Raw genomic sequence first — 230,686 nt, 5'->3', positions numbered from 1 at the left:
AGGGGCCAAACGGGGGAGGGGCGGAGGTGCGAAGACAGCGCGGAGGCGCGTTAGAAATACGGGGACAGGACCGGGGTCGCTGCCGCCACTCCCGCCGAAGCGTACGAGGCGGGCTGGTGGGTCTGAAATTAGGCGAGGTTAGACGGATTTGCACGAAATTGCAGGTCATTTGGCGTAATTCCACGTTCGTTGCGGACGTGCGAACTCCTTTGACGCTCTGCGTCTCACGTGAGAGAATCATGTTGCTAAGGCACGATTCCGAAAGGAGTCGACAGGGGCCGCTGGTTCAAGTTCGCTTGGGCTTCGCGGCCCCTTCTTTTTGTCCAGACAAAAAGAGTCGCGGTCGCTGGGCCCAATGGGCTTTCCATGTTCGTTGGTTGCTCGCTGGTTGCGACTCCTCCTGCCGTTGGTGTCTGCTATGAATAATACGACGTCAGCTTCGCCATGGAAAGTCATTTTTTGGATGGTTTACGTCGCGCCGTGCTGGCAGTGCAGCATAAAAATCTAAAGAAGCTGACCAATACAGATTGTTTCACTCATGACACTCTGCGTATCGTTTTAGCTTTTTGCGAGATTTAGATGACCGGCGCGACGCGGGTCTTGACAGGTATGTACTGGCGTCGCAACAAGAGCGAAAGATTCCGCACTTAGTTAGGGTTGCTACATGAATTAGCCGTGCCGTTCGGTCCGACTTTTATGAGCCGCCTCGCAAGACTACGTCTTGCAGCCAGAGGTGCCAAGCCCTCATCGGGGTCAAGGAGCAAGAGGTGGGGTAGCAACTCAGGGCGGTAGCGTGCATTGCTGTGGTCGAGGACAACGAAGCAACACTGCCCGTGTGTGGCGATGTGTCTTTCCAATTCAATCGCGCGGCTAGGTATGCTGTCGTAGCTGGTGGCGTACCCGACAGTACTGTCAACTACGCGGCGGCTCAACGGCGCTGGGAGAATCTCAACGCATGCGTCCAGTCCGAGATAAAACGTCCACCAGGTGTTGAGTACAAGCCGCAAATCGTCGTGCGGCTCGAGTAGCTGCGACAGCAGGCCTGCATGTTCGAGCCCCTCGTGTCCCTCAGCAACGAGCGTTGGAGTGCAGCCTTCCTTATAGACAACACGGTCCGGATGCAGAACACCATCAAAGTTCAAATAAAGTAACATATGGACTCCTTCCCAATCATTCGACAGCGTCGACTGAGGTGATTTCGGAAGTCAGCAGCTGGGCGATTTCTTTGCTAGCCTTGTCGATGAGGGGCGGACTAAGCTCAGGAATGAGCACGGCTCTTGACGCGTACTCGCAGGGTATAGCGCTCCTTGATGCGTCGACGATGGTTAATTGCCACGGACTTCTGCGGCGGATGTCGGCCCGGAGCAAGTCGACACGAGTTTGTCGCTCAACTGCTTTCCGATGCATCCGATTGCCTGGGGTCGTCGCTCCGATTGTCCTCGAGGCCAGTTCTTCAGGGAGCAGTTGAACCAGGCGGCGATACCCGAGGTCCACTACCAACCAGCTATTGAGAACAACCGAAAGGTCCGGTAGGCCCTCGACCAGCCTTGTGATGCTTGGCAGTAGTCCCGGCTCGGAAACCTGGAAAGGGTTCTCAAGCCGATATCGGGGAATGTGATGTGAAGGCCGTGAGAGGAGCACGCCTTCGACACCCAGATAAAGGACAGAGCGCATTGTTGGGCTTGCCGAAGTTTCGCTGCTTTCGCAGCACGCGCCCGAAGATGACTCTGGCCGCTTTAGAATGAACGGAGGCGCGAACGGAGCTCTACGCTAGGGATTTGACTTCTTGAGAGCTTGCGTGCGTTTACACACACAAACCTAGCACGTGCAGACGCAAATGCAAGAGAAAGTTGGACAAAACGTGGACGCCAGGTGGGCGAAGCTTGCCTCGCGCGCCGTCCGGGTCGCGTTGGCTCGACAGGACGTGAGCTACGTGCAACTCGCCAACGAACTCACGCGACTGGGAGTGCGGGAGTCTGCACGTTCGGTTGAAGGTAAGGTCCAGCGAGGTACGTTCCGATTCAGTTTTTTCTTGCAGGCGCTGGTGGCTTCGCGCGCGGATAGCCCGGCGGCCTGGTCGCGCGTTCTGAAGGAGGGGGGCACATGGGAGAGCCGCGCCACCGCGGTAATCAAGCATGCTCTGGCCGAGCAAGCTTGGCTCGACTGGCAACAGCTTGCGCAACGACTGACGGAAATCGGTGTTGAAATGCAGCCGGAAGCGCTCAGTGCGCAGGTGGACGATGGCACTTTCTCCGCAGCCCTTTTCTTTCAGTGCGCGACCGTTTGCCGGTTTGCGGGCACCAATCTCTTCCTCGACATCTCTTCTTTGAACACCGCGGCGCTCGCTGGCAAGCCTCCCGAATGGAAAGGGATTTCGTCGGGCTCCTTGCATAAATCAATTGAAGGACTATAGTTTTCCATGCATGTGAAAACACACGCGAGAGCCGGTCTAAAAGCAAAACACACGCGGCCAGCACTCCTGCCCCACAACGTTGCAGCCCTCCGCCTAATGAGTTAGGCCTAGGAAGAGCAGTAGCGTCACACCGTCACAGGTGTTGCCATGCCGGTCTGGACCGCAAAGCCGCTAGAGGCGGAGCCTGAAATCGACCTTTCGGAATGGCGAGTCATGATGATTGTGCCGGATGGCACATTCCACTTTGTGGGCCGTAACGCGGCGACCTACAGTGGTCGCGTCAGCTCGCCAATCCACGAGTTTTACGCTAACACAAGCGTGGGCCGGACTCGCACCGGTCGCTTGTATCGGCTGCACGGGAACAGTGGTTTCGCCGGTGTTGCCGATTACGTATGGACGGTCTGGTGCCAGCGCAACGACGTCAAGAGCTATGTTGACATGACGGAGTTCTTTGAGCCGGAGGTGCCGCATGACGACGCCTGACGAACGAACCCGCGCGGTTCTGGACACCCGTCACTTTCTGCAGATACTCGCCGCTCCTGACGAAATCTCGATTGCGGGCCTTACACGCACAGTGGCAATCGGGCTCTTGCGCCACTATCCAGTTGAGCTGGATATTTCGGTATCGGCATGTGCCGTGCCGGCAGTATGGGCAGAACCGGATGTGACACAGCGGTGGGCGAGCCCTCCAGAAGCGCGAGAGAGGTGAACAGTACAACGCGAGTTCAGTGGCTATGAGAGTCACCGGTTTGTCGTCGTAAGGACGTTCCGCAGAGAAACCGACGGAGCCCTGCGGTTCGCGCTTAGACGTGTATCGCGACAGCTCCATCGACTGTTTCTTCGACTCAGCCGGCGATACAGGTGAAGCAGTCAACGCAGAAATTGCCGGGATTTCCGACGGTAGGTCCGGGCGATTCTTTGTGAGGCCTTCCCGACGACTATCCTGGGCGGTCGGACGCATTTTGTGGCCGGCGTCAGGCGTTCATGTACATCCTTGCCGCACTGTGACTGCAAGTTTGCGACTGTCGGTCGTGCCCCCGGAACTCAACCGCCGGCGTTTTCAGAGAAGCCAGCGACGAAACATGCAAACTGATGTGTCGGTGTACCTAGGCGACTGTACAGGCGACAGCCTCACCGTAGTCTGCGATGGAACTTGCATAGAGCCTAGTGGCTCAACGTGGCAGCGCGCCTTGCACGCGCTCGCAGAGCCGTCGCCGCGTGGCCCCTATGCTGTGTCCAACCGCTTCACACTCTTCGTGCACGAAACGCATCTCGACGCGGCTGCCGGCCACCGACTTTTGGCCAGCTACCGGGTCGACGTTCGATGTGAGGGAAAGTTCGCATACTTCAGTGTGCGAGCCGCACAGTCGGAAGCTGGACGTGCTCGGGTTCCGTACTTGATTGGCGATGACGTGGTCACGACAGCGCGTCGCATACTAAGGGCTGCTGCATCAATGTCGGTCACCTAAATCGGCCTATGAGATTCGATTCAGCGACTGCCTACGGAAGCCCACGACCAGGTCAGGCAAAGGTCGACCACACGAGTCTCTCATCCTGGCACGCCGCGCGGCGCCTCCATACAGTTGCAGGCATCTTGCTTAGCAGATGTCTTTGCGGTGGTGCGGCTGTTGGAGGAATTCCATGTAGCCGGTGGAACAGGAGAATTCAATGGACGCAAGACAGCTGCTGAGCGGCTTGCAAGACGTCGACAGTGATGCGGTCACGCTGTGGCTCCCTTCGCATGCCGATGCATGCGGCGCTGAAGAAGCGTGCCCCGTGACATCGGCTATAGAGCCGTGGACGCGTGGAAGGCGCGCCACCGCAAGCGGCGAATTGTCCGACGCACCTCCTCCTTCGAGCCATGGATTTAGTGTCACATGGACCGAGGCGACGGACCCGTGCCGGTCAGGGCGCGTCCTCTTACTCTCAGCGCTGCCGGAGGCGCACCATGGCTAACAGCGGTTGGGACATTGCCATGCGACGCATCGACGCTATCTACGACCTCCCTCAGTTTGTAGCGTCATCGCTTGTCCGCAAAATCGCTGCAAACAAGTTCCGGCTACCGGCGACGGAGCGAAGCAGGTTTCAGAAGCTCCCCGACCACGTGATTGCTCGCATCGAGGAAATCGTACGCGAGGCGTACTTTGAGGCTGGCGAGGACGTTGGTGGCGGAATCTTGCGCGACCATCTCTTACAACAAGCACTCGAAGCCCGTCGCGAAATGATTGCAAACGGAGAGCTGTTATCGCCTGCAGACTTCAGGGCGCGCTTGGGCGCGAGCGACAAGCGGCTCGCACGTTTGCTAGATGACGGCAGCGTCTTTGCAGTCGAAGTCGACGGAGTTCAATACGTTCCCGCCGTCCTGGCCGACCCGTCGCTTAACAGGAAGCGTCTGCAGGCAATCTGCCAGCTCATAGTGCCTGCGCCGCCGATGAGCCGACTGGACTTCCTGCTTTCGCTGAACGGAAGTCTTGGCGACCGGCGCCCGCTGGACATGCTCGAGGACGACAATGATTTCAAATCGCTAACGCGCCTCGCTGAGGCTTGGGCCGCACAGTGGTCGCGGACCGCAGTCAGACTGTATGACGGCGAGCACGAGACCGAGCCGACCGACGGCGACGCGCTGTACACAGCGATGGCGGAAATCGACCCGCGCAGACCGCTTTGGGAGCGTGCATCCGAGGCGCTTCACGTACACGGATATCAATGGCCGCTCGGCCCGTACCCGGACGTGCGCAGCTTTACGCTTTTCGTTGAACGACACACATCTGGGGGCGCAGCGCCGACGCCAGAGGCTTGCGTCCAAATCCTCGTCGACGGCGAGCACATTCGCATCCGCATCGTCGCTGCTCCCGGCACGACGCTTAGGTCGAGGACAATGCCTGCGGGCAAACACAAAAGCCTTATTGATATTGCGAAGCGAGTCATCGCTCATCTCACCAATGCGAAACGTGCCTGATGACTTCCCCAGAGACGTGACGCCAGCGTCGCTACCTGGAGCACAGCCTAAGCTCGCCGCGCGTCTCATCGACGGCAAGTTTGTTGTCGGGCAGACCGACGACGAGCGATTCGAACGATGGCAAATATGTGAAGACCTCGCCCAGCAACTCGTCGCAAAGGCTCGACAAGACGCCGCGAAGTATCCGCATCATTCGCGCGAGGTCACGCTGCAGCGAATAAGACGCGCGATTGAAGGCAAGGGTTGGGTAAGGGCAGTGGAGGTGGACTGGCTTGTCGAACGGCTGCGAGCGTTGCTCCACTGGTAGCAGCTGAACGCATACTCGACTATGTCGATTTGCCACAGATATGGACATGAGCCAACCTATGGCTGTTGCCGAAGTTGCGGTGATGTTGAACGTCTCACCTGCCTATGTTGTGAAGCTAATCGGCAACGGCAAGTTGCGCGCCAGCGGGAATTCGGATGGTAAGCACACGGTCTCACGCGAAGAAGCGGAGGCTTACCGCTTGAGAGCAAAACAGCGCGGCCGCAACGCACTGAAGGAACTCGCACGCGTCTCGCAGTAAGCAGCAATTTGTGGCAAACAAAAGTGAGCGCGGACTGCGCTTCTGTGGCCCGCCTGTAGTGGAGGTTACGTATGACCATCGCCGAAGTCGCGAGGTTGCTATTTGTGAGCCGGTCGCACGTTAGACATCTGCTGGAGAGCGGACACCTTCAGGGTGCGCTCGGCCATGATGGCGAGTACATGGTCGATGAGGGCTCCGTCAGACGTTACCGGCAAGAGTTGGACGAGAGGGCGAGACGGTATCTCGACAGCCAGACGGAGGACGATGAACCGCCTGGCCTGTGAGATGCAGATATGGAGTGACGTTCAGCGCCGCGAGCCCGCTGCTTGGCTAGCGTTAGATGATGACTATCTTCACTGCCCCGCTTGGCGCCGCGAAATCCTGGTGTGCAGGACCCAACTCCTCGGTATAAGCGAGCCCGCGGTGCCGGTGGAATTCAAGTCAAAACCGGAGCTGATATGCGATACGAGAACCTGATTGCCGATGCACGCGATGCCGGGCTAACAGAGTCCACGCGCGTACGTGCCGCGTTTGATGCCATTTATTGCTGTTCTCCGGGGTTGAAATCGCTGGCGCAGTCGTTGGCGGCCCTCGGGCTGAACGCAGACGATGCCTCACTTGTCAGCCGCTTGGCCGAGTGGGTCCTGAACGTAGCGCCGCTTGAGCCGCTGCCAATGTCGCCAAGCGAGGCCGTGGCGCTCGCCGAGCGCGTTCATAAACTCATTGGAGGCAAATAGTGCCGCGCATGACAGTCTCGACTTTCGCCAACGCCTCGGCGTCACTCCGCGCCGTCTCAGCAAGCTGCTGACAGAAGGCAGCGTGTTCACGCTGGAGGTCGACGAAGCCGTGTTCTACCCAACACTGCTCGCAGAACCGGGCATTGACCACAACAGGTTGCAGGCAGTTTGCCGAATCATTGTTCCAGCGCCACCAGGCTCCCGCCTGGACTTTCTAACGTCGCAGCGTGGAAGCCTCGGTGACCGCAGCCCTCTGCAAATGCTCAGCAACGACAGTGATTTCAAATCGTTGCAACAAGCGGCTGCGGCGTGGGCAGCAGAGTGGTCACGCACTGCCGTCAAAATGTACGAAGGCCTGCACGACACCGAGCCGATTTGTGTTGACCCACTGTGCATAGCAATTGCAGGAATTGACCCTCGTAAGTCATTGTGGGAACGCGCATCAGAAGCGCTCCACATGCACGGGTACCAGTGGCCGCTCGGACCGTATCCTGACGTTCGAAAGTTCTCTTTACTTGTCGAACGACAAACCGCCGGGCATTCCGCGCCGATACGGGAAGCTTGCGTCCAAATCCTCGTCGACGGCGAGCACATTCGCATCCGCATCGTCGCTGCGCCAGGCACTGCGCTCAACTCGCAAACAATGGCGGCCGGCAAACACAAGACGTTTGTTGACGTCGCGAAGCAAGTCATCGCTCACCTCCTTGCGCTGAGCGCAGGCTGCTAGAGGGCGGTGTCAAATGATATGTCGCATCCGGCCAATAGCAATCGACGTAACCGTCGATGAGCATAGTCTCAATGTCGTCCTGAAAGACGGAGGTAAGTTGCGAGTTTCTTTGGAAAGGCTTTCGAAATTGTGGGTGGCAACCCCTGAGCAACGTTGCGATTCTCGCGTCTCTGCGTCCGGCAAGGGGTTGCGCTGGGACCATCTCGCCGAAGACATAAGTATCGGCGAGCTGATGTGTGACGTTGAGAGGCGCCATCGCGATGAGCGATTGACCTCGTGCATACCAGTAGATTTTCCACAGAACCCAACGCCCGCGTTGCTGTCAGGCACGCAGCCGAAACTCGCTGGGAGAATGATTGACGGCAGGTTTGTTGTCGGCTTGACCGCAGAGCAGCGATGGGTTCGGTGGGACATATGTGAATACTTGACGCAGCAGCTGGTCGCAAAGACCCTCAAGGATGCAGCTAAGTATCCAAAGAATTCGCGCGAGGTAACGCTGAGACGCATGAGGCACGCTATTGAACGCAAAAACTGGACGGCGCGCGTTGAAACGGATTGGCTTATGGAACGGCTTCGGGCTCTGCTTGGCTGGTGACAGGCAACCGCATGAAGGCTCACAAGTTTGGGCTGCATCAAACCCGGCGTCCCGCGCACGACGGAGGACGCTTTTCGCTTTTTAAAGAGGTCATGAAGTTGCTCGAGATGCGAACGCGGGGGCTGTAACCACCCGTTGCGAACGAGCTAGGTCTCAATGAGCTTCTGCGCTTGGGCCAGAAGCGCGGATGCCGCGAGAAGCTCCTTGCGCCCGGCCATCGCGAGTGCTGCAGTCGCGGTCTCTCTGAATAGGTTCTCGTCCGAGATTTGTGGAAGACCCTGCTCGGCGATGCGTGCGCGCCGCAGTCGGAGGGACGCCAACATCCCGAGAGCATCCAGTCTCTGTTCTTCCGACGCGCCAGCTACTACCAACTCTGCCGCAGCAACTAACCGATTGATTGCACCTTCATATTCCGCTTTGTCCACAACATTTCCCCCGGCTGGTCAGAATATAAGTTCGCCCACTGGGACCGCGTACCGCAGTACAGCCTACAAGGGCAGAGACAAGTGACGCGAGCGAGTTAGCCGTCGCACTGTTTCGGTTCAAGGTCCGAGTGATAACGGTCGTGCTCGCATGCGGTGTAATCGGACTCGCCGGGCGACTGGTTGTTCCTAGAGTGGCCTTTTGCCAGCACCAGTTGCTGACGCTGCTGATGCTGCCGCACGTCAACAGAAGACCCAAATAGGGCTTCTATTGTCCTCCGCAAATCAATGGGTATGCCGATGATGGATGTCGGGAAAGTGCGCGTGCGTATGAGTAATAGGCGCATGCCGATGAGGATGCGTGTGCGGCTCGTCACCGTCCCAATTAAAATCATGCACATGCTGATGGTGCTCGTCGTGCCGGTGTCGATGGTTATGGTCCAGGGCCTCATGAATGTGAGAATGCTCATGCCGCTCACGGATATGAAGCCAGATTCCCAAAGCCATAAGTAGGGTCGCGGTCCAGAAAGACAGCGGTGGCACCTCCGGCCACAGGAAAAGCGATAACGCGACGCCGAACACTGGGGCCACAGAAAAATACGCACCTGTTCGGGCGGTGCCGAGATTTCGAAGGGCGACGACAAAAAGAACGAGGCTCACGCCGTAGCCAGCGAAGCCGGTCAGCATGGCGGCAGCCATCTTTCCGACGCCTGGCAGATGCGCGCCGAGAAGCAGCGCAATGCACAGATTGACGGAGCCGGCGACAAGACCTTTCACGCAGGCGATGACCATCGCGTCGTTCGCCGACACCTTCCGCGTCAGATTGTTGTCGACTGCCCAGGCCACGCACGCTGCGACGACGAGCAGTGCGCCGAGCGACACCGGAGTGTCGCCAGGCTGCCACGAAAGGAGAACGCCGCCTGCCACTATCGCAACCATGCCAAGGAATACCTGCACGTCCACGTTCTCGCGGAACACAACCCAGGCGATTACCGCCGTGAACACACCTTCAAGATTTAGGAGCAGCGAACTGGTTGCAGCGGAGGTTGTGGTGAGACCGAGCATCAGCAGCGCAGGCCCAGCGACCCCGCCAGCTGCGATTGCGCCGAGAAGCCAAGCTACTTCAACGACCTGAATCTGGTTTTCGTTCCGGCGTTCTGCAGTCGTGCGACGCAGGCGCTGAACAAGAATTCCGATGGCAAGACCAACGCCACTGCCTAGGTAGAAAAGTCCTGCGACCATGAAAGGCGACAGCGTGCCAAGCAGCGTCTTGGCGAGTGGTGTAGTCGCGCCGAAGAGCGCGGCTGCCAGAAGTGCAGTGAAGGCGGCGTTATGGCGTGTGAACATGGAATAGATGTCTTGGAGCGACCGCTCGGCTAAAAAGATTGTAGGCGCTTGGCCGGCAGGTAGTCAGTCATCGCGACCGCCGACGGATACCCCTCCATAACTGTCAGCAGAAGTGTATGGCCCTCCGCGGTAATAGTAACGATATGCCATGGCCCACACCATTCAGGAAAACAGAGGCTTCTCAAGCGGGTTTGCCGCATCAAGGCGCGCTGAGAATCGCCGGCATGTTCGGCGTCGTGAAAGTACGTCAACGGCTCGGCGGCAACGACTATCACGACCCCGGCTGGTTAAAAAGCCGAATTGGTGTGTCGGCGTCTGCTGACAAATTTCCCATTCAAACTACCGCGTCATGCCGACCGCTCGACGCATGGCAGCAGTGATGCCCTGCCGTGCGCGCCAGTAGCCCTCCCATGGGTCAGCATTAAGCGTACGCTGCCGCGCAACTGCCTTTTTCATCGTCCACTGGTCGCCTCGCTCCACGGTCTTAAGTTCGTCCCAGGAAACTGGCATTGAGACCGCCATTCCCGAGCGTGCACGAACGGAGAACGGTGCGACCGTGCTCGCCCCTCGGCTGTTTCTCAGATAGTCGATGAAGATTTTTCCAACCCGATTGCGAGGACCGGATACAGCCGAGAAGCGCTCAGGCACGACATGTGACATGTGGCGGGCGACCGATTGCGAGAATGCCTTCACTTCATCCCAGCCTTGCCGGCGAGTCAACGGTACGACGATGTGAAACCCCTTGCCGCCGCTAGTCTTCGGAAACGACCTCAACCCGATTTCATCGAGCACAAGTTTGACAAGCGATGCCGCTTCCAGCATGGCCGACCAGGGGAGCGCAGGGTCCGGGTCGAGGTCGAAGATAACGCGGTCCGGATGGTCCAGGTCGGGCGCGACGGCGTTCCAGGAGTGCAGTTCGACGACACTCATCTGAGCGAGTCCGACAAGTGCTTCCGCATTGTTGGCAACGAGCAGTGGCGGATGCCGCGGGTAAAGCTCCACCGGCAATTCTTCGACGCCCGGTATCCGCACGCGTTCAGAGTGCTTCTGGAAAAACAGTTGTCCCTTGATTCCGTCCGGAGCACGCACGAGCGTCAAAGGCCGGTTATGAAGATACGGCAACGCCCATTCAGCAATCTCATCGTAGTAGCGCGCGAGCTCGAGCTTCGTGTGGCCAGTGACGTCGTCCATCACGCGGCCAGGATTGCTGACCTTTATGTCGCCGATGATGACGGTACCACGCGGCCCCGGACGCTCGCGGGTCGACCCGACACGAGAATCATCCGGCTCGCCTGCCGAGGCATCGGCGACCGGTTCTTCCGTCACTGCGCGTGCCGGTTTATCTTCCCGGATGGCATGAAAAACGGGGTGGCGAATTTCGCCGCCAGGTGTCCATTCGAGAAACGAGACCTCGCACACGACCTCCGGTGCAAACCAGTGGTAGTCCCGCTCGCGGTCGCGCTCGGGCGGGTTATAAAACGCCGGCTTGCTCTGCTTTAGGGGCCGAAGTCTCTTTGGAAACGCAGCGCTTTGGCCCGGCGCTAGGAACGGTTTCACATTGCCTGCATACCGGAGGGAGCCGTCCTGCTCGTAGACGCCCAGAAGCAATGCATGCACGCCGGTCTTTGCGCCTTTCGTTCGGGAGATGCCGCCAATCACAAACTCCTGCCGAAGGTTGCATTTCAGCTTTATCCAGTCGGTGGAGCGACCCGAGCGGTATGGCGCGTCACCGCGCTTACCAATGATGCCTTCGAGCTTCATCCTGCACGCTGATGCGACGAGTGCATCGGGGTCCTGCGCAAAGTCGTCGGAGAACCGCAGCAGCGGACCTTCGGCCTCGCCCATTAGCACACGCAAAAGCTGGCGTCTTGCTCGTAGCGGCTGGTCTCGCACATCGGTGCCGTTGAGCCACAGAATGTCGAATACAAACAGGACAATGTCGGCGGTGCTGCGGCGGTCGAAGGCGTTCTGGAGCGCGTTGAAATCTGGGGTGCCCGCTGCATTCAGGACGACGACTTCACCGTCTAACCACGCATCGTCTACGGGAAGCGCTTCAACGGCCTTGCGCAGTTTGGGCATTCTGTCCGTCCAGTCATGCCCATTGCGCGTGATGAGTTTGGCCGAACCTTCCTCGATACGAACGAGCATCCGGTAGCCGTCGTACTTGATTTCATAAGACCAGTCGCCATCAGCGGGGGCGCGGCTGACAAGGGTAGCCAGTTCGGGCTCGATGACTGATGGCATGGTCCCTGGCGGGTCGTCGACGACCCGTCGTGCGGGCTTGCGTGGCGTACTCCATCGTCCCGGCATGTCTCTCCCCTTCTGAACTAGGGGAAAGATGCACGGCACGTGCCCGCTACCAGAACGCTAGAGCCGAGGCCTGCCGCGCTCGGCGCACTGAAGGACGATATGCGGTGCCGACGAATGGTGGATGTATTTCCGTAACAAGGAATATGCGCGCTCCGGCTCACTGGTCGATGGAATAAACGCTGAGCCTTGGTCAACGGCGCGCACCGGCGAAGGCTTCCGCGACTTGCCGTTCGGACAGAAGTGCACTTCTCTGTATGCCCAATGGAACTCAAGTTTCTTCCCGGTATTGCCGATATGTAGTTGCCGGAGACTTTAGGAATATATCCATTGTGATTATCAGAGCCGTCCTTACATCAGCGTTTGCCGCGCTGATGCTTTCTGCATGCGCGCCGTCGATACCGGTACAGAGCACCCAACTGGTACCGATTACCGCGACTCAGCAGCGCTTTCAAGTGGTCGGTTCCGTCACCGTCAGGCTCACGTCGGGCTATTCACGCGAGGTACGTGCGGGGTCGCTCTGGCAGCCCGTGGGGACAATAACGCAGGGAACCGTTCTTCGGCCGGTGAGCGGAGTGTTCACCATCGAAGGTCGCCAGATTCACGAGGCGTACCTGGTGACGAAGGCAAGTACCTTGGTGGGCTTTTTCCTGCCCGGCGAATCCCATTTTTCACCGCTTGACCCACCACAATCCATAACAATCGAGAGAATCAATGACTAAATTATTCAAAGCATTAGTTGCCAGCACGTTGGTAGCGCTCGTCGCGTCCGGCTGTGCGAGTGGTCCTCAGTACAAGGAAGTCGCCTCATCTATTCCGACGTTGAAAGAGACTCAAGGCCGAATCTATTTCTACCGCTCGAACTCGATGTTCGGCGCTGCCTTGCAGCCGAGCATCAATCTGAACGGCGCACCGGTCGGCAAATCGCAGCCGGGTGGATTCTTCTATGTCGATGAGCCTGCCGGCCAGTATGTGGTATCGACTGCCACCGAGACGGAGAAGACAGTGTCGTTCAAGCTTGACGCGGGCGAAACGAAATACGTTAAGACCAGCGTTGGATTCGGGCTGCTCGTAGGTCGGATAGTTCCGTCGCTGGAGTCGGCTGACGAGGCCGTGAAGAACCTTGAGGACCTGCACTACGTTGCAGCTCAAACCACCGCAGCTGTCAAGAAAGCCGACTGAAACCGGCACATTGAGTGAGTTAACGTCCACGCTGTGGCGTTTGCTGCAAAAGCTCTGCGACATTGCATCGAGGCAGGCGGCAGGCGGGTAGCCGCTCGCCGTCGCTCGCCCCATATTGTCAGAACGCGGCTATATCGCGGAGCTTGACGCCGACTCACATGGCATCCTGTGCAGCGGCTGACGTTTCGCCATTAACGATATAAACAAAGCATCTCTCTTCGCCATGCGCTTCTTTGACCGCTTCCGCAAGCCGACGCCGCAGAAATTCGCCGAGTTGTTCATGTCCAGCCTGCGGTCTTCCGGCGACACGCGTGCCTGGGAGTACGACAGCAATCTAAACAGGCTTGTGCCGGATGAAACGGACGGTGCAGCGCCTGTCCATTTCATCAATCTGCATAACCTCTTCCGCGAATATGCTGAGGCGAAGCCTGCCGAGCGCACTGACATTCTCAGGCGCCAGACGAACGGCATGAGGGAGCAGACCATTCCAAGCATCTTCGAGGAGGCGCGGGAACGGCTGCGACCAGTCGTTCGAAGCTCGACGGAACGCGGCGTGACATACCTCCAGACCCGTGGTACCGGCTCACGGTTCGACATTGCTTTTCGACCGCTATGCGAAAACCTCGAAATCGGAATTGCGTACGATGGCGAGTCAACCATCATGCGGCTTACCGAACACAAGCTTTCCGAGTGGAATGTGACCTTCGATGAGGCTTACGACATCGCCATCGACAACTTGCGACTTGCTTCATCGAAACCATTCGCCACTCTGCAAAATGGTGTGCACCTATCGCAGTTCGGTGACCATTACGACGCATCCCGCCTCTTGCTCACGGACGTGTTGCACAGGCAGCCTATTTCAGGCGCCCCGGTAGTCATGGCTCCGAATCGGACGGTGCTGCTCCTGACGGGCGACCGAAACACCGTGGGTTTGCAGACAATGATGGAGATAGCGGAAGAAGCATTGGGGCAGCCTCGGGCGTTGCCTGCGCTGATGCTTCGGTGGGACGGAGCGGTGTGGCAGAAGTTCGTGCCGGACGGCCTTGAAGCGAAGCTCAGGCAGTTGAGAACCCGGGAGATTGCCGGCGACTATCACGACCAGCAGGCACATCTGAACGACATCCATGGTCGCGAAGGTGTCGACATTTTTGTGCCGCAATACACCGTAGCGGAACGACCTTCCGGCGAGTTGTTCACCGCCTGCGTTTGGACGGACAGCGTGCACTCGTTACTGCCCGCGACAGACATCGTGGTGCTGGTGCGCCTGGAGCCGAAGCAAATGGCTTTCGTGCCGTGGCGTGAGCTAGTGAAGGAATGTGCGCACCTCATGAAGCGCACAGAACTTTTGCCCGTGCGCTATGAAGTCGACGGATTCCCGGAAGAGCAACTTTTCCAGGAGTGGTGCATCAGGTTCAATAAGGTGAAGGAGTTGGTACAGGCACAGTAGCCCGCAACAGCAGTACACAACGCGACAAGGAGCTTGCAGAGGCATTCGCAACGTGATGCTCCCGCGCGAGTTGCTGCCCTCAGCAAGCTATCGCAGAAAGACGGATTCGCCTAAAGTGGCCGCCGCAAAAAATTAAAACCTTGTTCGCTAGATATGTCTTTACTCATTCGTATCATCGAAGAGTCTCTTCAGACATTAAAGCCATTCAGTGACGGGACTCTTTTTGGGTCAGGCAACCGCATCCTGCGGATGCTCGAAGGAAGCCTCATGCGCAGCGCAGAAACGACTCGAGCGGACGCGGTTTGACGTTTGGTAGAAACGCAGACCGAGTGGTGAGCTCAGTCATGTGCGTCGACCCAGGCGCGGGCCCAGCCCAGGCCCGCAAGCTGAGCGTCCTCCTCGCTTTCAAAATGGCCCAGAACGCCCGACGCCTGAACTAGCTTGCCGCCACGGGTAATGGTCCCGCTCGCTGCATAACGAGCTGGCCGATGGACGCCGTCGTTTTCCTCAACGATGGCGTGCCCCCATACGTCATGGCCGCGGTACTTCTGCGATTGCATTAGCGGACGACGTGAGCGGATGCCGCGTGGCCTTTCACGCGAAGCACGTTGCCTTCCGGCGTGGTTTGCCGCGGAATCTCTGACATGTCCGGTTCGTCCTTGCGCAGGGTTTTTTGCGCGTTGCCCTGCTTCGCCACGAGCCGTGGAGCAGTTGCTATCGCGCGCGGCGAATGCACCCTCTTCGCGTGCAAGGCCACGTGACGTCGGACTGCGAGCCTGTGTGAAGTACCGGCCCGGTGGGGGGCAGTCGCGCGCGCCTCGGGCGGATTCCACACTTCCGAATAGGTGCCGGCCCCGAAAGCCGCCGGCGCAAACGCCGCGGTCAGTAACGCAAGTCCAAGTTTTCTCACGATTTCCCCTTGCCTGATTCTCGCTGCTGCCACTGTTGGCAAGCCACCGCCTGGTTGAGGCATCCACCGTGGGCAGCCTGCGCAATAGTGGCGGTCCCGAATCGCTTCAGTGACTCGCCATGCATTCGCGGCGAGCGGACTCGCTGTCCCAACGGTATGGCCGTTCTCGGCGGCGTAAAACGTCGGCTCGCCAGTCTTGCCCCGGCGAATCGCCTCGTTGATTTCCTGCTCGCCGAACGCTGATTTCATCTGCGCCACAAACGCCGCAATTTCCGGCATCGGATGGCTGACTGGTTCATGGACACGCATATCCATCCGTCCTGCTCCCGAAAAAAGTGCCTGTTCGCCGCTACGGAAATCCGTGTAGGATACTGTACATCCATACAGGTTTTCTCGCAATGACATCCCCCTCGCCGTCCCCCGAAGCGATACACCCGTCCCTGTGGCGGGCGTCGCAGCTCGCGCGGGGCCGCGGCCGCGTGGTCGATACCGGCTATCCGGCGCTCTCAGCCGAGCTGCCCGGGGGCGGCTGGCCGGTCGGTGCGCTCGTGGACCTGCTGGTGCAGCAACCGGGCGTGGGTGAGCTGCGGCTGCTGCGGCCTGCGCTGAGTGCCGTAGACGACCGGCCCGTTGCATTCCTGCAGCCGCCGCATACACCTGACGGCCTGGGGCTCAGCTATATCGGTCTGTCGCTCGAGCAGGTGCTGCGCGTGAAGGCGCAGAAAACCGCGGATGCACTCTGGTCGGCGGAACAGATTCTCCGGGCGGGAAGCTGCGGCGCGCTGATTTTCTGGGCGCAATACGCGCAGGCTTCGTCGCTGCGGCGCCTGCATCTGGCCGCCCAGTCGTCGGAAACGCTATTCGTCATGGTGCGCCCGCTTGCGAGCGCACAGGACGCGTCGCCAGCGCTCCTGCGCCTGGCGCTCAAACCATCGGCCGACGGCCTGACCGTCGACATCGTGAAACGACGAGGGCCCTCGCGCACGGAGCCTCTGTCGATTCCCCTTCAACCCACTCCTGTTCTGCTGTCACGACATGCGCGTCTTTCTCGCCGCTTACCTGCCGAAGTTGCCGCTCGAAGTCTTCAGACCGAGGTGGTCGCCTGAGCCGCTTCACGGCAGCGTCGTGCTCGAGAAGGACAAGGTCGTCATCGCGGACAGCGTCGCGCGCGCGGCAGGCGTGCGGCTGGGGATGAAGCGCGGTGGCGTGCTGACGCTCTCGCCGGACACGGAAATGCACGAGCGCGACTTCGCCCGCGAGCGGGCAGCGCAGCGCGACGTCGGCATCGCGCTGATGCGCTTTTCACCCGAAGTCGCGCTGCTCGATGAAGCGACTGTGGTGGTCGAGGTTGGCGCGAGCCTGCGCCTCTTTGGCGGACTGCTCGCGCTGTGCCGCGAAGCAAAGGCGCTGCTCGCCACGCTTGGTCTTACCGCGCGCATCAGTGCCGCGCCGACCGGGCAGGGTGCATGGCTGCTGGCCCGGTATGCGAAAGGGCATGGTGCGCGGCGCGTGCTCAAACTTTCCACGCTCGAACAGCGGCTTGCCAGTCTGCCCATGGTCGCCGTCCCCGAAGTACGGCAGTTCGCCGACTGGTTCAGCGGGCTCGGCTGCGAAACCATCGCCGACATCCGCCGGCTACCGCGCGCTGGACTGCAGCGGCGCTGTGGCGAACATCTGCTCGATTCGCTCGACCGTGCGTTTGGCACCGCGCCGGAACTGTTCGACTGGCTGGAACTGCCACCCACGTTTTCCGCGCGCATCGAAATGCCTGACCGGCTTGAACACGCGGACGGTGCAGTCTTCGGCGCACACCGGCTTATCGTGCAACTGTGCGGGTGGCTCTGCGCAAAACAGCTCGCGGTGAGCGCGGTGCGCCTGTCGCTCGAGCACGAGCGCGGGCGTGACGCCATCGAACCGACCAGCATCGACATTGCACTGGGTGAGTCCACCTGGCGGGAAGAGCACCTCCTGAGGCTGCTCAAGGAGCGGCTGCATCGCATCGAGCTCACCGCGCCGGTTATCGCATTGCGTCTTGACGCATCAAAGGTCGAGTCCGCCGCGCCGGCGTCCGACACGCTTTTCCCCGAGCCGGGGGGCTCGAAGGAAGACCACGCACGGCTACTCGAATTACTCGTCGCGCGGCTCGGTGAAGACAATGTACTGCGGCCGGCGCCAAGCGCTGACCATCGCCCGGAAGTCGCCAACTCATGGGTGCCGGTCACGCAAACCGCGAAGCCCGTGGTCATCCCGGAAGGCCTGCCGCGACCGACGTGGATGCTCGATACGCCGGTGCGCCTGCTCATGCGCCAGCACCGCCCGTTCTATGGTTCGCCGCTGCGCATGGTATCGCCGGGCGAGCGCATCGAGGCGGGCTGGTTCGATGGCGAGCTGGTTACACGCGACTACTTCGTCGCGCAGGCCGACGACCAGAGCTGTTACTGGATTTACCGCGAGCGCGTGAGCAGTCGTGACGCCGAAGAAGACCAGCGCTGGTTCCTGCACGGCCTCTTTGGATGACGCGCCGTGGACACCACCTTCACCATGCTGCCGGCGTATGCCGAGCTTTTCTGCCTGTCGAACTTCTCGTTCCTGCGCGGTGCCTCGCACGCAGAGGAACTCGCTGAGCGCGCCGCGCAGCTCGGCTATTCGGCGCTCGCGATTACCGACGAATGTTCGCTCGCTGGCGTCGTGCGGGCGCACGTGGCGGCGAAAGAAGCGAAGCTGCCGTTTATCGTCGGCTCGTACTTCCGTCTGGTGAACGCGGACGGCTCGCCGGCATTCGGGCTCATCCTGCTTGCCAGAAATCGCGAAGGATATGGCAACCTCTCCGAGCTCATCACGCTCGCCCGCACGCGCGCGCCGAAGGGCGAATACCGGCTCACGCCACAAGACCTGTCGCGGCCCGACAAGGAATACCGGCACCTGCTGGGCGTGCCGGACTGCCTGGCGATTCTGGTACCGAGCTTCCCCGCAAAAGAAGACGTGCTCGATGCGCAGGTTGAATGGCTGGACGAGACGTTTCCGGGGCGCGCGTGGGTCGGTCTCGTGCTGCATCAGCGGGCCATGGACGACATTCACCGGGGCGCGGTGGAGTTCGTCGCGCGCAACCGCGACGTGCCGGTGGTCGCACTCGGCGAAGTGCTGATGCACGTGCGCTCGAGGAAACCCCTGCAGGACACGATAACCGCCATCCGGGTCGGCAAGCCAGTCCATGAATGCGGCTACGAACTCGCGCCCAATGCCGAACAGCATCTGCGCTCGCGCCTGCGGCTCGCCAATCTGTATTCACCGGATGCGCTTGCCGCAACCGTCGACATTGCCGCGCGCTGCACCTTCTCGCTCGATGAATTGCGCTACGAGTATCCGGACGAACTGGTGCCGCCCGGATTCACGCCGGCCGCCTATCTGCGACAGGAGACATACATCGGCGCACAGCGGCGCTTTCCGTCGGGCATTCCGCATCACGTCCAGGAGCAGATTGAGCACGAGCTCGAACTGATTGGCGACCTGCAGTACGAGCCGTACTTTCTGACCGTCTACGACCTGGTCCGCTTCGCGCGCAGTCAGCACATCCTGTGTCAGGGGCGAGGGTCGGCGGCCAATTCCGCAGTGTGCTACTGCCTCGGTGTCACGGAGGTGGACCCCGCGCGCGGCAACATGCTTTTCGAGCGCTTCATCTCGAAAGAGCGCGGGGAGCCGCCTGACATCGACGTGGACTTCGAGCATCAGCGGCGCGAAGAAGTGATTCAGTACATCTATCGCAAGTACGGTCGCGACCGCGCAGCGATTGCTGCTGCTGTGTCGACGTACCGCGCGCGGGGCGTTTTACGCGAAACGGGCAAGGCGCTGGGCGTCGACCTGCAGATAGTCGATGCGGTCGCCAAGTCGCATCACTGGTTCGATAACAGCGCGGACCTGCTCAAGCGCTTCGAGGAGTGCGGATTGAATCCCGACAAGCCGCTCATCCGCGCGTGGGCGTCGCTTGCCGCACAGCTCTATGGCTTTCCGCGACACCTGTCGCAGCACTCAGGCGGCTTCGTCATCAGCCGGGGCAAGCTCACACGGCTCGTTCCGGTTGAGAACGCCGCGATGCCCGAGCGTAGCGTCATCCAGTGGGATAAGGACGACCTCGAATCGCTCGGACTGCTGAAGATTGATGTACTCGCGCTTGGCATGCTCTCAGCCATCCGCCGCACGCTCGACCTCGTGTCGGAGCAGCGCGGTGAGCGCTTCGAGATGCAGGACATTCCCGCGGAAGACAAGGCCACCTACGACATGATTTCGGCCGCCGACACGGTAGGCGTCTTCCAGATTGAATCGCGCGCGCAGATGTCGATGCTGCCACGGATGCGACCGCGCACGTTCTACGACCTGGTGATTGAAGTGGCCATCGTGCGACCGGGTCCGATTCAGGGCGGGGCGGTTCATCCCTATCTGCGCCGTCGCCAGGGCTTTGAGCCGGTCACCTATCCGAGCGATGCTCTGAAGACCGCACTGGGCCGCACGCTCGGCGTGCCGATTTTCCAGGAGCAGGTGATGCAGGTCGCCATTCTCGCTGCGGGCTTCACCGCGGGCGAGGCAGACCAGCTTCGGCGCGCAATGGCCGCCTGGAAGCGTAAGGGTGGCCTCGGAAAATACTACGACCGCATCGTGCTTGGGATGCAGGAGCGGGGTTATGACCTTGCGTTTGCCGAAGCCATCTTCGAGCAGATAAAAGGCTTCGGTGAGTACGGTTTTCCGGAAAGTCATGCGGCGAGCTTCGCGCTGCTCGTGTACGCGAGCAGCTGGCTGAAATGTCACGAGCCGGAGGCATTCCTCGCCGCGATGCTCAACAGTCAGCCGATGGGCTTCTATTCGCCTTCGCAGCTGGTGCAGGACGCGCAGCGCCACGGCGTCAAGGTGCTGCCGGTCGATGTGACGATTAGTGGATGGAATTCGTCCCTCGAACCTATGGCTGGCGAGAAGCGGCCCGCAGTGCGCCTGGGTCTCTCGCTGCTGCGAGGGATGAAGGAAGGCACGGCCGAGCGGATTGAAAACTCGCGCGCGGTACGGCCTTTCGCGAGTGTGAAAGACCTCGCGCGCCGCGCGGCGCTCGACCGTCGGGACCTGCATATTCTCGCTGACGCCAATGCGCTCGCCGCGCTTGCGGGCAACCGGCGCGAGGCGCTGTGGCAGTCGGTGGGCGCCGTCCCTGAGAAGGACATGCTGGCGGCCGCGGCCGTCGAGGATGAAACGCCGGAACTCGGCGCGCCCTCGGAAGCGAACGACATCGTGGCGGACTACCGCTCGGTGGGCCTGACGCTCGGTCGTCATCCGCTGGAACTGTTGCGCCCGCAGTTGCTCGCCAATCGCCTCATGCCCGCGGCCACGTTGCGCACCTACCGGGACGGCCGGCTCGCGCGCGGCTGTGGTCTCGTCACCGTGCGTCAGCGGCCTGGCACGGCCAAGGGCGTGGTGTTTGTCACGCTCGAAGACGAAACGGGCAACGTGAACGTCATCATCTGGCCGACTCTGCTCGAGAAGCAGCGCAAGGAAGCGCTCAGTGCGTCGCTGCTGGCGGTCTACGGCGTCTGGCAGTGTCAGGGCGAGGTGCGGCATCTGGTGGCGCAGCGGCTTGTCGACATGTCGCATCTGCTGGGCGGCCTGCATTCTGTCAGCAGGAATTTCTGCTGACGTTTGCCTGCTTCATGCGGTCGTCGACGCCGACCGCCGGCGAGCAGTAAAGGTGTAGATTCGGTGTAGATTCCAGCTAAGGGCCCTTCATCAGCGGCCCACTCATGTGATGGATACCGGAGGAACCGATGTGCTACTCGGCCCAGATAGTCGCGGACTACCGAAAATTTGTGCGCACCTTCGGCGCCATCATGGACATTCATGAGTTTGCGCGCCTGTTTTTTGAGCGAGCCGAAAACATTAGCAAGGCGAAAATACCGAGGGCCATGGAGGCCGCGTTCGCGCAACCAGAGAGCGAAGCGGAACACGAAATCGCTACCCTCATCGGCGGGTTCAATGCTGCACAGGCGACAAAGCTCGAGCAGGAACTGTTCAAACAGCGCAAGCGGCTGGCCGATGCCGAGCGTACGCTGCAGACGAAAATTACGAAGGCGGCCACCGAAAGTCGGCGCATAGCAACCGACAAGATTGCCTGGACGAAAGCCAGAATTGATGACCTCCAGCGCACGGAGCCTGAACCGCGTGACTCGCGCATTTTCCCAGGTCACTACGCGCCCGTGATGATTTCAGAAAATGGAAAGCGGGTCGTCAAGCCGATGCGTTATCAATGCCGCATTGCTGGTAAGCCGGCGTCTCACGATACCAAATTCCCCGGAACCTATAACGCCCGCAGGGACAGCCTGCAAGGATTCTGGAAACCGTGCTTTGGACATACTCACGGCATTCTGCTGGTCGAGGTCTTTTACGAGAACGTGAGCAAGGCGAAATTTGAAGGCACGCTTCTCGAGACGCACGAGCGCGACGAGAACGTAGTGCTCGAATTCCGTCCGGCAAACGGCGAACTGATGCATGTGGCTTGCCTCTGGTCGCGATGGACTGCGCCCGGCGAGCCCGATTTACTCTCGTTCGCCGCCATCACCGACGAGCCACCACCGGAGATTGCAGCTGCGGGTCACGACCGGTGCATCATCCCCATCAAGCCGGAAAACGTCGACGCCTGGCTTAATCCGGACCCTAAGAATCTGGACGCGATGTACGCAATTCTTGATGACAGGGACCGGCCGTACTATGAGCATAGGTTTGCAGCCTAAGAATCCGCGCAGCCAGGTTAAGCGGAACGAGGCGCCCCGTGCATGCAAAGGACTAACGTTGTTCGTCTGTTGAGCGCGCAGATGTGAACAGGTAAGCGTTGCACAGGCGCACTGGCTTATCGAACGGCTGCGACCATTGCTCAATTGGTAGCAGCCAACGGAGAAAGCTCGAATCTGCACGACGCAATGTCTTTCGCGTCCGTCATCTCGCGGACCGATAATCAGCATCCGTGTCCTTTGCTGCCTGCTCCCAGAATTCCACGTCTCGCCCTTGGGGGGCACCGGCCTCTTCCCACAATGTCCTTGCGCGGGGGCGAATGCGGGCATCGCGCTCGGAGCTGCACTCGAGGTCCTCGATGTGCTTGCCGTCTGCATCGACTGACATGGTGACGACATCGTATCCGTTGGCAATGGTCGCCCAATTCGAAACCTGCTGGGCTTTCTCAAACTGGGCGATTGCTGCTTCCACGGCTCTCTGCTTCGTCCCTTGGGCCACCGCAACGCGCATCAGCTCACTGTGATGCGGCATTCCCGCATTTCCCAGGACTTCCCTGTAGAAGACAACTTCGTATGGGCGGCGTTCTGAGGCGCCACCTTCCACATCGCTCATGGAGATGACGCCGACCAGATGTCCATCGCCGTCCGTAACAGCGAGCCTCTGTACATGAGTCGCATGCATTGTCAGTACTGCCGACTCAACTGAGTCGTCTTCGCCGCAACGGATGACATCCAGCGACATGACGTCGCTGACCTTCATCACGTTTGAGTCGAAACCGTCGGCCACGCCGCGCATTGCGATGTCGCGGTCAGTAATCATCCCAACAACCGTGTCGTCCTGGCACACTGGAAGACATCCAATATTTTCCCGCTTAAGAAGGCGCGCTGCCGCGGCCAATGTCTGGTCCGGTCTAACGCAGACCGCTTCTTTCATCCGTTCTCTAACTAACATGATGCGCCCCTCATTGAAGGTCAATCGCGTAAAAGCCTGCCCGCCGTTCATGCAATTGAGGATGGGTTCGGCGAAGAAGGAGTGGCTGGTGCGAGCCAAGGCGCGCGCATAGTGCGACACGAGTCCTGCACGCGACTGCGTCCGTTTCAATGGAAGCCGGTGCTTGATGGGGACCTGCGGGCAAGAAGTGTTCGTCGTCTGACGGGCGTGCCGACAGCTATTGCAGTCGGCCATTGGAGCGGCCGGAAAATTCAGCGTACTCCTTATTTGGAGGCAGAAATCACCTTATTTCGTTAACCGTTTTCAAAGTCTTAACAACCGAAAGCCGTCTTAGCCGGAAGCATCCCGTCGCGGTTTTCATAAAACCGATGTTGCTTGAGACAGTCGAAGCGAGGGGCAGCTTCGATGCGACATGGTATCCGGGCATCGGCGCACCAATTGTTCTGGCCCGGGTGCCGTTGGCGCGCGTTCCGCTGTCTGCTTGCTATGGATTCCTATTTCGTCCTCCCAGGGTTTTTCCTTCGCCAGCGTCCTGGGACGTGGCCATTGAGCGACACGCGCACGCCGCAGCAAGCCCAGCCACGGAATGCGCCGAACCTGCAACAGGTGAAGCCCGAATCGTAAACCCGCTTTCCTTCGCGGCGAGCCGCGCTCTGAACGCTCATGGCCAACGTCGTGAGTCGATGCCTTGTCTGCGCGACATTCCGTGATACTCGGAAGCGCGGAACGCCCGGCGGTATCCACCGCGCGCGGCTATGAACGCCTCGGCCATGCTTAATAACCGTCCAATTACAGCCGGTTTGCGAAAATACGCAGCCCAGTTGCGGACGGTGTAGGCCGGCTCTCGCACGGCGGACAGCAAGATGACCGGGACGGCGGCGAATGGCGGCCGGCGCTTCAATTGATGACAGAGCTCTTCGCCGCCCATCTCGGGCATCTGCAGGTCAGTGACAATTAGTTCTGGAAGCATTGACGACGCTTTGCGCAAGGCGTCCCGCCCGTTGTTTGCGACGAGCACATGATGCCCGCGACTCTCAAACGCCATTTTGAGGGCGTATCGGTTCTCCGCGTCGTCATCGACAAGCACTATGAGAGACATCAGAGGGAGACCCAATTGTGAGTATGAGGTAGCGCGCAAGTAACGTACCCGGTGCATTGCCCAGCGGCCGCCGGCGGGTACCTCACGGCAGGATGCCCCTGACGTGTTCAGTGTCGAACTGCGCGAGCACACCCGAAGCCTCGACTAGCGTGCCGTTCATGGCGATGTTCCGCATACTGCATCGAGTGACGGACATTGCATGTCTTCCTGCTGGGGATGTCGTGCCCCAAACCTTGTAGCCGCTAATTGCCGCGACTGCATCGGCGCTCGAGCTCAGATTGTCTCTCGCGTTGTGACGGGGAGCACTGTTCCTCGGGACTCATCTGTCGGGAGGAATGCCGGACACGTCTGCACTCATTCCCACAGCAGGCGCTTGGGCAACTGTTCCGCTGCACACCTGCGCTGACTAACGCGTTGTCGATGGTGCCTCGTGCTGTAAAGGTGCGGCGCTTCGAGCGGCGCACCGCTGGTCACTCAAGGGGGCGTGCACCGTGCGCATGTGCTGCAGTGGCATTACCTCAAAGAGGCGTTGCTCGGGACGCCGCTCGTGAGGACATGGAACTGCGTGCTGGTCGCGAGGTCCGGGTCTGCTAAGAGGGGATGGTCGTTCGTCCACCGCCGCACTTCAGGACGGGGAGCCGCGCCGTAAAGCAGGTGCCGTCCCCAGCCGACGAACAAACCACAATAGTGCCCCCATGCGCCTCGACAATCTCTTTGCAAATGAAAAGACCGAGTCCGAGCCCTCCACCCGGCGAACTCGACGGCGGTCGCCAGTACGGCTCGAATACTTTTAGCAGCACTTCAGACGGAATCGGCTCGCCGCGATTGGCCACACTGATACAGATATGGTTGTCGTCAGTCGCCGCCCGAACAACGACGGGTTCGTCCGCCGCGCCGTGTGTCAAGGCGTTTCCAAGTAAATTCGATAGCAGTTGCTGCATGCGGGATGGGTCACAATCGACGTGCCCAGTCAGCGCGAAGTCAGTGACTATATCGCGCGATGGATTGGCGAGTCTCAGCTCCTCAACCACTGCTCGCAGACGCTCGTCGAGGTCGTCAACGGGCTGAATCGAAACAGCCATTCCGGACCCGAGCCGCCCCCTGGCAAAATCCATTACGTCATCGATAAGCCGCGCCATCCTCGATACGGTGCGCTTCAGCCGGTTACCTGCATTCACCAGACTCGTGTCGTCAGTGCGGCGAACCAGATATTCGGCCGTTGCATTAACCGCTGAGAGAGGGTTGCGCAAGTCGTGCCCTAGCACGGCGATAAACTGTTCGCGCAATGTAGCCGTCTCCCGCTCGGTGGTCAGTTGCGCCTCGGTCGATGACTGTCGCTGTTCGCTGTCAATCTGCATGGCAATCAGGGTAGCGAAGACCTCGAACATCCTGACGACTCGCGGCTCGGAAACGCGCGCCGGACTTGGGTCGATGGCGCACAGATTCCCGAAGTAACTGCCACCCGGTGTGATGATGGGCACGGAGATATAACTCCGCAATTTGTATATCTTCGACGTGTGATGGTCCCGATAGGTAGCATCAAGGCTGAAATCGTCGATGATGATTGGGGTGCGAGCAACACGCGACTCACAGCATAACGTGCTGTGCAACTCGAGTTGCTCGCCAGGCTTCAGCCCAAAGCCGATATTGTCCTGGACCGCGCAAGCGGTCCAACTGAGGTCAGTTACCCGAGCGACAGCGGAGAAACCCATTCCGGTCTCATCGCAAATCATCTTGAGCATCGAAGGCACTGCTCCGATGCGCGATATCAACGCTATGTCACGGGCTATCGACTGGGGCGACTCGGTCGACGCTTCAGCACTGGGCATGAGTCCTCCGGTCAGAGATACCAGCTTGCATTGATGGCAAGCCCGGTTGCTTACCCCATTATGTCTCACCAGCCGCACTTGCCGGGAAACGCAAGCGTGGCCGACCAGTGCCGAGGTGAAGCGGTCAATCGCATGCTTTCCTTTCTTTCGAAGGCCGCGAAGGGAATCGTGCCGATTGCCGCTGCCGGCATGCAGCTTCACGCGCGGATACCAGACCGTCGTGTGGGCGGTGTTTCTCGTTTCGATACGGTCAGCGATTGCTTTCTTTATGGCAGTACGGTTCAGCCACTCGACGCTCCAGCAGAAGGCGAAAGTGACGACGTCAGGAATCGACGAGCGAGGCTTGAATCGGGCTAGCGCGACAATGGTTGAAAAATTCGGAACGCACGACAAGGAAGGCAGTGCAAACACGAGACTGGCGGACATTAGCATTGTCAGCGCCGAGAATGGTCCGGCCATCGTCGTTTCCACTTCGATTTCGTTGGCCGTTCTGGGCGGCGTGGCCGCGAAAGCTGGTGGGGCGAAACTTGGCGTCGGCATCGTCCGCGTGGTCCTGGAGCACGTTGGGGATGGGGCTCTGCTCCTGCGTCGGCGCCTTGTTTGGAGGTAGCCGCAGTCGGCCGCACCCGCTGCCTCATCCCTATCAAGCCGGGGAATCTGGATGCGTGGCATCAATCCTGATGCCGACAATCTTGCCGCATTGCACGGCATACTCGAGGAGCAGGACCGGCCGTATTATGAGCACTGCCTCGCAGCCTGATACCGTTCAACCATACCGGCCATGTAGAAGAGTGAACAACCCGCTTAACCTGGACCTCCGCGCCCGCGCGGAGCTGCTTGCCTATCTCGTCGCAGCGCATCTGCTTGCCCGGCAGATGACAGGCGAATGGCTGTCGGTCGAGCATGTCGTCGAGTCAACGCAGCTCTGGCTCAAAACGAACGGGGGAGGCGCCGATGTCATGCAGCGCGTGATGCTGTCCGCCCAGGCAGTGGATATCGCCCGACGTCTCGAGAAGACGTTGCAACCGGCCGTGACACCCAAATCCGCCCCGGCGCTCTTTTGCGAAAACCTGCGGCTCGACTTCCGTTCGCCCGTGGCGCGTGAAATTTACCAGTACTGTCTGAGACACCTGGTTGATTCAGGCTCTTTCTGAAGCAAGGTTTCGACTGTCTACAGGCACCTTCTTCGGCGTCCTTTGCTTCGACGGGCGGCAGCTACCATGCCGCCGGCCACTTCGTAGGCAAGCTTCATGCGGCGGCCCGGCACAATCGCGTAGTCCGCGTCCTGTACAAGGCGCTCCAGCACCGCAGCGTAATCGGGTCGGCGCGACTTAAGCCATTGCGCGATGACGGCGTCGCGAACCCATCCTCTGGCCCAACCCGCGGCAAGTGTCAGAAGTAGCAGGTTCCCGTCATGGCGAGACCGCAGGCATTCCGCATCCTGCTGTAGTGCGGTGAGTCTTTGCACAATGCGACCCAGTCGACGCACGCAATCAGGAGGTGAAACGTGGCCATGCGCAGCATCTACACGCATGCTCGCGGGCGTCGCTGTCAGCAGTGCGCGAGCGAAATCGCCGGTGAGGTTGTCCTGCCGGACCATAGTGGAGACGGCCTCAACCTGGCGCGCCGGGGACATTTTTTGGAGCGCCTGCGCTGTCCGCGCTGGCAACGTTTGTTCCGCCACCATCGCTGCGGCTTCGGCGCAGAGAATTATGGACGCCGGGTTGCCTGAGCTAACGGTACGGCATATAAATCGCGGGCTCTGCGCTTTCCTCATCGCGGACGGCCGGTCAGGCGCTCGTGAAGGAGTCGGGGAAGCGTCGTGAAGCCCCGGGTGTTCATTAGCGCGACGAAGGCCGGGTCACACGTCAGCTCCCGCAGAACCTCGAGCACCAGCGCAACTTCTCGGTCGGTATCGGCCATGCGACTCACCATATTGCGTTGTCGGCGCAGTTCCTGTGTCAGAACCGATTGCGCCTTCGACTCCGGCGTTGCCCGACCGCGCGCGCCTTGCATATGAGGCATCGTCTTGTCATGCCGACCACCAGGTGCAGCTTTCCCCGCGACACTTCGTGCACCGACGTGTGCCGGCTTCATTGTCCGCTCCCGGTGGTGCCATCAACTGGCGTAATTTCGAAAGGAACGCTCTCGGCGATAACCAGCAGTGAGCGCAGGTCGGGCCGCTGGTACATGCGGAAATGTGACTGTCCGTGGCGGCAGACAACGGTGAATGCTCCAGGCACCAGACTTCCTCGCGGGAAGATATGGAAGTCGACCAGCTCTGCGCCTGCGCGCTCAATGCGGCCATAGACAAGGAAGTCGACAGGGAAGCTGTCCGGCCAACGTGCGACCCAATAAGGCAGGTGGCCCCCGATGAGCCACTGGCTGCGAACGGCAAGGTTCAGTCTCAGCCAGTTGTCGACGCAAAATGTGTTGGTGTGCTTTTCGTACCGGACGTCGTGGCCGTGTGACTGCAACGTCCGAATGACGACCTGCGCGACCTGTTGTTCTATTTTTCTCTCTGCATGCCGGTTCGCCGAGCGCTCCGGAGCAAGCTTCGGCACGTACCCGACTGCGTCATACGCGTCGTAGAGACTGCCGAACTCCCGCATGACCTGCTCAACGGACGGGGCGCTGCGATAACGTTTCAGCGTGGCCTGGCTGAGCTCGCCGGACCGTCTGATGACCTTGTGCAGGCCATCGAGAATTTCCTCACGCGTGGGTTTGCGCCGGGCGGAATCCATTCGTTTCTGGACTGAAGCGAATACACACCTTTCCACCACTGGTTCGAACGCATCCTCCACGCGTATCCAGTCGTGCGGGGGCACCTGCTCCCACTTGCCGTCAAGTTTCGAGGAAGTCCGGCTGTAGACGTTGGTGCCGATATATGCCTCACTGCGAAGTATCCGACGGACGTTCTGTGCCTGCCAGGGGCGACCGTGACGGTTGCGCAAACCAAAGTCGTTGAGCCGTCTGGCGATAGCGGCGCCGGTCACCGATTGCGTTGCATACCATTCGAAAATCTTCCTGACGAGCGACGCCTCGGTCGCCGACGCAGGTCCGATGACGACCCGGTCGGTCTGCACGCTCTTGTACTCGTACTGAGCAAGCGGACGTCTCTGCTCGCGTTTGCCGTCAAGAAGGATGCGTTGCAGTCCGTAGCCCGGCGGCCCACCAGCATGAAATCCGCGTTGAGCGTTAAGGCACTGCCCGAGGAAAACCTTGCGGGACATCTCCCGGCTGAATTCCGCGGCCATCGCCCGCTTCAGCGCCTTGATGACGGATGTCGCCGGACTGCCGTCATTTGTGAAAGACTCGGCCACATAAATGACGTCGACACCCGCGCGCCTGCACGCGTATTCATAAAACGCCGCCTCGTCGACATCCTGAAAACGTCCCCATCGGCTTACGTCGAAGACAAGCACCTTGCTGAACTTGCGTTTGGGGTTTTCAACATCGAGCAGAAGCTGCACAAGCGCGGGTCGCTGCCGGAAGGTCAGTCCGCTGATACCGGCGTCCTCATAATCGGTAACGACGCGGATGTTGTGTGCGCGCGCATATTCGGCGATAGCCTGCCGCTGGAATACCGGCGAATATTCCTGACGGTCGGTCGACATGCGGATGTACTGTGCGGCACATAGGCGCACGACGGGTCCTACTCGATGGCGAGGTCCGGAAGGCATGCCGCATGTCCAGTGGTGCCACACGTCAGTGATAGCGTTTCTGTCGGGTAAGTCAAGGTGAGACAGCTAGCTGGTGTCGGTGACGCTGTCTGTCAGGAAGGGCAAGGCTAAGTGCGCCTTTTCGCAGAGTTGCGAACCTGTTGCGCGAGTCGCATCGCACGATGCAGCCAATGCTCGGTAATCTAAAGTGGTCGTCTGGTGAAAAATTAAAACGCCGTTCGCTACATATGTCTTTAAACATCTTTCACTCAGGAAGAGTTACTTAGACATAAAGCCACATGCTGGATGGAACTCCTTTTGGTTTTGGGTCTGCCTGGGGCAGCGCAGTCCCGGCACCTGCAGCATGTTCGTATGCAGCAAGTTGCCTATAGCGATTGCGTCAGCCTGGACCGAGCATCACGCCGCTGCACAAAGACGGTCATACGACACCGTGCAGTCTTCCGCCTGCACGCTTAGAAAGGACGTGTTCAACCTTGTCCAAGGAAAGTGGCTTGGTAGTGAGGCCCTTTCTTAGGGCGAGCCGATTCCGTCAGCGAACCGCAATCCGGACTACAACTACGGCCAGCAACGAGAATCGATGGCTTGCCAGCGCGCTGCGGCGTGATACGCCGCGGTATGGGGTGCACGCTTGTATGTGAGGCGTGCAGCGATGAACGTATCGACGATGTCCAGCAACACCTCCATTGACGCGGGCTTTCGTAGAAAAACAGTCCAGTAGCAAACCTCATCGACAGGCTCGGGCATGGCCGACAGCAGGACTATCGGTATGCCTGCAAATACGGGCGCGCATCTCAGACGCCGGCAAAGCTCCCTGCCATCCACCTCGGGCATCTGTAAATCGGTGACTACCAGTTCTGGAAAATGTGCAACGGCTTTCGTCAGTGCGTCGCGTCCGTTCTCCGCCAGCACGATGTGATGTCCACGACTTTCCAGTGCCAGTTGCAGCGCCCATCGGTTTTCAAAGTCATCGTCGACGAGCAGCACAGTGGACATGATGCGAAACGGTCGTAAGAGCAGCACACATGTGTTTTTCGCAAGCCGCGTACCTACGGGGGTTCGCGGCTCGCTCGCTGTTCAAGCCGGTCCCCGGATGCTGGCGCGCCAAAGACACTCGCCGCACGATGCTCGCTAATTCGTCTTATAAAAATACCGACGAATGGCAGGCGCCATGTCCCGCGCTGCGGGCATATGCGTTGCGCATGAACGTCTGCACGATTACACAAGGAGGACATCATGGGCACACGGAACCCGCAAGGCACCGCATCGGGAACCAGCGGCGCGGATATTGTAGGCAGCGGCACGGGAGACGGCCCGGGGCCGGAGGTGATGGCCGCCGCGACGCTCGACGATACGCAGGTGATTTCCTCGGACGGCGAGGACGTGGGCAAAATTTCCGACATCATGCTTGACGTACGCAGCGGCAGGATTGCATACGCAGTACTGTCCGAAGGCGGCTTCCTCGGCATGGGCACGAACCTGCATGCAATACCGTGGAACGCGCTCACGCTGGATACCGATGCAAAGTGTTTTCGCGTCAGCATCGATGCTCAGCGCATCAAGGACGACCCGGGCTTTGACAAGGACCACTGGCCGTCAATGGCGGATACCACCTGGGGCACCACGGTTCATCAGTATTACAACCGCGAACCGTACTGGTCATCGACCCGCGGCGTAGAAGACTTGCCGCCGAGCGACATCTGAAGATGGCTGTCGTGAACGCAGGCATCCGCGCATGCAGAGCCTGCGTTCGTCTTATCGAGGATGCAATCATGAAGACGACAAAAACAGCAGTACTGTGCTCGGCCTTGATGCTGGCGTTTGTCAGCACCGCATTCGCTCAGGGCGGGGGCGGTGGTGGCAGTGGTGCCGGCGGTGGTACGAGCGTGGGTGCTGGCGGAGCTGGCGTTGGTGGCGCGAACGGTGCTGGCCAGGGCGGTGCAGGGATGAATGCACCGAATTCGGGAGGTACCGGCGGTGCCACGTCGATGTCAAAGGGTTCACATGCGACCATGCCGCCGACGCGAAAGCCGCAAAAGGACGCGCAGGCTAAAGGTGCATCCGATACCGCGGCCTCCAGTGCACAATGAGTGGCTTCGGGCTACTTGCGAGTAGCCTGAGGCCCGCACACGCTTTAGGCTCCGACGCCTCGCATGAGGACATGCGGTCTACCAAGACGACAGGCCGCCGACAACCAACACAGATTGAACGTCGCAGGCCAACGGGTGAACGCATCAGGTGCTAGCGGCGGTGAATCGCCTTGCCGAACCGAATGGCGAATTGGCCGCGAGTTAATCGGGGAATCATGTGCTTGATAACCTCTCTTATTTTGCTCCGGAAGGTCATTCGGCGCGTCGGTGATGTCGTCGGTGCACATGACGCGTGTTACGACGGCTGCGCCCTTCATCGCTGGTGCTCGCCTTTATCGTCATTTCCGCCCCTTCGTCGTAGCGGTCTTTGCACGTGATACCAAGGTATCCAATTTCCGGGGCAGCCAGTCGACGGAACTGACTCATCAAGCTACCACTTCGTTCGCGTCAGCAGGCCGTCGTGGAATCTTGAACGCGCGAATACAACCAACACCCGCGCGTCAGTGGAATGTCATGCTCGATTCAAGTCTCTGCGATTTGTGCCGTTATTGCCAGTGTCGAATGACGGAGACTCTGTCCAATAGTGGGAAAGTTAAAGTTGAAGAAAGCCATATGCACGGTCGCGCTACTCTCGCTTGCAGGATGCGCGTCCCGACCACCGATAGCGTTCGAGCCGCCCGCGCCAGCATATTGCTGCGGCTCCTGGCAACAAGTGCATTTCGAGCAAATGACCTCGACGCAGGTGAGCGGCGTTTCAATCAGTACCGGACGCAGTCCGACGTTCGATTTTCCTGAAGGGCGCTCTACATTTGTCGCTTACAGGCTGCCTGACGCCAAGGTTAAGTCAATGACGGTAGAAACGTACGTGAGTTCGAGTTGGCTACCGATGGCCACCGTGTTTCGACCGAGGGCCTTGTTTCTGGATGCGAGCTTTCGCGAGGCCGGAAATAACAAACTCGAACCAATGACAAGGGCAACAAGGTATCTGCAGGGGGCGTATTACCACGCAACCGCGGATGTCCCCGCGAACGCAGCGTACGTTGTCATCTTCGGAGCATCCTCGGCAAACACTGACCGACTCGTGGCCTATTCGCAGAATGGCTCAATGTACGGGCTTCCTAACGCCTACGAAGGCAAGATTTCCATCCTGTTGAAATGAACCTACAAAAAACGTCTGCCGCTTTCCGGCTCGTCTTGTCGAACGTTATCGTGGCATCGCTGCTGACGGCTTGCGTCCCGCATTTGCTGACGACTGATATCAATCTCCAGCCGGGTGACACTACCGCGCGACTCAGAATCCGATTTGCGGGAGACGGAGCATTAAGCGTCGTCCAGTTCGCTCCTTCAAAATGTTATGCGTACTCAGACCGGGCAGTGAGGTCGCTTACAACCATCAACAAAGGCGAGCACACATTGATTGACCTTAGTCTCATTTCCACGTCCAAATTGGGTATGCCGAATGACCTGGACGGCGTTCCAAAGAACTCGTACGAGGAGATTCTGGTGAAGGCTGGAACGCCTCTCGATTTTGGGGTTAGCTGGTTTGGCGGCGACCAGTTCGTCACCTATCGTGGAAACGGAATCGGAGAGTTCGTGCCTGAGACGGGCAAAGACTATGAACTAAAGGTCGTGGTTGCACCCAGGAAGCCAATGCACCTTCTGGTCGAGGAGCTGCAAGTATCCGACGGCAACATCGTGCGGGTGCCGGTGACGATGAACAAGGTACACCTGTGTGGGACCTAAGCAGCTGGATATCCGCGCGTTAGCGGTGACGGGGAGCGAACAGGAGGTAGGCAGTAGATGAGTGTTGACCTCGAGCAATGTGCCTGCTGCGACCACTTTAGCGTTGGTAGCAACGAGGATTGGGAAATCTGTGCTGTTTGCTTTTGGGAGCAGGACCCGCTGAGCCTGACGCATCCTGACTTCCCGTCCGGTGCCAATCATGGTCTGTCGCTACGCGAGGCTCGGCGTAACTTCGAGCAATTCGGCGCTTGCGCGGAACAGTGGGTTAGCCGCGTGCTACCGGTGGGTAAAAGGAATTTGTATAAGCTCGGGCCGTCGAGGTTTGAACACGTCACCTTGCATGGCCGCGTCATCACCCGTTCCTCGGCGGTGGCGGGTATCGCTCACCTTGGGCTGGCGTAAAAGGGCGCAGTGGGAGGGCAGCAAGTAGAGCGCGCCATGAATATTCACTACCGCATCCGTATCGCACGCCCTATAACATAGATGCAGGGCGATTATTACGTGTCGAGGGTCCACAAAATTCGTTGACACTGCCAGTTCGCACGCCACCTTCCGTCCGGGAACTCCGCTCGGCGCACTGCATTTCTGATTTCTTCAACGACCTAGAACTTTGGCCTCGGGCATCAGGCCCGCAGACCTGAACGGCGCGTGTCCGAGTATGTCAGGTGAACGACGATTCCGGTGTTCGCGAATGACCAATCACATCGATTGGAAACTCAATGTATTTCAGGAGCCAACGTGAAAACACGACTGATGATTGCTTCCGCAGCAGGGCTGGTTGTTTTGGCAGGCCTGGCGCATTCGCAAGGAATGCCAGATACGACACAGCCTGCCGCACCTCAAAATGCTGTGACTTCAGATGTCGCCCCGAGTGCGGCGACCCAGGCATACGGCGGCATGCCCGATACCAAAGTGCAAGGCGGCGCGAAACGTGCAAGGCCCTGCGGCACGACCCCACAATGCAACATCTTTTTCGGTGGGAGCTAGAAACAAGCTGGCAGCGTCCGGCACAACGAGGAAAGAACCGGGCGCTCGCTTCCAGTGGAATGATTAGAGTCATCTTCAAACAGGGTGCGGCGCTACCGTGATTCGCGCGTTGCCGTCGTCCACCGCGTGCGCCTGGACCAAAAATGAGCGCATGTTGCCTGGATTGTCTATGCCGTCGAAGTTCCTTCATAGAACCCTTGGAGCGGCCATGCAAGGTCTGACGCAGGGGATACCAGCGTCCAGCGCCGTCGGAACGGGGGATGACCTTTTCGTGCGCCGGGTGACTTGGTTCTTCAGCACGCCTGTGCCGGCGAGATGTGGTTGCTGCGCCCGTCGTCCCACGTGCTGGGCAAGCAGTCGGTCATAACGGTGCAGCCGCGCATGCCGAATGGCCTATGCCTGAGTGCATCGGGTTGTCGCCCGAAGATGGAGGGGCACACTGTAGGCAGCAGTCCGTAGCCATCGTCTCGATGGGGGCTTACGTTGGGACGACAACGGCTGTCAACGCCACACCATGCGCACGAATTACGGCAATCAGCTCTGAGGGTGTTATCTCATAGCGCATTTCGCGGTGTATGCCGGGCTTGCGTTCATCGACCTCCACCAGCACGACGGCCCGTCCATCGGTCGCGGGTTCCAGTCGCAGCCAGCGAGTGCGATTGCCGGCGGCATCGTATTCGGTAATCAGCGTCATTGCGCCAAAGGCGCCTCTTGCAGGCATGGTGATTCTCCCCGTCACTTCCGACGCGCCGATTTTATCGGCTGTCGCGAACGCACCGAAGTTACGCGCGTGAGCGCAACCCACTCGTCTTTCCTGGTCAAGGGCCTGTTTCCTGCCACGGCACCTTTCGGTCGCTTCTCGCAAATCGCGCTATCCGTTTCTGCGCGCCGTGCATGACGCCGACCGGCGTACTCGCAAGTTGTTCGTCGTGAACTGCCAGCAGCCGTTGTAGAACTGCAGCGTCATCTGGGCTCACCTGCCATACGTGGGCTGCTGTTGCCAGAGCCGCGCAGCGCTCAAGTGCCGCGGCAGCGTCTAGAAACAGTGCGCCGTCGGCGGTTCCGAAGCCAGCCTCCCGAAGATACCAGGACATGTACAACACATGTATGAGGTCGCTGAGCAGGTGCCCGTTTCCCTCGCCCGCGCACAATGCGGCGAGCGCGAGGTGATTACGAAGCGACAGCGAACGGACGGACTCTAGCGTTGGAGGCAAAAGCGGAGCCTTTGTGGATGTCCTGTTGGACACCCAATGAATTCCCTCTCTCTTTCTATTCATTTTGCATAAACAGTGTAATTCGATTGAATCTGGTGCCAGCCCCTGAAATCGATGTTTGCTGTCCCCGTTTTGAATTGAGCGGTCTTTGGCTAATGACCAACTGGCAATGGATGCAGTATGAACCGATAACGAAAAGCACAGCGGTCAATTGCAATGTTTAACAATCCGAAGGCAACGATTGGGCGAATATCTATGTAATTTAATGGGCGGGACGCCCAGAAGCAGTTTTCCAGTAGCTGCCGGAATGGGTCAATGATGGCCGGCTGCAATATGTAATTGGCGTGTCAGTCAGAGCGCGGCGCGCAGTCGTATTGTGCGATATCTGCGTTCATCATATGATTTCGGGCGTTTCAAAATTGGATTTTCCGGGGACCAGAAAGATGGGCGCGCAGGACCTTGTGGCAGCAATTAACGCAGGCATAACTCAATCCGAAAGGTTACTGAAGCTCGACGCGCCGCTTGGCGAAGACGTTCTGCTGCCTCAACGGGTCGCCGGCACGTCGCGTATCGGCCGTAACTTCGAATTCACAGTTGACGCCGTCTCATTGCGCGATTCGCTGGAATTGAAAACGCTCATCGCGCAACCCGTCACTCTCTGGATTCAAACCGGCAACAAGTCGTATCTACCTCACCATGGATATGTATATACGGCGCGACGTCTGGGTTCTGACGGTAACCTGACTACCTACCAGTTCACGTTCTCGTCGTGGATGCATTTCCTGCGGTTCCGAAAAGACGCGCGCATCTTTCAGGACAAAGCGGTCGATGAAATACTCGCGACCGTCTTCAACGGCCACCCTCAGGCGCAGGGCGCGTTCCGCTTCGATTTGCGAAAGGCGTTACCGCAGCGGTCTTTTTGCGTTCAATATGAAGACGACTGGAATTTCTGCCAGCGGTTGATGGAATCCGAAGGTCTATTCGGCTACTTCGAGCATGCCGACGACGGTAAATCGCACACACTGGTAATAACGGACGACGTGTATTCGCTGAAGCCAGCGGTACCTGAGACGGTCCAGTTCGCTCGGGCGGGTACAAATACTTCGTCTGACGCCTGGGTTCAATGGGCCGGTTCGCGCACGCTGCATAGCTCCTCGTTATCGACGAGGACGTTCGACTACAAGTCTCCTGGCGATGAGAAGTCGACCAACGTGCCCACGTTGTCAACCCACGGAAGTCTGCCCGCCCAGGCTGAGGTCTATGAGTACACAGGCGCATACACGCATCTGACGCAGGACCGCGGCGACCAGCTGTCCAAAATCCGGATGGAGGAATGGGAGTCGCGAGCGAAACGCTTCATGGCTGTTGGGGGCGTACGGAACATCGATGCCGGAAAGTGGTTTCAGCTCGAAGGCCACCCCGAACACGACAAGGACGCCGAACAGCAGCGGCAGTTCGCAGTCATCGCTACGCACTGGTACATCGAGAACAATCTGCCTGTTTCGACCACGGCCGATTTTCCGCACAGTCTCAGGGCAGAACTTTCGCGGGTGCGCGGAGCGCATGCAGGCGCCGCTCCCGCGTTTCTTGTCGCCCACGGCGACGGGAGCGAAGGGTTTTATCTCGTTGAAGCTGAGCTCCAGCGCCGCACCATTCCATTCCGCAGCCCGCTCGAACACGCGAGACCGGTGATGAGCATGCAGACCGCTACGGTTGCCGGGCCGGCCAACGCTGAAGTTTTCACCGATGAGTTGAACCGCATCAAGGTCCGCTTTCACTGGGACCGGCTTAACAGCGGAGATGAAAATGCTTCCTGCTGGGTGCGCGTGGCTTACTCAGACACAGGCGGTGCCTACGGCGGCGTTCATGTACCGCGAGTCGGCGAAGAGGTCATCGTCTCTTTTCTTGACGGCGACTGCGACCGACCTATCGTCACTGGCCGTGTCTTCAATGCTGAGAAATCGCCACACTGGCATTCGAATGGATTGCTGTCAGGGTACAAGTCCAAAGAGTACGGTGGCGCTGGCTATAACCAGTTGGTAATGGACGATTCGACCGGCCAGAACCGTGTTCATTTGTATTCGACCAGCACCAATGCGCATCTGCATCTGGGTTATCTCATCGAGCAGTCGGGAAACAACCGCGGCTCATATCTGGGCAGTGGATTCGACCTGAAGTCGGACGCTTACGGCGCTGTCCGGGCCGGACAAGGCTTGTACGTCTCGACTCATCCGTCGAACGGTTCGTCGAGTCAACCACTCGATGTTCGTGACGCGCAGCAGCAGCTCGTCAATTCCGGGAGTGTGCTGGAGTCGTTATCGGATGCCAGCGAGACTCATCAGGCTGAAAGCCTGAAGGACGGACGGGAGTCGCTGAAAGCGTTCACCGATGCGACACAAAGCAGCGTTTCGGGAGCGTCCTCAGGAGGGAACACAGCTGGCGGAGGCACCGGCAACGCCAACGCTTTCAAGGAACCCATCATGCTGTTCGCGAGCCCGGCAGGCATTGCAGTGTCGACGCCACGCTCCACGCATGTTGCAGCCGACGAGCAGCTGAATTTTGTCAGCGGGCAGAGCACGCATATAGCGACAGGCAAGTCACTGGTCGCAAGTGTGGCGCAACGTATCAGCCTCTTCGTCCAGAACGCCGGCATGAAACTGTTTGCCGCAAAGGGGAAGGTGGAGATTCAAGCCCATTCGGACAACGTCGAGATAACCGCGCAGAAGACCCTGCGGTTACTGTCCGCCACGGAGAAAGTTGAGGCAGCAGCCAACCAGGAAATTCTGCTGACCTCCGGTGGCGCGTACATCCGTATTTCGGGCGGCAACATTGAAATTCATGCGCCCGGAAAGATAGACGTCAAGGGTAGCCAGCATTCATTCAATGGGCCCACGAGTACCACATACCCGCTGCCGGCGCTGCCGACATCCAAATACGATACCGCGATGCAGTACCGGTATCACGACGACGAACCGGTGCAGGGAGCGAAATATATAGCCACGCTATCCGACGGTAGCACGCGGCAAGGCACTTTGGACGCACAGGGACGGATGAATCTCAGCGACGTCCCTGTGGGCCCCGTAAAGGTCGAGATTGGACCTGACGCACGCTCATACGCTCGCAAGGACAGGACCAGCAATCCAGACTTTAAAGGCGAGCAACTGTCCGAGGCCGACATCGATTCGCTGATTCAGAAGCACGGGGGAGCGTGACAGTGAGCTGGAGCGTAGAAGACTTCAAGGCGACTTCGTTGGAGGTCGGTCAGTGGTGCTGGGGCACGCTGCAGGGCGCATTCAACGAAAAGCAGACTATCAGCCAGGTCATCACTGACGCCGCCATCGGCATGATTCCGCTGGTCGGTGACGTCACTGCTGTACGCGACCTCCTGTCCGTCGGTATAGGCATGAGTTCGGACCCGCGAAAACGCCAGGAGGTGATGCAGTGGGTTCTGTTCGTCGTTCTGATATTCGCGCTGATTCCCGTCGTCGGTGGCGTTATCAAGGGCGTTGGCCGGCTCGCTTTACGAGTGGTGGGTGACGCGGCAAAGGATGCAGAACTGCTGCAGGAGGTTGTACAGTTCCTGAACCGGATGGGGCATGGCGACGCGCCGCAGTGGCTGAAGGCTCTCGACATCGGCAAGTACCAGTCACAGTTACTCTCCAAGGTTAAAGACTTCTGTGCAACCGTGCGTCTGGCTATCGAGCGCTCTCTCAAAGCCCGCGTTGGACAACTTCTGCCGGAGGTCTGGCGCGCGCAACTCGCGCGTGTGGGCGATGGTTTCCGCGCCCTTCAGGAGCTTGCTGACCAGATGGTTCCCAAGGCTGTCAAGGAACTGGATGCGAAGCTCAAGACGCTCCAGAATATGGTGTACCGCGGCGAAATTCATGAAATTGCTACGGGCGGCATGCCACGGGTGAAACGTGAGGCTGAAGCGTATCTTGAGGAGCGCAAGCTCGCGAGAGAGATACGGCAGGGCAAGTTTGCCTCAACGGAATGTGCCGTGGACGATATGCGCATTAAAGCTAGGTACCAGTCCAAAATAGATGCCGGCTGGCCTGACATACTCGCGGATGTCAGTGAGGATGTACCTGCATTTAGAGGCGAACAGGTGTATCGCACGCTTGCGACATTCCACGGCGAACTTGCCGCACTCGACGCCGACCAGTTGGCGGGACAGACGCTCTATCGAGCATTCGGCAACCCTTCGAAGCACGCCCCTTGGGGCAGCAAAGCCGCCGGCGGACGCCAGCCGGCGTTTTGGGGAATCGGCAGTCCGCCCAAAAATGCGGAAGAATGGAGAGTCCGGTCGGCCGTGTTGGATGAGTGGAATGGCAACGGGTTCCTCGCCGTTGTACATCTTCCTAGCGATTTCGGAACGCGGATGCCAACCGCAAAGGCTTGGGCTGGCCAGATTGCAGAGCAGTTCGGTGACAAAATTCCTGCGCAATATCTGGAAGGGGGCGGCCGTCAGTTGGTGGTTGACATGGGTGCACTTGCCACCGAAATAACGCGGATTGGTGAGAGTGTGAAGGCAAGTGGTACTGCACTCACTGAAACTATCAACGGAGTTCGGGTCGACTTCTATCCGACCAACTGGACGAACGTTGAGGACGTGTATGGATACAGTAAATTTTCAGAGGACGTATCCGGTTCGGCTCGCACGCGCCGGCTCGGCAGCGACGAAATACAAACGAAGGTAGCGAACAGCAAAACAATCGCGGCGTCTCGTACGGCCGCGAGCAGTCAGGAGTAAATTTGATGGGGTACGTCACGCAAGAATATGACATGCAGGATTCCGAGACTCGGCGACGCGTGTTTTGGTTGCTGAAGCGACTGACCAGTTATTCGCTGTGGGCGAAGAAACGGGATGCATGGGAGGTGTTTTCCAGGGCATTCGAGAACGCTGTCAGAACCTGGCCCAAAAACGACCCCGAGCGGATGGACCCCGATTTGCTCCCCGGAATCTACGAAACGCTAGGTCTATACAAAAAAGGGGTTGAAGAACTCGGGAAGGGACATCGATTTGTATGGCGGACCGGTCAACCCCTTGATGCCGCGATGGACAAAAGCAGTACGGTTCGCAACTTTCTGTACACGCATCCTGACTACTGGGAGCGAGGTGCACAGACTGCGCCTTACCCGGAAAAAGTCGAAGCACTAAATCGGCTACTACTGGCGTCCCGTTATGAGGGCGATTACGCACCGATTGAAGTGCCGTTCATACCTCGAATGTCCGCTCGCTACTCAAGTCCGGCAGCGTTGCTGGACCCCGACCGTTACAGGTACCAGTTCTACCAATTGCCCTACCCCGTCTTTCCAGCCGAGATTTCGGAAGTGCCTGCGGCCACGGACCTCATAATCAGTTCCGGACAGCGCGTACCGGTAGACGGGATATGGGAGCCTGTCAAGGTCGAGCGAGAGAAGGCCCTCGGCATCGTGCCTTTGGGGGTGAGAAGTATCGAGAACAATGGGTGCTTCAACTATCTCGTGAGTGACACGAAGGCGCCCAATGTGAGGGGCAAATGGAACGAGGCGGAGTCTCGCACTGAGCGTCTAGGCACCCATTGGCGGCTCCTGTGGGAAGACACCCGATACAAGGACGGTGTCATTCCGGACGAATCTGAATATTTCCTTGAACGTGCGCCGATAAATGTGCCAACGGACCACGGCCAACCCGAGGAGGAGATTGAGGTACGGACAGGTGAGGTTTGCCCGATTACTGGCACTTGGGAAGCGATAGGCTTCAACAATCACCGCATCGAGGCATCGCAGGGCATGGTTATGCCGGACGTGCTCGCGAGCGCAACCGGTTCAGGTGAGCGCCGGGTTCACTGGGTCACATGGCGTCTCATCAGGCGAGCATGATGGGACGCATTGTCGACAACTGGATTAGGAAAGGAAGCTAGTGACATGAGCCGTCGGTTCATCCTGAAGGGCGACAACACGGCTAGTAACGGCGTGGTGCTTGACGGTATTGTCGGCTCGTCGTTCGACGGTCGTCCGTTGGCCTATGTCGGGGCTCCGGTCTTGTGCAATACCTGCAGCGCGGAGGGCGTCATCATCGGAGATGGCTCACCTCGGTCAATGGAGGTAATGGGAAGGCAGGTGGCTTTGGAAAACGACCTGTGCCGGTGTAAGTGCGTGCCTTTGCCGAAGCTCGTCCCGTCCCAAGCAACTGGCACTTTATCGCCGTGAGCAAATACAGGAAGGTTTGGCAGCAGATGCGGCGGTAACAAAAGCCCAAAGCGTTCACACGATAGCTCCGCGCATAACTAGCCTATTTCATCACTCACATGGCATAGTGCCGCATCTCTCAACCGCGGAAACGGCAATGACGACACTCGAATCCTTGCAAGCAAAAATCCAGAGACTGCAGGCGCAAGCCGATGCGCTCCGCGCGAAAAAGTCGAGTGCTGTAATCCAGAAGATTAAAAACTTAATGGCAGAACACGGACTAACGACTGCTGACATCGATGCGCACACTGGCGGCAAAAAACGCGGACCTAAGCCGGGCGCTAAGGCTGCCGCCAAGTCGGCGGCTTCGACCGCAAAGTACCGTGACCCGAAGACGGGGGCGACATGGTCGGGTCATGGCCGCGCGCCGGGCTGGATTGCCAGCGCTAAGGACCGCTCGAAGTTTTTGGTTGAAGGTAGCGCAGTGTCTTCCGCTCCTGCTGCCAAGAAATCAGCGAAGGCCGGAAACTATGTTAGAGGTCCCCAGCCGGCGCTTTATCGTGACCCCAAGACCGGCGCGACCTGGAGCGGACGTGCACGGCCGCCGGCTTGGATTGCTAACGTCAAGGACCGCAGCAAATTTTTGATTGAGGGTGCGGCCGCGGCGGGCAAAAAGCCGGTGCAAAAGGCTGCTGCCAAGAAAGCCCCGACGGCGAAGAAAACTGTTGCCAAGAAGTCCGCGAGCGCGAAGCTGCCAGCAAAGAAAGCGTCGGTCAAAAAGTCTTCGGCGAAAGCGACACCCCAGAAGAGCGTAACCGCGGCCGCTCCGGTGTCCCCAGTCGACTCTGGCGCCGAGTTGACGACCTAAACGTAGTTGTCAGGTGTCCGGTGGACCAGCGATTTTCTGGTTCCACCGGGTCACCAAATCGACGACGTTTTATTGCGGCTGTGTCGGCTGACGTCGCGCGGCTTGCTGTTGAGCGTGCTGCCTGGCAAGGTGCCTGCCAACTATGCAGCTACCGACTGCGCCAGCGCCACGCATCTGCGAGCCCATAGCCACATCACCCTGTCAGCGAGCACCCGCAGGACTTCGGCTAAAATGCCGGCATAACAACGATGGGGCCGGGGATGAAAACAAAATTAAAAGCTTTTGTGGCGATGATTGCGGTGGGCTCACCGGCGATAGCGCAAGTGACGATTGGCGCAAACGGCCAGCCTGTCGCACCCGAGAAGCCGATTTATCTGTCGTGCATCGGGAGTCAGTTGCAGTTCGGAAACGGATTCGGCCCGAACTTCACAGCCGAGCATAAAGGCGTCCGCGAGGTCATCGTTGTCGACAAAGTCCGTGGTGTTATCTCCGTTGACACCAGCCTCGCTGGTCACGTCGACGCTCGCATGTACGAGAACGACGACGAATGGTATGCAGCGGTGCAACAAGTGAACCTGCCTTACAAGGGCAAGGTTATACAGTACGTTGCAGTGCAGGTGAATCGCATAAACGGGCAAGGGCAGATTACTTACAGCGTTGACCCTAAGCAGCACACGGCCTACATGGACTTTGGAGGGACCTGCTACCCGGCAGCGCCGCAGTTCTGACGTCAGAACTGAACGGCGCGATGTCGGTATAGAGCGTTGCCCCGCAGTGCCTGATTGCATCGCCTGCATCCTGCAGCGCTCGCCCGCAGTAAGTTTTTGATTGATGGCGACCGCACGGCGGCCGATGTAAAACCGGCGGCACGAAGGCAATTGCAAAAAAGGCCCCGACGGCGAAGAAAATTGCTGCCAAGCAGGCACAGCGCGCGAAGGTGCCGGCTAAGAAGGCGCCTGCGAAAAAAGCGCCGCGCAAGAGCGTGACCGCGGCCGCTCCGGTGGCCACAGTCGAGTCGGGCGTCGAGTTGACGACCTAATCTTGTTGTCAGGTGCCCGGTGGACCAGCGATTTCCTGATTCCACCGGGGACATCAGGCCGGCGACTTTTTATTGCGCCTCTGCTGCCTGACGGTGTGCGGGTTGCTGCTGAGCCTGCTGTTGTGCGTGTTGTTTGGTAAGGTGTCTACCCACAACGCAGCCACCGACCGCACCGACCACAGCATGGTGGCCAGCGTAGTGTCCGGCGACCCCGCCGACGACGGCACCCTTCAGGCATCCTGCAGCGTTCGCCGTGCCTGCCGTTGCGAAGGCAAGGGTCGTTGCAATCAAGCTGGTTCTTATCAAGCTAGCGTTCATTCGAATATGCCCAGACTTTCGATTGACGGGATGTGACGCCTTATTGCGTCGCTTCAATAGCCGCGCCATCCATGACGCTCGCGCCACTCGTGTTCACGCCACTCATGACGGCGCCATTCTCTCTCGCGCCACTCACGGCGTTCCCGCCATTCGCGAGCTCGCCAGTCATCGCCATAAGCGACTGCCACGGGTGCGGGGCCGTACGCGACAGGAGGCGGTGCATACACCGGTTCCGCCGGCACATACACGGCTCCGGGAACACCCAGCCCGATAGCTACGTCGACGTGTGCTGATGCTGCGCTTGAGGCTGCAAGCACTGCAAGGCCAAATGCTGCGCCGAGAATCTTCTTGTTCATTTTCCCACTCCTCGCACATTCGAGTGCAATGTCAGTCACTACGGTTCGGAGTTTAGGAGCGGGCGGCGGACACATGTGAAACGGCCGTGCGAGAGTAGTAACAGCGAATTACTGGCGAGGGCGCAGGGGCGAGATGAGCTGCGTTCGCGTCCACCACTGCCGCTCTTTTGGAGGCGCGCGATAGGCCGAGGCGGCACAATGCACAGAGCTGGGCAAAGCGGCAGGAGCAAGGCTCGAATGAACGTAAGACGCTTAACGCTTTAATGCTCCACTGGCACTTGACCAACGGTTCCTTCGACTGCTGGCAATCAGCGCGGAGGCGCGAAGATTTCCAGCACCGATAGCAACGATGGCACACCTGACGTACTTAAGGCTGAGGTGTCGCGCACAGCCTCGATTCAAATCGAAGACCGTTCACAGCAGAAATTGCCAACGCCTTATAAATCGACCGGCGACCGACAATTGCTCGGGCTAGTTCATTGTTGATATCGAGAGCAGGTGGCGTTGGCACGTACGATAGATGCTCCTCGTCGTCGGAGCCGCGAAGTCAAGACGAAGTCTGCTATCAAACATCGACGCGAAGAAATTGGCACTCAGCGCAACGCCGGTCTCAGAGCTGATGCACTCGGCGACGTTTTGTGCCCAGCATGCAAGCCTCACACGACTAAGCAGGTCTCCGTCGCGCGAATTCTTTCTCGCCCAGCTTTTGGCTGACTCGACCGTATTCGCGGGTGTCATCCAGCGACCGGTGATGTGCTTCGTAAAAAGATGCGATATCACGAGAAAAGTGAGGAGCTCCGACCGCGCGTGGATATCCCATCGTGAGTACGTTGTCATTGGATATTCGTTCTTCGACGGATGAAGACCAGTTTAGGACGGAACGGCGTAAGGTCAAGGAAACGACAAAAGCCATTCGATGGAGAAGCCGGGCCGTCGGCGCAAAATCTATTCCGACGCCGTGCGCGCCAAATTGATAGCGGTCGGTTTGCCGCGTCCCGGCACTGAACATTGGGGGCCCCGGTAACTGGCCCTTGATGTCCGTCATCGTTGCGCATTGGCGTGACCGTCGACGGGCTGCGACGAGGCAACTGCGCTGCAGCGTGAATCGTGGCGCAACACGCCCTATCATTCGACGCATAGGTATCGAGCAGCGCGGCGTATCCTGTCAGCGGACCTTCACTGCTTTAGCAATCGCCTTTAGGGAGACCAATATGCGAATCGCGATGAGGGTCGTCACTGACGCTTACAAGGCACTTGCTCGGGGCGATGCTTGCCCGCTCGTCGCGCTCATTCCAGCGGGCATCGAATGGAGAATAGTTGGGCCGGCAAGTCGCCCGCACGGCATCGTATGCCGTACGCCGGTAGACGTGCAGAAGTATTTTGGTGACCTTTTCTCCTCGGAAAGAATCACCAGCTTTGAGCCCGATGACTTCATCGACATGGGTGAGCAGATTGTCGTAATCGGCTTCGTTGCGTCGGCAACGAAGTCGACAGGCGAATTCTTCAAATCTCAATGGGTGCATATCTTCGATGTCCAAGACGGCCTGCGGACGCGCTGGTCCGACTTTCTGGATTCGTCCGTGCCCATAGCGTTGGACGTGCTGCCGCTGGCTAGCTCTGCTTCGAGCCTTCGGACGAGGGGGACTTGAACAGAGAATCGCCCATGGGCACCAGCTCTCGCAGTGGGGACAATGAAGAAGCGCCGTGGCGGCCGACTGGCGCGCGCGAAGCGGTGGATGAACTCACGCGCAATTCAAAGGCGGGAATCTATGACAAGCGAAAGTGACCGCACACTCTGGCTCCCGCGGCCCATACACATGAGTATGCGCACGATTTTAGCGTTGAGTGTGTCGCAATGCCTCGCGTCTGAATACGAATGTAGTATCAGACGTACGCCGAGGTCGGCGTCGTGATATTGGACGTTATCCGGCACGACGAGTTCTATGCGGCCGATGGTTACCATCGACATGTCTAGTTGAGAAAAATTTGGCCGCGGTTGAGTGTTCGCATAGGCTCAAGGAATGGCAACCGTTCGATTGGCAGATGGCTTAGCATTTGAATCGTCGCGTGATTCATAACTGCAACTGCCCGCCAAGCAACTTTACATAGAGAAGAAACACCTGCCGATATGCTGACCGACATCTTTGCCTATCGATATTCGAAGTATCCGATTTGGTCGCGATACAGCGAGGCCGAGCGCCGCCTCCTCAATCAAACAATCGGACTAGCAAAAGAGATATACCCCGTACTCGACAGGTCGGGCAAGAAGTTGGAGGCAAACGAAGCCAAGTGGCAAGAAGCTCACAATCGCCTTGCCCGAGAGTTGGGTGTGAACGAACTGGCGCCGCGCTACTATTCGTTCCCAACGAAAGGACCGATGGGGCAAGATTGGCATCAGTCCGGCTACTGGACCTACGACCAGGTGTGTGAGCAATTCGTGAATGCCATGCCTCAGCCTGGACTTTCCGATGTTGACGGCTTCATCAAGGAGCGGGTGAGCTTCATTGAACTGATAATGCGCCTGCGCCACGATGAAATAGCGACAGCAAACGCGGACCTCCCTCGGGCTCTGCTCGCAGCGAAGCTCCTACCCGTTCCGCGCCATGCACTTCGCGTGCCGGGGCAAGCAGAGGACGGAGTTCGCGCGCTGAATCTGTCGCTGAATCAGACGTTCCAAAGGCAGGCCGAGGAGCTCAACGAGCGGTTCCGTCGAGTGGGTGCTCCGTTGACGTTCCACAACGGCTTCATCCAGGTAGCTACCGACGAGCTTATCGAGCGTGAGATTGGCTCTCCCTTCTGGCGTCTAGTCGCGGTTCCTATGTGGGAAAACGTGAGCATCGACATGGCTGAAGCACTTGACCGTCGAGATGCCAACGACAAGGACCCGGCATTTTTCGCCGGAAAGGCGCTCGAGAGCGCTATCAAGATAGTTTCGGACATCAAGGGCTGGACGCGCGGCAAGGAAAATGGTGCAAGTGCGTATATCGACAATCTTGTGAGCAAGGAGAACGGCGCCTTCTTGACCGTATGGGAGGGGGAGATGCTTAGGGATTACTTCCGGAAGGTAAGAAACACCGTTGGTCACGGCCCCGGCTCTGAACCGATGCCTTCCCTTACCCCTGTGCAAACCGATTGGGCAATTGAGACTGCCATGTCGTGGGTCCGCACCTTAGTGCGTCGCGTGCAATAACGCGTGTACCTGCCCTCGCGAAAGTGACCAACCTGAGCCGGTGGTGCAAAAATCAACAACTTCCAAATTTGAGAAGGTAAAGGAGCAGCCATTCTATGGTTTGTTGCTGCGTGTGGCGACGGACGAAATGACTGATTCCGCAGGACGTGAACGCGATAGCTCCGCTATAATCCGAGCCATGAAACTTTTGCGGACGTTGCTCCTCCTGCTGCTCTGCGCCGTGCTGCCCATTAGTGGGCTGGCGGCCAGCGGTTTGACTGGAGACTGTCCGATGCAGATGAGCATGGCCGCCGAGGATGGTGGCGCAATGTCTTCGGAGATGCCCGGATGCGAAACCATGAAATCCCCGCAACCGGGGAAAGCCAAAGGCTTCCTCTGCAAGGTAACGGCGCAATGCCAACTTGGTAGTCTGTATCATCCGGTCTCCACGACTGAAGTAACCCGTCCCGCCGGACTGTCCATCCCCGTCGTATTCCACTACGCGCAGTCCCTGACCGTCCGTGAACTGGCCGGTCTCTGGCGACCTCCGCGCGCCATCTAATCCCTTGCTGACAGGTTCACCGCATTTGCGGTGAGGTCGTCCTGCGTCCAGGACGTGGATTCCTTTGGGATTCCGCCGTTGGGGTTAGAACATGCCTTTAACTATTGGCACGCCGTCATGCCGGCGTGTGTCATTGCGCGCGCACTCATTTATTGCCGCGCTGATTCTCGCGAGCGTCACTGCCCGCGCTCAAGAAGCACCCGTCACGCTCGATGCAGCGCTCCAGTCCGCGACCGACCGCTCGGCCGCCATGGGAGCTGCGCAGGCATCAGTGCGTGCCAGCTCAGAGGTGGCCGTCAAGGCAGGCCAGTTGCCCGACCCAATGCTGAAGGCTGGTGTGGACAACCTGCCTGTGAGCGGACAGCAGAAATACACCATTGGGCAGGATTTCATGACGATGCGCCGCATCGGCGTCGAACAGGAATGGGTGTCGGGCGACAAGCGGCGGCTACGCTCCGCGTTAGCGAATGACGTAGTGGACCGCGAGCGGGCCGGTTACCTGGCCCAGCTCGCGAACACGCGCCAGCAAACGGCCGCAGCGTGGCTCAACGCGGTCTACGCGAAGAAAGCTGTCTCGTTGCAGCAGGAGCTCGTCGGCCACATGACGCATGAGCTCGAGGCGACGAAAGCGTCGTATCGAGGGGCTAAAGCGACGGCTGCCGATGTGACGCAGGCTCAGGCCATGCTCGCGCAGACCCAGGACCAGTTGCTCAAGGCGCGGCAGACGTTCCAGACCGCACTCATTGGCCTTTCCCGCTGGACGGCAACGCCGGCTTCCGATGTGACCGGCGAGCCGCCGGCGCCACAGTCCTATGTCTCGTCCCTGCCGCCCGAGGAACTTCGTGACGTGCAGCCCGCGCTCATCGCTGCGTCAAGAGACATTGCCGTTGCCGATGCCGACACGGCAGTTGCCAACAGTGACCGCAGTCCCAACTGGACGTGGGAGGTTTCGTATCAGCAGCGAGGCGGGGCGTACTCGAACATGGTGTCGGTCGGCGTCAGCATTCCGCTGCCTATCAACCGCAAAAATCGTCAGAACCGCGATGCTGCCGAAAAGGCGGAGCTCGGCACCAAGGCACGTCTGATGTACGAGGACGCGCAGCGTCAGGTGGAGGCGGATATTCGCACGCAGGCGGCAACTCTCGCCAGCGGTCGCGACCGTATCGACAATCTGCGCAATTCCTTGCTGCCCGCTGCGGACCAGCGCGCTCTACTTGCAACTGCAGCGTACAAAGCAGGCACGGGTTCGCTTGCGGACACCTTCGCTGCCAGGCGCGCGCAACTCGACGCCCAGCTTCAGGTGCTTGACCTGCAACGAGACGTATCGCAGACATGGGCCAAGCTCGAATACCAGGTCGTACCTGCCTCGATGTCCGTGAGTCAGTGATGGAGAACAACATGCAAAAGAAACAACTGCCACGCGCGGCCCTGATGGCGTTTGCCGCTGCGGCATTGCTCGCGGCCGGCTATGTCGCCGGTACGCATCGTTCAGCGATGAGTGGTGAGACCGCTCGTGCGGCTACAGCTTCCGGCGACAAGACCGACCCAAAGACTGGCCGGAAGGTACTGTACTGGCACGACCCGATGGTGCCCAACCAGCATTTCGACAAGCCGGGCAAGTCACCTTTCATGAACATGCAACTCGAGCCGGTCTATGCCGATGAAAGCGGCTCGAACGGCATCAAGATTGACCCGGGTCTTCAGCAAAATCTGGGTATTCGCTACGCAACTGTGCGTCGTCGGGAAACAACGGGCGGTTTCGATGCGGTGGGCACCACGCAGTTCGATGAGTCGAAAGCGGATGTCGTCCAGTCGCGGGTGACCGGCTACATTGACCATCTTTACGCCAGCGCCCCGATGCAGCGCGTCGCGAAAGGCGCGCCGATTGCGTCGCTGTTCGTGCCGGAATGGCTTGCGCCACAGGAAGAGTATCTGGCGCTGAAGCGTGGCGCCATGGATGACGGCATGCTTGCGGCGTCACGTGCGCGCATGCGGGCGATGTCGATTCCGGACGGCGTGATTGCAAGTCTCGACCGCACCGGCAAGGCCCAGACGCACATCACGCTATCCGCACCGGAAACCGGTGTGCTCACCGAACTGAACGTGCGCGATGGCGCGATGGTGTCACCCGGGCAGACGCTTGCAAAGGTCTCCGGGCTCGACAGGCTGTGGCTCGTGGTCGAAGTGCCCGAAGCCCTGGCCCTCCAGGTTCAACCCGGCATGAGCGTAGACGCCGTGTTTGCCGGCGACCCCGCGCAGCATTTCACGGGACGCATCCGCGAAATCCTGCCGGGCATCAGCACGAGTAGTCGCACGCTGCAGGCACGCCTCGAAATCGACAACGCCGACTTCAGGTTGACGCCAGGGATGCTGATGCGGGCGCGCATTGGTGCGGCGAAAAAGGTGTCGCGATTGCTCGTTCCGTCGGAAGCCATCATCACGACGGGTAAGCGCTCGGTGGTCATCGTCAGGAATCCGGACGGCAGGTTACAACCGGTCTCGGTCACCGTCGGCAACGATACCGGCGACGATACTGAGGTGAGCAGCGGCCTGACTGAAGGACAGCAGGTCGTCGCATCCGGCCAGTTCCTGATTGACTCGGAAGCGAGTCTGAAATCCGTTCTGCCGAAGCTCGAAGCGACCGCACCAACCAGTGCAAGTGCGCCTGCTCCTGCACCTGCTGCAGCAGCACCGCAGACCTACGACACCACGGGCAAGGTCGAGAAGGTGACAGCAGGGGACATCACGTTTTCACATCAACCCGTTCCAGCGCTGGGCTGGGGCGCGATGACGATGTCGTTCGGCAAACCGTCGCCGACGGCGTTTCCAGACGTGAAGCCCGGCCAGACCGTGCATTTTGTCTTCAGGCAATCTGACGAGGGCTACCAGTTGACCAGGGTCGAACCGGTCGGAGGCGCCAAATGATTGCGCGTCTTATCAGGTGGTCTATCCACAACCGCTTCCTGGTTTTGCTCTCAACCGTGCTCGTTACGGCATGGGGCGTCTATTCGGTCACGCAAACACCGCTTGATGCATTGCCCGACCTGTCCGACACGCAGGTCATCATCAAGGCGTCGTACCCGGGCAAGGCGCCGCAGGTCATCGAGGACCAGGTGACCTATCCGCTCACCACCACGCTGCTTGGCGTGCCTGGTGCGAAAACCATCCGCGCATACTCCTCGTTCGGCGATGCGTTCGTCTACGTGCTGTTCGATGACAAGACCGACCAGTACTGGGCGCGTTCGCGAGTGCTCGAGTATCTGAATCAGGTGCAAAGCAGGTTGCCACAAGGGGCAACGGTCTCGCTCGGCCCGGACGCGACTGGTGTGGGTTGGGTCTACGAATATGCACTCGTCGACAAAACGGGCCAACACGACCTCGGACAACTGCGTGCAGTCAACGACTGGTTCCTGAAGTTCGAACTGAAGTCGGTGCCGGACGTGTCCGAAGTTGCGAGCATCGGGGGCATGGTGCGCCAGTATCAGGTTGTGCTCGACCCGGACAAACTGCGCGCCTACGGCATCACGCAGGGAACGGTGGCTGACGCGCTCGGCAAGGCGAACCAGGAATCGGGTGGGTCAGTAGTTGAGATGGCCGAGTCGGAATACATGGTCCGCTCTTCCGGCTATCTGCGTACGCTCGACGACTTTCGCAACGTCGTACTGCGGACAAACGATGCCGGTACGCCGGTTCTGCTCGGCGATGTAGCGCGGATTCAAATCGGACCCGAGATGCGACGCGGTATCGCGGAGCTGAATGGCGAGGGCGAAGTCGCCGGCGGCGTCATCGTCATGCGCTCCGGCAAGAACGCGCTGACGACTATCGATTCGGTGAAGGCAAAACTGGCCGACCTGAAACGTTCTCTGCCGGCCGGTGTCGAGGTCGTGACCACCTACGACCGCTCGCAGCTCATCGAGCGCGCGGTGGACAACCTGAAGGACAAGCTCATCGAGGAATTCATCATCGTTGGGCTGGTTTGCGCCGTGTTCCTGTTCCACCTGCGTAGTGCGTTCGTGGCAATTCTGTCGCTGCCGCTCGGCGTGCTGGCCGCCTTCATCGTGATGCGTTATCAGGGGGTGAATGCGAACCTGATGTCGCTGGGCGGCATCGCAATTGCCATCGGGGCGATGATTGACGCGGCCATCGTGATGATTGAGAACGCCCACAAGCACCTCGAAGCGTACGACCACGAGCATCCGGGCGAACCAATCACAACGGCACAGCGCTGGGAACTCATCGCGACGTCTGCAGCGGAGGTGGGGCCGGCGCTCTTCTTCTCGCTTCTCATCATCACGCTGTCGTTCATCCCGGTGTTCTCGCTCGAGGGGCAGGAGGGGAAGCTCTTCTCTCCGCTGGCTTTTACCAAGACCTACACCATTGCCGCCGCTGCCGGGTTGTCAGTGACGCTGGTGCCGGTTTTGATGGGCTATCTGATTCGAGGCCGTATTCCGCATGAGAACTCGAATCCCATCAATCGCGTTTTGATTCGACTGTACCGACCGTTGCTGGAGGCGACGCTGCGGCGGCCGTGGGTTGCCATCGGTCTGGCGGTGGTTGCGCTGGCCGTTTCGGTGATTCCCGTTTCCCAGCTCGGGGGGGAATTCATGCCACCGCTCGACGAAGGTGACCTGCTCTATATGCCGACAGCGCTTCCGGGAATCTCGGCCGAGAAAGCAAGTGAATTGCTACAGCAGACGGACCGGCTCATCAAGACCGTGCCGGAGGTGGCGACCGTGTTCGGCAAATCCGGCCGCGCCGACACCGCCACAGACCCGGCACCACTGGAGATGTTCGAGACCACCATTCAGTTCAAGCCGCGTAGCCTGTGGCGACCCGGCATGACACCGGAGAAGCTGGTCGACGAACTCGACCGGACTGTCAAGGTGCCGGGACTGTCAAACGTATGGGTGCCACCCATCCGCAATCGACTGGACATGCTGTCCACCGGCATCAAGACGCCCGTTGGGGTGAAGATTTCGGGCGCGGACCTCACACAAATCGACAAGGTTGCGGCGCAGGTCGAAGCAGCGGTCAAAGGTGTTCCGGGCGTCACGTCTGCACTGGCTGAACGACTGAACGGAGGCCGCTACGTTGACGTCGACATCGACCGCCTGGCGGCGGCACGTTACGGGCTTGCCGTGGCGGACATTCAGTCGGTCGTGTCCTCGGCAGTGGGCGGTGACAACGTCGGCGAAGTCATTGCTGGTCGTGAACGGTTCCCCATCAACATCCGCTATCCACGCGAAATCAGGGATTCACTCGAGAAGCTGCGTCAATTGCCGGTCGTCACGGAGCGTGGCGCCCAAATCCAGCTCGGCGATGTCGCGCACATCACGATTGCCGACGGACCTCCGATGATTCGCAGCGAGAACGCGCGTCTTTCTGGCTACGTCTATGTGGACATCCGCAACACGGACCTGCAGTCGGCAGTGAAAGCGATGCAGCGTGCTGTTGCGGAAAAGGTCGTACTGCCGCCGGGGTACTCGATTGCATGGTCTGGCCAGTTCGAATATCTCGAACGCGCAGCGGCGAAGCTGCGCACGGTCATTCCCGTGACACTCGCCGTCATCTTCGTGCTGCTCTTCCTGACCTTCAACTCGGCGGCCGATGCACTGTTGCTGATGTCGACGGTGCCGTTCGCCCTGGTGGGCGGGTTCTGGCTCATATGGATTCTGGGTCACGCGGTGTCTGTCGCGACGGCGGTTGGGTTCATTGCGCTCGCTGGCGTCGCAGCCGAGTTTGGTGTCGTGATGCTGCTCTACCTGAAGGGTGCGCTCAATCGCCGGCTGGACGACGGTGACCAGCTAAGCGAGGCGGTTCTGTTCGACGCCATTCGCGAAGGCGCCGTGTTGCGCGTGCGACCGAAAGCGATGACGGTTGCTGTCGTGCTGGCTGGTCTCATCCCCATCATGGTCGGACACGGCGCCGGTTCCGAAGTCATGCAACGCATAGCCGCGCCGATGGTAGGTGGCATGGTCACGGCACCCATTCTTTCAATGTTCGTTATCCCCGCAGCCTGGTTCCTGCTACAGCGCCGCCGTGCGCGGAAGCTGGACCAGGCGCGTCTGTCCCATGCAGTAACTTCCGGCATGAAAGTGCCATCTATCCAAACTGGAGAAACCCGATGAAGAAGTTAATTGTTACCTCTGTTGCTCTCTGCGCAATTGGCACGTTTGCCGCACCCGCGTTCGCCGGCGATGACATGGCCGGGATGAACATGTCGAAGCCGTCGGCTTCCAAGGCGTCATCGAACACGGCGCTCACCGATGCCGAGGTCAGAAAAGTGGACCCCGCCACGGGCATGGTGACGCTGAAGCACGGCGCGCTCGAGAACGTCAGCATGCCGCCGATGACGATGGCGTTCAAGGCCAAGGATGCCGCGATGGTCAAACAGGTTCATGAGGGCGACAAGGTCAAAGTGCGTGTCGAGGACGTCAATGGCACCCTGACGATTGTGAAACTCGAAAAGCAGTCTTGATGCTGTACTTGCAGGCTCACCATAACCGGTGAGTCTGCAATCCGGCTTGCACGAATAGAGGCCAGCGATGCAGACGACATCCCTTTTTGCTCAGCGAGGCATTTGCCGTCTCGCGAGTATGCTCAATCGCATGTTGCGGGTCGCACTTGGCTTGCTGTTCATACTGACATCACTGGCCGCTCACGCCGTGAACGAGTCCGACCTTCTGCCTCCGGAGCGCGCCTTTCCATTGCGTGTTACCTCGGGCGGACCGCAGCAGGTCGTACTCGATTTCGACACGCAACCAGGCTACTACCTGTACCGGGACAGATTCAGCTTTGCGGTGGACGGTACGTCGATAAAGCCGGAACAGATGCCACCCGGAGAGCTGAAGAACGACCCCACGTTCGGCATGGTCACGGTCTACCACCACCCCGTGCAAATTTACGTGTCTCTACCTCGCCCGGTCGCAACCAGCGTCGTGCTGTCCGTTACGTCGCAGGGATGCGCGGACATTGGCGTTTGCTATCCGCCGCAAACGCGGAACTATCGTGTGTCGGCCGATGGCTCTGTCACGTCCGTCACAGCACCGAGCAGTGCTCCCGCTGCCAATTCCGGGTTGCCGGGCGTTGGCGAAAGCCAGTCACCCGCGGCAGCACCACCGGGAATGAATCTGCATCCAGCGAATGGCATCTCCGTACCTGAGCTGCTGGGTTTTCTATTTGCCGGTCTGCTAATGGCAGGCACGGTATGCATGTATCCGCTCATTCCCATCGTGACCGCTGTCATTGGTGGAACGCAGCAACGGCGGTCTTTGGGAAGAGGCTTCCTCCTTTCGTTCGCATATGTCCAGGGACTCGCGATTACTTATGCGGTAGCCGGAACCATCGCCGCGCTCATCGGCATTCCGCTGGTGGCCGTAACACAAAAGCCCTGGGTGCTCGCTGGCTTTGGCGTGCTCATGGTGATTTTTGCCCTCGGAATGTTCGGCGTGTTCCGTCTGCAGCTACCTGCGGGCTGGCAAACGAGAATCACTGAGTGGGGCAATCGCCTGCCCGGCGGGCGAACTGTTCCGGTGTTCATGATGGGGATGCTCGCCGCCCTGATTGTCGGCCCCTGTTCGACACCCGCCCTCGCAGGCGCGCTGCTCTACATCGCCAACAGTCATGATGTCGCTGGGGGAGCGCTCGCCCTGTATGTGATGGGCCTCGGAATCGGCATTCCGCTACTGCTCGTCGGTACATTCGGCGCACACATCCTGCCCAGGTCAGGCCATTGGATGGTTGCTGTTCAGAACGTACTGGGCGTCATGCTGCTCGCCGCGGCACTATGGTTTGTCTACTCGCTACTGCCGACCTGGCTGTTGATGGTACTGGTCGCGCTGCTGCTGACCGGTTGCGGGACGATGCTTCGGGCGATTGACCCGCTGCCGCCCGATGCGTCCGGTATCTCACGCGTGGCAAAGGCGATGGGCGTATTGCTGCTGGTTGCTGGAGTTGCGGAATTCATCGGTGTTGCAGCGGGGAATTTTGATGTTCTGACACCGCTCGGTGGGCTGATGCGAACGTCGTCATCGGCGAGAGGAGAAACCGAAGCGAGGCCAACAGCAAATTTCGAGGCGATACGGTCGAATGCCGAACTGGACCACGCGCTCACGTCCGCGAGCGGACAACCCGTGATGGTCGACTTCTACGCGGACTGGTGCATCAGTTGCAAGGAGCTCGAGCGTTTTACCTTTACCGACCGGCGCGTGGTCAGCGAATTCGCGCACTGGAAACTACTGCGCATCGACGTAACGAAGAACACCGCTGAGGATACGGCGATGCTACGGCGCTTCGGTCTTTTTGGACCACCGGCCCTGATTTTTTACAACAGGAGCGGTCAGCAACAACCCGACGCCCAACTCGCGGGATTCGTGGGTGCCGATGCGTTCCTCGCGCACCTGAAACGATGGAGAGGCTAACGCTGATGCAGCGCACAAGCCCTGCAGCAAACCGTGGCAGCATGCTGTTGCCGGGTCTATACTGAACTTTATGAAAATCTGGGCCAAACTCGTCGCCTGCTTTCTGATTGCGTGGATGCCGTTTCTTGGCTACCCGGCGCAGGCGGCACTTTGCCCAGCAATGTCGCCGGCGGCGGTAGCCGCGCATCAGGATATGCAAGCCTCGCATGCATCCTCGTTAGCGGCGTGCGAGCAAGGCTCGATGCATCAGACCGTGCACACCCAGCCGGCATGCCATGGCGGCATTGGTGGCGCTGTGTGTGGCGCGGCGGTCATACCCGTGACGTACACCTCTATCACGGTACCTTCTTCTCCTGTCTATCAGGCTGTCGTCCATTCGCTGACCGAGCAGTTCATTCCGGAACTGCCAGCCCCTCCGCCGCGCTCGCTGTAACTCCCAATCGACCAAGGTTTGAACGGCTTCGTGCCGTGGCTTGCGCTCGTCCTATCGCGGGTGTGATGACCATCAAACTGAATGTCGTCGGTTCTTTTCCAGCTATACACGAACTTGAATTCGGAGAGTTACATGAACACGAAATTTCTACGAGCAGCGGCCTTGTCAGCATTCCTATTGACGGCAAGTGCCGTCAGTGTTGCCGCAGCCGATGGTGGTGCCAGCAACAATCCAGGCACATCTGCGCAGAGCCGCGAACACGGCCAGATGATGGGCGGCATGACGGGCATGGGCGGGATGATGGGCAGCTGCCCAATGATGGGTGCAGGCATGGGCATGGACCCGAAGACCGCGATGCGTATGCATGGAGAAATGATGCGGGCAATGGGGGACATCATGCTCAAGTATTCCGACCAGGCCGGGACTGCACCATCGAAGTAATGGACTTGTCGCTCAACGACGAACTCTCATCCCAATTTCCGTAAGGACCTAACCATGAAGTGCAACACGAAGACGATGGTCGCAACGGCGCTGACTCTCGCACTGATTCTGACCATCGGTTATTGGGCGCTGCCTCAATTCCGAGGGTCGTTGATGTCGTTCATTGGAGTTGCCATCGCGCTCGTTTGTCCTGTGTCGATGCTGTTCATGATGCGCGGCATGCAACCTCGCGCTGACAGTCGAGACAAGGTCGTTCCAGTGTCCGATAAAAGCACGTCTTAAATCTGCCACCTGTCTGGTGCCATCGTGTGAAGCCGGTGCGATGTCCATAGTCATCACACCGGCTCACCGTACAAAGTAGGAGCGAACGATGTTCAATGAAAGACCAGTACTGAATGTCATTATTGGCGTGTTCGCGGGCATTGGCCTCATTGCCGTGCTCGGTGTGGTTGGTATGACGGCAATGCACGTGAACATGATGCAGGGACTGCATTCCTGCAGCGAAGCGATGCATTTCCGCCCATAAATTTCTCCATCAGATTGGGAGAACCGGAATGAAGCACCATTCATCGGAAAAGGTTGTTCGAAGCACCGGCAGGCGCATAAAGCTGCCGGGAAGGGCCATGTGGCATCTCATGTTCCTGCTCTCGGTGGTGATTGCGATACCAGCAGCCGTGGTCTGGGGTCCGTCTCTTGGGCATCGACTGACCGAGTCTACGGCGAGCGCCATTGCACCGTCCAACGCGGTTGAGCAGGTACCGGGTTGGCGAGTTGGCATGCTGCGTCCTGATGGGTTGCGCATCATCCCAGGCGGACGTTCAGATGCTTCTCACGTGCTGAACCCGAACCAGTTTGCTGATAAGGACGTAAGGCATTCCTATTGGGTTGCGACGCAGATTCCCGCAATGCTCAACAAGCTCTACTGCTGGTGTGGTTGCGAAAATCGCGGCGTGCATCGCTCCAACCTTCAGTGCTTTGAAGACCAGATGGCAGTCACGTGTGCGGTCTGTCAGGGGACGGCGGAGATTGCTTATCAGATGACACAGGCCGGGGTTCAGGACACAGGCAAGATTCAGGCAGCTGTCGATGCAAAGTGGGCGCCCAAAGGATAGGCGGCCGCGGCTTTTCCCAATCAGTCGTGGAGGAGAACATGGAGCTCAAATGCGTTGTTGCCATAGTCAGACCTGATGTCGTGGAGGTGCTGGAGCGAAAACTAGGCGCCATCCACATCCATGGTGTGACCGTTACGAGAGTGCGGGGATTCGGGGTCCATCCGAATTACTTTGCCGACGATTGGACGACGGAGCACGTCAAAATCGAAATCTTTGCGCAGGAGGAAAACGTCGATGCCCTCGTGAAGACCATCATGGACACCGCTCATGTCGGCGCGACTGGAGACGGTGTCGTCGCGGTCTTTCCGGTGGAAAAATTCTTCCGCGTTCGCAGTCAGGCGCGAGCCATACCTTGACTCCGCCGCAAGAGGCTAACGCAGAAGGCTGGCCTTGTTGCCAACGGTGCGCGCATTGGTGGTCGTGGCGTCGTGATTGTCGCGTACAGACGTATGAAGCACCCCGACGAACCAAGGCGCCTGCTCTCTCAGGCACTTTGCGTTTCGGCGCCAGGTCGCGCAACGCCTCACTTGCGCTAGACTGGCTTGAGCAACGGGAAGGAGGCCTGGATGATACGCAAGACGCTCAATGCCTCGAAGCTTCAGCAGGAGGTCAACCGACGAATCCATCGACTGCAGGAAATCGTCGAGGATGGCGCGAAGATTCGTGTGCCGCGGCCGCAGTTGCAAGAACCTGACAAGACAGGCTGCAACTGGAACATGACCCACTTCGGCAACGCGGTCGGCTTCGAGCGCGACATCGAGGGCGTGCTCAAGGTCGTGCGTGCGGAATACAACCTAAGTACCGAAGTCAAAGACACAGGCAACCCGTTTGGGGACTAACCACAAAAACATCGATTCGTTGTTCGTTTTTGATGGCGTTAGCACTAAAGGTGCGCTTACTATGAGTATCGATTGGCTGCTTGACGGGCGGCGAGGACAGGATGTTCTTGCGTTACACCTCCAGCCCAATGCGCCGGCGTTTTCGAATCTCTAGACCATGCGAACTGGAGTCGACAGCTAAAATGTCGACCTGAATTCACTTGGATTTATCGGGCCGCATGTCAAAAGCAGCTAGTTCAAAGCGAGACAATTTTCTGGCGTCCGTAAGGCACGACCTAGCAAAACGCGTTGCCCATCGGTGCTCCTTATGCGACGCCCAAACTATCGGCCCCAAGGGTAAAGGTACCGGGTCGTACGATACCGGTAGAGCTGCGCATATCAAAGCGGCGGCCGCGGGCGGCCCGCGCTACGATGAGAATCAAACACCGGAAGAGCGCCGGTCGTTCGAAAACGGCATTTGGTGCTGTGCAACTTGCGCGGACAAAATTGACAGCGACCACTCATCATATTCAGTCGAGTTTTTGCTGGCAGAGAAAGCGGCGGCCGAAAAGCGGTCCGACGCCCGAGTGGGTAAGTCGGCTAATGATGCCTCGCGTGTACCAAGCACGTTATCCGGAATCAATCGAGCTATCAGACGATACTGTCTGGATGAAGAAGACCGCCTAGAGGAGCTGGACCCCCGTTTCCATGCGTCCGTGACATACGCTGGTAGTGGGCCCGTTTGTACGCTTACGGCACGACAGGAAGCGGTTCCGATTACCATTAGGCTCTCACCATCGACCTCAAAGGCGACGCGCGAGGCCATCCGCGACGTTTTCGGATTTGGCGGTTCCCGGTCGTTTGAGAACATAGCCATTCGGTTCGAGGGTTCGCCCCTGTTCGCCGAACTCGACGACGTGTTGCAGCGTGTTGCGATTTCCACGAAAACCAAGCCCTTAACGATGACAATGACCCTTGGTTCCGAAAGGGGGACGTCGATGTACTTCGACTTTTCAGGGGAAGTCGGTTTCGGGGCAAAAGGTTGGCGATTCCGAGGACAGGCGCTGGACGGTCTCCTGGGCCTCGAGGTGACGAAGGAACTCGCGAGCGAACGAAACGGCTTCCGGATGGACTTCGATTTCGAAGCTTGGGGAGGCAAGTCGTTGAAGAGACTGCCGCATTTCGCCAGGATATTGCAGCTAGCTCGCGAAATGGCGAGAGGAACGGTGGTCAGGCTCCATGTGGCCGTCGACGGTACAGAGTCGGTTGTTGGAAATGGGATGCTACGTCGTGAGGAGTTCCCGCTGCAAATCGAGGCGTTGCTCGAACGGGTCGCAATATTGCGTAGGCTCGACGCCTTCTATGCACTGGGCGCACCGATGCCGGATGCCGTATACGACGTGCTGCAATACGATGAAGACTATGACGACGCGCTGGCGGTGGTTGACATCCATGACGACGATGACGCTGAGGTCCGACATAGATTCTTTGTTACGGAGCCGGTCAGCGCTCTTCAGAAAATTTTTGAAGAACAGAAGCCTGGCCTAATCGAGTTGCGGCACACCCTTCAATTTTCGCTCCTCGGGTCGCACTGTGGGCCCTTCGAAGTATTGGTCAGCTGTGAGTCAGGGGTGATAGGTCTAGTGGGTCCTGCAAATCTTGTCGCAGAAGCCATGGTCGAATGCACAATGCGAGCGGTATCTGGAGTCCGTTGGAAGTCGCGGTGCGTCTCTTCGCCGGACGCAGACTCGAGCCAAAACCGCCTCGCAACGCATTAAACAAGTCGCCGAACCCAGATGCAACGATTTTGCTCGCCGGCCAGAGGGCAGACAGACGGCGTTGTCGACTGCTAGAAAAAGCACGCTGGAAAATAAAATGCTCAATGGGCTCCGTCGAGATTACGAGCAGCTTTTGAATAAAGAGAATACCTGGCACTTTCTGATTTGGGTTTGGCTTGTTTGCCACAGTGCGTGAACATTCATTTCCAAAATCGCATCGAAGCGCAAGCATGAGTTGGCATTGAGGGCCGCTCGCTCCAGGTTCTAAAGGAGCTAGATGCACTGATGTAGCAGCATCTATGCAAAAGCCTTTTCAAAAATTTTTCCGAAGCCGCGCTGCGGTTGGGTCCGCCTTCGCAACACATCAAGAAGCGACTATGAGCGCTTAGTCCGCAGTTGCTTCGGCAGCATGTGGTCAAGTTCTTCATCGGTGAAGAACAGTTCTTCAGATTCTTTCAATGCCTTTTGCGCGTCACCGTATGCCTTGCTATCGGTGCGCGGTGCAGCCTTGTATATCTCTTCCATTGATTCGTTTAGGCGGTCACGCGTGAGGCGTATGTCATCGACGGCTCGTCCGTCCCTCATGTCGACCAAAAGCGACAGTAACGCCTCACGTACACCCCATAGCTCTGACGCCACGACGGTGTGTTTCTGGGCTTGCTCTCCTAGGCTCGCCTCTTTGAAATACAGAGCGAATCCCAGCAGTACCGTCGAAAGTGCGGCGGCGGTGATTGTCCCGGTGTGCGAGTCGCCGAGCACCGCCAGCAGCAGACTGCTCGTCGTCGCAGCTGACAGAACAATCTCGGCCGTTTTTATGCGTTTGTATCGGCGTATGTAGCGGTCCGCCATCTTTTCATGAGTTTTATGCGTGTATGCTGCACGCGCATACATTTCTCGCAGTTGACCCTCAAGGGTCGCGGCAGGCTCGATTGGCGGTTGGTCAAGCGGGGAATGCTGTTCCATATATGTCCCGATACTTCTGTCTGGCCGACCAGTCATGGTTATTCGCCTGGTATGCGAGCGCTTCGATTGCTCTCAATTCGGCAGACCGAGCCTTGTATTGAAAAACGTCGCTGCGGTAGACGTACGAGCCACTGCCGGGGGCGAGCCAGTAGGTCTGTTGCGTGCTCAAATTTGCGAGGTAATTGAAGAAGTCGCGAGTTAGAAAGTCGTAATATAGGTATGACTTGTCCCGATGTGCCCACGTGCCAATGAATTGATAAGCGAGCGTGTCAATCAGCATGCCGCTCATGGACACGTTATTAGTGTCTCGCCACGCTCTGACCATTCGGCTGAGCTCAACCAGGTTGTAGTTGCACGCGACATTCCTCGCAGCGAACGCCTCCATCTCCTGCTTCGGCTTGCACGTACCCCAAGACCCACCTTTGTTGGAGTCAGCAAACGTGTATCCACCACCGACGTTAGTGAACGCTGGAAGCACTTCGAACCGCACGCCGTCGTCGAATCTGATTACCACGACCTGGCCGTCGCCGGCCATATCCGAGACTGTGTACGTCTTGCGGATAGAGTTTTTGACTAGCGCTAACAACGCGGACTGACCGTTCCCAGCATGCCCGTGGTATCTCTGATAGAGCTCGTAAGGCAGTTCGTACAGAAGGTCAACGTCGCTAACACTCGGGATAGCCGTACTCCGACCGTAAGACCCCACGTAAAAACGGTATGCGGTTTTTGAGTCCAGATTGCGAAGGTCCGAATTCAGCTGGCCGACGATACGTCCAGTCCGGTATCCGATTGACGTTCGTTTCTCGCTGTTTATCCGCAACTCGGTGCAAAAATCTTTGAACCACTCCCCGACACCCATGTCGATTCGCCCCTGTTTGTAATTCTACGAAATCCCAAACCTTAAAGCCGTTAGCCGGCGGCGCCGTTGATGTCGATGTCTACCACTGCTGGTAGCCCGATTTCCGTCGCGATTGGGGTGTAGACGTCGGCATCCAATTCTTCGCTTACTCGCAACGAGACGACCAGCGCGTATCTCGCCTCGGTTGCATGCTGTTTTGCCTCTTTCCAGTATTTCCACCAACCACCGACTGGGATGACGGCAATCTGGGATTTGAGCGCGAGCTGTTCCGCCGAACCTGTCCAGACATCCGAATGGATTGAGCCTCTCGCGCGTATCTGGGGACCAAACCGCCACTTCTTTACATCAGGGTCTGGAAAGTTCTCTTCGATTTCATCGTCCTCATCCTCGCTGTCAGACGCTTCGCGTTCGAGTTTGTTAATCCGTTGCAAGAACTGCTCTTCGTCCTCGGATGCAGCCTTGACTGCAAAGCGAAGCCCAAACGATTGGTATCGGAACTTGCTTTGCCATCCTCGTGCGCTGGGATTCGGCTCGACGAAATATGAGAGTGTGACGCGCAGCTCAACCTGGGCCTCGCTCAGTCGATGAAGCTCTTCAACTGGCCAAGGCAGGTCGTGGAGTTGCATGGCGCCGAATCCTATATAACCACCAAGCTGCCGCAGGTACGGGTTGAATTGACGTTGCACGACAAGCGTTGGTCGGTGCGCTGTCGAAAACTGTACCGTCTCGGCGTCCACCAGACCATAGCCATATGTCCGTAGCAGGCTGTTTTTATCTTCACGCTTGAGTTCTTCAGGAAAGTGTCCCCGCATCGTCGGCGTATGGTCCGCGCCGTGCACGATTAGCGCGCGGATGGTCTCGGGCCAGTAGTCAGGATATTGAGACCGCGCGTGTGCACACAAACGGGCAACCTCTGCGGCTGCGGCGCTTGTATCTCCCGACGCCGAAAGTAAACTTCCTCCGGGCGTGTTTGAGGTGGTCAAGACTCGCAGTGATTCCGGGCCGATGTTGACGGAAAAGGCATCTCGGGTCGCGTTCCCGCCTTCTGCGACGACATCCGGCTTTAATGGCCAGGACGACTTCGCCCACAGTACTGAGGTCGTCGACGCGGGTGACAAGTCGCCAGCGTCCGCAATCAGGGAAAGGTCGGGGTGCTGTTGCCCGTCGATTTGGACAAGGGACGTCATTGCGCCAACCGTGAGCGCGTTCCAAGCTTGTCCGGGATTTTGAATCGGGCTGCGGCCGTTCGCTCGGGGATAGTCGGCCCAATCAGGCCACGGAACGTTGCCGGCGGAAAGGACGAAAAGGCGCGGAACTCGGGGCGCTTCCTCTTCTTCCACCTTGCCAACATCAGCAATACTGAGTCCGTATCTTCCGAATGCTAGCTGGTCAATCGTTGCGGACCACTCTGACGGCGCGCCAAGGAGATGGCCAACGGACGTTGTCATCATCGCGAAAACGCGTGAACGCCTCGCGGTAGTCACCTCGACTCGGCTCACTGATTCGGAAACTACGCTGCCCCATAGTTTCGGCGGCGTTTCTCCGTCCGGCGGAAGCACCTTCACCGATTCAAGTCGGTGCGGCACATTAAGGGGTTCACCGGAACTAAGCGGTTCCATTAGGTTACCGTAGAGCGCGATACCCGCCATCTCGCTGCCGTGACCGGCATGGTCGTTTTTTTGCCAGGTTGGGTCGAACGTGTGCAGGTCGTCGTCAGCGAGTGCTGGGGCTAGAAGCGGATGTCCGTGATTCACGCCGGTGTCGAGCAGACATATGTGAGGAGACTCACCTTCTGCGAAGTTCGTGCGAGCAAGAAGGTCATTCACCCATTGCGCCTGTTCGGCGGGCGTCAGTTCGCTCAGGAAAAACTCCGCTGTCGGTTCTACAGGACGGACCTCTGCAATAAGGTCCAGTAGTTCGACTGCCTGTTCAAAGGTCTTTCTCGTACCGTACGCGGCAACCACGATTCTTCCCGGAAACACGAGGTGTCCCGGTTCGACCTCGAGGCCTACCAGCTCAGCTTGCTTGATAAATTCTGCGACGACTTCAGCTGGCTGGCCACTCGAATGACGCAGCCAAATCTGAAACCAATGCGGCTCCGTATCGACCGGCGGTGCGCTTGGACCGTGCCACATTTCCTTGAACGCCGTACGACGGATGTTCTCGATAGCGTTAACTAATGCGGCTTGCTTTACCGTCCCCTCGTTTTCGCTTGCAACGTATTCTTTGATTCGATTGACAAAGGCCGAGAGTCTTCCGTCTGGAACGTGAAGTACAGCAATGTCAGAATTTGTGTGGACTTGAACCGATAACAGCTCGATGGCGTCCCGCTTCCACTCAACTTTGCTGCAATCAAATGCACCGCTTGGCGCAAATTCGACTGAAATCGACATCCCACGGCGCTGCGGGAGGTCGGCCGCTGCTCTGGCAGCCTCAAGGGCGTCAATTGAGCCAGCTAACTCGTCTAATTGCGCGAGCAAACGGCGGCCATGGGCGCCGACGTCTCTTTTTTTCCCTTTTTTCCCGCGGCCAGCGACGGGTGCCTGAAACCGGAGGCCCGCCACACGGCCGTTGATGAACAGGTGGCTAACGAGTTGGTCTGCCATTCTCTCAAGTTCTTTAGGTAGATTTTGCTTGAGAGTCTACAACAGGATTTGCGCTTTTTACCGAAGCAAGTCGTGGCCCTGCGCGCGCTCTTCCAAATGAAGTATCACGCTCGCTTCGCTGACAGTTTTCTGGCCTTCCATAATCGCATCCTTCAATGCGTCGAGGCAGGCCTTTACGATGTCCGCATGCGTTTCGCCTTTCCCTGCAAGCGCTAAACGGCGATAGTCAATGTCCGGCGATTCAAAAACTCCAAGGCTATTCCTCAGCAACGCTTCAATCTGCCGTTCGTCTGGCGCTTCGTATTTGATGACGTCATCAAACCGGCGGAAAAGTGCCGTATCCAAGTCTTTGCCGTGGTTCGTGGCTGCAATCAGAAGACTGTCGGAAGAGTCTTGCTCAATAAGCTGCAGGAACATGTTCAGCGTCCGCCGCATCTCGGCTACGTCATGTTGACTGCCGCGCTGAAGGCCAAGCGAATCGAACTCGTCGAAAAAATAGACGCCGCGGGTCGATTTCAGCGCTTCGAACACTAAGCGCAACTTCGACGCGCTTTCACCCATGAATTTGGTGATGAGACTGTCGAACCGCGCCGTGAAGAGCGGCAGACGAAGTTCGCCGGCCAATGCTGCGGCTGTCATGGTCTTGCCGGTGCCGGGCGGGCCGACAAGCAGCAACTTTCTACGCGGGCTCAGACCGTGACTATTCAACCGCTCGTGATGGCGTTGCTCACGCAGCACGCGATTTAACTTGGTGCGAACCGAGTCCGACAGCACCATTTGTTGCAGATGCTCGTGCGGATACTGCACGGTCAACAACTCAGAGAGTTCGCCCTTTGGCTGAGCGATTGGAATCGCGCGTTCAGCGCCCTTGCTCCGTACCGAAGAGAGGCCCGGCTTTTTGCCAGCTTTCGCCGCGTCTACCAGGTCGCGCAGTTCCGCCGCCAGTTTGGTGTGACCACGATGCGCTTCGTCCGCGGCCATTTGCATGGCGACCGCGAAAAAATGCTCGTGATTGTCACCAGCGTATGCGCGCAGTAGTGCTTTCACTTGGTCAGAACGTGCCATTAGGAGCCTCAAAAAGTCTCGGAACGAAGTATAGGCTTCCTGCCGATTCGATGATGCTATTATAGCAACTCATTGCGATTACAGCATCAAAGTCAGAATGATTCCACCTAGAACCCAAGGCGAGCTGATTCGATGGGCCCGGGGCAAAAATACCCAAGCTGAATTCGCAGCTGCTCACGGAGTAAACAAATCTTCCTTGTCGAGATTTGAAGCCGAGAAGGCGGGCGCACCTACACATCTGATAAACGATTGCCTAGCACAGCTCGCGGATTTCCTGATGGCGAATCCGGGCGCCGCCGACAGAATCCAAGGTGCATTGGACAACGCTCGGAAAACCGTCTCTTTACTGGAAGGTCTCGCGGGAATTGACGGGTAAGAGAAGGTTCGTTGCTGTATATATATACAGTGATTAAGTGAGTCGCCAGTATGGAATGCCCGCTTGGCCGAAGACGACTACATATACATAGCGTCGTCCGATGTGCGGAGGGCCGAAAGTGCGGGGCGGCCGGATTCCGGCTTCGGTTTTGCTGTCTGGGCGAAGTTAAACTGGTAAGCTATCGCTGCTAAGCCTTACCAGGCAAGGCTTTTAGAGAAATGTCTAGTGCGACGGTTGTAGGGTGCACTTGAGACGGGTGCGACATGTGTAGGGTGACGAGCCGCTGAAATCGGCCATTCAGGGCGCCCGCCTTCCCCAAAAATCCAGTCAATAATCTCCGTGAACGACACGAGTAGGGTGTATTCCGCGACATCAGTGGGGTAACGACACATGTTTACTCCCTCTCCGAATTCCAGGCAAATCGCAGCTAACTGCGGTATCGCTGACGCCATCATCGGCTATAACTACATGCGCCATCTCGGCCAGGTGCGTCGGCAGCCCGGCCAGCAGAAGCCCACCCGCGGCTGTGGCCAGCCAGCATATTCAACGCACATTGGCCTTCGACCCCCCGAACTTGACGACGTTAATCGGCGGCTGAAAGTGTTTCTTTGGCCGGCCCGTTCGTGTCCTCCCGCCGCGGGCCGCTCGCAAGCAGGATGCCGATCAGGAAGATGAACAGATTGCCTTCTGTGAAGTTGAGCAGCAACGAGTTCGCGAAACAGCCAATGACAAAGGCGAACAGGTAACCGTAGACGACCGTGCGCGCAAGTGTGTCCAGACGCAAGCTTTCCCGCGCGATCGCGATCAGGAGCCAGGCGAACAGGGCCACTCCCACCATTCCGAGCTGTACGCCCATCAGGAAAAACTCGTTGTGCGGATTGCTGGCCATCGCCGCACGCCCACCAGAGCTGTTCTTCGCGAGCCGTTCGAATTCGGTTCGAACGCTACCGACGCCGTATCCGGCAATCGGCCGATGCAGAATCAGCTCCAGGCTGCGCTGATAAAACTCGAGCCGCACGCCCATCGACGTGTTCTTGTTGTAGACCTCGAACTGTGTGATTTCCTGTTGCGTTTCGGCAAGGCGTGAGTTCTTTGCCGTGAAGGAATAGACCACCAGACACATGCACAGCATGACGCTCGCGGCGGTCGTTATCCAGCGCGTCCGTTTGCCCTGATGCTTGAACTTCATTAGTTGAACGACGACATAAACTGCCATGTAGGCGATCGCTACGACCTGCCCGGTGCGTCCCTGTAGCACGAACAGCACGTTGACGAGCGCGAGCAGGGCGACGAGGCGCAGCAGCCACTGTCCGATGCCTTTAGGCGAAGCTGTCGCGAGAGCCATCGACAGATAGGCCAGAAACGCCATCATCAGGCCCGCCGATATGTGGTCCTTGAAGACCCAGGGCTTCGTAATCGGATCGTTACCGTGCAGCGGTCCGATTGCCGTCCAGCCGAAAAAGTTCGTGTAGGTGAGCAGCATGGTCAGCGTTAGCGCCGAGAACAACGCCCATATGGCCACGCGGCACCACTTTGATCGGTCGCTGCCGTAGAAAACCAGGAACAGCATGGGCAGCAGCAACAGTTTTCGGTACTTCAGGAGAAAGTTGAAAGCCTCGTCATTGCTCGCCGACGTATAGGCCATGCTAAGAGCGAGCGCAACGAAGAGGATCAGCGCGACGATGCTCGTGGGCGACGTGCGGATTTTCCCGCATGCCCTCCACACTTCGGGAGACAGCAGCGCAAACAGCAGTACCAGGCCGGAACCGAGATTGACTCCGGCCGTGGAAATGGGTACGGCGCACAGGGTGACAAGTGCAAACGTCCTCGCGAGGAACAACTGGTACGACTCAGTTTTGGGCCGGAGGCTCTTTTCTGACAGCATCGCTTTCATATTCATTCGTTTCTCATCCCGTGCCGAAATGGCAATCGCTGGACGGCACTCGCACGCTACCTGCTGGTTGTGCGCCGTGTCCATGCGATACCCCTCGCTTTACTCAAAGGTGCGGAGCCTGGACCGCTCCCTATGACCCTGCAAGTGATGATCCGTATTTACAGTGCATTCCGGGGTCTGACTAGTCCTGGCCCGGCGCCTGACGATAAAACGCAGCACGAAGCTCCAGGGCCTCTTTCGAGTACATCGATTCGACGGTTTGCCGGGCGCGCTGTCCCACGGACGTACGCAGTGCCGGATCGGCTAGCAGCGCGCCCACAATCCGTCGCGCCTGTTCGGTCGTGTCGAAGAGAAAGCCGTTCTCGCCGTGCCGGATCGAATCGGCGTAGCCGCCGTTCCGATGGCATACCACCGGAAGGCCGCAGGCCATTGCCTCGAGCACGACCCGGCCGAATGTTTCGACGTGAGACCCTGTCCGGTAATAGAAGACGTCGAGAGAGCGCAGAAAATCCGCGGCTGGCGTAGCTCCCTCGGGAAGAAGCTCGATACCTGTGTTGTCCCCGAGCGCGTCGCGCAGACAAGTAGCACCCTGCAGCCTTACACCGACCCCTTGAGCAGACCATTCACGATACAGCACCAGGTCTTCTTCGTTATGCTTGTCGTTGGTGTCGCGGCTCAGACGCCCTACCACCGGCCGATTGCGTGCCACGCCAGGTACCGCCGCGAACAGGTCGATGTCAATTGGTGATGGATGCACCACGCCATCCACGCCTACCAGCTTTTTCTGGAATTCGGAGATGAACACGTACTCCGTCTTCGGCCAGCGCAGCAAGGGCGGATGCTTCGACGTCAGCGTCAGTATCTTCGGATGGAACGTGTTGAACACGTAGATCAGACGTTGTGGCACTGCGGCGAGATACGGCCATACCGTGTTGCGCCAGTGTGCTCCGACGAAGACATAGGTGCCTCCGTTCGGGCGGTGCCTCGGTGCAATGCCGAGAGGGGTGATTCCGAACTTTTCCCTCAGTTCGGGCGAACTGCGCGACGATGTCGACCACAGTCTCACTTCGCTTTGCTTGCCAAGCAGGTGAGCGAGGTTGAGCGTCTCCTGTTCGCTGCCGCCGTGCGGATTCTGGAATCCGTTGAATATGTGAATAACCTGTTTTGGCATATTAGATAAGAGCGGCTGGAGCCCGTTTGACCGATCGCATCAAGTCGGGCCGACAGCGACCATTGCGAATGGACCTATTACGACTGGCTTAGTCGGTAGACCATCTCCGTCCTGTCGACGAACAGCCCTTGAGAAAACTCGTCGACTGCCTTTGCTCGCGCCATCTTTCCCATGTCCGCCAGGCGGTCGCCCCGCTCGAGAATTCCTTTAAGCGCCCGAGTTAACGAATCGGGGTCGTGCGGCGGGACGACCCAGCCGTCGACGCCATCACGAACGTTCTCCGGCAGACCGCTGTAGCTCGACACTATCACAGGCTTGCCCATCGCCATCATCTCGCGGCAGGCAAACGACACAGTCTCGACCGCATATGACGTGACAAAGCCGATATCGAACGCCCGGATATAGGGCTTCACGTCTTCCACGAAACCCGCGACTTCGAGCTGGCTGCGCATACCCACCGAATCAATAACCTGCCACTGCTCTGCGCTCGGCTCCGTTCCGACAACCACGACTGCAATCTTTTCACGCAGCGATGGCGGCAACGCGCTCACTGCGGCGATCACGTCCATGGTGCCTTTGTACCAGTCGAAGCCTGTCACGGTCCCGAGCACCAGTTTGTCGGCTTTCGATTCGCCGAGCAGCGACTTACGCGCCGAGGCGATCTCGGCCGCGTCCGACGGCTTGAAGTCGTCGGTGTCCACACCATTCTTGATGGTGATAAGCGAGCAGTGTCGATATACCGAATCGCGCACAAGGCTCGCAGTCGAATCAGACACGGCAATGACATCATCTGTCGCGCGGGCTCTGATCTTCGTGACGAAGTCACTCTTGATGGCGATGGAGTTGTGTTTGGTCAATACAATGCGTGGCTTGCGGCCCTTGAAGCACATCAGGCTGAATACCACCAGGCGATGGTCTGGGGAGCCGTTGACGTGCACAACATCAAAGCGTTCTTTCTCCAGCAGCGAGCGCAATGCGCGCCACGCTGAAATCATGCGGCCGGCGTCTTTCAGCTTGGCTGGGAATTCAAGCGGCAGTGTCGTCACGTGTTCGAGCTTGCTGGCCTTTTCGAATAGCCTGCTACTCGAGGGCGCAGCCACAAATATCTGATGCCGCCTGGAAAGCCCCTTGGCAATCGCCAGAATGTACGTATCGTGACCTCCGCCGCGCCCATAGTGAAAATTGGTCAGCAATATCTTCAAGGCAAAGGCTCCAGCGAAGCAATGGCGTCCAGGACTTCCGTTACCGAGGGTGGGCGCCCGTCGTCACCAACGGACACCGATACGCCAGGCACGTCGACGCCAAAATAACGCCGTGCTGTTGCAGTGAAGATCATGACCGTGGGCTTGCCGAGTGCGCTTGCGAGATGCACGAAGCCGGTATCTGTCCCGACGATGAGCGTGGCGGCATCGACGTACTGCGCGACCTGCAAGATAGACATCCGCGGCAGTATACGAGAGCCCCTCACTTCCTTCGCAATTGCGATGGCCTCCTGTTCCTCGCGGGCTGAACCCCACGGCAGAAGGGGGGTAATGCCGCGCTCGACAAGCGAGCGGCCAATGGCAACCCAGTGAGCCGTCGGCCACTTCTTTACATCGCTCGAAGTGGCATGGAACAGCATCGCGTACCGCTGTTCTTCTGGCTTGACGGAAGGATCGGCAGACCTGGGAATCGACAGGTCGAAGCGCGGTGCCCCGCTCACCTCGTAGCCGAATGCGTCGGCGACAGTGCGGCGCAAGCCGTCCCACGCATTGAGATCTTCACGTGGCGCGAAGCGGCCAGTGTAAGCAAAGGCGGCGCCGCTCTCGCCGAGGTCTGCCGAACGATAGCCTAGACGCCGGCGCGAGCGCGCAAGGAAAGAAATTATCGCGCTTTTGTAGACGCCCTGGAGATCGAGAACGATGTCGTATTTCTCGCGTCGCAGTTCAGATATCGATGTAAAAATCGCCTTGAGCTCGGCCCCAGAGCGGTTTTTCTTGAAGCCCCGCAATGGCGCGCACAGCACGCGGTCGATGCCCGCATTCCAGCGTGGAACATCGGCGAAGGACGCATCGGCGGCCCAGTCAATCTTGACGCCAGGAAAGGCGCGATGCAGGTCGGCCACCACGGGCTGACCATGTACCAGGTCACCTAAGGAGGTGACTTTTACTATTAGAATGCGTTTCATTCCATTACCATTCAACAAGCGGACTTCACTTCAGCATCCGTGAGACCTATACCTCGATGCTGTGCAGTGACCTGAGGGAAATCAACGGCAGGATATCCAGCTTAGATTATCCCGGACTTGGTCCGAGGGTTCCCACACGCCGGGAGCAATCAAAACGACTTTGGTTCAGATCGGCGGCAGGGCGGTTCGTAGCAGCGGTATTTTCGACATAGCAATAGAGCAACTATCTATTTGCAAGCTATCGGAAGGCTGCCTGGGGCGCCCGGGTTCCGGGTTGTTGCACGCGAGTCGCGTAGGATCATACAGGACCCAGCGGGTACGGGACCTTGGCGTACTCAGTCTCCGGTCGTGCGTGGAGAGACGTTTCGTAGACCTTAGGCGGAGCAGATCCGGCTGTCGTGCTCGAAAGCGTGGTCCCGCAGTACCATCGACAAACCGCCAACAACTCGAACTCGCCCGACGCGCTGCCCCACCCACACGCCTCCTAGCCCCCGCCTCACATCTTCGCTGAAATTTCAGATCGTTCTCATCCATTCGCTGAATCGGCGCGCGCTGCCTATGCAATTCCCATCGATATGGGAATAGTTGCGCGTCGGCCTACGCCGACCCTTTCGCATTCCAGTGCGACAGGCATTGCGAGATCACTCGCCGGACTAAGAGCTTTATTTGCAATTCATGCACAAAATAACCAGATCAATTCTCGCGGCATCGGTGGTTCTTCTTTCACAGCTTCCTTGCGCACAAGCGGCGCCGCAAGCGGGCGTGAGCCAGTTCGCCGGTCCTTATGTTGGTTTCAAGCTAGGCGTCAATAATTCGGATGCATCGGGCGCATTCAACAAGGCGTCGCATAACACGGTGTTTCCGGGCTTCACCGCCGGATACAACTTCGACGTGCAGCGGTTCGTGGTAGGAGCCGAGGCTTTCGCGGATTTGCACCACGGCTCCACCACCTTCAAGGACGCCGGAATCGACGCCAAATTCGGCATGCCGTTTAACCAGTTCATGCCGTACATTCGCGCCGGCTTTACGGGCGACGACCCCGATACGCGGTTCCATTGGGGCCTCGGCGTGGACTACAAGTTCGCGGAGCATGTCAGCGCGGTCGCCGAATGGACCACGGACTCGAGCCATCACGACGGCACGAAGAGAACAAACAATAGCTTCACGGTAGGCGTCCAGTATCACTTCAATTAATGACTCGATGAGCTTGCGCGCGGCAAGAAAACAGACCGCTGCGCAAGCTGCATAGACACTACACTTGGCACGCAGTAAAAGCTCGGCCCACGGCGAACACAGTCAACAAGCTTCTTTGCGAAGGCTTGTTGCCTCCGCCCACTCCCGCTAAAATCCCCGGGTCACTGGGGAGTAGCCTTCCTTCACGCATCGCGGCATCGCGGCATCGCCTGAAGGAGAGCGCGTCAACATACTTGGCCTGCGGGTCATGGCGCGTTCGACCGGGTCGGTTTGGCGAGACCATTGGCGCACTGCTTCGTTCTGGTCGGACGGGTCGCGGTGCGTCATGGTTCGTCTTACGTCCGACCTCGGAGCCGCTGTGAAATCCCGCGCTGTTCAATCTCCTCGTCTTCTGCTCAACTTGCTGTCGCGCGATCTGCCGCGCCGCACGTTTTCGGTCCACCACGTCGATCACGTCAATCCCTTCGATGCACGGAGCCGCGCATGACCGGTCTTCTCATCGAACTGGCCATCATGCTGGTCGTCATCCTCGTGGCGGCCGAGCTTTTCACCAACGCGCTCGAACATCTCGGCGAGCGGCTTAAGATATCCGAAGGCGTGACCGGCTCGTTGTTCGCTGCAGTCGGCACCGCGTTGCCCGAGACGCTCGTGCCGCTGATAGCGATTGTCGGCGGGACGAGCGATCGTGCCGTCAACGAGGAAATCGGCGTGGGCGCGATTCTCGGCGCACCGCTGATGCTGTCCACGCTGTCTACCTTTCTGATGACGCTCGCCGTGCTGCGCTCGCGCGGCGTCGGCGGACGCGTCGCGCCGGAGCGTTCGGGCTTCACTCGCGATCTCAACTATTTCCTCTTTGCGTTCCTGCTGGCCGCCGCGGCCATGTATGTGCCGCATGAGCAGCGCATCGTGCGCGCGTTGTTCAGCGTCGCGCTCGTCGGCGTGTATGTCGCGTATGTCGTGGCGACTTTCCGCGCGTCGAACGATCTCGTCGATGCAGGCCACGGCACCGAAGCGCCCGGCAAGATGATGCTCGCGCGCCTCGGCGTGCCGACCAACCTAGCGACCATCGCCGTCCAACTGCTGATCGCGGTTGGGTTGCTCGTGTGGGGCGCGGAGGGTTTCATCCACGGCGTGCGGGGCGTGTCCGCGGTGGTCGGCGTGTCGCCGCTGCTGCTGTCGCTGCTGATCATTCCGATCGCTACGGAGTTGCCGGAGAAGGTCAACAGCATCCTGTGGATTCGCCGCGGCAAGGACACTCTGGCGTTCGGCAACATCACGGGCGCGATGGTGTTCCAGGGCACCTTGTTGCCGGCTATCGGCATTCTGCTGACGCCGTGGACGCCGCGCATCGAGGTGGTGACGGGCATCGTCATCACGCTGGTCGCGGCGGGCTGGCTGCGGCTCAACGCGCGCGAGCACGGCGCGCCCGTGTGGGCGCTGCTGGTCTGCGGCGCGCTGTACGCCGCTTATCTGGCGATCACGCTAAGCCGTTAGGCGTTCGAGCCACGTCGCCGGCGAATCACAAGCCGCGGCGATGCTCCCGCCCAATACATCGATCTAACGGCTTTTCTCTCGCCAACTCCCGGAATCGCGCGATGCGGGACGACGGCATAATTTCACAAACCATTGCGACATGGGTCTCGACAAGCGCCGCCGACGAAATCACCGTTGCGCGGCGCATTATTCGCGCATGTTGTCGATGCATCAAGCGGCAGGGAACCAGTCGAGCAAGTCCGCGGAGGCGGGTATGAGCCACATTGTCATCGTCGGATCGGGCGGCCATGCAAAAGTCGTCATCGATATTGTCGAGCAGGAAGGAAAGCACAGCATTGCCGGGTTAATCGACGCATACCGCAACGTGGGTGAACGGACGCTCGACTATCCGGTGCTAGGCGGCGAAGCCGATCTTCCCCGTCTCGTGGCTGAACACGATCTGCAAGGCACCATCATCGCAATCGGCGACAACGTCGTCCGCTCGAAAGTGGCGGCGAAGGTCGGAGCGCTTTGCCCCCAACTGCAGTTCATGAATGCCATTCATCCGCGGGCAACGATTGGTCGCGGCACAACGGTCGGGGCGGGCAGTGTGGTGATGGCTGGAGCGGTCGTTAATCCCGACTGCCGCGTAGGCCAGTTCTGTATTCTGAACACGAACTCGTCGCTGGATCACGACTCTGTGATGGACGAGTTTTCGAGCCTGGCGCCCGGAGCGATAACGGGTGGCAACTGCCGGATCGGTGCGTATTCCGCCATTAGCATCGGCGCAGTGCTTCGCCACGGCATCAACGTCGGAGAGCACAGCATCGTTGGCGCGGGAGCCACCGTTTTGAGGGACGTCGAGCCCTATTCGGTCGTCTACGGCAGTCCCGCCAGGAAGGTGCGCGACAGGGTTGCCGGGGCCCGCTATCTGTGAATGCAGGCCGCACCACGTTCACCCTGTCTACAACTTGCCCGGCAGTTCCATGCGGCAATAAAGTCATCGTGCACTAAACCTCAACACGCACTGGATTTATATGAACGTTGTTACGTCGGATGACAGCATCGGCGTCGTGCCGACTCATCCTCTATCGAAGCATTTCATTGTGATCGGCTACCGGGACGGGGCGTTCTCGACCATCCCTAACAAGTTCTTCAGGAACTGGCTGGATGAAGAGGCCTCCGACGGAGTGTTTCATATCGGCCGATGCAGTGTTCTCGGCGTGGGTTCGGTCGCCAGATACGACGGCCATGCGCAGAAGCTGGTGATTGGAAAGAACGTCGCAGGCGGTATGGGGCTCAAGTTCATTCTGAACGCCCAGCATGAAACGAAGACCATATCGACGACCATGTTCAGCATCTACGGCAACGGTCTCACCAATGCAATGATGCCGCAATACGCTGACACCGTTATTCATAACGATGTGTGGATCGGCGACGAGGCTGTATTCCTGGGCGGCAGCGTCATCGAAAGTGGATGCGTTATCGGTGCGCGCTCGCTGATACCGCCGAACTTCCGCAGCGAACCGTATGGTATCTATGCGGGCTCGCCGGCGCGGCTGGTGCGTTTCCGTTTTTCGGAAAAAGTACGGGAGCGCTTGCTGGAGCTGGCATGGTGGGACATGTCGCTGCAGTGGATCAAAGACAATAACGACGCGTTCGTTGTCGATCTCACGGCGGACGAGGGTCGTGCGCTCGAAGTACTCGGTGAACTTCAGCGGGCGAAAGCCGCCGAACTGGCGACTGTGGCTGAACAGTCTCAGCAGACCTTGTAATTACTAGCGGGCTTCTTTCCTGACACAAACAAAGAGCACTCGACGCGTGTCACGCGTCGAGTGCTTTTTTGTATCTGAAGTTCGCAAGAGAGCGTGCTGCTATTAATACGTCTTGATGATATCGACGATCCGTTCCACGTTCGCAGTGGAAAGACCGGGGTAAATCGGCAGACACAGCACTTTCCTCGCCGCATCGGCTGCGACCGGAAGGTTGGCGGGGTTGGCGCTGACGAGACCGCGATACATGGGGAAATCCGAGATCAGCGGATAAAAATAGCGGCGCACGATGATCTTGTGCTGACGCAATCTCTCGAACAACGCGTCGCGACTGCACGGAAAATCGTCTTCGACGAGAATCGGGAAGTAAGCGCGATTCGCAATGGGGCTGTCGCAGGCCGGCAGGCAACGGATGCCTGGCACATCGGAAAGCAGCGCGCAGTACTGGGAAGCGATATCGCGTCGACTGGCTAATGCTTCATCGATATTCTTCAATTGCAGAAGGCCGAACGCGGCATTGACTTCGCTCATCTTGCCGTTAATGCCGGGCGCGACCACCGTCGTCTCATCGACGAAGCCGAAGTTCTTCAGGTGGTTGACCCGCTGTTTGGTCTTTGCATCCGGGCAAATGATCGCGCCGCCTTCGAATGTGTTGAAGATCTTCGTCGCGTGAAAACTCAGAACGGAGAGATCGCCGTGGCGAAGAACGCTGCCGCCGCCCGTGCGCACACCAAATGCGTGAGCCGCGTCGTAGATGACCTTGAGGTTGTAGTTGTCGGCGATCTTCTGAATGGCTTCGGTGTCGCAAGGATAACCATAGCAATGCACCGGCAGGATCGCCGTAGTCTGCGGCGTGATGGCGGCCTCGATCTTTCGCGGATCCATATTCAGCGTGTGCGGATCGACGTCGACGAAAACGGGCTTGATGCCGTTCCAGAGCAGCGAATGCGCGGTTGCCACGAAAGAATAGGGCGTTGTGATCACCTCGCCCGTAATGCGCAGCGCCTGCAATGCAGTAACGAGACCTAGCGTGCCGTTCGAAAACAGCGCAAGGTGGTCGACGCCGAGATACTCCTCGAGCGCCGCCTCGAGCCGTTGGTGAAACGGGCCGCCGTTAGTCAGCACCTTGCTGTCCCAGATCTCGCGAAGATACGGAATGAAGTCGTCAAGCGGCGACAGATAAGGTTGCGTGACAAAGATGGTTTCTTCTGTCAGCGCCGAAACAGCTTCAGCAGGCAGGCTTGCGTTCATGATTGGGTTCTTCGCTAGTAGGTGCAGCGCGCGGCTCGCTAGATCACCGCGTCCGTCGAAAGCGCAGCGGGCGACGGGGACCAGTCAGCCGGCAAGGTCGCTTCGAAGGCGGTAGGCGTTTGGTCCGCGCACCAACGCTTCCACATGGTGCGCAGCGCAATCGACAGACCCGCCGCGACCTTCTCCGGCTGGAATGGAACGGAGTTCAGGCAGCGCTCGCGCATGCCGATTCGAAGTTCGTTGAGCGCGTCCAGATCGCGAGTCAACTCGAGACTCTTGCGGACAAATTCTTCCTTGTCGCGCACGATGAACTGTTCGAGTCCAACGTGCTCGAGCCAGCAGGCGCCTCCGCGGCTCGGCATCGATATGCCGGGCATCGTGATCGTTGGGACACCCATCCATAGCGCGTTGAGCGTCGTGGTCGAGCCCGTGTAGGGGAACGTATCGAGGCAGAGGTCGACCTGGTGGTGCTGCTGCATGTAAAGAGGCAGCGACCCGCGCGGGCAAAACGTCAGCCGGTCCGCGGTGATGCCTTCGGCGGCGAACCATTCCAGATATGTCGGCTCGTCCAGCTTGCTTGAGATCGCGCCAATCACCATTCGCGAGGACGGTTCGGCGCGCAGAATGACGCTCCAGAGTGCGATAACTTCCTGACTCAGCTTGTTCAGCCGGTTGAAGCTGCCGTACGTGACATAGCCTTTATGAAGTGCGGGCAACGCATTCACGGGCGGGCAGTTCGGCGGCGGCATGAACGGAGCGATCGCGGGCAGCAGCGCCAGTTTTTCGACGAACTGATCCTCGAATTGCGCGGGAGGGGTGATGAACCGATCCGACAGGTAGTAATCGAATGCGGTCATTCCGGTGGTGGCTGGATAGCCGATCCACGACGCCTGAATAGGCGCGGGCTTGTGTGCGAGCGCAATGATTCGCGAATGCGCCGTATGCCCCGAAAGATCGATGACAATATCGATGCCGTCATCGGCAATCTTCCTGCTCAGCGCCGCATCGCTAAGATCGGCCACCGCGTGCCACGAGTCGGCGTATGCGCGAAGCTTCTCGGTAAGGTGGTCATTCACCCCAAAGGTGTAATAGAAGTGAAGCGATAGCTCGGGGTCATGGGTCAAATGCTGCACGACAGGCAGAAGATAGTAAGCCGCCGCATGATTGCAAAAGTCGCCGGAAACGAAAGCGATGCGCAGCTTGCGCTCGGGATCACGTCGATTGGTGTAACGGCGGCTCGCAACGATGGCGGGAACGTCGTGCATTTCCCCGAATACCCTGTGTTCCTTAAGGAACGCGGCCTTGCCGATCGTATTGCTGTGCGTCAGGCAGAACAGCAAATTCGTGCGTGCGTTGCTATTGGCCGGCTCGATTTCAAGCGCGGTGCGCAGCGCGGCTTCGGCTTCCGCGATAGCGCCGATGCCGAGATACACGTTGCCCAGCGAACTGTGTACAGAAGCCGAGCGCGGTGCAAGCTGTGCGGCTCGCATGCATGACGCAATCGCCTCGGCGCGCCGTCCAAGCGCGACCAGCGTGACGCCGAGAATCCGATGTGCCTCTGCGTGATCCGGCGCAATGGCGATAAGTTGCCGTGCGTGCCGTTCGGCTTCGTCCAGCGCGCCGGTGTGGCGCGATGTATCGGCGAGCAGTAACCGGCAAATCATGTCAGTGGGATCCAGCTCCACGCCTTTGCGCGACGCTTCGAGTACTTCGCGGAATTGATTGTTCTTGTGAAGCGAAATGGAGAGCGCACGCCAACTCTGGATGTCTTTCGGGTAGCGAGCGGTCAGCTTGCGAGCGAGCTTGATGGCTTCCGGGAAATTGCCCTTGTGCACCAGCGCGTTGTGCTTTTGAATTTCCGCGGCCGATGCTGCACGATGCTGAGCCGCGCTCAACGGTACGCGCGCGATTTTTGCCGGCTCCTCGGCCGCTTCGCCGATGACCAGATTCACGTCTTGCACAGCGTCCGGATGCGCATTGACTTTGATTTCCATCCGCTTTTCCGGCTGCGCCAACTGATGAATCAGGCTATTCATCGCGGGGCCTTGAACGCCCTGCTGTTGTGCCAGCTCCACCGCGGTCCATGCGGCTGCTAACTGATTGCTTTCGAACAGCGCATTGATATAGGCGACCCAATACTGTCCGTTGGACGGTCTCACGCCTAGCGCGACTTCGAAGTGCGGAACGGCTTCGGCGGCGCGGTTCGTCTGGACCTTGATCACGCCGAGGTTGTAGTTCGCGTCCGGATGCTCCGGCATGGCCTCGAGAATGGCTTCGAACAGCGCGCGCGCGTCGTCGATCTCACCCTTGTGATATTGCTCGATGGCGCTCTGCATGACGAGAGCGATGTCCTGAGCGCGCTGCTGTTCAGGAGTGAGAGGCTGGGACGTCGGGAACTGGAATTGGATGGACATGATGCTCGCACGAGGAAGCTGTACGTTGGATTATCAAGTCCGAATTCGCGCCGTGAAGGGTGGAAGTGACGGCAAAATGGCCACCAATTCACCTGATTACGAAGCACAAAAAGAAACGCCCGCGCAAGGCGGGCGAGGGTGCAACGAGCGCAGCTTTACTCCGGTGCGCAGTTGTTGTTGGTTATACGGTTAAGGCGTCTTTGCGCCGCTTATCGGCTTACAGCAACGCCGTTTTCTGATACTTGTCGACGGCGCTCGCGCGGCGCATCGCGGCCGTGAATTCGGCCTGCAATTCCACTTGCGTGGTTTGCGCGTTGGCGTAAAGCGCTGCGTCGCGCGCGACGATCGAACGGATCACGTCGAGCGAGCCTTGCACCTGCTGCGCGTCAAGCGACATGATCAGCGGCGAGCGGATTTCGGCGAGCCGCGCGGCTTCGGGCCAGTCGGCCAGCGCGGCCGCTTGCTCGATCTCGCCGGTCAGCGCCAGCACTTTCCCGATCAGGGCAGAGGACTCCATGTGCGTTCTCCGTGACGTTACTTGTTGGTCGCGAGTGCGCCGGCGCTGTTCGTGCCGCCGAACAGTTGCGTCAGGTACTGCGAGTTGTTGTTCATCGTCGCCATCAACGTGTTGAGCGCCGTGAACTGCGCCGAGTATTGGCTCGTCAGCTGCGCAATGTAGTCGTTCAGGCTCGTCTGTTGTGTCTGGATGCTCTTCAGGTCGGAGTTCAGCGCGGTGGTCCGCACGTCGATCATGCCGCCTGTCTTCGTGAAATTGGTGATGCTGGTGCTTAACTGCGCGCCGATGCCGTTGGTCGAATTGAACAGCGAGGCCACCGTCGACGAGTTGTTCTGCAATGCGTTGGTGAGCGCCGCGCTATCCACCTGCAGCGTGCCGTCGGCTTGCAGCGAGATACCGATCGAGCCGAGGCTCTGCGACGTGCCGCCGTTCTTCACGCCGCTCGCGACAATCGACGAAAGCGCGTTCTTGATCGTGTTGAGCGTGGAATCGCCGAGCAACGGACCCTGCGTCGTCGCGCCCTGCGTGTATTGCGCGAGCGTGCCCATGGTCGTCACGACCGTGTTGTAGAGCGACACGAAGTTGTTGATCGCGCTGGCCTGCGAGGTGGTGTCCGCGGCAACCGTCAGCGTTTGCGTGGTCGCGGGGGTCGTCACCGCGGCCGACGTCAGGTTCAGCGTCACGCCTGCGATCGCGCTCGTGACCGAGTTGGTCGAGCTCGACGCGGCAATGCCGTTGATCTTGAACTCGGCGTCTTGTGCAGCCGTGCTTTGTGTCCACGCGCTCGCGTTGTTGGCCGACGTGATGGTCGACTGGCCGCCCGTCGTGCTGGCCGTCGACGTCACGCCGAGGCTCGACAGACCGTTGTCGCCGCTCAGGTTGCTGACCGCCACGCTGATCGTATTGGACGCGCCGGTCGTGCTCGACGCGAGCACGAGGTGGGCGCCGTCGGTGCCGTTCACGACAGTCGCCGTAATGCCCGGGTTGCCGGTCGCGCTGTTGATTGCGGCGGCGATGCCGGCAACGGTGTTGTTGCTGCTCGTGATCGACACGTCAAACGACTTGCTGCCGAGCGACAGCGACAGCGTGCCCGTACCGAGCGCCTGGCTAGCCGTGAAAGCCGACGACGACAGCGCCTGCGACGCCGCGACCTGCGAGACCGCGACGCTGTAGCTGCCGGCGACCGCGCCCGTAGTGGCAGTCGCGGTGATGCCGGTGCCGCCGCTCAAGGTCGCGGTAAAAGTATTCTGGAGTCCGCCGTTGGACAGCGAAGTGAGGCCCGTTTCCAGCGCGCCAAGCGCGGCCGAAAGCGTGCCGAATGCGGAAATCTGGGTGTTGTCCGAGCTTTGTTGCGCCGTCAACGCGGCAACCTGGCCGGCAGTCTTCGAATTTACGAGAGCCGTGACGAGCGTCGACACGTCCAGCGACGAATTGCCCGTCGCGCCCGTGATGACCGACTGCATGGCCTGCTGCAGGGCTGCATTGTCGGCTGCGACAGTCGCTGATGCCGCGCTCGCCGCCGATGAACTCGTAATCGTTGACATGAAAATGCTCCGTGCGTCCGTTGTGATGCGTAAGGGGCGTAACAGAAATGCTGGATGGAAGGCGAGCCTTCCATCGAAACGCTAAAAACCGGACAACGCGCGGTGAAGCGCGAGGTCCGGTCAAACTTCAGAAGCTATTACTGGAGCAGCTTCAGAACTTGCTGCGGCTGCGAGTTGGCTTGCGCCAGAACCGAGATACCAGCTTGTTGCAGCACTTGAGCCTTCGAGAGGTTAGCAGTTTCCTGCGCGAAGTTCGCGTCGGTGATCTGCGATTGTGCCGACGACAGGTCGGTTGCTTCAGCTTGCTGCGACGTTGCAATCGCGCTGAAACGGTTCTGTGCTGCACCGAGACTTGCTTGTAGGTTGCTGACTGCGGTCAAGGCGTTGTCGATTGCGACCATTGCCACATTCGCGCCGCTGACCGTGCTGATGTCCAGCTTCGACACCGACGTGTTCGACGCGTTGACTGCGCCGATCTGTGCCGTTGCGGCGAGGACCGACTTGTCCAGCGCTGCGTTCGTCTGGTCGTATGCAGCCGTGTTCATCGTCAGCGTCGTGACCGGAGCGCCCAGCGTAGCGTTCGTCTGTGCGCCTGCCGAGAAAATCGTGCTAGCGGCTGCCGAGCTGATCGCCGAACCGTTCTGGTCGGTGAAGCTGAAGCCACCATGACCGTCCGACAGCACGTTGATCGACGTGATGATGTTCGCGCTCGGCGTCGACGTTGCTGCTGCGCCCGTCGCTGCGTCGATGTTCAGGTTGCTGATCGTGCCAGCCAGTTGGCCGGTTGCCAGCGAACCGCTGCCGAGGCTAGCGGCCGACATGCTCTTCGACAGGTCGAGGTTGATCGTCTGACCGACGTTCGCGCCAACCTGGAAGCCGACGATACCAGCCGAGCCGTCCAGAATGTTCGTGCCGTTGTACGTCGTTTGCGACGCGATACGGTTCACTTCCTGGATTTGCTGCGCAACTTCCTTCTGCAGCGCTGCCTGGTCCGACGACGACATCGTGCCGGTCGAAGCCTGCACAGCCAGCGTACGGATACGTTGCAGGCTGGAAGTCAGCGAGGACAGCGCGCTCGACGCCGTCTGAATCAGCGACACGCCGTCGTTCGCGTTCGACACGCCCTGGCCCAGACCGTTGATCTGGGTTTGCATACGGGTCGAAATCGCCAGACCTGCTGCATCGTCAGCCGCGCTGTTGATGCGCTTGCCCGACGACAGGCGGGTGATGGCTTGCGACAGGGCGCTTTGCGAGCCGCTGAGGTTTTGCTGTGCAACCAGCGAGTTGATATTGCTATTGATTCCGAGCATGGAAAATCTCCTAAATAAGCCTGAGCCCAATACGCCATATTGGCATCGGCGGAAGCTTCGTTCATTGCTGGCCGCCTCAGTGAAGGTTGACGGCCCTCCTAAAAAAAACTTGAGGAACTTTCTGTAATCGCACACCGATTGGCTCGCCTGATCGGGCGCGCGGGCCGCGCCGGACAAGCGTTTGAGGCCGATCCGCCAGGCGCGCTGCGGGATTTGAAAAGGCGGCGTATCCTCTTTTTCTCTTGCGATAAAGCCGGGAGAAATCATGCAAAAGCGCCGCATTGGACACTCTGAATTGCAAGTCGCGCCGCTTATGTTCGGCGGCAATGTATTCGGCTGGACCGCCGACGAAGCGACTTCGTTTTCGATTCTCGACGCGTTCGTCGACGCCGGGCTGGACTTCATCGACACGGCCGACGTGTATTCCGCGTGGGCGCCCGGCAATCACGGCGGTGAGTCGGAGGCGATCATCGGCAAGTGGTTGCAGCGTAGCGGCAAGCGCGACAGGATCGTGCTCGCGACCAAAGTGTCGAAGCATCCGCAGCGCAAGGGGCTCTCGGCCGCGAACATTCAGGCAGCCGTCGAAGATTCGCTGCGGCGCTTGCAGACCGATTACATCGACGTCTATTTTTCCCACGACGACGACACCGCGACGCCGCTTGCCGAGACGCTCGGCGCGTATCAGCGGCTGATCGAGGCGGGCAAGGTGCGGATGATCGGCGCGTCGAACTACAGCGGCGCGCGTGTCGAAGAAGCGCTGGCGCTTTCCCGTCAGTATGGGCTGCCGGAATATCAGGTGTTGCAGCCGGAGTACAACCTGTACGATCGCGCCGGATATGAGACCGATCTGGAGCCGGTGGCGCTCGCCTATCAGCTCGGCGTGGTCGTGTACTGGAGTCTCGCGAGCGGATTTTTCTCCGGGAAATATCGCTCGAAGGAAGATCTTGCCGACAAGGCGCGCGGAAGCCGCGTCGAGAAGTATCTGAATGAGCGCGGCCTGCGAATCCTCGGTGCGCTCGACCGGGTCGCGGCGCGGCACGCCAGTACGCCGGCCAGCGTCGCGCTGGCGTGGCTGATCGCCCGGCCGAGCGTGACCGCGCCGATTGCGAGCGCGACGTCGCTGCGGCAACTGGAGAGCCTCGTCGCCGCTGTTCATCTGACGCTGACGGGCAGCGACATCCGGGAACTGGACGACGCGAGCGCGTGAACTGCCGCGGCGGCCTGGCGTAATCCCTAAACCCCTGGTACGATGGACAGTTTCCTGATATCATCGGGAGTGAATTGAGATCTTTGCCTGTTTCGTCATCGTCTTTTCGTTGATGGAAGGTTTGGCGAAACGGCAGCAGGCGCGGCTTTGCAATACGTCTGTCCGCGTTCCGCGGTGAGCTCCACACCTCTCTTTTCCGGCCTCCGTGGCCGCTTTGCCTCTCGTTTCATTCGTGGTTTGGCCGGGTTCTTCCCGCGTTTGCCTGTTACTGGCCATGAATCGAAACGACCGGAGGGCCGGCGCGTGAGCGGTTTCCCCGCCACGCAATTAACCCCTATCAAGTGATTGAGTTAGGAATTACATGACGACGATTCTTCTGAAAGAAAACGAGCCGTTCGAAGTGGCGATTCGCCGCTTTCGTCGCGCAATCGAAAAGAACGGCCTGATCGCAGAACTGCGTGAGCGCCAATCGTACGAAAAGCCGACCACGGCACGTAAGCGCAAGAAGGCTGCTGCTGTGAAGCGCCTGCACAAGCGCCTGCGCAGCCAGATGCTGCCGAAGAAGCTGCACTAAGCACGCTTTTTCAGCACGGTCAGAACGGCGGTGTGAGCTTCGAAAGAAGCCACATCGCCGTTTTGCTTTATGGGCGCCAGGTTGCCTCGCGAGTTGGCGCGGGCTGCGGCGCGCGCCTTGTAGCGTTAAGCCGCGTTCTTCAGCATGTGCGCCGACAGACCGAACTGGCGTGCAATCGAATTCAAGCGGTCATCCCATTCCCACGTGCCGAACACATCGTGCACGTTTTGCAGGCAGCTAAGCAGATCGATCGTCTCCTGATCGTACACATTGATGCGCGACCGCAGCAGCGCCTTGCGCAGAGCGGCGATGCCGGCGTCCATGTAAGCGGGCGCCGCGACGGGCGTTTTGCCGATATAGCGCACGGGCACGCCTTCCATGGCCGTCATGTAATCGCGCAGTTTGATGAAGTTGCCGACTGGGCAGCCGCCGCAATAGCCGCGGTAAGCGCCGCCTCCGCGCGGCAGGAGCGCCGCGCGCTTTTGCCCGAAGAGATGGCTGACGGCCTGGTCGAAAATGTCCTGATGGGTGAGGAAGGTAAGAGTTTTCATGATGGTTTCGCTATGCGACGCGGTCGTTACTCGTTATTGAGCGGCTGATTCCAGTATCCCGCTTGCGTTCGCTGGCGAAACCCCGACTAGCATCGCGAAACGTCCTCAATTCGAAGATTCGCGCGAGTCCGAGGAGCGCTTTGCGCCGGCGTTGCGGCGGCGAACGCAGCGGTCACTGCTGCTTGTGACCGCTCATAACCGTATAACGGCCGGCACCGGCGATAAGCACAGCAGGGCTTTACCGGATAGCTGATGCGGACGGGCGTGTGATGATCTCGCAAGGGGACTGTTGCGAGAGGGCCGTCGCAATCAGGCGTGAGGTCCGCCAGCCCCAGCGACCATACGAGTCGCCGATTGAACGCCCCAACCTCAACCGGCCTTACGCGCGCGTCCCTTCTTGCCGAGCGCTGCACACCTGGCGCGGCACATGCAAGTTGCCTCGTGATCGTTGACCATGCCGACCGCCTGCATGAACGCATAGCAGATGGTCGAGCCCACGAACTTGCAGCCGTAGCGTTTTAGCGCCTTGCTGAGCGCATCCGATACTTCTGTCGATGCCGGCGCCTCCTTGTACGATGCCCATTCGTTCTGGATCGGCGTGTTATCGACGAAAGACCAGATGAAGTTGGCGAACGACCCATGCTCCGCCTGAATCTGCTGCACGGCGCGCGCATTCGTGATGGCGGATTCGATCTTGCCGCGATGGCGCACAATGCTTTCGTCCACGACGAGCCTCTCGACCTGCGCCGGCGTGAAGCGCGCAACCTTGTCGATGTCGAAGTCCGCGAATGCCCGCCGGTAGCCGGCCCGCTTGTTGAGAATCGTGGACCACGACAAGCCGGCCTGCGCGCCTTCGAGCACGAGCATTTCGAAGAGATGCTGGTCGTCGCGGGACGGCACGCCCCATTCGGCGTCGTGATAATGTGCGAGCGCTTCGCTCGATACCCAGTTGCATCGCTGTGTCAATTTAGCGCTCCCCGTTGTGATGTCGCTCGCCAGCATAGCCGAACGCCTGAGCGCCGCAAGCTGGCCATTCGGCCAATTGCCGGATCGAAAAGGACCTGCCACGCTATGCCTATTTCGCAAGAAACGCATTTCAATCGATGAACAAAGACCTATTTCTGATCGGCGTCGACGGCGGCGGCACCGGAACACGCGTCGTGCTCGCCGACGCGCAGGGGCGCGAACTGGCGCATGCGGCGAGCGGGCCGTCGGGCTTGGGGCTTGGCGTCGAACGTGCGTGGCTTGCCATTGCGGCCGGCTGCGAGCAGGCATTCGCGAACGCCGGCGTTGCGCTCGGCTGGTCGCGCTGTGTGCTCGGTTGCGGCCTCGCGGGCGTGAACAACCGCGACTGGCTGGCGTCGTTTCTCGCGCAGGCGCCCGCGCTGGCCGGACTCGCCGTCGAAAGCGATGCGTACACGACACTGCTCGGCGCGCACGGGGGCGCCCACGGCGTGATCGTCGCGCTCGGCACGGGCAGCATCGCGGCAGCGGCGGATCATGAGGGCGGCGAATGCCGGATTGTGGGCGGCTACGGTTTTCCGTCGGGTGATGAAGCGAGCGGCGCCTGGCTCGGTGTGCGCGCCATCGTCCATGCGCAGCACGCGCTCGACGGCCGCGGCCCCAACGACGACTTCGCGCAGGCGCTGCTTGCGCACGTCGGCGCGAGCGATCGGGACGCCCTTACCGTGTGGCTTTGCGAGGCGAATCAGACGGCGTACGCGAGTCTCGCGCGGGTCGTGATCGCGCACCGCACGCATCCGTTTGCCGCGCGGCTGCTCGGCGCGGCGGGCGTTGAAATCGGCAAGATGATCGCGGCGCTCGACCCATCGGCGAGATTGCCGATTGCGTTGTGCGGCGGGCTTGGTGCGCCGTTGCGCGAATACGTGCCGCAGGCTTATCAGCCGCGCTTGCGCGAGCCATTGGCGGATTCCGCGCATGGCGGCTTGCGGTTGGCGCAAAGGGAAGCTGGGCGGCTGGCGGGTGAGGGTTGAGGCGGAGCCGAAGCTCGGAGCCGAGCCCTAAAGGCGAACCTTGGAGCCGAACTTTGAGGTGGAACTTGAAGCCGAACCTTGAAGCCCAACCTGCCAGCCGAACACCGAGGCATCGACGGTAAAATACAGCCTCCCAAGCTGCCTGCCATCTCGCCATGTACAAAGTCATCGCCACGGATCTCGACGGCACGCTGCTCAATGCCGATCACCAGGTCGACCCCTTCACGGTCGCCACCGTGCGCAAGCTCGAAAGTGACGGCGTGCAGTTTGTGATCGCCACCGGCCGCCATTTCTGCGATGTCGCGGGCATTCGCGACATTCTCGGCATCAAGCCTTATCTGATCACGTCGAACGGCGCGCGCATCCATGCGCCGGACAACACCGTGATCCACGCCGACGATCTGCCGCCCGCTATCGTGCAACGCCTCGTGCAGCCGGAGATTGTCGGCGCGCACGGTCGCGTGATCGTCAACCTGTTCGCCGATCAGGCGTGGCTGATCGACCGCGACGCGCCCGAGCTGCTCAAGTTTCATCAGGATTCGGGCTTCACCTACGAAGTGGCCGAACTGCTGGCGCACGACGGCGTGGACATCGCCAAGGTGCTTTATATCGGCGACCCGGCGGACCTCGCGCAGGTGGCCGCGAACCTCGCGCGCGAATTCGGCGACGCGCTCTACGTGACGTACTCGCTGCCGGACTGTCTTGAAGTGATGACGTCGAATGTGTCGAAGGGACGCGCGCTGCAGATCGTGCTCGAGCGCGTGGGCGTCGATGCCGCGCACTGCGTGGCTTTCGGCGACAACATGAACGACATCGACCTGCTCGAAACAGCCGGCCATCCGTTCATGATGAACAACGCCAATCCCGACCTGATCACGCGCCTGCCCAACGTGCCGCGCATCGGCAATAACTTCGAAGCGGGCGTCGCGCACCACTTGCGCAAGCTCTTTTCAATCGACGACGAACTGATGGCCTAGCGCCTCGGGCTGCAAACGGCACTGGCCCGCATCTGCTTTCGCGGATGCGGGCCAGTCGGTGAAGCCCGGCTAGCTCAGGTCACGTTCGTTTCCGGGCCGGCAATCGGTCGCGCCATCAGTATCGCAATCAGTCGCGCCATCCGCCGCGGCGTCCGTCGTGGTCGCCACGATCGCCGCGGCCGCGGTCGTCGTAACCCCAATGGCGATCGTTCCGGTTCCAGCCGCGTTCGTAACGGTGGTCGCCGCGATAGTAGTCGCCGCGATCGTACCGATGGCCCCAGCCGCCGTTGCCGTAGTACACCGGTTGCGGCGCTGCATAGACCGGGGCGGGCCGCGTGTAGACCGGCGCGCCGAGCGAGACGCCGATATTGAGATCCGTATGCGCTTGCGCGACCCCGCATGCGCCTGCTGCAAGGCCCGCGGCAACCAGCAATTGAGTGACGATGCGTTTCATGTTTTTCTCCTGCAAGAGGCTTGCTGTGACGCGACAGATGTTTGTCGCACAGGTCCAATCTACGCAATCCACTCCGCCGGGACTGCGACCAGATGTTACGGACTGCAAGCAACTCCGCAGGATCTGAGGACCGGCGAGTTTGCGCTCGTGCGGTGCCTGGCGCCGGGTGATGACGACGGAAAGGCTGTCGGCGCAGGCCGCGGGCCTATTCGAACGCCGCCACAAGCGCTCCGCCGTTACGCCGAAGCAGCGTCGCGGCGCGCAACGCGTAATCGCGGCTTACATCTGTATAACGGATTAATCAAATCGAATGGTTGCGACATAAGCCCAAAAACAAAACGGGCGCCGCAGCGCCCGCCTTGCTCACTCAGACAACCGGGCTCGATCAGTCGAGAGCCAGTTTCTGCGCATTGCCGCCACGGCTTTCCGCGATCAGCGGATACACCAGGCCGGCAACCACCGCGCCGATGATGGGCGCGATCCAGAACAGCCACAACTGATCCACCGCAGCACCGCCGACGAACAGCGCCGGGCCAGTGGAGCGCGCCGGGTTGACCGACGTGTTCGTGACCGGAATCGAAACCAGGTGAATCAGCGTCAGACACAGGCCGATGGCGATCGGCGCGAAGCCGGCCGGCGCGCGCTTGTCGGTCGCGCCGAGAATGACGAACAGGAAGAAGCCGGTCATGACCGCCTCGCAGGCGAACGCCGCGACGAGCGAGTAATGGCCCGGCGAGCGGTCGCCGTAGCCGTTGCTCGCGAAGCCGCTCGCAACGAGGTCAAAGCCGGGTTTGCCGGACGCGATGAGCGCGAGCGCCGCGGCGCCCAGCACCGCGCCCGCCACCTGCGCGACGATGTACGGGAGGAGGTCGCGAGCCGGGAAGCGGCCGGCCACCGTCAGGCCGACGCTGACCGCCGGGTTCAGATGGCAGCCCGAAATGTGTCCGATCGCAAAGGCCATGGTCAGCACCGTCAGCCCGAAAGCGAGCGACACACCGACGAAACCGATGCCGAGACCATGCACCGGACCGGCGAAGTTCGCGGCGAGAACCGCGCTGCCGCAGCCCCCGAGCACGAGCCAGAATGTGCCGAACAACTCGGCGGCAAGGCGCTTTGACAACTGCATGTTTGGGTATCCTAAAATAATTGACGCTCGGGAAGCACGGAGCGTGAACGCACGGCCGGCGCGGGCGCGTGCTGTGAACGTTCAATTCTAGGGAAAGAGTGGCCAATCGAGTGTCAAGAATCGTCAATGCCGGCTGGCTTTACCAGTTATTACGGGATAAAGCCGTTTTACAATTGAGCTATGTTTAATAATTATCAGAAGATAGCTCGCTTAATGGGTAATGTTATCCATTGCGAATTTTTATAATTACAGTTAGTCTGCGAGGCGAATGAGTTCTAAAAGGGGAGAACCGGAATGTCTCAATATGCAGACCTCAAGGCGCAGATCGCCAAATTGCAGGCACAAGCAGAAGAAGCTCGTCGCACGGAAATTGACAATGTGATAGCCGACATCCGCCAAAAAATCGCCGAATATGGCCTGACTGCACAGGACCTCGGCTTTGCAGTGGCCGCCAAGCGGGGCCGTCCGCCCAAGAAGGCGCCGCTGCCGGCTAAATATCAGGACCCGAAAACGGGTAATACGTGGAGCGGCCGCGGCAAACCGCCCAAGTGGATCGTCGGCAAGAACCGCGAACGTTTTCTGATTGGCGCGAGCTGAGTTGCTTGCGAGTGACGCGAAAGCGGATTGAAGGACCAACGCCGCTGCGTGTTTACTCGACTGTGCTAATCGGATGTGGAAGCGCATCCACGGCGCCATTAAAAAAGCCGCCTTTGCCAGGCGGCTTTTCTTAAAAGTAGCGCGATAAGACCGGCTTATCGTCCGCGCAAAACGATTCACATGGAAAAATGTGCGCGGTTTTCAATGAATCGAAAGCGCCGGTAGCGAATCAGTTGTATCGGCAACGGAACGCTCGTCCGTTTAAAGCACCGCGCGCATGACAGGCCGCGCGGCGCTCGCCGTTATCAGCCCACGGCGACCTGGCGCAGAACCGGCCGGCGCGCGGCTTCGATCAGCGCCGAATACGCGTCCACGTAGTTGCGCGCCATCGTCTTCGAGCTGAAGCGGCGCTCGAACTGCGCGCGGATTTCCGTACGCGACAACTCGTCCAGACGCTGCAGCGCGGCCACCGCGCCTTGCACGTCCTCGACGATGTAGCCGGTCACGCCATGATCGATCACTTCGGGCACCGAGCCGCGGTTAAACGCGATCACCGGCGTGCCGCAGGCCATCGACTCGATCATGACGAGGCCGAACGGCTCGGACCAGTCGATCGGGAAGAGCAGCGCCTTGGCGCCCGACAGAAACTCCGGCTTCTGCGCCTCGTTGATTTCGCCGACAAACTCGACATGCGCCTGCGACAGCAGCGGCTCGATCTCGCGCTTGAAGTAATCCTGGTCGGCCTTGTCCACCTTGGCGGCGATCTTCAGCGGCAAACCGCTTTGTGCAGCGATCTTGATGGCTGTATCGACGCGCTTTTCCGGACAAACACGGCCGAGGAACGCAAGGTATTCCGGCTTCTTGTGCGTCTGCGGCGTGAGTAGCTGCTCCGGCAGACCGTGATAGATGGTGTTCAGGAAGTTCGCCTGCGGTAGCGGCACCCGCTGCGAATCCGAAATCGAGATGACCGGCGCGCCCGGGAACGCATCGAACACCGGCTGCAGCTCGGGCAGGTCGAGGCGGCCATGCAGCGTGGTCACGAACGGCGTGTCCATCGTCGAAAAAAGCGGGAACGGCATGTAGTCGAGGTGAAAGTGCAGCACGTCGAACTCGTGCGCGACCCGGCGCACCTTTTCCATCATCAGGATGTGCGGGGCGAGCGCGTCGCGAATCGTCGGGTCGAGGCGCAGCGCACGAGGCCAGCACGCATCGAGCTTCGCCGATGTCACCGAGTCGCCGCTCGCGAACAGCGTGACGTCGTGGCCCTCGTCGACCAATGCCTCGGTGAGGTAGGACACGACACGTTCGGTGCCACCGTAGAGCTTCGGCGGGACTGCTTCATACAACGGCGCAATTTGTGCGATTCGCATGCGTTTCTCCTGTTTGACACGGCTTCGCACAGCAGCGCTCGAGTCGAGCGGGGAGCGAATGCCTGACGGACGGTTGGGCGCGGTAAGCCGCCGCCCGGGGGTGCTCCGAATCTGCATCGGGTTATCCCTTAGCTTCATTATCGGGATCGGCCGCGCCAATTCGAGTTATTTTTCAAACGCTTAACGTTGTTACAGCGCGAAACACGAGACGTTACACGCGCCAACGCCCGTCGCTGGGCGCTCACAGGCCAATTTCAGCCCCAGCTCCCGACGGCGCTGGTAAACGGCGCGTTCCCCTGTAGCAAGCCGCGAGCCCGCTCCCGCCGCACAAAATATTACGCAGTGGTGAAAAGACCTTATAATCCGGCTCACCGTCGTACGGTGCGAGGCGCGGCTCCGCAAAACTCACCGTTTAGTTCATTTACGCCGAATCCTCGGGCGCTAAGTATTCACCGCGCATAAAGAGTTGCCGCGCGGCATCGCGCAGTCTCATTCCTTTCTCTCCCAACCTGGCAAAGTAGGAAAAATTCCTACACGAATGACGGATTAATCCGTCAAACAAGCTGGGTGTCTGTCCGATTTTGTTTCGCTCCCCCTTTGGCGACAATGGCCGCAAGACCAGAAACGAGCCGATTCGTGCGTTTAAGTGCGCGCGTCCGAGCAAACGTTTCCGTAACGGCCTGACCAGCCAGATACACCCCGGGGGAATCATGAGCGCGACAAGCGAAATGCTCAATGAGATCAGAGAAGTCAACCTGTCTTATCTCCTGCTCGCGCAGCGCCTGCTTCGCGAAGACAAGCCGATGGGCATGTTTCGCATGGGGATCTCGGACCAGCTAGCCGATGTGCTCGCCAACCTCTCGTTGGCGCAGACCGTCAAGCTCGCGGCGTCCAATCAGGTGTTGTGCCGTTTCCGTTTCGACGATCATGCCGTGCTCTCCGCACTCGCGGACAAGGGCAAGTCCAGCGCCGTCGCGCAGGCGCATTCCGCGATTCTGATGGCCAGCCAGCCGGTCGAGCAGCTCGGCTGAATGGCGTTTCGCAGCTTCGGCAAGGCAATCGGGACGGGACGCAAGCAGGATGGCATATAAAAGTGTGGTGCTCGAAGTCAAGGAAATCACCCTGGCCATCGAACTGATCGAACTCGGCGCGCGTTTGCAACTGCTCGAAGCGGAAACGAGCCTGTCGCGCGACCGGCTCATCAAGCTGTACAAGGAACTGAAAGGAGTTTCGCCGCCCAAGGGCATGCTGCCGTTTTCGACCGACTGGTTCATGACCTGGCAGCCGAACTTTCATTCCTCGCTGTTCTACAACATCTACCGTTTCATGGCCGATCATGGCGGCTGCGCGACGATCCAGTCGATCGTGAAGAGCTACCGGCTGTATCGCGAGCACGTGCAGTTGCACGACGACGAACCCGTGCTCAGCCTCACGCGCGCGTGGACGCTCGTGCGATTCTTCGACTCGGGCATGCTGCAGATCACGCCCTGCTGCCGCTGCGGCGGACATTTCGTCGCACACGCTCACGACCCGAAGCATGGGTTCGTCTGCGGACTGTGCCAGCCGCCATCGCGCGCCGGTAAGACAAAGAAAGTCGCCGACGCCCGCGCCCGCGAGAGCCTCGCGGCGCTCGACGCGTAGCGCCCGCAGCGGCCGCCGCCACGCGGCCTTCCATTCATCGCCTTATGCCGACGGCTTGCCCGCCCGGCGCAACGCAACCCAGCGCAACGCAACGCCAAACCTGCCGCAAGCGGCGCCTTGCCGACCGCGTCCGCCTCTGGTTTACACCGTCGCGGCAAGCCGCTTTTCCGTCAAAGTTTTCTGCTGTGTTGCCGTAAACCAGTTTAACGACGGTCACCGTCGCTTCTTTGTGAGGGCTCGGCAGTGCTGATTTTCGTGGGAACACTCGTGACGCTTTTGTCCGTTTTCGGCGGTTACGCGCTGGAAGGCGGCCATCTCGGCGCGCTGTTGCAGCCCGTTGAAGTGCTGATGATCGTCGGCGCAGGCGTCGGCGCGTTTATCCTCGGTAACGGGATGAAGACGATCAAGGCAACGCTGCGCGTCATTCCGACCCTGTTCAAGGGCGCGAAGTACAACAAGGACGTCTACATGGAGCTGATGGCGCTCCTCTACGTCCTGCTCGCCAAGGCGCGCAAGGAAGGCACGCTGACGCTGGAAGCGGACATCGACGATCCGTCGAAGAGTCCGATCTTCACGCAGTACCCGAAGATTCTCGCCGATCACCACATCATCGAGTTTCTGACCGACTACCTGCGGCTGATGGTGGGCGGCAACATGAATGCGTTCGAGATCGAAAGTCTGATGGACGAAGAGATCGAAACGCATCACCAGGAAGGCGAAGCGCCCGCGCATGCGCTGAACAAGGTCGGCGACGCGATGCCGGCGTTCGGTATCGTGGCCGCGGTCATGGGCGTGGTGCACACGATGGCGTCCGCCGACAAGCCGCCTGCCGTGCTCGGCGAAATGATTGCGCAGGCGCTGGTCGGCACCTTCCTCGGCATTCTGCTTTCGTATGGACTGATCGGGCCGCTTGCGAGCGTCGCCGAACAGCGCGTGACCGAGTCGACCAAGATGTTCCAGTGCATCAAGGTGACGATTCTCGCGAGCCTGAACGGCTATGCACCGGCGATCGCCGTCGAGTTCGGCCGCAAGGTGCTGTTCTCGACCGAGCGTCCGTCGTTCGCCGAGCTCGAAGAGCACGTGCGCCGCGTGAAGGCCAAGTAAGGGCGCCGGGACCGAACCGATGAGCAAGGACAAAGACCGCGCCATTGTCGTCAAGCGCGCTGCGCCGAAGAAGGCCGGCCACCACGGCGGCGCCTGGAAGCTCGCGTATGCGGACTTCATGACCGCGATGATGGCGTTCTTCCTGCTGATGTGGCTGCTGAGCTCGGCATCCACGGTGCAGTTGAAGGGCATCGCGGAGTACTTCAACCAGCCGTTGAAGATCACGCTGTGGGGCGGCGACCGCAGCGCGGAAGACTCGAGCATTCTGAAGGGCGGCGGCCGTGATATCTCGACCGACGCGCAGGGCGTGACGCGCTCGACCGACGGTTCGAACAATCGCGCCGAGCGCACGGTGTCAAAGAGCAGTGAAGACTCGATGAAGCAGTTGCAGGGCGAGTTGGAGCGTCGCGAGCAGGTTCGCCTGCACGACTTGCAGGTGAAGCTGATGGCCGCGATCGAAGCGAATCCGGTGCTGCGCCAGTTCAAGCAGCAGATTCGCATCGACTCGACGCTGACGGGCTTGCGCATCGAGATCGTCGACTCGCAGAAGCGGCCGATGTTCGCGACCGCGAGAGATCAGGTGGAGCCGTACATGCGCGACATTCTGCGCGAGATCGGCCACACGCTGAACGACGTGCCGAACCGGATCATCGTGCAGGGTCACACCGACGCCGCGCAGTACGCGGGCGGCGAGAAGGGTTACAGCAACTGGGAACTGTCCGCGGACCGCGCCAATGCGTCGCGCCGCGAGCTGATCGCAGGTGGGATGGACGAAGCAAAGGTGATGCGCGTGCTCGGTCTCGCGTCGACGCAGAACCTGAACAAGGCGGACCCGATGGACCCGGAAAACCGCCGCATCAGCGTCATCGTGCTGAACAGGAAGTCCGAGGAGGCGCTCAACCATGACGACTCCACCACGACGACCTTGTCGGACGACGCAGCGGGCTCAAAGCCGCTGCTGCAAAAACTGGCGCCGCCCGTGACGGTCGCGCCGAAGGTGCCGGCGGCAACGCCGGCGACTCAGTAACAGGAAGACGGTCGCCCGGCCGTTCCTGCGCCAGAGCGGCGCGGACAGCCAGGCGATTCACAGCGTAAGTGCAGCGAGGTTTTCATGATCAGGCATATCCTGGCAATCGACGATTCGGCATCGATGCGGCAGATTCTTTCCGCGACGCTGACGGCGGCCGGCTATGAGGTGACACTCGCGGCGGACGGCGCGGAAGGGCTCGAAAACGCGCTCGCCGTGCGGTTCGACCTGGTGCTCACCGATCAGCACATGCCGGGCAAGACCGGCCTCGATCTGATCGCCGAGCTGCGCGGCAATCCGGCTTATGCGGACACGCCCATCCTCGTCCTGACGACGGAATCGGGCGAGCCGTTCAAGGCCGCGGCGCGCGAAGCGGGCGCGACCGGCTGGATCGAAAAGCCGCTCGACCCCGAACTGCTGACCGAACTGGTCGCGGCTCTGGCCGAGCCAGATCACGCATAACGCAACCCTAGCAAGTTATAGAAGCTCTCGACGCTGCGGCAAGGTAGCCCAGGCCTAGACAGGAACTCTCGCGGTGACCCAGGCATGACACTCGACATCACTCAGTTCTATCAGACGTTCTTCGACGAAGCGGACGAACTGCTCGCGCAGATGGAGCAGTTGCTGCTCAATCTGGACATCGCGCATCCCGATCCCGAAGACCTCGCGGCAATCTTCCGCGCGGCGCATTCGATCAAGGGCGGCGCGGCGACGTTCGGCTTTACCGCGCTGACGGAAACGACTCACATCCTCGAATCGCTGCTCGACCGTGCGCGCAATAACGAACTCGTGTTGCGCAAGGACATGATCGACACGTTCCTCGAAACCAAGGACGTGCTCTCGGGCCAGCTCGCCGACTACCGCGCGAGCGCCGAGCCGGACGCGGCGGTCGCGAAGGCGATCTGCGCGAAGCTCGAGCAGTTGCACGCGGAAAGCCGCGGCATGGCCGCGCCGGCTGCTGCGGCGCCGGTCGAAGTCGCGGTGGCCGCGCCGATCGAAGAATTCGCAACAGTAGAAGAAGGCAGCGCGCCCGAGCACGTCGTCGATCAGGCGGTGCAGGCGGCGGGCGAATGGAATGACGGCGAACCGGCACAGACCGGGCAAGCCGAAGGAGCCGGCGACGCGAACGACGCCGCCGGCCCGCATCTGAAAATTACGCTACGGGGCGTTGATGCGAAGGACCAGGAACTGCTCGCCGAAGAGCTGGGCAACCTGGGCAACATCGTCGGGCAGGTCAAGAGCGGCGGCGATCTCACGCTGTGGCTTCAGACCGATGTCACGTCCGACGACATCATCGCCGTGTGCTGCTTCGTGATCGACGAAAGTCAGATTTCGATCGGCCGCGGAACCGCGCCGGCGGACGGTGCTCAGCAAGGCGAACCTGGAACGCCCGACGCTGAGCCCTCGTCTCCGGCGCAAGCAGCACCGGCGGCTTCGGCCGCCACCCAACACTCAGCGGCTGCCGAACCGGCGCAGCAGGCGGCAGCGCCGGCGCAGGCGGAACGCGCAGCCGAGCCTGCGAAGGCCGCAGCGCCGGCTCCGGCTCCGGCCGCGGCTAAACCGGCGGCTGCTCCTGCAGCTTCTGCCGCCGCAGCACCCGCCGCCGCGGCAGACTCCGACCGCAAGGCCGCCCGCCCCGCAGCAGCGGCAGGCGGCGCGGAAGGCAGCTCGATTCGCGTCGGCGTCGAAAAGGTCGATCAGTTGATCAACCTCGTCGGCGAACTGGTGATCACGCAAGCGATGCTGGCGGAAACCACCAGCACGTTCGACCCGGCGCTGCATGATCGCCTGTTCAACGGCATGGCGCAGCTCGAGCGCAACGCGCGCGATCTGCAGGAAGCCGTCATGTCGATCCGCATGATGCCGATGGATTACGTGTTCAGCCGCTTCCCGCGTCTCGTGCGCGATCTCGCGGCGAAACTCGGCAAGGAAGTGGAGCTCGTCACCTTCGGTCAGGCGACCGAACTCGACAAGAGCCTGATCGAGCGGATCATCGACCCGTTGACGCACCTCGTGCGCAACAGCCTCGACCACGGCATCGAAACCGTCGAAGCACGCCGCGCGGCAGGCAAGGACGCGACCGGCCAACTGGTTCTGTCGGCGGCACATCATGGCGGCAACATCGTCATCGAAGTGAGCGACGACGGCGCCGGCCTGCGCCGCGACAAGATTCTCGCGAAGGCCGCGAAGCAGGGCATGCAGGTCAGCGAAAGCATGACCGACGAGGAAGTCTGGAACCTCATCTTCCTGCCGGGCTTCTCGACGGCGGAGCAGGTCACGGACGTCTCCGGCCGCGGCGTCGGCATGGACGTGGTGAAGCGCAACATCCAGTCGATGGGCGGTCACGTGGAAATCACGTCGCACGCCGGCAAGGGCAGCACGACGCGCATCGTCTTGCCGCTCACGCTTGCGATTCTCGACGGCATGTCCGTCAAGGTCGGCAACGAGATCTTCATTCTGCCGCTGAACTTCGTGATGGAGTCGCTGCAGCCGCAAGCCGAGGACATCTACACGGTCGCCAACGGCGAGCGCGTGGTGCGCGTGCGCGGCGAATATCTGCCGCTCGTCGCGTTGCACGAGGTGTTCAACGTGGACGGCGCGAAGCAGGAGCCGACCCAGGGCATCGTCACCATCATGCAGACCGAGGGGCGCCGCTTTGCGATGCTGATCGACGAACTGGTGGGACAGCAGCAGGTCGTCGTGAAGAATCTGGAAACGAATTACCGCAAGGTGCGCGGCATTTCCGCAGCGACCATTCTGGGCGACGGCCGCGTCGCGCTGATCGTGGACGTGGCGGCGCTGAACCGCGAATCGCGCAACGCGCATGGCGCAATGAGCCTCGCATGATGTCCGCCCGGCTCGACGTATCACTCACTCAACTCAATTTATCCCAACCGTTTGGGGGCTAACGTGGCAGAAGTTCAATCCATCAATTCGAGCGTCGCGAACGCGACGAATGGTCGCCGCGACGCGCAGCAGGCCGATGCCGGCGGTCAGGAATTCCTCGTCTTCACGCTCGGCGCCGAAGAGTACGGCATCGACATTCTCAAGGTGCAGGAAATCCGCGGCTACGACAACGTGACGCGCATCGCCAATGCGCCCGAGTTCATCAAGGGCGTCATCAATCTGCGCGGCATCATCGTGCCGATCGTCGACATGCGCATCAAGTTTCATCTGGGCCGCGTCGAGTACGACCACCAGACCGTCGTGATCATCCTGAACGTCGCGCATCGCGTGGTCGGCATGGTGGTGGACGGCGTGTCCGACGTGCTGACGCTCGCCGTCGATCAGATCATGCCCGCGCCGGAATTCGGCGCGACGCTGACGACCGAGTATCTGACGGGCCTCGGCACCGTCGACGGCCGCATGCTGATTCTGATGGACATCGAGAAGCTGATGACGAGCCGTGAAATGGCGCTCATCGAAACGCTCGGCGTGTAACCGCCGCGGCGTTCAGAAAAGTTAGGAACAGGGAGCATTGAGATGCTAAGCAGGTGGTCGATTCGCACATCGCTCACGCTAGTGGGGATCATTCTCGTCGCGCTGACCATGGTGGTCGGCGTGCTTGGGCTGACGGCGCTCGGCAGCGCGAGCCGTTCGCTCGACCGTATCGCGCGCGGCGACCTCGTCGCGATTCACGCGCTCGACGACGCTTCGGCCTATCTGCTGCGCTCGCGTGTCTCGCTGGATCGCTTCACCGCGCTCACCGCGGCGGGCGACACGGAAACCGCGAAGAAGGTGCTGGACCGCGCGGTCGAGCTGTACGGCTTCAGCAACAAGAACTGGCAGACCTATCTCGACGCGCCGAAGACGGGCGTCGACCAGGCACAGATGGACGAACTGCTGGCGCGCCGCACGACGCTCGTGCGCGACGGCATGGAGCCCGAGTTCGCCGCGCTGCGCGCGAACGATATGGCCGCGTACCACGCGATCGCCGACACGAAGATCAGCCCGATGTTCGTCGTCTACGACAACGCGGCTTCGGCGGTGATCAAGAGTCTGCAGCAACAGGCGGTGGATCAGCAGGCCGGCGCGCAGTCGAACATTTCGCTGATGACGACGCTCATCATCGCGTTCTCCGCGCTCGCGCTGCTGCTCGTGGTCGGTCTGCGCTTCGCGCTGCGCGGCCTGATCGTGAAGCCGCTGCAGGATGCAAGCGAATGCTTCGAGCGGATCGCGTCGGGCGATCTGTCGGAAACGATCGAGGTGACGAGCCACAACGAAATCGGCCGCCTCTTTGCCGGCATCAAGCGGATGCAGGAAAGCATGGCGTCGATGGTGACGGCGGTGCGCAGCAGCACCGAGTCGATCGACACCGGCGCGCGCGAAATCGCGATGGGCAACACCGATCTGTCGCAGCGTACCGAACAGCAGGCCGCGTCGTTGCAGCAAACGGCGCAGAGCATGGAACAACTCACGGGCACCGTGCGGCAGAACGCCGAGAACGCGCGCCAGGCGAGCCAGCTCGCGGTGAATGCGTCTGACATCGCGACACGCGGCGGCGACGTGGTGAGCCAGGTCGTCACGACGATGCAGGACATCGCGACCAGTTCGAGCAAGGTGGTCGACATCATCGGCGTGATCGAAGGCATTGCGTTCCAGACCAACATCCTCGCGCTCAACGCGGCGGTGGAAGCGGCGCGTGCCGGCGAACAGGGCCGCGGCTTCGCGGTCGTGGCGGGCGAAGTGCGCAGCCTCGCGCAGCGCAGCGCGAGCGCCGCGAAGGAAATCAAGGAACTGATCGGCGACTCCGCCGACAAGGTGCAAAGCGGCTCGACACTCGTCGGACGCGCGGGCACGACGATGGACGAGATCGTGCAGGCCGTGCGCCGCGTGACCGATATCATGGGCGAGATCAGCGCGGCTTCCGAGGAGCAATCGGGCGGCATCGAGCAGGTCAATCGCGCGGTCGTGCAGATGGACGAAGTGACGCAGCAGAACGCCGCGCTCGTCGAAGAAGCGGCGGCAGCAGCAGGGTCGCTCGAAGATCAGACGCGTCAGTTGCAGGCCGTGCTGAGCGGCTGGAAGGTTGGCAGCGGTTCGGGTCGCGGCTTCAGTGCTCCGAGCGCGCCGGCCGTGCCGCAAGTGAAGGCGCGTGCCATGAGCACGAGCCGCAAGCCTGCGGCAAAGGCCGCGCCGCGTGCCGCGCAAGCGACGGCAAATGGCTCGGTGGCGCATGCGGCAACGGCAAACGCGACGGCGCATGCGGCAACTCACGCGACGACCGCAAACAGCGCAGCAGCGGCTCCGGCCAACCAGCAAGCAGCCGCTGGACAAGCAGGCACCGCACGCGTCGAACCCGCGCTCAAGCCGAAGACGCCTCGCGCGGCATTCGAGCCGGCGGCACGTCCCGCAGCGGCGAGCGCAAGCTCGGCGGGATCGGACGCCGACTGGGAAACCTTTTAAACATGGCGATGAAACATGCAGTCATTCGATATCTCGCGCCAGCGGGCGCGAATCATCGAAGCACGCTTTTACGGCGTGTCGCGGGCCGACTGCATGGTGATGGAACTTGCGGGCGGGCGCGACCCCGCAAAAACAATCCCTTGCTCGCCGGTACGTCCGTCGGGCAAGCGTGATGGCTCGTATCGCAGGCAGGAACTTTCATGATGGCAACGCGCGCACAGCAACGCATCGACCGACCGGAGCCGACCCGGTCCGGCGAACAGGGACGTGATTTCGAATTCACCTCCGCGGATTTCGGCCGCATTCGCGAACTGATTCACCGCAGCGCCGGCATTTCCCTCTCCGATCACAAGCGCGACATGGCGTATAGCCGCCTCGCGCGCCGGCTGCGCGCCCGCGGCCTCGATTCGTTCAAGCAGTATCTCGATCTGCTCGAAGCGGAAAACGATCCGGCCGAGTGGGAAGCGTTCACCAATTCGCTGACCACGAACCTGACCGCGTTCTTCCGCGAGGCGCATCACTTTCCGATTCTCGCGGACTTCGTCGCGCGTCGCGCGCAGCCGGTTTCCGTGTGGTGCTCGGCGGCCTCGACGGGCGAAGAGCCGTATTCGATCGCGATGACGCTGATCGAAGCACTCGGCGAAAGCGGCGCACGCCAGGCCACGGTGCTTGCCACCGACATCGACACGCAGGTGCTCGCGAAAGCCGAAGCCGGCGTGTATCAGTTCGATCAGGTGAAGCACCTGTCGCCCGAGCGGCTCAAGCGCTTCTTCCTGAAGGGCACGGGCGCGCATGCCGGCATGGTGAAGGTGCGTCCGCAAGTGCGCCAGATGGTGCGCTTCGAGCAGTTGAACCTCACCGACCGCGATTACCAGTTGCGCACGCAGTTCGACGCGATCTTCTGCCGCAACGTGATGATCTATTTCGACAAGCCGACGCAGGCGCAGGTGCTCTCGCGCTTCGATCCGCTGATGAAGTCGGGCGGTCTGCTGTTCGCCGGCCATTCGGAGAACTTCACGTATGTCACGCAGGCGTTCAGGCTGCGCGGCCAGACCGTGTATGAACTGACGCGCGATGCAGCGGGCGCACGCGCGCCGGCACGTACGGCCGCATCGACAAGCACGACCACGAGCGCGACGACGAGCGGGGTGACGGTATGAGCAGCGCCTTGCCTATCGCAACCAACCTCTACTACGACAACCACTTCCAACGCCCCGGCGTGAAGCTGTTGCCGAACGAGTTCTACACCACGCACGACGACATGGTGCTCGTCACCGTGCTCGGTTCATGCGTCGCGGCCTGCATTCAGGATCGCACGGCTGGCATCGGCGGCATGAATCACTTCATGTTGCCCGACGACGGCGCGGAAGTCGGCCAGGCGGCATCGGATTCGATGCGCTACGGCGCCTACGCGATGGAAGTGCTGATCAACGAGCTGATTAAAGCCGGCGGCCGGCGCGAGCGTTTCGAAGCGAAGGTGTTCGGCGGCGGCGCGGTGCTCGCGGGCATGACGACGATTAATATCGGCGACCGCAATTCGGAATTCGTGCGCCGCTATCTCGCGCTCGAAAAGATTCGCATCGTCGCCGAAGATTTGCAGGGCTCGCATCCGCGCAAGGTCGCTTTCATGCCGCGCACGGGCCAGGTGATGGTGAAGAAGTTGCGCCTGCAACAGGACCCGAGCGTGGCCGAGCGCGAACAGACGCTCATGCGTCAGACCGCCGAAGCGCGCGCCGAACGGCTTGCCGCCGCGAGAAAGCGCGTCGAGCTGTTTGCGACGCCGGCCGCCGCGCGGCCCAGGGTCGAACTGTTCGGCGCTTCGGGCGCGGCCAAGCCGAAGGTCGAGCTTTTCGGCGCCGCAGGCGGCGCGAATGGTCCATCAAACAGCGCCGGCGCAGCGAAGCCGCGCATCGAACTGTTCGGCTCCACCCCGCGCCCGACTAATTCAACTAACGCCAGAACCGTAGAGGAGGCGTGAGCGCTGTGCAAAAGATCAAAGTACTGTGTGTCGACGATTCGGCGCTAATCCGCAGCCTGATGACGGAGATCATCAACGGCCAGCCGGACATGACCGTCGTCGCAACCGCGCCCGACCCGCTCGTCGCGCGCGACCTCATCAAGCAGCACAACCCGGACGTGTTGACGCTCGACGTCGAAATGCCGCGCATGGACGGCCTCGACTTTCTCGAGAAGCTCATGCGCTTGCGGCCGATGCCAGTCGTGATGGTGTCGTCGCTGACCGAGCGCGGCAATGAAATCACGCTGCGCGCGCTGGAACTCGGCGCGGTGGATTTCGTGACCAAGCCGAAGGTGGGCATTCGCGACGGCATGCTCGACTATTCGGAAAAGCTCGCCGACAAGATTCGCGCCGCGGCGCGCGCGCGTGTGCGCCAGGCGGCGCCCGCGCATCATGCGCCCGCTGCCGGCGCGCATGCGCCCGTTGCCGCCGCGCCGCTCTTCAACAATCCGCTGCTGAGTACGGAGAAGCTGATCATCGTCGGCGCGTCGACGGGCGGCACTGAAGCCATCCGCGAAGTGCTCGTGCCGTTGCCGCCGGATGCGCCCGCGGTGCTGATCGCGCAGCACATGCCGCCCGGTTTCACAAAATCTTTTGCGCAACGCCTCAATGGTTTGTGCCGGATTACCGTTAAAGAAGCTGAGCACGGCGAACGCGTGCTGCCGGGACATGCGTATATCGCACCCGGCCACGCTCACCTGCTGCTTGCCCGCAGCGGCGCGAACTACATCGCGCATCTGTCGGATGATCCGCCAGTGAACCGGCATCGTCCTTCGGTGGATGTGCTGTTTCGTTCGGCCGCGCAGCATGCGGGCAAGAATGCGGTCGGAGTGATCCTGACCGGGATGGGGCGTGACGGCGCCGCGGGTTTGCTGGAGATGAAAAAGGCAGGGGCCTACACCCTTGCGCAGGACGAGGCGAGCTGCATCGTGTTCGGCATGCCGCGTGAAGCGATTGCGCTTGGCGCGGCCGACGAAATCGCGTCGCTGCCGGATATGAGCCGGCGCGTGATGGCGCGTCTTGCGTCGATGGGCGATCGCGTTCAGCGGGTTTGATGCGCCGTTCGAATTGAGGCGGTCACACGCCGCACCGTGAATCAAGTAAAGGGAATCAAATGGATAAGGCAATGAAGTTTCTGGTAGTGGACGACTTTCCGACGATGCGCCGGATCGTTCGCAACCTCCTGAAAGAGCTGGGCTACGGCAACGTCGACGAAGCCGAAGACGGCCAGGCCGGTCTCGCGCGTCTGCGCGGCGGCACCTACGATTTCGTGATTTCCGACTGGAACATGCCGAACCTCGACGGTCTCGCGATGCTCAAGGAAATCCGCGCCGACGCCAACCTCAAGCATCTGCCGGTGCTGATGGTGACGGCCGAGTCGAAGAAGGAAAACATTATCGCCGCGGCTCAGGCAGGCGCGAGCGGTTATGTCGTGAAGCCGTTCACGGCTGCAACGCTGGACGAGAAGCTCAACAAGATTCTCGAGAAGATGGCCAAGACTGGGAGCTGATGTGAACCTGCCGACCAATGCGCCTGGCGCCGAAGCGGTCAACGAGAGCGGCGACTTCGCGTCAGACCGCATCCTCGCCCGCATTGGACAACTGACACGTACGCTGCGTGATTCGATGCGCGAGCTCGGGCTCGACAAACACGTCGAGCGCGCGGCGGAAGCCGTACCCGATGCCCGCGACCGTCTGAAGTACATCGCGAACATGACCGAGCAGGCCGCCGAGCGCGTGCTGTCCTCGATCGACATCGCGAAACCGATTCAGGAGCAGTTGCAAAAAGACGCCGGCGAACTCGACGCGCGTTGGGAGCAATGGTATTCGGCGCCGATCGAACGCGCCGAAGTGCGCGCGCTCATGAACGACACGCGCGAGTTTTTGCGCGGCGTGCCCACGGCGACCACCGCGACCAACTCGCAGCTCATGGAGATCATGCTCGCGCAGGACTTCCAGGATCTGACCGGCCAGGTGATCAAGAAGATCACCGACGTCGTGTATCTGATCGAGCAGCAGTTGCTCGGCGTGCTCGTCGAAAACATCGCGCTCGAGCGGCGCGAACAGTTCGCCGCGCATGCCGCGGCCCTCGTCGCGGAAGTCTCGCCGACCGGCAGCCCGGAGCATCTGCTGAATGGGCCGCAGATCAATCCGGAAGGCAAAACTGACGTGGTGCAGGATCAATCGCAGGTCGACGACCTGCTCGCCAGCCTCGGTTTCTGAGCGGCCCGCGCCCTCGCGGCGCGCGGCCGAACAGTATGAATAGCAAGCCGCGCTCCTGCGCGCGCGTGCTGTCTCTGGACACAAACCGCAGGCATACTATGGGGTCAATGAGCGGCGCGGCGTGACGGTGAACGCTGTCACCGGAGGCTTGCATCGTGAGGTTTTCCTCGAGAATGCGGCCCCTCCGCGCCCTATGATTTGCCTAAAACGCAGCCGGTTCGCAGCACGCGCAAGCCGGCCAGCAGTCAGGGAGGAGTCTCGTCATGCGCAGTCGTGTACGCCGCGCCGGTCTGGTTACGGCGCTTATGTTGTCCTGTTCGTTGTCGGCCGTGCCGTCCGCTCACGCGGCGCTCGGCGGCGCCCCAATGACGCCTCCGGCGGACGCGTCGGTATCGGCCCGCACCTTGCAGCCCTCGAGCGCCGTCATTCGCTCCGCGTCGGGCGCGGCTTCTTCCGCTTCGGCTACGGCGTCGTACACCGTGCGTGAAACCACGCTCGGCAACGGCACGGTGGTCCGCGAATATCTCACCACTGACGGCACCGTCTTCGCCATCACCTGGCGCGGCCCGCAAATGCCCGATCTGAACGAACTGCTCGGCAGCTACTTTCCGCAGTACGTGGCCGGCGTGAAGGCAGCGCGCGCCGCGCGCGGCGGCGCACGCGGCCCCGTTGCGGTCGATCAGAGCAGCCTCGTTGTCCAGTCCGGCGGCCATATGGGCGCGTTCAGCGGCCGCGCGTGGCTGCCGCCCGCACTGCCTGCCGGCGTCAGCGGCTCCGACATCCAGTAACGGGGACGAACGATGCGAACCATGCACATTGCGAAGAAACTCAAGGACTGGACTCAGGTTGTGGCAACCGTCGTGCTGGTGTCGGCGCTCGCCGCGTGCGGTGGTGGCGGCGATAGCGGCTCCAGTTCCAGCAGCGGCTCGACCGGTTCAACCGGCGGCTCGACAGGCGGCTCCGCGGGCGGCAGTTCGTCGAGCGGCTTGCCGCCCAGCCCGACGCAGCAGCCGATCGCCGCGACCGCCGCGAACACCGTGGCGATCACGGTGGCCCACGGCGTTACCGGCGTCATCAACATTCCCACGATCAGCGTGACGGTCTGCGTGCCCGGCACCGGGACGTGTCAGAAGATTGACAACATTCAGGTCGACACGGGCTCGTTCGGTCTGCGCATCGTCAATTCGGCGCTGAATTCGACGATGCAGGCCGGCTTGCCGATCAGCACGTCGACAAGCGGCGGCCAGCTCGCCGAATGCGCGACTTTCGCCGACGGCTACACGTGGGGCAGTGTGCGCACCGCGACCGTGACCATCGGCGGCGAAACGACGACTGCGGCTGTTCCGTTGCAGATCATCGGCGACAAGCCCGCGAGCACGACGCCGTCGGCGGGTTGCGGCAGCGGCTCGGCGGAGAACACGGCGAACGATCTCGGCGCGAACGGCATCATCGGCATCGGCACCGCGCTTTACGATTGCGGCTCGACCTGCGCGAACGCGTCCACGGCTGGGACGTACAGCAATTACTTCTCGTGCCCAGGCGGCACGTCGTGCACGCGCACCGCGGTTCCGCTCGCGAACCAGGTCGCCAATCCGGTCGCTAAATTCCCCGTCGACAACAACGGCGTGATCGTACAAATGCCGCCCATCGGCGATAACGGCGCGGCTTCGGCCACCGGCACGCTGGTATTCGGCATCGGCACGCAGTCGAACAATGCGCTCGGCTCCGCGCAGACCTTCACCACCGACGGCGCAGGCGACCTGACCAACAGCGTGTTCAACGGCAACACGATCACGGCGTTCCTGGATTCGGGCTCGAACGGCTATTTCTTCAACGACAGCTCGCTCACGCTGTGCGGCAGCAACTTCTCGGGCTTCTATTGCCCGTCCGGCGCGCAGACCCGCTCCATCACGCTGGTCGGCCAGAACAGCGTGCAGGCGGTGGCGAACATCGGCATCCAGAGTGCGTCGACGCTATTCGGTAACGGCACCAACTATGCGTTCAACGACCTGGCCGGACAGATCGGCGGGCTCGCCGCGTTCGACCTCGGTTTGCCGTTCTTCTACGGACGCCACGTTTATCACGGCTTCGACCTGCGGCCGACCGGCGGCACCCAGGCGCCGTTCGTGGCCTACGCAAGCTAGTCTGCGGCAACGCAACGCCTGAAGGCTCTCCACGACGCCCGCGCTCAACAGCGCGGGCGTTGTTTTTTGCGGCGGCGCGCGGTCTCGCGCGCCGCTTGTCCATCCGCCGAAAAGCCCCGGTTTCTCCTTCCTTATCCGCCGATCGGTGCTTGCGCCGAGCGGGAATAATCGCTCTCACTGGAAAGAGGCGCAGTGCCTCGCCCAACCGGAGAGCTTTGTGGCAGAGGAAAGCGACCTCGAAAAAACCGAATCAGCCACCCCTCGGCGCTTGCAGAAAGCGCGCGAGGAGGGGCAGATCGCGCGTTCGCGGGAGCTTTCGACGTTCGCGCTGCTCGCCGCCGGCTTTTTCGGCGTGTGGGGCATGTCGGACAGCATCGGCGAGCATTTGCAGGCGATGCTGCGCGCGGCGTTCACGTTCGACCACGCCGGCGCTTTCGAAACGCACCGCATGATGATCGGCGCCGGCGCGGCGAGCCGCGAAGGGCTCTACGCCTTGCTGCCGATTCTCGCCGTCACTGGCGCGGCCGCCTTGCTCGCGCCGATGGCGCTGGGCGGCTGGCAACTGTCGACGAAAGGCCTCGAGCCCAAGTTCGAACGCCTGAATCCGATCGCCGGCCTCGGCAAGATTTTTTCGATCAACGGACCGATCCAGCTCGCCATGTCGCTCGCGAAGACGCTGGTGGTGGGCATTATCGGCGGCACGGCAATCTGGAACCGGCGCGAGGAGATCCTCGCGCTCGCCACGCAGCCGCTGCATCTCGCGCTCGCCAACACCGTGCATCTGATCGCCGTGTGCTGCGGGATGACGGTCGCGGGCATGTTCGTCGTCGCCGCGCTGGATGTGCCGTATCAACTGTGGCAGTTCCACAAGAAACTGCGCATGAGCAAGGAAGAAGTGAAGCGCGAGCATCGCGAAAGCGAAGGCGACCCGCATGTGAAAGGCCGGATTCGCCAGCAGCAGCGCGCCATTGCACGCCGCCGCATGATGACGCAGGTGCCGAAGGCCGACGTCGTGGTCACGAACCCGACGCACTTCGCGGTCGCGCTGCAATACACGGACGGCGAGATGCGCGCGCCGAAGGTCGTCGCGAAGGGCGTGAACCTCGTGGCCGCGCGCATTCGCGAACTCGCTGCCGAAAACAACGTGCCGCTGCTGGAAGCGCCGCCGCTTGCGCGCGCGCTGTATCACAACGTCGAACTCAATCGTGAGATTCCCGGCCAGTTGTATGGCGCGGTCGCGGAAGTGCTCGCGTGGGTGTACCAGTTGCGGCGCTTCAAGACCGAAGGCGGCGACGTGCCGGTCGCACCGACCGAGCTCGAAGTGCCCGCGGAACTCGACAAGGGCGGTGTATCGGATGAAGACGCCGATCAGGAAGCCGCCGACACGCTTAACCCTGCTAACGAAGACGGAGCCTCCGCATGAACGCTCGCGCCGGTTTCCTCGCTCGACGGCCCGATGCCTTGAGCGGCACCAATTTACGCGCCCTCGCAGGCCCGGTGCTGATCTGCATGATCCTCGGCATGATGATTCTGCCGTTGCCGCCGTTCCTGCTGGATCTGCTGTTCACCTTCAACATCGCGCTTTCCGTGATGGTGCTGCTCGTCAGCATGTACACGATGAAGCCGCTCGACTTCGCCGCTTTCCCGAGCGTGCTGCTGTTCTCGACGTTGCTGCGGCTCTCGCTGAACGTCGCATCGACGCGCGTCGTGCTGCTCGAAGGCCATACCGGTCCTGACGCCGCGGGCCAGGTGATCGAGTCGTTCGGTCACTTCCTCGTGGGCGGCAACTTCGCGGTCGGTATCGTCGTCTTTATCATCCTGATGGTCATCAACTTCATGGTGATCACCAAGGGCGCGGGGCGGATCGCGGAAGTGTCCGCGCGCTTCACGCTCGACGCGATGCCCGGCAAGCAGATGGCGATCGACGCCGACCTGAACGCCGGTCTCATCAACGAAGAACAGGCGCGCAAGCGTCGCGCGGAAGTGTCGCAGGAAGCCGAGTTCTACGGCTCGATGGACGGCGCGAGCAAGTTCGTGCGCGGCGATGCGATCGCCGGCTTGCTCATCATGGTCATCAACATCTTCGGCGGGTTGATCGTCGGGATGGTCCAGCACGGCATGGACTTCGCGTCGGCGGGCAAGAACTACACGCTGCTGACCATCGGCGACGGCCTCGTCGCGCAGATTCCGTCGCTCGTGATTTCGACGGCCGCGGGCGTGATCGTGTCGCGTGTGGCAACGAATGAAGACATCGGCACGCAGCTTACCGGGCAGCTTTTCACGAACCCGCGCGTGCTGATGATCACCGGCTGCATTCTCGTACTGATGGGCCTGATTCCGGGCATGCCGCACTTCGCGTTTCTGATTCTCGGCGGCGGTCTGATCCAGCTCGGCCGCACGATGAAGAAGCGCGCCGAAGAGCGCAAGAACACGACGGCGCTCGTCGACGTCGCGCCGGCCGCGGTCACGCCGGTCGAGAACGCCGAAGCAAGCTGGGACGACGTGACGATGATCGACACGCTCGGCCTCGAAGTGGGTTACCGGCTGATTCCGCTCGTCGACAAGAATTCGGACGGCGAACTGCTCAAGCGGATCAAGAGCATCCGCAAGAAGTTCGCGCAGGAAATCGGCTTCTTGCCGCCCGTCATTCATATTCGCGACAACCTGGAGTTGCGGCCGAACGGTTATCGGATCGCGCTCAAGGGCGTGGAAGTGGGCGTCGGCGAGGCGTATCCGGGCCAGTGGCTCGCGATCAATCCGGGCCAGGTGTCCGCCGCGCTGCCGGGCACGCCGACACAAGACCCGGCGTTCGGCTTGCCGGCTATCTGGATCGACACGAATCTGCGCGAACAGGCGCAGGTGTACGGCTACACGGTGGTCGATTCGAGCACGGTGGTCGCGACGCACCTGAATCACCTCGTGGTCACGCATGCGTCCGAACTGCTCGGCCGCCGCGAAGTGCAGGCGCTGCTCGAACGGATGCAGAAGGACACGCCGTCGCTCGTCGACGATCTGGTGCCGAAGACGCTGCCGCTCACCACGCTGCAAAAGGTGCTGCAAAACCTGCTCGAAGAAGGCGTGCCGATTCGCGATCTGCGCACGATTCTCGAAGCGCTGTCCGAACACACGCCGAAGATCACCGACGCGCACGATCTCACCGCCGCTGTGCGTCTCGCGCTGGGCCGCGCGATCACGCAGCAGTGGTTCCCCGGCACCGGCGACATGCAGGTGATGGGCCTCGACTCGAATCTCGAACGTGTGCTGTCGCAGGCACTGTCGACGGGTTCCAACCCTGGCCTTGAGCCCGGCCTCGCGCATACGCTGATGACTGAGACGCAGAAGGCGATGAGCCGTCAGCAGAACATGGGACTCGCGCCGGTGCTGCTCGTGCAGCACGCATTGCGGCCGATGCTCGCGCGCTTCCTGCGCCGCAGCCTGCCGCAGTTGAAGGTGCTGTCGTATGCCGAAGTGCCCGATACGCGCAACATCAAGGTCGTGAATCTGATCGGCGCGCACGGTTAACGCGCGATCCGGCTTCATGCTTCAGTTATCTGCCGGCGCCTGAGGGCGCCGGTTTTCATTTCCGCGCCTGACTTTTCGCACCGCTCATGCACTGGGGCGTCCATGCTTCGCTCGTAAGGCCCGTTCGCTCGCACACGGGGCGGCGTCTTGTGCCGATGCAAGCGCGTTAATCGCGGCGTGCGTCCATCGTCCGAATTACCCACGTTTAACGGCCTTTATCCACCGATCGTCGGTCGAGGGCTTTCGCAATAATGATCTCAATGGGAAGCGGTGTGTTGCCGGTCCGTCAGTCCGTTTACCTCATCGGGGGTCCAGCTTGAACATTCGTAAATTTATCGGTGCCACCAGTCGCGACGCACTGCGTCTCGTGCGCGAAGCACTGGGCGCCGACGCGGTCGTGCTGTCCAATCGAACCATGGACGACGGCAGTGTCGAGATCGTCGCATTGGCCGACAGCGACCTCGCGGCGATCACGCCGAAGGCTCCGCGCGCCGATGTGAGCGCAGCGCACTCCGCATCGACGAATATGGTGGCCGCGCAAGCCGCGCAAGCTGCGCCGCGCGCGATGTCCGCGGCTCAGCCGATGCAGGCCAATCCGTACGCGAGCGGCATGCCGGACGTGTTCTCGTCGGTGTTCGGCGCGAGCCCGGAAGCCGGGACCGAGACGGCGGGCGGCTTCGCCGACCCGGCGCTCGCAGGCGGCCACGATGCGCAGCCTGCCGCGAGGATCGTTCCGAGTGCTGCGATGAATGCAGCGATGAATGCCGCCAAGCCGTCCGCCGCACAGGTCGACGCGCGCAAGGGCGCATCCGCGGCCAATACGCCGAACACGACAGCGGCGGCCGCGAAGCATTCGCCGGCGCCGCAATCGCAACAGATCCACGTCGGCCAGCCGAGCGCGCGCGCCGCAGCCGCGCGTTTGAACGACGACATGCGCGCCGATCTGCTGAAGGCCGCCGGCGTGCCGTCGACGTCCGCTGCATCCGCCTCCGATGTCGACGGGCCGCGCACGATGGCCGAGTCGAATCCGTGGCTGATTGATCACGCACGCCGCATCGCCGGCGAGCACGAATCGCACGGTGAATACGCCGCGCGTCCGGCAGCGATCACGCCGGCGGCGGCGATGGCCAGGGGCCTCGGCGCTGCCGTCGAACCCGGTCGCGCCACTGCACAGCAAGCGGACAACACCCCCGATTGGGCTCGCGAAGCCGCGCAGGTGGGCCGCGCGCCGCGCCGCGCAGAAATTCGCGCCGTCGCCGTCTGCATCTTCGTCTTCATCGCCGTCCACGTCTTCTACCGACGACGCGCGCACGCCCGCTGGCGTCGCCGAAGCGATCAAGGCGCGCATGGAGCAGGTCGTCAAGGAAACCGTGATGAGCGAGCTTTCGTCGCTGCGCGGCATGATGGAAGAACAGTTCGCGGGCCTCATGTGGGGCGACCGCCAGCGCCGCAATCCGTCGCACGGCGCGCTCACCAAGCATCTGTTCGCCGCCGGTTTCTCGGCGCAACTCGTGCAGATGATGGTCGACAACCTGCCCGAAGACGTCGACAACATGGACGACGGCATGGACTGGGTGCGCTCGGTGCTCGCCTCGAACCTGCCCGTGATGGAAGACGAAGACACGCTGATGGAACGCGGCGGCGTCTTCGCGCTGATGGGCCCGACCGGCGTCGGCAAAACGACGACCACCGCCAAGCTCGCCGCGCGCTGCGTGATGCGCTTCGGCGCCAGCAAGGTTGCATTGCTCACCACCGACAGCTACCGGATCGGCGGCCACGAGCAACTGCGCATCTTCGGCAAGATTCTCGGCGTGTCGGTTCATGCGGTGAAAGACAGCGCCGACCTGCAACTCGCGCTCTCCGAACTGCGCAACAAGCACATCGTGCTGATCGACACGATCGGCATGAGCCAGCGCGATCGCCTCGTCTCCGACCAGATCGCGATGCTGAGCCGCGCCGGTCAGCCGGTGCAGCGCCTGTTGCTGCTCAACGCAACGAGCCACGGCGACACGCTCAACGAAGTCGTGCAGGCGTATCAGCGCGGACCGGATCAACAGCCGCTCGCCGGCTGCATTCTGACCAAGCTCGACGAAGCCACCAACCTGGGCGGCGTGCTCGATACGGTGATCCGCTACAAGCTGCCGGTGCACTACGTGTCGACCGGTCAGAAGGTGCCGGAAAACCTGTACGTCGCGACCAAACGCTTCCTGCTCAAGAGCGCGTTCTGCATTCCGCGCGATCACTCGCCGTTCGTCCCGCACGACGACGACGTGCCCGCGTTGCTCTCCGCGCTTTCCGCGCGTTCGACCGCCGAACTGCATGAGGTTCGCTTTGGATAAGCTCGTCCCCGATCAGGCAGAAGGACTGCGGCGCCTCCTCGCGCGCAGCGGCTCGCGCGTGATTGCGGTGACCGGCGGGTCGATGGGCGCGGGCTGCACGACCACGGTGATCAATCTCGCCGCGGCGCTCGCGCAGCAAGGCAAGGACGTGCTCGTGCTCGACGAGCGCACGGGCGAAAAATCGGTGAGCGCGCTCGCCGGCAGCGTGCGCGGCGCGGGCAATTTTGTCGCCGTGATGCGCGGCGAGATGACGCTCGACGACGCCGCCACGCGGCATCCACTCGGCTTCTCGGTGCTGGCCGCCGCGCGTGCGCATCGCGAGGGTTATAGCGCGGCGCAGTTCGGCGTGCTGCTGCATGGCTCGGCCGACGTCGTGCTGATTCGATGCGCAACTGGATCAGCAAGGGCACCTGTCGGCGCTCGCGATGCAGGCGCACGACGTGATGATCGTCACGCGCATGGCCGCTCAGGCGATCACCGACGCGTACGCGTGCATGAAGCGCCTGCACTACGCGCACGCGATCGCGCAGTTTCGCGTGCTGGTGAATCACGTGCAGAGCGTGGAAGACGCTCACACCGCTTTTGCAAACCTGGCCGGCGTGGCCAGCCGCTACCTCGCGGTGGCGCTCGAAGACGCCGGTTGCATTGCCGCCGATGCGCGGATGGCGCGAGCCGAGGAGTTGTCGCGTTGTGTCGTCGACGCATTTCCGTCGACACCGGCTGCGCGCGACTTCCGGCACCTCGCAGCCGAATTGCAGTACTGGCCGATGCGGCCAGCGATGTCGTCGCAAACGCCGTGGATGGCGCCTGCGACAGTTTCAGCGGCGCAACACGCCGACCAACCGTCTGCGCAGCACGCCTGAGTGGCGGCACAAGGACAAGGGGGAGCACGATGTATAACGCTCAGGGAAAGATTTCCCAAGCCGATGTTTTGACGAAGTACGCACCGCTCGTGCGTCGGCTCGGCTTGCAGCTCGTGGCCAAGATGCCGGCCAGTGTCGATCTGGACGATCTGATCCAGGCCGGCATGATCGGCTTGCTCGATGCCGCGAGCCGCTATAAAGAAGATCAGGGCGCGCAGTTCGAGACGTACGCGAGCCAGCGGATTCGCGGCGCGATGCTCGACGAATTGCGCAGCAACGACTGGTTGCCGCGCAGCTTGCGGCGCACTTCGCGAGAAGTGGAAACGGCCGTGCACAAGGTCGAGCAGAATCTGGGCCGCTCGGCGAGCGAAACGGAGGTTGCCGAACACCTGCAAATGCCGCTCGACGAGTATCAGTCGATGCTGCAAGACCTGCACGGCAGCCAGCTGATTTACTACGAAGACTTCGACCGTTCCGCCGACGACGAACCGTTTCTCGACCGCTATTGCGTCGATCACTCGGACCCGCTTTCGGCCTTGCTCGACGACAGCCTGCGCTCGGCGCTCGTCGAGGCGATCGACCGCTTGCCGGAACGCGAGAAGCTCCTGATGTCGCTCTACTACGAGCGCGGCATGAACCTTCGCGAAATCGGCGCGGTGATGGAAGTCAGCGAGTCGCGCGTATGTCAGCTACACAGCCAGGCAGTGGCGCGTTTGCGCACGCGCCTGCGTGAAATGGCCTGGGCCAACGCCGAGGCGACGTGAGCGGCCGCCTCGCGCCGATGTATAACGAGGCGTAACAACGCAATAGCGAGGCAATAGCATTACCGGTTGTGTGCGGGAGCATTTGCAAAGCAGGCGCATTGCACCGCCCGTTGCACACGCCGTTGCACGCGCCCATTGCATGCACCTTCTCAAGCGTCCGCCATTTCGTGCTCGGCCGCGAGCGCGAGAAAAGCGGAACGCGACATGCCGTGCGCCTGCGCGTATTTGTCGATCTCATGCACCAACGCCTCGGGTAACGAGATGTTGATGCGCACCGCCTTCTTGAGCGCGGGAATGTTCCGGGTCGTCACGAAGCCCCACGTGAAACCCGCATAGTCAGGATTACGCCGATGCTCGTCCAGCGTCAGTCTTTCGGGAATCGGCAAGCCTTCGTCGAGCAGCGTATCCAGATGCGCCTCGATCGCTTCTTTCGCGTTCGCGTAAGCCTCTTCCAGCGTGTCTCCCGCCGAATGGCAGCCCGGAATATCCGGCACGACGACGCCGAACGCGTGCTGTGCGTCGCCCGCCTCGATGCCGACCGGAAAGATCAAGTTTTTCATTTCAGCCCTGCCTGTTTCAAGATGCTGTTCAGCGTGCCGGGCGGAAGATCCCTTTTTGGATGAGGGATGGTCACGAGCCCGGCTTTGAATGCGTGCCGGAAATGGTGATGGCTGCCCGATATTCGGATTAGCCGCCAACCGGCCGCGTGAATCAGTTTGACTACCTCGCCGCTGTTCATACTGCACTCCTCGTATCATACACACGATTACACAACCTCGCTAGAGTGGAATTTGCTGCCGTGGGTGACGGCGCCTGGGAAACGGGCGCAAACGGCACCGCTGCTGGAGCAAAAACCTCGTTGGGGAAAAGGAAGATTTGATCGCTTGCGGCGGACTAATGCCACCTGGCCGGATGGCCAACGTGCAAGGAGAAGGCGAGCGCGAGTGCGCGAGGGGATTGAAAAACGAAAGGGCTCGTCGTGGCGACGAGCCCTTTTTGATGATTTACTAATGTGGCGTGACGCGGTTGGCGTTGGCGTGACGTGGCCTGCCTCACCCTAGCCGTGGCTAGCGTTGGTCACGCTGAGGCTGCACCGCGCTCCCGCGCGCCGACAGCGTCGCCGGAAAACGCAGAGGCCTGAAGCCGGGCGGGATCTAAACCGCCGCTGCCCGCGCCGGAATACGACCATCCGGGCCATAGAAGCCGGCCTTCTTCGGCACCACCACCTGCAATGCTTCCAGCGCCCGCTGGTTGTAGTCCATGCGCACGCGAATCAGCTCACCGTTGTTCGTATTGGCGCGGCGCGCGCGTTCGGCGGCTTTTTGCAGCAGCGACCATTGCGCGGCGAGCCGCTCGTCCGTGCTGGCGGCGAGTTCCATGCCGGCCCAGCCGCCCGGAAAACCCATGCCGGCGAGCAGTTCGTCGCGGCGGGCCTCGAGCTGCGCGAGCTCGCCGATCAGCGCGGTCTTTTTCTCGATGACCGAGGGCAGCAGTTCGACCGGCGACAAGGCAGTAAGCGCCTTCGTCTCCAGCGTCAGAACCGAGGCGAACGCCTCGACGGCGGAATACTCTTCGATGAGGGTGGCAAGCAGGGCGTCTTTCATCTCAACAACTCGCTGAAAACGGCGGCTCGCGCTGGATTTGCGAGCCGGGTTTGTCGAACGCCGCCCGGCCATTCACCGTACTTCGATGCGTCGATTAATTGCCGGTCGACGAGGATTTGTTCTGCAACAGTTCGCGCGCGGTGCTCAGCACGCCGTCGGCGATCTTGCCGGAGTCGATCTGGAGCGTGCCGTCCTTGATGGCCTGCTTGATCGACTCGACGTGCGCCGTGTCGATGTCGGCCGAGCCGGACGCCGCGAGGCTGCGCAAATGCTGCGACAGACCCGACAGGCTGACGCTGGCGTCGCCCGAGCCGCTGGAACTGGTTTGCGAGGCAGTGCTCGCGGTCTGCGCGCCGCTGTTCGCGGGCGCCGCGTCGCCTTGCTGCGGGCGGGACACGGCATCTTTCAACGTCGGCAGATTCGACTTGGTTTGGGAATCGACTTTCACGATTGGCTTCCTCTACGATTTGATTCTGATAACGGCAAGCGTCGATCAAAACTTTAGCGCAATCGCTCCAGCTTTTTCCTTGTCTATCAAGACGATCCGGCCCTGATACGGGCGGCGCGGCGCAAACGCTCGCCACGCGCGGATCGTTGTGTTTCACAGTTGAATCTCCACCGTCGAACCGTCCTTGACGATGCCCGAGATGACCTGGCCGTTGGCGGTCTTCACGCGAACCTGCTGACCGGGCGACGCGTTGTTCATCGCGCTGCCTTCCGCCGAAATCGCAAAACCGTCGCCGGCCGCGACGACGCGCACGGTTTGTCCGATCGATACCGCCGACGCGCTTTTCAGCATGTCGCGGCGCAGCGGCATGCCGGCGGAAACGCGCGTCAAAGTGACCGAGCCGAGCGCCTGCGACGGGTCGGTGACGATGGCCTGCGGCAAGCCCGTCAGATCGCCCTCGCGCGCGACGAGATCGGCGGCGGTGAGGACTTCACCGGCCGACATCGCGCGGCTCGCGAGGTAATACGTGGCGTGCAGCGAAACGCGCGCCTGCAGATAAATCGTCCACGGACGCTGGCCCGCGCAGCGCACACCGACGGTCACGCGGCCCCACAGGCGCGCGCCGCTCGGCATGAACGGCTCGAGCATCATGCAAGCCGCGAGACCGCGCGGAAACGCGGGGGCGACCGTGATGTCCACCTTGCCCGGCAATCCCGCCGATTGCTGTTGCAGGAACGCAAGCGCGACGGCCCGGATCGCTTCGGGGTCTTGCTGGCCGGGGAGCGGCGCGGGTTGCGCAGCGGCAGCCGCAATCGTAGTCGCAGCCGTGCGCGGATTCTGCTGCGCGGGCGCGGATGCGACCGTTGCCGCTGGCGCAACCGCTGATGCAACGGCCCGCGTCGCCGACACGCGAGCAGCCGCAGTATTCGTGGAATTCGCCGACGCTTTAGAGCGCTGCGCGACCGGTTTGCCGTCCGCGCCGAACTGCGGCGGCTCGCCGCGCGATGCGAGCGTTTCGAAGCCGTCGTTCACCGAGGAGTCCGCCGATGCCGCAGTTCCCGAAACACCGACCGCTGCGCGGCTCATCGCGCTCGACGGCGCATTGACCGCGACCGGCTGAACGCCCGCGGCGTCTCTCGCGCTATTCGTCGACGGCGCTGGCGTGACGACAACCGGCACGACGCGGCGCGAAGCCTGCATCGCATTAATACTGACGTTGGCGCGCGCGGGCGCGTCGGTCGGACTTGCCGTATCGCCAAGGTTCGCCGAACCGCCACGGCCCGGCGCGGGAATAGTAACGACGCCGTTTGCATCCGGCTTGAAATTCGTGCGAATCATCTGCGGCGCGGCAGGCGTTTCGCCGGCGCCCGCAATGACAATAGAGCCGCTCGCATTAGCGGCGCGCGCGAATGGATCGGCGTCGCGGGTCGACGGGCCACGGCCCAGCGATTGCGCGGTGGCCGCGGCGAGCGTGGCCGCCGAGCCCGTGCGTTTTGCTGGCGTCGCCTGCATACGTTCTGCAAGCGCGGCGAGCGCCGCCGGGTTCTGTTCGTTGGGACCGGCAATCACGATCGGGCCGTCCGCCTCGCCAGCATGCGCAGCATTCGCGAACAGCGCGACGCCGCCAGCCACAGACACCGCGAGCGACGACCCCACCACAAGTCTCGTAACCACGCGCAACACGGCCGCACTCATGCGATGCCCCGCCGCGCTTCTTGCGCGGGGCGTCGGATCGAAAGTGGGCTGGTCCATCGCGGTTCTCCATCGAATGCATTCGGTACGCCTTGCATTCTATTGAGCGTGCCCTTTGCGCAAACGTTGAATAGAAGCCCCCTTTCCCGGTTATTCGTCCGATTGCTGCTTGCGTGCCGCCCATAAGATGCACCTCATGCAAAAAGGCTTTCCCGCTCGATGCAGCCCTCACGCGAGGTGCACGGGAAGCCTCGGGACCGTTCTCCGGAGATTCTTATGCTGGACAAACTCGATGCCGAATTCGCCTTTGGACGTGAAGCGCTCGATGTGCGCGCTTACCGTCAGGAGCTCCTGTCGTCGAACATCGCCAATGCCGACACGCCCGGCTACAAGGCGCGCGACGTCGACTTCGCTTCGTCGCTTGCGGGCGCGCTGAAAAAGACCGGCGCGGCCGGCCACACCGCGTCCAACACCGCGACGCTGCCGCTTGCGCAACCGGCCGGCGTGACGAGCGGAATGTCGATGGCGGCGACCGCGCAGGGCCACATGTCCGGCAAGTCGACGTTGAGCCCCGCGGGCGGCTCGCCCGACGACTACCGCAATCTGCAATACCGCGTACCGACGCAACCGGCGCTCGACGGCAACACCGTCGACCTGGACACCGAGCGCGTGCAGTTCGCGGACAACACGTTGCACTTCGAATCGGGCATGACGGTGCTGTCGAGCCAGATCAAGACGATGCTGTCGGCGATCCAGTCGGGCTCGTAAGCGGCTAACGGCCGGATAACGGTCCGCACGCAAAGCAACACGCAGTACGCAAGAACAATCGCTACGGGAACTCATTTGAAGCCGGCTCTAACCGGCAGGAAAGGTCAGCAAACATGCCTTCTTTGATGAACATATTTGGTGTTGCAGGCTCCGCGATGTCGGCGCAGTCGCAACGGCTCAACGTGACGGCGTCGAACCTCGCCAACGCCGACAGCACGACCGGCCCGGACGGTCAGCCGTACAAGGCCAAGCAGGTCGTGTTCGGGGTTGCGCCGATTGGCGGCGCGCGCACGGGCTCCGGCCAGCAGGTCGGCGGCGTGCAGGTCACCGGCGTGGTCGACGACCCGACGCCGATGAAGACCGCCTACGACCCCGGCAATCCGGCGGCCAACGCAGACGGCTACGTCACGCTGCCGAACGTCGATCCGGTGCAGGAAATGGTGAACATGATTTCGGCGTCGCGCTCGTACCAGGCCAACGTCGAGACGCTGAACACCGCCAAGACCCTGATGCTGAAAACGCTCACGATCGGAACCTGAGGAGAGCCCCTTGACCACCAGCACCACCATCGGCAACAACGGCACGACCGTGTCGCAAACGCTGCTCGATACGATGAACGGCACGAACAGCGCGTCCAGCTCGAGCAGCTCGACGAGTTCGACGTCCGGCACGTCCGGCACCTCGGCGACCGATCTGCAGAACACCTTCCTGAGCCTGCTCGTCGCGCAGTTGAAGAACCAGGATCCGACCAATCCGATGGACAGCTCGCAGATGACCTCGCAGCTCGCGCAGATCAACACCGTGTCCGGCATCAGCCAGTTGAACACGACGTTGAGCTCGCTCGCGACGCAGATGTCGGCAGGCCAGCAGTCGCAAGCCGCGCTGCTGATCGGCTCGACCGTGCTCGCGCCGGGAAGCTCGGTGTCGGTCGCGAGCGGCAAGGCCGGCGCGTTCGGCGTGCAGCTCGCCAATTCGGTGAACGACCTGCAAGTCGTCGTGAAGAACTCGGCGGGCCAGATCGTCAAGACGATCGATCTCGGCAAGCAGTCCGCGGGCACGATTCCGGTTGGCTGGACGCCGACCGACTCGGCCGGCAACGCGCTGCCCGACGGCAACTACACGATCAGCGCGGTCGGCACGATCAACGGCCAGCAGGCCACGGCTACCACGCTCGCAAGCTCGACGGTGCAAAGCGTCGTCATGCAGAGCAACGGTACGCCGGGCCTCGTGCTGTCGAACGGCACGACGGTCGGGCTGACCAACGTGGCCGCCATCCTTTGATCCAGATTCAGATTCAGTCAGTTACGACTTTCCAGACACGGAGACCGTCATGGGTTACCAACAAGGTTTGAGTGGTTTGTCCGCATCGTCGAGCGATCTCGACGTGATCGGCAACAACATCGCCAACGCGAATACCGTTGGCTTCAAGAGCGGCGCGGCGCAATTCGCCGACATGTACGCGAATTCGGTGGCGACGGCCGTGGGCAACCAGATCGGCATCGGCACGAAGCTCTCGGAAGTGCAGCAGCAGTTTTCGCAAGGCACGATCACGAGCACGAACCAGGCGCTCGACGTCGCGATTAACGGCAACGGCTTCTTCCAGTTGTCGAACAACGGCTCGCTCGTGTATTCGCGCAACGGCGTGTTCCAGCTCGACAAGAACGGCTTCATCACGAACGCGCAGGGCCTGCAACTGATGGGCTATGCGGCGAACAGCACGGGCGTCATCAACACCGCGCAGACCCGTGCCGCTGAGCGTGCCGACCGCGAACATCGCGCCGAAGGCGACCACCAACATTGCCGCCGGCCTGAACCTGAACGCGCAAGACCCGCTGATGCTCGGCACGCCGAGCGTCACCGCGGCCACGACGAACGCGGGCACGCTGACCACGCCTGGCGCGACGATCACCAACACGGCGTCGGGCACGAACAAGGACAACTACACCGTCACGTTCACCAGCGCGACGGCCTACACGGTGACCGACACGACGCTCGGCACCTCGACGACCGGCACCTACACGGCCGGCTCGCCGATCTCGCTCGGCAACGGCCAGACGGTCACGTTCAACGGCGTGCCCGCGACCGGCGACAGCTACGCGATCGCGCCGACGCCGGTGGCCTTCAACCAGAACAGCTCGTCGACGTATAACTACTCGACCAGCACGACGGTCTACGACACGCTCGGCGGTTCGCAGACGGTCAACATGTATTTCGCCAAGACCGCGGCCGGCACGTGGGACGTGTACGCCGGCGTGTCGACGGGCACCGCGTCGCTCGTGGGCCACGCGAACTTCAACTCGTCGGGCACGCTGCTCGGCACGACCGACGCGTCCGGCACGGCGACCACCACGCCGTACGTATTCAACTTCTCGGTGCCGACCACCGACGGCTCGGCAACGCCCCAGGCGCTGACGCTCAACATTGCCGGCACGACGCAGTATGGCGGCAAGGACGGCGTGAACTCGCTGCAGCCCGACGGCTACGCGGCCGGCACGCTGACGAGCTTTACGATCGGCGCCGACGGCACGCTGACCGGCAACTACTCGAACCAGCAGACGGCGGCGCTCGGCCAGATCGTGCTCGCCAACTTCTCGAACCAGAACGGTCTCGTGAACCTCGGCAACAACGAATTCCAGCAGACGTCACAATCGGGCGTCGCGCAGATTTCGGCGCCGGGTTCGACCAATCACGGCGTGCTGCAAGGCGGCGCGGTCGAGAACTCGAACGTGGATCTGACGAGCGAGCTGGTGGACCTGATCACCGCGCAACGCAACTATCAGGCGAACGCGCAGACGATCAAGACGCAGCAGACCGTCGACCAGACGCTCATCAACCTGTAAGCGAGCAGGACGGACCCATCATGGATCGGCTGATCTACACCGCGATGTCGGGCAGCACACAAGCGCTCGAACAGCAGGCCATCGTTGCGAACAATCTGGCGAACGCGTCGACCACCGGTTTTCGCGCGCAGCTGGCGACTTTTCGCGCCGTGCCGATGTCGTTCGGCGACGGCAGTTCGATCAACGACAACACCACGCGTACCTTCGTGCTGTCGTCGACGCCGGGCGCGGACTACACGCCCGGCCCGATCCAGCAGACGGGCAATCCACTCGACGTCGCCATCGAAGGGCCGGGTTGGCTCGCCGTGCAAACCGCCGACGGCAACGAGGCCTACACGCGCGCCGGCAATCTTCACGTCGACCAGAACGGCCAGCTCGTGAACGCCACGAATCAGGTGGTGCTCGGCAACGGCGGGCCGATCTCGGTGCCGCCGGGCGCGCAGATCACCATCGGCCACGACGGCACCGTGACCGCGCTCACGCCCGGCGATCCGCCGACCGCCGTGGTGACGATCGATCAGCTCAAGCTGGTCAATCCCGATCCGCAAACGCTGACGCGCGGCGACGACGGCCTGTTTCGCACCGCCGACGGCAATCCCGCCGACGCCGATCCGGCCGTGGCGGTCGCCCCGGCATCGCTTGAAGGAAGCAACGTGAATCCGGTTAGCGCGATGGTCTCGATGATCACCAACGCGCGCCAGTTCCAGATGCAGACCAAGCTGCTGGAAAGCGCCGACAAGAACGATCAGTCGGCTAACCAGTTGCTGAGCTTTAGCTAACGGGCCGCTCACGCGCCCCTGGAGAGAGAAAGAATATGAATCGCTCACTTTACATCGCCGCTACCGGCATGAATGCGCAACAGTCGCAGATGGACGTGATCTCGAACAACCTCGCGAACGTCAGCACCAACGGCTTCAAGGGCTCGCGCGCGGTGTTCGAGGATCTGCTGTATCAGACCGTCCGCCAGCCTGGCGCGAACTCGACGCAGAACACCGAACTGCCGTCCGGCATCCAGCTCGGCACGGGTGTGCAGCAGGTCGCCACCGAGCGTCTGTACACGCAGGGCAATCTGCAGCAAACGGGCAACTCGAAAGACGTCGCCATCAACGGCCAGGGCTTTTTCCAGGTGCAGATGCCCGACGGCACCACGGCCTATACGCGCGACGGCTCGTTTCAGACCAACGCGCAAGGCCAGCTCGTCACGTCGAGCGGCTACCAGGTGATCCCGGCGATCACGGTGCCGACCAACGCGACGTCGCTCACCATCGGCAGCGACGGCGTGGTGTCGATCACGGTTGCGGGCTCGACCAACAGCCAGCAGCTCGGCTCGATGCAGATCGCGACCTTCATCAACCCGGCCGGTCTCGACGCCAAGGGTGAAAACCTGTTCGCGGAAACGGCATCGTCGGGTGCGCCGAACGTCGCGCAGCCTGGCCTGAACGGCGCGGGCACGCTGAATCAGGGCTACGTGGAAGCATCGAACGTGAACGTGGTGCAGGAACTGGTGAACATGATCCAGACGCAGCGCGCTTACGAAATCAACAGCAAGGCCGTGACGACGTCCGACCAGATGTTGCAGACGCTTAGCCAGATGCAGATTTAACGCGGTAGCCAGCAGGAATTAACAGGCGGTAATCAAGATGTCGTACTTCACTCGTAATCCGGTTCGTTCGCGCATGGCCGCGGCGCTCGTGCAGCTCACGCTGCTCGCCGCGCTCGGCGGTTGCGGCCTCGTGCCGAAGCAGCCGATCACGCAGCAACCGATGACGGCCATGCCGCCGATGCCGCCGCAAGCGCAGTCGCCCGGCTCGATCTACAACCCGGGTTACGCGGGCCGGCCGTTGTTCGAAGACCAGCGGCCGCGCAATGTCGGCGACATCCTGACGATCGTGATTCAGGAAAACGTCAACGCGACGAAGTCTTCCGGCGCGGGCGTGAACCGCAACGGCACGACGAGCTTCGACGTGCCGACGGCGGGCTTCCTCGGCGGCCTGTTCGGCAAGGCGAACCTGAGCGCGAGCGGCGCCAACAAGTTCACCTCGACAGGCGGCGCTAACGCGTCGAACACGTTCAACGGCACGATCACCGTGACGGTGACCGGTGTGCTGCCGAACGGCAACCTGATGGTCAGCGGCGAAAAGCAGATGCTGATCAACCAGGGCAACGAGTTTGTGCGCTTCTCGGGCGTCGTCAATCCGAACACGATCTCGAATCTGAACGCCGTGTACTCCACGCAGGTGGCCGACGCCAAAATCGAATACTCCGCGAAGGGCTATGTCGACGAAGCGGAGAACATGGGCTGGCTGCAACGCTTCTTCCTTAACGTGTCGCCGTGGTGATCATGGGTACTGTTTCATTCCGCTTCTCAGCGCTTGCCGGCAGGATCGGCCGGACGCTCGCCTTCGTCGCGCTCGCGTGTGCGGCGCTGCCGGCGGCGACGCCCGCTCATGCGGAGCGTCTGAAAGACCTCGTGCAGATCCAGGGCGTGCGCGACAATCCGCTGATCGGCTACGGCCTCGTCGTCGGTCTCGACGGCACGGGCGACCAGACCACGCAAACGCCGTTCACGACGCAGACGCTCGCCAACATGCTGGCGAACCTCGGCATCTCGATCAACAACCAGGCGGCCGGTTCGAGCAACCAGCAATCGTCGCTGTCGAACATCCAGTTGAAGAACGTCGCCGCGGTGATGGTGACGGCGGTGCTGCCGCCGTTCGCGCGTCCGGGCGAACAGATCGACATCACGGTGTCGTCGCTCGGCAATGCGAAGAGCCTGCGCGGCGGCACGCTTTTGCTCACGCCGCTCAAGGGTGCCGACGGCCAGGTGTACGCGCTCGGCCAGGGCAACCTCGCGGTCGGCGGCGCGGGCGCAAGCGCGAACGGCAGCAAGGTGCAGGTCAATACGCTGGCGGCGGGCCGCATTGCGGGCGGCGCGATCGTCGAACGCGCGGTGCCGACCTCGGTATCGCAAGCGGGCACGATGCAGCTCGACCTGAACGAAATGGACTACGACACCACGCAGCGTGTCGTGGCCGCGGTGAACAACGCATTCGGCGGCGGCACGGCGACGGCGCTCGACGGCCGCACGATTCAACTGCGCGCGCCGAGCGATCCCGAGCAGCAGGTCGCCTTCATGGCGCAGTTGCAGAACCTTGATGTGAAACCGGCGCAAGCAGCCGCGAAGGTGATTCTCAACGCGCGCACCGGCTCCATCGTGATGAACCAGATGGTCACGCTGCAGAGCTGCGCGGTCGCGCACGGCAATCTGTCGGTCGTGATCAACACGCAGCCGGTGGTGAGCCAGCCCGGCGCATTCTCGAACGGCCAGACGGTCGTCGCGAAGCAGTCGCAGATTCAGATGAAGCAGGACAACGGCGCACTCAAGATGGTGACGGCCGGCGCGAACCTCGCCGAAGTCGTGAAGGGGCTCAACGCATTGGGTGCGACGCCCGCGGATCTCATGTCGATCCTGCAGGCGATGAAAGCGGCGGGCGCTCTGCGCGCCGACCTGGAAATCATCTAAGGAAGACAGCAGATGAATTCGGATACGACCAATTCCGCCGCGGCGGCGAACGATCTCAGCCAGCGCTTCGCGCTCGACGTGCAGGGTTTCGCGAAGCTGAGCGCGCAGGCGAAAGCATCGCCGCAAGCCGGCATGAAAGTGGCCGCGCAGCAGTTCGACGCGGTCTTCACGCAGATGATGCTCAAGAGCATGCGGGATGCGACGCCGCAGGACGGCCCGTTCGACTCGCACGACACGGCCACCTTCACGTCGATGATGGACCAGCAGTTGTCGCAGCATCTGTCGCAGAAGGGAATCGGCGTGGCCGACGCGATGCTCAAGCAGTTGATGCGCAACCAGGGCATGCAGGTAAGCGGCGCCAATGGAGCCAATGGCGCAGGCGGCCTTGCCGGCATGGCCAACGCGCTCGGCGGCGGCAGCGGCGGCGACGAAGGCCAGACCGCGGCGCTCAACGCGCTCGCCAAGGCATACGGCAATGCGCAGGCGAACGGTCAGCTCGCGATGGGCAAGGGCTACTCGGCCAACAGCGCGCTCACGCCGCCGTTAAAGGGCGACGGCAGCTCGCCGAAGGTCGACGCTTTCGTCGACAAGCTCGCGGGTCCGGCGCAGGCGGCAAGTGCCGCGACCGGCATTCCGGCGCGCTTCATCATCGGCCAGGCCGCACTCGAATCCGGCTGGGGCAAGAGCGAGATCAAGAAGGCGGACGGCACGACGAGCCACAACGTGTTCGGCATCAAGGCGACGAAGGACTGGACCGGCAAGACGGTTTCCACGCTCACCACCGAGTATGTGCACGGCAAGCCGCAGCGCGTGGTCGAGAAATTCCGCGCGTATGACTCGTATCAGGAAGCCATGACCGATTACGCGAGCCTGCTCAAGGGTAATCCGCGTTACGCGCAGGTCATCAATTCCGCGCATGACGTAAAGGGTTTTGCCAACGGCATGCAGCGCGCCGGTTATGCCACCGATCCGCATTACGCGAAAAAACTGATGTCGATTATGGACAAGATGGGTTGAAGAGAGCATGCGACGGGGCCACGCGCGTGACAAGACGGAAGAGGCCGGCTCCGGACGGCAGCCGGTCTACCCGCGAAACCGGGTGTGAAAACCGGCGCGGCCAATAAATGTGGTTAAAAAACGGCCGACGATTTACCGACGCGTTATCGGCGAGTTACCCGAGCTTTAACGTTTGCGCGAAGCGATTCTAAATAATTCATTGGGCGCCCCTAAATTTTAGCGGGATACTGCCGCTAATCCGTTAGAGCCCATACCGGAAGCGTCAATGTCCGGTTGAATGCGCGTGCCGCGGTCCGCATGAAAAAGACCGCCCGAAAGCCCCGGCAGGAGCTCTGGCACGTGCCCGCAAGAACATGCATACCGGCAAGCCCATGGAAACCAATCAGTCGAACGGCCAAACCGACACGCAGATGCAGCCGCACGTTCCGTTAGACGACAGCGCCCACGATTTCGGCCGTCGTAATCCGCTGGAAATCGGCGTTCAATTGCGCAATCTCGTCAATCGGGGCGACTTCCTCACCGTGCAATACGCGGGCGGCCAACTGGTCACGCGCCTGCTCGACGTCGATGTGCGCGGGCGCACCTTCACGTTCGACTGGGGCGCGTTGTCGGATCAGAACCGCGGCCTGCTCGCCGCCGCGAGCTGCCAGTTTCACGCGGCGCCCGAGGGCGTGCGCATGGAGTTCGGCACAGGCACGCCGCGCGAAACGCGTTTCGAAGGACTGCCCGCATTCGAAGCCGACTTTCCGGAAGTGCTGTTCTATGTGCAACGCCGCGAGTATTTCCGCGTCGACGCACCGATTCTCGATCCGTATGTATGCACCGGCCGTCTGCCGGAAGGCGATTCGTTCCGCTTCGAAGTGCACGACCTGTCGCTCGGCGGCGTCGGCATGCGCACCGCCGACGAACGTGTGGCGGAATTGCCCATGGGCACGCGTCTGGACGACTGCGAACTGGTGCTCGGCTCATTGGGGCGTCTGTCGCTCGATCTGCAGCTCGTGTCGCATCGGTCGCTCGCGCTGCCTAACGGCACGCAGCGTTACCAGCTCGGCTTCCGTTTTCTGACGCTGCCGGGCAGCGCGGAAAACACGCTGCAGCGTCTCATCACGCAACTCGAAATGAAGCGCCGCTCGCTCGTTCGCTAACGAACGGGCGGGAGCAGAGGCGAAGCAGAAGCGAAGCGCACGGGGTGTATGCAGGCCCGCGCCGCATCGGCCTCGCAAACGTTGCATCAACGTTGAATCAAAGTCTCACAAGCGTCGTGAATGGCCTCAATTTTCCGTCGCAAAAGCCGTTAAACAGTCTGTTCAAGTAACGCGGCGGCATGTGTACGGTGTCGCCCTTCAGGATGACGCATGTCCAATCTCATCAATCTCGGCCTCAGTGGACTGAACGCAGCCCAGTGGGGACTCACGACGACCGGCCAGAACATCAGCAACGCGTCGACGCCGGGCTACACCATTGAAACGCCGGTCTTCGCGGAAACGGGCGGCCAGTACACGGGTTCGGGCTTCCTGCCGCAGGGCGTCTCGACCGTCACCGTCACGCGTCAATACAGCCAGTATCTGACGACGCAGCTCAACAACGCGCAGTCGTCCAGCAGCTCTCTGGCCACCTACAACTCGTTGATCTCGCAACTGAACAATCTGGTCGGCAGCCCGACTGCCGGCCTTGCCAGTGCGATCACGGGTTATTTCACGGGCATGCAGAACGTCTCGAACAATGCTTCGAGCCTCGCCACGCGCCAGACGGCGATGAGCGGCGCGCAAACGCTCGCGAACCAGATTAACGCCGCCGGCCAGCAATACGATGCGCTGCGCGAAAGCGTCAACACGCAGTTGAGCAACACGGTTTCGCAGATCAATAGCTACACGCAGCAGATCGCGCAATTGAACGGCCAGATTTCCGCTGCGAGCACGCAAGGCCAGCCGCCGAACCAGTTGCTGGATCAGCGCGACCTCGCCGTGTCGAATCTGTCGCAACTGATCGGCGTGCAGGTCGTCAACAGCAACGGCAGCTACGGCGTGTTCATGAGCAACGGCCAGCCGCTCGTGTCGGGCGGCAACAGCTTCAACCTGGGCACCGCGCCTTCGACGGGCGATTCGAGCGAACTGTCCGTGCAGTACCTCGGCCAGGCGGGCGCGAATCCGGCCGCGGCGCCGCAAATTCTGCCGGACAGCAAGATTGACGGCGGCACGCTCGGCGGTCTCCTCGCGTTCCGCAGCCAGACGCTCGATCCGGCGGAAGCGCAACTCGGCGCGATCGCCGTCAGCTTTGCGTCGCAGGTCAACGCGCAGAACGCGCTCGGCATTACGCTCGCGGGCGTGCAGGGCGGCGCGCTGTTCTCCGTCGGCGGCCCGACCGTCTATGCGAACACGCAGAACACCGGCAATGCGTCGCTCAACGTGTCGTTCGCGAACCCCGCGCAGCCGACCACCGGCGACTACACGCTCGCTTACAACGGCACCGGCTACACGCTGACCGACAATTCGACGGGCACCGTGGTCGGCTCCGCGGCGAACCTGAGCCAGCCGATCAACGGCCTGAACTTTTCGACCACCGGCACGATGAATCCCGGCGATTCGTTCACGGTCGAACCGACCCGCGGCGCGTTGAACAGCTTCGCGACCGTGACCACGGACGGCTCCGCAATCGCAGCCGCATCGCCGGTTCTGGGCTCGGCCGCGTCGACCAACACCGGCACCGGCGCGATCTCGCAAGGCACGGTCACGGCCGGCTACACGATGCCGAGTTCGACCACCACGCTCACCTACAACGGCACGGGCCTCACCGGCTTCCCGGTCGGCTCGACGGTGACGGTTGCCGGTTCACCGGCAACAACCTATCCGATCACGAGCGCGACGACCGTCGTGCCGTATTCGTCGGCGACCGGCGCGAGTCTCACGATCAACAACACGACGGCCGGCCAGATGGACAAGGTCTCGGTGACGATCAGCGGCGTGCCTTCTGCCGGCGACAAGTTCACCATCGGCCCGAACAGCGGTGCGAACAACGACGGCCGCAACGCGCTTGCGCTGTCGAACCTGTCCACGGCGAAATCGATGAACGGCGGCACGGTCACGCTGACGGGCGCGTATGCAAACTACGTCAACGACATCGGCAACCAGACGAACCAGATTCAGACTTCGAGCACGGCGCAGGCTTCGCTCGTGACGCAAATCACCACCGCGCAGCAGTCGGTGTCGGGCGTCAATATCAACGAGGAAGCAGCCAATCTGCTTCAGTATCAGCAGCTCTATCAGGCGAACAGCAAAGTCATTCAGACCGCGCAGACCCTGTTCCAGACGCTGCTCGGCATCTTCCAGTGAGGCGTTGAACATGCGCATCTCCAGCACGCAGTACTTCACTATGAACGTCGCGACGATGAGCGATCAGCAAGCTCAGTTGTCGCAGCTTTACGCGCAGATCTCGAGCGGCGTGAGCCTTTCCACGCCGTCGGACAATCCGCTCGGCGCGGCGCAGGCCGTGCAATTGAGCTCGACGGCGACCACCCTCGCGCAGTACACGAGCAACCAGAACACGGCGCTCGCATCGCTGCAACTCGAATCGACGACGCTCGGCAGCGTGACCGACGTGCTGCAAAAAGTCCACACGCTCGTGCTGAACGCCGGCGACGGTGCGCTGAACAACGGCGACCGCGGCTCCATCGCAACGGAACTGCAAAGCTTGCGCAGCCAGTTGATGACGCTCGCCAACGCAACCGATCCGCAGGGCAACTACCTGTTCGCCGGTTATCAAAGCAGCGCGCAGCCGTACAACACGAATTCGGCCGGCGTGGTCACCTATTCGGGCGACACCGGCATCCCGGCCGTGCAGATCACCGACTCGCACCTCGTGCAGACCTCGGACAACGGCACTTCGATCTTCAGCAGCGTCGCGCCCATCGGCACGAGTTCGGTTCCGGCGGGGGCCGCGGCTAACACGGGCACGGGCGTCATCGGCACGGTGAGCCTCAATAACCCGACCGATCCGACGAACAACAACACGTACTCGATCAACTTTTCGTCGTCGACGACTTACACCGTCAGCCAGACCGATCCGGCGACCGGCGCGGTCACGACGAGCGGCCCGCAAGCCTTCACCGCAGGCTCGGCGATCACGCTCGGCGGCCAGTCGGTGACGATCAGCGGCGCGCCGAATGCGGGCGACAGCTTCTCCGTCACGCCGGCCACGCAAGGCAGCATGGACGTGTTCGCGAACCTGAGCCAGTTGATCAGCACGCTGCAATCGCCGATCTCGGGCGGTGCGTCGACGGCGAGCTACCAGAGCGCGCTCGTCACCAGCATGACGCAGCTCGAGAACACGATCAACAACGTCGTGACCGCGACGGCGACCGTGGGCGGGACGCTCGCAGGAAGTGCAGGCGCTGCAGAAGGTGACGCAAAACAATACGCTGCAAACGGCGAGCAACCTGTCGGATCTGACGCAGACGGACATGATCAAGACCGTCGGCAAATACACGCTGGCGCAGAACGCGTTGCAAGCGGCACAGCAGGCGTTCGTGAAGATTCAGAACTTGTCGTTGTTCCAGTACCTGAACTGATCGCGCGGGCGGCGAGCCGCTCAAATGAAGAAGGGCGGAACCGGTGTGAGCCGGTTCCGCCCTTTCTGTTTTTCGCGCGTTGTTTTGACGTGCCGCTTTTGACGTTCGTTGCCGCAAAAACGCCGGCTTATCGGAAACCCAGCGCGACGCGTCCCATCTGGTCGATGCCCACCGTGAAGAGGCGCGCAAAGAACGGAATCATGTTCGGGGTCATCAGTTGCAGAAGCAGCATACCGATCAGCATGGTGAGCGGAAAGCCGATCTGGAATACACCGATTTGCGGCGCCGCGCGGTTCAGGATGCCGAGCGCGAGGTTGGTGATGAGGAGCGCCGCGACCACCGGCAACGACAGCAGAAGCCCCGCCGAGAAAATCGTGCTGCCGAAGTTGGCGAGCGTGCGCCAGCCAGGCGAGCCAAGAATATTCGCCGACACGGGCAGCGTATTGAAAGTAGCCAGCAGCGCGCTGATCATCTGCAGATGACCGTCGATCACGAGGAACACCAGCATCGCGATCGTGTACATGTAGGTCGACAGCACCTGGCTCGAACTGCTCGCTTGCGCATCGAAGAAGGTGGCGAAGCCGAGCCCCATGCCGAGGCCGACGAAGTCGCCCGTTGCGCTGATCGCCTGAAACACGATCTGCATCGTCATGCCGAGCGCGATGCCGATCAGGAACTGGTTGACGATGATCCACACGCCCTCGGCGGAAAACACCGTGACTTGCGGCAACGCGCCGAGCGTCGGCGCGACGATGATCGTGACGAAAGCCGCCAGGCCGATCTTCACGCGCAGCGGCAGCGAGCGGTTGCCGAGCACCGGCGCGGTTGCGACCAGCGCGAGAATGCGCACGAACGGCCACAGAAACGCGGTGAGCCAGGCGTTCAGTTGCGCGTAGGTGACGGAAAACATGGCGGCGTCGTAGCTCGATGCAGGAAGGACAACGCGGCGCTCAGTTGACGAGCGTCGGAATGTTGGTGAGAGTCTGGCGCAGATAGTCGAGCATCGTGGTGAGCATCCACGGACCGGCGATCACCATCGTGACCGCGATCGCGAGCAGTTTCGGAATGAACGACAGCGTCGATTCATTGATCTGCGTGGCGGCCTGGAACAGGCTCACCACGAGACCGACCACCAACGCGACGAGCAGAAGCGGCGCGGCAAGCAGCAGGCCGACATACATGGCCTGGTGCGCAAGTGTCATGACGGATTCTGAATTCATGGCGATTCAACCGGAAGCATCGACAACGTAAGGGACGTGAACAACAACAACGCGAGCGCGCGTTGTTTAAACAAAACTTTGCGCGAGCGAGCCGAGCAGCAATTGCCAGCCGTCGACGAGCACGAACAGCATCAGCTTGAACGGCAGCGAAATCGTCGCGGGCGACACCATCATCATGCCCATCGACATCAGCACGCTCGCCACCACCATGTCGATGATGAGAAACGGAATGAAGATCGTGAAGCCGATCTGGAAACCGGTCTTCAGTTCGCTCGTGACAAACGACGGCACCAGCAGCGACAGCGGCACATCTTCGGGACCTTGCATCGGCGCCGCGTGCGAGATGCGTGCGAACAGTGCGAGATCGCTTTCGCGCGTCTGACGCAGCATGAACGTCTTGAACGGCGCGAGGCCGCGGCTCACGGCCGTTTCCATCGGCACGGTGCCTTCGGAGAAGGGCTTGTAGCCGTCGGTATAAGCCTTGTCGAGCACCGGCGACATCACGAACAGCGTGAGAAAGAGCGCGAGGCCGACCAGCACCTGGTTAGGCGGCGTGGTTGTCGTGCCGAGCGCCTGGCGCAGCAGCGATAACACGATGATGATGCGCGTGAAACTCGTCATCATCAGCACCATCGCGGGCAGGAACGACAGCATCGTGAGCAGCAGCATCGTCTGCACGCTCAGCGAATACGTGGTGCCGCCGTTCGGACCAGGACTTGTGTTGAAGGCCGGCAAGCCGGCGGTTTGCGCGAACGAAAGCGTCGGCAGCGCGAGCATTATCGTGGGCAAAACCACGGGCAACGCGACGGGTGCTGCGACGCGCAAGCCGCGAACTGCTGCGCGGGCGGCGCGGGAGGTCATCGACGTGTGCGAATTGCGCGAGGATGGCGCGCTCTGCGCCGATTGAAGACTGAACTGCATTACCGAACCCCGTTGCCTTGCCCGTTGAAACGTTTGCTCACTTCGCCTTTCAAGGCGTCGCGAAAGCGCTGGCCGAAGCTGCCAGACAATGTGGTGCCGCTCGCGCCCGTGCTGCCGGTGCTGCCTGTTCCGCCCGGCGTGCCCGCTTGCGCGTTGCCGACCGTATCGATCGCGACCGAGCCGGCCGGCATCGTATGAAGCAGACGCACGTTGCCCGGCGCCGCGCCGAGTACGAGCCACGTATCGCCGATCTCGACGACCGCGACGCGCTCCTTGCCGCCGAGCGATGCGCCGCCGACCGTTTTCACGAGACCGCTGCGGCTGCCCGGCTGCAAGCCGAAGCGGCGTGCGAGCCACGCGCAGCCGAACACCAGACCGATCACGACCACGAGGCCGACGATCGTTTGCAATACCGCGCCGACGCCGAGCGCCGGAACCGCAGTGCCCGCGCCGACCGTCGACGCCATCTTCGCTGCATTGTTGACCGCGTTCATGTCGGCCGCGTGCGCGGCGAGCGGAGCGCAGAGCGCGCCGAAGCAGGCCGTTGCCGACAGCACCGCGCGCATTGCCAGGCTGGATACGCGACGCGACACAGGCAACACGGCGCAAACGACTGCCGGTTTCATCGATTCAACTTCCGGATACGTTCTGACGGCGTGATGATGTCGGTCAGGCGAATACCGAACTTGTCGTTCACCACCACGACTTCACCTTGCGCGATCAGGCAGCCGTTGACGAGCACGTCCATCGGCTCGCCGGCCATGCCGTCCAGTTCCACGACCGAACCTTGCGCGAGTTGCAGCAGGTTGCGGATCGCGAGCTTGGTGCGGCCGAGTTCGACGGTCATCTGGACGGGAATATCCAGAATCATGTCGATGTCGTTGCGCGTCGTGGTCGGCGCCACTTTCGACAGCGGCTGGAACACGCCGGCCGTGGTCGCGCTGATTTCGCTAGTGTTGTCGTTCTGCTCGGCGAGCGCGCTTGCCCAGTCGGCGAGCGCCGCTTCGTCCTCGGCGCTCGCCGCGTCGGCGGCAACCTGCGCCGCGGCGGCGCTCAGCGCTTCCTCGGGCTTTGCGTTCAGATCACTCATATCCACCTTCCTTCATCGTGTCGGCTGCGCTGATCATCTTCTGCACGCGCAACGCGTATTGACCATTGAAAATTCCGTAGCCGCATTCCATCACCGGCACACCGTCGACTTTCGCCGTGATGTGCTCGGGGATGTTGATCGGCAGAACATCGCCTTTGCGCATGTTCAGGATCTGTTCGAACGTGATCGGCACCTGCGCGAGGTCGGCGGTCAGTTCGACTTCCGCCGCCTGCACCTGCTGCGACAGCACGCGGACCCAGCGGCGGTCGACTTCGAGCGCCTCGCCCTGGATCGGCGACGACAGGATGTCGCGGATCGGTTCGATCATCGAGTACGGCATGCAGATGTGCAGCGTGCCGCCCGTCGTGCCGAACTCGATCGAGAACTGCGTGACGATGACGATTTCGTTCGGCGTCGCGACGTTCGCGAACTGCGTGTGCATTTCCGAGCGCATGTATTCGAACTGCAGCGGACGCACGCTTTTCCACGACGCCGCGTAGTGTTCGAACGTCAGGTTGAGCAGCTTCATGATGATGCGCTGCTCGGTCTGCGTGAAATCGCGGCCTTCCACTCGAGTGTGGAAACGCCCGTCGCCGCCGAACAGATTGTCGACCACGAAGAACACCAGGTTCGGGTCGAACACGAACAGCGACGTGCCGCGCAACGGCTTGATGTGGACCAGGTTCAGGTTGGTCGGGATCGGCAGGTTGCGGGTGAACTCGCTGTACTTCTGCACCTTCACCGGACCGACGGAGATTTCCGCCGAACGCCGCATGAAGTTGAAGATGCCGACGCGCAAGAGTCGCGCGAAGCGGTCGTTAATGATTTCGAGGCCGGGCATCCGGCCGCGGACGATCCGTTCCTGCGTCGCGATGTTGTAGGGACGTACGCCTACACGCTCGCTTTGCTCGGCTTCAGAGTCGGACTCGCCGGTTACGCCTTTGAGGAGGGCATCGACCTCCTCCTGGGACATGAACTCTTCGTGGCCCATTCCTTATTCCTCGTGCATACCGTGACGTTGGATGATGGCAGTGCGCAAGCGCGTCACTGCACGACGAATTCGGTGAACAGCACGTCCTGGACGTGGATCGGCGCCGCGCCCTTGTCGGTCGGCTGCTCGATCAGCGTGCGCAGTTCGGTGGCGAGCGCGTGCTTGCCTTCGAGCGGCGCCAGTTCATCGGGATGATGGTTCGACAGCGCGAGCAGGATGCGGCTGCGGATTTCCGGCATGTGCTCGGTGAGCTCCGGCGTCGTCTTCGGATCGGTGAGCTTGAGCGTGAGGCCGATGCGCAGGAAGTGCTGCTGGCCGTCGTCCGACTGGAGATTGACCGTCATCGATTCGAGCGGGAAAAACGTGGGTGCCGGAGCGGGCGCCGGCGCGGCTGCCGTGGCGGCGGCCGGAGCGCGCTTCGACATGAAGAACCACACGCCTGCGCCGGTCGCGCCCGCGGCGACGACAGCGATGAGGGCGATCAGGATGATGCGTTTCATGGGGCCCGGGGAAGCGGGCGCGACTTGCTGATTTGCGGGAGTGGTAGCCATGAGTTTTGCTGTGCTTGCCGTTAGTGCTGGTGATAGTGATTGTTGTTGATTTGCCTGCGGCGCGATGGGTCGAACAGAAGGGTTAATGCGGGCTATCTCTGGTTTTTGGGCCCTGCGGGCCGGCTTTGGTTTTTTGTTGGTCTGGATGGGGGTTGGGGGTTTTTTGTTAACCCCTTTGGCCTTTCCTTGATTTCATGGTGGTCTATTGGTGTTGCCCCTGTGCGGGGCGGCACTCACTTTCTTTGCCGCCGCAAAGAAAGTGAGTGCCGCCCCGCACAGGGGCAACGCCAATAGACCACAGCGAAATCAAGGAAAGGCCAAAGAAAGCCAGTGCGACCCACTTATAACCCACCGGTGTGAGCCCGCTTTCTTTGCTTACTTTCTTCGCGGCGGCAAAGAAAGTGAGTGCCGCCCCGCACAGGGGCAACGCGAAATAGACCACCGCGAAATCAAGGAAAGGCCAAAGGGGTAAAAAACAGCGCCCCCGGCAAAGCAAAAGCTCAAGCAAACGTATCCACAAGCCCAACACTACGCCGCCCACCGGCATCACCAGCAGCCACAACCACCCCGGCCCCGGCGGCCCCAGCCTCACCCCCAAAACCCCGCGCGGAGCGCCCCCCGCCAGAACTGGCACTTTGCTGCTGCTGCCCACCCTGCCGCCCAAACCCATCACTGACACTCGCGCTGCCGAGCCCAATCCCATTCGCCTCCATAGCCTCGCGCAGCTTCGGCAAAGCGGCCTCAACCGCCTCCCGCACCTGCTGATGCTGCGAAACAAACAACGCATGCGCATGGTTATCGGCGACCTGCAATACAACCTGCAAAGGCCCAAGATCCTTCGGATTCAACGTCAGCTCGGCGCTCTGCGAATGCGCATTCGACAGGAACACCACCTTCTGGCTCAACGCCTCCTCCCAGTCGGTCGTGCCGACCTGCGGTCCCAATGCATTCGCCGCGGCCGCCGCGCTCGCGGTGCCCGTCGTTTGCACGGCCGCCGTCGTGCTTGCGGCGCTCGCGGCCGCCTGGCTCGCGGCCAGCGCGGCCGTCGCCGCGTCGGCGGCATTCTTGAACGATGCCAGGTCGTCTGTCTGCGCGCCTGCCGCTCCCGTCGATGTCAACGCGCCCGCCGCAGCCGCCGATGCCGCCGCCGTCGGATCGGCGACGGTCGTACCGTTCGCCGCCGTCCCCAATGCGCCGCGCGCCCCGGCCGAGCCCTTGCCGCCGCCGGACGACCCGGCTTCCAGCGTCTTGCTCGTCGTGTCGTTCAGCGAAGCGTTCGCGCTCGCCAGACCGTTCGCCGCCGCGGCGGCTGCCGCGCCGCTCGGGAGAGCCTGCGACGGAGCCACAGCCTGGCCGTTCGCCAGCGCCGCGAGCGCGGCCTGCAACGAGTCCTGCAGCGATTTCGGATCGGTCGGCGCCTTCTTGCCGGGCGTGCCGGCAGGCGCGGTGTCGGTGGCCGCGCCGGTTGCGGTCGGGTCCGCGTTCGTCGATGCCGCCAGATTGACGCCGGCCGGATCGGCGGCGCTCGCGTCGGCCTGGGCTTGCGCCTGCGCCTGAGCGGCAGCGGCAGCGGCTGCGGCGCCCGCATCGTTTGCGCTCGCGGCATTGGCCGGCTTCGGCGGCGTGTCGCCGTTCTTGTCCGTCGATGCCTGCTGCGGCTTGTCCGCCGACGCCGCGGACGATGCCGCGTCGGTCGCGCTGCTGTCCTTGCTGTCGCTCTTTGCGTCGTCGGCGCTCTTCGTCGTGGAATCGTCCGGCGGCGGCGCGTCGTGCACGCTCGAGCCCTGCGAGATGTCCGCGGAAGAGGGCTGCGGCACGGTGGCCTTCACGCTTGCAGCGCTATGTGCGGCCGCACTTGCAGCCGCACTTGAAGCCGCACTGTTCTGCAAATCAATGTTCTGCTGCAGCGTTTGCGAAAACGGCTTCGCGCTAGCAGCGGCAAGCGCCGCCGCATTGCTGGGCTTACTGGTGGAGCCGCTGCCGGTCGAGCCGAGCAGCGAGCCGATCTGTGAAAGAAACGACATAAGTGTCCTGTCAATCCGTCAAAGGGTACGGTGTCGAGTCAGTGTCGAGGCGGCGCGGGCGTCAGGCGCCTTCCGCGCGCATCCTCAGGATTCGTGCCGCGTGTTCGTCGGCGTCGCGCTGATCGCGCCGCGCCACGACCTTCGCCTCGGCGGCTTCGCCGCGCGCCTGCAGCACTTCGTACGAGCCGAGCTTCTGCTTCTGACGCTGCCAGTCGGGCTTGGCTGCCTCGACTCGCGCGTTCGCGGTCACGAGCAGGTTGCGCTGCTGCTCGATGGCCGCGTCGAGTGTGTCGATGAACGCCTGGAAATTGCGCATGTTGCCGGCGGGCATCCCCGCTTGCGCGGTCGCCGTGAAACGCGCGTGGTATTCGTCGCGGTACTGCACGAGGGCGTTCAGCTGCGCCTCGACGTCGTTGCGCTCGCGCTGCGCGCGGCCAAGACGTTGAGCGGCGGCGTCGACATCGTCCTGCGCGAGGCCAATCAGCGTCTTGATCGGAAAGTGTTTCGCCATCGTCAGGCTCCTTGGGCAAACAGCGCGTCCAGCATCTCGATACTCGGTTCGAAGTTCGCGCACTCGCGAAAGCCCTGTTGCAGGAAGGCTTCCATCCGCGGATACAGCGCGATCGCGCGGTCGAGCAGCGCGTCGCGCCCGCTCGAATAAGCGCCGACGTTGATCAGATCGCGGTTGCGCTGATAGCGCGACAGCATCTGCTTGAACATACGCGTTTTGTCCAGATGGTTATCGTCGATCAGCGCGGTCATTGCCCGGCTAATCGACGCTTCGATGTCGATCGCCGGATAGTGGCCGGCTTCCGCGAGCGAGCGCGACAGCACGATATGGCCGTCGAGAATCGCGCGCGCGGAATCGGCGATCGGGTCCTGCTGGTCGTCGCCTTCGGTCAGCACGGTATAGAACGCGGTGATCGAGCCGCCGCCCGCCGGCCCGTTGCCGGTTCGTTCGACGAGCGCCGGCAGCTTCGCGAACACCGAAGGCGGATAGCCCTTGGTGGCGGGCGGCTCGCCCACGGCGAGCGCGATCTCGCGCTGCGCCATTGCGTAACGGGTCAGCGAATCCATCAGCAGCAGCACATGCTTGCCTTGGTCGCGGAAATATTCGGCGAGCGACGTCGAATACGCGGCGGCCTGCATCCGCAGGAGCGGCGAAACGTCCGCAGGCGCGGCGATCACGACGGAGCGCGCGAGACCTTCCTCGCCGAGAATCTGTTCGATGAATTCCTTCACTTCGCGGCCGCGTTCGCCGATCAGGCCGATCACGATCACTTCGGCGCTGGTATAGCGCGCCATCGTGCCGAGCAGCACCGATTTACCGACGCCCGAACCCGCGAAGAGGCCCATGCGCTGCCCGCGTCCGACGGTCAGCAGCGCATTGATCGCGCGCACGCCGACGTCGAGCACTTTATGGATCGGCTCACGATTCAACGGATTGATCACCGGCGCGGACAGCGGCGCATCGGCGTGCGCGCCGAGCGGGCCGAGTCCGTCGAGCGGACGGCCGGACGCATCGAGCACGCGGCCGAGCAATTCCCAGCCGACCGGCAGACGCTTCGCGCCCGCCATCGGATCGGCAATCGGCGCGCTCTCCAGCGGATAGACACGCGCGCCGGGCAGCAGGCCGATCACTTCGGTGGTCGGCATCAGAAAGAGTTTGTCGCCGGAGAAGCCGACCACTTCGGCTTCGGCCATCGGCAGCGAACTGCCGAGTGGCAGTTCGATCATCACTTCGGCGCCCACCGAGAGGCGCAGCCCGACTGCTTCAAGCACGAGACCCGCGGCGCGCGTGAGGCGCCCGCATGCGCGCATCGGCTTGGCGATCGCGTTGCGCGCGCGCAGCGCGTCGAGCCGACCGCGCCACGCTTGCATGTGCGGATTGCTGTCGAGCGCGGGATCGTAGGGCGCGGCAGCCGTTGCTTTCGAGGCGGCGCGCGCGAGACCTGCTGCATCCGGTGCCGACTCGCGGCTCGCGGCCGCGCCCCTCAGCGGATGCGCGTGATTGGCAGCAGCCGCGTCTTCAGTCGCTTGAGGGAACACCGCGGCGTCAGGAGCGGCGTCCGCAAACGACGTTTCGGCAAGCGCCTCCGCACCGAACGACGCCAGCGCCAGCTCGCGTTCGAGCGGCGTCAGGTCGCTTGCGCGGATTTCCTCGAGCGTCGGCTTCACCATGTACTCACTTTGCCGAGCGCCGCGGCGACGCGTTCCCAGCGTGTATCGATGCCGGCATCGACTTCGCCGCTCGCGGCCTGCGCGCGGCAGCCGCCGCGCTCCACGGCGGGGTCGGTGCGCACGGTCCAGCCGCGCGTTTGCAATTCTTCCATCAGATACGCTTCGACCACGGGCAGATCGGCGGGACTCACGATCAGCGCGGGTGCGCCCGTCAACGCCGGTTCGGCGGCGAGCACTTCGCGCGCGGCGGCGATCAGCGCGGTCGGGTCATGCTGCACATGCTGGCGCACCACCTGTTGCGCGATGTCGAGCGCGAGCGAGACGAGCGTCTCCGAGATCGCGCCTTGTGCGCCGTCGAGCGCGGCCTTGAACGTTTCGGCGAGTGCGGCAAGCCGCGCCGCTTCCTCGCGTGCTTCGCTTCGGCCTTGCTCGAAACCCTGCGCGTGGCCTTGCTCGTAACCCGCCTGGTAGCCGAGCGCCTGACCGGCCACGTGGCCAGAGGCGATGCCCTGCGCGTGCGCGGCTTCGCGCAGGCGCTCGAGTTCGGCTTCGAACGCGGCTTCGTCGGCCTCGGAATTCGGCGGCGCGGGCGGCACCGGATCGAACGAGGCCATCTCCCAGCGCTGGTAGGCCGAGAGGGTCGCCTTCGCCGCGGAGTTGCGATTAGACATATGCATCTTCCGCCTTGCCGCCAATCACAATCTGACCGCTTTCCGCCAGATTGCGCACGATTTGCAGGATGCGGCGCTGTTGCGTCTCGACTTCGGAGACACGGACCGGGCCGCGCGCGTCGAGGTCTTCGGCGAGCAGTTCGGCTGCGCGCTGCGACATGTTCGACAGGAACTTCTGACGCAGCGCGGGCGCCGCGCCCTTCAGCGAGATGATCAGCGCTTCGGACTCGACTTCCTTCAGCAGCAACTGGATCGCGCGGTCTTCCAGGTCGAGCAGGTTCTCGAACACGAACATCTGATCAACGATCTTCTGCGCGAGTTCCGCGTCGTACTGGCGGACGTTCTCGATGACGCCTTCCTCGTGATTGCTCGACATGAAGTTGAGGATTTCCGCCGCCGTGCGAATGCCGCCCATCGGGCTGCGCTTGAGGTTGTCGCTGCCCGACAGCAGGTGCGTGAGCACGTCGTCGAGTTCGCGCAGCGCGGCCGGCTGAATGCCGTCGAGCGTCGCGATTCGCAACAGCACGTCGTTACGCAGACGCTCCGTGAAGCACGCGACGATTTCCGAAGCCTGATCGCGGTCCAGGTGAACGAGGATTGTCGCGATGATCTGCGGATGCTCGTTCTTGATCAGCTCCGCGACCGCCGGCGAATCCATCCACTTCAGGCCCTCGATACCGCTGGTATCGCTGCCTTGCAGAATGCGGTCGATGATCGCGCCGGCCTTGTCGTCGCCGAGCGCCTTCGTCAGCACCGAACGGATGTACTCGTTCGAGTCGAGCGACATGCCGGTGTGCTTCTCCGCCTCGCGCACGAACTCGTGCAGCACGACGTCGATCTCCTCGCGGGTCACGGCCTTCATGGCGGCCATCGCGACGCCGATCTTCTGGACTTCGCGCGGTCCGAGAAACTTGAATACCTGCGCGGCTTCTTCTTCGCCGATCGACATCAGCAGAAGCGCGCTCTTCATTACGCCTTCAGCGCTCATCGGTCACCCAATTCTTGACGACAGTTGCAACGATCTTCGGATCCTGGCGCGCGATGCTGCGTGCGAACTCCAGGTTCCTCTCATATTTGTGTTTCGCGTTTTCCAGCGCCTGCAGCTCTGCGTCGCCGTTGTCCATTTCGAGCGCGGCGTTGCCGGCCCGCTCGGCGGCGGGAATGCCGTCGAGCAGGATCGGCTCGTCCGGCGACGGCAGCGCTGCGGCGACGACCGGCTCCGGCGGCGGGAACGCGCGGCGCAGCGCCGGCTTCACCATCACGAAGTACAGGAACAGGGCCACTGCGCCGATGCCAAGATACGTCGCGATCTGCTTGTACAGCGCCAGCATGTCCGGCGTGCGCCACCACGGCAGGTCGGCGTTCGGGTCGAGCGCGGTGGTGAACGGGCTGTTGACCACGTTGACCGAGTCGCCGCGCTGCGCGTCGAAGCCCATCGCGTCCTTCACGAGCTGGTTCACTTGCGCGAGCTTGTCGGCGGTGACCGGCTGCATCGTCGCGTGACCCTTGGCGTCGACCACGCGCAGATAGTTGACCACCACCGCCACCGACAGACGCTTGATGCCGCCCATCGGCTGCTCGAGGTGACGCACGGTCTTGTCGAGCTCGTAGTTGGTCGTCATGTCCTTGCGGTCGCTGACCGGCGTCGTCGTCACACCGCCGCTTGCGCCGGCGGGCGCATTGATCGGCGCGGATGCCGGCTGCGGCGGCTGGTTCGACAGCGCGCCCGGCACGCCCGAGGCGCCGCCTTGCGACATTTCGGTTGCGGTGCTCGATTGCTGGCTGCGAATCGCGGCCTGTTGCGGATTGCCGTTCGGGCCGTAGTTTTCCGAAGTCTGTTCGCTGCGCGAGAAGTCGATGTCGGCGCTCACCTGCGAATGCGCATTACCGGAGCCGAACAGCGGCGCGAGGATCGCGTCGATGCGCTGCTGCGTGCTGCGCTCGATCTGCTGGCGATACTTCAGTTGCGACGCGTCGAGCCCGCCGCCCACCGACGGCTGCGTCAGCAGATTGCCGTCCTGGTCGAGAATGGTCACGCCCTTGACCGGCATTTCCGGCACCGCCGACGACACCATATGCGTGATCGCAAGCACCTGACCTTCGTCGAGCGCGCGGCCCGGATACAGATTGACGAGCACCGACGCCGACGGCGCTTCCTTGTCGCGCACGAACACGGACGGCTTCGGAATCGCCAGATGGACGCGCGCCGACTTCACCGACGAAACCGATTCGATCGTGCGTTCCAGCTCGCCTTCGAGCGCGCGCTGATAGTTGATCTGCTCGGCGAACTGGCTGATGCCGAACTTCTGGTTGTCCATCAGTTCGAAGCCGACCGAGCCGCTCTTCGGCAATCCCTGCGATGCAAGGCGCAGGCGCATCTCATGCACCTGCTCGGACGGCACGAGGATCGCGCCGCCGGCCTCCGAGAACTTGTACGGAATGTTCGCCTGCTGGAGCGCCGTGATGATGGCGCCGCCGTCCCGGTCGGACAGGTTGCTGTAGAGCACCTTGTAGTCCGGCGCGCGCGACCAGAGGAACAGACCCGCGACGATGGCGACGAGCAGCGCGACCGCGAAGATGAGCGGCGCGCGCGGGTTGCCGCGCATCTGCGCGAGGCCGGACAGGCGCTGACCAAAATTGCCGCCGAGGCCGCCACCGAGGCCGCCCAGGTCTGCATTGCCGCCGGGCTGGCCGGCGCCCGCCGCCGCCGCGCCGGGCTGCGCGCCGGCGAGGCCCATGCGGGCGTCGGGGTTGATCAAAGAGTTGGCTGACGAATCCATGCGTCGGGTTTCTCCGGGATGCCTTTGCGTTCTGCCGCTATGTCGCGCCGAGAGCCGACGGGAGTATGGACAGAGACTTTCACGACTGAAATTATCCGCACGGCAGACGCGCCCGATTGCTTGAATAGAGCCGGGTTTCCCCCCTAGTTTCGGGGCTTTCCCGTAAAGCCCGCTGCTATGCTTTCGTCCAGATCGGTACGGTTTGGTCGTGCCGCTCGTCATTACTGGAGAGAACATGACTTTGCCCGTGAACGCGATTTCGTCGGCGCTGCAACAGTTGCATTCGATGGCTGCGCAGGCGACCGGCGGCAGCACCGCGGCGGCCGGCGCTTCGGCAGCAGGGGAGTCCGGCGCGGCCACGGCCGGCGGCTTTGCGTCGGCGCTCAAGGCCTCGCTGGACAAGATCAGCGGCGATCAGACCAAGGCGATCGGCGAATCGCAGGCGTTCGAGCTCGGCGCGTCGAACGTGTCGCTAAACGACGTGATGGTCGACATGCAGAAGGCCAACGTCGGCTTCCAGTTCGGCCTGCAGGTGCGCAACAAGCTGGTGTCCGCCTACAACGACATCATGCAGATGCAGGTCTGAACGCTGGCGGTCGCGGCGGCAAGAATGTTCCGCCCGCCACGGCCGCAACCTGCTGCATGCGCCGCGCCGCTCGCCTGAGCATGCGCGAGCACGCGCGGCCTGACCCCTTAATCCTCCTTACACCGGCCTAAAGCTTTCTCGCTGCGTATCCGATAACCAGATACAGGCATGAATCCGGGACGCGGCGACGCATCCCGATGGGCTGCCACGACCAACCGTAGTTGCAATTGAGGAGGAGCGCCGATGTTTTCCCCAGGACACTCTGGAGCCAATGCGTACGCACGCGTGGGCGTCGAGACAGGGGTGATGGGCGCGAGTCCGCATCGTCTGATCGTGATGCTGTATCAGGGAGCCAGGCAGGCTATCGCGCAAGCACGGATGCACGTGCAGCAGGGCAATGTCGCCGGTCGTGGACAGGCGATCGGCAAGGCGATTCAGATCGTCGAAAGCGGGCTGCAGCAGTCGCTCAACCTTGAGGTGGGCGGCGAGATTGCGCAGCGGTTGAACGCGCTATATAGCTATATGTCGCGCCGGCTGCTGGAAGCCAATATAAAAGCGAGCGAGGCAATGCTGGTCGAGGTCGACGGTCTACTGGCGACGCTCGAAGAGGCATGGATCGGGATTGCCCCGGAGATAGCGCGGATGGCTGCCCAGCCGGCCGCGGAAAGCATGAGATGACATCGAACGCAGAATATTTTGCCCGCTACGAGGCCATCGCAGCGTTGTCCTGCCGCATGCTGATGGCTGCCCGACGCGCCCTGTGGAACGACCTGGTGCACTTGCAGGAAGAATACCGGCAACTCGTGGACGCGCTGAAAGAGGCGGAGACGGGCGTCAAGCTCGACGAGACGGAGCGCCTGCGCAAGTACGCGCTGATCCGCCAGATTCTCGCCGACGACGCCGCGATCCGCGACCTCGCCAATCCGAGCCTTGCGAAGCTGTCGGCGCTGTTCGGCGGACGGCCGTCGCGGGTGCTGAAGGAGCTTTACGGCGCGCGCTGACGGTGGCCGCGATCTAGCCGCGATGCAGCCGCGATGCAGCCGCGAGGCGCCTGACTGAACGAATTTGAGCGCGCTGCCGCCAATGTGACCAAGGAATCGGCATGAACGGAATCGACACGGCCCTCGCATCGCTGCTCGCGACCCGCGTCGACAGCCTGCTGAACATTGGTCCCGGCAGCGCCGCCACCACGCAAACCGGCGCGCCGGACGTCGAGACCGCGCCGACCACTTCGGCTCCTCTTGCCCCGCCAACGCCGCCGCAGCCATCGGCGCAAACGGCCTTGTCCGCTGTCGCGCTCACGCTCAACGCGATTGTGCGTTCGGGCGGCGAGGCGACTCCGGCGATTGTCGGCCAGACGCCGATCTGGCCCGCCGCTCCCGCGCTCGACGTCGAAGTCGGCGCTTTGCCGCTCTTCGACGCGCCTGCTACTCCTAATCTCGCTTCGAACGCCGCTGCGTCGGCGGCCACTGCCAATGTCGCGGCGGCGCAAGTGCCCGTTGCGGCGCTCGCGGCCGCGCTTGCGCAGACGGTCGGCGATAGCGGCCTCTTCTACGAAGCGCATCTCGCCCAATGGCTGAGCGGCCAGCGCTCGCCGGAGACGCTCGCCGGCGAGGCGCAGAACAAGCTCGTGGCGGCATCGGCGCAATTGCCGTTGAACTGGGGAAGCGGGGCGGGCGATGCGTCGTCTGCTGCTTCCAATGCCGGCGCAGGCGCAAGGCCGGGCATGGGCGCGGCGCCGAACGGGGCGGCTGACGGTGCGACGCCGAACGCGGGCAATTTCGCGAATTCCGCGAACTCGGCCAATGCGAATGCCGGCACGAGCGCCGGCCGCGCGATGCCGTCGATCGACACGGCGCACGCCGCGCGTTTCGCCGCAGGTGAAGTGCTCGCGAGTTCGCTGTCCGACCTGAACGGTCAATCGACGCATGCCGGTTTGCACAACGCCGCGTCGGCAGCGGCGGACGGCAGCCCGCAGCAGACGGCGCAAGCCGCCGCGGTTCATCCCGCGACCGTGCCGCTTGTGCGTCAGCAACTCGATCTGCTCGCGACCGGCCAGTTCCGCTGGACCGGCGAAGCGTGGCCCGGCGCGAAACTCGACTGGACCATCGAACAGGACGGCGACGAGTGGGACCGCAGCGGCGGCGGCACGGCCAGCGAAGAGGACCAGCCGTGGCGCACGCGGCTGACGCTGTCGCTGCCGACGCTCGGCACCGTCGACGCCGAATTGACCTTGACCGGCATGCGCCTCGTCGCGCGCGTGCAGGCAAGTCCGGGCGGCGCGGGCGCGGCTCGCGATGCAGGGCGAGGGCTTTCGTCAGCGGCTCGCGGCGGCGGGCATCCAGTTGCACGGGTTGACGATTCGCGAGATCGGCGGCGGCGCGCCTGCGACGGGCGCGGCGACGGCGAGCGCTGCGGCGGCCGCTCAGGCAGCGGCGTCGGCGTATGCGCGATCGGCTTCGGCGGGCGCGGCTACGTCGGCTGCGGCAAACGCGGCGGCGGAAAAAAGCCGGCGCGCGCCGCCCGACGATTTCGACTGGGACATGTGATGAGCCGCAAACATCGCCGCAGCGCGGCTGCGCTCGTCTACGACGCCAATGGCGGCGATCCCGCGCCGCGCGTGATCGCGAAGGGCTACGGCATGCTCGCCGACATGATCGTGCAGCGCGCGAAGGAAGCCGGGCTGTACGTGCATGAAGCGCCCGAAATGGTCTCGCTGCTGATGCAGGTGGACCTCGACGCGCGCATTCCGCCGCAGCTTTATCAGGCGGTCGCCGAATTGCTGGCGTGGCTGCATCGGCTGGAAAGCGGAGCGGAGCGCGAGCCGCCGCAGGCCGCGTCGGGCAGCGCGAGGAGCGGTGTGGAGGATGTCACCGATGTTGTTGCGGTCGACATCGATGGTGCGGGTGACGGGCGGTGAGCTTCGGCGTAACCGCGCCACCACGCAACCATGCAGCGAGCCGCAATCAAAACCGCATCATCAATCTCAACAGCGCATTGACGCGCTTGCCGTAAGGCGGCGCGATCCATCCGCGCGCGTTCAGACGCGCCTGCGTCAACACCGGCTTCATCTTCGAAAACGTCACGAAGCCTTCGTAGCCGTGATAAGCGCCCATTCCGCTGGCTCCCACTCCGCCGAACGGCAGGCTTTCGCAGGCCAGATGCATCAGCGTTTCGTTGATCGCCATCCCGCCCGCGATGGTTTCGTGCGTGACGCGCTCGATGGTCGCGGCGTCGTCCGCATACAGATAAAGCGCGAGCGGGCGCGGCCGCGCGTTGATCCACGCGATTGCGTCGTCGAGCGTGTCATACGGGACGATCGGCAGCAGCGGCCCGAAAATTTCCTCTCGCATCAACTCGCAATCGGCGGGCGCATTCGTCACGGCGACAGGCGGAAAGCGGCGGCTCGCAGCATCCGGCGCGCTGTCGGTGAGCGGATGCAACTGCGCGCCGGCGGCCTCGGCTTCGTCCGCGAGACGCTCGAGCCGCTCGAAGTGGCGCGGCGAAATAATCGACGTGTAATCCGGGTTGTGCGTGAAGCCGGGGTACATCTTCGCCATCCGCACGCGCGCCCGGTCGATGAAAGTCTGCTCCTTGCCGCGCGGCACGAGCACGTAGTCTGGCGCGACGCAGGTCTGCCCGGCATTGAGCGTCTTACCGGCGATGAGGTTATCCACGGCATTCTCGAAACGCGCGTGCGCGCCGATGATCGCCGGCGATTTGCCGCCGAGTTCGAGCGTGACCGGCGTCAGATGCTCGGCGGCGGCGCGCATCACCTCGTGGCCGATTTTCGTCGATCCCGTGAACAGCAGATGATCGAAGGGCTGCGCGCTGAACGCAGCGGCGAGCGCGGCATCGCCGTTGACGACCGCGACGTGATCGCGCGCAAAGGTCTGGCCGATCAACTGCTCGAACAACGCGGACGTGCGCGGCGTTAGTTCGGACATCTTGACGATCGCGCGATTGCCGGCGGTGAGCGCGCTGATGAGCGGCCCGGCGGCAAGCAGCACCGGATAATTCCACGGCACGATGATGCCGACCACGCCAAGCGGCTGCGGCACCACTTTCGCGCGGGCCGGCAGCAGCCATTTGTTGGTGCGGCGGCGCTGCGCTTTCATCCACCGTTTGCCGTGGCGCAGGGCCGCGTCGATTTCCTCCTTCACCAGCAGGAATTCCGCAAGCAGCACTTCCTGTTTCGCACGATTGCCGAAGTCGGCGCTCATCGCGTCGGCGAGCGCGTCGCGATTATCGAGCAGCACTTTGCGCAGCGCTTGCAGATGCGCCGCGCGCGTTTCCCACGACGGATACGGCGCACGCAAATACGCATGACGCTGATCGCCAAGCAGCGCTTGCAGCGCGGCGACCTCGGGCAAATCGTTCTTCATTGTTCACCACTCCCTGATGAAAGATGCGCTTATTGGTGTTGTTGCGTCGTTGCTTGGTTGCGTGCCGCTGGCTGCGATTTCAAACCGGAAAAGCGCGTTCGACGATCGCCGCGTGATCGAACGTGGCGGGGAGCGTGCCGTAGACGCGTCCGCTTTCGCCGCAGCCATCCGCGAGACGGGTGGCAATGAAGGCCTCCGCGACAACGGCGGGCGAATGCCTGACGAGCAGCGTGGCCTGCGCGATCAGCACGATCTGCTGCGCGATGCGCCGCGCCGATGCTTCGCGATGTTCGGCGGGTCCGTTGAGCGTCGCGGCGAGTTTGCCGAGCGCCGCGCTCAACGCAGGATGCGCGGCGGCATCGGCCTGCCATTGCGCGAAGAGCGCCTGCGCCGCGTCGGGTTCGCGCTCCATCGCGCGCAGCACGTCGAGGCACATCACGTTGCCCGAGCCCTCCCAGATCGAATTGACAGGCGCCTCGCGATAGAAGCGCGCCATCGGACCGGTCTCGACGTAGCCGTTGCCGCCCCACACCTCCATCGCTTCGCCGGTGAATTCGAGCGCGCGTTTGCAAACCCAGTATTTCGCCGCCGGCGTCACGATGCGCCGCCATGCGCGCTCGGCGGAGGCAGCCGCTGAATCGGCGGCGGACGTCGCTGTGCCTGCATCGGCGGATTGCTCGAACGCCTGCGCGAGCCGCATGAACAGCACGGTCGCCGCTTCCGATTCGAGCGCGAGGTCGGCGAGCACATTGCGCATCAACGGCTGATCGACTAGATTGCGGCCGAACGCGCTGCGATGACGCGCGTGATGAATCGCCTGCACGAGCGCCGCGCGCATCAGCGCCGCGCTGCCGATCACGCAATCGAGCCGCGTGTAGTTCGCCATTTCGATGATGGTCGGCACGCCGCGTCCTTCGTCGCCGATCATGATGCCGAACGCGTCGAGGAATTCGACTTCGCTGCTCGCGTTCGAGCGGTTGCCGAGCTTGTCTTTCAGACGCTGGATTTGCACGGCGTTCTTGCTGCCGTCGGGCGTGAAGCGCGGCACGAAAAAGCACGACAGGCCGACGTGATCGTGCGTGCGCGCAAGCACCAGATGAGCGTCGCATTGCGGCGCCGAGAAAAACCATTTGTGGCCGACCAGTTCATAGGCACCGCCCCGGCCGCCGGCAGCGATCGCGCGCGCCTGGGTCTGATTGCTACGCACGTCCGAGCCGCCCTGTTTTTCGGTCATGCCCATGCCGATCATCGCGGACGCTTTTTGCGCGAGCGGCACATCGCGTGGATCGTGCTCGCGCGCATACAGCTTGTCGCGCAACGTCTCGAACAGTTGAGGCTCGCGCTGCAATACCGGAATGCTCGCGAACGTCATCGTCAACGGGCACAGCGAGCCGGACTCGATCTGCGCATGCAGGAAGTACCCAGCGCAGCGCGCGGCCATCGCGCCCGGCCGCGGGTCGGAGAACGGCAACGCGTGCAATCCCTCGCGACGCAGCAGAGCGAGTAGCTCATGCCACGCGGGATGAAACTCGAGCGCGTCGATACGTTCGCCGCGCGGGCTGTGCGTCGAAAGCTCGGGCGTGTGACGGTTGGCGAGTTCGGCGAGCGTGAGCGTCTCCGGCGTGGTGAGCGCCGCGCCGTGCCGCAGCAGCGCGTCGCGATGCCATGCGGCGCCGTCGCGTTCGAGCGCGGCGGATAGCGCGGCGTCGGTGGAAAAGAGGTTGTAGTCCGCGAGCGGCGGCACCTGATTGGTGACCTCGTGAGTCTGGCCGAAGCTATGGCGTTGCATCTGCTGTCTCCGTTCGCCGCGTGTTCGCGGCAAGGGCGCCGGCGCGGGTTTTTTATCGCGCGGCGTTTGCGCCAAGTGGGCGCTTTGCGTGCGCTGTCTGTGCGCGCTCTATGCGTTTTCGCTGCGGCATCGGCGCCCATCGGTGCGCCATCCGTGCGCGGTCGATAACACGCGTCCGCGCCGCGCCGTTTGATTGCGACCGACTCACCGTGCGCCAAAAGCACATCGCTCACGGACCCTGTTTGAATCCCGCAAGCCGCCGCGCGGCGGGCGTCTGCGGGTCTTTCATCATAGGGGCGCAGGGGCGTTCAGGTTTAGAGTAATCGCTCTGACGTGAAGCCGCCGCGGCCTCCGAACCGTCCCTACAATGCCGGGAAACACACGTAGACAAGTGTGCACGAGACAGGGTGCGCAGACAACGCACTCATCAGGAGGAGCGATGGAATACGACTACATCATCGTCGGTGCCGGCTCGGGCGGCTGCGCGCTCGCGAGCCGTCTCGCGGACAACTGTCCCGACGCGACGATTGCCCTGATCGAAGCGGGCCCGCATACGAATCGCAACCTGTTGGTCAACATGCCGGTGGGCGTCGCGGCGGTCGTGCCGAACAAACTCAAGACCAACTACGGCTATCTGACGACGCCGCAACCGGGACTCGGCGGCCGGCGAGGCTATCAGCCGCGCGGGCGCGGCTTCGGCGGATCGAGCGCGATCAACGCGATGATCTACACGCGCGGCCATCCGCTCGATTACGACGAATGGGCGCAACTGGGCTGCGACGGCTGGTCGTGGCAGGACGTGCTGCCGTACTTCCGCCGCGCCGAGGGCAACGAGCGCGGCGCCGATGCGTGGCACGGCGACAGCGGCCCGCTCTCCGTGTCGGATCTGCGCTACCGGAATCCGTTTTCGAAGCGCTTCGTGCAGGCCGCGATGGAAGCCGGCTACAAGCCGAACGACGACTTCAACGGCGCCGATCAGGAAGGCATCGGCTTCTATCAGGTCACGCAGCGCGATGGCCGGCGTTGCAGCGTCGCGCGCGCTTATATCTACGATCGCGAGCGCGCCAATCTCCATACGATCGCCGATGCCACGGTGCTGCGCGTGGTGTTCGACGGCAAGCGCGCGAGCGGCGTGGACGTGGTGCGCGGCGGCCGTCGCGAGACACTGACCGCGCGCGCCGAAATCGTGCTCGCGGCGGGCGCGTTCAATTCGCCGCAATTGCTGATGTGCTCCGGCATCGGGCCGGCCGGGCATCTGCGAGCGCATGGCATCGAGGTCTTGCACGATGCGCCCGAAGTCGGCCAGAACCTGATCGACCACGTCGATTTCACGATCAACAAGCGCGTGTCGTCGATCGAGCCGACCGGTTTCTCGGTGCGCGGCATCGCGCGGATGGTGCCGCAGTTCGTCACCTTCATGCGCCACGGCCGCGGCATGCTGTCGAGCAATGTCGCCGAGGCGGGCGGCTTTTTGAAGAGCCGGCCGACGCTCGAGCGGCCCGATCTGCAACTGCATTTTTGCGCGGCGCTCGTCGACGACCATAACCGGCACATGCATTGGGGCCACGGCTATTCGCTGCATGTGTGCGTGCTGCGGCCGTTTAGCCGCGGCTCGGTGACGCTCGCGAGCGCCGATGCCCGCGATGCGCCCGTGATCGACCCGCGTTTTTTCAGCGATTCGCGCGATCTCGATCTGCTGGTCGAAGGCGTGCAGATGGCGCGGCGCATTCTCGACGCGCCGTCGCTTGCGCTGCACGGCGGCCGCGAACTGTACACGCGGCCCGGACAATCCGACGAACAGTTGCGCCAGACCATCGCCGAGCACGCGGACACGATCTATCACCCGGTCGCGACCTGCCGGATGGGCGGCGATGCGCGCTCGGTGGTCGATCCGCAATTGCGCGTGCGAGGCGTCGAGGGACTGCGGATCGTCGATGCATCGGTGATGCCGACGCTGATCGGCGGCAACACCAACTCGCCCACGGTGATGATCGGCGAACGCGCGGCCGAGCTGATGACGGCGAGCCGTCGCCGGCCGCAGACGGTGGAGCAGGCCGGCGCAGTCGCAAGCGCCGCGCCGACGGCCAGCGCCGCGTGAACGTGTCGGTACGCCCGCTCGAACTGCCGCATTTCCGACGCCAATTATGAGAGAACCAGTGCGAACGTCGTCTAAATCGTCATAAATTGTGCCGTTCCTTTTATGAGACTTCCGGATACCTATAATCGCCGCGCAATTAGGGGCGCGTCAGGTGGCGGGTCCGGGAACTCCAGGAAGCGAAGGCATGAGCATCAATTTGATTCACGCGATCCAGTCCGCGTTGACGGACGAAGTGGTCGCGCAACTGGGCGAGCGCATCGGCTTGCCGCCGCAAGCGACGCGCGCCGTGGTGACCACCGCCGCGCCCGCGCTGCTGGCCGGGCTGATGCACAAGGCCGCGACGCTCGAGGGCGCGCGCTCGCTGTTCGCCACCGCCGTCTCGCCCGATGTCGACGCGCGAATCGCCGAACAGTTGCCGCATCTGACGGACAGTACGCGCGGCGTGAGCGAACTCGAAGGTGCGGGGCGCGCGTTGCTTGAGCGTTCGCTCGACCGCCGCGCGGAGTCGCTCAGCGACGAAGTCGCCGTGCAAACCGGCGTGCCGGCGCACGCCACGCATGCGATCACGGGCATCGTCGGCGCGACCATGCTGGGCATGCTCAAACAGCATCTGCTGAAAAGCCAGGGCAGCGTCGGTCAACTGCCGGCGCTGTTGAGCCATCAGATGCCGCTCATCGCGCCGTATCTGAACGACCGGCTGCTCGGCGCGCTTGGACTCGGCACGGTTGGCGCTTTTACCGGCGGCGTGCTCGGGCAGTTGAAGGCGGTGTCGGCGCATATCGAGCATCCGATGCCGGCGGCGAAACCCACGCCCGAAGTGACCGCGGCCGTTCACGTGCCGGCGGACGCGGTGGTCGGCGAAAAGCGCCGCTCGCACGCGTGGCTGTGGTGGCTGTTGTTGGCGCTCGGGCTCGGCGCCGCGTTGCTGGCTTATCTGTTTCCGGGCAGCTTCGCGCAACTGCAACACCGTGCTGGCGATGCGGTCGGTGAGAGCGCGCAACCTGTAGCGGCGCAGCCGGCTTCGGCGGCGGTCGGGGCGTCCGGTGAGCTTGCAGCGGCAGTCGCGGCTAGCGACGGCGTCGCGTCGATGGTGACGGGCACCGTGCAGGACGCCGCGGCGTCGGCGGCTGTGGATGCGGCGTCTGCCGCTGCGTCGGCGTCGGCGTCGGTCGTTGCGGCGAGCGGGGCGGGTGTTGCTGGAGGGGCGAGTGGCGTTGGTGGTGCGAGCGGTGCAAACGGCGCAAGCGACGCGCATCAGCCGGGCGTCGCCGCGGCGCCGTCCAAAAACAGCCAGTTCGCGTTCAGCGTGAACGAAGCGGGCAAGCCGACGTTCACCGCGACGGTCGGCAGCGAGGCCGAAAAGACGCAGCTCATCGACGAGTTGACCAAGCGCCTCGGCCAAAACAACTACAGCGCGAACATCACCGTCGACCCGGCCACCAACCCGGCCGACTGGCTCGCGCGCCTCGACGGCCTCGTGCCGCTGATGAGCGTGCCCGGCGCGGAACTGAAACTGGACGGCACGCGAATCGAACTGAGCGGCGCGGCTGCCAACGCCAAACTGGGTTGGCAGAACGCGTTGAAGTCGCTATTCGGCGCCTCATACGACGTCGGCGCGTTCGACCCCGAACACGCCGTCGAACAGGCAACCGTGAATTTTCGCAGCGCGGTCAAGGCGCTGTTGACGGGCAACCCGACGTGCGTCGCGGCCGATATCGCCAAAGTGCTCAACCTGCAGGTGATCAACTTCGGAAGCTCGAGTGCGCGTGTGCCGGCGACGGCTAACGACGACCTGGGCCAGTCGGCGCGCGTGCTGAACGCCTGCGCGCGCAACGGGCGGGTCGCGAAGCTCGAAGTGGCGGGCTATTCGGACAACGTCGGCGGCGAACAGGCCAATCTGCAACTGTCGAAGGAACGTGCGGAAGCGGTTCGCTCGTATCTGGTCAAAGCCGGCGTACCGGGCGACTCGCTTCGCGCGCAGGGTTATGGCCAGACGCACCCGATCGCCGGCAACGACACGGCTAGCGGACGCTTCGCCAATCGCCGTATTGAGTTCAGCGCGCAGCAATAAGGACGAGGGCGCGTGAGCCGCAGCCGTAAGGCGGTGCCGTCCGGCGCACAGCAGCGATGGCGGCGCTGAATCACGGGCAGCAGTAAAGGCCGCTGGCGCTCGGCGCGCAGCAGCATGCCCGGCGGGCGCCTCATGCGCAGCAAGAAGGCCGGTCGCGCTTCACGCGGAGCAGTAATGCCGGTGGCGCGTCACCGGCTGCAGCAAGGCGGGCGACGCTCAATCCCAACCACCATGCCGCCCGGCACCCGCCGGGCGGCATTTGTCATTCCGCGCGCGGCGCCTGAAGCGGCGCGGCGATGCCCGTCAGGCCGAGCATCAGGTCGTCGCCGGCGCGGCCGGGCAGCGTTTCGCGGGCCACCTCCAGCCAGGCGCGCGCCGCGTGCGACAGATAGCCGTCGCGGCGCCAGCCCATCGCCATTTCCCATGGAATCTCCGGCTCGACCACCGGCAGGCAGGTGAACTGCGCGGGATCGAGCCGCCGGCAATAAGGCGCGGGCAGCAGTGCGATGCCGACGCCGGCAAGCACCAGCGCCGCCATGAAATCCCAGTGTCCGCTGCGTCCGACGATAGTCGGCGCGAACCCGGCGACGCGGCACGCGTTTAGCACGACGTCGTTGAGCGCCAGGCTCTCGCCGTAGAACACGAACGGCTCGTTCGCGAGCTGTGCGAGCGGCACTTCGCGCAATTCGTCCCAGGGCGAGCCGGTGCGCGCGACGAGCCAAAGCAATTGACGAGTGATCGGCAGCACGTCGATATTGGCGGGGTCGACCGGCTGCAGCACGCCGCCGAGTTCCAGCTCGCCGTTGATGAGCGCCGTCTCGATGGCGCGCGAGCCCTGCTCGAACAGCTTCAGCTCGATCTTCGGATAGCGCTGGCGGAACGTGGCAATCGCGGGCGTGAAGAGCGAGCCGCCCATCGGCGGAATACCGATGGTGAGTTCGCCGCGCCCGAGCGTGCCGAGATCGTTCAGTTCGGCCTGCAACTGCGCGTGCGCGGCGAGCACCTCCTGACCGCGCTGATAGACGATGCGGCCGGCGTCGGTGAGCACCATCTGCCGGCCGTCGCGCAGCAGCAGCGGCGAGCCGATCTCGTCCTCGAGCGACTTCACCATCTTGCTGATGGTGGGCTGGGTGACGAACATCTGCTCGGCGGCGACGGTGAAGCTCTGCTGACGAACGACTTCGACGAAATAGCGCAGCGCACGCAGTTCCACGGTCGGGCTCCCGATTCCATATTGGAATGAATCGGGCGATTGTAAGTCATGGCATTTATGACGGCGAGGGCGGCTTCGGCAATCGCTCGGCCTTGCAACGCGCGCCTAATATTGAGACGTGCGGTGCGAACCGCGAGCTACGATTGCCACCTTTGACGCGACCGGCTGCCGCCGCTTCCCCATGACGCCCGCTTCTGCTATCTGCATCGTTATTCCCTGCTACAACGGCGCGTCGACGCTCGCTCGCGCGCTCGATAGCTGCCGCATTCAACCAGAGACCGCGCAAATCATCGTGGTGGACGATGGTTCGACCGATGCGTCCGCGGAGTTGGTCCAGCAATACGCAAACATCGACCCGCGCGTGCAACTGCTGCGCATGCCGGGCAACGGCGGCGCGGCGCGGGCGCGCAACTGGGGCGCGCTGCACGCGTCGCACGATCTGCTCGCCTTTCTCGATGCCGACGACGAATATTTGCCCGGCGCGCTGACCGCGGCAAGCGCGTTTCTCGCGCACTATCCGAAGCAGGTGTCGGTGCGGCTCGACGTCGAGTACGTCGATTTCCCGGCCGACATCACCGGCCACCCCGATTTTGCGCAGCACGCGGCGACGCTCAGCAACACGGTGCCGAGCAGTTTGATCGTCCGCCGTGCGGTGTACGCGGCGCTCGGCGGCTTTCCGATGGATGACGCGTTTCGCCGTATCGGCGGCGAGGATGGCGCGTTCTCGTGGGCGCTGCGGGAGATGTTCGGCAATCCGCGGTTGCCGGACGTGAAGCGCGTGCGCATGCATTACCACGCGGGCATCCACGCGGAGCGGTACTTCCGCATTGCGTTTGGCTGGTTGACGCCGTCGCCCGCCGACGTGACCGACGCGTTCTCTTTTTCGCTTCGGTTTCTCGAGAGGGCGCAAGCGGGCATCGCGCAGTTGCGCGGCGCGGATCTCGCCGCCGAGGCCGCAATGCCGGCGGCGGGCGAGGCCGCTGCCACGGCGGACGGAAAGCCGTGCTGAAGTTGCGCTGTTAGGTGGGGCGGCGTCTGTCTGTAACTGCGCTGGCAACTATGTGTGGCCGGAGCCTGCGCAGCGGCCCAAAGGCGCCGCAACCAAGGCGAACACCGAGCCCCAATTCACGAGCCGCCGCCGCGTCGCCGCCTTCATCCACGGGCCCACAAGCGCCTCCGCCCCGCGCCCCACACCCATCCCAATTTGCTACAATCGCCGTTCGTCTTCGAGGAGCGTTGCGACGGGTACCGCGAATCAGCATATATTCGCCGGCCGCCCGCCAGGCTCGAAGGCTTCAATCGGAGGGCCCGGATGCGCAATTGCGCTGTCCTATCCACCGCATCGAACCGCGCTCACGTCAAATTTCTAGTCACTATTTAGAAAGGAGGGCGTGATGAACGCCGCAGTTATCGATTCCCAGGCTTCCCAGGATTACATCGTTGCCGACCTGTCGCTCGCCGACTGGGGCCGCAAGGAACTCACCATTGCAGAGACGGAAATGCCCGGTCTCATGCAAACGCGCGACGAATACAAGGCGCAGCAGCCGCTGAAGGGCGCGCGCATTGCCGGCTCGCTGCACATGACGATTCAGACCGGCGTGCTGATCGAAACGCTGACGGCGCTCGGCGCGGACGTGCGCTGGGCCTCGTGCAATATCTTCTCGACGCAGGATCACGCCGCCGCCGCCATCGCCAAGGCCGGCACGCCGGTGTTCGCGTTCAAGGGCGAGTCGCTCGACGAATACTGGGAGTTCTCGCACCGCATCTTCGAATGGCCGAACGGCGAGTTCGCCAACATGATTCTCGACGACGGCGGCGACGCGACGTTGCTGCTGATCCTCGGCTCGAAGGCAGAGAAAGACCGCTCGGTGATCGCCAAGCCGACCAACGAGGAAGAAGTCGCGCTGTACAAGTCGATCGAACGTCATCTGGACGCCGATCCGACGTGGTACTCCACGCGCCTCGCGCACATCAAGGGCGTGACGGAAGAAACCACGACGGGCGTGCATCGTCTGTATCAGATGGAGAAGGAAGGCCGCCTGCCGTTCCCTGCGATCAACGTCAACGACTCGGTCACGAAGTCGAAGTTCGACAATCTGTATGGCTGCCGTGAGTCGCTGGTCGACGGCATCAAGCGCGCGACCGACGTGATGATCGCGGGCAAGATCGCGGTCGTGGCCGGTTACGGCGACGTGGGCAAGGGCTGCGCGCAATCGCTGCGCGGTCTCGGCGCGACCGTGTGGGTCACGGAAATCGATCCGATCTGCGCGTTGCAAGCGGCGATGGAAGGCTACCGCGTCGTGACGATGGAATACGCAGCCGACAAGGCCGACATCTTCGTGACGGCAACCGGCAACTATCACGTGATCAACCACGATCACATGAAGGCGATGCGTCACAACGCGATTGTCTGCAACATCGGGCACTTCGATTCGGAAATCGATGTGGCATCGACGCGTCAGTACCAGTGGGACAACATCAAGCCGCAAGTCGACCACATCATTTTCCCGGACGGCAAGCGCGTGATTCTGCTGGCCGAAGGGCGTCTCGTGAACCTGGGCTGCGCGACGGGCCACCCGTCGTTCGTGATGTCCAACTCGTTCACGAACCAGACGCTCGCGCAGATCGAACTGTTCACGCAAGGCGACAAGTACGAGAACCGCGTGTACGTGCTGCCGAAGCATCTGGACGAGAAGGTCGCACGCCTGCATCTGGCGCGCATCGGCGCAACGCTGACCGTGCTGTCCGACGATCAGGCCGGTTACATCGGCGTCGACAAGAACGGTCCGTTCAAGCCGAATCACTACCGCTACTAAGCACGTGCGTTGCGGTGCGCCTTCGCGCTGCAAAACATGACGGTATGACGACGGAGCGGCGCGCATGCGCCGCTTTGTTCACCATGCCCGCTTCCCATCGATTAACGGACATTCTGCCTGCAAGGAGCTTGACATGACCGTGCTGCTGACCTGGCTGATCAATGCGCTGGCGCTCCTGATCATCACCTATCTCGTTCCGTCGATTCATATCCGCAGCTTCGGCACCGCGCTGATCGTCGCGGTCGTGCTCGGACTGATCAACACGGTCCTGCGCCCGGTGCTGATCCTGTTGACGCTGCCCGTCACGATCGTGACGCTGGGGCTCTTCATTCTGGTGGTCAATGCGCTGTGCTTCTGGCTGTGCGCGTCGCTGCTGAAGGGTTTCGAGGTCTCGGGATTCTGGTCGGCGTTCTTCGGCTCGATTCTGTACAGCATCGTTTCATGGCTGCTGTCCGCGCTTATTTTCGGCAACCGCAGTCTCGGTTGACATACTGATCATGAACCCGATCGAACTTTCATTCGAATTCTTCCCGCCGAAGACGCAGGAAGGCGTCGACAAGCTGCGCGCCACGCGTGCGCAGCTTGCGACGCTAAAGCCCAAGTTCGTGTCCGTCACGTTCGGCGCCGGCGGCTCGACGCAGCAGGGCACGCTCGATACCGTCGTCGATATGGCGAAGGAAGGGCTCGAGGCGGCGCCGCATCTGTCGTGCATCGGCTCGTCTAAAGAGAGCTTGCGCGCGATTCTCAACCAGTACCGCGCGCATGGGATTCGCCATATCGTCGCGCTGCGCGGCGACCTGCCTTCGGGCATGGGCGAAGTGGGCGAGTTGCGTTATGCGTCGGAACTGGTGAGCTTTATCCGCGCCGAGTTCGGCGACTGGTTCTGGATCGAGGTGGCCGGCTATCCGGAATATCATCCGCAATCGCGCTCGCCGCGTCACGATCTGGAAAACTTCGCCCGCAAGGTGAAGGCTGGCGCCAATTCCGCGATCACGCAGTACTTCTTCAACGCGGACGCGTACTTCCGTTTCGTCGACGACGCACGCAAGCTCGGCGTCGATGTGCCGATCGTGCCGGGCATCATGCCGATCACGAACTTCTCGCAACTGATGCGCTTTTCGGAGATGTGCGGCGCGGAAGTGCCGCGCTGGATCGCGCGCCGGCTGGAGAGTTTCGGCGACGACCGCGAGTCGATCCGCGCATTCGGCCTCGACGTGGTGACGGACCTGTGCAAGCGTTTGGTCGATGCCAAGGTGCCCGGTTTGCATTTTTATACGCTGAACGGGGCGGCGGCGACCAAGGCGATTTGCGAGCGGTTGAAGGGCTGAGCGTCGAACAACCAACGGTTATCGCTTCCGTTGGTCCTCCGCAGACCGCCGCGCGAATGACGCGCGGCGCGTCTCGCGGACATTTTTCTTCCCGTGTTTTTCCGAGCCCTGCGGCAGAACACTCAAACGATTCCCCCAAAACCGCCCCAATCACCTACTCTGAAAGTCATTCGAAAGAGCGCTGCAAATATCCGCCGGGGCGCGCCAGCGGCGGCATCGCCGATAATTTCCTCTGCTTGTGACACCGGGGAAAGCTCAGTAATATCGCGCTACGCTGGCGTCAGCCAGCCCCGAACCTGGAGGAAACATGAAGCAAAACAATCTGTTGCGCGCCGCGCGTGTTACGACGCTCGTCGCAGCTGCAGCGGCATCGCTGGTGGGCGCAAACAGCGCGCGCGCCGAGATTCCGAACAAGACACTCGTCTACTGCTCAGAAGGCAGCCCCGCGGGTTTCGATCCGGCCCAGTACACCACGGGCACCGATTTCACGGCCAATACGTTCACCGTCTATAACCGCCTCGTCGAATTCGAGCGCGGCGGCACGAAGGTCGAGCCGGGCCTCGCCGAAAAGTGGGACGTTTCCGCGGACGGCAAGACGTACACGTTCCATCTGCGTCACGGCGTGAAGTTCCAGACCACGTCGTTCTTCAAGCCGACGCGCGAATTCAACGCGGACGACGTCCTGTTCACGTTCGAGCGCATGCTCGACACCAATCAGCCGTTCCGCAAGGCCTACTCCGTGCAGTTTCCGTACTTCACGGACATGGGCCTCGACAAGCTGATCACGAAGGTCGAAAAGGTCGATCCGTACACGGTCAAGTTCACGCTGAAGGAAGTCAACGCGCCGTTCATCCAGAACATGGCGATGGAATACGCGTCGATTCTCTCGGCCGAATATGGCGACCAGTTGCTGAAGGCCGGCAAGGCCGCGGACATCAACCAGTTCCCGGTCGGCACCGGTCCGTTCATCTTCCGCAGCTATACGAAAGACGCGACGATTCGCTTCGACGGCAACCCGGATTACTGGAAGCCGAACGCAGTCAAGATCTCGAAGCTGATCTTCTCGATCACGCCGGATGCCGGTGGTGCGCGTGCAGAAGCTCAAGCGCGACGAATGCCAGGTGATGAGCTATCCGCGTCCCGCCGACATCGCGCCGCTGAAGGCTGAATCCAGCCTTGCGATGCCGTCGCAGCCGGGCTTCAACCTCGGCTATCTCGCGTACAACGTGACGCACAAACCGGTCGACAAGGTCGAAGTGCGTCAGGCGCTCGACATGGCGATCAACAAGAAGGCGATCATCGACTCGGTGTATCAAGGCGCAGGCCAGGCCGCCACGAATCCGATGCCGCCGACGCAATGGTCCTATGACAAGAACCTGAAGGGCGCATCGTACGATGCGGACAAGGCCAAGGCGCTGCTCGCGAAGGCCGGCTATCCGAACGGCTTCGACATCACGTTGTGGGCCATGCCCGTGCAACGCGCGTACAACCCGAACGCCCGCCTGATGGCGGAAATGATCCAGGCCGACTGGGCCAAGATCGGCGTGAAGGCGAAGATCGTCACCTACGAATGGGGCGAGTACATCAAGCGCGCGCACGCTGGTGAAGACGACACGATGCTGATCGGCTGGACGGGCGACAATGGCGATCCGGACAACTGGCTCGGCACGCTGCTCGGCTGCGACGCGGTGAACGGCAACAACTTCTCGAAGTGGTGCCACAAGCCTTTCGAAGAGTTGATCCAGAAGGGCCGCGCAACGTCGGATCAGGGCGCGCGCACGGCGGCCTACACGAAGGCGCAGGAAATCTTCGCGCAACAACTGCCGTTCTCGCCGATCGCTCACTCGACGGTCTATCAGCCTGTCAGCAAGAAGGTGAACGACATGCGCATCGAGCCGCTCGGCTATGCGCGCTTCGACGGCGTGAGCGTCAAGTAAGGCGCCCGCCAACCTGTCGGGCAAGTCGTAAAATTCGCGCAGTACGCTTTTCGCACGGTTAGAAAACTGGTCGAAATGGTCCGGCGACCGGGGTCACGAGCCCTCGTCGCCGGTTGCGTTTTTTCTTCATCAAGACCATAGGGACGAACCATGTTCCGCTTTGTTTTGCGCCGCATAGGCATGGTGATACCGACGTTCATCGGCATCACGATCCTTGCATTCGCGCTGATTCACCTGATACCGGGCGATCCCATCGAAGTGATGATGGGCGAGCGCGGCGTCGATCCGGCCATGCACGCCGCAGCGATGCACCGGCTGGGCCTCGACGAACCTCTGCCGATGCAGTACGTCCACTACATCGGACGCGCGCTTCACGGCGACCTCGGCACCTCCATCATCACGAACACCAGCGTCATGGGCGAATTCCTCGCCCGTTTCCCCGCCACCGTCGAACTGTCGATCTGCGCGATGCTGTTCGCGCTGATAGTCGGCCTGCCGGCGGGCGTGTTCGCTGCGCTCAGGCGCGGCACGGCGGTCGATCACGGCGTGATGGGCACGGCGCTCACCGGCTATTCGATGCCGATCTTCTGGTGGGGCTTGATCCTCATCATGGTGTTCTCGGTGAAGCTCGGCTGGACGCCGGTGTCGGGGCCGCATCGCGGTCGAATACGACATTCCGCACGTGACCGGCTTCATGCTGATCGACGCGATGATGTCCACCGACGAAGGCGCGTTCAAATCCGCGTTGAGCCATCTGATTTTGCCGGCCATCGTGCTCGGCACGATTCCGCTCGCGGTCGTCGCACGCATGACGCGTTCGTCGATGCTTGAAGTGCTGCGCGAGGACTACATTCGCACGGCGCGCGCGAAGGGTTTGTCGCCTGGGCGCGTGATCGTCGTTCATGCATTGCGCAATGCGTTGATCCCAGTCGTGACGGTGATCGGTCTGCAGGTCGGTACGCTGCTTGCGGGCGCGGTGCTGACGGAGACGCTGTTTTCGTGGCCGGGCATCGGCAAGTGGCTGATCGACGCGATTGGCCGCCGCGATTATCCGGTCGTGCAGGGCGGTATCCTGATGATCGCCACACTGGTTATCTTTGTGAACCTCGTCGTCGATCTGTTGTACGGCGTGTTGAATCCGCGCATCCGCCATACGAGGTAAGACATGAACCCCCACGCTCACATTCGTTCGCTGCCCCCCGAGGGGGCGCATGCCTCCCTTGAGGCGGTTCCGCGGGAGGCATGACGATGGCAGACATCCAAAACACAGTTCCCACAGCAGTAACTCCGCCCAGCGGCCGCGCTATCGCCGCCCGCGAATTCTGGGCGAATTTCTCGCGTAATCGCGGCGCGGTCGGCGCGGGCATCATCGTGTTGCTGCTGATCGTCGTGGCGATTTTCGCGCCGCTTCTCGCGCCGCATAGCCCGATCGAACAGTACCGCGACTTCGTGAAGATCCCGCCCGCGTGGCTCGAAGGCGGCAACTGGCGCTTCGTTCTCGGCACCGACGAAGCCGGCCGCGACATCCTCTCGCGTCTCATGTACGGCGCGCGGCTGTCGTTCTGGATCGGCTTCGTGTCGGTCGTGCTCGCGCTGATTCCGGGCATCGTGCTCGGCCTCATCGCGGCGTTCTTCGACAAGTGGGCCGACACGCCGATCATGCGGATCATGGACGTGCTGCTCGCGCTGCCGTCGCTGCTGCTCGCGGTGGCGGTCGTCGCGATCATCGGTCCGGGTCTCGTCAATACGATGCTCGCAATTGCGATCGTCGCGTTGCCGGGCTATGTGCGTTTGACGCGCGCGTCTGCGCAAGGCGAGTTGCAGAAGGAATACGTGACGGCCTCGCGTGTGGCGGGCGCCGGCACCTTGCGCCTGATGTTTTCGCAAGTGCTGCCGAACTGCACCGCACCGCTGATCGTGCAGGCCACGCTCGGTTTTTCGTCGGCGATTCTCGATGCGGCCGCGCTCGGTTTTCTCGGGCTCGGCGTGCAACCGCCATCGGCGGAGTGGGGCGCGATGCTGGCCTCGGCGCGCGATTACATCGACAGTGCATGGTGGATCGTCACGATGCCTGGTTTGTCCATCCTGATCTCGGTGCTCGCGATCAATCTGCTCGGCGACGGGCTGCGCGACGCACTCGATCCGAAACTAAAACGGATGGCATAAATGAGCAATAACCTACTGACCATCCGCAATCTGGCGGTGAACTTCAACGGCTTGCCCGCTGTCGACCGTATCAATCTCGACGTCGCGCCGGGCGAAGTGCTGGGGGTCGTCGGCGAATCGGGCTCGGGCAAAAGCGTCACGATGATGGCGCTGATGGGCCTGATCGACGCGCCGGGCAAAGTCACCGCGGACGAGATCACGTTCAACGGACGCGATCTGCTGAAGGCATCGGCGAAGGAACGCCGCAAGATCATCGGCAAGGACATCGCGATGGTGTTCCAGGACGCGCTCACGAGTCTGAACCCGAGCTACACGGTGGGCTACCAGATCAAGGAAGTGCTGAAGCTGCACGAAGGCCTGCGCGGCAGCGCGCTCGACAAACGCGCGCTCGAACTGCTCGATCAGGTCGGCATTCCGGACGCGAAGAATCGCATCACGTCGTTTCCGCATCAGATGTCGGGCGGCATGAACCAGCGCGTGATGATCGCGATGGCAATTGCCTGCAACCCGAAGCTGCTGATCGCCGACGAGCCGACCACCGCGCTCGACGTCACGATCCAGGCGCAGATCATGGAACTGCTGATGCGCTTGCAGAAGGAGCGCGGCATGGCGCTCGTGCTGATCTCGCACGATCTCGCGGTGGTGTCCGAGGTCGCGCAGCGCGTCGCGGTCATGTACGCTGGCGAAGTGATCGAAACCAACAAGGTGCCGGACATTTTCGCCGCGCCTCATCATCCGTATACGGAAGCATTGCTGGCCGCGATTCCCGAGCACAACGTGGGCGCAGTGCGGCTCGCTGCTTTGCCGGGCATGGTGCCGGGCCGCGACGATCGTCCGAAAGGATGTCTCTTCGCGCCGCGCTGCAAGTACATGGTGGACGACTGCAACAAGGCGCGACCACCGCTGGAGGCCATGCAAGGTCACGCGGCAGTGGCGCGCGTGCGCTGCATCAAGCCGCTGAATCTGGTCGGCGACGCGAACGTTCACACACATGGAGGCGCACGATGAATGCAGTACCCGAAACGCGGCGCCAGTCGGACCATGCGGGCGATCACGTGCTGGTTGCCGACAAGCTCGCGCGTTACTACACGGTCAAGCGCGGCATGTTCGCGACGGGCACGGTGAAGGCGCTCAACGGCGTGTCGTTCGCGCTCGAGCGCGGCAAGACGCTTGCCGTGGTCGGCGAATCCGGCTGCGGCAAGTCGACGCTTGGGCGCCAGCTCACCATGATCGAATCGCCGAGCGCGGGCCGCTTGCTGATCGACGGCGAAGATGTGGCCGGCGCCGATCACGCGAAAATCGCCGCGCTGCGGCGGCGCGTGCAGATGGTGTTCCAGAATCCGTTTGCGTCGCTGAATCCGCGCAAGACGGTCGAGCAGACGCTCGGCGAACCGCTCGCCATCAACACGCAACTGAGCGCGACGGAACGCGCCGAACGCATCGCGCAAATGATGCGCACCGTCGGCCTGCGCCCCGAACACGCGAAGCGTTATCCGCATATGTTCTCGGGCGGTCAGCGTCAGCGTGTGGCGATTGCGCGCGCGATGATTCTCGATCCGCAAATCGTGGTCGCCGATGAACCGGTGTCGGCTCTTGACGTGTCGATCCAGGCTCAGATTCTGAATCTGTTCATGGATCTGCAGCAGCAATTCAAGACGAGCTACGTGTTCATCTCGCACAATCTGTCAGTGGTCGAGCATATCGCCGACGATGTGATGGTGATGTACTTCGGCGGCATCGCGGAACTCGGCGACAAGAAGCGCATTTTCTCGAAGCCGCGGCATCCGTACACGCGGGCGTTGATGTCGGCCACGCCGTCGATCTTCGAGGCGGATCGCACGATCAAGATCAAGCTGCAAGGCGAAATGCCTTCGCCGCTGAATCCGCCGTCGGGTTGCACGTTCCATCTGCGCTGCCCGTATGTGATCGACCGCTGCCGCAGCGAGGAGCCGAAGCTGCGTGAAGTGGATGGCCGTCTGGTGTCGTGTCACCGCGCCGAGGAGGTGGGGGACGTGGATGCCTGATGCGCTGGCGGCGCGTCGTCTTGCGCGCCGCTCGCGTGATGGCGGCCGCCGCGCTGCCTTCACGCGACGCTTGCGGGCGCGTGCACTAACCGGTGCCGCGCTCGTCGGCGTTTTCTGTCTCGGCGTGGGCCTCAGTGGCATAGCGCATGCCGCGGGCGCCGCGGCCAATACCCCAACGGTTTCCGCCGACGCCAACGCCAAGGCTGCGCGCCCCACGGTGCCGCTGCCGCATTCGCCGGCTCCGCATTCGCCGGCGCCGCCACGCGCCGCGCTGCCGGGCTTCAATCCGCCGCCGGCGACGCCGGGCACGAGCACGAGCGGTCCGGTACGTTTGCAACCGGCGCGCATGCCGTTCTACGTCGCGACGCGCGGCACGACCACGGTCTACGTGCTCGGCACGCTGCATGTCGGCGATCCCGCCGATTACCCCGCGGCTCAGCCGTTTCGTCCGCCGATCATGGGCGCACTGGCGGCCTCGCCGACGCTCGCGCTGGAACTCTCGCCCGACGAGTTGCTGGTCTCGCAAGACGACGTGTCGAAATACGGCGTATGCCGCCGCGACTGCCTGCCGGGTCTCTTGCCCGAGCCGCTGTGGCGCAAGCTCGCGTTTCGTCTGCGCGGCAATCCCGCCGCGCTCGATGAGATCAAGAAGATGCGGCCGTGGCTCGCGTCGCTCCTGGTGGAAACCTACGACTCGCTCAGCGCCGGTTTGCAGACCGAATACGGCACCGAGGCGCAACTGCAAAATGTTTATCTGCGCACACGCGGCAAGATTGTTGGGCTTGAAACCTTGCCGCAGCAGATGCGCGCGTTCACCGGACTCTCGCTCGCGCAACAACGCGAGATGCTTGCGCAGGATCTGGTGCAAACACCCGCGCAAAACGTCGAGGACGTGCGCACGTTGCACCGCCTGTGGCGCGTTGGCGATGCGGATGCAATCGCCGCGTGGGAGGCCGCGAAAACGGAAAAGCTCGCGCGCGACAAACGCGTGTCGAATTCGATCGACGAAAGAATCGTCTACGCGCGCAACCGGCGCTTCGTCTCGCGGATGCTGCTGATCGCCTCGCCCAACAAGCCTGTATTCGTGGCGATCGGCGCGTTGCATCTTGGCGGACGCAAAGGCGTGCTGCAATTGCTGCGGCAGCATGGCTTCGCGGTCGAGGCAGGATAAGAACAGCCGCGCCGTTATCTACCCGTCTTTAATGCGCTGACCACTTCTCTCACCACTCCCGCCCAATCGCCCAACACCTGCTGCCTGAACAGGCGCATGCGCGGATACCACGGCGAGTCGCTGCGCGCTTCGAGCCAGCGCCAATCCGAATTGGCCGGCAGCAGCAGCCACACCGGCTTGCCGAGCGCGCCGGCCAGATGCGCGACGCCAGTATCGACGGCGATCACCAGATCCAGGTTCATGATGAGCGCGGCGGTGTCTTCGAAGTCATTCAGTTCGCCGCTGAAATCGTGCGCGCGGAATGCCTCGGGTGCCTCGGCCAGTTGTGCGTGCGCCGGACCTTTTTGCAGCGGATACCAGCTCACCTTCGCGACGTCGGCCAGCGTATGCAAGTCGGCAAGCGCCATCGAGCGGTAGCGGTCGTTGCCGAACACGGGACTGCCCGCCCACACGAGGCCGACCTTGCGCTTCGTCTTGCCGCTTGTCTGCAGTTTCTTGCGCCAGGCGTCCACCTTCGCGTTGTCGGCGAATAGATACGGCATTTGCGCCGGGATGCTGGAAAGCTCGGCGCCGACGCACGACGGCACGCTCATCATCGGCACCCAGAAGTCGTAGTCGGCATCCGGCTTGCCGGCGAACGCGCGATGCACGCCCGGCACGCGTTGAACGAGCCGCAGCAACGGCTCGCGCACGCACACGTCCACGGTCGCGCCGCGTTCGTGCAGCACGCGCGCGTAGCGCAGGAACTGGAAGTGATCGCCAAAACCCTGTTCGCCGACGATCAGCAAACGCCGTCCCTCCAGTGGTTCGCCGCGCCATTCCGCCACGCCCGGCAATGCCAGCGCGTCGTAATCGCTCTTGCGCCAGCGCAGCGCGAACTCAGCCCAGCCTTGTTTGTAGTCGCCGCGCTTGAGCAGCAGCCACGCCAGGTTCTGATGCGCGTCGGCGTAGTCCGGTTCGCGCGCGAGCGCGTCGCGATAGAACGTCTCTTCTTCGTCGAGCCGTCCTTGTGCGCCGAGCGAGCCGCCCAGGCACACGAGGTTGGTCGGATTCGGGTTCAGCGCAACCGCGCGCCGATAGTGCGACTCCGCGCCCGCATAGTCGCCGCGCTTGCCGATCGCGCTGCCCAGATTGATGTGCGCTTCGGCGTAATCCGGCCGCAGCGCGAGCGCGCGTTCGAAACTGGCAACCGCCGCCTCATGCTCGCCGAGCGCGTTATGCGCATTGCCCGCGTTGAAGTGCGCTTCCGCCGAGTTCGCATCGAGCTGCAAGGCGTCGCGATAACACGCGAGTGCTTCCGTGAAATTGCCGAGCTTGCCGAGCGCCGTGCCGAGGTTCAGATGCGCGTCGACAAACGCCGGGTTCGATGCGATTGCCAGCCGGTATTGTTCGACCGCTTCGTTCAACGCGCCTTGCGCCTGCAACGCGACGCCGAAGTTATTGCGCGCGTCGGCGAAATCGGGCTGGAGTTGCAGCGCCTGGTCGTAGCAGATGGTGGCTTCGTCAAGATAGCCGAGCGCGGCGGCGGCAAGACCGCGGTTGCTCCAGCAGGCCGCGTCGTGACGATCGTGCTTGAGCGCGTGGCTCATCAGCGTGGCGGCGTCTGCGTGCTGTCCGCGCTGATAGTGCAGTACGCCGAAGTAATGCAAGGCCCGCGCGTTCGCCGGATCGATTGCGAGGACTTCGCGGTAGATCGAATCGGCCGTGTCGAGCCGGCCGGCCTGATGCGCGTCGAGCGCGGCATTCACGAGCGAGTCGACGCCCGACGCCGGTGAAGACGATGGCGACGCGGTGCGCCCGCCGGGGCGCTTGGATTGAGGTTCCATGAACACCTGCGGGAAAAGCCACGGCGGCGCGCACTCTACGCGCCCGCGCGTGTGGATAGGAGATCGTCCAGCATCTTAGGGGCGCGCTGATGGCGCCGACGTTCGGACGCATCCCATTTCCGTTGCAGGCTTTTCCTCTTTTTAGGTGCTTCGCCGATGTGCCACCGAAACCTCGCGTGGCACATCGGAACCGGCTGCATTCCTGCTGCAATCTTCTACATGAACATCAGGAAATTGAGCAGGAAGATGTTCACGACCAGCAGCGTCAGCGCAGTCGGAATCTGCACTTTGATCACCGCGTTCTTGTCCGGCAGTTCGAGCAGCGCGGCCGGCACCATGTTGAAGTTCGCGGCCATCGGCGTCATCAGCGTGCCGCAGTAGCCCGAGAACATGCCGATCGCCACCATCACGGCCGGATTGCCGTGGAACACGCCGACCAGAATCGGCACGCCGACGCCGCCCGTCATCACAGGGAACGCGGCGAAGCCGTTGCCCATGACCATCGTGAAGAGCGCCATGCCGATGCAGTACACGGCCACCGCGATGAAGCGGTAATCGAGGCTGATGTACGCAGTCGTCACATGCGCGACGGCCTTGCCGACACCCGCATCGGAGAACACGAGGCCGAGCATGCCGAGCATTTGCGGCAGCACCGCGGCCCACGAGAGCGCGTCGACGAGGCGGCGTGCTTCCTTCATCGACTGGCCGACCGTGTCGCGCGTCAGCACGCAGGCAATCGCGAGCGCGATCACGCAGCCGATGCCGAAGCCGATCAACGTGACGTTGGCCTTTTCGATCAGCGGCAGCCCGCCAAACACGAGGTGGCTCGCCGACAACGTGACGATCACGGTGATCACCGGAATCGTCAGCGCGGGCACGAACAGCTTGTTGCGAAGACGCGCGGCGCTTGCCTTGCGCGCTTCGAGCGACAGCACGCGCGCTTTGCCGGCGGTGACGCCGCCAAAGCCGGCAATCAACGCCATCGCGATCACCGCGACGCCGACCACGGCGGGCGGCAGCTTGTCGCCGATCAGAAAGATCAGCGCGTAGAGAATCCAGAAACCGCCGGCCGTCAGGCGGCGCGGGTGTTCCTTGTCGGTGACGATCATGCCGCCGATGATCAGCAGCACCACGCCCAGCAGCCAGAACAGATAGGTAATCGTGAGCGTCATGCTTTATCTCCTGCAGCCGGTTGAGCACGTTGAGCCGGCGCTGCGGCATTGCCCGCATTCGCGTTGCCACGCAATTCGCGGTCGAGCTTGCGGTCGAGCAGATACAGGCGGAAGCCGTGAATGAGGAACGCGCAGATCGCGGTCGGAATGCCCCACACCGCAACATGAATCGGCTCGACGATGATGCCGGCTTCTTTGAGGAACGTGGTCATCAGCACGATCGCGCCGAACGCGACGAAAATGTCCTCGCCGAAGAACAGGCCGACGTTGTCCGTTGCCGCCGAAAACGCGCGCAGCTTGAAGCGCACCGCGTCGCTGATCTTGCCGAAGCGCGTTTCGGTCGCGCCTTCGGCCATCGGCGCGATGAGCGGACGCACCATCTGCGGATGTCCGCCGAGACCCGTCAGGCCGACCGCCGCGGTGAGCTCGCGCACGAGCAGATAGACGATCAGAAGACGCCCGGCCGTGGCGGCCTTGATGCCGCTGATCCACGTCTGCGCGCGCTCGCGCAGGCCGTGCCGTTCGAGCAGCCCGATCACCGCGAGCGGCAGCAGAATGATCAACGGAATGTTGCGCGTCTTGATGAATCCCGTGCCGATTTCGGCGAGGATTTTCTCAGGCGGGAAGTGCGCGGCGAGGCCGGTGATGATCGCGGCGACCGCCACGATCAGCATCGGATTGAACCGCAATAAAAAGCCAACGATGATGACGGCCACGCCGATCAGCGGCCATAAACTGACTGTTGTCTGCATCTGGATCTCCAAACAGGTTTTCGACCTTGCCGCTTGTGGCGGCTAACATGAGCCGGCGCGGGCGATCCCCGCGCCGTGTTTTGCGCGGCTCTTGGCGGCCGCGTTGCTGCGTACTGCGACTTCGACTGCAACTTCACTTGCAACTGCAACTGCAACTTCATCTGCTGCGAGAATCCGCCGCCGATACGGGCAACGTTCATCGAATCGTCCCGTATCTGGCGAACGCCCCGCTTAAAGCGGGGCGTCGGAGAAAGTCTTCAATGCGTCATAAAAAGCGTTCGCGCCGGCTCAGACGCTTGCCGCGCCGGCCGCGTGCACTTCGATGCCGGCCTGCTCGAGCGCAGTGCGAATGCGCCGCGCAAACGCGAGCGCATGCGGACCGTCGCCGTGCAGGCAAATGGTTTGCGCGTTGAGCGGCACCCATTGGCCGTCGACGGCGCGCACCCGCTGCTCACGCACCATCGCGAGCGTGCGTTCGAGCACTTCGTCTTCGTCGTCGAGCAACGCGCCCGGCTCCTTGCGCGGCACCAGCGAGCCGTCGGCGCGATAGCCGCGATCGGCGAAGACTTCTTCGATGGCGGTCAGCCCCGCGTTGCGCGCGGCCGTCACGAGCCCGCTGTTGGCGAGCGCGAACACCGCGACCGACGGATCGAAGTCATGCACGGCCGAGACGATCGCGTCCGCGATCTTCGGATCGCGCGCGGCCTGGTTATACAGCGCGCCGTGCGGCTTCACGTGCGCGATGCGCCCGCCCTCGGCCTGCGCGATTGCCGACAGCGCGCCGAGCTGATACAGCACGCCCGCATAGATCTCGCTCGCCGGCAAGTCCATTTCCTTGCGGCCGAAATTTTCCGGATCGTTGAAGCTCGGATGCGCGCCGATCGACACGCCTTTTTGCACCGCCCAGCGCACGCAGTCGCGCATCGCGTTCGCGCCGCCCGCGTGCCAGCCGCATGCGATATTCGCGGAGCTGACGAGGTCGAGCAGCGCCTCGTCGGAGCCGCAGCCTTCGCCGAGATCGGCGTTCAGATCGATTTCCATGATGTTCCCCTGCCTGGTTACAGCGCCGCGACGGCCATCTGCCGCGCACAGCGTTCTTCATGCATTGCGATAGCGGCGTCGATCTGCCGCAAATACGTGCGCTCGTCGAGCAGAGCCTGGCGCGCCTCGTCGGGTGTGGTCGGAATGAAGCGCACCGCCGCGTTCAGGCGCACCTGCGCGAGCTTCCACAAGTCGGCCTGGATCACCGCGCCGATCTTCGGATAGCCGCCGGTCGTCTGCGCATCGCTCATCAGCACGATCGGCTGGCCGTTCGGCGGCACCTGGATCGTGCCGGGCAGCACCGCGTGCGACAGCAGATCGGCCTTCTGCTTGCGCTTCAGCTCGCTGCCGGCGAGCCGGTAGCCCATGCGATTGCTGTTCGGCGTGACGAGCCACTCGTCGGACCAGAACGACTCGTGCGCTTCGTCGGCGAAGCTGTCGTATTCCGGGCCGCGCAGCACGCGAATCGGCACGGCCCACGGCACGCCCGTCGGATGACGGCCGCGCCGCAGCGGTTCGTCGACGAGCACGAACTTGCACCACGCGGGCGCCTTCACGCCGAATTCCGGCGCTTCCGGCGAGAAGCCGACCTGGCCGCGCTGCGGCGGCGCGCCGAGCGGCACGCGGTCGCCGTCGCGCAGCGCCCGGCCGCCGAGGCCGCCGAAGCGGCCGGTGAGGTCCGTGCTGCGCGAACCGAGCATCGGCAAGACGTCGATGCCGCCCGCGATGCACACGTAGCCGCGCATGCCGCGCTTCGCCGCGTTCAGCACGAGTTCCTGCCCGGCTTTGACCGGCAGACTCCACCACGAGTAGACCGGCTTGCCGTCGAGCGTCGCGCCGAATTCCGTCCCGGTGATGGCGACGCGCGTCGCGCGAAGAAAACGCAGCACGGTCGGGCCGAAGGTGATTTCGAGGCCGGCCGCGTCGGGCCGGTTGCCGACCAGCCGGTTGCCGACTTCCAGCGACAAGCGGTCGAGCGCCCCGCCCATTGCGACGCCGAGATGCCGGTAGCCGTGACGGCCGAGGTCTTGAATGGTGGTCAAAAGACCTGCGCGGATCACGTCGATCATGCGTGTATCCCCGCGATGGTGAAGCGCACCCGGTCGCCCGGCTGCAACAGCGTGGGCGGGCGGCGCGCAGGATCGAAGAGCGGCAGTTCGGTGCGGCCGATCAACTGCCAGCCGCCAGGCGACGTCGCCGGATAAATGCCCGTCTGCTCTCCGCCGATGCCGACCGAACCCGCCGGCACCTCGAGCCGCGGCGACGCGCGGCGCGGCGTATGCAGCGCCGCTTCGAGGCCGCCCATGTAGGCGAAGCCCGGCTGGAAGCCGAGGAAAAACACCACATACTGACCGCCCGAATGCCGCTCGATCACTTCGCGCGTGCTCAGGCCGGTGTGGTTCGCCACGGCGGCCAGGTCGGGGCCGAACTCGCCGCCGTACTGAACCGGAATGTCGACGTCGCGGCCCGCAGCCGGCGCCTGACCGGCTGCGTCCCAGGCTTGCTGCAAGCGCTCCGCGAGCGCCTCGCGATCGGCTTCCAGCGGATCGAACACCAGGGTCAGGTTGTTCATGCCCGGCACGACTTCCAGCACGTGCGGCCAGTCGCGCGCGAGTTCGGCCGCCGCCCACACGCGACGCTGGCAGTCGAGCGTCGCGGGCGGGGGCGCCTCGCAGACCAGCGCGGCGTCGCCGAGCGGAAAGATTTTGGGTTGGCTCATGGCTTGAAGACCCGGAGAAGTCGAAGAGTTCTGCATTGCGCACCGTCGGGAAAAACGCGGCAGCACCGTTGCGCGATGTCTGGAGCGTACATTGTCAATAAAATATCAACAATTTATCAATAAGAGTTTTCGCCAGGCTCGCCGCCGCACGCTCGTCGTCGTACACTCCCGACAACTCTTGACCCTTCTTCACACCGATTCCCGAGAAACACACATGTCGCGGCATCCCACCAAGATCGTCTCGTCGGAACATCTCGTGTCCGACACGAGCGCGGAGCTGTCCGAGCTCGAGTACGCGCTCATCATGGCCGGCAACGCATTCAACCGATGGATGGTGCGCTGCATGTCGGCGGCCGGGGAAAAGGACATGACGGCCATCGAGGTCTCGCTGCTGCATCACGTGAGTCATCGCGAGCGACGCAAGAAGCTGGCCGACATCTGCTTCGTGCTGAACATCGAGGACACGCACGTTGCGACCTACGCGCTGAAGAAGCTCGTAGCTAGAGGGTATGTAAAAAGCGAAAAGACCGGCAAGGAAGTGTTTTTTTCCGCGACCGACGCGGGCCGCGCGCTCTGCCTGAAGTACCGCGAAGTGCGCGAGAGCTGCCTGATTTCGACGCTGAAGGAAAGCGGCCTCACCAACGAACAGATCGGCGAGGCGGCGCAGTTGATGCGCAATGCGTCCGGCATGTACGACACGGCCGCGCGCGCGGCGGCGTCGTTATAAAGACGAGGCGGCGGCGCCTCGTCGTTGAAGTTAAGCGAAGCTCGAACGGGTGCGTGCTGTCTGCGCCTCGAGCCATTTCTCGCTGTGCCTAACGCCTAACCCGCGGCCCGCGCGTGCAGCCCGCTTTCGGTGACGATCATATCGAGCGGAATGTCGTGAGCCTCGCGCTCCAACGCCACCGTTCGGCACGCCTCGTATCCGACGCCCACCGTGATCGGCTTCGTCGGGCCGGGCCAGCCAGCGAGCGTGCGGTCGTAATAGCCGCCGCCGTAACCGAGCCGGTAGCCGTCGGCATCGAAACCCACGCAGGGCACGAGCAATAGCTCGGGAATCACCAGTCGTTCGGTCGCGGGTTCAGCGATCTTGTGATGGCCGATCTTCATCGGCGTATCCGGCGACCATGCGTGAAACTCGAGCGGCACGCCGCGTTCCCTGATGATCGGCAGACTGGCCTCGCGCGCCGAGCCGCCCGCGAGCCAGATCGAGATCGCTGCGCGCGCATCGAATTCGCCCGCGAGCGGCCAGTAAAAGCCGACGCTTCGCACGTCGAAATGCTTCAGCGCGTCGAGCACGCGGCGCGCGAGCGCGGCATTGTTCGCCGGCTCGGAAGCCGCTTGCAGCCTTGTTTCCAATAGCGTCCGGCGCAGTGTCTTTTTCGATTCCGCCGAAGGGTTGCATGCTATGCTTGGGTTCAATTCGCGCTCCAGAAACAACGATGTCAAAAAGTCTTTATCGAGTATATCGCGCGGCCGGTATGGCGCTTGCCGCAGCCGCTCTCGTCGCATGCAGCACCGCGTCAGCCGTCAAGCCTCTTCCCATTTCGCAGCTCACCAACGACGACCAGATTTTCGTCCAGTTGCGCGAGGCTGCCCGCAATAACGACGCAGCGCGCGCGGCGCAGCTCGCGAGCATGATTCCGGGCTATCCGGCGCCTTCTTATCTGGAGTACTTCCAGATCAAGCCGCAGCTCTTCGATTCGGGCGGCCACGCGCGCGTCGACGCACCCGACGCGCCGGTGCTCGCGTTCCTGCAGAAGTACGACGGCCAGGCCATTGCCGACCGCATGCGCAACGACTACCTCACGGTGCTCGGCTCGCGCCACGACTGGCGCAACTTCGACCAGCAATACGCGCGCTTCGTGCTGAACGACGACACGCAGGTGAAGTGCTACGCGCTCGAATCGCGTGCGTCGCGCGGCGAGAATGTCGCGGACGCGGCGCGCGCGCTGCTCGTCGATCCGAAATGGTACGGCGACGGCTGCGTCGATCTGATCACGATCCTCGGCGTCAACAAGCAGTTCAGCACCGACGACGTCTGGCAGCAGATCCGTCTCGCCTACGAACAGAACTACACGAATACCGGCAGCAAGCTCGTCGACGCGCTCGGCAGCCAGGCGCCCGATCCCGTGCTGTTCGGCCAGGCCACCAGCACGCCGCCGCTGCTGCTCGCGCGCGGCGTCGGCGCCGATCCGCAATCGCATCAACTCGCGTTGCTCGCGATCACGCGCATGGCGCGCAACGATCCGGCCATGGCCGCGGCTACGTTTGCATCGGTGGCGCCTTCGCTGAATTCGCCGGAGCGGGCCATCGGCTGGGGCACGATTGCGTATCAGGCGGCGGCCAAGCAGATGCCGAGCGCCGCGGACTGGTATCGGCTGTCGGCCAACGCGCCGCTGTCGAATCCCGCCTACGAATGGCGCACGCGCACCGCGTTGCTCGCCGGAGACTGGAACATGGTGCGCTGGTCGATCGAACAGATGCCGGCCGCCCTGCGCAACCAGCCTTCGTGGACTTACTGGCATGGCCGCGCGCTCAAGCAGGCGGGCGACACGACCACGGCCAACCAGGAATTCGAGTCGATCTCGCAGGGCTTTAACTTCTACGGCCAACTCGCCGCGGAGGAACTCGGCCAGAAGATCGCGGTGCCGCCAAAAACCACGGTCACCGATTCCGAAATCCAGCAGGCCGGCAATACGCCAGGCTTCGATCTCGCGCAGCGCTTCTACGCGCTGAATCTGCGGCTCGAAGGCAATCGCGAATGGAACTGGCCGCTGCGCAACATGAGCGACCGTCAGTTGCTGGCCGCCGCCGAATACGCGCGCCGTATCCAGTTGTACGACCGCGCGGTGAACACGGCGGATCGCACGAAAACCGAACACGACTTCTCGCTGCGCTATCTGTCGCCGTTCCGCGACATTGTCGAGCGCGACGCGCAGTCGAACGGGCTGGACGTGGAATGGGCCTACGGGCTGATCCGCCAGGAATCGCGCTTCATCATGAACGCGCGCTCCGAAGTCGGCGCGAGCGGCCTGATGCAGTTGATGCCCGCCACCGCGCAACTGGTCGCGAAGAAGATCGGCCTCGGCCCGATTTCTCGCGAGCAGATGAACGACATCAATACAAACATTCTGCTCGGCACCAACTACCTGTCGATGATCTACAATCAGTTCGACGGTTCGGCCGTGCTGGCCACCGCGGGTTACAACGCCGGTCCGGGCCGTCCGCGCAACTGGCGGCAGACGTTGCAGCACCCGGTTGAAGGCGCGATCTTCGCCGAGGCGATTCCGTTCCAGGAAACGCGCGACTACGTCAAGAATGTGTTGTCCAACACGGTCTACTACGCGGCATTGTTCGAAGGCCGTCCGCAATCGCTGAAGGCGCGTCTGGGTTACATCGCACCGTAAGCGCCGTGCCGCCGCTGCCTCGCTGCAATTGCGAGGCGGCGGTGCGCCACGCCAGCCGTTGCCGCGGCTTCCACCAGGGAGTCGAAAATGCGACATAAAGCCATTGCGATCATCGGCGGTTCCGGGTTTATCGGAAGCCATCTCGTCAACGCCCTCGTTGAAATGGGCAAGGACGTGCGCATCGCCACACGGCGGCGTTACAACGCGCGCCATCTCACGCTGCTGCCCATCGACGTGATCGAAACCGATGTATTCGATCCGGTCCAGCTCGCGCGTTTTGTCGAAGGCGCAGACTGCGTGATCAATCTCGTCGGCACGCTGCATGGCAAACGCCGCACGCCGTATGGTCCCGAGTTCGCGCGCGCGCACGTCGAATTGCCCACTAAAATCGCGGCGGCTTGCGAAGGCAAGGGCGTGCATCGGCTGATTCATTTGAGCGCGCTCGGCGCCGATTCGAACGGTCCGAGCATGTACGCGCGCTCGAAGGGCGACGGCGAGAAAGCGGTGCACGCGGCGAATCTCGCCTGGACGGTGTTCCGGCCTTCCGTCGTGTTCGGCGCGGAAGACCAGTTCCTCAACAAGTTCGCGTTCTTGCAGCGCATCTTTCCGGTGATTCCGCTCGCCATGCCGGACGCGAAGTTCCAGCCGGTCTATGTCGGCGATGTCGCCAAGGCGATCGTCAACGTGCTCGACCTCGATGCGGCCAACGGCAAGACCTATGAACTCGGCGGCCCGAGCGTCTATACGCTCGAAGAGCTCGTCAGATATTGCGGCGACGTGATCGGCCGGCATGCCAGCATCATCCGTCTGCCCGAAGCGCTCGCGCGCATGCAGGCGATGACGTTCGAGTTGGCGCCGGGCGAACCGGTCATCACGCGCGACAATCTCGATTCGATGAAACAGGACAACGTGCTAAGCCGCCCGCTCGCGCCCGAGCTCGGCCTCGAGCCGGCCAGCATCGAGACGATCGCGCCCGTGTATCTGACCGGCGCGTCGGCACGTTCGCGTTTCGACACGTTCCGCGCGAGCGCGGGCCGCTGACTTTTTCTCTACTTCTCATACGAACCCGCATGAAGCTGCTTATTGGTGACAAGAACTATTCGTCGTGGTCGATGCGGCCGTGGCTGCTGTTCAGGCATTTCGGCATCGCATTCGACGAAGTGCTGATCCATCTGAATCAGCCCGGCACCAATGCTGCGGTGCTCGCGCAGGCGCCTAACGGTCCGGGCAAGATTCCCTGTCTGATCGACGACGCGGGTCTTGCCGTGTGGGACTCGCTCGCCATCGCCGAAACGCTCGCCGAGCGCTTTCCTCAGCACGCGCTGTGGCCGCGCGATGCCGCGGCGCGCGCGCATGCTCGCAGCGTCAGCGCGGAGATGCATTCGGGCTTCGGCGAACTGCGCTCGAATATGTGGATGAACATTCGCGCGTCGTTTGCCGGCAAGAACGCGACGCCGGGCGTGCTTGCCGACATCGCGCGTATCGAGGCGATCTGGCGTGACTGCCTCGATACCTATGGCGGTCCTTTCCTGTTCGGCGAATTCAGCATTGCCGACGCGATGTATGCGCCGGTGGCCATGCGCTTCAGGACGTGGCAGCCGCCGTTGTCGGAGACGTCGCTGGCGTATGTTCGCCGGCTGAGCGCGCAGCCCGCAGTGAAAGCCTGGATCGACGACGCGTTGAGCGAGACGCACACCATCGCGTATCTAGACGAATGCCCATGAATATCTATGCAGTAGGCGGCGCGATTCGCGACGAATTGCTGGGCGTGCCGGTGCAGGACCGCGATTACGTGGTGGTCGGCGCGACGCCCGAGCAGATGATCGCGCAGGGTTACCGTCCGGTGGGCAAGGATTTTCCTGTGTTCCTGCATCCGCAGACGCATGAGGAGTACGCGCTCGCGCGAACCGAGCGCAAGACCGCGGCCGGTTATCACGGCTTCCAGTTTTTCTATGCGCCCGACGTGACGCTCGAGGAAGACCTGGCGCGCCGCGATCTCACCATCAACGCGATGGCGCGCGAAGTGCGCCCCGACGGCGAGCTGACCGGGCCGGTCATCGATCCGTTCGGCGGTCAGCGCGATCTCGAGGCGAAACTTTTTCGCCACGTCAGCGACGCGTTTCTCGAAGACCCGGTGCGCATCCTGCGAATCGCGCGCTTTGCCGCGCGTTTCGCCGATTTCAGCGTCGCGCCCGAGACGCTCGCGCTGATGCGCAAGATGGTCGCCGACGGCGAAGTGGATGCGCTCGTCGCCGAACGCGTGTGGCAGGAGGTGTCGCGTGGTCTGATGGAAAAAAAGCCGTCGCGCATGTTCGACGTGCTGCGCGAGTGCGGCGCGTTGGCGCGCATTCTGCCGGAAATCGACGCGCTATTCGGCGTGCCGCAGCGCGCCGACTATCACCCCGAGGTCGACACCGGTGTGCACGTCATGATGGTGCTCGACCACGCCGCGCAGCAGGGTTATGCGCTGCCCGTGCGGTTCGCCGCGCTCACGCACGACCTCGGCAAAGCCACTACGCCTGAAGACATCCTGCCCCGGCATCTCGGCCACGAAGGGCGCAGCGTGGATCTGCTCAAGCCGCTGTGCGAGCGCCTGCGCGTGCCGAACGAATGCCGCGATCTCGCATTGCTGGTGGCGCGCGAGCACGGCAACATTCATCGCGTGATGGAAATGGGCGCGGCTGCGCTCGTGCGCCTGCTCGAGCGCAGCGACGCGATTCGCAAGCCGTCGCGTTTTGCCGAAGCCTTGCAGGCTTGCGAAGCCGACGCGCGCGGGCGGCTCGGTTTCGAGGCGCGCGACTATCCGCAGGCCGAGCGCTTGAGAGTCGCGCTCGTCGCGGCGCGCGGCGTGGATGCGGGTGCGGTCGCGAAGCAACTCGCCGATGCGCCGGCCGGCATCAAGGACGCCGTGCATCAGGAGCGTGTGCGGGCGGTGGCGGCGGCGCTGGAGTGAAACGCTCGATGCACGGGCCGCCGTTGTCTGTCAGCGCAAACCGCGTTCGAGAAACCGCAGCTACAAGAGCCGCGCGATAAACGACAGCAGCATCGACAGCAACAGCGTCGACATGAACGGGAAATGATATTCGCGTCCGAAAAGACGCACGGTCACGTCACCGGGCATGCGTCCAATGCCGAGCTTGCGAAGCCACGGCCAGCAGGCCGACAGCACCGCAAGAGCGACGAACGTGGTCAGCAGCCAGCGGATCATGACGTGTATCCCGGCGTCACAACGTATGCGACCGGTCGCCGCTTGCAAACGCCTGCAGCGTGTCTTCGAGTCCGCGCGAGAACGCGATCACCTTGAAAAGCTCACCCATCTCGGCCTCCGACAACAGCTTCTGGACCGCATTCGCCGCGGGCAGAAAGCGCGCGGTGTCGGCGGGATCGATTTCGGAAAGCGCACCCGTAATGCCCGCGTTCAGCAGGAAGCGTGCTTGCGATGTGAAGCCCAGCAGGTCCGCGCCGGTCTCGACGCCCGCTTCGGCGATGCCGGTGAATTCCACGTGCGCGGTAATGTCCTGCAAGCCCGGATAAACAAACGGATCGCCGTGCGCGCGATGCCGGTAGTGGCACATCAGCGTGCCTTGCGCGCGCTGCGCATGGTAGTACTCGTGACGCGGGAAGCCATAGTCGATGAAAAACGCCGCGCCGCGCGCGAGCATCGTGCAGATGGTCCGCGTGAAGGCACGAGCGGCGTCGTGCGTCTCCGCCACGTAGTCGCCGCCGCCGGTGTCGATTTCCGAGAGCAGCGCCGTATCGGCCGACGCGGACATTTCACGGTCTTCGAATGCGAACCAGCCGTCGCGCCAGACGACGCCGCGTTCGCGCCACCCGCCGTCGACGGAAGCGAACAGCCGCACGGGCATCGCGTCCAGCACCTCGTTGCCGATCACCACGCCTTCGAAGCGCTCGGGCAACGCGTCGAGCCAGCGCACTTTGGAAGCGAGCGCGGGCGCCGCGGCTTCGATGGTTTCGCGCTGACGCTCGCGCAATTCGCCGGAAAGGTCGACGATCGAATAGCTGTCGAACGCGGCGCCGAGTGCAGCCAACGCATTGAGCAGGCCGGTCGCGAGCTTGCCGGTGCCCGCGCCGAACTCCATCACGTCGCGCGTGCCGCTTGCCTGCAACGCTTCGGCGATGGGCCGCGCAAGCGTGGCCGCGAAGAGCGGCGACAGTTCGGGCGCCGTGACGAAGTCGCTGCCGTCGTCGCCGCGCAGCCCGAATTTGCGGGCGCCGCCGCTGTAATAGCCGAGTCCGGGCGCGTACAGCGCGCGCTCCATGTAGCGGTCGAACGGCAACCAGCCGCCGGCGTCGTCGAGTTCCGCGCGAATCCGGGCGACGAGCGCTTCTGACTGCGCGAGCGCGCTTAGGCCGGGAGCAGGTAAACTATCGGGTTGGTGAGCTTTCGGATTCATCCCCGCATTGTAAATGACCGCTTCCACGGACACTGCCGGCGCCCGCGCGCCTGAAACGCCGCGCGTCGTGCTGATTACCGGCGCCGCGCGCCGCATCGGACGCGCGCTCGCGCTCGGTTTTGCTGCGCGCGGCTGGGACGTGGCGGTCCACTACGGCGCCTCGCGGCACGAAGCCGAAGAGGTGGTCGCGGAAATCGTCGGCATGGGCCGCCGGGCGGTGGCCTTGCACGCCGAACTGGGCGATGAGGCCCAAGTCACGGGCCTGTTGCCGGCCTGTATCGCCGCGCTCGGCCGGCCGGCGTGCATCGTGAACAACGCCTCGCGCTTCGAGGAAGACACCGCGCTCGACGTCGGCTATGAACTGCTGCTGAAGCTGACCGCGATGAACCTCGGCGCGCCGCTCGTGCTCGCGCGCATGCTGTACGACGCGACGCCGCAAGCCGCGCTGACGGACGAAACGCAGCGCAGCGTGGTCATCAACGTGCTGGATCAGAAGCTGTACAACATGAACCCGGACTACCTGTCCTATACGCTGTCGAAGGCGGCGTTGCAGACCGCCACGGTCGCGCTTGCGCAGGCGTTGGCGCCGAAGGTGCGGGTGGTCGGGCTTGCGCCGGGCCTCACGATGCAATCCGCCGATCAGACGCCGGAAAGCTTTGCGGCGGCTCACACGGTTACGCCGTTGGGTCGCGCGTCGCGGCCCGAAGATGTCGTCGCCGCCGCGCTGTATCTCGCGGATGCAAGCGGCGTCACTGGAACGACGCTGGTTGTCGACGGCGGGCAGCACCTCGTGCCGCTGCCGCGCGACGTGATGTTTTTGACGGGCGCCTGAAGCACCGCTTGCGCCCCCTTGCGTGCCACGCACGCTTTTTTCGACTGGAACGAACATGTTTGCCGCTCTTTCGCATCCCCGGCTTGCCGATTGCCGCCGGCTCTTTCTGCGCAATTACGAAGTGCACATCAACATCGGCGTGCACGACTTCGAAAAGCGCGGCGAACAGCGCGTGGTGATCAACGTCGAACTGTTCGTGCCGCTCGCGCTGTCCACGCCGGTTGAAGACAAGCTGGCCGAAGTCGTCGACTACGACTTCATGCGATCCACCATTTCGCGCCGCGTCGAGCAAGGTCATATTCATCTGCAGGAAACGCTGTGCGACGATCTGGTGAAGACCATGCTCGAGCATCCGCAAGTGCGGGCCGCGCGCGTGTCCACCGAAAAGCCCGATGTGTATCCCGACTGCGACGCGGTGGGCGTCGAAGTATTCCGAATCAAAGAGGACTGAGCCATGAACGCTCCCGAAATCATGGACGCCGCCGCGCCCGCCGCTCGCGAAAAGTCGCCGCTCACGCGCCGCGAGCAGAAAGAGGCGTACGAGAACAACAAGCTCTTCAAGCGGCTCGCGCGCCTGGTGGGCCAGGCGATCGGCGACTTCAACATGATCGAGAACGGCGACAAGGTGATGGTGTGCCTGTCGGGCGGCAAGGACAGCTACGCGATGCTCGACGTGCTGATGCGCCTGCGCGAGCGCGCGCCGATCAACTTCGACATCGTCGCGGTCAACCTCGATCAGAAGCAGCCCGGCTTTCCCGAACACGTGCTGCCCGAGTATCTGAAGCAACTGGACATTCCGTTTCATATCGAGAATCAGGACACCTACAGCATCGTCAAGCGGCTGGTGCCCGAGGGCAAGACCACGTGCTCGCTGTGCTCGCGGCTGCGGCGCGGCATTCTGTACCGCGTGGCGGGCGAACTCGGCGCGACCAAGATCGCGCTCGGTCATCATCGCGACGACATTCTGCAAACGCTGCTGCTCAACATGTTCTACGGCGGCAAGCTGAAGGGCATGCCGCCCAAGCTGCAATCGGACGACGGCAAGAACATCGTGATCCGTCCGCTCGCGTACGTGAAGGAAACCGATCTGGAAAAGTACGCCGAGCTGCGTGAATTCCCGATCATTCCGTGCAATCTGTGCGGCAGTCAGCCGAACCTGAAGCGCGCGGAAATGAAGGCGCTGATTCGCGATTGGGAGAAGCGCTTTCCGGGCCGCATCGAGAACATGTTCAATGCGTTGACGAACGTCGTGCCGTCGCATCTGATGGATCACAAGCTGTTTCCGTTCGCGGATTTGCGCGCGACCGGCGAGGCCGACCCGCAAGGCGACATCGCATTCGACGAAGAACCGTGTTCGACCGATGCGAGTGACGGTGCGCCGCTCGGTGCGGCGCGGCCGATCTCGATTGTGCAGTTCGACGATCTGTGACCGGAAGTCCCGCATAAAAGGCGCTTCTTCACTTACTTTCGCTTGCAATGTGGCCGCTTTCGCGGCCATTTTCGCGAGAGGGTGCGTGATAGAATCGTCGGCTCCAAACTAGTCTATATGCCGACGCCATGAACATCGTGATTTTGGCGGCAGGCACCGGTAAGCGTATGCGTTCCGCGCTGCCCAAGGTGCTCCATCCCCTGGCCGGCCGGCCGCTCCTCGCTCATGTCATCGACACTGCCCGCACGCTGAAGCCCACGCGCCTCGTCGTGGTAATCGGCCACGGCGCCGAGGCGGTTCGCGAAGCGGTCGCCGCGCCCGACGTCCAGTTCGCCGTGCAGGAGCAACAGCTCGGCACCGGCCACGCGGTGCAGCAGGCGTTGCCGCTTCTCGATCCTTCGGCGCCTACGCTCGTGCTGTATGGCGACGTGCCGCTCACGCGTGCCAGCACCTTGCAGGCGCTTGCCGAGCGCGCGGGCGAGGGTGGCGGCGCTTATGGCGTGCTCACCGTGAAGCTCGCGGACCCGAGCGGCTACGGCCGCATCGTGCGCGATCCGCAAGGCAATGTGTCGCGCATCGTCGAACAGAAAGATGCGAGCGCCGATCAGCTTCTCATCGACGAGATCAACACCGGCATCGTCGTTGCGCCGACCGGCCCGCTGTCGGGCTGGCTCGCCGCGCTGAAGAACGATAACGCGCAAGGCGAGTTCTATCTGACCGACGCCGTGGAACTCGCGATCGAAGCGGGTCTCGACGTCGTCACCACGCAGCCGCAGGACGAGTGGGAAACGCTCGGCGTGAACAGCAAGCAGCAGCTTGCCGAACTCGAGCGGATTCACCAGCGCAATACAGCGGACGCGTTGCTCGTGGCAGGCGTGACGCTGGCCGACCCGGCGCGAGTGGATGTGCGCGGCACGCTCGAATGCGGCCGCGATGTGTCCATCGACGTGAATTGCGTATTCGAAGGCCGCGTCACGCTCGCCGATAACGTGACGATCGGACCGAACTGCGTGATCCGCAATGCGAGCATTGGCGCGGGCACGCGGGTCGATGCGTTCACGCATATCGAAGGCGCGGAAGTCGGCGCGCACGTCGTGCTCGGACCGTATGCGCGGCTGCGCCCTGGCGCGTCGCTGAAGGACGAATCGCACGTCGGCAACTTCGTCGAGGTGAAGAACGCGGTGCTCGGCCACGGCTCGAAGGCGAATCACCTCACCTATATCGGCGACTCGGATATTGGCGCACGCGTGAATATTGGCGCGGGCACCATCACCTGCAATTACGACGGCGCGAACAAGTTCCGCACGATCATCGAAGACGACGTGTTCGTCGGCTCCGACACGCAACTCGTTGCGCCGGTGCGCGTGAAGCGCGGCGCGACAATCGCGGCCGGCACGACGGTCTGGAAGGACGTCGAAGCGGACGCGCTCGTGCTGAACGACAAGACGCAAACCAGCAAGACGGGCTATGTACGCCCGACCAAAAAGAAGAATTGACGAAGAGCGTGGGCGCCGCGATTCGCGCCTTCGCACATTCCAGCACTGAATAGGAACAAGACCATGTGCGGCATTGTCGGCGCGGCAGCGCAACGTAATATCGTCCCCGTCCTGATCGAAGGACTGCGGCGGCTCGAATATCGCGGCTACGATTCGTGCGGCGTCGCGGTGCTCGGCGAAAGCGGCCCGGCGCGCGCGCGCAGCGTGGCGCGCGTCGCCGATCTGGACGAACAGGTGCGCGAGAGCCAACTTGGCGGCATCACCGGTATTGCGCATACGCGCTGGGCGACGCACGGCGCGCCCGTGACCGACAACGCGCATCCGATCTTCTCGAAAGATGCGCTGGCGTTGGTACACAACGGCATCATCGAGAATTACGAGTCGTTGCGCGAGATGCTGCGTGGCAAGGGCTACACGTTTGTGTCGCAGACCGACACAGAGGTTATCGCGCATCTGATTCACAGCCTGTATCGCGGCGATCTGTTCGCGGCCGTGCGCGAGGCCGTCGGGCAACTGCACGGCGCTTATGCGATCGCGGTGCTGCATAAAGACCAGCCGCATACGGTGGTCGGCGCGCGCCAGGGTTCGCCGCTCGTGGTCGGGCTCGGCGACGGCGAGAACTTCCTCGCGTCCGACGCGCTCGCGCTCGCGGGCAGCACCGAGCGCTTCATTTTCCTGGAAGAAGGCGACGTCTGCGAGTTGACGCTCGAAGGCGTGCGGATCGCGGATCGCGAGGGCAACGAAGCGCTGCGCGAAGTGCGTCAGGTCGCGGCGTACGGCGGCGCGGTCGAGCTCGGCCCGTATCGCCACTTCATGCAGAAAGAGATTTTCGAGCAGCCGCGCGCGATCTCGGACACGATTCCGCCGTCCGATTCGTTCGACGCGTCGCTGTTCGGCGAGGGCGCCGGCAAGGTGTTCGCGGACATCGACAATCTGCTGATCCTCGCGTGCGGCACGAGCTACTACTCGGGGCTCACGGCGAAGTACTGGCTCGAGTCGATCGCGAAGATTCCGACGCAAGTCGAAATTGCCAGCGAGTATCGCTATCGCGAGTCGGTGCCGAATCCGAAGTCGCTCGTCGTGGTGATTTCGCAGTCGGGCGAAACCGCGGACACGCTCGCGGCGCTCAAGCATGCGCAGACGCTTGGGCATCGGCATACGCTGGCGGTGTGCAACGTCGGCACGAGCGCGATGGTGCGTCAGACCGAGCTCGCGTTCCTCACGCATGCGGGCCGCGAAATCGGCGTCGCGTCGACGAAGGCATTCACTACTCAGCTCGTCGCGCTATTCGTGCTGGCCGTCACGCTTGCGAAGCTGCGCGGGCGTGTGAGCCCGGAGCAGGAGGCCGAATACTTCAGGCAACTGCGCCATCTGCCGGCTGCGCTCAATAGCGTGCTGGCGTTGGAGCCGCAAATCATCGCGTGGTCGGAGGAATTTTCGCGCAAGGAACATGCATTGTTCCTCGGACGCGGCATGCATTATCCGATCGCGCTTGAAGGCGCACTTAAGCTGAAGGAGATCTCCTACATTCACGCGGAAGCTTATCCCGCTGGCGAGTTGAAGCACGGACCGCTCGCGCTCGTGACCGAGGCGATGCCGGTGGTCACCGTCGCGCCGAACGACGCGTTGCTGGAGAAGCTGAAGTCAAACATTCAGGAAGTGCGAGCGCGCGGCGGCCAGCTCTACGTTTTCGCCGACGCGGACACGAAGATCGTCAACGACGAAGGTCTGCACGTGATTCGCATGCCTGAACACTATGGTGTGCTTTCGCCGATCCTGCATGTGGTGCCGCTGCAGTTGCTCGCATATCACACGGCTTGCGCGCGTGGCACGGATGTCGATAAGCCGCGGAATCTGGCGAAGTCGGTGACGGTGGAGTGAGGGCGGGGGAGCGTTGCGGGTCTGTCTGAGTAGCGCATCCAGCAAAAAAGCGCCGGCTAGCCGGCGCTTTTTTATTGCAACTTTCGTTTATGCAACCGCGGCCATGCACCGCGCGGCGCCTTTGCCACACGTGCCGCTTATGCGTCTCACAACTCCGGCCGCGCCAGGTCGCTCGTGACGATGTGCTCGCCGTAGACCTGTGCCGCGGCGACCGCTTCGAGCTTCGTCGGGTACGGCCCGAGTTCGGGCGCGCCGTCGAACGGGAACAGCACGCGGCCGTCCGTGGTTCGGACGACCTTCAACACGCCGAAGAAGCGTCGATAGCCCACGAGCCTGGACGTCGTCGATATGTCGAAATCGTCCTCTGACGAGGCGGGGACGCTCGGGATAAATGCGGTCTTGCTCATACAGAAGACGTCTCGGGTTTGATAAGCCTGCGATTGCCGCGGACGGATGGCCATCCACGGCGCGAACGTCATTGTCTCAAATCCGCGGGAACGGGGCGGTTTAGCTTATGCGCCGATCGTTGCCATAGGTGCGGCTGATTCGCTGGTTTGCAACTAACGGACCAAATATCTGCGTCCACGAACGGCGCGGACAAGCAGTGACGCGGCGCTGCGAGCCTCGCCATGCACGGCTCGCGCGCGCCGGCACTTTGCTTTGCATCCGCATTCAATTCAAGAGATGCCAATTTTTTAGGCAAGGTTATAATGCGCAGACTTTTCCTCAGACCTTTCCCATGAGCCGGTTACTCTGCCTGATTCTGCTGTCGCTTGGCCTCGCGCAATCCGCGGTGGCCGAGGAAAACGGCGACCGCGTGTCCGCCTATCTGACGCAGAAATTCGGGCTCGCCAAGGAAAAGGCGGAGAAAATATCCGATGCGGTTCAATCGGCGGCATCCAGATATTCGTTGCCGCCGGCGCTGCTGCTCGCGATTATCTCGATCGAATCCCGCTTCAAGGAAAAGGCCAAGGGCGCCAACGGCGCAACCGGACTGATGCAAGTGGTGCCGAGCGCGCATCGCGGGCTCCTGAGGAACGTGAAGGATCTCACCGAACCGACGGCGAACATCGAGGTCGGCTCCGCGATTCTGTACGGCTACATGCGCTCGGCCAACGGCGACATGAACGCCGCGCTCAAGAGCTACGGCGGCTCGCAAGCGTACGCGCAGAAAGTCAGCTTGCGCGCCGGCGACTTTGCGGGCGTGGCCACGCCGCAAGGCCCCATCAAGAATCTCAACGCGAAGACCGATGCGTGCGACGCTCACGCGACAGGTCGTTGCTCGCCTGCGCCCGGCAACGCGAGTAATGGAGGCGCTGTCGCTCCGGCTAACGCGGCGGGTGCTAATACGGCGGCGGCTAATGTCGGTGCAAGTGGGGCGGTAGCCTCGGCGGGACTTGCCGCGGTGGCGAATTAATCGGCAGCGCTTGTTTGCGTTTCTTCGCTGCCGTGCAGGGCGGAGCGTCATCAAGGTAGCCTTGGCGGCACCTGCGGCCGTAACAGCACTCTCAGCGGCACTCATTCAGTGCTGCCATCTTCACCATCCCCCCATCCACCAGACACCAACAGACGGCCGCCACTCGCGCACCGTCGGCTTCGCTGCACGCTTTTTACGCACAAGCGTCAACCGCTCTACAATGCATTTCCCTCGCGGCTCGTCCGCATGTACACAGCGCTTTTTAGATTGACCATGTCCACCTCGCTTTTCAAAACCACCGTGGCCTCGCTGTGCGGCCTGATGCTACTCGCCGCTTGCAGCAGCGCGCCCACGCCGAAGTTTCAGCAGGAGTTGTTCGAAACCGGCGCGAGTCCGTACGCGCGCAATTTCAATTCGAGCGTGACCGACACCTGCGAAGCCGCGCGCCGCGCGCTGCTAAGCCAGGGCTATCTGACGACGATGACGCGCAACGATACCGTCGACGGCACCAAGAACTTTCAGCCGTCCGGCGATACGCATGTGGTCGTGGAATTTCACGTCGTGTGCACGCCGGGCGAGGAGGCGAGCAGTACGAGCATCGTCTACGTGAATGCGGTGCAGAACGGCTTCGCGTTGAAGAAGAGCGATACGTCGGCGAGCGTTGGCTTGAGCGTGCTCGGGTCGCTGTCGCTGCCGATCCGCTCGAACAGCGACGCGATGGTGAAGATCTCCAGCGAGACCATTCCGTCCGGCAAGTTCTACGACCGTTTCTTTGGTCTCGTCGATCACTATCTGCAGACGGTCGTGCGCACGCAGCCGGTGGTCAACGACCGCATCGAAACGCATCTGTTGCCGATGCCGGTCGAGGCAGCGCCGCCCGCATCTGCGTCGATGTCTGCGCCGATGTCCGCGCCAGCGTCCGATACGCCGGAGCTGATCGGCAAGGCCGCCTCCGTCCAACCGGCGAGCGAAGCCGGCACGCTTCGCTGACTCTTCATTGATTCTTCACTGACTCCTCACCACTGCCTCGCCGCTGAACGCAGCGCGCTTCGCTTGCAAAAGCGGCGCGCAGCGGCAGTTCTCCTATGTCGTTTACTTCTTTCGTATACATACGCAGTAGTAGTTAACAAGGGTTAGCCCGCTCTGTGGATAACCGCTGATTCTTCCGTTACATCAAGGTAATGGGAATTCGATAACCCTGCGGGACGACTCTGTAGAAAAACTACGAAGCCGGGATAAGTTTGGGGCGGCCGGCAGCGAAGTCGGTCTTATCAAGATTTCGCGCACAGCCTGTTCCATGCACTGTCCCGAGGTTATGCAAAGGCTCGTGTGGATAACTCGTAGTTAGCGCCGCGTTCTGCGCGCGGTTGTCTTTCGTCTGCCGTTTGCTCGCGAGCGTACAGACCGCTTACAGCGCGAAGCGCACATTGAACGTGGCGGTACGAAGCTTGCGACTCTCTTTTTGCAAGCGTGAGTGTTGCTATTTCGTCAAAAAGCTTTGGCAATGCCCGATCGAGGCATAGAGTTAAAGTGTTTTCTGAAGTTATTGGTGCGGTGCGGGGGTGTGGAATGAAGCGCAGAACAGCACGACAGTTGGTCCGTCTTCTCTCGGATATCAGACATGCTACCCATTGCAGCACGCTGCGGGCGGCGGCGACGAACCGGGATATGGCGCTTGCATCGGCCGAGCGGGACGAAGCCTCGCGCGACAGTCAATCCAGCGACGATACCGACACCACCCGCGAAGCCCCGGAAAACAAGCCGGCGAGGAGCGGATCATGAGAGCCGCGAGCGAACAGTCGTTGCGTTTCCTCGTCGATAAATGGCTCGCGCCGGCGCCTTCCGCGGCGGTGCACGTCACCGAATTCAGCCGCACGCGCGTCGGCGGCCGACGCGTATGTGCGCGTCGAGACTTCCGCGGTTGACGCCGCTACCGGCTCGCGCGGACTCTTCTTCTTTCGCCACGACGACGGCTGCTGGTGCGTCTTCCCTCCGACGGCCGACTCCCCGCACCTCTATACGCATCCGCGAGCCGCTTGAGCGGTCGTCGCTGCGGCACTCGGTCGTACCGCTTCCGCTTGCGCGCGCTTAAGTTAAAACGCACACCGATTCGCCCCACTACAACCCGACGCACCGCGTGACAGGTCACCGTCCCCTCGCGCGATAATCGCGCGAACACGCCACCGCTTCGGGCACAATTGCGCGCAATCAACTGCATTCGGTGATCCGCCGCATGCCCCGTATTTCGCGCGGCCGACGCTGGCGGCATGGCGACGGTCGCATCGCCACATTAGCGGGCGAAAATCTCAGGCAACCGATGGACGACAAAGACTGGATCGCGGGCGCCGCGAAGGCATTGGCGATCATCGAGGCATTCGACGAAGAGCACGCGCGCATGACGCCCACGGCAGTAGCCGGCCGCGCCGGCTTGTCGCGCACGGCGGCGCGCCGCTATCTGCTGACGCTGCGCGAACTCGGCTACGTCGACACGGACGGCAAGCTGTTCTGGCTCGCGCCGCGTGTGCTGCGGCTCGGGCAGTCGTATCTCGACTCCGCGCGCTTGCCGCGCACGGTCCAGCCCTTCCTGCAACGGATCACGGCGACGCTCCAGGAAACGGCGCTGGTCGCGATTCTCGACGAACACGATGTGGTTTACGTCGCCCGCAACGGCGTGAATCGGGCGATGGCGGTCGGCTTCGTGCTCGGCTCGCGCGCGCCGGCGCCTTTGTCGTCGGCGGGATTGGTGTTGCTGGCGTTTCAGGCGCCCGAGAGCATCGAGCAATGGCTCGCGTCGTATCCGATCAAGGTGTTCACGCCGCACACGTATGCCACCATCGAACGGCTGCGCGAAGTGCTCGGCGAAATCCGGCGCAACGGCTACGTGGTCACCGATCAGCAACTCGAGCTCGGCGTGCGCGGCGTCGCGGTGCCCTTGCGCGACCGGCACGGCACGGTCGTCGCGGCGATCAGCGTGAGCATGCCGATCGGCGAAGAATCGGCGAACGCCGCGCTGCACCGCGTTCTGCCGACGCTGCTCGAGACCGCGAGCCTGCTGCGCAATCTCGTCTGACGGCGGGCCAGGGAATCTCCCTGGTATCGTGCGCTTGTGGGTGAAAGCGTCTCGAAAGCGAGCTGTCTCCAGGAAAATACATATCGGGTTTTGCGCATGACAAACTCCCTACGCCAGGTAATACTCTCCCGCGGGGAGCGGCAGGGCGCCTGAGTCCTGCGTGCTTCGCCGTGCAGCTATTTCATTCACACTGACTCAGTCGTTAGGTTTGGGGAACAACACATGAAAAAAGTTATCGTCTCGCTCGCAGCTGCATCGATCGCGCTGGTCTCGGTTCAAGCTTTCGCACAGGCATCGGACGCAGCCGCTCCGGCCGCTGCAGCTAGCGCACCGAAGAAGCACCACGTCAAGAAGCTGAAGTCGCACGGCAAGCGCGCTCCGGTCGCTGCAGCGGCATCGGCAGCCGGCACGAACGACAAGGGCACGCAGAACTAAGCAGGCGCCCGTTCGCCAGGCAGCGCTGCTTCGCTCGTTGTACGCGCCGCTAGTGCGGCGCTCGTCAGCCGATCGAATGCAGTCGCCAAGCAAAAAGGCCAGAGCTCGTGCTCTGGCCTTTTTGTATTTGCGCTCCGTTCGGGAGAGGGCGGCGCCGTTTCCAACGCAAAACGTCGTCAACCCGCGTCTTAAAGCAGGCGCACATGCCGCGCCCGCGTTCGCGGCACTTAGCCCGCGAGCCCGCGCTTGATCACTTCGGTCAGCAGTCCCGTCATGCCTTCCGGATGCTCGGCGGCGCGCTCCTTCAATTCGGCGACCAGTTCGCTATTCAGCTTGCACGCGAACGGAACGAGGCCCTGCGCCTGATCCAGCTTGCGCTGCTCGCGGCGATCGAGTGCCGGCGCCGCGGCGGCTTTGCCGAAGCGCTCGGCGGTGGACTGCTTCATTGCGTTGTTGAGCTTGAGTGCCTTGTTTTTTTCAAGGTCGGTCTTTTTCATCGCCATACGTCAGGCCTCTGCCAGATAAGTAATCCCGCATTGTACGCACCGTGCGTGGCGCCGCGCGAACGAACGGCCTATGCGTCTCACGGCACGACGCCGGGCGCGCTTGCATCACGAGCGTCGGACGCATCGCGAGCGTCGGACGCGTCGCGACCGTTGGGAGCTTCCGATTGAGCCGGCGTCGCCGCCACGCTGTCCATCAGCGCGCGCATTCGTTGCCAGTGCGTGCCTTCCCAGAACACGCGACGGCACACGTCGCAGGTGACAAACTGGTTATGCCGCTCCAATACGCCGTCGGGCGCGCGGTCGCCGACTTCATCGCGCGGGATGCGCCTTAGCGGCGCGTTGCACATCAGGCATAGTCGGAACGGCTGCGCGCTGCCCGCGAGATCGAGCCGTTCGAACACTTCGCGCAATTGCTCGCGCGGCCTGAGCGTGCGGATATAGCAGCCGTGCGTGATGGTGCGGCGTTTCAACAACTCGCGGTCGCGGGTGAGGACGATGCGGTCTTCGGCGGCGGCGAGCGCCTCGATGCGGGCGTCGGGAAAGTTGTTGTCGTAGAGCGTGTCGAAGCCGGCCAGGCGCAGCAGCGGCGCGAGCCCGCCAAGATGCGCATCGGCGATGAAGCGAACCACGCGCAGCGGCCGTTCGCGCACGCGCAGCAGCGGACGGATGTCGAGCGCTTCGAACTTCGGATAGACGGCGACGCGGTCGCCGTCCGCGAGAGGGTGATTGAAACCGACGGACTCGCCGTTCACCAGGATCAGTTCGACTTCGGTATGCGGCACGCCGAGCGATTCGATCGCGTGCTTGGTGGTGGCGTCACGCGCGCATGCGTAGGCGAACGCGCGCCGGCGCAGCGGCCGGGCGAGAAAATCGTTCAGCTCCTCGTAGAAGCGGAAAGTCGCGGTGACCATCGTCGAAGTATCGCACTGCGCGCCGTTGCGTGCTTTTCCTGCATCTGTCGCGTGGCTGTGCTTTACTTCCACATCTTTAGAAGACGGAGCCACAGATGGACATCGGTTTTATCGGTCTCGGCGAGATGGGCGCCGCGATGGTTGCAAACATTCTGAAAGCAGGGCACCAGGTGCGCGTGTGGAACCGCTCGCCGGAACGCGCTCAAGCGCTCGCCGATGCAGGCGCACGGATCGTCGCCACGCCGGCCGAAGCGTTTGCCGGCGACGCCGTGTTCTCGATGCTCGCCGACGATGCCGCGCTGCGCGAAGTCGTGACGGCGTCGTTGCTCGAGCATGCGCCGCGCGGGCTGATTCACGTCAACATGGCGACGATTTCCGTTGCGCTCGCCGAGGAACTCGCGACCGCGCACGCATCGCGCGGTGTCGATTACGTCGCCGCTCCGGTGCTCGGCCGGCCTGACGTGGCCGCCGCCGGGAAGCTGACGATTGTGGCGGGCGGGCCGGCTGAGGCAATCGACCGCGTGCAGCCGGTGTTCGACGCGATCGGTCAGAAAACCTGGCGCATCGGCTCGCTGCCGCAACAGGCGAACGTCATCAAGCTGGCCGCGAACTTCATGCTCGGCGCGGCCGTCGAGACGCTCGGCGAAGCCGCTGCGCTCGTGTCCGGACATGGCCTCGCGATTCAGGATTTCCTCGACGTCATTACGAGCGGCATTTTTCCGGGACCGGTCTATGCCGGCTACGGCAAGATGATCGCCGAGAACAGCTACGAGCCGGCGCTGTTCAAGGCGCGTTTGGGACTGAAGGACTTGCGGCTCGCACTGGCCGCCGCCGACGCCGTCACGACGCCGCTGCCGATTGCGAGCGTCGTCCGCGACAGTCTGATCGAAGCGGTCGCGCATGGCGACGGTGAGAAGGATTTCGCGGTGCTGGGGCAAGTGGCGGCGCGGCGGGCCGGGCGGTGATTTGACGGGCTGACGGGCTGATGGGCGGCTGGCGGCTTACCGGCCGCCTATGTCGCGGGCGACCGCGGCAACCACCCCATCCGCCAAACCCCCCGCCAACAGAAAACCCTCCTTCAAGCGATAATCTCCCTCCAATCCCCAACCAACGGAAACATCATGAGTCTGCATACCTGGTGGCTTTTCGTCGCCACAGTTTTTGTCGTGTGCGCCATTCCCGGCCCGAACATGCTGCTCGTCATGACCGACGGCGCGCGGCACGGCCTGCGTCGCACGGGCGCGACGATGGCAGGCTGCCTGTCGGCGCTGGTGCTGATGCTGGCGGTGTCGGCGGCGGGGCTCGGCGTTTTTCTCGAAGCGTGGCCGACCCTCTTCGATGCGCTGCGTTTGATCGGCGCGGCCTATCTCGTGTATCTCGGCATCAAGGCATGGCGCGCGCCCGCTGACGAAGCCGCCGCGTCCGCTGCCGACGAACTGGCCGCGAAGCCCGCACGCTCGCGCCTCGCGCTGTTTCGCAACGGCTTTCTGGTGGCGGGCAGCAATCCGAAGGCGATTCTGTTTGCCGCCGCGCTGCTGCCGCAATTCATCGAAGCCTCGCTGCCCAAGCTGCCGCAGTTCGGCATTCTGGTCGCCACGTTCGCCGTGATCGAGGTGAGTTGGTATTTCGTGTACGCGGGATTCGGCACGCGCATCGGCAACCGGCTGAAGAGCCGCAGCGTCGCGCGAGTGTTCAATCGGCTGACGGGCGGCGTCTTCGTCGGCTTTGGCGCGATGATGGCGCTGGTCCGGCACTGAAGCGCGGCGTTTGCGCCGCGCCGGTCGCAAGCACATGTGGCGAAAGCGCAACAAGAGGGGAGAACCCTGATTTTCATGTTGCGTCGCACCAAACCATTTGCTATAGTTCGTCTTGTCTCCTCCATGTCTCCTCTGATATGGATTCAGCCCGCCCACTTAGGCGGGCTTTTTTTTGCCCAAAACTCCGGCCTCGTCAGAACTTGTACGAAACCGCGAGGAAGGAAATGAGCGGGTCCGCTTTCAATTCGGCCCTCGACACACCGAGCTCCGTGCCGTCCGCCGCCTTGATGATGACCGACGATGTCGTCTTCAACGGAATGTAGGTCACCGAGGCCACGAGACCCCAGTGGTCCGTGATGTTGTACGCGAGCCCGGCGTTGAACACCGGCGCCCACGACGACGAAGCCTTCGCCGATACCTGCGTCTTGCCCGGCTTGCCCGCGCCCGCGGCGAGGATGGCGCCGAGGTTCTCCTGCGTCGATTGAACGAAGTTCTGGCTGAGCTGAATGTCGGAAAACCAGTTGTACGACACGCCGACGCCTACAAACGGCCTGAACTTCGCCGTCGGTGCATTGAAGTAGTACTGAAAGAGCAGCGCCGGGCTCCACTGGCGCACGCTTTTCACGATCGGATTCGCTTGCGGATCGCCAATGTCCTGCTGGCCGAGCGCGCCCGCCGGCCCCGGCGGCTTGATCGTGCCGTGCCCGTAGATCTTGAACACGGGCGGCACGCCGGCTACGGTCGTCACGGCAATGTGATCGGTCAGGTAATGGCTGAATACGAGGCCGACCGTGTTGGCCGTGTTCGTCGACAGACTCGTGCCCGCCGATGTGAACGAGTTCGGCAGGCGCAGCGGCGTGTTGATCGGCGTCGGCGCGACGTTGGTCGTCAGCGGCGTGCTCGAATCTTTCGGCATGACGTGGAACCAGCCGAGTACGGCGACGTTGTCGCCGGCATGCTGTGCATGAGCGCTGACCGACAGGCATGCGGCCAGAATCGCGAGACAGATTCTTTTCATGTTGTTGTTCCTCCTTGGGCGCTCGTCGGGCGCAAGGCGAGCGGGGCGAGCGGGGCGAGCGTTGGCGCGCGTTTGCGGGTAGGCCGCGAGGCCGGCGCGCACGAGAGCCGTTGCGCCGGCCACCGCGCTGCAAGGCGCGTTCGGCAGCCGGGGCGCGAACCCGTCGAGGCGCGCTGACGGCGCGCCATACGCCCGTTACTGGACGAAGGCGCCGATCGTGAAGTACGGCGAGGCCGCGTTCGACAGATCCAGGTAGCCGAACACACCGCCCGTGAAAATCATCTTTCCGGTCGGCGTATTGCCGGTGGATGCATTGACGTGCGTCGTCGTGACCACGCCCGGCACGGCTTGCGTGAAGTCGAGGTTCAGCGCGGTCGCAAGCGAAGCCTGCGACGGGTTGAACGGATCGAGCAGCGTCGCCTGCGTGCCTGCGAGCGCGGTGGTGCGATAGTCGAACTGGCTATCCACGCCGATGTACTCGCCGTTCTGCGAGTTGACCGCCACCGAGGTTTGCGGCGACAGAATCGAGATGCCGGATTCGTCGTCCGCGTACGGGCCGAGCGCGCCGTTTTGCGGCACGGTCACCGACGAATTCGCCGCGCCGGCGCGCACCAGAATCGGCACCAACTGGTTGCGCAGCTTGCCGACGATCATGTAGCCGCGCCCTTCCGGCGTCGTGGCGAGCGTGGGCTTCGCCTGTCCCTGGAAGTTATTGGTCTGGAACGCGCCGCTGCCGTCCGCCGCCTGCGTGAAGTTGCTGCCTGGCTGCAGGCATTTGCCCGCGTTCACGCCCGAGTTGTCGCACTCGGTCCACGTGCCGTCCGCATTGATCGTTATCTTGGTGTCCACCGCGACCGGCGCGAAATTCTGCGACGGCACCTGGTGATAGCCGAGCTGGTTGTACGTGCCGGCCACCTTCGCCAGATCCGTTTCAATCGACGAGAAGCCGATGAACGGGTAATACGGGAACTTGGTGTCCGGCACCGCGCCCACGCCGAGAATCCCGCCGAACGAGATTTCCGCGCCCGGAATCGTGCCGCCCGCCACGCCTTCGCCGACAAAAATCCGCGCCGGGCGGTTCGGGTCGAGGCTCGCGCCGTTCAGGCGGAACGCGCACTGGTTGAGCTTGGTGGTCGGCAGCAGCGTTTCCTGGGTCAGCGTGCCGCTCGCGGTCTGACCCGCGCGCGTCGGCACGACCGTGCCGGTGGTCGCCGGAATCGGAGATTCGACATAGGTGACCTGCCACGTCATCTTCGTCGTATCGAGTTGCAGCTTGACGAGTTCGCCGTCACCGCCGCCGCCCGTGTAGACCGTGTTGTAGTCCAGCGTCGCGGGACACAGCCGAACCTGCGTCACCGGACCGTCGCCATTGCCGCCACCTCCGCCGCCGCATGCCGTCAGAAACGGTGCCGCGACTGCGAGCACCGACAGGAATCTCCATTTCATACCGCCTCCAGAATTTTTTCGTTGTAGATGGCCGGCTCCCAGTCCAGCCACCGCTTGCTCTTTTATGTCTCTCACCGCGGACTACGTTTGCTTCATCGGCTACTTGCTGATTTGTGCTCCGATGCCGAAGTACGGCGTGCTCGGTGTGTCCGAATTGGCCGATGTCGGCGTGATGCCGTCGTTCTGCGTGCCCTGGATCGCGATCGCGTACAGGCCGCCCGACGCGATCGCAAAGCCCGTCTTGCCTTTCGTGTCCTGCACGCCGACCAGGCCGGGGCTCGCGAGCCCGTAGCCGAGGCCGAAACCGCTTTCGGCCGCCGACGTCGTCGGATTGATAAACGTGCCGACGCCGCCCTGGATCAGGGTCGCGGTGTACTTGAAGTTGGAATCCGCGCCCACGTAGCCGCCGTCGAAGCCGCCCGACGCAAGCGGCGTCGCCGCGGCGAGCATGGCGATGCCGGACTCGTCGTCGACTTTCGCGTCGAGATGAAGCGGCGCGGTGCCCAGGTTGATGTAGCCCGTGCGCACCACGAGCGGCACGGTCGCGCCGTTGATCTGGCCGAGGATCATGTGCGCGGTGCCGGACTTGCCCGTCGCGCCGATCAGCGGAAGCCGGAACTGCGGGACGATCTGCGCCGCCTGCTGGCTGTCGAAGTAGCCGTTGCTGTTGAGCGTCCACGGATTGCCGGTGGACAGGCAGCCGCCCGCGTTCGGCGAGTAGTCCGGGTTCGCGGTGTTGCTGCTCGTGCAGGTGCCGCTCGCGTCGAAGGTTTCGACAGTGTTCGTCGCGACCGTCGCGTAATTGCCGGACGGCGCGAGGTGGTACAGCAGACCGTTGTAGGTGCCCGGCAGCTTTGTGATGTCCGTGGTGGTGCTGGCGAAGCCGAGGAACGGATAGAAGTCGAAATGGCGATTGGGCACCGCGCCGATGCCCGAACCGATGAGCGGGATCGACAGCCCGTCGAACTGGATCGTCGCGCCAGGAATGCCGCCGCCCGCGACGCCCTGGCCGACGAGGATCATCGGCGGATTCGGGTTGTTGGCGAAGTCCGATGTGGTGTAGGGCTGGCCGTCGCCGGCCGCCGTGCCGGTGCCGGCGCCGAGTATGAACGCGCAGCGCGTTTGCTCGGCGGTCGGCAGCGTGCCCGCCGGCGGATGGATCACCGCGCCCGCTATCTGCGTGCCCGCGCGTGTCGGCGTGACGGTGCCGGTGCGCAGCGGGATCGGCGATTCGAGCCACTTCAGCGTGTAGGTCATCGCCGTCGCGTCGATGTTCAACTGGACCACTTCGCCGCTGCCGGCGCCGCCGAGGAACGTGCTTTTGACGATATCGGCGGTGGCCGGACACAGCGCGGCCGCCGTGCCGCTCGAGGCGGGCGGACCTTGAACGCCGCAGCTCGAACCCGAGCATTGCGGCGCGTCGATCGGGCCGGGATTATCGGATTTGCCGCCGCCGCAAGCAATAAGAAAAGGAGTCGTGGCAATAGCCATTGCCAAGCCTCGAATAATGGCGTCCGCCATGCTGCTGTCTCCCTTCATGTATTTGTGCGAGCTAATTTCGCCGCGCGATTAATGCCTGTCAATTGAATGAGCCGTCTAAAAAGGTCGATTCAAACAGCGGCATTTCGGGCATGCGCACAGTGCGTGGGCGCAAGCGGCCCTTTTAAACAAAAATGCGAATTCGCGGCAAAGCGGCTGTACCGTTGTTTCGCCGCACGCCCTTGCCAGGTAAGCGTTGGAGCAAAAAGGCTCCATCATCTTCGAACGACCGTTCGATAAAAAATCCGGAGTTTCCCCAGGCGGAAAACTATGCTGATCGGGTCGTCGACGGGAAGAGTTACCTGAAAAATTGCAGGTAGCCTCGTTTTGATTTTTTAAGTAATGCGGGCTACTACCGATTAATCTTTAAAGAAAGTCGCGGCGGCGGGTTTAAAACAAAAAGCCGGTCTTGTAGACCGGCTTTCGCAATGCTGACAAACGGACAATTGCCGCGATATTTTAACTTTCGTTATCGTTTCAAACCGCTTTCCTCGGGGGCGCCGATTGCCAGATTCATACACTGGATCGCCGCGCCCGAAGCGCCTTTACCCAGGTTGTCGAGCCGCGCGACGGTGACGAAGCGCTCCGGCGTGCCGAACACGAACAGATCGACGCGATTCGTGTCGTTGTTCGCCTGCACGTCGAAGAAGCCGCTGTCCAGATTCGCCTCCGAGTCGAACGGCGCGACGCGCACGAACGCTTCGCCTGCGTAGTACTCCGCGAGCAGCGCCTGCACTTCTTGCGGCGTCGTTTTCCGCGCCAACTGGCGCGGCGAGAAGTACGTGGTGACCGCGAGGCCCTTGTAAAAGCCGCCGACGATCGGCGTGAAGACCGGTGACGACTTCAGCCCCGTATGCGCCGCCATTTCCGGCAGATGCTTGTGCGTGAGAGCCAGCGCGTACGGACGCGGGCTCTTGAGCTTGTCGTTACCGCCGGCTTCGTAGTCGGCGATCATTTTTTTGCCGCCGCCGCTGTAACCGGTGATCGAATAAGCATGAGCTTCGAACTCGGGCGCGACCACGCCGCTTTCCACGAGCGGGCGCATGGCCAGCACGAAAGCCGACGCGTGACAGCCCGGCACGGCGATGCGCTTGGCGGTGCGCAGGCGTTCGCGCTGCGAGCGAGCGAGTTCGGGCAGGCCATAAGCCCAGTCGGCCGACGTGCGAAACGCGGTGCTCGCGTCGATCAGCACCGTGCGCTCGTTCGCAACGAGCGCTGCCGACTCGCGCGATGCCACGTCGGGCAGGCACAGGAACGTGACGTCCGACGCGTTGATGAGACGGCGGCGCTCCTCGATATCCTTGCGCTTCGCTTCGTCGATACGCAGGATCTCCACGTCGGCGCGCTGCGACAGGTATTCGAAAATCTTCAGGCCGGTCGTGCCTTCCTGTCCGTCGACAAAAACTTTCGTGCTCATCTCGATCTCACTGGCTATCTGGTTACAGCTTGGAAACAGCGCGCGACGCCGCGCGAAAACACCATTTTAAGACCTCATCGCCATGCGCGTGCGCAAGCGGGGGGAAACGGCGCGAAAAACGGCGGAAAAACCACGATGCCCGCGCGAAGTGACAGCCGCGTGACTTGTCGGACTTCACTGCGATCCGGGCGCAGGGCGGCGGGCGCGGGGCGGCCCGCCAAAGCGCGATATCACGGCAATCAAGCCGGCTTTTCAGGCGCAACACCGCGCGCGCCGGCAAGCGCGCCGCGTTAGCGCCCGTAATTCACCACCATCCTCGCGCTGCCGAGCGCCGCCGTGCCGATCTCGTGATCGAACATCAGCGCCGGGCGGCCTTGCGCGAGGCGCAGGTCGGCGGTGTTCAGCGCATACACGGTGATCACGTAGCGATGCGGTTTGCCGGGCGGCGGACAAGGACCGCCATAACCGTCGATGTCGAAGTCGTTGCGGGCTTCCACCGCGCCGAGCCGTCTCAGGAAACCCGACGCGCTCGCGTTCTCGGGCAGGCTTGCGACGCTCGCCGGAATGCCCGCCACGGCCCAATGCCACCAGCCGCGGCCGGGCGCATCGGGATCGAACAGAGTGATTGCGAAACTGCGCGTTCCGGGCGGCGCGTCGCGCCAGGTCAGTTGCGGCGAGCGATTGCCGCCCTTGCAGTCGTCCTGATCGAAGACTTGCGGGGAATTCACTGTGCCGCCCGCGCGGAAGCTCGCGCTCGTGAGCGAGAACGCGTTCTCGGCCTGGGCGCGCGAGCCATGCGCGAGCCCGAGCGCGAGACCAAGCGTGGCGCAGACAACAAGCGGCATGCGGCGAAACGATGAAGCGTGCGAAACAACCAGGCAACGCAAGCGCATGTGCCGGTTCTCCTGTGTCGATCGGAGTCGGCGCCGGGCGCCTGCTCAGATCCCATGCAGCATCAAGGCGCTGCGAGGACGCGAGGCAATTGCCTCGCGGTGTTTATTGTCCCTATTTTGTACCTGAACGTCGAATCGAGTCTAAGCTTAGGTTTATGACGCATCATTGTTATGCCGCGTAAGCGGATTGCGAGCCTAAAATCGGCTATAGTCGAAAGAGTTTACGCGATGTGGCCCGTGTTCCTATTAGTCAAATTGAACATTAAGAATAAGAAGGCATGTCAGAGGTTTTGGAGAGGGGTTTTCCTGTCGAGGTACGGGCAATGCAAGACGTAGTCAAGGTTGTCATCGCTGACGATCATCCAGTTATTCTATTCGGCGCCGAACAGGCTTTACTCAAGTTCCCCGGCATCCAGGTGGTCGCGCGAGCGAGGCAGTCCACGGAACTCATCAAGGTCCTGCAAACCGCTGCGTGCGACGTGCTCGTCACAGACCTCGCCATGCCGGGCGGCCAGTACGGCGACGGCCTGCCGTTGGTCGGCTACCTGCGGCGCAATTTTCCGAACCTTCCCATCGTCGTGCTAACGATGCTCGAGAACGCCGCGTTGCTGCAACGGCTGCGGGAACTCGGCGTGACTTCGGTCGTGAATAAATCCGACGACCTGAGCCACATCGGGCTCGCGGTGCAGCACGTCAGCCGGCACCTCGAATATCTGAGTCCGTCGGTGAAGGCGTCGCTCGATGCGCTGCGGATGAATTCCGGCGGCAAGAGCGACGAAGTGATGCTATCGAGGCGTGAACTCGAAGTCGTGCGCCTGTTCGTATCGGGAATGACCATCAAGGAAATTTCCGAGCAACTGAACCGCAGCATCAAGACAATCAGCACTCAGAAAAATACGGCGATGCGCAAGCTCGGCATCGACCGCGATTCGGAGCTGTTTCAATACGCGCAAAGCAATGGTTTGCTGAACCTGTCGTCGCATTCGGCGGAAGACACGGGCGACCTGGTTTAGCCGCGCGCCGCACTTCTTGTGCGGCATAGAAAAAGCCGCGTTAAAGTCGTCAAAGAAAAAGGCCGCCTGTCGCAAGACAGGCGGCCTTTGTGCTTCTGCTTCTGCGGCTGTTGCCGCGATGCGATGTAATGCGATGCTATGCGCTACCGCCGCGCTTATTGCGGCGTCGACGTTGCGCCGCCGTGCGCGGCCGACCATTCAGCCGGCGAGTGCAGGAATTTTTCGACTTCGTCGAGCGTCTTCGTGTCGAAGTACTTGTTGTCCTTGGCGACGCGCAGCACGTCCCACCATGTCGCGAGCGCGTGCAGATCGACGTCGATGTCTTTCAGCACCGACACGCTTTCCTTGAAGATGTTGTAGTGGAACAGCACGAAGCAGTGATTCACCGTCGCGCCGGCCGTGCGCAGCGCATTGATGAAGTTGATCTTGCTGCGGCTGTCGGTGGTCAGGTCTTCCACCAGCAGCACCCGCTGACCTTCGGTCAGCAGACCCTCGATCTGCGCATTGCGGCCAAAGCCCTTCGGCTTCTTGCGCACGTATTGCATCGGCACCATCAGGCGGTCGGACAGCCATGCCGCGAACGGAATGCCTGCCGTTTCGCCGCCGGCAACGGCGTCGATCTGCTCATAGCCGACGTCGCGGAGAATGGTGGTTTCAGCCATTTCCATCAGGCCGCGGCGCACGCGCGGATAGGAAATCAGCTTGCGGCAATCGATATAAACCGGGCTCGCCCAGCCGGACGTAAAAATGTACGGTTTCTCCGCGTTGAAGTGCACTGCCTGCACTTCGAGCAGCATCTTGGCGGTGGTGTCGGAGATCGTCTGGCGATCGAAGCCTGTCATGGGCGGGTCCTTGGATTGAGCGGGGGAGCGGGCGCCGGGCCCGGTGGCGCAGCAAGCGGGATACGCCGCGCCGTGCTGGGCGGAATATGCAGCCGGCCAGTGGATGCTGGCCGGTTTTTGCTGCGCGCGTAGGCCGACATTTTACCTGAAACGGCTCCTTCAGACGAGGCCGGCGTGCGCGTGGGCGGCCAATTGCAGTCGCCAAAGGCGAGCCGGGCGCGTGCCCAAGGCGCAGGCCAACCCGGTCTCCAACACCGTTCGCCGAAGCCTGGTCGGACAAGCGTTGCGCCGTTCGCGTCGCGCTTCGCATAGGCTTTTTGGCTAGCTTGTGAGCAACCTGGGGCGCCTTTACACTCACGCGAATTTCTCCGACGCCGGCCGCAGCTCGCCGCCCGCCGTCCAACGATCCCGGATTGCTTTTAATGACGCCCGCTTCCTCCACCGCCGACACGCCCGCCTCCGCCCGACCCGGCTACGCCGCGCGAGCGCTGATCGCGTCCGCGCTCGGCTATGCCATGGACGGCTTCGACCTGCTGATTCTCGGCTTCATGCTGCCGGTCATCGCGGCCGACTTGCACCTGAGTTCGACGCAAGCCGGTTCGCTCGTCACCTGGACGCTGATCGGCGCGGTCGCGGGCGGCCTGATCTTCGGCGTGCTGAGCGACTATTACGGCCGCGTGCGCATGCTCACCTGGACCATCCTCGTGTTCGCGGTTTTCACCGGGCTGTGCGCGCTCGCGCAAGGGTATGGCGACCTGCTCGTGTACCGGACGATCGCCGGCATCGGGCTGGGCGGCGAGTTCGGCATTGGCATGACGCTTGTGGCCGAAGCGTGGCCGGCCGCGCAGCGGGCGCGGGTGTCGTCGTATGTGGGCCTCGGGTGGCAACTCGGTGTGTTGGCGGCCGCGTTGCTGACGCCGCTGCTGTTGCCGGTCATCGGCTGGCGCGGCATGTTCGCGCTCGGGCTGTTGCCCGCTGTCGTGTCGTTCTTCGTGCGGCGACGCGTCGAGGAACCGGCGCTCTTCACCGAGCGCGTCGCGCGCGGCATGCGCAAGCTGCCGCTCAAACTGCTGATCGCCGATGCCCGCACCGCGCGTGCGAGCCTCGGCGTGGCGGTCCTCTGCTCGGTGCAGAACTTCGGCTACTACGGGCTGATGATCTGGCTGCCGAGCTATCTGTCGAAAACCTTCGGCTATTCGCTGACGAAATCCGGCGTCTGGACTGCGGCCACTGTGGTCGGCATGGCATGCGGCATCTGGCTCTTCGGCATCGCCGCGGACCGTTTCGGCCGCAAGCCGGCGTTTCTGTTCTACCAGGTCGGCGCCGTCGCGATGGTCTTCGTCTATGCGCATCTGACCACGCCCACGGCGCTGCTGATCGGTGGCGCGGCGATGGGCGTGTTCGTCAACGGCATGATCGGCGGTTACGGCGCGCTGATTTCGGAGCTTTATCCCACCGATGCACGCGCCACCGCGCAAAACGTGTTGTTCAACGTGGGGCGGGCGGTTGGCGGCTTTGGGCCCGTCGCGGTCGGCGCGCTGGCCGCGCATTATTCGTTTGGCACGGCGCTGGTTTTTCTCGCGTCGATCTATCTGCTCGACGTGCTCGCCACACTCTTTCTGATCCCCGAACGCCGCGGCGCCGAACTCCACTGAGCGCCGCCGCGCAGTCTGCCGATGCGGCGCTGCAGCATGACTGGCGGGCGTTTCGCCAATGGCGAGCCGCGTTAACCAGTCCGTGTATCGACTCGCGCGGGGTGTACACTAACCGACCCCGCGTAGCACTCCGCACCGTCCCGCCTCCGCCGGGGACCGACGCCGCGCCTAACCGGCGCAAGCGAACAGCGCCCCGGTCGATCATCCATTCGATAGCAGGAAGCGCCGCCAGCGGTGCAGTGTGCCGGCCCAAATTTCTTACGTCTCGCAGGCAAAAAATGGACGAACAACTGAAGCAAAGCGCTCTCGCGTATCACCAGAATCCGAAACCCGGCAAGATTTCGGTCACACCGACCAAGCCGCTGTCGAACCAGCTCGACTTGTCGCTCGCGTACTCGCCGGGCGTGGCCGCGGCCTGCATGGCGATCTACGAGGAGCCGCTCGACGCGCAGAAATACACGTCGCGGGGCAACCTGGTCGGCGTGATCACCAACGGCACGGCCGTGCTCGGCCTCGGCAACATCGGCCCGCTCGCCGCAAAGCCGGTGATGGAAGGCAAGGGCTGTCTCTTCAAGAAGTTCGCGGGTATCGACGTGTTCGACATCGAGCTGTCCGAGTCCGATCCCGACAAGCTCGTAGAAGCGATTGCGATGCTCGAGCCGACGTTGGGCGGCATCAACCTGGAAGACATCAAGGCGCCGGAGTGCTTCTACATCGAGAAGAAGCTGCGCGAGCGCATGAAGATTCCGGTCTTCCACGACGACCAGCATGGCACGGCGATCATCGCGTCCGCGGCGATTCTCAACGGCCTGAAAGTGGTCGGCAAGAAGCTCGATGAAGTGAAGCTCGTCTGCTCGGGCGCGGGCGCGGCAGCCATCGCGTGTCTGGATCTGCTGGTCAACCTGGGTCTGGCGAAGCAGAACATTCTGGTGGTCGACTCGAAGGGCGTGATTTACGAGGGTCGCGGCAATCTCGATCCGTCGAAGGAACGTTACGCGGCGAATACCGAGGCGCGCACGCTGGCTGACGCGATTCGCGGTGCCGACGTGTTCCTCGGCTGCTCGAGCGCAGGCGTGCTGAAGCCGGAAATGGTCACCGAAATGGGCACCCAGCCGCTGATTCTCGCGCTCGCGAATCCGGAACCGGAAATCCGTCCGGAAGAAGCGAAGAAAGTGCGCCCGGACTGCATCATCGCGACTGGCCGTTCGGACTATCCGAACCAGGTCAACAACGTGCTGTGCTTCCCGTTCATCTTCCGCGGCGCGCTCGACGTCGGCGCGACCACGATCACGGAAGAAATGAAGCTCGCGTGCGTGCGCGCGATCGCCGAACTCGCGGAAGAAACCGATCAGGGCGACGAAGTCGCGAAGGCGTATGAAGGGCACTCGCTGGAATTCGGTCCTGAGTATCTGATTCCGAAGCCGTTCGATCCGCGTCTCATCATCAAGATTGCGCCGGCCGTTGCGCAAGCGGCGATGGATTCGGGCGTCGCGACCCGTCCGATCAAGGACATGGACGCGTATCGCGAAGAACTCGGCACGACCGTTTATCGCACGGGCATGGTGATGCGTCCGGTGTTCGCGGCGGCGAAGTCGGAGCCGGCGCGCATCGTGTTCGCCGAAGGCGAGGACGAGCGCGTGCTGCGCGCCGCGCAGTTCGTGCTGCTCGAGAAGATCGCCAAGCCGATTCTGGTCGGCCGTCCGTCGGTGATCGAAATGCGCCTGAAGAAGATGGGCTCGAAGCTCAAATGCGGCGAAGACTTTGAGATAGTCGATCCGGAAGACGATCCGCGTTATCAGCAATGCTGGCAGGCGTATCACGAACTCGGCGCGCGCGAAGGCGTCACGCCGGACGTCGCGAAGGCCGCGATGCGCAAGTTCAATACGCTGATCGGCGCGATCCTCGTGCGACTCGGCGAAGCGGAAGGCATGATCTGCGGCATGATCGGCCAGTACCACACGCATCTGAAATTCATCGAGCAAGTGTTGGGCAAGGCGGACAACGTCGCTAACTTTGCAGCAATGAATCTGCTGATGCTGCCGGGCCGCAACCTGTTCATCTGCGATACGTACGTGAACGAAACGCCGACCGCAGAACAGCTCGCCGACATGACCATGCTGGCCTCGCGCGAGATCGAAAAGTTCGGCATCACGCCGAAGGTCGCGCTGCTGTCGAATTCGAACTTCGGCAGTGCGCCGTCTTCGTCGTCGCAACGCATGGCCGCGGCTCGCAAGCTGATTGCCGAACGCGCGCCGACGCTCGAGATCGACGGTGAAATGCACGGCGACGCGGCGCTGTCGGAAGTCGTGCGCAAGGCGGCGTTCCCCGGCACGACGCTGTCGGGCGAAGCCAATCTGCTCATCATGCCGAACGTGGAAGCGGCGAACATTGCCTACAACCTGCTGAAGATGGTCGGCGGCGAAGGCGTGACGGTCGGGCCGTTCCTGCTCGGCGCGGAGAAGCCGGTCCATGTGCTGACGCCGGCTGCAACCGTGCGCCGGATCATCAACATGACGGCGGTGGCTTCGGCGAACGCGCGCAAGTCGGTGAACAGCAAGTAAGCGAAGCGGCGCTCGTTTCTACGAGCGTCGTCGGGTGAAAAAAAACGCCACGGAATGAGCTTCCGTGGCGTTTTTTTATGTGCGCCGTGATCCTGGCGTTAGCGGCCGGAACACGGCGCGCTTTGGCAACGTCAAGCCGCGTGCTGCGTCGTGCCCGCCTGCGGCGAGCGCCAGCGCGCGAGCAGATCGTTCCACTTGACGCGCACGCCTTTCAGATTGTTTTCCTTGATGTGTCCATAGCCGCGGATGCCGTCCGGCAGATTCGCAAGTTCGACTGCCAGCTCGCGGTTCTGCGCGTTAAGCCCGCCGATCAGTTCGCGCACCAGCGTTTCGTACTCGCCGATCAACGCACGTTCGGTGCGACGCTCTTCCGTCTTGCCGAAAATGTCGAATGCCGTGCCGCGCAGGAACTTCAGCTTCGCCAGTCCATGCATTGCGCTGAAGACCCACGGGCCGTACTTCTTCTTGATCAGATGGCCCTGGGCGTCTTTCTTCGAGAACATCGGCGGCGCGAGGTGAATGTGCAGCTTCCAGTCGCCTTCGAAGCTCGCTTTCAGCTTCTCGATGAACGCCGGATCGCTGTATAGCCGCGCGACTTCGTACTCGTCCTTGTACGCCATCAGCTTATGCAGATTCTTCGCGACCGCTTCGGTTAGCGGCAACTGGCCGTCGCCCGAATCGAGCGCCGACTCGGCCGCGCGCACTTGTGAAACCAGCGCGCGATAACGCTCGGCGTATGCGCTGTTTTGCCATGCCGTGAGGTAGGCAGCGCGCTTGTCGATCAACGTGTCGAGCGCTTTCGGCGTGTGCAGCGAAATGATCTTGCTGCTGGTGGCGTTGGCCTCGGCATCGGGTGCGGCACCCGCACGCTGCGATTGCGCGAACTTGCGCACGGTCGCCGGATCATGTGCCGCGCGGCGGCCCCATTCGAATGCCGCGCGGTTTTTCTCGACCTGCACGTTGTTCAACTCGATTGCGCGCATCAACGACTGATACGTGAGCGGCACCCAGCCTCGTTGCCACGCATAGCCGAGCACGAACGGGTTCGTGTAGATCGCGTCGCCGAGCAGCGCGACCGCGAAGTGATTGGCGTCGACGGTATCGACGCATTCATCGCCCGCCCCCGCGCGTACGTCCGCTTCCGTGCTGCTGCCAGGAAAGCGCCAGTTCGGGTTCTTGATCAGCTCGGCGGTCGGCGTGTGCGCGCTATTGAGCACCACGCGCGTTTGACCGGCTTGCATCCGCGACACGCATTCGTCGCTCGCCGTCACGATTGCATCGCAGCCGATCACGAGACTCGCTTCGCCCATTGCGATGCGCGTGGCGTGAATGTCGTCGGGCTTGTTCGCGATCTGCACATGACTCATCACGGCGCCGCCTTTCTGCGCGAGGCCGGTGACGTCGAGCACCGTCACGCCCTTGCTCTCCAGATGCGCGGCCATGCCGAGCAGCGCGCCGATCGTCACGACACCCGTGCCGCCGACGCCTGTCACCAGCACGCCGTAAGGACGGTCGATTGACGGCAGCGCGGGTTCCGGCACCGGCGGCATCGCGTCGCCGACAATGCCGGATGCCGCTTTCGGCTTGCGTAACTGACCGCCTTCGACGGACACGAAGCTCGGGCAGAAGCCGTTCACGCAGGAGAAGTCCTTGTTGCAGGTGGACTGGTTGATCTGGCGCTTGGTGCCGTATTCGGTATCGAGCGGCTCGACTGACAGGCAGTTCGACTTGACCGAGCAGTCGCCGCAACCTTCGCACACCGCCTCGTTGATGACGACGCGGCGTGCCGGGTCCGGATACGCGCCGCGTTTCCTGCGGCGGCGCTTTTCGGTCGCGCAGGTCTGGTCGTAGATCAGGATCGTGGTGCCGGGAATCTCGCGCAACTGGCGTTGCACTTCGTCGAGCTTGTCGCGATGGTGAATGTCGATGCCGGGCGCAAGACCCACGTTCGCCGAATATTTTTCGGGCTCGTCGGTGACGATCACGATCTTCGACGCGCCTTCGGCCGCGAGTTGATGCGTGATCTGCGGGACGGTCAGCACGCCGTCGACCGGCTGGCCGCCGGTCATCGCGACTGCATCGTTGTAAAGCAGCTTGTAGGTGATGTTCGCCTTCGACGCGATGGCCGCGCGAATCGCGAGCAGCCCCGAGTGGAAGTAGGTGCCGTCGCCGAGATTGGCGAACACATGCTTGTCGTTCGTGAACGGCGCCTGGCCGATCCACGCGACGCCTTCGCCGCCCATCTGGCTGAACGTGCTCGTGCTGCGGTCCATCCACACGGTCATGTAATGGCAGCCGATGCCCGCCATCGCGCGCGAGCCTTCCGGCACATTCGTCGACGTGTTGTGCGGGCAGCCCGAGCAGAACCACGGCTTGCGTTCGGCTTCGACGCGCGGGCGCGCGAGCGCCTTTTCCTTTGCTTCGATTACCGCGATGCGCGCGGCGATGCGCGCGCGCACGTCGGACGGCAGATCGAACTTGGCAAGCCGCGCGGCGATGGCCTTCGCGATGATCGCGGGCGACAGTTCGTAGTGCGCCGGCAGCAGCCAGTTGCCCATCGGCACCGACCATTCGCCGCCCGCGCCGTCTTTCTCGTCGAACTTGCCGAACACACGCGGACGCTGCGCGTCGGGCCAGTTGTACAACTCTTCCTTGATCGCGTATTCGAGAATCTGACGCTTTTCTTCGACCACGAGAATTTCGTCGAGACCGCGAGCGAAGGCTTGCGCGCCTTGCGCCTCGAGCGGCCACACGCAGCCGACCTTATAGAGGCGGATGCCGATGCGCGCGCAGGTTTCGTCGTCGAGACCGAGGTCGGTCAGCGCCTGGCGCACATCCAGATACGCCTTGCCGCCCGTCATGATGCCGAAGCGCGCGTGCGGCGAGTCGATCTCGACGCGATCCAGCTTGTTCGCGCGCACGTAGGCGAGCGCCGCGTACCACTTGTAGTCGAGCAGACGCGCTTCCTGCACGAGCGGCGGATCGGGCCAGCGAATATTCAGACCGCCTTCGGGCATTGCGAAGTCGTCCGGCAGAACGATCTTCGTGCGATGCGGATCGATGTCGACGGAAGCCGACGATTCGACCACGTCGGTCACGCACTTCATTGCCACCCACAGGCCGGAGTAGCGGCTCATTGCCCAGCCGTGCAGGCCGAAGTCGAGATATTCCTGCACGTTCGACGGGAACAGCACCGGCAGGCCGCAGGCCTTGAAAATGTGTTCCGACTGATGCGCGAGCGTCGAGGATTTGGCCGCGTGGTCGTCGCCGGCGAGCACGAGCACACCGCCATGCCGCGACGAACCCGCCGAATTGCCGTGCTTGAAGACGTCGCCGGAACGGTCGACGCCGGGGCCCTTGCCGTACCACATCGAAAACACGCCGTCGTATTTGGCGCTGGGGTACAGGTTGACCTGTTGCGAGCCCCAAACGGCGGTCGCCGCGAGGTCTTCATTGACGCCCGGCTGGAACACGACCTGATGTGAGGCGAGATGCTGTTTCGCCTTCCACAAGGATTGATCGAGTCCGCCGAGCGGCGATCCGCGGTAACCGGAGATGAAGCCGGCCGTGTTCAGGCCGGCGGCGCGGTCGCGTTCCTGCTGCAGCATCGGCAGACGCACCAGCGCCTGGATGCCGCTCATGTACGCGCGGCCGCGTTCCAGAGTGTATTTGTCGTCGAGCGTGACGGAAGATAGAGCGGCTTCGAGCGAAGCTCGCTGACCTGCGTCTAGCGGGGCATTCATTATGTGTACTCCTCCACCCAGTTTGGGATCGCCAAAACTTTTTGGGCCGCGGCATCTTGTGAATGCGTATGGCCGGGGTCGCCATATTGACGTGTTTTAAGTGATGGTAGCACTGGTGAAAACCCGCCGCATCGCGGCAGAAAGTTCGCTGTGCTGCCGCCGCCATGCGGCGTTCATGCTGGTTGCTGTTTGTTGCAAAGTTCGCCTAACGTCTGTGAGTTGCCGGTGTAACAAGCTGTAAAACCTACAATCTCATGGAACCGCGCAGCAGATGCGTGTCTAACACCGCACCTGTGAGCAATGTCTGTGTAACGCGTCGCATGTTGCGGCGCTTCAGGACAACAGGGCAGTTAGAAAAGGAGTACGCATGAACACTAGAAATATCCAGACCTTCCTGATGGTTTCGGCCGCCTTTTTCGCCATGAGCGCGCCGGTGCGCTCGAACGCGGGTACGGGCACGCAGTCGAGCGTGATTAGCCGCACGGCCCTGGTCGCCCCGGCGCGTGTCGCCATCAACCGCATCGCGCGGGAAAGCGCGTCCGCGAAGGAAGACCAGAATTCGTGACGCGCTGCTGATGCGGCGTGTCGACGGTTAAACCGGCCGTCGCTCAGCGTTGAGCGGCGGCGCAAACGACGAGGGCGGGGATCGTTAGATCCTCGCCCTTGTCGTTTTATTGGCCTCGTTTTATTGGCGCATTACCCGCCACGCCGGATACAGGCGCCTGGCGGCTCAAGCCTTGTCCTGCACGACGCCGCGGCGAATCTGATCCAGTTCGATCGATTCGAACAGCGCCTTGAAGTTGCCCTCGCCAAAGCCCTGATTGCCCTTGCGCTGAATGATCTCGAAGAAGATCGGGCCGATCTGGTTCTCAGTGAAGATTTGCAGCAGCAAGTCGTCCGGCGCGCCGTCGATCAGAATCTTGCGCTTGCGCAGTTCGTCGAGCGGCTCGCCGTGATTCGGCACGCGGCGGTCGACGAGTTCGTAGTAGGTGTCGATGGTATCGAGGAGCGAGATATTCGATGCGCGCAGGCCGTCGACGGTACGGTAAATGTCGTTGCTGCCGAGCGCGATGTGCTGGATGCCTTCGCCGTGGTACGCGTCCAGATATTCCTGAATCTGCCCGGACGTTTCGGAGCCTTCCTCGTTGATCGGAATGCGGATCTTGCCGCACGGCGACGTCATCGCTTTCGACTTCACGCCCGTCACTTTGCCTTCGATGTCGAAATAGCGCACTTCGCGGAAATTGAAGAGGCGCTCATAAAACTCCGCCCATTCCTGCATGCGGCCACGGTGGACGTTGTGCGTCAGGTGGTCGATGTAGGTGAGGCCATGACCCACGGGGTTCGGATTCGCGCCGGCAATCGGCTCGAAGTCCACATCGTAAATGTCGATGTCGCCGACGCTGCCCGGCGCCGCGCCGTTCTTGCCGCGCCAGCGGTCGACGAAATAGATCAGCGAATCGCCGATGCCCTTGATTGCGGGAATGTTCAGTTCCATCGGGCCGGTTTTGTTGTCGAAGCCCCACGCGCCTTTTTCGATGGCTTGCCTGTAGGCCTTGCCCGCGTCCTGGACGCGGAACGCGATCGCGCAGATCGACGGACCGTGCAGACGCGCGAAGCGTTGCGCGAACGAATCCGGCTCGCCATTGACGATAAAGTTGATCTCGCCTTGCCGGTAAAGCGTTACGTCCTTATGACGATGACGGGCGATAGCGGTAAAACCCATCTGCTCGAACAGCTTGCCGAGCGCTTTGGGATCGGGGGCGGTGTATTCGATGAATTCGAAGCCGTCGGTGCCGACCGGATTGTCCCAAGTTGAAACCTGCATTTGTCTCTCTCTCTCCATGTCGAGGGCGCGTGGCGCCGGAGTCGCGCGCGCAATGCCGGAGCGCGACCGAATGACGCAAGTGTAAATGCGGGACCGCGCTCGAAACTTGCGAACTTAATCGCGCTAGCGTAGCGTGGCGCTATTTTCTAGCTCAATCTCCGAAAACGGCGGCAGAAAGTGACTCATATAGAGATAGACGCCATCGACCGGCGTATTCTGGCGATCCTTCAGGAGAATGGCCGGTTGTCGAATCAGGAGATCGCGGAGCGGATCAATCTTTCACCGAGTCCGTGTTTGCGGCGCATACGGCGGCTCGAGGAGAGCGGGGTGATTCGCGGCTACGTCGCGCTGCTGGACGCGCAGCGCCTCGGGCTTGATCTGCTCGCATACGTCAATGTGCGGCTGGAAAAGCGCGGCGGTTCCGCGCTAAGTCCGCGCGGCGAGGCGACCCACGCCGACCTGTTCCGCGCGGCCGTGCAGACGTGGCCGGAAGTGGTGGCGTGTCACGCAATGACCGGCGAGATGGACTATCTGCTACGCGTTCAGGTGGAGGACATGGCGCACTTTTCGCGCTTCGTGCAGGACCAACTGCTGCATCACCCGTCGGTGATCGACGTCAAAACGAGCTTCTCGCTGGAAAAGATCAAGGAGACGACGGCGTTGCCGATCTTATGAAAGTGCGTCGGTTGGGGCGCGCGGCACACGGCCGGTAAACCGCAAAGGGCAGCCATGAAGCTGCCCTTTGTAGTGGATGACGGCGTCTGCCCAATGTTCAGGCCGCGGCGGCTGTCGGCATGAAGGACTCGAGCAATCGCGACGTGCGGCGTGCCTGGCGCTTGAGCGCATAGTCGAACACCGCAGCCTGTTCCTGCAGCATTTCCGTGATGATGCTCGTTTGGTCGGCCGGCGGCAGCGTCAGATAAGCGTCTGCTTCGCCGTACGCGTACTCGATCTTCATGCCCGCTTTTTTCGCGATGTGCATCATCGTCGAGTTGCGCGACAGACAGTGCATGTACAGCGTGGTGACATGCGTGTTGCGGCTGCGAATGGCCGCGCGCTCAAACAGCCTGGAACCGATACCCTGGCCGCGCACGCTTTCGAGCACGGAAACGCCGAACTCCGCCGTGCGCTTGTCGCCTTCAGCCGGCAAGTAAGCGAGGTGACCGACGCCCGTAAGCTGCAACTGATCGTCGAACACGCCGAACACGGTGTCGCTCTTGAAATCGATTGCGCGGACGTAGTTCTCGATGACATGGTCGGGCACCACCTGACCGAAGCGCAGCAGGCGGTCGTCTTCGTCGAGCGCGAGGAAGTGCGTCAACAGACGTTCACGGTCGACCGCGGTGAGTTCACGAACCAGAGCAGGCGCACGACCGGCAGGCAGCGACGCGCGATCGTGCGCGACGATCGGCTCGGCGGCGCGGGGTGTAATCATGTTCATGGTCAGGTTCTCCTTGTCATCGTGCGGCGTTGGTGCACCGCAAAAACGATTCTAACGGAAACGCTAACCGATCACTAGGGAAAACCCGTACCTTTATTCGAGGGTGCTGCCTAACTGCGGGGGCGTTTTATGGTTAACCCGTTGATTCAAAAAGATAATTAATAAAAGAACGAGCGTGCGTGGCACGATGTCGCGCATATGCGACGCGCTTATTTACCGATGCAGCATATTGCTGTGCTGCGCCATCCCGCCATCAAGCCGGCGCGCAGCCCAGCCCGTGGTCCACCATGCTCACCACCTGTTCCGCGAATTCGCGATAGCCCATGCGTCCGCCGGGCTTGAGCCAGGTGAAGGTCCAGTTGATCATGCCGAATACCATCATCGTGAGCGCGGTCTGGTTTTCACGCGTGGCGCGCTCGGGGTAAGCGCGCGCCAGTTGCCGCGCAAACGCAGCGACGACGTCGCGCTGACGGTTGAGAATCACCTCGCGCTGCGCGTCGACGAGATACTTTACGTCGTTCAGCAGTGCGACGTGGCGGCTGTGCGACGTCTCGTATTCCGAGAGGAACGCGCGGATCAACTCGGCAAAGGTCTCGCGCTCGGTGAGGCCGCGGCGCTGACTTGCGCCCTCCACCTCGGCGATGATCAGCATCAGCCGTTTGGTGTAGCGGTCCAGCAGATCGAAAAGGATCGCTTCCTTGCTCTCGTAATAGTGATAGAGGCGCGCTTTCGAGGTGCCGCTGGCAGCGGCAAGGTCTGACATCGACGTGCTGGGATAGCTCGTCTGTGCGAATTTGGCCGCGGCCAGTTCGAGAATCTGTTCGCGCTGGCTTTCGTGGTCGGGGGCTCGGGTGCGGGCCATGGTCGTCTGTTTTATTCCTGTGGACAGGGGGCGAGCGCCGCGCACAGCTCGAGCGTCCGCCATGCGCCGGTGTCGCCGCGTAGCTTGATCCGGCGCGTGGCGGCCAGTTCGCGGAAGCGCCACAGCACGATGCTGTCGCTGACCAGAAACCCGAGCTCCGCGGTCATGACTTCCGCGGCCACTCGCGACGCCGGTTGCCAGTCCGCCGTCGCGTGCTCGAGTATCAGCGCGTCCAGATCGGCGAAGCTGCCGCTCGTGAAGGTGTTGTCGCGCCAGCGCCGCGTCTCGCCGTTTGCGTGCTTCGCTTCCTGCCATTCGAGCGCGAGCCGGCTGATGCGCAGCACCGAGATGGGCGCCGCGTCGGGCAAACGCGCGTGCAGCACGGACGGCGCGAACATGCCGACGGACGTCGCGCGGTCTTTGCGGCTGTACGCCCATGCGCCGGTGTCGGTGAGATCGCGGATCGACAGACGCACTTCGTTCAGGCGCTGCGGATTGTTCCGCAGGTAGTAGCAGACCCGGCGCAGCATCAATTGATCGGATGCGCTTTCGCCATGCCAGACCACGAGATTCGCTTCGCCGCGCGCAATCGCTTCGAGCGCTGCGGCCTGTTCCCGAAACTCGCGGACGAAATCGCGCTTCGTGTCAGCGCTCACGCGGTCCCAGAAGGTGGCGCGCACTTGCGGGTCGTCGTCGATTCCTCGCAACGGACCGACCGCCAGATCGTCGCGCAGTGCCTGCACGCGGTCGTCGCGGCCCGTTTCGCGCAACGCCGTGCGCAATGATTCCGCGGCGACGTCGCCGTTGGTGAGGTGGATGGTGCTCATCGGCCGTGGCTGGTTTTTGTACGCGATTAGACAAAGGGCCGCTCGCCTCGCGGACCGGAACGGTCCGACTGCGAGCGGCCCCTAGTGTAAGCGGATCGCGGAATGGCTCAAAGCACAGGGGGCGAGGAACGCGCCGAACGCGCCAAACGCGCTCAACGTTCGTCGTAGCTCACCACCACGCGATCGCTGATCGGATGGCATTGACAGGTCAGCACGAAGCCGTCGCGGATTTCATGCTCTTCGAGCGTGTAGTTCTTTTCCATCTTCACTTCGCCTTCGACGACTTTCGCGCGGCAGGTGCAGCACACGCCGCCTTTGCACGCATACGGCAGCGCGAGCCCGGCGCGCAGACCGACGTCGAGCACGCTCACGCCCTGATACGGCAGGCGCAGCTTGCGGCGCTTTCCATCGAGCACGATTTCGAGCTCGGCTGCGGGCGTGTCGTCGGTGATTTCGACGGGCGGCACGCCCGCTTGCGGCAGCGGCGAGCCAAAGCGTTCTACGTGCACCTTTTCCGACGGCACGCCGGCGGCTTTGAGCGCGGCTTCGGCGGCGTCCATCATCGGCGCGGGGCCGCAGATAAAGGCTTCGTCGATCGAATCGGCCGGCACGAGGCTTTCCAGAAACGCCGCGCACTTCTTCTGGTCGAGCACGCCGTTGAACAGTTCGACGTCCTGCAAATCGTCCGACAGCACGTGGTACAGCACGAAGCGGTTCATGAAGCGGTTCTTCAGATCTTCGAGTTCTTCGGCGAACATGATCTGATCCACGCTGCGGTTGCCGTAAATCAGCACAAAGGTGCTGCGCGGTTCGACCTCGAGCGTCGTCTTGATGATGGCGAGCACCGGCGTGATGCCCGAGCCGCCTGCAAACGCGACGTACTGCTGGCCGTGGTCCACGTTCAGATGCGTGAAGAAGCGGCCGTCCGGCGTCATCACGTCAATCGTGTGGCCGGGCTGCAGCGTGTCGAAGGCGAAATTCGAGAAGCGCCCGCCGCGCACGCGCTTGATGCCGATGCGCAGTTCGCCGTCGCGGTCGTAGTCGGTGACGCCCACGCAGATCGAGTACGAACGGCGCGTTTCCTCTCCGTCGATATGCGTTTTGAGCGTGACGAACTGGCCTTGCGTGAAGCGGTAAAGCTCGCGCAGTTCGGCGGGGACTTCGAAGGCAACCGAGACCGCGTCGGCGGTTTCAGGCCGCACTTCGCGGATACGCAGCGGATGAAATTGCGGGGTAGCCATATCAGTATGGTTTGAAATAGTCGAAGGGTTCGCGGCAGTCGAGGCAGCGGTACAAGGCTTTGCAGGCGGTCGAGCCGAATTGCGCGAGACGCTCGGTGTGCGCCGAGCCGCAGCGCGGGCACGAAGGCGCGGGCAGCGCGCGCGGCACGAAGCGCATGACCTTTTCGCGCGGCCGCAAACCCGAATCGGCCGGCGATCCGCAATTGCCGGTGGGCGGCGCGATGCCGTAGGCGCGCAGTTTGTCGCGGGCTTCGACGGTCATCCAGTCAGTGGTCCACGCGGGCGCGAGCACGGTGGCGATGCGATAAGGCGTGAGTCCCGCGACGTCGAGTGCATGCGCGACGTCTTCGGCGATCTGCGACATGGCCGGACAGCCGGAATAGGTCGGCGTGATCACCACCTCGAGCGTGCCGTCGTCCGTGCGCCGCACGTCGCGCAGAATGCCGAGCTCGCGGATCGATACCACCGGAATCTCGGGATCGGGCACGGCTTCCAGCACCGCCCACGCGCGTTCGAGCGTGGCGTCGTCATGGGCGTCGTCAAGGACGGCGGTGGGCGCGGTCGAGGTCGTCATCGTCTGATTTGCCGTGTTATTGCGATTACCAGGTCGCGCCGGGATGCTGCCGCGCGAGGCTTTGCATTTCGGCCAGCACGAAGCCCATGTGCTCCGAATGCTCGCCGTGCTTGCCGGTCGTGACGTGCTTGACCGGTTCGGGAAGCGTAAGCGTGGCTTGGTCGAGTGTGGCGCGCACGTCGTCGAGCCAGGCGGCTTCCAGATCGGCGCTGAGCGGGCCAATGCCAGCCGCGGCGATCGCTTCTTCCACGGCGTCGGTGCTGAAGAACTCGCGCGTGTACGGCATCAGGTAGTCAAGCGCGGCCTGCGAGCGGCGGTGCGATTCCTCCGTGCCGTCGCCGAAACGGATCAGCCATTCGCTCGCGTGATGGACGTGGTAGCTCGTTTCCTTGATCGACTTCGACGCGATCGCGGCCAGTTGCGTGTCGGTCGATTGCGTGAGCGCGGTCCAGACATGCGCCATCAGCGTCGAATAAAGGAAGTTGCGCACAATGGTGACCGCGTAGTCCTTCTCGGCTTGCGCCGTCGCGGACAGCGGGCCGTAGTGCGGCAATTCCACCAGCGTGTAGTTGGCGAACTCGCGCTCGGCGCGGAAGTACGCGTAGTCGTCTTCGGTGCGGGTCTTGCCGGTGAGGTGCTGTTCGAGCGACGCCGCGTGCGTGTACAGCAGACGCGCCTGGCCGATCAGATCGAGGCTCATGTTCGACAGCGCGATGTCTTCTTCGAGAATCGGGCCGTGGCCGCACCACTCGGCATTGCGCTGACCGAGAATCAGCGCGGTATCGGCGAGGCGCAGCACGTATTGCAGATGTTCTAGCGTGATGTTCATGGCCGCGCTTACATGTGGTTGACTTCGTCGGGAAGCGTGTAGAACGTCGGGTGGCGGTAAATCTTGTCGGCCGCCGGTTCGAACAGTTCCGCCTTGTCTTGCGGCGCGGACGCCGTAATCGCCGACGACGGCACCACCCAGATGCTCACGCCTTCCTGGCGGCGCGTGTAGACGTCCCGCGCCATGCGCAGCGCCATTTGCGCGTCGGCGGCGTGCAGGCTGCCGCAGTGTTTATGGTCCAGTCCCTGCTTGCTGCGCACGAAGACTTCCCAAATCGGCCATTCCTTGTTCATGCTGATCTCCTGATTCCTTGCCTGGCGAGCCGCGTTGTTCAGGCGGCGTGCTGTTGGGCGCGTTGGCGTTGTTTCTCGGCGTGGGCGATGGCGGCTTCGCGAACCCAGGCGCCCTCGTTATGCGCCTTGACGCGGGTGCCAAGGCGCTCGCGATTGCATGGGCCGTCGCCGTTCACGACGCGCCAGAATTCTTCCCAGTCGATGTCGCCGTAGTCGTAGTGGCCGCGCGCTTCGTTCCATTTGAGGTCGGGGTCGGGCAGCGTCACGCCGAGCACCTTCGCCTGTTCGACGGTGGCGTCGACGAATTTCTGACGCAGGTCGTCGTTCGAAATACGCTTGATGCCCCATTTCGACGATTGATTGCTGTGGATGGAATCCTTGTCGCTCGGACCGAACATCATCAGCACCGGCCACCACCAGCGGTTCACCGCCTGCTGGACGAGTTCGCGCTGCGCGTCGGTGCCGGACATCATCGACATCAGCGCGTCGAAGCCCTGGCGCTGGTGGAACGACTCTTCCTTGCAGATGCGGATCATCGCGCGGGCGTACGGGCCGTAAGTGCAACGGCACAGGGGAATCTGATTCATGATCGCCGCGCCGTCGACCAGCCAGCCGATCACGCCGACATCCGCCCAGGTGGGCGTCGGGTAATTGAAGATGCTCGAATATTTGGCCTTGCCGGAATGCAGCGCCGCGACGAGCTGATCGCGCGAGACGCCGAGCGTTTCGGCCGCGCTATATAGATAGAGACCGTGGCCGGCTTCGTCCTGCACCTTGGCGAGCAGAATCGCCTTGCGCTTGAGGCTCGGCGCGCGCGTGATCCAGTTGCCTTCCGGCAGCATGCCGACGATCTCCGAATGCGCGTGCTGCGAAATCTGGCGCACGAGCGTCTTGCGATACGCGTCGGGCATCCAGTCTTGCGGTTCTATCTTGCCGTCCGCGGCCATGACGGCGTCGAATTGCGCCTGCTCCGGCGACGTCGCGCCGGATTCCAGCGGGGCCACGTTGCCGGGAATATCCAGGGATTGCGTGTACATGGGGACGCTCTTTCTGGGGGAGTTATCTGGTTTGCACAGTATAAGCCAACCGACCGGTCGGTTAATAAATTTTTTTGAGACGGACGGCGTTCGCTCCGACAGCCGCCGGCGCGGGCTTCGCGACCTGTTTTACTTTGCGCGGAAACCCCGCACCGGCGCTTAGCCTATAAAATTGCGAATTGGCCGCGATTGCGGCCCTCCTGCATCCCCGGTACTTCATGCTACGTCTAAGCGAAATCAAACTCCCGCTCGATCATCCCGAGAGCGCTCTCGAGGCCGCCGTCCGCGCGCGTCTCGCGGAACTCGGCGTGCCTCATGACGGGCTCGTCCGATACACCGTGTTCCGGCGCGCCCACGATGCGCGCAAGCGCGCCGACATCAAGCTGACCTACATCGTCGACGTCGAGGTCACGGACGAAGCCGCCGCGCTCAAGCGGATCGCCGACGTGCCGCATTGCGCCGTGACGCCCGACATGACGTACCGGTTCGTCGCCAGGGCGCCGGCGCAGTTCAGCGGGCCGCGTCCGGTGGTGATCGGCATGGGACCATGCGGGCTGTTCGCCGGGCTGATCCTCGCGCAAATGGGCTTCCGTCCGATCATCCTCGAGCGCGGCAAGGCGGTGCGCGAGCGCACCAAGGACACCTTCGGCCTGTGGCGCAAGTCGGTGCTGAATCCGGAATCGAACGTGCAGTTTGGCGAGGGCGGCGCGGGTACGTTTTCGGACGGCAAGCTGTATAGCCAGATCAAGGACCCGAAGCACTATGGCCGCAAGGTGCTGGACGAATTCGTGCGGGCCGGCGCGCCAGAGGACATTCTGTATCTGAGCCGGCCGCATATCGGCACGTTTCGCCTCGTGAGCATGGTCGAGAAGATGCGCGCGACCATCCACGAACTGGGCGGCGAAGTGCGTTTCGAGACGCGCGTGGACGATATCGACATCGATAACGGAAAAGTACGCGGGCTGACGCTGTCGACGGGCGAAACGCTGCGCTGCGACCATGTGGTGCTCGCCGTCGGCCACAGCGCGCGCGATACCTTTCAGATGTTGCACGACCGCGGCGTTTATATCGAAGCCAAGCCGTTCTCGCTCGGGTTTCGGATCGAGCATCCGCAGGGCTTGATCGACCGTAGCCGGTTCGGCAAGTTTGCCGGCCACAAGCAACTGGGCGCCGCCGACTATAAGGTGGTGCATCACTGCAGCAACGGGCGCGCGGTGTACAGCTTCTGCATGTGCCCGGGCGGGACGGTGGTCGCCGCGACGTCCGAGCCGGGGCGCGTGGTGACCAACGGCATGAGCCAGTATTCGCGAGCCGAGCGCAATGCGAACGCGGGAATCGTCGTGGGCATCACGCCCGACGATTATCCGGGCGGGCCGCTTGCCGGCATCGCATTCCAACGGAAATGGGAAGAGCGGGCGTTCGAACTGGGCGGCGGCAACTATATGGCGCCGGGTCAACTTGTCGGCGACTTCATTGCTGGACGGCCGTCGACGTCGCTTGGTTCGGTCGTGCCGTCTTATAAGCCGGGCGTGCATCCCACGGATCTCAGCACGGCGCTGCCCGACTACGTGATCGAGGCGATTCGCGAAGCGCTTCCGCAGATGGACAAGAAGATCGCGGGCTTCGCGATGCATGACGCGGTGTTGACGGGCGTGGAGACGCGGACGTCGTCGCCGATCCGGGTGCGCCGGCGCGACGACTATCAGAGCGTGAACGTCGAGGGCTTGTATCCGGCGGGAGAGGGCGCGGGTTACGCCGGCGGGATCTATTCGGCGGCGATCGACGGAATTGAAGTGGCTGAAGCGCTGGCTTTGAAGATGACGGGTGAGCTGCAAGTGGCCGGGTGAGGGTGCTGGCTGTGCGTTGCGGGCTTTGTCCGTTTGCGAGTGCGAGTGCGGGCGTATGCCGCCCGCGCTGGCCCGCGTCGGCCGACGCGGATCGTGCACAATGGCTGTTTCGCTTGAAACCAAGTACACGAATGACCATTCGCTCTCTGGCCGCGGCATGCGGCGCCGCGCTGTTTTGCCAGCTTGCCGTTTCCTCCTCTGTCGCCGCCGCTGGCACGGACGCCTCGGCGCATTGGGTCACGGCGTGGGCAACCGCGCTGCAGCCCATCCCGCAACGCGCTGACTTGCCGCCGCTGTATCGCGCGCCTGAAGTGGCGGGGCGCACCGTCCGTCAGATTGTCTACCCGACGCTGTCGGGAAAATCTGTGCGGATTCACCTCAGCAATGAATACGGCAAGACGCCGCTCGTTATCGAGGATCTGCGCATTGCGCGGTCGGCGGGCGGCGCTGCCGCGTCGGCTGGCGGCGGCGCGCGTGTGACCTTCGGCGGGAAGCCGAGTGTGAGCGTTGCGCCCGGCCGCGAACTGGACAGCGACCCAATCGCGATGGACGTCGCGGAAGGCGCGCCGTATGCCATTAGCGCGTTTATGGCGCCGGACCAGCGAGTGGTCGCGTGGCACCGGGTTTCCAGCCAGCTTAATTATGTTTCCAGCCCCGGCAACCACGCGGCGGACGCGACGGCAGAAGCGTTTCGCGGGCGCTTCACTCAATACTTGTGGGTGACGGGGCTGTCCGTCGACGCCGCGCCGGGATCGACGGCAATTGCGGCGATCGGCGATTCGATCACGGACGGCATGCGCTCCAGCCTGAACCTGAACCGTCGATGGCCGGACGCGTTCGCCCGCCGATTGGCCGGCTCGGGGAACCGCTCGACGGCCGTGATCAATCTCGGTATCAGCGGCAACCGGCTGCTTAACGATTCTCCGTGTTATGGCGATGCGCTGGTCACGCGATTTGGGCGCGACGCGCTCGAGCGGCCCGGCGTCAAGGCGGTGATTCTGCTGATCGGCATCAACGACATTAATTTCGCGGCGATGCCGGCGCGCAGCGGGCTCGACTGCGATTTCCCGCACGCGTCGGTGACAGCGGCCGACCTGATCGCGGGCTATCAGCGGGTGATCGCGGCCGCGCGACGGGCGGGAGTCAAGGTGTTCGGCGGGACGCTGACGCCCGCAGCGCTTCCGGCGTCGCGCGAGAACATCCGGCTGGCCGTCAACGAGTGGATCCGTTCCAGCCATGCTTTCGACGGCGTAGTCGATTTCGACGCCGCGCTGCGCGATCCGGCCGAGCCGGGACGTCTGCAGCGCAAGTACGATAGCGGCGACCACATTCACCCAAGCGATGCCGGCTACGCGGCCATGGCGGAAGCGGTTTCCGTCGACGGAGCCGTGAATTCGGCGCGCAAATGAGTGACTGACGATAAAGTTCTCGCCAAACCCTTGAAATAAGGCTCTGGGCCGCCTATGATTTCGTTCCTCGTTTGCGAACGAGGGCCGCGACGGGAAGGAGCGGCGGTGACGTCAACAAAGTTTTAAGCGAAAGCGAAAAAATGGGGTTGACGAACCGAAAGAGAGTCTTCATAATCTCGCTTCTCTGCTGCTGATGCAGCGACGCAGAACGAAGCAGTGCCGGGTGGTTGAAGTGGGCGCTGTGAAGTGTGCGAACCGATCTTTAAAAACTAACAGCCGATAAGTGTGGGCGCTTGATGCGCGACGCGCGCCGGGTTGCGGGGTTTTCTCCGGAATCTGGCGGTAAAGCGAAAGTATCAAGTCTCACACAGTAATGAAAGGAAGGTTTGGTCATCGAGAGATGGTTGAACACTTCGTCAGTACGTTGAGTGAGCGACCGGGTTCGAAAGAGCCCGAAAACAGTAACAGGTTTGAACTGAAGAGTTTGATCCTGGCTCAGATTGAACGCTGGCGGCATGCCTTACACATGCAAGTCGAACGGCAGCACGGGAGCAATCCTGGTGGCGAGTGGCGAACGGGTGAGTAATACATCGGAACGTGTCCTGTAGTGGGGGATAGCCCGGCGAAAGCCGGATTAATACCGCATACGCTCTGCGGAGGAAAGCGGGGGATCCTTCGGGACCTCGCGCTACAGGGGCGGCCGATGGCAGATTAGCTAGTTGGTGGGGTAAAGGCCTACCAAGGCGACGATCTGTAGCTGGTCTGAGAGGACGACCAGCCACACTGGGACTGAGACACGGCCCAGACTCCTACGGGAGGCAGCAGTGGGGAATTTTGGACAATGGGCGCAAGCCTGATCCAGCAATGCCGCGTGTGTGAAGAAGGCCTTCGGGTTGTAAAGCACTTTTGTCCGGAAAGAAAACCGCCTGGCTAATATCCGGGCGGGATGACGGTACCGGAAGAATAAGCACCGGCTAACTACGTGCCAGCAGCCGCGGTAATACGTAGGGTGCAAGCGTTAATCGGAATTACTGGGCGTAAAGCGTGCGCAGGCGGTTCGCTAAGACAGATGTGAAATCCCCGGGCTTAACCTGGGAACTGCATTTGTGACTGGCGGGCTAGAGTATGGCAGAGGGGGGTAGAATTCCACGTGTAGCAGTGAAATGCGTAGAGATGTGGAGGAATACCGATGGCGAAGGCAGCCCCCTGGGCCAATACTGACGCTCATGCACGAAAGCGTGGGGAGCAAACAGGATTAGATACCCTGGTAGTCCACGCCCTAAACGATGTCAACTGGTTGTCGGGCCTTCATTGGCTTGGTAACGTAGCTAACGCGTGAAGTTGACCGCCTGGGGAGTACGGTCGCAAGATTAAAACTCAAAGGAATTGACGGGGACCCGCACAAGCGGTGGATGATGTGGATTAATTCGATGCAACGCGAAAAACCTTACCTACCCTTGACATGTACGGAAGTCCGCTGAGAGGTGGATGTGCCCGAAAGGGAGCCGTAACACAGGTGCTGCATGGCTGTCGTCAGCTCGTGTCGTGAGATGTTGGGTTAAGTCCCGCAACGAGCGCAACCCTTGTCCCTAGTTGCTACGCAAGAGCACTCCAGGGAGACTGCCGGTGACAAACCGGAGGAAGGTGGGGATGACGTCAAGTCCTCATGGCCCTTATGGGTAGGGCTTCACACGTCATACAATGGTCGGAACAGAGGGTCGCCAAGCCGCGAGGTGGAGCCAATCCCAGAAAACCGATCGTAGTCCGGATCGCACTCTGCAACTCGAGTGCGTGAAGCTGGAATCGCTAGTAATCGCGGATCAGCATGCCGCGGTGAATACGTTCCCGGGTCTTGTACACACCGCCCGTCACACCATGGGAGTGGGTTTTACCAGAAGTGGCTAGTCTAACCGCAAGGAGGACGGTCACCACGGTAGGATTCATGACTGGGGTGAAGTCGTAACAAGGTAGCCGTATCGGAAGGTGCGGCTGGATCACCTCCTTTCCAGAGCTGAACGTGTCAAACGTTGAGCGCTCACGCTTATCGGCTGTAGTGAAGAAACGCAGACAGACTCAGGGGTCTGTAGCTCAGTCGGTTAGAGCACCGTCTTGATAAGGCGGGGGTCGATGGTTCGAATCCATCCAGACCCACCATGTCATGTCTGGTGAGCTGATGGACTGAAACCTCTGGTGCTGCTGTGCAGTGACTTGGGGGATTAGCTCAGCTGGGAGAGCACCTGCTTTGCAAGCAGGGGGTCGTCGGTTCGATCCCGTCATCCTCCACCAATCCTCAATGCGTAGCGTTCTGTGAAACAGGCAGAGCGTTGTGCATTGGCGATTGAGCCAGTCAGCAAGTGATATGAAGCAGAGCTTTGTATCGGCTGTCGTTCTTTAACAATCAGGAAGAAGTAGTAAAGAGATTCACGAAAGCATGCTTAGAGATGGGTGTGCGAGTAGGTGAATCAGGGTTGTGATTGTATCGATGTATTTTAAAGGTAATCGAAAGATTGCTCTTGGAATACGGCGCAACACGAATACTCAACCTGTAGCGAGTGATCGGATCGCTGGTCCCCTTCGGGGATCGGGCCAGAGTAAGTGCTAAAGCACTAACACTGGCCGAGAAGACACACCCGTTATAGGGTCAAGCGAACAAGTGCATGTGGTGGATGCCTTGGCGATCACAGGCGATGAAGGACGCGGTAGCCTGCGAAAAGCTACGGGGAGCTGGCAAACGAGCTTTGATCCGTAGATGTCCGAATGGGGAAACCCACCTCTTTTGAGGTATCCGTGGCTGAATACATAGGCCATGTGAAGCGAACGCGGTGAACTGAAACATCTAAGTAACCGCAGGAAAAGAAATCAACCGAGATTCCCAGAGTAGTGGCGAGCGAAATGGGACCAGCCTGTACTCTTTATCTTCATTGTTAGTCGAAGGCTCTGGAAAGTGCCGCCATAGCAGGTGATAGCCCTGTAGACGAAAACAGCGAGGAAGAACTGGGTGTACGACAAGTAGGGCGGGACACGTGAAATCCTGTCTGAAGATGGGGGGACCATCCTCCAAGGCTAAATACTCGTGATCGACCGATAGTGAACCAGTACCGTGAGGGAAAGGCGAAAAGAACCCCGGGAGGGGAGTGAAACAGATCCTGAAACCGCATGCATACAAACAGTCGGAGCCTTCGCAAGAGGGTGACGGCGTACCTTTTGTATAATGGGTCAGCGACTTACATTCAGTGGCAAGCTTAACCGATTAGGGCAGGCGTAGCGAAAGCGAGTCCGAACAGGGCGTTCAGTCGCTGGGTGTAGACCCGAAACCAGGTGATCTATCCATGGCCAGGATGAAGGTGCGGTAACACGTACTGGAGGTCCGAACCCACTAACGTTGAAAAGTTAGGGGATTGGATGAGCTGTGGATAGGGGTGAAAGGCTAAACAAACCTGGAAATAGCTGGTTCTCTCCGAAAACTATTTAGGTAGTGCCTCGTGTATCACCTTCGGGGGTAGAGCACTGTCATGGTTGTGGGGTCCATTGCGGATTACTACGCCATAGCAAACTCCGAATACCGAAGAGTGCAATCACGGGAGACAGACATCGGGTGCTAACGTCCGGTGTCAAGAGGGAAACAACCCAGACCGCCAGCTAAGGTCCCCAAATATGGCTAAGTGGGAAACGAAGTGGGAAGGCTAAAACAGTCAGGAGGTTGGCTTAGAAGCAGCCATCCTTTAAAGAAAGCGTAATAGCTCACTGATCGAGTCGTCCTGCGCGGAAGATGTAACGGGGCTAAGCCATATACCGAAGCTGCGGATGCACATTTATGTGCATGGTAGGAGAGCGTTCCGTAAGCCTGCGAAGGTGCACTGGAAAGTGTGCTGGAGGTATCGGAAGTGCGAATGCTGACATGAGTAGCGATAAAGGGGGTGAAAGGCCCCCTCGCCGTAAGCCCAAGGTTTCCTACGCAACGTTCATCGGCGTAGGGTGAGTCGGCCCCTAAGGCGAGGCAGAAATGCGTAGCTGATGGGAAGCAGGTTAATATTCCTGCACCAGTGTTGAATGCGATGGGGGGACGGATCGCGGAAGGTTGTCCGGGTGTTGGAAGTCCCGGTCCTTGCATTGGAGAAGGCGCTTTGGCAAATCCGGGCGCGGAATTCAAGGGTGCGAGGCCAGTCGTTTAGGCGACGAAGCAATCGGAAGTGGTTCCAGGAAAAGCCTCTAAGCTTCAGTTCAACAGTGACCGTACCGCAAACCGACACAGGTGGGCGAGATGAGTATTCTAAGGCGCTTGAGAGAACTCGGGAGAAGGAACTCGGCAAATTGGTACCGTAACTTCGGGATAAGGTACGCCCCTGTAGCCTGACTGGCCTGCGCCAGAAGGGTGAAGGGGTTGCAATAAACTGGTGGCTGCGACTGTTTAATAAAAACACAGCACTCTGCAAACACGAAAGTGGACGTATAGGGTGTGACGCCTGCCCGGTGCCGGAAGATTAAATGATGGGGTGCAAGCTCCTGATTGAAGTCCCGGTAAACGGCGGCCGTAACTATAACGGTCCTAAGGTAGCGAAATTCCTTGTCGGGTAAGTTCCGACCTGCACGAATGGCGTAACGATGGCCACACTGTCTCCTCCCGAGACTCAGCGAAGTTGAAGTGTTTGTGATGATGCAATCTCCCCGCGGCTAGACGGAAAGACCCCATGAACCTTTACTGTAGCTTTGCATTGGACTTTGAACCGGTCTGTGTAGGATAGGTGGGAGGCTGTGAAGCGTGAACGCCAGTTTGCGTGGAGCCATCCTTGAAATACCACCCTGATCTGTTTGAGGTTCTAACCCTGGTCCGTGAATCCGGATCGGGGACAGTGCATGGTAGGCAGTTTGACTGGGGCGGTCTCCTCCCAAAGTGTAACGGAGGAGTACGAAGGTACGCTAGGTACGGTCGGAAATCGTGCTGATAGTGCAATGGCATAAGCGTGCTTAACTGCGAGACCGACAAGTCGAGCAGGTGCGAAAGCAGGTCATAGTGATCCGGTGGTTCTGTATGGAAGGGCCATCGCTCAACGGATAAAAGGTACTCTGGGGATAACAGGCTGATACCGCCCAAGAGTTCATATCGACGGCGGTGTTTGGCACCTCGATGTCGGCTCATCTCATCCTGGGGCTGTAGCCGGTCCCAAGGGTATGGCTGTTCGCCATTTAAAGAGGTACGTGAGCTGGGTTTAAAACGTCGTGAGACAGTTTGGTCCCTATCTGCCGTGGGCGCTGGATATTTGAAGGGGGCTGCTCCTAGTACGAGAGGACCGGAGTGGACGAACCTCTGGTGTACCGGTTGTCACGCCAGTGGCATCGCCGGGTAGCTATGTTCGGAAGAGATAACCGCTGAAAGCATCTAAGCGGGAAACTCGCCTTAAGATGAGATATCCCCGGGGCTTCGAGCCCCTTGAAGGGTCGTTCAAGACCAGGACGTTGATAGGTCAGGTGTGTAAGCGCAGTAATGCGTTCAGCTAACTGATACTAATTGCCCGTAAGGCTTGATCCTATAACAGGTGTGTGTCGGCAGCCGTTAGTGCTTCAGCACTTATGGATGCCCCACCCTGCGCCACGCGCAGGGTCTTATGCAGACCACACACGGTTGAGTGATCGATGTTGTGCCTCGAACAACACAGCCCAACAGCTTTACCCTGGTGAGCATCACCAGAAACTACTTCTTCCCGATTGGTTGTGTTGGCCCAAAACCCAGCACGACAACAAGTCATGCCTGATGACCATAGCGAGTCGGTCCCACCCCTTCCCATCCCGAACAGGACCGTGAAACGACTCCACGCCGATGATAGTGCGGATTACCCGTGTGAAAGTAGGTAATCGTCAGGCTCCCCAGCAGTGTCAGAAACCCCACCCCGCAAAGGTGGGGTTT

Annotated in this window: 204 protein-coding genes, 2 tRNA genes, 3 rRNA genes, 9 pseudogenes and 2 riboswitches; of the genes and pseudogenes, 133 read left to right on the top strand and 85 right to left on the bottom strand. The window is 62.0% G+C overall.

Annotated features, from left to right (window positions below; all coding sequences use genetic code 11):
• Positions 1-647: 647 nt before the first annotated feature.
• Positions 648-1,154, bottom strand: a complete 507-nt coding sequence (locus ABIE53_RS01090; protein WP_192700419.1) for an HAD domain-containing protein — start codon at positions 1,152-1,154, stop codon at positions 648-650.
• Between the two features lie 683 nt (positions 1,155-1,837).
• Here ABIE53_RS01090 and ABIE53_RS01085 point away from each other — a divergent pair.
• The 10 genes from ABIE53_RS01085 (at position 1,838) to ABIE53_RS01040 (ending at position 7,997) form a co-directional block, all read left to right on the top strand.
• Positions 1,838-2,413 (top strand): DUF6471 domain-containing protein, encoded by a 576-nt coding sequence (locus ABIE53_RS01085; RefSeq protein ID WP_192700418.1) that lies wholly within the window; start codon positions 1,838-1,840, stop codon positions 2,411-2,413.
• A 147-nt stretch (positions 2,414-2,560) separates the two neighbouring features.
• Positions 2,561-2,896 (top strand): hypothetical protein, encoded by a 336-nt coding sequence (locus tag ABIE53_RS01080; protein ID WP_192700417.1) that lies wholly within the window; start codon positions 2,561-2,563, stop codon positions 2,894-2,896.
• Positions 2,883-3,122 carry a BPSL0761 family protein gene (locus tag ABIE53_RS01075; RefSeq protein WP_376914413.1) on the top strand — a complete coding sequence of 80 codons (240 nt, stop codon included), beginning with the start codon at positions 2,883-2,885 and terminating at the stop codon, positions 3,120-3,122. Before ABIE53_RS01080 ends, ABIE53_RS01075 begins: the two co-directional genes overlap by 14 nt.
• A gap of 1,239 nt (positions 3,123-4,361) precedes the next feature.
• Positions 4,362-5,372 carry a hypothetical protein gene (locus ABIE53_RS01070; RefSeq protein WP_192700416.1) on the top strand — a complete coding sequence of 337 codons (1,011 nt, stop codon included), beginning with the start codon at positions 4,362-4,364 and terminating at the stop codon, positions 5,370-5,372.
• Positions 5,356-5,679 carry a hypothetical protein gene (locus ABIE53_RS01065; protein WP_192700415.1) on the top strand — a complete coding sequence of 108 codons (324 nt, stop codon included), beginning with the start codon at positions 5,356-5,358 and terminating at the stop codon, positions 5,677-5,679. The genes ABIE53_RS01070 and ABIE53_RS01065 overlap by 17 nt, the downstream gene beginning before the upstream one ends.
• A 58-nt stretch (positions 5,680-5,737) precedes the next feature.
• A complete protein-coding gene (locus tag ABIE53_RS01060; protein ID WP_171799953.1) occupies positions 5,738-5,938 on the top strand; it encodes a helix-turn-helix domain-containing protein in 201 nt (66 codons plus the stop codon).
• A gap of 71 nt (positions 5,939-6,009) precedes the next feature.
• Positions 6,010-6,222 carry a helix-turn-helix domain-containing protein gene (locus ABIE53_RS01055; RefSeq protein WP_171799952.1) on the top strand — a complete coding sequence of 71 codons (213 nt, stop codon included), beginning with the start codon at positions 6,010-6,012 and terminating at the stop codon, positions 6,220-6,222.
• Positions 6,223-6,396: 174 nt separating this feature from the next.
• Complete coding sequence (locus ABIE53_RS01050) at positions 6,397-6,675, top strand: hypothetical protein (RefSeq protein ID WP_171799951.1); 279 nt, start codon at positions 6,397-6,399, stop codon at positions 6,673-6,675.
• An 82-nt stretch (positions 6,676-6,757) separates the two neighbouring features.
• Positions 6,758-7,402 carry a hypothetical protein gene (locus ABIE53_RS01045; RefSeq protein WP_192700414.1) on the top strand — a complete coding sequence of 215 codons (645 nt, stop codon included), beginning with the start codon at positions 6,758-6,760 and terminating at the stop codon, positions 7,400-7,402.
• A 13-nt stretch (positions 7,403-7,415) separates the two neighbouring features.
• The gene (locus ABIE53_RS01040; protein ID WP_192700413.1) at positions 7,416-7,997 is read left to right on the top strand and encodes a DUF2442 domain-containing protein; all 582 of its coding nucleotides are present in this window, start codon (positions 7,416-7,418) and stop codon (positions 7,995-7,997) included.
• A gap of 146 nt (positions 7,998-8,143) precedes the next feature.
• On the opposite strand, the gene ABIE53_RS01035 is transcribed toward ABIE53_RS01040, so the two are convergent.
• From ABIE53_RS01035 to ligD, 3 genes are all read right to left on the bottom strand, one after another.
• Positions 8,144-8,422, bottom strand: coding sequence for a hypothetical protein (locus ABIE53_RS01035; RefSeq protein ID WP_171799948.1), 279 nt, complete (start codon positions 8,420-8,422; stop codon positions 8,144-8,146).
• 282 nt (positions 8,423-8,704) lie between these two features.
• On the bottom strand, positions 8,705-9,766 hold the full coding sequence (locus tag ABIE53_RS01030; RefSeq protein WP_192700412.1) for a DMT family transporter: 1,062 nt from the start codon (positions 9,764-9,766) through the stop codon (positions 8,705-8,707).
• A gap of 339 nt (positions 9,767-10,105) precedes the next feature.
• Positions 10,106-12,010 (bottom strand): DNA ligase D, encoded by a 1,905-nt coding sequence (gene ligD / locus ABIE53_RS01025; protein WP_171799946.1) that lies wholly within the window; start codon positions 12,008-12,010, stop codon positions 10,106-10,108.
• A 395-nt stretch (positions 12,011-12,405) separates the two neighbouring features.
• Here ligD and ABIE53_RS01020 point away from each other — a divergent pair, with 395 nt between their 5' ends.
• The 3 genes from ABIE53_RS01020 to ABIE53_RS01010 all read left to right on the top strand — a co-directional run bounded on the left by ABIE53_RS01020 (position 12,406) and on the right by ABIE53_RS01010 (position 14,702).
• Positions 12,406-12,795, top strand: a complete 390-nt coding sequence (locus ABIE53_RS01020; RefSeq protein WP_244231053.1) for a hypothetical protein — start codon at positions 12,406-12,408, stop codon at positions 12,793-12,795.
• Positions 12,788-13,255, top strand: a complete 468-nt coding sequence (locus ABIE53_RS01015) for a DUF2846 domain-containing protein (RefSeq protein ID WP_114157960.1) — start codon at positions 12,788-12,790, stop codon at positions 13,253-13,255. The genes ABIE53_RS01020 and ABIE53_RS01015 overlap by 8 nt, the downstream gene beginning before the upstream one ends.
• Before the next feature lie 223 nt (positions 13,256-13,478).
• Positions 13,479-14,702 carry a DUF1444 domain-containing protein gene (locus tag ABIE53_RS01010; protein WP_192700411.1) on the top strand — a complete coding sequence of 408 codons (1,224 nt, stop codon included), beginning with the start codon at positions 13,479-13,481 and terminating at the stop codon, positions 14,700-14,702.
• 338 nt (positions 14,703-15,040) lie between these two features.
• On the opposite strand, the gene ABIE53_RS01005 is transcribed toward ABIE53_RS01010, so the two are convergent.
• The 3 genes and pseudogenes from ABIE53_RS01005 to ABIE53_RS00995 all read right to left on the bottom strand — a co-directional run bounded on the left by ABIE53_RS01005 (position 15,041) and on the right by ABIE53_RS00995 (position 15,927).
• Positions 15,041-15,262, bottom strand: a complete 222-nt coding sequence (locus ABIE53_RS01005) for a hypothetical protein (protein WP_310401830.1) — start codon at positions 15,260-15,262, stop codon at positions 15,041-15,043.
• The gene (locus ABIE53_RS01000) at positions 15,262-15,612 is read right to left on the bottom strand and encodes a hypothetical protein (RefSeq protein ID WP_376914407.1); all 351 of its coding nucleotides are present in this window, start codon (positions 15,610-15,612) and stop codon (positions 15,262-15,264) included. Before ABIE53_RS01000 ends, ABIE53_RS01005 begins: the two co-directional genes overlap by 1 nt.
• Positions 15,609-15,927, bottom strand: a pseudogene (locus ABIE53_RS00995) (hypothetical protein). The gene ABIE53_RS01000 and the pseudogene ABIE53_RS00995 overlap by 4 nt, the downstream one beginning before the upstream one ends.
• An 83-nt stretch (positions 15,928-16,010) precedes the next feature.
• Between ABIE53_RS00995 and imuA the strand changes: the two are divergent.
• From imuA to ABIE53_RS00975, 4 genes are all read left to right on the top strand, one after another.
• Entirely contained in the window at positions 16,011-16,718 is a 708-nt protein-coding gene (gene imuA / locus ABIE53_RS00990) for a translesion DNA synthesis-associated protein ImuA (RefSeq protein WP_192700410.1), read from the top strand.
• Positions 16,648-18,129 carry a Y-family DNA polymerase gene (locus tag ABIE53_RS00985; RefSeq protein ID WP_192700409.1) on the top strand — a complete coding sequence of 494 codons (1,482 nt, stop codon included), beginning with the start codon at positions 16,648-16,650 and terminating at the stop codon, positions 18,127-18,129. Before imuA ends, ABIE53_RS00985 begins: the two co-directional genes overlap by 71 nt.
• A 6-nt stretch (positions 18,130-18,135) precedes the next feature.
• Positions 18,136-21,285, top strand: coding sequence for an error-prone DNA polymerase (locus tag ABIE53_RS00980; RefSeq protein ID WP_192700408.1), 3,150 nt, complete (start codon positions 18,136-18,138; stop codon positions 21,283-21,285).
• Between the two features lie 128 nt (positions 21,286-21,413).
• Entirely contained in the window at positions 21,414-22,376 is a 963-nt protein-coding gene (locus ABIE53_RS00975; protein WP_192700407.1) for an SOS response-associated peptidase family protein, read from the top strand.
• A 202-nt stretch (positions 22,377-22,578) separates the two neighbouring features.
• On the opposite strand, the gene ABIE53_RS00970 is transcribed toward ABIE53_RS00975, so the two are convergent.
• From ABIE53_RS00970 to ABIE53_RS00960, 3 genes are all read right to left on the bottom strand, one after another.
• A complete protein-coding gene (locus tag ABIE53_RS00970; protein ID WP_192700406.1) occupies positions 22,579-23,445 on the bottom strand; it encodes a CBS domain-containing protein in 867 nt (288 codons plus the stop codon).
• Positions 23,446-23,986: 541 nt separating this feature from the next.
• The gene (locus tag ABIE53_RS00965) at positions 23,987-24,424 is read right to left on the bottom strand and encodes a response regulator (protein WP_376914403.1); all 438 of its coding nucleotides are present in this window, start codon (positions 24,422-24,424) and stop codon (positions 23,987-23,989) included.
• Between the two features lie 590 nt (positions 24,425-25,014).
• On the bottom strand, positions 25,015-26,793 hold the full coding sequence (locus ABIE53_RS00960; protein WP_376914401.1) for a GAF domain-containing sensor histidine kinase: 1,779 nt from the start codon (positions 26,791-26,793) through the stop codon (positions 25,015-25,017).
• 251 nt (positions 26,794-27,044) lie between these two features.
• On the opposite strand from ABIE53_RS00960, the gene ABIE53_RS00955 reads away from it, so the two are divergent.
• Positions 27,045-27,407, top strand: coding sequence for a hypothetical protein (locus ABIE53_RS00955; RefSeq protein ID WP_192700404.1), 363 nt, complete (start codon positions 27,045-27,047; stop codon positions 27,405-27,407).
• 17 nt (positions 27,408-27,424) lie between these two features.
• On the opposite strand, the gene ABIE53_RS00950 is transcribed toward ABIE53_RS00955, so the two are convergent.
• The 4 genes from ABIE53_RS00950 to ABIE53_RS00935 form a co-directional block, all read right to left on the bottom strand.
• Positions 27,425-28,030, bottom strand: a complete 606-nt coding sequence (locus tag ABIE53_RS00950; RefSeq protein ID WP_376914399.1) for a plasmid partitioning protein RepB C-terminal domain-containing protein — start codon at positions 28,028-28,030, stop codon at positions 27,425-27,427.
• Positions 28,027-28,176: a hypothetical protein gene (locus tag ABIE53_RS00945; protein WP_171799939.1), complete on the bottom strand. Its 150-nt coding sequence runs from the start codon at positions 28,174-28,176 to the stop codon at positions 28,027-28,029. The genes ABIE53_RS00950 and ABIE53_RS00945 overlap by 4 nt, the downstream gene beginning before the upstream one ends.
• Before the next feature lie 170 nt (positions 28,177-28,346).
• Entirely contained in the window at positions 28,347-29,936 is a 1,590-nt protein-coding gene (locus ABIE53_RS00940; protein WP_376914397.1) for a recombinase family protein, read from the bottom strand.
• A 555-nt stretch (positions 29,937-30,491) separates the two neighbouring features.
• Entirely contained in the window at positions 30,492-30,929 is a 438-nt protein-coding gene (locus ABIE53_RS00935; RefSeq protein ID WP_192700401.1) for a response regulator, read from the bottom strand.
• Positions 30,930-31,169: 240 nt separating this feature from the next.
• Between ABIE53_RS00935 and ABIE53_RS00930 the strand changes: the two genes are divergently transcribed.
• The 5 genes from ABIE53_RS00930 (at position 31,170) to ABIE53_RS00910 (ending at position 34,753) form a co-directional block, all read left to right on the top strand.
• Positions 31,170-31,637, top strand: coding sequence for a PRC-barrel domain-containing protein (locus tag ABIE53_RS00930; RefSeq protein WP_192700400.1), 468 nt, complete (start codon positions 31,170-31,172; stop codon positions 31,635-31,637).
• Between the two features lie 1,113 nt (positions 31,638-32,750).
• A complete protein-coding gene (locus ABIE53_RS00925) occupies positions 32,751-33,182 on the top strand; it encodes a hypothetical protein (RefSeq protein ID WP_192700399.1) in 432 nt (143 codons plus the stop codon).
• 50 nt (positions 33,183-33,232) lie between these two features.
• Positions 33,233-33,766, top strand: coding sequence for a hypothetical protein (locus tag ABIE53_RS00920; protein WP_192700398.1), 534 nt, complete (start codon positions 33,233-33,235; stop codon positions 33,764-33,766).
• A 57-nt stretch (positions 33,767-33,823) separates the two neighbouring features.
• Positions 33,824-34,168: a CPCC family cysteine-rich protein gene (locus ABIE53_RS00915; protein ID WP_192700397.1), complete on the top strand. Its 345-nt coding sequence runs from the start codon at positions 33,824-33,826 to the stop codon at positions 34,166-34,168.
• Between the two features lie 336 nt (positions 34,169-34,504).
• Positions 34,505-34,753 carry a hypothetical protein gene (locus ABIE53_RS00910; protein ID WP_376914393.1) on the top strand — a complete coding sequence of 83 codons (249 nt, stop codon included), beginning with the start codon at positions 34,505-34,507 and terminating at the stop codon, positions 34,751-34,753.
• A gap of 478 nt (positions 34,754-35,231) precedes the next feature.
• On the opposite strand, the gene ABIE53_RS00905 is transcribed toward ABIE53_RS00910, so the two are convergent.
• Entirely contained in the window at positions 35,232-35,474 is a 243-nt protein-coding gene (locus ABIE53_RS00905; protein WP_192700433.1) for a hypothetical protein, read from the bottom strand.
• Between the two features lie 936 nt (positions 35,475-36,410).
• On the opposite strand from ABIE53_RS00905, the gene ABIE53_RS00900 reads away from it, so the two are divergent.
• The 6 genes from ABIE53_RS00900 to ABIE53_RS00875 all read left to right on the top strand — a co-directional run bounded on the left by ABIE53_RS00900 (position 36,411) and on the right by ABIE53_RS00875 (position 43,737).
• On the top strand, positions 36,411-39,179 hold the full coding sequence (locus tag ABIE53_RS00900) for a type VI secretion system Vgr family protein (protein ID WP_192700396.1): 2,769 nt from the start codon (positions 36,411-36,413) through the stop codon (positions 39,177-39,179).
• 2 nt (positions 39,180-39,181) lie between these two features.
• Positions 39,182-40,720: a hypothetical protein gene (locus ABIE53_RS00895; protein ID WP_192700395.1), complete on the top strand. Its 1,539-nt coding sequence runs from the start codon at positions 39,182-39,184 to the stop codon at positions 40,718-40,720.
• A gap of 5 nt (positions 40,721-40,725) precedes the next feature.
• A complete protein-coding gene (locus tag ABIE53_RS00890) occupies positions 40,726-41,832 on the top strand; it encodes an Imm72 family immunity protein (RefSeq protein ID WP_192700394.1) in 1,107 nt (368 codons plus the stop codon).
• 45 nt (positions 41,833-41,877) lie between these two features.
• The gene (locus ABIE53_RS00885; protein WP_192700393.1) at positions 41,878-42,162 is read left to right on the top strand and encodes a PAAR domain-containing protein; all 285 of its coding nucleotides are present in this window, start codon (positions 41,878-41,880) and stop codon (positions 42,160-42,162) included.
• A 136-nt stretch (positions 42,163-42,298) separates the two neighbouring features.
• The gene (locus ABIE53_RS00880; RefSeq protein ID WP_192700392.1) at positions 42,299-43,009 is read left to right on the top strand and encodes an H-NS family nucleoid-associated regulatory protein; all 711 of its coding nucleotides are present in this window, start codon (positions 42,299-42,301) and stop codon (positions 43,007-43,009) included.
• 260 nt (positions 43,010-43,269) lie between these two features.
• A complete protein-coding gene (locus ABIE53_RS00875; RefSeq protein ID WP_192700391.1) occupies positions 43,270-43,737 on the top strand; it encodes a hypothetical protein in 468 nt (155 codons plus the stop codon).
• 380 nt (positions 43,738-44,117) lie between these two features.
• Here the strand turns inward: ABIE53_RS00875 and ABIE53_RS00870 are convergent, their stop codons facing one another.
• The 3 genes from ABIE53_RS00870 to ABIE53_RS00860 form a co-directional block, all read right to left on the bottom strand.
• A complete protein-coding gene (locus ABIE53_RS00870; protein ID WP_376914389.1) occupies positions 44,118-44,366 on the bottom strand; it encodes a hypothetical protein in 249 nt (82 codons plus the stop codon).
• A gap of 53 nt (positions 44,367-44,419) precedes the next feature.
• Positions 44,420-44,722: a hypothetical protein gene (locus tag ABIE53_RS00865; RefSeq protein ID WP_192700390.1), complete on the bottom strand. Its 303-nt coding sequence runs from the start codon at positions 44,720-44,722 to the stop codon at positions 44,420-44,422.
• Between the two features lie 664 nt (positions 44,723-45,386).
• Positions 45,387-45,767, bottom strand: coding sequence for a hypothetical protein (locus ABIE53_RS00860; protein WP_376914387.1), 381 nt, complete (start codon positions 45,765-45,767; stop codon positions 45,387-45,389).
• Positions 45,768-45,933: 166 nt separating this feature from the next.
• Between ABIE53_RS00860 and ABIE53_RS00855 the strand changes: the two genes are divergently transcribed.
• From ABIE53_RS00855 to ABIE53_RS00780, 16 genes are all read left to right on the top strand, one after another.
• Positions 45,934-46,371, top strand: coding sequence for a nuclear transport factor 2 family protein (locus ABIE53_RS00855; protein WP_192700389.1), 438 nt, complete (start codon positions 45,934-45,936; stop codon positions 46,369-46,371).
• Positions 46,372-46,850: 479 nt separating this feature from the next.
• Entirely contained in the window at positions 46,851-47,912 is a 1,062-nt protein-coding gene (locus ABIE53_RS00850; protein WP_192700388.1) for an AbiJ-NTD4 domain-containing protein, read from the top strand.
• Positions 47,913-48,090: 178 nt separating this feature from the next.
• Positions 48,091-48,453: a hypothetical protein gene (locus ABIE53_RS00845; protein WP_192700432.1), complete on the top strand. Its 363-nt coding sequence runs from the start codon at positions 48,091-48,093 to the stop codon at positions 48,451-48,453.
• 91 nt (positions 48,454-48,544) lie between these two features.
• Positions 48,545-49,840, top strand: coding sequence for a TolC family protein (locus ABIE53_RS00840; protein ID WP_192700387.1), 1,296 nt, complete (start codon positions 48,545-48,547; stop codon positions 49,838-49,840).
• Between the two features lie 11 nt (positions 49,841-49,851).
• Positions 49,852-51,378, top strand: coding sequence for an efflux RND transporter periplasmic adaptor subunit (locus tag ABIE53_RS00835; protein WP_192700386.1), 1,527 nt, complete (start codon positions 49,852-49,854; stop codon positions 51,376-51,378).
• On the top strand, positions 51,375-54,581 hold the full coding sequence (locus ABIE53_RS00830; protein WP_192700385.1) for an efflux RND transporter permease subunit: 3,207 nt from the start codon (positions 51,375-51,377) through the stop codon (positions 54,579-54,581). Before ABIE53_RS00835 ends, ABIE53_RS00830 begins: the two co-directional genes overlap by 4 nt.
• Positions 54,578-54,931: a copper-binding protein gene (locus tag ABIE53_RS00825; RefSeq protein ID WP_192700384.1), complete on the top strand. Its 354-nt coding sequence runs from the start codon at positions 54,578-54,580 to the stop codon at positions 54,929-54,931. The genes ABIE53_RS00830 and ABIE53_RS00825 overlap by 4 nt, the downstream gene beginning before the upstream one ends.
• A gap of 67 nt (positions 54,932-54,998) precedes the next feature.
• The gene (gene dsbD, locus ABIE53_RS00820) at positions 54,999-56,873 is read left to right on the top strand and encodes a protein-disulfide reductase DsbD (protein ID WP_192700383.1); all 1,875 of its coding nucleotides are present in this window, start codon (positions 54,999-55,001) and stop codon (positions 56,871-56,873) included.
• Between the two features lie 70 nt (positions 56,874-56,943).
• On the top strand, positions 56,944-57,306 hold the full coding sequence (locus ABIE53_RS00815; protein ID WP_192700382.1) for a hypothetical protein: 363 nt from the start codon (positions 56,944-56,946) through the stop codon (positions 57,304-57,306).
• A 132-nt stretch (positions 57,307-57,438) separates the two neighbouring features.
• On the top strand, positions 57,439-57,747 hold the full coding sequence (locus ABIE53_RS00810) for a hypothetical protein (RefSeq protein WP_192700381.1): 309 nt from the start codon (positions 57,439-57,441) through the stop codon (positions 57,745-57,747).
• A gap of 54 nt (positions 57,748-57,801) precedes the next feature.
• Positions 57,802-58,029 (top strand): DUF2933 domain-containing protein, encoded by a 228-nt coding sequence (locus ABIE53_RS00805; RefSeq protein WP_192700380.1) that lies wholly within the window; start codon positions 57,802-57,804, stop codon positions 58,027-58,029.
• Between the two features lie 88 nt (positions 58,030-58,117).
• A complete protein-coding gene (locus ABIE53_RS00800; protein ID WP_192700379.1) occupies positions 58,118-58,273 on the top strand; it encodes a hypothetical protein in 156 nt (51 codons plus the stop codon).
• Positions 58,274-58,301: 28 nt separating this feature from the next.
• Positions 58,302-58,859 (top strand): PCYCGC motif-containing (lipo)protein, encoded by a 558-nt coding sequence (locus ABIE53_RS00795; RefSeq protein ID WP_376914385.1) that lies wholly within the window; start codon positions 58,302-58,304, stop codon positions 58,857-58,859.
• 38 nt (positions 58,860-58,897) lie between these two features.
• The gene (locus ABIE53_RS00790; protein WP_192700378.1) at positions 58,898-59,215 is read left to right on the top strand and encodes a P-II family nitrogen regulator; all 318 of its coding nucleotides are present in this window, start codon (positions 58,898-58,900) and stop codon (positions 59,213-59,215) included.
• A 210-nt stretch (positions 59,216-59,425) separates the two neighbouring features.
• The gene (locus ABIE53_RS00785) at positions 59,426-59,698 is read left to right on the top strand and encodes a hypothetical protein (protein ID WP_192700377.1); all 273 of its coding nucleotides are present in this window, start codon (positions 59,426-59,428) and stop codon (positions 59,696-59,698) included.
• A gap of 218 nt (positions 59,699-59,916) precedes the next feature.
• Positions 59,917-61,455, top strand: a complete 1,539-nt coding sequence (locus ABIE53_RS00780) for a hypothetical protein (protein ID WP_192700376.1) — start codon at positions 59,917-59,919, stop codon at positions 61,453-61,455.
• A 375-nt stretch (positions 61,456-61,830) separates the two neighbouring features.
• Here ABIE53_RS00780 and ABIE53_RS00775 read toward each other — a convergent pair whose 3' ends face one another.
• The 8 genes from ABIE53_RS00775 to waaC form a co-directional block, all read right to left on the bottom strand.
• On the bottom strand, positions 61,831-62,418 hold the full coding sequence (locus ABIE53_RS00775; RefSeq protein WP_192700375.1) for an SLATT domain-containing protein: 588 nt from the start codon (positions 62,416-62,418) through the stop codon (positions 61,831-61,833).
• On the bottom strand, positions 62,396-63,277 hold the full coding sequence (locus tag ABIE53_RS00770; RefSeq protein WP_192700374.1) for an SMODS domain-containing nucleotidyltransferase: 882 nt from the start codon (positions 63,275-63,277) through the stop codon (positions 62,396-62,398). The genes ABIE53_RS00775 and ABIE53_RS00770 overlap by 23 nt, the downstream gene beginning before the upstream one ends.
• Before the next feature lie 50 nt (positions 63,278-63,327).
• Positions 63,328-65,883 carry a S8 family peptidase gene (locus ABIE53_RS00765; protein WP_192700373.1) on the bottom strand — a complete coding sequence of 852 codons (2,556 nt, stop codon included), beginning with the start codon at positions 65,881-65,883 and terminating at the stop codon, positions 63,328-63,330.
• Between the two features lie 57 nt (positions 65,884-65,940).
• Complete coding sequence (locus tag ABIE53_RS00760; protein ID WP_192700372.1) at positions 65,941-66,948, bottom strand: AAA family ATPase; 1,008 nt, start codon at positions 66,946-66,948, stop codon at positions 65,941-65,943.
• Between the two features lie 959 nt (positions 66,949-67,907).
• Positions 67,908-69,302 carry an O-antigen ligase family protein gene (locus ABIE53_RS00755; RefSeq protein ID WP_114156574.1) on the bottom strand — a complete coding sequence of 465 codons (1,395 nt, stop codon included), beginning with the start codon at positions 69,300-69,302 and terminating at the stop codon, positions 67,908-67,910.
• 97 nt (positions 69,303-69,399) lie between these two features.
• Positions 69,400-70,389 (bottom strand): glycosyltransferase family 4 protein, encoded by a 990-nt coding sequence (locus ABIE53_RS00750; protein ID WP_114156573.1) that lies wholly within the window; start codon positions 70,387-70,389, stop codon positions 69,400-69,402.
• Between the two features lie 77 nt (positions 70,390-70,466).
• Entirely contained in the window at positions 70,467-71,591 is a 1,125-nt protein-coding gene (locus ABIE53_RS00745) for a glycosyltransferase family 4 protein (RefSeq protein ID WP_114156572.1), read from the bottom strand.
• Positions 71,588-72,556, bottom strand: coding sequence for a lipopolysaccharide heptosyltransferase I (gene waaC, locus ABIE53_RS00740; RefSeq protein ID WP_114156571.1), 969 nt, complete (start codon positions 72,554-72,556; stop codon positions 71,588-71,590). The genes ABIE53_RS00745 and waaC overlap by 4 nt, the downstream gene beginning before the upstream one ends.
• A gap of 675 nt (positions 72,557-73,231) precedes the next feature.
• Between waaC and ABIE53_RS00735 the strand changes: the two genes are divergently transcribed.
• The 4 genes from ABIE53_RS00735 to ABIE53_RS00720 all read left to right on the top strand — a co-directional run bounded on the left by ABIE53_RS00735 (position 73,232) and on the right by ABIE53_RS00720 (position 76,998).
• Positions 73,232-73,750, top strand: a complete 519-nt coding sequence (locus ABIE53_RS00735) for an outer membrane protein (RefSeq protein WP_114156754.1) — start codon at positions 73,232-73,234, stop codon at positions 73,748-73,750.
• Positions 73,751-73,904: 154 nt separating this feature from the next.
• Positions 73,905-74,097, top strand: a riboswitch (yybP-ykoY riboswitch).
• Positions 74,098-74,233: 136 nt separating this feature from the next.
• Entirely contained in the window at positions 74,234-75,244 is a 1,011-nt protein-coding gene (locus tag ABIE53_RS00730; RefSeq protein WP_114156570.1) for a sodium:calcium antiporter, read from the top strand.
• 139 nt (positions 75,245-75,383) lie between these two features.
• Positions 75,384-76,160 carry an acetyltransferase gene (locus ABIE53_RS00725; protein ID WP_244230946.1) on the top strand — a complete coding sequence of 259 codons (777 nt, stop codon included), beginning with the start codon at positions 75,384-75,386 and terminating at the stop codon, positions 76,158-76,160.
• 100 nt (positions 76,161-76,260) lie between these two features.
• Complete coding sequence (locus ABIE53_RS00720) at positions 76,261-76,998, top strand: LbetaH domain-containing protein (RefSeq protein ID WP_114156569.1); 738 nt, start codon at positions 76,261-76,263, stop codon at positions 76,996-76,998.
• 102 nt (positions 76,999-77,100) lie between these two features.
• Here ABIE53_RS00720 and ABIE53_RS00715 read toward each other — a convergent pair whose 3' ends face one another.
• From ABIE53_RS00715 to ABIE53_RS00695, 5 genes are all read right to left on the bottom strand, one after another.
• Entirely contained in the window at positions 77,101-78,246 is a 1,146-nt protein-coding gene (locus ABIE53_RS00715) for a DegT/DnrJ/EryC1/StrS family aminotransferase (protein WP_006050877.1), read from the bottom strand.
• Positions 78,247-78,284: 38 nt separating this feature from the next.
• Positions 78,285-80,660: a tetratricopeptide repeat protein gene (locus ABIE53_RS00710; RefSeq protein ID WP_114156568.1), complete on the bottom strand. Its 2,376-nt coding sequence runs from the start codon at positions 80,658-80,660 to the stop codon at positions 78,285-78,287.
• A gap of 217 nt (positions 80,661-80,877) precedes the next feature.
• Positions 80,878-81,177, bottom strand: a complete 300-nt coding sequence (locus ABIE53_RS00705; protein ID WP_006050879.1) for a flagellar protein FliT — start codon at positions 81,175-81,177, stop codon at positions 80,878-80,880.
• 17 nt (positions 81,178-81,194) lie between these two features.
• The gene (fliD, locus tag ABIE53_RS00700; protein WP_114156567.1) at positions 81,195-82,721 is read right to left on the bottom strand and encodes a flagellar filament capping protein FliD; all 1,527 of its coding nucleotides are present in this window, start codon (positions 82,719-82,721) and stop codon (positions 81,195-81,197) included.
• A gap of 137 nt (positions 82,722-82,858) precedes the next feature.
• Positions 82,859-84,031 carry a flagellin gene (locus ABIE53_RS00695; RefSeq protein ID WP_006050881.1) on the bottom strand — a complete coding sequence of 391 codons (1,173 nt, stop codon included), beginning with the start codon at positions 84,029-84,031 and terminating at the stop codon, positions 82,859-82,861.
• A 265-nt stretch (positions 84,032-84,296) separates the two neighbouring features.
• On the opposite strand from ABIE53_RS00695, the gene ABIE53_RS00690 reads away from it, so the two are divergent.
• Both ABIE53_RS00690 and rpsU read left to right on the top strand, forming a co-directional pair.
• Positions 84,297-85,238, top strand: coding sequence for an aldo/keto reductase (locus tag ABIE53_RS00690; RefSeq protein ID WP_114156566.1), 942 nt, complete (start codon positions 84,297-84,299; stop codon positions 85,236-85,238).
• A gap of 361 nt (positions 85,239-85,599) precedes the next feature.
• The gene (gene rpsU, locus ABIE53_RS00685) at positions 85,600-85,812 is read left to right on the top strand and encodes a 30S ribosomal protein S21 (RefSeq protein ID WP_006050883.1); all 213 of its coding nucleotides are present in this window, start codon (positions 85,600-85,602) and stop codon (positions 85,810-85,812) included.
• 125 nt (positions 85,813-85,937) lie between these two features.
• Here rpsU and ABIE53_RS00680 read toward each other — a convergent pair whose 3' ends face one another.
• Both ABIE53_RS00680 and ABIE53_RS00675 read right to left on the bottom strand, forming a co-directional pair.
• The gene (locus ABIE53_RS00680; RefSeq protein WP_006050884.1) at positions 85,938-86,363 is read right to left on the bottom strand and encodes a hypothetical protein; all 426 of its coding nucleotides are present in this window, start codon (positions 86,361-86,363) and stop codon (positions 85,938-85,940) included.
• 369 nt (positions 86,364-86,732) lie between these two features.
• The gene (locus ABIE53_RS00675; protein WP_114156565.1) at positions 86,733-87,365 is read right to left on the bottom strand and encodes a DNA-3-methyladenine glycosylase I; all 633 of its coding nucleotides are present in this window, start codon (positions 87,363-87,365) and stop codon (positions 86,733-86,735) included.
• 101 nt (positions 87,366-87,466) lie between these two features.
• Between ABIE53_RS00675 and ABIE53_RS00670 the strand changes: the two genes are divergently transcribed.
• Together ABIE53_RS00670 and ABIE53_RS00665 are read left to right on the top strand one after the other, a co-directional pair.
• Positions 87,467-88,357 (top strand): glucosamine kinase nucleotide-binding domain-containing protein, encoded by an 891-nt coding sequence (locus ABIE53_RS00670; protein WP_114156564.1) that lies wholly within the window; start codon positions 87,467-87,469, stop codon positions 88,355-88,357.
• A gap of 155 nt (positions 88,358-88,512) precedes the next feature.
• The gene (locus tag ABIE53_RS00665; protein WP_114156563.1) at positions 88,513-89,334 is read left to right on the top strand and encodes a Cof-type HAD-IIB family hydrolase; all 822 of its coding nucleotides are present in this window, start codon (positions 88,513-88,515) and stop codon (positions 89,332-89,334) included.
• 127 nt (positions 89,335-89,461) lie between these two features.
• Here ABIE53_RS00665 and ABIE53_RS00660 read toward each other — a convergent pair whose 3' ends face one another.
• Together ABIE53_RS00660 and aqpZ are read right to left on the bottom strand one after the other, a co-directional pair.
• Positions 89,462-89,788 (bottom strand): PXPV repeat protein, encoded by a 327-nt coding sequence (locus ABIE53_RS00660; protein WP_006050889.1) that lies wholly within the window; start codon positions 89,786-89,788, stop codon positions 89,462-89,464.
• Between the two features lie 385 nt (positions 89,789-90,173).
• Positions 90,174-90,914: an aquaporin Z gene (gene aqpZ / locus ABIE53_RS00655; protein WP_114156562.1), complete on the bottom strand. Its 741-nt coding sequence runs from the start codon at positions 90,912-90,914 to the stop codon at positions 90,174-90,176.
• A 294-nt stretch (positions 90,915-91,208) separates the two neighbouring features.
• On the opposite strand from aqpZ, the gene ABIE53_RS00650 reads away from it, so the two are divergent.
• The gene (locus ABIE53_RS00650; protein WP_006050891.1) at positions 91,209-91,511 is read left to right on the top strand and encodes an H-NS histone family protein; all 303 of its coding nucleotides are present in this window, start codon (positions 91,209-91,211) and stop codon (positions 91,509-91,511) included.
• A 305-nt stretch (positions 91,512-91,816) separates the two neighbouring features.
• Here the strand turns inward: ABIE53_RS00650 and ABIE53_RS00645 are convergent, their stop codons facing one another.
• On the bottom strand, positions 91,817-92,881 hold the full coding sequence (locus ABIE53_RS00645) for a glycosyltransferase family 4 protein (RefSeq protein WP_006050892.1): 1,065 nt from the start codon (positions 92,879-92,881) through the stop codon (positions 91,817-91,819).
• Positions 92,882-93,591: 710 nt separating this feature from the next.
• Between ABIE53_RS00645 and flhD the strand changes: the two genes are divergently transcribed.
• From flhD to ABIE53_RS00540, 21 genes and pseudogenes are all read left to right on the top strand, one after another.
• A complete protein-coding gene (gene flhD / locus ABIE53_RS00640; protein WP_006050893.1) occupies positions 93,592-93,912 on the top strand; it encodes a flagellar transcriptional regulator FlhD in 321 nt (106 codons plus the stop codon).
• A gap of 49 nt (positions 93,913-93,961) precedes the next feature.
• Entirely contained in the window at positions 93,962-94,522 is a 561-nt protein-coding gene (gene flhC, locus ABIE53_RS00635) for a flagellar transcriptional regulator FlhC (RefSeq protein WP_006050894.1), read from the top strand.
• A 243-nt stretch (positions 94,523-94,765) separates the two neighbouring features.
• On the top strand, positions 94,766-95,626 hold the full coding sequence (gene motA / locus ABIE53_RS00630; RefSeq protein ID WP_006050895.1) for a flagellar motor stator protein MotA: 861 nt from the start codon (positions 94,766-94,768) through the stop codon (positions 95,624-95,626).
• A gap of 19 nt (positions 95,627-95,645) precedes the next feature.
• Positions 95,646-96,653: a flagellar motor protein MotB gene (motB, locus tag ABIE53_RS00625; protein WP_006050896.1), complete on the top strand. Its 1,008-nt coding sequence runs from the start codon at positions 95,646-95,648 to the stop codon at positions 96,651-96,653.
• 84 nt (positions 96,654-96,737) lie between these two features.
• Positions 96,738-97,115, top strand: a complete 378-nt coding sequence (locus ABIE53_RS00620) for a response regulator (protein WP_006050897.1) — start codon at positions 96,738-96,740, stop codon at positions 97,113-97,115.
• Between the two features lie 84 nt (positions 97,116-97,199).
• Positions 97,200-99,500, top strand: a complete 2,301-nt coding sequence (gene cheA, locus ABIE53_RS00615) for a chemotaxis protein CheA (RefSeq protein WP_114156561.1) — start codon at positions 97,200-97,202, stop codon at positions 99,498-99,500.
• Between the two features lie 63 nt (positions 99,501-99,563).
• A complete protein-coding gene (locus ABIE53_RS00610; RefSeq protein ID WP_006050900.1) occupies positions 99,564-100,094 on the top strand; it encodes a chemotaxis protein CheW in 531 nt (176 codons plus the stop codon).
• 42 nt (positions 100,095-100,136) lie between these two features.
• Positions 100,137-102,059, top strand: coding sequence for a methyl-accepting chemotaxis protein (locus ABIE53_RS00605; protein WP_006050901.1), 1,923 nt, complete (start codon positions 100,137-100,139; stop codon positions 102,057-102,059).
• Between the two features lie 15 nt (positions 102,060-102,074).
• Positions 102,075-102,263, top strand: coding sequence for a hypothetical protein (locus ABIE53_RS00600; protein WP_029970958.1), 189 nt, complete (start codon positions 102,075-102,077; stop codon positions 102,261-102,263).
• Complete coding sequence (locus tag ABIE53_RS00595; RefSeq protein ID WP_053858878.1) at positions 102,260-103,219, top strand: CheR family methyltransferase; 960 nt, start codon at positions 102,260-102,262, stop codon at positions 103,217-103,219. The genes ABIE53_RS00600 and ABIE53_RS00595 overlap by 4 nt, the downstream gene beginning before the upstream one ends.
• The gene (gene cheD, locus ABIE53_RS00590; protein WP_053858877.1) at positions 103,216-104,037 is read left to right on the top strand and encodes a chemoreceptor glutamine deamidase CheD; all 822 of its coding nucleotides are present in this window, start codon (positions 103,216-103,218) and stop codon (positions 104,035-104,037) included. The genes ABIE53_RS00595 and cheD overlap by 4 nt, the downstream gene beginning before the upstream one ends.
• Positions 104,038-104,042: 5 nt before the next feature.
• On the top strand, positions 104,043-105,131 hold the full coding sequence (locus ABIE53_RS00585; protein ID WP_029970956.1) for a protein-glutamate methylesterase/protein-glutamine glutaminase: 1,089 nt from the start codon (positions 104,043-104,045) through the stop codon (positions 105,129-105,131).
• A gap of 59 nt (positions 105,132-105,190) precedes the next feature.
• A complete protein-coding gene (cheY, locus tag ABIE53_RS00580) occupies positions 105,191-105,586 on the top strand; it encodes a chemotaxis response regulator CheY (protein ID WP_006050905.1) in 396 nt (131 codons plus the stop codon).
• Between the two features lies 1 nt (position 105,587).
• Positions 105,588-106,298 carry a protein phosphatase CheZ gene (gene cheZ / locus ABIE53_RS00575; RefSeq protein WP_006050906.1) on the top strand — a complete coding sequence of 237 codons (711 nt, stop codon included), beginning with the start codon at positions 105,588-105,590 and terminating at the stop codon, positions 106,296-106,298.
• A 263-nt stretch (positions 106,299-106,561) separates the two neighbouring features.
• Positions 106,562-107,086 carry a DUF2844 domain-containing protein gene (locus ABIE53_RS00570; protein WP_053858876.1) on the top strand — a complete coding sequence of 175 codons (525 nt, stop codon included), beginning with the start codon at positions 106,562-106,564 and terminating at the stop codon, positions 107,084-107,086.
• Between the two features lie 12 nt (positions 107,087-107,098).
• Positions 107,099-108,442, top strand: coding sequence for a DUF3443 domain-containing protein (locus ABIE53_RS00565; protein ID WP_114156559.1), 1,344 nt, complete (start codon positions 107,099-107,101; stop codon positions 108,440-108,442).
• Between the two features lie 217 nt (positions 108,443-108,659).
• The gene (gene flhB, locus ABIE53_RS00560; RefSeq protein ID WP_006050909.1) at positions 108,660-109,865 is read left to right on the top strand and encodes a flagellar biosynthesis protein FlhB; all 1,206 of its coding nucleotides are present in this window, start codon (positions 108,660-108,662) and stop codon (positions 109,863-109,865) included.
• Entirely contained in the window at positions 109,862-111,964 is a 2,103-nt protein-coding gene (gene flhA, locus ABIE53_RS00555; protein WP_006050910.1) for a flagellar biosynthesis protein FlhA, read from the top strand. Before flhB ends, flhA begins: the two co-directional genes overlap by 4 nt.
• Before the next feature lie 316 nt (positions 111,965-112,280).
• A pseudogene (gene flhF / locus ABIE53_RS00550) lies at positions 112,281-114,303 on the top strand (flagellar biosynthesis GTPase FlhF).
• Positions 114,296-115,166: pseudogene (locus tag ABIE53_RS00545) on the top strand (MinD/ParA family ATP-binding protein). Before flhF ends, ABIE53_RS00545 begins: the two co-directional pseudogenes overlap by 8 nt.
• A gap of 29 nt (positions 115,167-115,195) precedes the next feature.
• Positions 115,196-115,930 carry an RNA polymerase sigma factor FliA gene (locus ABIE53_RS00540; protein WP_006050913.1) on the top strand — a complete coding sequence of 245 codons (735 nt, stop codon included), beginning with the start codon at positions 115,196-115,198 and terminating at the stop codon, positions 115,928-115,930.
• Between the two features lie 149 nt (positions 115,931-116,079).
• Here the strand turns inward: ABIE53_RS00540 and ABIE53_RS00535 are convergent, their stop codons facing one another.
• From ABIE53_RS00535 to flgA, 5 genes are all read right to left on the bottom strand, one after another.
• Positions 116,080-116,490, bottom strand: a complete 411-nt coding sequence (locus tag ABIE53_RS00535) for a type II toxin-antitoxin system HicB family antitoxin (RefSeq protein WP_006050914.1) — start codon at positions 116,488-116,490, stop codon at positions 116,080-116,082.
• Positions 116,487-116,669, bottom strand: a complete 183-nt coding sequence (locus ABIE53_RS00530; protein ID WP_006050915.1) for a type II toxin-antitoxin system HicA family toxin — start codon at positions 116,667-116,669, stop codon at positions 116,487-116,489. The genes ABIE53_RS00535 and ABIE53_RS00530 overlap by 4 nt, the downstream gene beginning before the upstream one ends.
• A gap of 415 nt (positions 116,670-117,084) precedes the next feature.
• Positions 117,085-117,534 carry a flagella synthesis protein FlgN gene (locus ABIE53_RS00525; protein WP_006050916.1) on the bottom strand — a complete coding sequence of 150 codons (450 nt, stop codon included), beginning with the start codon at positions 117,532-117,534 and terminating at the stop codon, positions 117,085-117,087.
• 94 nt (positions 117,535-117,628) lie between these two features.
• The gene (gene flgM, locus ABIE53_RS00520; protein ID WP_006050917.1) at positions 117,629-117,982 is read right to left on the bottom strand and encodes a flagellar biosynthesis anti-sigma factor FlgM; all 354 of its coding nucleotides are present in this window, start codon (positions 117,980-117,982) and stop codon (positions 117,629-117,631) included.
• A 153-nt stretch (positions 117,983-118,135) separates the two neighbouring features.
• Positions 118,136-119,734 (bottom strand): flagellar basal body P-ring formation chaperone FlgA, encoded by a 1,599-nt coding sequence (gene flgA, locus ABIE53_RS00515; RefSeq protein WP_006050918.1) that lies wholly within the window; start codon positions 119,732-119,734, stop codon positions 118,136-118,138.
• A gap of 216 nt (positions 119,735-119,950) precedes the next feature.
• Between flgA and flgB the strand changes: the two genes are divergently transcribed.
• The 12 genes and pseudogenes from flgB (at position 119,951) to flgL (ending at position 132,386) form a co-directional block, all read left to right on the top strand.
• Positions 119,951-120,442 carry a flagellar basal body rod protein FlgB gene (gene flgB / locus ABIE53_RS00510; protein ID WP_006050919.1) on the top strand — a complete coding sequence of 164 codons (492 nt, stop codon included), beginning with the start codon at positions 119,951-119,953 and terminating at the stop codon, positions 120,440-120,442.
• 113 nt (positions 120,443-120,555) lie between these two features.
• On the top strand, positions 120,556-120,981 hold the full coding sequence (flgC, locus tag ABIE53_RS00505; protein WP_029970946.1) for a flagellar basal body rod protein FlgC: 426 nt from the start codon (positions 120,556-120,558) through the stop codon (positions 120,979-120,981).
• A 10-nt stretch (positions 120,982-120,991) separates the two neighbouring features.
• The gene (gene flgD / locus ABIE53_RS00500) at positions 120,992-121,723 is read left to right on the top strand and encodes a flagellar hook assembly protein FlgD (protein WP_006050921.1); all 732 of its coding nucleotides are present in this window, start codon (positions 120,992-120,994) and stop codon (positions 121,721-121,723) included.
• A 49-nt stretch (positions 121,724-121,772) separates the two neighbouring features.
• A pseudogene (locus tag ABIE53_RS00495) lies at positions 121,773-123,282 on the top strand (flagellar hook protein FlgE).
• Between the two features lie 20 nt (positions 123,283-123,302).
• Positions 123,303-124,061 (top strand): flagellar basal-body rod protein FlgF, encoded by a 759-nt coding sequence (gene flgF / locus ABIE53_RS00490; protein ID WP_006050923.1) that lies wholly within the window; start codon positions 123,303-123,305, stop codon positions 124,059-124,061.
• A 35-nt stretch (positions 124,062-124,096) separates the two neighbouring features.
• Positions 124,097-124,885, top strand: coding sequence for a flagellar basal-body rod protein FlgG (gene flgG, locus ABIE53_RS00485; protein ID WP_006050924.1), 789 nt, complete (start codon positions 124,097-124,099; stop codon positions 124,883-124,885).
• Positions 124,886-124,922: 37 nt separating this feature from the next.
• Positions 124,923-125,621, top strand: coding sequence for a flagellar basal body L-ring protein FlgH (gene flgH / locus ABIE53_RS00480; protein WP_006050925.1), 699 nt, complete (start codon positions 124,923-124,925; stop codon positions 125,619-125,621).
• 2 nt (positions 125,622-125,623) lie between these two features.
• On the top strand, positions 125,624-126,805 hold the full coding sequence (locus ABIE53_RS00475; RefSeq protein WP_029970942.1) for a flagellar basal body P-ring protein FlgI: 1,182 nt from the start codon (positions 125,624-125,626) through the stop codon (positions 126,803-126,805).
• 12 nt (positions 126,806-126,817) lie between these two features.
• Complete coding sequence (gene flgJ / locus ABIE53_RS00470) at positions 126,818-127,822, top strand: flagellar assembly peptidoglycan hydrolase FlgJ (RefSeq protein ID WP_107709963.1); 1,005 nt, start codon at positions 126,818-126,820, stop codon at positions 127,820-127,822.
• A gap of 410 nt (positions 127,823-128,232) precedes the next feature.
• Entirely contained in the window at positions 128,233-128,967 is a 735-nt protein-coding gene (locus ABIE53_RS00465; RefSeq protein ID WP_488260112.1) for a flagellar brake protein, read from the top strand.
• 210 nt (positions 128,968-129,177) lie between these two features.
• Positions 129,178-131,151 (top strand): flagellar hook-associated protein FlgK, encoded by a 1,974-nt coding sequence (flgK, locus tag ABIE53_RS00460; protein WP_006050930.1) that lies wholly within the window; start codon positions 129,178-129,180, stop codon positions 131,149-131,151.
• A 10-nt stretch (positions 131,152-131,161) separates the two neighbouring features.
• A pseudogene (flgL, locus tag ABIE53_RS00455) lies at positions 131,162-132,386 on the top strand (flagellar hook-associated protein FlgL).
• Between the two features lie 127 nt (positions 132,387-132,513).
• On the opposite strand, the gene fliR reads toward flgL, so the two are convergent.
• The 13 genes from fliR to fliF form a co-directional block, all read right to left on the bottom strand.
• Complete coding sequence (gene fliR / locus ABIE53_RS00450) at positions 132,514-133,296, bottom strand: flagellar biosynthetic protein FliR (RefSeq protein ID WP_006050932.1); 783 nt, start codon at positions 133,294-133,296, stop codon at positions 132,514-132,516.
• A 40-nt stretch (positions 133,297-133,336) separates the two neighbouring features.
• Positions 133,337-133,606 carry a flagellar biosynthesis protein FliQ gene (gene fliQ, locus ABIE53_RS00445; protein WP_013340831.1) on the bottom strand — a complete coding sequence of 90 codons (270 nt, stop codon included), beginning with the start codon at positions 133,604-133,606 and terminating at the stop codon, positions 133,337-133,339.
• 66 nt (positions 133,607-133,672) lie between these two features.
• Positions 133,673-134,383, bottom strand: coding sequence for a flagellar type III secretion system pore protein FliP (fliP, locus tag ABIE53_RS00440; RefSeq protein WP_374710157.1), 711 nt, complete (start codon positions 134,381-134,383; stop codon positions 133,673-133,675).
• Between the two features lie 143 nt (positions 134,384-134,526).
• Positions 134,527-135,153 carry a flagellar biosynthetic protein FliO gene (gene fliO, locus ABIE53_RS00435; RefSeq protein ID WP_171800251.1) on the bottom strand — a complete coding sequence of 209 codons (627 nt, stop codon included), beginning with the start codon at positions 135,151-135,153 and terminating at the stop codon, positions 134,527-134,529.
• Positions 135,150-135,617 carry a flagellar motor switch protein FliN gene (gene fliN, locus ABIE53_RS00430; RefSeq protein WP_006050936.1) on the bottom strand — a complete coding sequence of 156 codons (468 nt, stop codon included), beginning with the start codon at positions 135,615-135,617 and terminating at the stop codon, positions 135,150-135,152. The genes fliO and fliN overlap by 4 nt, the downstream gene beginning before the upstream one ends.
• The gene (fliM, locus tag ABIE53_RS00425) at positions 135,610-136,608 is read right to left on the bottom strand and encodes a flagellar motor switch protein FliM (protein WP_006050937.1); all 999 of its coding nucleotides are present in this window, start codon (positions 136,606-136,608) and stop codon (positions 135,610-135,612) included. The genes fliN and fliM overlap by 8 nt, the downstream gene beginning before the upstream one ends.
• A gap of 53 nt (positions 136,609-136,661) precedes the next feature.
• Positions 136,662-137,159 carry a flagellar basal body-associated protein FliL gene (fliL, locus tag ABIE53_RS00420; RefSeq protein ID WP_006050938.1) on the bottom strand — a complete coding sequence of 166 codons (498 nt, stop codon included), beginning with the start codon at positions 137,157-137,159 and terminating at the stop codon, positions 136,662-136,664.
• 500 nt (positions 137,160-137,659) lie between these two features.
• Positions 137,660-139,183: a flagellar hook-length control protein FliK gene (locus ABIE53_RS00415; RefSeq protein WP_192700371.1), complete on the bottom strand. Its 1,524-nt coding sequence runs from the start codon at positions 139,181-139,183 to the stop codon at positions 137,660-137,662.
• Between the two features lie 61 nt (positions 139,184-139,244).
• Entirely contained in the window at positions 139,245-139,694 is a 450-nt protein-coding gene (gene fliJ / locus ABIE53_RS00410; protein ID WP_006053241.1) for a flagellar export protein FliJ, read from the bottom strand.
• Between the two features lie 2 nt (positions 139,695-139,696).
• Positions 139,697-141,364, bottom strand: a complete 1,668-nt coding sequence (fliI, locus tag ABIE53_RS00405) for a flagellar protein export ATPase FliI (RefSeq protein ID WP_114156554.1) — start codon at positions 141,362-141,364, stop codon at positions 139,697-139,699.
• Positions 141,358-142,041 (bottom strand): flagellar assembly protein FliH, encoded by a 684-nt coding sequence (gene fliH / locus ABIE53_RS00400; RefSeq protein WP_171800253.1) that lies wholly within the window; start codon positions 142,039-142,041, stop codon positions 141,358-141,360. Before fliH ends, fliI begins: the two co-directional genes overlap by 7 nt.
• Entirely contained in the window at positions 142,028-143,023 is a 996-nt protein-coding gene (fliG, locus tag ABIE53_RS00395; protein WP_006053244.1) for a flagellar motor switch protein FliG, read from the bottom strand. The genes fliH and fliG overlap by 14 nt, the downstream gene beginning before the upstream one ends.
• Entirely contained in the window at positions 143,013-144,815 is a 1,803-nt protein-coding gene (gene fliF / locus ABIE53_RS00390; RefSeq protein ID WP_029970933.1) for a flagellar basal-body MS-ring/collar protein FliF, read from the bottom strand. Before fliF ends, fliG begins: the two co-directional genes overlap by 11 nt.
• Positions 144,816-145,050: 235 nt before the next feature.
• Between fliF and fliE the strand changes: the two genes are divergently transcribed.
• From fliE to ABIE53_RS00365, 5 genes and pseudogenes are all read left to right on the top strand, one after another.
• The gene (fliE, locus tag ABIE53_RS00385) at positions 145,051-145,401 is read left to right on the top strand and encodes a flagellar hook-basal body complex protein FliE (protein WP_053858865.1); all 351 of its coding nucleotides are present in this window, start codon (positions 145,051-145,053) and stop codon (positions 145,399-145,401) included.
• 243 nt (positions 145,402-145,644) lie between these two features.
• Entirely contained in the window at positions 145,645-146,079 is a 435-nt protein-coding gene (gene fliS / locus ABIE53_RS00380) for a flagellar export chaperone FliS (protein WP_192700370.1), read from the top strand.
• Positions 146,076-146,402 carry a flagellar protein FliT gene (locus ABIE53_RS00375; RefSeq protein ID WP_006053248.1) on the top strand — a complete coding sequence of 109 codons (327 nt, stop codon included), beginning with the start codon at positions 146,076-146,078 and terminating at the stop codon, positions 146,400-146,402. The genes fliS and ABIE53_RS00375 overlap by 4 nt, the downstream gene beginning before the upstream one ends.
• Before the next feature lie 101 nt (positions 146,403-146,503).
• Positions 146,504-147,950 (top strand): annotated as a pseudogene (gene fliK / locus ABIE53_RS00370) (flagellar hook-length control protein FliK).
• Complete coding sequence (locus tag ABIE53_RS00365; protein ID WP_192700368.1) at positions 147,950-148,321, top strand: EscU/YscU/HrcU family type III secretion system export apparatus switch protein; 372 nt, start codon at positions 147,950-147,952, stop codon at positions 148,319-148,321. The pseudogene fliK and the gene ABIE53_RS00365 overlap by 1 nt, the downstream one beginning before the upstream one ends.
• A 46-nt stretch (positions 148,322-148,367) precedes the next feature.
• Here the strand turns inward: ABIE53_RS00365 and ABIE53_RS00360 are convergent, their stop codons facing one another.
• Positions 148,368-149,786: a coniferyl aldehyde dehydrogenase gene (locus tag ABIE53_RS00360; protein ID WP_192700367.1), complete on the bottom strand. Its 1,419-nt coding sequence runs from the start codon at positions 149,784-149,786 to the stop codon at positions 148,368-148,370.
• 79 nt (positions 149,787-149,865) lie between these two features.
• Positions 149,866-151,575 (bottom strand): isovaleryl-CoA dehydrogenase, encoded by a 1,710-nt coding sequence (locus tag ABIE53_RS00355; protein ID WP_192700366.1) that lies wholly within the window; start codon positions 151,573-151,575, stop codon positions 149,866-149,868.
• Positions 151,576-152,014: 439 nt separating this feature from the next.
• On the opposite strand from ABIE53_RS00355, the gene ABIE53_RS00350 reads away from it, so the two are divergent.
• On the top strand, positions 152,015-153,673 hold the full coding sequence (locus tag ABIE53_RS00350; RefSeq protein WP_192700365.1) for a GMC family oxidoreductase: 1,659 nt from the start codon (positions 152,015-152,017) through the stop codon (positions 153,671-153,673).
• 184 nt (positions 153,674-153,857) lie between these two features.
• Complete coding sequence (locus tag ABIE53_RS00345) at positions 153,858-155,744, top strand: OmpA family protein (protein ID WP_192700364.1); 1,887 nt, start codon at positions 153,858-153,860, stop codon at positions 155,742-155,744.
• A 262-nt stretch (positions 155,745-156,006) separates the two neighbouring features.
• Here the strand turns inward: ABIE53_RS00345 and ABIE53_RS00340 are convergent, their stop codons facing one another.
• Positions 156,007-156,957, bottom strand: a complete 951-nt coding sequence (locus ABIE53_RS00340) for a LysR family transcriptional regulator (protein ID WP_006052546.1) — start codon at positions 156,955-156,957, stop codon at positions 156,007-156,009.
• Between the two features lie 181 nt (positions 156,958-157,138).
• Here ABIE53_RS00340 and ABIE53_RS00335 point away from each other — a divergent pair, with 181 nt between their 5' ends.
• From ABIE53_RS00335 to ABIE53_RS00290, 10 genes and pseudogenes are all read left to right on the top strand, one after another.
• A complete protein-coding gene (locus ABIE53_RS00335) occupies positions 157,139-157,966 on the top strand; it encodes a glycosyltransferase family 2 protein (RefSeq protein ID WP_192700363.1) in 828 nt (275 codons plus the stop codon).
• A 213-nt stretch (positions 157,967-158,179) separates the two neighbouring features.
• Positions 158,180-158,319: riboswitch (S-adenosyl-L-homocysteine riboswitch) on the top strand.
• A 32-nt stretch (positions 158,320-158,351) separates the two neighbouring features.
• On the top strand, positions 158,352-159,773 hold the full coding sequence (gene ahcY, locus ABIE53_RS00330; RefSeq protein WP_006052548.1) for an adenosylhomocysteinase: 1,422 nt from the start codon (positions 158,352-158,354) through the stop codon (positions 159,771-159,773).
• A 133-nt stretch (positions 159,774-159,906) separates the two neighbouring features.
• Positions 159,907-160,260, top strand: a complete 354-nt coding sequence (locus ABIE53_RS00325; protein ID WP_006052549.1) for a phage holin family protein — start codon at positions 159,907-159,909, stop codon at positions 160,258-160,260.
• Positions 160,261-160,270: 10 nt separating this feature from the next.
• The gene (metF, locus tag ABIE53_RS00320; protein WP_053858857.1) at positions 160,271-161,101 is read left to right on the top strand and encodes a methylenetetrahydrofolate reductase [NAD(P)H]; all 831 of its coding nucleotides are present in this window, start codon (positions 160,271-160,273) and stop codon (positions 161,099-161,101) included.
• 307 nt (positions 161,102-161,408) lie between these two features.
• Positions 161,409-163,038, top strand: a pseudogene (locus ABIE53_RS00315) (ABC transporter substrate-binding protein).
• A 150-nt stretch (positions 163,039-163,188) separates the two neighbouring features.
• Positions 163,189-164,200, top strand: a pseudogene (locus ABIE53_RS00310) (ABC transporter permease subunit).
• A gap of 86 nt (positions 164,201-164,286) precedes the next feature.
• Positions 164,287-165,204: an ABC transporter permease subunit gene (locus ABIE53_RS00305; protein ID WP_006052553.1), complete on the top strand. Its 918-nt coding sequence runs from the start codon at positions 164,287-164,289 to the stop codon at positions 165,202-165,204.
• On the top strand, positions 165,205-166,212 hold the full coding sequence (locus tag ABIE53_RS00300; RefSeq protein ID WP_006052554.1) for an ABC transporter ATP-binding protein: 1,008 nt from the start codon (positions 165,205-165,207) through the stop codon (positions 166,210-166,212).
• Positions 166,209-167,228 carry a peptide ABC transporter ATP-binding protein gene (locus tag ABIE53_RS00295; protein WP_192700362.1) on the top strand — a complete coding sequence of 340 codons (1,020 nt, stop codon included), beginning with the start codon at positions 166,209-166,211 and terminating at the stop codon, positions 167,226-167,228. The genes ABIE53_RS00300 and ABIE53_RS00295 overlap by 4 nt, the downstream gene beginning before the upstream one ends.
• The gene (locus ABIE53_RS00290; RefSeq protein WP_192700361.1) at positions 167,221-168,399 is read left to right on the top strand and encodes a TraB/GumN family protein; all 1,179 of its coding nucleotides are present in this window, start codon (positions 167,221-167,223) and stop codon (positions 168,397-168,399) included. The genes ABIE53_RS00295 and ABIE53_RS00290 overlap by 8 nt, the downstream gene beginning before the upstream one ends.
• 14 nt (positions 168,400-168,413) lie before the next feature.
• On the opposite strand, the gene ABIE53_RS00285 is transcribed toward ABIE53_RS00290, so the two are convergent.
• The 6 genes from ABIE53_RS00285 to pxpB form a co-directional block, all read right to left on the bottom strand.
• Positions 168,414-170,225: a tetratricopeptide repeat protein gene (locus ABIE53_RS00285; RefSeq protein WP_192700360.1), complete on the bottom strand. Its 1,812-nt coding sequence runs from the start codon at positions 170,223-170,225 to the stop codon at positions 168,414-168,416.
• 215 nt (positions 170,226-170,440) lie between these two features.
• Positions 170,441-171,397, bottom strand: coding sequence for a DUF979 domain-containing protein (locus tag ABIE53_RS00280; RefSeq protein WP_006052558.1), 957 nt, complete (start codon positions 171,395-171,397; stop codon positions 170,441-170,443).
• The gene (locus ABIE53_RS00275; protein WP_053858852.1) at positions 171,394-172,149 is read right to left on the bottom strand and encodes a DUF969 domain-containing protein; all 756 of its coding nucleotides are present in this window, start codon (positions 172,147-172,149) and stop codon (positions 171,394-171,396) included. Before ABIE53_RS00275 ends, ABIE53_RS00280 begins: the two co-directional genes overlap by 4 nt.
• A 288-nt stretch (positions 172,150-172,437) precedes the next feature.
• The gene (gene pxpA, locus ABIE53_RS00270; protein ID WP_006052560.1) at positions 172,438-173,190 is read right to left on the bottom strand and encodes a 5-oxoprolinase subunit PxpA; all 753 of its coding nucleotides are present in this window, start codon (positions 173,188-173,190) and stop codon (positions 172,438-172,440) included.
• Positions 173,191-173,207: 17 nt separating this feature from the next.
• Positions 173,208-174,260, bottom strand: a complete 1,053-nt coding sequence (locus tag ABIE53_RS00265) for a 5-oxoprolinase subunit C family protein (RefSeq protein ID WP_029970918.1) — start codon at positions 174,258-174,260, stop codon at positions 173,208-173,210.
• On the bottom strand, positions 174,257-174,910 hold the full coding sequence (gene pxpB / locus ABIE53_RS00260) for a 5-oxoprolinase subunit PxpB (protein WP_006052562.1): 654 nt from the start codon (positions 174,908-174,910) through the stop codon (positions 174,257-174,259). The genes ABIE53_RS00265 and pxpB overlap by 4 nt, the downstream gene beginning before the upstream one ends.
• 214 nt (positions 174,911-175,124) lie before the next feature.
• On the opposite strand from pxpB, the gene ABIE53_RS00255 reads away from it, so the two are divergent.
• Positions 175,125-175,637, top strand: a complete 513-nt coding sequence (locus tag ABIE53_RS00255; RefSeq protein ID WP_006052563.1) for a winged helix DNA-binding protein — start codon at positions 175,125-175,127, stop codon at positions 175,635-175,637.
• Between the two features lie 95 nt (positions 175,638-175,732).
• Here the strand turns inward: ABIE53_RS00255 and ABIE53_RS00250 are convergent, their stop codons facing one another.
• Positions 175,733-176,332 (bottom strand): 5-formyltetrahydrofolate cyclo-ligase, encoded by a 600-nt coding sequence (locus ABIE53_RS00250; protein WP_192700359.1) that lies wholly within the window; start codon positions 176,330-176,332, stop codon positions 175,733-175,735.
• Positions 176,333-176,352: 20 nt separating this feature from the next.
• Between ABIE53_RS00250 and ABIE53_RS00245 the strand changes: the two genes are divergently transcribed.
• From ABIE53_RS00245 to ABIE53_RS00230, 4 genes are all read left to right on the top strand, one after another.
• On the top strand, positions 176,353-178,320 hold the full coding sequence (locus tag ABIE53_RS00245; RefSeq protein ID WP_053858851.1) for a lytic transglycosylase domain-containing protein: 1,968 nt from the start codon (positions 176,353-176,355) through the stop codon (positions 178,318-178,320).
• A gap of 87 nt (positions 178,321-178,407) precedes the next feature.
• Positions 178,408-179,361 (top strand): complex I NDUFA9 subunit family protein, encoded by a 954-nt coding sequence (locus ABIE53_RS00240; protein ID WP_053858850.1) that lies wholly within the window; start codon positions 178,408-178,410, stop codon positions 179,359-179,361.
• Between the two features lie 29 nt (positions 179,362-179,390).
• The gene (locus tag ABIE53_RS00235) at positions 179,391-180,044 is read left to right on the top strand and encodes a glutathione S-transferase family protein (protein ID WP_107709936.1); all 654 of its coding nucleotides are present in this window, start codon (positions 179,391-179,393) and stop codon (positions 180,042-180,044) included.
• The gene (locus ABIE53_RS00230) at positions 180,041-181,273 is read left to right on the top strand and encodes a multifunctional CCA addition/repair protein (protein WP_006052569.1); all 1,233 of its coding nucleotides are present in this window, start codon (positions 180,041-180,043) and stop codon (positions 181,271-181,273) included. The genes ABIE53_RS00235 and ABIE53_RS00230 overlap by 4 nt, the downstream gene beginning before the upstream one ends.
• Positions 181,274-181,333: 60 nt before the next feature.
• On the opposite strand, the gene ABIE53_RS00225 is transcribed toward ABIE53_RS00230, so the two are convergent.
• Complete coding sequence (locus ABIE53_RS00225) at positions 181,334-181,528, bottom strand: DUF2905 domain-containing protein (RefSeq protein ID WP_006052570.1); 195 nt, start codon at positions 181,526-181,528, stop codon at positions 181,334-181,336.
• 16 nt (positions 181,529-181,544) lie between these two features.
• On the bottom strand, positions 181,545-182,735 hold the full coding sequence (locus ABIE53_RS00220; RefSeq protein WP_192700358.1) for a class I SAM-dependent methyltransferase: 1,191 nt from the start codon (positions 182,733-182,735) through the stop codon (positions 181,545-181,547).
• A 13-nt stretch (positions 182,736-182,748) separates the two neighbouring features.
• Between ABIE53_RS00220 and ABIE53_RS00215 the strand changes: the two genes are divergently transcribed.
• The 5 genes from ABIE53_RS00215 to glmS all read left to right on the top strand — a co-directional run bounded on the left by ABIE53_RS00215 (position 182,749) and on the right by glmS (position 188,373).
• Entirely contained in the window at positions 182,749-183,567 is an 819-nt protein-coding gene (locus ABIE53_RS00215; RefSeq protein ID WP_029970911.1) for an SDR family oxidoreductase, read from the top strand.
• A gap of 55 nt (positions 183,568-183,622) precedes the next feature.
• A complete protein-coding gene (locus ABIE53_RS00210; RefSeq protein WP_006052574.1) occupies positions 183,623-184,018 on the top strand; it encodes a dihydroneopterin aldolase in 396 nt (131 codons plus the stop codon).
• 3 nt (positions 184,019-184,021) lie between these two features.
• On the top strand, positions 184,022-184,996 hold the full coding sequence (gene ttcA, locus ABIE53_RS00205) for a tRNA 2-thiocytidine(32) synthetase TtcA (RefSeq protein WP_006052575.1): 975 nt from the start codon (positions 184,022-184,024) through the stop codon (positions 184,994-184,996).
• A 128-nt stretch (positions 184,997-185,124) separates the two neighbouring features.
• Complete coding sequence (gene glmU, locus ABIE53_RS00200; RefSeq protein ID WP_192700357.1) at positions 185,125-186,492, top strand: bifunctional UDP-N-acetylglucosamine diphosphorylase/glucosamine-1-phosphate N-acetyltransferase GlmU; 1,368 nt, start codon at positions 185,125-185,127, stop codon at positions 186,490-186,492.
• 63 nt (positions 186,493-186,555) lie between these two features.
• Positions 186,556-188,373 (top strand): glutamine--fructose-6-phosphate transaminase (isomerizing), encoded by a 1,818-nt coding sequence (gene glmS / locus ABIE53_RS00195; protein WP_006052577.1) that lies wholly within the window; start codon positions 186,556-186,558, stop codon positions 188,371-188,373.
• A gap of 146 nt (positions 188,374-188,519) precedes the next feature.
• On the opposite strand, the gene ABIE53_RS00190 is transcribed toward glmS, so the two are convergent.
• Positions 188,520-188,780, bottom strand: a complete 261-nt coding sequence (locus tag ABIE53_RS00190) for a DUF6723 family protein (protein WP_192700356.1) — start codon at positions 188,778-188,780, stop codon at positions 188,520-188,522.
• Between the two features lie 332 nt (positions 188,781-189,112).
• On the opposite strand from ABIE53_RS00190, the gene ABIE53_RS00185 reads away from it, so the two are divergent.
• The 5 genes and pseudogenes from ABIE53_RS00185 to ABIE53_RS00165 all read left to right on the top strand — a co-directional run bounded on the left by ABIE53_RS00185 (position 189,113) and on the right by ABIE53_RS00165 (position 193,295).
• Positions 189,113-189,790, top strand: a complete 678-nt coding sequence (locus tag ABIE53_RS00185; RefSeq protein WP_192700355.1) for a transglycosylase SLT domain-containing protein — start codon at positions 189,113-189,115, stop codon at positions 189,788-189,790.
• A gap of 273 nt (positions 189,791-190,063) precedes the next feature.
• Positions 190,064-190,780 carry a DUF2242 domain-containing protein gene (locus ABIE53_RS00180; RefSeq protein WP_107710087.1) on the top strand — a complete coding sequence of 239 codons (717 nt, stop codon included), beginning with the start codon at positions 190,064-190,066 and terminating at the stop codon, positions 190,778-190,780.
• A gap of 788 nt (positions 190,781-191,568) precedes the next feature.
• Positions 191,569-191,830, top strand: a pseudogene (locus ABIE53_RS00175) (hypothetical protein).
• Between the two features lie 277 nt (positions 191,831-192,107).
• On the top strand, positions 192,108-192,860 hold the full coding sequence (locus tag ABIE53_RS00170; protein ID WP_006052582.1) for an IclR family transcriptional regulator domain-containing protein: 753 nt from the start codon (positions 192,108-192,110) through the stop codon (positions 192,858-192,860).
• Positions 192,861-193,082: 222 nt separating this feature from the next.
• Positions 193,083-193,295 (top strand): hypothetical protein, encoded by a 213-nt coding sequence (locus ABIE53_RS00165; RefSeq protein WP_006052583.1) that lies wholly within the window; start codon positions 193,083-193,085, stop codon positions 193,293-193,295.
• 227 nt (positions 193,296-193,522) lie between these two features.
• On the opposite strand, the gene ABIE53_RS00160 is transcribed toward ABIE53_RS00165, so the two are convergent.
• On the bottom strand, positions 193,523-193,798 hold the full coding sequence (locus tag ABIE53_RS00160; protein WP_029970904.1) for a hypothetical protein: 276 nt from the start codon (positions 193,796-193,798) through the stop codon (positions 193,523-193,525).
• 80 nt (positions 193,799-193,878) lie between these two features.
• Positions 193,879-194,712 (bottom strand): Mut7-C RNAse domain-containing protein, encoded by an 834-nt coding sequence (locus tag ABIE53_RS00155; RefSeq protein WP_114156538.1) that lies wholly within the window; start codon positions 194,710-194,712, stop codon positions 193,879-193,881.
• A 95-nt stretch (positions 194,713-194,807) separates the two neighbouring features.
• On the opposite strand from ABIE53_RS00155, the gene ABIE53_RS00150 reads away from it, so the two are divergent.
• Together ABIE53_RS00150 and ABIE53_RS00145 are read left to right on the top strand one after the other, a co-directional pair.
• Positions 194,808-195,677 (top strand): NAD(P)-dependent oxidoreductase, encoded by an 870-nt coding sequence (locus tag ABIE53_RS00150; protein ID WP_006052586.1) that lies wholly within the window; start codon positions 194,808-194,810, stop codon positions 195,675-195,677.
• 156 nt (positions 195,678-195,833) lie between these two features.
• On the top strand, positions 195,834-196,469 hold the full coding sequence (locus tag ABIE53_RS00145) for a LysE family translocator (RefSeq protein WP_029970902.1): 636 nt from the start codon (positions 195,834-195,836) through the stop codon (positions 196,467-196,469).
• 193 nt (positions 196,470-196,662) lie between these two features.
• Here the strand turns inward: ABIE53_RS00145 and ABIE53_RS00140 are convergent, their stop codons facing one another.
• From ABIE53_RS00140 to ABIE53_RS00120, 5 genes are all read right to left on the bottom strand, one after another.
• Entirely contained in the window at positions 196,663-197,487 is an 825-nt protein-coding gene (locus ABIE53_RS00140) for an OmpW/AlkL family protein (protein WP_006053037.1), read from the bottom strand.
• Between the two features lie 195 nt (positions 197,488-197,682).
• Entirely contained in the window at positions 197,683-198,933 is a 1,251-nt protein-coding gene (locus ABIE53_RS00135) for a DUF2957 domain-containing protein (protein WP_114156536.1), read from the bottom strand.
• Between the two features lie 99 nt (positions 198,934-199,032).
• On the bottom strand, positions 199,033-200,454 hold the full coding sequence (locus tag ABIE53_RS00130) for a DUF2957 domain-containing protein (protein ID WP_114156535.1): 1,422 nt from the start codon (positions 200,452-200,454) through the stop codon (positions 199,033-199,035).
• A 487-nt stretch (positions 200,455-200,941) separates the two neighbouring features.
• Complete coding sequence (gene argC, locus ABIE53_RS00125) at positions 200,942-201,889, bottom strand: N-acetyl-gamma-glutamyl-phosphate reductase (RefSeq protein ID WP_006053040.1); 948 nt, start codon at positions 201,887-201,889, stop codon at positions 200,942-200,944.
• A 290-nt stretch (positions 201,890-202,179) separates the two neighbouring features.
• The gene (locus ABIE53_RS00120) at positions 202,180-202,782 is read right to left on the bottom strand and encodes a YbhB/YbcL family Raf kinase inhibitor-like protein (RefSeq protein ID WP_107710975.1); all 603 of its coding nucleotides are present in this window, start codon (positions 202,780-202,782) and stop codon (positions 202,180-202,182) included.
• A gap of 323 nt (positions 202,783-203,105) precedes the next feature.
• Between ABIE53_RS00120 and ABIE53_RS00115 the strand changes: the two genes are divergently transcribed.
• On the top strand, positions 203,106-203,795 hold the full coding sequence (locus ABIE53_RS00115; protein ID WP_006053042.1) for a response regulator: 690 nt from the start codon (positions 203,106-203,108) through the stop codon (positions 203,793-203,795).
• 155 nt (positions 203,796-203,950) lie between these two features.
• Here ABIE53_RS00115 and ABIE53_RS00110 read toward each other — a convergent pair whose 3' ends face one another.
• Positions 203,951-204,637, bottom strand: coding sequence for an orotate phosphoribosyltransferase (locus ABIE53_RS00110; protein WP_006053043.1), 687 nt, complete (start codon positions 204,635-204,637; stop codon positions 203,951-203,953).
• 422 nt (positions 204,638-205,059) lie between these two features.
• Between ABIE53_RS00110 and ABIE53_RS00105 the strand changes: the two genes are divergently transcribed.
• Entirely contained in the window at positions 205,060-206,292 is a 1,233-nt protein-coding gene (locus ABIE53_RS00105) for an MFS transporter (protein WP_114156534.1), read from the top strand.
• 278 nt (positions 206,293-206,570) lie between these two features.
• Positions 206,571-208,853 carry an NADP-dependent malic enzyme gene (locus ABIE53_RS00100; protein ID WP_006053045.1) on the top strand — a complete coding sequence of 761 codons (2,283 nt, stop codon included), beginning with the start codon at positions 206,571-206,573 and terminating at the stop codon, positions 208,851-208,853.
• Positions 208,854-208,984: 131 nt separating this feature from the next.
• On the opposite strand, the gene ABIE53_RS00095 is transcribed toward ABIE53_RS00100, so the two are convergent.
• Complete coding sequence (locus tag ABIE53_RS00095; RefSeq protein ID WP_114156533.1) at positions 208,985-212,596, bottom strand: indolepyruvate ferredoxin oxidoreductase family protein; 3,612 nt, start codon at positions 212,594-212,596, stop codon at positions 208,985-208,987.
• 367 nt (positions 212,597-212,963) lie between these two features.
• On the opposite strand from ABIE53_RS00095, the gene ABIE53_RS00090 reads away from it, so the two are divergent.
• The gene (locus ABIE53_RS00090; RefSeq protein WP_053858836.1) at positions 212,964-213,161 is read left to right on the top strand and encodes a hypothetical protein; all 198 of its coding nucleotides are present in this window, start codon (positions 212,964-212,966) and stop codon (positions 213,159-213,161) included.
• Between the two features lie 165 nt (positions 213,162-213,326).
• Here the strand turns inward: ABIE53_RS00090 and hppD are convergent, their stop codons facing one another.
• Entirely contained in the window at positions 213,327-214,424 is a 1,098-nt protein-coding gene (gene hppD / locus ABIE53_RS00085; protein ID WP_006053048.1) for a 4-hydroxyphenylpyruvate dioxygenase, read from the bottom strand.
• A 177-nt stretch (positions 214,425-214,601) separates the two neighbouring features.
• Here hppD and ABIE53_RS00080 point away from each other — a divergent pair, with 177 nt between their 5' ends.
• Complete coding sequence (locus tag ABIE53_RS00080; RefSeq protein WP_029970894.1) at positions 214,602-215,099, top strand: Lrp/AsnC family transcriptional regulator; 498 nt, start codon at positions 214,602-214,604, stop codon at positions 215,097-215,099.
• Positions 215,100-215,196: 97 nt separating this feature from the next.
• Here the strand turns inward: ABIE53_RS00080 and ABIE53_RS00075 are convergent, their stop codons facing one another.
• The 8 genes from ABIE53_RS00075 to paaA all read right to left on the bottom strand — a co-directional run bounded on the left by ABIE53_RS00075 (position 215,197) and on the right by paaA (position 221,528).
• Positions 215,197-215,865, bottom strand: a complete 669-nt coding sequence (locus ABIE53_RS00075; RefSeq protein WP_114156532.1) for a GNAT family N-acetyltransferase — start codon at positions 215,863-215,865, stop codon at positions 215,197-215,199.
• Positions 215,866-216,118: 253 nt separating this feature from the next.
• Positions 216,119-216,727, bottom strand: coding sequence for a TetR/AcrR family transcriptional regulator (locus ABIE53_RS00070; RefSeq protein WP_114156531.1), 609 nt, complete (start codon positions 216,725-216,727; stop codon positions 216,119-216,121).
• An 11-nt stretch (positions 216,728-216,738) separates the two neighbouring features.
• Positions 216,739-217,554 (bottom strand): DUF1835 domain-containing protein, encoded by an 816-nt coding sequence (locus ABIE53_RS00065; protein WP_006053052.1) that lies wholly within the window; start codon positions 217,552-217,554, stop codon positions 216,739-216,741.
• A 152-nt stretch (positions 217,555-217,706) separates the two neighbouring features.
• Positions 217,707-218,795, bottom strand: coding sequence for a 1,2-phenylacetyl-CoA epoxidase subunit PaaE (gene paaE, locus ABIE53_RS00060; protein ID WP_006053053.1), 1,089 nt, complete (start codon positions 218,793-218,795; stop codon positions 217,707-217,709).
• A gap of 1 nt (position 218,796) precedes the next feature.
• Positions 218,797-219,369 (bottom strand): 1,2-phenylacetyl-CoA epoxidase subunit PaaD, encoded by a 573-nt coding sequence (paaD, locus tag ABIE53_RS00055; RefSeq protein ID WP_114156530.1) that lies wholly within the window; start codon positions 219,367-219,369, stop codon positions 218,797-218,799.
• 25 nt (positions 219,370-219,394) lie between these two features.
• The gene (paaC, locus tag ABIE53_RS00050) at positions 219,395-220,198 is read right to left on the bottom strand and encodes a 1,2-phenylacetyl-CoA epoxidase subunit PaaC (protein ID WP_114156529.1); all 804 of its coding nucleotides are present in this window, start codon (positions 220,196-220,198) and stop codon (positions 219,395-219,397) included.
• Between the two features lie 8 nt (positions 220,199-220,206).
• A complete protein-coding gene (paaB, locus tag ABIE53_RS00045; RefSeq protein ID WP_006053056.1) occupies positions 220,207-220,491 on the bottom strand; it encodes a 1,2-phenylacetyl-CoA epoxidase subunit PaaB in 285 nt (94 codons plus the stop codon).
• 38 nt (positions 220,492-220,529) lie between these two features.
• The gene (gene paaA, locus ABIE53_RS00040; RefSeq protein WP_006053057.1) at positions 220,530-221,528 is read right to left on the bottom strand and encodes a 1,2-phenylacetyl-CoA epoxidase subunit PaaA; all 999 of its coding nucleotides are present in this window, start codon (positions 221,526-221,528) and stop codon (positions 220,530-220,532) included.
• 218 nt (positions 221,529-221,746) lie between these two features.
• Between paaA and ABIE53_RS00035 the strand changes: the two genes are divergently transcribed.
• The 7 genes from ABIE53_RS00035 to rrf all read left to right on the top strand — a co-directional run bounded on the left by ABIE53_RS00035 (position 221,747) and on the right by rrf (position 230,643).
• The gene (locus tag ABIE53_RS00035; protein WP_006053058.1) at positions 221,747-223,375 is read left to right on the top strand and encodes an NAD(P)/FAD-dependent oxidoreductase; all 1,629 of its coding nucleotides are present in this window, start codon (positions 221,747-221,749) and stop codon (positions 223,373-223,375) included.
• A 131-nt stretch (positions 223,376-223,506) separates the two neighbouring features.
• Positions 223,507-224,784 (top strand): SGNH/GDSL hydrolase family protein, encoded by a 1,278-nt coding sequence (locus ABIE53_RS00030; protein ID WP_029970891.1) that lies wholly within the window; start codon positions 223,507-223,509, stop codon positions 224,782-224,784.
• Positions 224,785-225,256: 472 nt separating this feature from the next.
• Positions 225,257-226,789: ribosomal RNA gene (locus tag ABIE53_RS00025) — 16S ribosomal RNA — on the top strand.
• Positions 226,790-226,861: 72 nt separating this feature from the next.
• A tRNA-Ile gene (locus ABIE53_RS00020) sits at positions 226,862-226,938 on the top strand.
• A gap of 56 nt (positions 226,939-226,994) precedes the next feature.
• Positions 226,995-227,070 (top strand) — tRNA-Ala (locus tag ABIE53_RS00015).
• Positions 227,071-227,423: 353 nt separating this feature from the next.
• Positions 227,424-230,311 (top strand): 23S ribosomal RNA (locus ABIE53_RS00010).
• A 218-nt stretch (positions 230,312-230,529) separates the two neighbouring features.
• Positions 230,530-230,643 (top strand): 5S ribosomal RNA (rrf, locus tag ABIE53_RS00005).
• The 16S, 23S and 5S rRNA genes sit together here with 2 tRNA genes alongside, the layout of an rRNA operon.
• The last annotated feature ends 43 nt before the right edge of the window (positions 230,644-230,686 follow it).

Source organism: Paraburkholderia sp. OAS925, assembly GCF_040543975.1.
Classification (GTDB): Bacteria; Pseudomonadota; Gammaproteobacteria; order Burkholderiales; family Burkholderiaceae; genus Paraburkholderia; species Paraburkholderia graminis.
This window is presented reverse-complemented; position numbering and strand designations above follow the sequence as displayed.

Coding starts and splice junctions, on each gene's coding strand:
- ABIE53_RS00155 (WP_114156538.1), bottom strand. CDS start 194,712: ATGGTCACCGCGACTTTCCGCTTCTACGAGGAGCTGAACGATTTTCTC.
- ABIE53_RS00830 (WP_192700385.1), top strand. CDS start 51,375: ATGATTGCGCGTCTTATCAGGTGGTCTATCCACAACCGCTTCCTGGTT.
- ttcA (WP_006052575.1), top strand. CDS start 184,022: ATGAACGCTCCCGAAATCATGGACGCCGCCGCGCCCGCCGCTCGCGAA.
- paaD (WP_114156530.1), bottom strand. CDS start 219,369: ATGACGACCTCGACCGCGCCCACCGCCGTCCTTGACGACGCCCATGAC.
- ABIE53_RS00985 (WP_192700409.1), top strand. CDS start 16,648: ATGCGCGTCTTTCTCGCCGCTTACCTGCCGAAGTTGCCGCTCGAAGTC.
- ABIE53_RS00975 (WP_192700407.1), top strand. CDS start 21,414: ATGTGCTACTCGGCCCAGATAGTCGCGGACTACCGAAAATTTGTGCGC.
- ABIE53_RS00525 (WP_006050916.1), bottom strand. CDS start 117,534: ATGAAAGACGCCCTGCTTGCCACCCTCATCGAAGAGTATTCCGCCGTC.
- fliJ (WP_006053241.1), bottom strand. CDS start 139,694: ATGGCGAAACACTTTCCGATCAAGACGCTGATTGGCCTCGCGCAGGAC.
- aqpZ (WP_114156562.1), bottom strand. CDS start 90,914: ATGCAGTTGTCAAAGCGCCTTGCCGCCGAGTTGTTCGGCACATTCTGG.
- ABIE53_RS00785 (WP_192700377.1), top strand. CDS start 59,426: ATGATACGCAAGACGCTCAATGCCTCGAAGCTTCAGCAGGAGGTCAAC.
- ABIE53_RS00620 (WP_006050897.1), top strand. CDS start 96,738: ATGATCAGGCATATCCTGGCAATCGACGATTCGGCATCGATGCGGCAG.
- fliP (WP_374710157.1), bottom strand. CDS start 134,383: ATGCTCGCGCTGCCGACGCTTTCGTTCGCGCAAACCGCCGGCTTGCCG.
- ABIE53_RS00690 (WP_114156566.1), top strand. CDS start 84,297: ATGCAAAAGCGCCGCATTGGACACTCTGAATTGCAAGTCGCGCCGCTT.
- ABIE53_RS00800 (WP_192700379.1), top strand. CDS start 58,118: ATGTTCAATGAAAGACCAGTACTGAATGTCATTATTGGCGTGTTCGCG.
- ABIE53_RS00530 (WP_006050915.1), bottom strand. CDS start 116,669: ATGAACAGCGGCGAGGTAGTCAAACTGATTCACGCGGCCGGTTGGCGG.
- ABIE53_RS00865 (WP_192700390.1), bottom strand. CDS start 44,722: ATGAACAAGAAGATTCTCGGCGCAGCATTTGGCCTTGCAGTGCTTGCA.
- flgF (WP_006050923.1), top strand. CDS start 123,303: ATGGATCGGCTGATCTACACCGCGATGTCGGGCAGCACACAAGCGCTC.
- paaC (WP_114156529.1), bottom strand. CDS start 220,198: ATGAACATCACGCTAGAACATCTGCAATACGTGCTGCGCCTCGCCGAT.
- ABIE53_RS00875 (WP_192700391.1), top strand. CDS start 43,270: ATGAAAACAAAATTAAAAGCTTTTGTGGCGATGATTGCGGTGGGCTCA.
- ABIE53_RS00765 (WP_192700373.1), bottom strand. CDS start 65,883: ATGGCAGACCAACTCGTTAGCCACCTGTTCATCAACGGCCGTGTGGCG.
- ABIE53_RS00225 (WP_006052570.1), bottom strand. CDS start 181,528: ATGATCCGCTGGCTGCTGACCACGTTCGTCGCTCTTGCGGTGCTGTCG.
- flgC (WP_029970946.1), top strand. CDS start 120,556: ATGCCTTCTTTGATGAACATATTTGGTGTTGCAGGCTCCGCGATGTCG.
- ABIE53_RS00795 (WP_376914385.1), top strand. CDS start 58,302: ATGAAGCACCATTCATCGGAAAAGGTTGTTCGAAGCACCGGCAGGCGC.
- ABIE53_RS00355 (WP_192700366.1), bottom strand. CDS start 151,575: ATGCAACGCCATAGCTTCGGCCAGACTCACGAGGTCACCAATCAGGTG.
- motB (WP_006050896.1), top strand. CDS start 95,646: ATGAGCAAGGACAAAGACCGCGCCATTGTCGTCAAGCGCGCTGCGCCG.
- ABIE53_RS00030 (WP_029970891.1), top strand. CDS start 223,507: ATGACCATTCGCTCTCTGGCCGCGGCATGCGGCGCCGCGCTGTTTTGC.
- ABIE53_RS00325 (WP_006052549.1), top strand. CDS start 159,907: ATGACCGTGCTGCTGACCTGGCTGATCAATGCGCTGGCGCTCCTGATC.
- ABIE53_RS00960 (WP_376914401.1), bottom strand. CDS start 26,793: ATGCCGACGCCAAGTTTCGCCCCACCAGCTTTCGCGGCCACGCCGCCC.
- ABIE53_RS01010 (WP_192700411.1), top strand. CDS start 13,479: ATGCGCTTCTTTGACCGCTTCCGCAAGCCGACGCCGCAGAAATTCGCC.
- ABIE53_RS00100 (WP_006053045.1), top strand. CDS start 206,571: ATGGACGAACAACTGAAGCAAAGCGCTCTCGCGTATCACCAGAATCCG.
- ABIE53_RS00850 (WP_192700388.1), top strand. CDS start 46,851: ATGCTGACCGACATCTTTGCCTATCGATATTCGAAGTATCCGATTTGG.
- ABIE53_RS00105 (WP_114156534.1), top strand. CDS start 205,060: ATGACGCCCGCTTCCTCCACCGCCGACACGCCCGCCTCCGCCCGACCC.
- fliG (WP_006053244.1), bottom strand. CDS start 143,023: ATGAGCGCTGAAGGCGTAATGAAGAGCGCGCTTCTGCTGATGTCGATC.
- ABIE53_RS01060 (WP_171799953.1), top strand. CDS start 5,738: ATGGCTGTTGCCGAAGTTGCGGTGATGTTGAACGTCTCACCTGCCTAT.
- ABIE53_RS00285 (WP_192700360.1), bottom strand. CDS start 170,225: ATGGAACCTCAATCCAAGCGCCCCGGCGGGCGCACCGCGTCGCCATCG.
- ABIE53_RS00415 (WP_192700371.1), bottom strand. CDS start 139,183: ATGTCGTTTCTTTCACAGATCGGCTCGCTGCTCGGCTCGACCGGCAGC.
- ABIE53_RS01015 (WP_114157960.1), top strand. CDS start 12,788: ATGACTAAATTATTCAAAGCATTAGTTGCCAGCACGTTGGTAGCGCTC.
- ABIE53_RS00720 (WP_114156569.1), top strand. CDS start 76,261: ATGAACGTTGTTACGTCGGATGACAGCATCGGCGTCGTGCCGACTCAT.
- ABIE53_RS00885 (WP_192700393.1), top strand. CDS start 41,878: ATGAGCCGTCGGTTCATCCTGAAGGGCGACAACACGGCTAGTAACGGC.
- ABIE53_RS00855 (WP_192700389.1), top strand. CDS start 45,934: ATGCGAATCGCGATGAGGGTCGTCACTGACGCTTACAAGGCACTTGCT.
- ABIE53_RS01030 (WP_192700412.1), bottom strand. CDS start 9,766: ATGTTCACACGCCATAACGCCGCCTTCACTGCACTTCTGGCAGCCGCG.
- fliF (WP_029970933.1), bottom strand. CDS start 144,815: ATGGATTCGTCAGCCAACTCTTTGATCAACCCCGACGCCCGCATGGGC.
- ABIE53_RS00150 (WP_006052586.1), top strand. CDS start 194,808: ATGGACATCGGTTTTATCGGTCTCGGCGAGATGGGCGCCGCGATGGTT.
- ABIE53_RS00180 (WP_107710087.1), top strand. CDS start 190,064: ATGTCCACCTCGCTTTTCAAAACCACCGTGGCCTCGCTGTGCGGCCTG.
- ABIE53_RS00860 (WP_376914387.1), bottom strand. CDS start 45,767: ATGACGGACATCAAGGGCCAGTTACCGGGGCCCCCAATGTTCAGTGCC.
- glmU (WP_192700357.1), top strand. CDS start 185,125: ATGAACATCGTGATTTTGGCGGCAGGCACCGGTAAGCGTATGCGTTCC.
- ABIE53_RS00780 (WP_192700376.1), top strand. CDS start 59,917: ATGTCAAAAGCAGCTAGTTCAAAGCGAGACAATTTTCTGGCGTCCGTA.
- ABIE53_RS00650 (WP_006050891.1), top strand. CDS start 91,209: ATGTCTCAATATGCAGACCTCAAGGCGCAGATCGCCAAATTGCAGGCA.
- ABIE53_RS01090 (WP_192700419.1), bottom strand. CDS start 1,154: ATGTTACTTTATTTGAACTTTGATGGTGTTCTGCATCCGGACCGTGTT.
- ABIE53_RS00110 (WP_006053043.1), bottom strand. CDS start 204,637: ATGACAGGCTTCGATCGCCAGACGATCTCCGACACCACCGCCAAGATG.
- flgB (WP_006050919.1), top strand. CDS start 119,951: ATGCTGGACAAACTCGATGCCGAATTCGCCTTTGGACGTGAAGCGCTC.
- fliN (WP_006050936.1), bottom strand. CDS start 135,617: ATGAGTGATCTGAACGCAAAGCCCGAGGAAGCGCTGAGCGCCGCCGCG.
- ABIE53_RS00360 (WP_192700367.1), bottom strand. CDS start 149,786: ATGAAGAACGATTTGCCCGAGGTCGCCGCGCTGCAAGCGCTGCTTGGC.
- ABIE53_RS00660 (WP_006050889.1), bottom strand. CDS start 89,788: ATGAAACGCATCGTCACTCAATTGCTGGTTGCCGCGGGCCTTGCAGCA.
- ABIE53_RS00130 (WP_114156535.1), bottom strand. CDS start 200,454: ATGGCGGACGCCATTATTCGAGGCTTGGCAATGGCTATTGCCACGACT.
- ABIE53_RS00775 (WP_192700375.1), bottom strand. CDS start 62,418: ATGGAACAGCATTCCCCGCTTGACCAACCGCCAATCGAGCCTGCCGCG.
- ABIE53_RS00245 (WP_053858851.1), top strand. CDS start 176,353: ATGTCAAAAAGTCTTTATCGAGTATATCGCGCGGCCGGTATGGCGCTT.
- ABIE53_RS00135 (WP_114156536.1), bottom strand. CDS start 198,933: ATGAAATGGAGATTCCTGTCGGTGCTCGCAGTCGCGGCACCGTTTCTG.
- ABIE53_RS00605 (WP_006050901.1), top strand. CDS start 100,137: ATGCTAAGCAGGTGGTCGATTCGCACATCGCTCACGCTAGTGGGGATC.
- flhC (WP_006050894.1), top strand. CDS start 93,962: ATGGCATATAAAAGTGTGGTGCTCGAAGTCAAGGAAATCACCCTGGCC.
- fliM (WP_006050937.1), bottom strand. CDS start 136,608: ATGGGCCACGAAGAGTTCATGTCCCAGGAGGAGGTCGATGCCCTCCTC.
- ABIE53_RS00790 (WP_192700378.1), top strand. CDS start 58,898: ATGGAGCTCAAATGCGTTGTTGCCATAGTCAGACCTGATGTCGTGGAG.
- ABIE53_RS00305 (WP_006052553.1), top strand. CDS start 164,287: ATGGCAGACATCCAAAACACAGTTCCCACAGCAGTAACTCCGCCCAGC.
- ABIE53_RS00280 (WP_006052558.1), bottom strand. CDS start 171,397: ATGACGCTCACGATTACCTATCTGTTCTGGCTGCTGGGCGTGGTGCTG.
- fliD (WP_114156567.1), bottom strand. CDS start 82,721: ATGTCAACGATTACGAGTTCATCGGCGGCGAGCGCGGCATCAGCGACT.
- ABIE53_RS01075 (WP_376914413.1), top strand. CDS start 2,883: ATGACGACGCCTGACGAACGAACCCGCGCGGTTCTGGACACCCGTCAC.
- ABIE53_RS00930 (WP_192700400.1), top strand. CDS start 31,170: ATGGGCACACGGAACCCGCAAGGCACCGCATCGGGAACCAGCGGCGCG.
- flgA (WP_006050918.1), bottom strand. CDS start 119,734: ATGGACCAGCCCACTTTCGATCCGACGCCCCGCGCAAGAAGCGCGGCG.
- ABIE53_RS00235 (WP_107709936.1), top strand. CDS start 179,391: ATGAAGCTGCTTATTGGTGACAAGAACTATTCGTCGTGGTCGATGCGG.
- ABIE53_RS00255 (WP_006052563.1), top strand. CDS start 175,125: ATGTCGCGGCATCCCACCAAGATCGTCTCGTCGGAACATCTCGTGTCC.
- ABIE53_RS00835 (WP_192700386.1), top strand. CDS start 49,852: ATGCAAAAGAAACAACTGCCACGCGCGGCCCTGATGGCGTTTGCCGCT.
- ABIE53_RS00565 (WP_114156559.1), top strand. CDS start 107,099: ATGCGAACCATGCACATTGCGAAGAAACTCAAGGACTGGACTCAGGTT.
- ABIE53_RS00950 (WP_376914399.1), bottom strand. CDS start 28,030: ATGAGGAAAGCGCAGAGCCCGCGATTTATATGCCGTACCGTTAGCTCA.
- paaB (WP_006053056.1), bottom strand. CDS start 220,491: ATGAACAAGGAATGGCCGATTTGGGAAGTCTTCGTGCGCAGCAAGCAG.
- ABIE53_RS00095 (WP_114156533.1), bottom strand. CDS start 212,596: ATGAATGCCCCGCTAGACGCAGGTCAGCGAGCTTCGCTCGAAGCCGCT.
- fliO (WP_171800251.1), bottom strand. CDS start 135,153: ATGAAACCGGCAGTCGTTTGCGCCGTGTTGCCTGTGTCGCGTCGCGTA.
- ABIE53_RS00090 (WP_053858836.1), top strand. CDS start 212,964: ATGAACACTAGAAATATCCAGACCTTCCTGATGGTTTCGGCCGCCTTT.
- ABIE53_RS00035 (WP_006053058.1), top strand. CDS start 221,747: ATGCTACGTCTAAGCGAAATCAAACTCCCGCTCGATCATCCCGAGAGC.
- ABIE53_RS00815 (WP_192700382.1), top strand. CDS start 56,944: ATGAAAATCTGGGCCAAACTCGTCGCCTGCTTTCTGATTGCGTGGATG.
- ABIE53_RS00715 (WP_006050877.1), bottom strand. CDS start 78,246: ATGAACGCAAGCCTGCCTGCTGAAGCTGTTTCGGCGCTGACAGAAGAA.
- ABIE53_RS00645 (WP_006050892.1), bottom strand. CDS start 92,881: ATGCGAATCGCACAAATTGCGCCGTTGTATGAAGCAGTCCCGCCGAAG.
- ABIE53_RS00345 (WP_192700364.1), top strand. CDS start 153,858: ATGAGCATCAATTTGATTCACGCGATCCAGTCCGCGTTGACGGACGAA.
- ABIE53_RS00705 (WP_006050879.1), bottom strand. CDS start 81,177: ATGGAGTCCTCTGCCCTGATCGGGAAAGTGCTGGCGCTGACCGGCGAG.
- ABIE53_RS00220 (WP_192700358.1), bottom strand. CDS start 182,735: ATGAATCCGAAAGCTCACCAACCCGATAGTTTACCTGCTCCCGGCCTA.
- ABIE53_RS00770 (WP_192700374.1), bottom strand. CDS start 63,277: ATGGGTGTCGGGGAGTGGTTCAAAGATTTTTGCACCGAGTTGCGGATA.
- ABIE53_RS00735 (WP_114156754.1), top strand. CDS start 73,232: ATGCACAAAATAACCAGATCAATTCTCGCGGCATCGGTGGTTCTTCTT.
- ABIE53_RS00725 (WP_244230946.1), top strand. CDS start 75,384: ATGGGTCTCGACAAGCGCCGCCGACGAAATCACCGTTGCGCGGCGCAT.
- ABIE53_RS00810 (WP_192700381.1), top strand. CDS start 57,439: ATGAACACGAAATTTCTACGAGCAGCGGCCTTGTCAGCATTCCTATTG.
- imuA (WP_192700410.1), top strand. CDS start 16,011: ATGACATCCCCCTCGCCGTCCCCCGAAGCGATACACCCGTCCCTGTGG.
- ABIE53_RS01040 (WP_192700413.1), top strand. CDS start 7,416: ATGATATGTCGCATCCGGCCAATAGCAATCGACGTAACCGTCGATGAG.
- ABIE53_RS00335 (WP_192700363.1), top strand. CDS start 157,139: ATGACGCCCGCTTCTGCTATCTGCATCGTTATTCCCTGCTACAACGGC.
- fliS (WP_192700370.1), top strand. CDS start 145,645: ATGTTTTCCCCAGGACACTCTGGAGCCAATGCGTACGCACGCGTGGGC.
- ABIE53_RS00840 (WP_192700387.1), top strand. CDS start 48,545: ATGCCTTTAACTATTGGCACGCCGTCATGCCGGCGTGTGTCATTGCGC.
- ABIE53_RS01050 (WP_171799951.1), top strand. CDS start 6,397: ATGCGATACGAGAACCTGATTGCCGATGCACGCGATGCCGGGCTAACA.
- flgG (WP_006050924.1), top strand. CDS start 124,097: ATGAATCGCTCACTTTACATCGCCGCTACCGGCATGAATGCGCAACAG.
- ABIE53_RS00915 (WP_192700397.1), top strand. CDS start 33,824: ATGAGTGTTGACCTCGAGCAATGTGCCTGCTGCGACCACTTTAGCGTT.
- ABIE53_RS00680 (WP_006050884.1), bottom strand. CDS start 86,363: ATGAAAACTCTTACCTTCCTCACCCATCAGGACATTTTCGACCAGGCC.
- ABIE53_RS00845 (WP_192700432.1), top strand. CDS start 48,091: ATGAAACTTTTGCGGACGTTGCTCCTCCTGCTGCTCTGCGCCGTGCTG.
- ABIE53_RS00240 (WP_053858850.1), top strand. CDS start 178,408: ATGCGACATAAAGCCATTGCGATCATCGGCGGTTCCGGGTTTATCGGA.
- ABIE53_RS00710 (WP_114156568.1), bottom strand. CDS start 80,660: ATGTCCATCCAATTCCAGTTCCCGACGTCCCAGCCTCTCACTCCTGAA.
- ABIE53_RS00290 (WP_192700361.1), top strand. CDS start 167,221: ATGCCTGATGCGCTGGCGGCGCGTCGTCTTGCGCGCCGCTCGCGTGAT.
- flhA (WP_006050910.1), top strand. CDS start 109,862: ATGAACGCTCGCGCCGGTTTCCTCGCTCGACGGCCCGATGCCTTGAGC.
- fliH (WP_171800253.1), bottom strand. CDS start 142,041: ATGCATATGTCTAATCGCAACTCCGCGGCGAAGGCGACCCTCTCGGCC.
- ABIE53_RS00065 (WP_006053052.1), bottom strand. CDS start 217,554: ATGAGCACCATCCACCTCACCAACGGCGACGTCGCCGCGGAATCATTG.
- ABIE53_RS00755 (WP_114156574.1), bottom strand. CDS start 69,302: ATGGACACGGCGCACAACCAGCAGGTAGCGTGCGAGTGCCGTCCAGCG.
- ABIE53_RS00675 (WP_114156565.1), bottom strand. CDS start 87,365: ATGCTGGCGAGCGACATCACAACGGGGAGCGCTAAATTGACACAGCGA.
- ABIE53_RS00945 (WP_171799939.1), bottom strand. CDS start 28,176: ATGGCCGATACCGACCGAGAAGTTGCGCTGGTGCTCGAGGTTCTGCGG.
- ABIE53_RS00230 (WP_006052569.1), top strand. CDS start 180,041: ATGAATATCTATGCAGTAGGCGGCGCGATTCGCGACGAATTGCTGGGC.
- ABIE53_RS00940 (WP_376914397.1), bottom strand. CDS start 29,936: ATGCCTTCCGGACCTCGCCATCGAGTAGGACCCGTCGTGCGCCTATGT.
- flhD (WP_006050893.1), top strand. CDS start 93,592: ATGAGCGCGACAAGCGAAATGCTCAATGAGATCAGAGAAGTCAACCTG.
- ABIE53_RS00760 (WP_192700372.1), bottom strand. CDS start 66,948: ATGGCACGTTCTGACCAAGTGAAAGCACTACTGCGCGCATACGCTGGT.
- ABIE53_RS00140 (WP_006053037.1), bottom strand. CDS start 197,487: ATGAAAAGAATCTGTCTCGCGATTCTGGCCGCATGCCTGTCGGTCAGC.
- ABIE53_RS00365 (WP_192700368.1), top strand. CDS start 147,950: ATGAGCCGCAAACATCGCCGCAGCGCGGCTGCGCTCGTCTACGACGCC.
- ligD (WP_171799946.1), bottom strand. CDS start 12,010: ATGCCATCAGTCATCGAGCCCGAACTGGCTACCCTTGTCAGCCGCGCC.
- ABIE53_RS00825 (WP_192700384.1), top strand. CDS start 54,578: ATGAAGAAGTTAATTGTTACCTCTGTTGCTCTCTGCGCAATTGGCACG.
- ABIE53_RS00075 (WP_114156532.1), bottom strand. CDS start 215,865: ATGAACATGATTACACCCCGCGCCGCCGAGCCGATCGTCGCGCACGAT.
- ABIE53_RS00890 (WP_192700394.1), top strand. CDS start 40,726: ATGGGGTACGTCACGCAAGAATATGACATGCAGGATTCCGAGACTCGG.
- ABIE53_RS00925 (WP_192700399.1), top strand. CDS start 32,751: ATGACCTCGACGCAGGTGAGCGGCGTTTCAATCAGTACCGGACGCAGT.
- ABIE53_RS00190 (WP_192700356.1), bottom strand. CDS start 188,780: ATGAGCAAGACCGCATTTATCCCGAGCGTCCCCGCCTCGTCAGAGGAC.
- glmS (WP_006052577.1), top strand. CDS start 186,556: ATGTGCGGCATTGTCGGCGCGGCAGCGCAACGTAATATCGTCCCCGTC.
- ABIE53_RS00475 (WP_029970942.1), top strand. CDS start 125,624: ATGGGTACTGTTTCATTCCGCTTCTCAGCGCTTGCCGGCAGGATCGGC.
- ahcY (WP_006052548.1), top strand. CDS start 158,352: ATGAACGCCGCAGTTATCGATTCCCAGGCTTCCCAGGATTACATCGTT.
- ABIE53_RS00540 (WP_006050913.1), top strand. CDS start 115,196: ATGTATAACGCTCAGGGAAAGATTTCCCAAGCCGATGTTTTGACGAAG.
- metF (WP_053858857.1), top strand. CDS start 160,271: ATGAACCCGATCGAACTTTCATTCGAATTCTTCCCGCCGAAGACGCAG.
- ABIE53_RS00375 (WP_006053248.1), top strand. CDS start 146,076: ATGACATCGAACGCAGAATATTTTGCCCGCTACGAGGCCATCGCAGCG.
- ABIE53_RS00300 (WP_006052554.1), top strand. CDS start 165,205: ATGAGCAATAACCTACTGACCATCCGCAATCTGGCGGTGAACTTCAAC.
- ABIE53_RS01005 (WP_310401830.1), bottom strand. CDS start 15,262: ATGCAATCGCAGAAGTACCGCGGCCATGACGTATGGGGGCACGCCATC.
- argC (WP_006053040.1), bottom strand. CDS start 201,889: ATGAGCACGAAAGTTTTTGTCGACGGACAGGAAGGCACGACCGGCCTG.
- ABIE53_RS00215 (WP_029970911.1), top strand. CDS start 182,749: ATGACCGCTTCCACGGACACTGCCGGCGCCCGCGCGCCTGAAACGCCG.
- ABIE53_RS00120 (WP_107710975.1), bottom strand. CDS start 202,782: ATGCGCTTGCGTTGCCTGGTTGTTTCGCACGCTTCATCGTTTCGCCGC.
- ABIE53_RS00350 (WP_192700365.1), top strand. CDS start 152,015: ATGGAATACGACTACATCATCGTCGGTGCCGGCTCGGGCGGCTGCGCG.
- waaC (WP_114156571.1), bottom strand. CDS start 72,556: ATGAAACGCATTCTAATAGTAAAAGTCACCTCCTTAGGTGACCTGGTA.
- paaA (WP_006053057.1), bottom strand. CDS start 221,528: ATGTACACGCAATCCCTGGATATTCCCGGCAACGTGGCCCCGCTGGAA.
- ABIE53_RS00165 (WP_006052583.1), top strand. CDS start 193,083: ATGAAAAAAGTTATCGTCTCGCTCGCAGCTGCATCGATCGCGCTGGTC.
- ABIE53_RS01065 (WP_192700415.1), top strand. CDS start 5,356: ATGCGAAACGTGCCTGATGACTTCCCCAGAGACGTGACGCCAGCGTCG.
- ABIE53_RS00670 (WP_114156564.1), top strand. CDS start 87,467: ATGAACAAAGACCTATTTCTGATCGGCGTCGACGGCGGCGGCACCGGA.
- ABIE53_RS00665 (WP_114156563.1), top strand. CDS start 88,513: ATGTACAAAGTCATCGCCACGGATCTCGACGGCACGCTGCTCAATGCC.
- ABIE53_RS00160 (WP_029970904.1), bottom strand. CDS start 193,798: ATGGCGATGAAAAAGACCGACCTTGAAAAAAACAAGGCACTCAAGCTC.
- ABIE53_RS00170 (WP_006052582.1), top strand. CDS start 192,108: ATGGACGACAAAGACTGGATCGCGGGCGCCGCGAAGGCATTGGCGATC.
- fliI (WP_114156554.1), bottom strand. CDS start 141,364: ATGGTGAAGCCGACGCTCGAGGAAATCCGCGCAAGCGACCTGACGCCG.
- hppD (WP_006053048.1), bottom strand. CDS start 214,424: ATGCAGGTTTCAACTTGGGACAATCCGGTCGGCACCGACGGCTTCGAA.
- ABIE53_RS01085 (WP_192700418.1), top strand. CDS start 1,838: ATGCAAGAGAAAGTTGGACAAAACGTGGACGCCAGGTGGGCGAAGCTT.
- ABIE53_RS00570 (WP_053858876.1), top strand. CDS start 106,562: ATGCGCAGTCGTGTACGCCGCGCCGGTCTGGTTACGGCGCTTATGTTG.
- cheA (WP_114156561.1), top strand. CDS start 97,200: ATGACACTCGACATCACTCAGTTCTATCAGACGTTCTTCGACGAAGCG.
- ABIE53_RS00935 (WP_192700401.1), bottom strand. CDS start 30,929: ATGTCCACTGTGCTGCTCGTCGACGATGACTTTGAAAACCGATGGGCG.
- pxpB (WP_006052562.1), bottom strand. CDS start 174,910: ATGAGCCAACCCAAAATCTTTCCGCTCGGCGACGCCGCGCTGGTCTGC.
- ABIE53_RS01055 (WP_171799952.1), top strand. CDS start 6,010: ATGACCATCGCCGAAGTCGCGAGGTTGCTATTTGTGAGCCGGTCGCAC.
- fliQ (WP_013340831.1), bottom strand. CDS start 133,606: ATGAATTCAGAATCCGTCATGACACTTGCGCACCAGGCCATGTATGTC.
- rpsU (WP_006050883.1), top strand. CDS start 85,600: ATGACGACGATTCTTCTGAAAGAAAACGAGCCGTTCGAAGTGGCGATT.
- paaE (WP_006053053.1), bottom strand. CDS start 218,795: ATGGCTACCCCGCAATTTCATCCGCTGCGTATCCGCGAAGTGCGGCCT.
- ABIE53_RS00695 (WP_006050881.1), bottom strand. CDS start 84,031: ATGCTCGGAATCAATAGCAATATCAACTCGCTGGTTGCACAGCAAAAC.
- dsbD (WP_192700383.1), top strand. CDS start 54,999: ATGCAGACGACATCCCTTTTTGCTCAGCGAGGCATTTGCCGTCTCGCG.
- flgH (WP_006050925.1), top strand. CDS start 124,923: ATGTCGTACTTCACTCGTAATCCGGTTCGTTCGCGCATGGCCGCGGCG.
- flgK (WP_006050930.1), top strand. CDS start 129,178: ATGTCCAATCTCATCAATCTCGGCCTCAGTGGACTGAACGCAGCCCAG.
- pxpA (WP_006052560.1), bottom strand. CDS start 173,190: ATGGAAATCGATCTGAACGCCGATCTCGGCGAAGGCTGCGGCTCCGAC.
- fliR (WP_006050932.1), bottom strand. CDS start 133,296: ATGTTTTCCGTCACCTACGCGCAACTGAACGCCTGGCTCACCGCGTTT.
- ABIE53_RS00905 (WP_192700433.1), bottom strand. CDS start 35,474: ATGCCTGCAAGAGGCGCCTTTGGCGCAATGACGCTGATTACCGAATAC.
- fliL (WP_006050938.1), bottom strand. CDS start 137,159: ATGGCTACCACTCCCGCAAATCAGCAAGTCGCGCCCGCTTCCCCGGGC.
- ABIE53_RS00115 (WP_006053042.1), top strand. CDS start 203,106: ATGCAAGACGTAGTCAAGGTTGTCATCGCTGACGATCATCCAGTTATT.
- ABIE53_RS00265 (WP_029970918.1), bottom strand. CDS start 174,260: ATGATCGACGTGATCCGCGCAGGTCTTTTGACCACCATTCAAGACCTC.
- ABIE53_RS00900 (WP_192700396.1), top strand. CDS start 36,411: ATGGGCGCGCAGGACCTTGTGGCAGCAATTAACGCAGGCATAACTCAA.
- cheY (WP_006050905.1), top strand. CDS start 105,191: ATGGATAAGGCAATGAAGTTTCTGGTAGTGGACGACTTTCCGACGATG.
- ABIE53_RS00880 (WP_192700392.1), top strand. CDS start 42,299: ATGACGACACTCGAATCCTTGCAAGCAAAAATCCAGAGACTGCAGGCG.
- ABIE53_RS00535 (WP_006050914.1), bottom strand. CDS start 116,490: ATGAAAAACTTGATCTTTCCGGTCGGCATCGAGGCGGGCGACGCACAG.
- ABIE53_RS01080 (WP_192700417.1), top strand. CDS start 2,561: ATGCCGGTCTGGACCGCAAAGCCGCTAGAGGCGGAGCCTGAAATCGAC.
- ABIE53_RS00070 (WP_114156531.1), bottom strand. CDS start 216,727: ATGGCCCGCACCCGAGCCCCCGACCACGAAAGCCAGCGCGAACAGATT.
- fliE (WP_053858865.1), top strand. CDS start 145,051: ATGACTTTGCCCGTGAACGCGATTTCGTCGGCGCTGCAACAGTTGCAT.
- flgJ (WP_107709963.1), top strand. CDS start 126,818: ATGAATTCGGATACGACCAATTCCGCCGCGGCGGCGAACGATCTCAGC.
- ABIE53_RS00295 (WP_192700362.1), top strand. CDS start 166,209: ATGAATGCAGTACCCGAAACGCGGCGCCAGTCGGACCATGCGGGCGAT.
- ABIE53_RS00210 (WP_006052574.1), top strand. CDS start 183,623: ATGTTTGCCGCTCTTTCGCATCCCCGGCTTGCCGATTGCCGCCGGCTC.
- ABIE53_RS00145 (WP_029970902.1), top strand. CDS start 195,834: ATGAGTCTGCATACCTGGTGGCTTTTCGTCGCCACAGTTTTTGTCGTG.
- ABIE53_RS01070 (WP_192700416.1), top strand. CDS start 4,362: ATGGCTAACAGCGGTTGGGACATTGCCATGCGACGCATCGACGCTATC.
- ABIE53_RS00750 (WP_114156573.1), bottom strand. CDS start 70,389: ATGCCAAAACAGGTTATTCACATATTCAACGGATTCCAGAATCCGCAC.
- ABIE53_RS00595 (WP_053858878.1), top strand. CDS start 102,260: ATGATGGCAACGCGCGCACAGCAACGCATCGACCGACCGGAGCCGACC.
- ABIE53_RS00965 (WP_376914403.1), bottom strand. CDS start 24,424: ATGTCTCTCATAGTGCTTGTCGATGACGACGCGGAGAACCGATACGCC.
- ABIE53_RS00185 (WP_192700355.1), top strand. CDS start 189,113: ATGAGCCGGTTACTCTGCCTGATTCTGCTGTCGCTTGGCCTCGCGCAA.
- cheD (WP_053858877.1), top strand. CDS start 103,216: ATGAGCAGCGCCTTGCCTATCGCAACCAACCTCTACTACGACAACCAC.
- ABIE53_RS00805 (WP_192700380.1), top strand. CDS start 57,802: ATGAAGTGCAACACGAAGACGATGGTCGCAACGGCGCTGACTCTCGCA.
- ABIE53_RS00275 (WP_053858852.1), bottom strand. CDS start 172,149: ATGCAGACAACAGTCAGTTTATGGCCGCTGATCGGCGTGGCCGTCATC.
- ABIE53_RS00465 (WP_488260112.1), top strand. CDS start 128,233: ATGCAGCCGCACGTTCCGTTAGACGACAGCGCCCACGATTTCGGCCGT.
- ABIE53_RS00730 (WP_114156570.1), top strand. CDS start 74,234: ATGACCGGTCTTCTCATCGAACTGGCCATCATGCTGGTCGTCATCCTC.
- ABIE53_RS00600 (WP_029970958.1), top strand. CDS start 102,075: ATGCAGTCATTCGATATCTCGCGCCAGCGGGCGCGAATCATCGAAGCA.
- ABIE53_RS00870 (WP_376914389.1), bottom strand. CDS start 44,366: ATGAACGCTAGCTTGATAAGAACCAGCTTGATTGCAACGACCCTTGCC.